Genomic DNA, 230686 nt, shown 5'->3' with positions numbered 1-230686 from the left:
ACTTTCAGAAGCCGAGCAGGTCATTCTCCTGCATCGCGACGCCAAGAAACAGGTGAAGCGCACCAGCATGGAGAAATTCATCCAGTAAGAGCTTAGAACCCCTGCCATAATCTGCGCATCTCGCCTGGGGGAACTTCAGCGAGAGGCGGCGGTTTTTCTATGATTGTCATCAACTGGACACCCCGTTTGCGGTACGATAGTGTGCCTTAACGGGAACATAGAAGACTGGGGAATTTCATTGGTATGGCGTCTGCAGCGGATCTGTTGCGTATTGAAAATCTCGACGTCTCCTTCTCGGTTTTCGGTGACCGGCTACGCGTCGTAAAACAAGCCAATCTTCGCATTCTTCCGGGCAAGGTCACCGCTCTCGTCGGTGAATCCGGCTCGGGGAAGTCGGTGATCAGCCAGTCGATCATGGGCATCCTGCCCAATCCGGCCAAGGCCTCGGGCAGCATCCTGTTCACCGATCCGCTCGACGGCAGCACGACCGATATTCTGTCCTTTCCGCGCGACAGCGAGGAAATGCGCGACCTGCGCGGCCGCCGCATGGCGACGATCTTCCAGGAGCCGATGACCTCGCTCTCGCCGCTGCATACGATCGGCAATCAGATCAGCGAAGTGCTGCTGATCCATACCGAAGCCGACAAGCAGGAAGCCCGTGAAAAGACCGAGGAGATGCTTGGCCTTGTCGGCTTCTCCAATCCGCATCGCACCTACGACATGTACCCGTTCGAACTGTCCGGCGGCATGCGCCAGCGCGCGATGATCGCCATGGCGCTGATCTGCAAGCCGGCGCTGCTGATCGCCGACGAGCCGACGACGGCGCTCGACGTGACGATCCAGGCGCAGATCCTCGAATTGCTCCGCGAGCTGCAGGCGAAGCTTGGCATGGCGATGCTGCTCATCACCCACGATCTCGGTATCGTCGCCAACATGGCCGACGAGGTGGTCGTCATCTATCACGGCGAGATCATGGAAGCAGGACCCGTCGAAGCGATCTTCCGCAATCCGCAGCATCCCTATCTCAAGGGCCTGATGGCCGCCGTTCCGCATTTCGACATGAAACCCGGCGAGCGGCTGAAAGCGCTGCGCGATGTAACGGTCAATCTCGAGTCCCTGGTCGGCAAGAAGAAGCCGCTCCAGGCAGAGGCGCCGGGCATCCTGCTTTCCGTCGCCAATCTCTCGAAGACCTACAAGACGCGCAAGCGCAGTTTCTTCGGCAAACATGAAGCCGCCGTCCTGCGCGCCGTCGACGACGTCAGCTTCGACATCCGCCGCGGCGAATGTCTCGGCCTGGTGGGCGAGTCCGGCTGCGGCAAGACGACGCTCAGCAAGATCCTGATGCGCGCCATCACGCCGGACAGCGGCGCAGTGGTGTTCAACGACGGCAAGGAGGTCGTCGACGTCCTCTCCGTCAAAGGCGCTGAACTGCAGGACATGCGGACCAAGATCCAGATGGTGTTCCAGGACCCGGTCTCCTCGCTCTCGCCGCGCATGACGGTGCGCAACATCCTGAGTGAACCGCTCGAGATTCATGACCGCGGCGACAGCGGCGAGCGCAAGCGCAAGGTCGAAGGATTGATGGCCGCAATCGGCCTCGACAAGCGTTATCTCAGCCGCTACCCGCACAGTTTTTCGGGCGGCCAGCGCCAGCGCATCGGCATCGCGCGCGCACTCGCGCTCGGCCCGAAGCTTGTCATTCTCGACGAGCCGGTCTCGGCGCTTGACGTCTCCGTGCAGGCGCAGATCCTCAACCTGTTGAAGGACCTGCAGAAGGAGCTGGGGCTTACCTATCTGTTCATTTCGCACAATCTCGCCGTCGTCGATTACATGGCCGACCGCATCGCGGTGATGTGCAAGGGCCGCATCGTCGAAATTGCGCCGCGCGAGATCATTCTGCGCGATCCGGTGCACCCCTATACGAAATCGCTGCTCGCCGCCGTCCCCTTCCCCGATCTCGACCGGCCGCTCGATTTCAAGGCGCTCAGGGAAAACGGCGCCGCCGACAAACAGAACTGGGGCGCGACCTTCACCGCCGAGCACGACGACGCTTCCGAGCTTGCCTATGCCGACCTCGGTGACGGCCATCTGGTGCGCGCCCGCAAGGGCGCCGATGCCAGGGAGTTGCGCTGATGGTGACGCGTCGCATCTTTCTCGGCGGCCTTGTCGGCGCGGCGATCGCACCCGCGGTGCTTCGGGCCGGACAGGTCGGCGAGCCGGAATTCCTCAAGGAGCGGCTGACATCAGGCAGCTTGCCGCCGATGGCCGAGCGCATTCCCGTCCGCCCGCGCATCGTCAACCTGAAGGAGATGGGGCTCGAACCCGGTGCCTACGGCGGCACGGTGCGCACCATCATCGGCAGCCAGCGCGACATCCGCTTCATGACGATCTACGGCTATTCCCGACTGATCGGCTACAACAAGCACCTTCAGTTCCAGCCGGATATCCTGGCTTCCTTCCAGTCCGAGGACGACACGGTCTTCACCTTCACGCTGCGCGAGGGCCATAAATGGTCCGACGGCCAGCCGTTCACGGCCGACGATTTCCGCTACTGGTGGGAAGACGTCATCCTGAACGACAAGCTGACGCCCGGCGGCGGCGCGCTGGAGCTTCGTCCGCATGGCAGCCTGCCGCGCTTCGAAATGCTCGATCCGCTGACCGTGCGCTACACGTGGGAAAAACCCAACCCGATGTTCCTGCCGACGCTGGCGGGCCCGCAGCCGCTCGTCATCTTCGGCCCCGGTCATTATCTCAAGCAGTTCCACAAGAAATTCCAGCCCGACCAGGCGAAGATGGACGAGCTGATGAAGACCTACCGCGTCAAGAAATGGCAGGATCTGCACATCAAGATGGCGCGCTCCTACCGTCCTGAGAATCCGAACCTGCCGACGCTCGATCCCTGGCGCAATACCACGCCGCTGCCGTCCGAGCAGTTCGTCTTCGAGCGCAACCCGTTCTTCCACCGCATCGACGAGACCGGCAGGCAGCTTCCCTATCTCGACCGTTTCATCCTCAACGTCTCCTCCTCGTCGATCATCGCCGCCAAGGCGGGTGCAGGCGAAGCCGACCTGCAGGTGACCGGCATCGATTTCAACGACTACACCTTCCTGAAGGAGGCCGAGAAGCGCTTCCCGGTGAAGGTCAATCTCTGGAAGCTCGCGCGCGGCTCGCGCATCACGCTGCTGCCGAATCTCAACTGCGCCGACGAGATGTGGCGCGGCCTTTTCCGCGACGTGCGCCTGCGCCGGGCGCTGTCGCTGGCGATAGACAGGCACGAGATCAACATGGTCGCCTTCTACGGCCTCGGCACGCCAAGCGCCGATACGGTCCTGCCCGACAGTCCGCTCTTCAAGCAGGAATATGCCGACGCCTTCGTGAAATTCGATCCCGACGAGGCCAACCGGCTGCTCGACGAACTCGGCTTGACCGAGCGCGGCGACGACGGCATCAGGCTGCTGCCGGACGGGCGGCGCGCCGAGATCACCGTCGAGACTGCCGGCGAGAGCAACCTCGACACCGACGTGCTTGAGCTGGTGCACGACCACTGGGCCAATATCGGCCTTGCGCTCTATACCCGCACCTCGCAGCGTGACGTCTTCCGCAACCGGGCCATGAGCGGTTCGATCATGATGTCGATCTGGTACGGCCTCGACAATGGCGTGCCGACGGCCGACATGTCGCCCTCAGGCCTTGCGCCGACACTCGACGATCAGCTGCAATGGCCGCTCTGGGGCATGCATTACCTCTCCGCCGGCCAGGAGGGCGTCGCACCCGACCTGCCGGAGGCCGCCGAACTGGTCGACCTGCTTGGCCAATGGGGCTCGACGGCGAAATTCGACGAGCGCCAGGTGATCTGGCACAAGATGCTGTCGCTCTATACGCAGCAGGTGTTCTCGATCGGCCTCATTAACAGCACGCTGCAGCCGATCCTTCGGGCCGCCAAGCTGCAGAACCTGCCGGAGAAAGCGCTCTACGGCTTCGATCCCACCTCCTATCTCGGCGTCTATATGCCGGATGCATTCTGGTACAAGGAGGCCTGAGGCGTGCTTAGATACATTCTCTGGCGCATTGCCGCCATGGTGCCGACGCTCTTCGTCATTTCGGCGCTGGTCTTCACCATCATCGAGCTGCCGCCGGGCGACTTCTTCGAGAGCCAGATCGCCGAGCTGCGCGCCTCCGGCGAGACCGCCAACCTCCAGGAAATCGAGGAGATGCGCCAGCAATACGGTTTCGACAAGCCGGAAATCGTGCGCTATTTCTACTGGGTCGGCGGCATGCTACACGGCGATTTCGGCTATTCCTTCGAATACCAGCTGCCGGTCTCCGACGTGGTCGGCGATCGTCTGTGGCTGACGATCCTCGTCTCCTTCACGACGATCCTGCTCACCTGGCTGATCGCCTTTCCGATCGGCATCTATTCGGCCACGCACCAGTACAGCTGGGGTGATTACGGGCTGACCTTCCTCGGCCTGCTCGGCATCGCCATTCCGAACTTCATGCTGGCGCTGATCCTGATGTATTTCGCCAATATCTGGTTCGGCATCTCGATCGGCCACCTGATGGACCAGCAATATATCTCGGCGCCGATGAGCTGGGAGAAGGCGCGGTCGATCCTCTCTCACCTGTGGATCCCCGTGATCATCGTCGGCACGGCCGGCACGGCCGGCATGATCCGGCGGCTGCGCGCCAACCTGCTCGACGAGATGCAGAAGCAGTATGTCGTCACCGCCCGCGCCAAGGGCCTGCCGCCGCTGAAGGCGCTGGTCAAATACCCGCTGCGCATGGCGCTCAACTTCTTCGTCGCCGATATCGGCTCGATCCTGCCGTCGATCATCTCGGGCGCCGAGATCGTCGCGATCGTGCTGTCGCTGGAGACGACGGGGCCGATGCTCATCAAGGCGCTGCAGAGCCAGGACATGTATCTCGCCGGCTCCTTCCTGATGTTCCTGGCCTTCCTCAACGTCATCGGCGTGCTGATCTCCGACATCGCGCTCGGCTTCCTTGATCCCCGCATCCGTCTGCAAGGCAGGAGCACCAAATAATGTCGCCCCTTCCCGCACCCGGCGCCCCGCTTCCGCATTACGTCTCGACCGCTCCTTTCGATCCGCTTGCGACCGAAAGCATGACGTCGGCACAATCACGCATCCATCTCGCCTCGCAGAAACAGCTGATGTGGTGGAAATTCAAGCAGCACAAGCTGGCCTTGATCTCCGGCATCTTTCTCGCCGCCGTCTACCTGATGATCCTGATCGTCGAGTTCCTGGCGCCCTACGGCCTGCACACGCGCAATGTCGATTTCATCCACGCGCCGCCGCAACCCATCCACTTCTTCGACAAGGGCAGCTTCGTCGGTCCCTTCGTCTACGGCCGCAGCATGACGCTCGATCTCGACACGCTGCACCGTGTCTATACCGACAGGCCGAACGACGTGCAGCCGATCCGTTTCTTCTGCCGCGGCGATGCCTATAAATTTTGGGGCGTTGTTGCCTCGAACTATCATCTCATCTGCCCGGCGATCGGCGGCGAGATGTTCCTGCTCGGCACCGACCGGCTCGGCCGCGACGTGCTCTCGCGTATCCTCTACGGCGCGCGGATATCGTTGACGATCGGCCTGATCGGCATTTCGATCAGTTTCGTGCTCGGTATCGTCATCGGCGGCCTTGCCGGTTATCGGGGCGGCATTTTCGATCTCATTGTCCAGCGCCTGATCGAGGTGCTGCAATCGCTGCCGAGCCTGCCGCTGTGGATGGCGCTGGCAGCCATCATGCCGGTGACATGGAGCCCGATCGTCATCTATTTCGGCATCACCGTCATCCTCGGCATCATCGACTGGACGGGGCTGGCGCGTGCTGTGCGCTCCAAGCTCCTGGCGCTGCGCGAGGAAGATTATGTCCAGGCCGCACAGCTGATGGGCGCCAGCACGCCGCGTATCATCGGCCGGCATCTCGTGCCGGGCTTTATGTCGCATCTCATTGCTTCGGCGACGATTTCGATCCCCGGCATGATCCTTGGAGAGACCGCGCTCTCCTTCCTCGGCCTCGGCCTGCGTCCGCCGATCACCAGCTGGGGCATATTGCTGACAGAAGCAAAAAGCGTCAGCGTCATCGCCTTCTATCCATGGCTGCTCTATCCGATCATTCCTGTTGTTCTTGTCATTTTGGCGTTCAACTTTCTGGGAGACGGCTTGCGTGATGCGGCAGATCCCTACAAATAGCAGGAAACGCGGCGGCGCATCACGGCACCGCCCCCACCTCTTGGCCTCCGGACGGTGGGGGTACTAAGTATGTTGCTGACCCCAGAAGGGATGCCCATGTCCAGACGTCTCGAAGATGCGCGCATCCTCATGTACAGCCACGATACTTTCGGTCTCGGCCATCTGCGCCGCTGTCGCGCCATCGCCCATGCGCTGGTCGAAGATTATCGCGGCCTCAACATCCTGATCATTTCGGGTGCGACGATCGCCGGCGCCTTCGACTACCGCGCCCGCGTCGACTTCGTGAAGATCCCGAGCGTCATCAAGCTCCGCAACGGCGAATATACGTCGCTCGCAAGCCATATCGACCTGCATGAGACGCTGAAGATGCGCGAATCGAGCATTCGCCACACGGCCGAGACCTTCCAGCCGGATATCTTCATCGTCGACAAGGAGCCGATGGGGCTGAAGGGCGAGATCGAGGATACGCTGGCCTATCTCAAGGCCCGCGGCACCGTCCTGGTGCTCGGGCTTCGCGAGATCATGGACGCGCCGCATCTGCTCGAAGCCGAGTGGAAGAAGAACAGCATCATGCAGAAGATCGACCAGTACTATGACAGCGTCTGGGTCTACGGTCCGCCTGACTTTTACGATCCGCTGATCGGTCTCGACGTGCCGGCCAGCCTGCGCCGGAAGATGGATTTCGTCGGCTTCCTGCAACGTAGCGTCTCCAGGGGCAAGACGTCGATCAACGCCCGCAAGGACAATTACCTCCTGGTCACCACGGGCGGCGGTGGCGACGGCTCCGATCTCGTCCACGACGTCATGAACGCTTACGAGGCCGATCCGACGCTGACGCAGAAGGCGCTCGTCGTGCTCGGCCCCTATATGCCGGCCGCCGAGCGCAACAAGCTGGTGCAGAAGGGCGAAGCCATCCCCTATATCGAGGTGATCGAGTTCGACAACCACATGGAAGAGCTGATCGACGGCGCCACCGGCGTCGTCGCCATGGGCGGCTACAACACCTATTGCGAGATTCTCTCCTTCGACAAGCCGGCCCTCATCGTGCCGCGCGTCAAGCCGCGCGAGGAGCAGCTGCTGCGCGCCCAGCGGGCGAGCGAGCTCGGCCTCGTCGACATGCTGCTGCCGGAACAATCCGTCGATCCGACCATCATGGCCGAGGCGCTGAAGCGCCTGCCCTCCCGCCAGCCGCCATCGAAGAGCGGCGGCAACATGCGTCTCGAAGGACTGGACCACATCTCGCAGACCGTCGGCCGATGGATCGACGGCCGCGGCAGCCATCTGTCCCTCGTCGGCGCGGAATAGGGAAAAGCCTTGCCGCCACGCCGCAAGATTCTCGTCGTGCTGAAAGGCTATCCCCGCCTTTCGGAAACCTTCATCGCCCAGGAGCTACTCGGCCTCGAAAAGGCCGGCTTCGACCTGACGTTGATTTCCATGCGCCGACCGACCGACAAGAAACGCCATCCCGTGCATGACGAGATCAAGGCGCGCGTCGTCTATCTGCCGGAATATCTGCACGAGGAGCCGATCCGCGTGCTGAAGGGCTTCATCGCCGGTTTCTCCAAGCCTGGCTTCAAGGCGCTGATGAAACGCTTCCTCGCCGACCTCAAGCGCGACATCTCCCGCAATCGCTTCCGCCGCCTTGGCCAGGCACTAGTGCTGGGGCGCGAATGGCCGGACGAGGGTGAATGGCTGCATGCCCATTTCATCCACACGCCGGCTTCGGTGACGGAATATGCGAGCATTCTCACGGACACGCCCTGGACCTGTTCGGCGCATGCCAAGGACATATGGACGTCGCCCGACTGGGAGCTGAACGAGAAACTCGGCAGCGCCCGCTGGACCGTCACCTGCACCAGGACAGGCTACGACCACATGCGGACGCTGACGTCACGCAGGGAGGCCGTGCACCTGAGTTACCACGGTCTCGATCTCGCCCGCTTCGGCCATTTTGCCGGCGAGCGTTCGGACCGCACCGGCAGCGACCCCGACGATCCGGCCTTCATCCTCAGCGTCGGCCGCGCCGTCGAGAAGAAGGGCTACGACGTGCTGCTGCGCGCGCTGGCACTTTTGCCCGCCGACCTTCACTGGCGCATGGACCATATCGGCGGCGGCGAGGAGCTTGCGAAACTGAAGGCGCTGGCAACCAAACTCGGCATTTCCGGCCGCATCGTCTGGAAGGGCGCCATGGCGCAGGAAGACGTGCTCGATCATTACCGCCGCGCCGACCTCTTCGCGCTTGCCTGCCGCATCGCCGCCAACGGCGACCGCGACGGCCTGCCGAACGTCCTGGTCGAAGCCTCAAGCCAGCGGCTCGTCTGCCTCTCGACCGAAGTATCCGGCGTGCCGGAGCTCCTGAAGAACGGTGAAAACGGTCTCGTCGTGCCGCCCGAGGACCCGGCGCAGCTGGCCAGCGCGCTGGAGGCGGCGATCCGCAACCCGGCACTGCGCAAGCGCCTTGGCGACGCCGCCGAAAGCCAGGTGCGCGAACATTTCGACTATCACTCCAGCATCCGGCAGCTCACCGGCCTGTTCGAGGCCGAATGGCAGAAGGCGTCATGACGGCACCGCGTATTTTCTTCTATGTCCAGCACCTGCTCGGCATCGGCCACATAGCCCGCGCCAGCCGCATCGCCAATGCGCTTGTCAAGGACGGTTTTGACGTGACTGTCGTGACCGGCGGCCTGCCGGTGCCGGGCTTTCCGGGCGAAGGCACAAAGACCGTGGCCTTGCCGGCGGTCGTCGCCAGCAATGCCGGTTTCTCCGGCCTCGCCGACGCCGAGGGCCGGCCGGCGGACGAGGATTTCCTCCATGCCCGCCACCAGCTGCTGCTCGATGCCTTCCATGCCGCAAGACCGGATGTCGTCATCATCGAAGCCTTCCCCTTCGGCCGGCGACAGATGCGTTTCGAACTGCTGCCGCTGCTCGAGGCGATCGAAAAGGCCGAACCGCGGCCGAAACTCTTGAGCTCGGTGCGCGACATCCTGCAGGAAAACCGCAAGGCCGGCCGCGACGCGGAGACGGTGACGCTGGTCAAGGACCATTTCGATGCCGTGCTCGTCCACGGCGATCCCGGTTTCGTCAGGCTTGAGGACACCTTCCCGCTGACATCCGAGATCGCCGACAGGCTGCTTTATACCGGCCTCGTCGCAGCCCCGCCGGCGCCGGAACCTGCCGAGACATTCGACATCATCGCATCGGCGGGCGGCGGCGCGGTCGGCGCCGCGCTGATCGGCGCGGCCAAAGAGGCGGCAGCGCTGCTGCCCGCCGATCTTCGCTGGCTGCTGGTCGCCGGCCCCAACCTGCCTGAGGCCGATTTCGCCGCGCTTTCCGAGGACGCGGCGGCGAATATGACGCTGGTGCGCTTCCGCAAGGATTTTCCCTCGCTGCTGCGCGGTGCGAAAGTCTCGATCTCTCAGGCAGGCTACAATACGGTCGGCGATCTGCTGCGCACCGAATGCCGGGCAATCCTCATCCCCTTCGTCGCCGGCGGCGAGACCGAGCAGACGGTGCGCGCCGAACGGCTGCAGGCGCTCGGCCTCGCCGATATCCTGCCGGAAAACGGACTGACGGCGGGCCATGTGAAGGAGGCAGTCGAAAAGGCGCTCGCCGCACAGCCACGGGGGCCGGTCTTGCTCGACCTCGACGGGGCGGAGAAAACCGCCGGCATCATTCGCTCCATGATTGCCGAATCCCTCGCCTAATCCAAAATTCCTGTGATATAAGCAATGTTCCGGCGAGAATCGGCATTTTTGCAGCCGGTCGCTTCGCCTTGTTTTCATTGCGATATCGGCGGTCCGGCTGCATGATCCTGTTCTCAAAATTCCTCCCCGTCCCGGCGCCCGGATCGCGCCCCCGGAATTTCCCAGCAAGCTGACGGTTAGCCATGGAAAAAAGCCTCGCCCGCTACATCTGGAAGAACACGCGGCTGCAGCAGCTGTGGATTCTGGCTGTCGTCGCTGCATCGATGGTGCCCTACTTCCTGTCCTTCGACCTGCCGAAGCAGATCGTCAACGGACCGATCCAGGGTGACGGTTTCGAAGGTCCGGGCGCGACGCAGACCTTCATGCACATTGCCTACGACCTGCCGCTGATTGGCCATGTCGAATTCTTTCAAGGGTTGCAGCTCAACCGCTTCCAGATGCTGATGGCGCTCAGCCTGGTTTTTCTGGCGCTGGTGGTGCTGAACGGCCTCTTCAAATTCTACATCAACACCTATAAGGGCCGTCTCGGCGAGCGCATGCTGCGCCGCATCCGCTTCGAGCTGATCGACCGGGTGCTGCGCTTTCCGCCCATTCACTTCAAGCGGGTGAAATCGGCCGAGATCGCCACCATGATCAAGGACGAGGTGGAGCCGATGGGCGGCTTCACCGGCGACGCCTTCGTTTCCCCTGCTCTTCTCGGCGGCCAGGCGATAACGGCGCTCGTCTTCATCATCGTCCAGAATTTCTGGCTTGGCATGATCGCCGCCGGCATCGTCGGCGTCCAGGCCATCGTCATCCCCCGCATGCGCAAGCGCCTCTTGGAACTCGGCCGCCAGCGGCAGCTGACGGCGCGCGAACTCTCCGGCCGCGTCGGCGAAATCGTCGAGGGCATCGGCACGATCCACGGCAACGACACGTCGAATCTCGAACGCGCCGACATCGCCTCGCGGCTCGGACGGATTTTCTCGATCCGCTACGACCTTTACCAGTGGAAGTTCCTGGTGAAGTTCATCAACAACTTCCTCGCCCAGGTCACGCCGTTCCTGTTCTACGCGATCGGCGGCTATCTTGCGCTCCAGGGCCGGCTCGACATCGGCCAGCTTGTCGCCGTCATATCAGCCTACAAGGACCTGCCCGGCCCGCTGAAGGAACTGATCGACTGGGACCAGATGCGCCAGGACGTGCAGGTGAAATACCAGCAGGTCTACGAGCAGTTCAACGTCGAGCCGCTGATCGACAGCCGCATTCAGGAACTCGCAACCGCCCCGGTCGGCCCGTTGACTGGCGCGTTCGTCATCACCAATCTGACGCTCTCCGACGACAGCGGCGCTCGCATCGTCGATCACGTCTCCGTTGAGATCAAGCCGAACGAGACGGTGGCGATCGTCGGGCCGAACGGCAGCGGCGCTGAAGCCTTCGCCGAAGCGCTCGGACGCATGGTCTGGCCGGACTCCGGCCGTATCACCATCGACGGACGCGATCTCCTGGAGCTGCCGGAATCGATTACCGGCCGGCGGATCTCCTATGCCTCGGCGGACACTTTCTTCTTCCACGGGACGCTCGCCAGCAATCTGCTCTACGGCCTGAAACATGCGCCGATGACCGATCCGATTTACGACGAGCGGGAAGCACTGGAGTATAAATGGCATTCCGCCGAGGCGGAAAAGGCCGGCAATCCGACGCTCGACCTCAACAGCGACTGGGTGGACTACAAGGCTGCCGGCGCCAGCGGGCCCGAGGACCTGCTCACAGCGATCCGCCCGGTGCTCGACGCCGTCCTGATCTCGCAGGACATCCTCGATTTGGCGCTGCGCTCGACCGTCAACACCGACGTGCATGTGGCGCTCGGCGACCACGTCGTGGCGCTACGCGCCTCGCTCAGGGACCGGCTGCGCGACGAGGGGCTCGACACGATCGTCGTGCCTTTCGACTTCGATGCCTATAACGCCCAGGCGACGGTCGGCGAGAACCTGCTCTTCGGCACGATGAAGCGGCCGTTGATGACCAACCGGAGGCTGGCCGCGCATCCCTATTTCCAGCAGCTTTTCCGTGAGACCGGCCTCAGCACCGATCTCTACGCCATGGGCCTCGAGATCGCCGAAAACGCGGTGGAACTCTTCCACGACCTGCCGCCCGACCATCCATTCTTCCAGCAGCTGACCTTCATGACGGCGGACGACATCCCGACCTATCAGGCGTTGCTGCAGAAGCTGCAAAGCCGCCGCTTCGAGGACGCCACGCCGGAAGAACGTTCGGCCATCATCCGGCTGAGTTTTGCCTATATCGAGCCGCGCCATCGCTTCGGCTTGCTGCCGAACGAGCTCATGGACAAAATCGTCAGCGCCCGCAAGCAGTTCCACGAGCATATTCCGGCCGATCTCGCCGAGCTGATCGAGCGTTACGATGCCGAGCGTTTCACCCCGTCGGCAAGCCTGATGGACAATGTGCTCTTCGGCCGTATCGCCTATCAGCAGGCCGACGCTTCCGACCGCATCCGCGGCATCATGGGCGAACTCTTCGATGCGCTCGACCTTTATGACGACGTGCTGTCGATCGGCCTCGAATTCGACGTCGGCTCCGGCGGCAAACGACTGACCATGGTGCAGCGGCAGAAGCTAAACCTGGCCCGCGCGCTGTTGAAGCGCTCGGACTATTTCATCTTCAACCGGCCGCTGTCGGCGCTTGACCAGCGCGTTCAAGATCAGATCACCCGCAACATCATCGAGGGCCTGCACGAAGAAGGCCATCGGCCGGCGATCATCTGGGTGCTCTCCAACGCCCGGCAGGCCGAGATGTTCGACCGGATCCTGCTCTTTGACCGCGGCGGATTGGCGGAGGCCGGAAACTATCCGGAACTTTCCGCGAAAAACGGGATGTTCAAGGAGCTGTTATCGTAATATTCTATAGGGGCGGCGATGGTGGGTGTTCTTGATGGGGACACCTCGAAGTTTGAAGATGCCTGGTCCTGCGGGACCCGGCATCAGGGGATTGAAACGCTCATGCTGTTGAGAGACGAAGTCGAAATGCTCCGAAGGGTGCCGATCTTTTCGAGGATCGCGCCAGCAAAGCTCAAGCTTTTGGCCTTTACCTCCGATCGCATGACCTACAAGGCCGGACAGGACCTTTTCCATCAGGGCGATGTCGGTGATGCCGCCTATGTCGTCCTCTCGGGCACCGCCGACGTCGTCGTCGCATCACCGGCCGGCGAGATCAAGGTCGCTGACGTCGAACCCAATTCCATCGTCGGCGAAATCGCCATCCTCTGCGATGTCTCGCGCACGGCAACGGTCCGCGCCACCTCGTCGCTAGAGGTGCTGCGCATCAGCAAGGAGCATTTCCTGAAGCTGCTCAGCGATTTCCCCGAAATGGCCGTGGAAATCATGCGGGTGCTGGCCGACCGCCTGAACCACACCACCGCGGAACTAACCGCGGCCCGGGCGGCGAAGCAGCCTCAGATGGCGCAGTAAGGTTTTTCAGGATTTCGCCGGCCATTTCCGTGCGCCTGTACGAAGCGCAAAATTCCAGCTGTTGATCTTTTGGCGAACATGACAGCTCACCATAAAAGATGTGCGTGAGATGACCGGTTCCGTTCCAGCAATGCGTCCAGGCCGGCCGATCTTCGGCTGATGGACAAGAAAATCGGCTGACTCTCCACCTCATCAAGCTGACTTGTCGCGACACCGACATTCTGTTCGGCGATAAACTGAATTGCTTTCTTGCGATCTGATGTTGCTTTCGCACGCCGGGCAAATGCCTGCATGGCTTCCCATGCAGGCCATTTGTTCGACTGCGTCTATTCCCGCTGCTCCAGCGCCCTGCTGAAGGCAAGTGCTGCAAGCGTGCAGATGGCGCCGGACAGCAGGTAGTAACCGACGAAAGTCAGGCCGAAGCGGCTGGAGAGGCTGAGCGCCACCAGCGGCGCAAAACCCGCACCGATCAACCAGGCCAGATCCGATGTGAAGGCGGCACCGGTATAGCGGTAGCCGCGGCCGAAGCGGGACGAGATCGAGCCCGTCGCCTGGCCGAAGGAAAGGCCGAGCACGCCGAAGCCGATGATGACGAAAGCGTCATGGCCGCTGTTGCCGGATGCGATCAGGCTCGGCCCAACGAAGCTGAAGACGGCGATGATGACGGCGCAGATGGCAAGTTGGGCGCGCCGGCCGATGCGGTCGGCAATCAGTCCTGATGCAATGATGGTGATGATCCCGACCATGGCGCCGACCACCTGCACCACCATGAAGGTGCCGATCGGCTGGTTGCCGTAAAGGCTCATCCAGCCGAGCGGGAAAATGGTGACGAGGTGGAACATGGCGAAGCTTGCGAGCGGCACGAAAGCGCCGATCAGAATGTCGCGGCCGTGAACGCGCAGCACGTCGAGGATGGGGGCTGCTTCCAGCTCGTGCTGCTCCAGCAGCGTGCCGAACTCCTTGGTCATGACGAGCCGCAAACGCGCAAACAGCGCCACGACGTTGATCGCGAAGGCGACGAAGAAGGGATAACGCCAGCCCCAGGAGAGGAAATCCTCACTGGAAAGATTGGCGACGAAATAACCAAACAGGGTGCTGGCCAGCGCAAAACCGATCGGCGCACCGAGCTGCGGGATCATCGCATACCAGCCGCGGTGCTTGGCCGGCGCGTTGAGCGCGAGCAGCGAGGCAAGGCCGTCCCAGGCGCCGCCGAGCGCGAAGCCCTGGCCGAGGCGGAAGAGCGCCAGCAACGCGATCGACCAGACGCCGATCTCGTTGTAACCCGGCAGGAAGGCGATCGAGGCCGTGGAGCCGCCGAGCAGGAAAAGCGCGATCGTCAGCTTGGTGCCACGGCCGTACAGCCGATCGATCGTCATGAAGACGACGGAGCCGACGGGGCGGGCCAGGAAGGCAAGCGAGAAGATGGCGAAAGAATAGAGCGTGCCGGTCAGCCTGTCCGGAGCGAAAGGGAAAATCAGCTGTGGAAAGACCAGGACCGAGGCGAGGCCGTAGACGAAGAAATCGAAGAATTCCGACATGCGGCCGATCACCACGCCGATGGCGATACTACCAGGAGACACCGGCTTGTCGTCGTGAATGCGCCGCGCGTCGCGTTCCAGCGACGACGATGACGGCCCGTATTGCGATGTTGTAGCCATGAAACGCCTCCCTCGTTGAAGCGCTTTCGGCAAGGCGCCTCAACCTGATCTTGATCAAACCTGCAGGCTTATCAAGTCCGTAAGACGTAAATAGTTCATCATCACGGCTCAAATTGAGGCGTAGGCGGAAAAAATACCGTGATCCGGACCGCGATTTTTCCCGGGGACGCTGGCTTGGCCGGCTCTTGCGGATATATTGATTTGAAACATGCGCTGGCGAAAGAATCCTTCTTGATTTCATCAGGATTCCAAAGCTGTAGTGCACCATGATTTGTGCCGCAGTGCGGCATCCTTGCTGCACTGCGACCAAACACCTCATGTCGCTATCAGGTTCAGTGCGTTAGTCGCGGAACGAACGAAACAACAAGAGCTTAGAGACGTGCTAAAACTCGTGAAGTTTTCCCGCCTTCTATCCGTCTTGCCGCTGCTTTTCCTGGCAGGATGCAACATGGTGGTCATGGCGCCCTCCGGCGACATCGCCGCGCAACAGCGCGATCTCATCGTCATCTCGACGGTGCTAATGCTTCTGATCATCATCCCGGTGATCTTCCTGACGCTGTTCTTCGCCTGGCGCTACCGCCGCTCCAACACGGCCGCCACCTACGCGCCGGAATGGCACCATTCGACCCGCCTCGAAATCGTGATCTGGGCAGCGCCGCTTGCGATCATCATCGCGCTCGGCGCCGTGACCTGGATTTCCACCCATAAGCTCGATCCCTACCGCCCGCTCGACCGCCTCGATGCGGAGCGCGCCATTCCGGCCAATACCAAGCCGCTGATCGTCGAGGTCGTGGCGCTCGACTGGAAGTGGCTGTTCTTCTATCCCGAACTCGGCATTGCCACCGTCAACGAACTCGCTGCCCCGGTCGATATGCCGATCAATTTCAAGATCACCGCCTCCTCGGTGATGAACTCCTTCTATATCCCTGCCCTAGCCGGCCAGATCTATGCAATGCCCGGCATGGAGACGAAGCTGCACGCCGTCATCAACCGGCAAGGCGAATACGAGGGCTTCTCCGCCAATTATAGCGGAAGCGGCTTCTCGCATATGCGCTTCAAGTTCCACGGCCTCGACCAAGCGGGCTTTGACGCCTGGGTGGCTGAGGTCAAGCAGCAGGGCACGATGCTCAACCGCGACGCTTATCTCAAGCTCGAGAAGCCGAGCGAGAAGGAACCGGTGCGTTATTATGCCGGCGCCGATGCCGACCTTTACAACGCCATCCTCAACATGTGCGCCACTCCGGGCAAGATGTGCATGAACGAGATGATGCACATCGACATGATGGGCGGCGGCGGCAAGGAAAGTGCGGAGAACCGCGAGAAGCTGCAATACGACAACCGTCATGCCGACGAAGGCATCGTGGCGCCCGCCGCCACCGTGCCGGCGACCGGGGCTCCGGCACGCAGCGAGCCTGCCGAGCGGACCGACGGCATGCAGCACGACATGCCCGGCATGGACATGCAGCATGAGGGTCATTCCATGCCCGGCACGGACAACGGCGCCACTCCGGCGCCGGCGCAGCTCAACAACAACAATTAACCTGGCGCTTTGCGTCGCAAGACATAATGAACGGGTTGTTCCATGTTTTCCAATCCTGACCTCCTGAAGTTCGTCTTCGGCCGGTTGACCCTCGATGCCATCCCCTATCACGAGCCGATCCTGGTCGTGACCTTCATCGGCGTCGTCATCGGCGGTCTCGCTGTGCTCGGCATCATCACCTATTTCAAGTTCTGGGGTCCGCTTTGGCGCGACTGGATCTGCAGCGTCGATCACAAGAAGATCGGCATCATGTATGTGATCCTCGCCGTCATCATGCTGCTGCGCGGCTTTTCCGACGCGATCATGATGCGCGTCCAGCAGGCGATCGCCTTCAACGGCTCGGAGGGCTATCTGCCGCCGCACCATTACGACCAGGTCTTCACCGCCCACGGCGTCATCATGATCTTCTTCGTGGCGATGCCCTTCGTCACCGGTCTGATGAACTTCGTGGTGCCGCTGCAGATCGGCGCGCGCGACGTCTCCTTCCCCTTCCTCAACAACTTCTCTTTCTGGATGACCACCGCCGGCGCGATCATCATCATGCTGTCGCTGTTCATTGGCGAATTCGCCCAGACCGGTTGGCTCGCCTACCCGCCGCTGTCGGGCGCAGCCTACAGTCCGGGCGTCGGCGTCGATTATTATATCTGGGGCCTGCAGGTGGCCGGTGTCGGAACGACGCTTTCGGGCATCAACCTGATCGCCACCATCGTCAAGATGCGTGCGCCGGGCATGACCTTCATGAAGATGCCGGTCTTCACCTGGACGGCGCTCTGCACCAACGTGCTGATCGTCGCCTCCTTCCCGATCCTGACGGCAACGCTGGCGCTTCTGTCGCTCGACCGCTATGCCGGGACGAACTTCTTTACCAATGACCTCGGCGGCAACCCGATGATGTACATCAATCTCATCTGGATCTGGGGTCATCCTGAAGTCTACATTCTCGTGCTGCCGGCCTTCGGCATCTTCTCGGAAGTCGTCGCCACCTTCTCCGGCAAACGCCTCTTCGGCTACGCCTCCATGGTCTACGCGACCTGCGTGATCATGATTCTCTCCTACATCGTCTGGCTGCACCACTTCTTCACGATGGGCTCGGGCGCTTCCGTCAATTCCTTCTTCGGCATCACCACGATGATCATCTCGATCCCCACCGGGGCAAAGATCTTCAACTGGCTCTTCACCATGTATCGCGGCCGCATCCGTTTTGAGGTGCCGATGCTGTGGACAGTCGGCTTCATGGTGACCTTCGTCATCGGCGGCATGACCGGCGTCATGCTTGCCGTGCCGCCGGCCGACTTCGTGCTGCACAATTCGCTGTTCCTCATCGCCCACTTCCACAACGTCATCATCGGCGGCGTTCTCTTCGGCATGTTCGCCGGCGTGAACTACTGGTTCCCGAAGGCCTTCGGCTTCAAGCTCGATCCCTTCTGGGGCAAGATGAGCTTCTGGTTCTGGCAGATCGGCTTCTGGTTCGCCTTCATGCCGCTCTACGTGCTCGGCCTGATGGGCGTCACCCGCCGCGTGAGCCAGTTCGAGGATCCGTCGCTGCAGATCTGGTTCATCATCGCCGCTTTCGGCGTCGGCCTGATCGCGCTCGGTATCGCCGCCTTCCTCATCCAGATCGTCGTCAGCTTCATGAAACGCGAGGAATTGCGCGACGATAGTGGCGATCCCTGGGATGGCCGCACGCTGGAATGGTCGACCTCTTCGCCGCCGCCGGATTACAACTTCGCCTTCACGCCCGTCGTCCACGACCATGACAGCTGGTACGACATGAAGAACCGTGGTTATGCGCGTCCGCTGGAAGGCTTCCGGCCGATCCACATGCCGAAAAACACCGGCACCGGCGCAATCCTGTCGGCCATCAGCGTCGCCCTCGCCTTCGGCCTGATCTGGTATATGTGGTGGCTGGTGGCCGTCTCCTTCGTCGCCATGCTCGTCGTCGCGATCGGTCATACCTTCAACTACAGACGCGACTTTCACATCCCCGCCGAAGAGGTGACCGAAACGGAAGGCAAGCGCACGGCGTTGCTTGCCGAGCAGGTGTAATGACCATGAGCGATCAGACTATCGACACGGCCGAAAAGCCTGAATTCTACCTGACGGAGGATCATCATCCGGAAAACAGCACCAACCTCGGCTTCTGGCTCTACCTGATGAGCGACTGCCTGATCTTCGCTGTGCTGTTTGCAACGCATGGCGTGCTCGGCCGCAACTATGCCGCAGGCCCGTCGCCCGCCGATCTCTTCGATCTGCCGATCGTTGCCCTCAACACCTCGATGCTGCTGTTTTCCTCGATCACCTACGGCTTCGCCATGCTGCAGATGGAGCGCAACGCCAAGGCGGAAACACTGTTCTGGCTTGGCGTGACCGGCTTGTTCGGCGCAGCCTTCATCGGGCTCGAACTCTACGAGTTCATCCACCTGATCCACGAAGGCGCCGGGCCGACGCGCAGCGCCTTCCTCTCCTCCTTCTTCACGCTCGTCGGCACTCACGGGCTGCACGTCACCTTCGGCATCATCTGGCTAATCACGCTGATGGTGCAGGTGTCGATGCACGGGCTGATCGAGGCCAACCGCCGCCGCCTGATGTGCCTCTCGATGTTCTGGCACTTCCTCGACGTCGTCTGGATCGGCGTCTTTTCCTTCGTCTATCTGCTGGGAGTTCTCGGATGAGTTCGCAAGCACCTGCCCATGAGGATGCCCACGAGGCTCATCACGGCCACAGCCACGGCCATCAGGCCGGCCATGGCACGTTCCGCAGCTACATGACGGGCTTCGTGCTCTCCGTCATCCTGACCGCCATTCCCTTCTGGCTTGTCATGTCAGGCGTGTTCGACAGCCCGACGCTGACGGCGGTGCTGGTGATGGGCCTCGGGGCGATCCAGATCGTCGTCCATATGGTGTTCTTCCTGCACATGAATACCAGGAGCGAGGGTGGCTGGACGATCATGGCGCTGATCTTCACCCTCATCATCGTCGCCATCGCGCTCTCGGGCTCGCTCTGGGTCATGCATCATCTCAACACCAACATGATGCCGATGAGCCCCGAGATGATGAAGAACATGCCCTGACTGTCGCCAGGGGGCGGCGGCAAAGCCGCCCGCAGCAGTTCAGTCCAGCACCGGTTTACCCATGAACGAGGCCTCCTCGGAAAAGTCGGAAAGACGGCACTATCAGGTCAAACGCGCGATCTTCGCCGTCTGCCTGGTGCTGCTTGCCGCGGCACTCTCCGCACTCGGCACCTGGCAGGTCGAGCGGCTGGCCTGGAAACGCGACCTCATCGCCCGCGTCGACCAGCGTGTGCACGCGCCACCCGTGCCGGCACCGGCACGCGCCGACTGGGAGAAGGTCAATGCCACCGATGACGAATATCGGCGGGTGACCGCGGCCGGGATGCTGGCGAACGACAAGGAAACGCTGGTCTATGCCTCGACCGCGCTCGGTCCGGGTTATTGGGTGATGGCGCCGCTGACGCTTGCCGACGGGACATCAATCCTCGTCAATCGCGGCTTCGTGCCGACCGACCGGCGCGATCCGGCCACGCGCCGCGAGGGGCAACCATCAGGCCCGGTCGAGATCACCGGGCTGATGCGGATGACGGAGCCGAAGGGATCGCTGCTGCAATCCAATGACGTCGCGACCGACCGCTGGTATTCGCGCGATGTCGCTGCGATCGCTGAAAAGCGCGGCGTCGGTACGGTCGCGTCCTATTTCATCGACGCCGATGCTACCGCCAATCCGGGCAGCCTGCCTGTCGGCGGCCTCACGATCATCGATTTCCCCAACAACCATCTCGTCTACGCGATCACCTGGTACGGGCTGGCGGCGATGGTGCTGGCATTGCTGGTGTTCATTCTTCGCGGCGAGAGGGGGAGCCGGGTTCGGCCAAGGCCTTAACCTCGTCGGCGATCCTTATGAAGCAACCCGGCTGATCGCTTCGGCGAGCTGCGCCTGTGAGAAGGGCTTGCCGAGGCGGGGCAAGTCGACGATGTCGGCCCCTTGCGGGATCTCGGCGTAACCGGTTGCGAGGATGATCGGTATGTCGGGCCATTCGCTGCGGATCGCCTGGGCGAGCTGCGCGCCCGTCATGCGGGGCATGGCATGGTCGCAAATCACTAGGTCGACCTGCTGTTTGCGCAGGATGTCGAGCGCCTCGGGACCCGCCATCGCCTCGAACACGGTATGGCCGAGATCCTCCAGCATCAGCGTCGTATTCATCAGGACCAGACCATCGTCATCGACGGCGACGATGCGCAGCCGGCGCGGCGCATTTTCCTCCTGCTGCGGCCGGTCGGTAGCGGCCTCGGTCGCCTGTTCGACACTTGCGACCGGGAACCACAATTCGGCCGTCGTGCCTTCGCCGAGGCTGCTCTTCATCATCAGGCGGCCACCCGACTGGGACGCAAGGCCCTGCACCATGGAAAGGCCGAGGCCGGTGCCTTTGCCGACACCCTTGGTGGTGAAGAACGGCGTGATGGCCTGCTCCAGCGTCCTTGCATCCATGCCCTCGCCTTCGTCGATCACCGCGATGCGGACATAGCGGCCGGGCGACAGCGGACCCTTGCCTGATGGCAGCGATTCTTCGGAAGCGCGAAGCACGATCCGACCGCCGGACGGCATGGCGTCGCGGGCGTTGACGACGAGGTTCAGGATCGCCATCTCCAGCTGGTTCGGATCGGTCAGGATCGTCGGCAGCCTGACGGGGAAAGATGTCTCGATCACGGTGAGGGGGCCGAGCGAACGGCTCAGCATATCCATCATGCCACGGACCAGGCCGGAGACGTCGATCGGCTCCATGTGCAGTTCCTGCCGGCGGGAAAAGGCCAGCATGCGCTGGGTCAGCGCAGCACCCCGCTGGGCACCCTGCATGGCATTGTCGACCAGCGATGTCAGCGAGAGATCCTGTGGCATGCGTTTCTTCAGGATTTCGAGACTGCCGAGCACAGCCATCAGCAGATTGTTGAAATCATGGGCGATACCGCCGGTCAATTGACCGATCGCCTCCATCTTCTGCGACTGGAAGAGTTCTTCGCGCGCCTGCTCCAGTGCCCGCTGGGTCTCCATCTTCTCGGTGATATCGCGGGTGATCTTCGCGAAACCGATCACATCGCCTTCCTCGTCGCGGATGGCATCGATGACGATGCTGGCCCAGAAACGGGTGCCGTCCTTGCGGACGCGCCAGCCTTCCCTCTCGAACCGGCCTTCGGCGCGCGCGATGCCAAGCGCGGTCTCCGGCAGGCCGGCTTCGCGGTCTTCGGGGGTATAGAAGGTCGAGAAATGCCGACCGATGATTTCTTGCGGCCGATAGCCCTTGATACGCTCGGCGCCAAAATTCCAACTGCTGACATTGCCTTCGGGATCGAGCATGTAGATCGCATAGTCCGAGACGCCCTGGACGAGCCGGCGGAACTGTTCCTCGCTCTGGCGGATCGCCTTTTCGGCCGCCCTGCGCTCGGTCAGGTCGCGGGTGATTTTGGCATAACCGATGAGTTCGCCGGAGGGACGGCGGATCGGATCGATGATCACATGCGCCCAGAAGCGGCTGCCATCCTTGCGCTGGCGCCAGCCTTCCCCCTCGAACCGGCCGTGCTCGACCGCCGTGGCCAGAGCGCGCTCCGGAATTCCCGCGGCGCGATCCTCTTCCAGATAGAAACGGGAAAAATGCTGGCCGAGAATTTCGGAAGGCCTGTAACCCTTGAACCGCTGAGCGCCGGTATTCCAGCTGGTGACGATGCCTTCGGGGCTCAGCATATAAATGGCGTAGTCGGTGATGGCATCGACCAAAAGGCGAAAGCGTCCCTCTTCGTCAAGAGACGTATCATGTCGATTCAGCGCTTCCATCGGCCCCTCTGAGTCACCAGCGCTTTATAACGCCGCGACGGACAGATGGTTCCGAAACGGCGGCGAATTTTCAGACCGCCTTGACCTGGGGATAGAACCGCTCACTGATCCGCTCGGCAGCGGCATAGGCCTGCGAGACGATCTCCGGCACGAGATCGATATCTGGCAGGCTGCCGAGACCGAGCGGGCCGACGGCAAACAGCCCGGCAACCGTCGAACCGTCCTCGAGGAAGGGCTCGCCGCGCGCATTGACCGCCAGTCCGAGCGAGAGCTCGTCCGGCATGGCAAGCCCGGCGGAAAGCAGGCTCTGCATCAGCGGCGCTGAAAGATCAGGCGCCTGACAGCGGCAATCGATGATGCGCTCGGCATGGATAACCTCCTCGGCAGCGGAACCGGCCGGCGTGAAGAACAGGCCGCTCAAGCCCCGGCGGCCTGCTCGGCCACGGCGCAGCACCGTGCGGCCTTCGGCTAGCTCGCGTTTCAGCCGCAGGTGCATGGCCTCCGGCAGCCGGTTGCGATGGCTGTCGTAGATTGCCCTGAGGTGGCGGTTGAACTGATGCTTGTCGCGCGCCGGCAGCGAGCGCCAGAGCGAGCGGGCATGTTTTCTGAGGCCGTTCATCACCGATTGCCAGCTTCGCCCTGATTCTTCCGCCTCGCGGCAGGCTTCACGGATAAAGCGAACGATCTCCGGCAGGCTCTGCGGCAGCGTCTCGGCTGGGAACACCGGATCGGCGGAATTCGGCGTATGACTCTGGGGCAGGAAGCCGCGCCTTGAAATGATCGTCACCTGGCCCGTGTAACCGGAATCGCGCAGCTGCAGCAGCTGGTCGACGACGCGGATGCCGCTGCCGAGCAGCACCGCATGCGGCCGCGCGACGAGGCGCTGGGCCCTGACCGGCGAAGCGTCCTCACCGCCGGCATCCGGCGCTGTCAGGCCGTAGCCGGTGGCGAGGATCACGGTGTCGAACAGCGGGTTGGCGGGATTCGCGCTTTCGAGCAGGAAGCGGTTGCCGTGGCTCCTACGGATCGCCACGACCGGATCGTTGCAGACTTGGACCGTGATGTCCCTGCGCGCGGCGAGCGCTTCCGAAAAGCGCTGGTAGACATAATCGCTGAAGATCTCCTTCGGCACGAAGATCTGCCGGAATCCGGGAATGGCGGCCGGTACGGCGGCGCGGAAGGCAGCGTTGCTGCAGAGCCAATCGTTGAAATCGTCGTTGTCGCCGACCGAGACCGAGAGATCGCGGACGCGGGTGTTAAGGATCGTCGAGGAGTGGGCCGAGGCCAGCGCCTGCCCGCCGCTGACCGACGAATTCGGATCGAATAGCTGCAGGTGGAAGGGCGCGCGCACCGTCTTCATCAGCGCGATGGCCGTCATCATACCGGAAAAACCGCGCCCGACGATCGCAATGCGCGGCACGGCTGATATCTGCGCCGCCGCATTGGCTCTCACGGAAAAAAGTCCCTGAACCGTCATCGCAACTCCTCTGCGGCTTCATCCGCACCGTGTGTCGATCGAGGTTTCAACGCATAAAATAGCGGTTCACGCGTTGATGAGGTTCATGCGGCCATTCACTACACTTGCCGCGGCATCGGGGTCCGAACCAGCGGCCCCGCAAGTGAACTAGGGGAGCAATCACGCTCGTCCATAGTCTATCGAATTGGTAGTGTATGAAAGCGCTAAATGGCGCAGGTGGCAAGAGGTTTGTTGTCACATCTTTTGAAGTTATTGAAATATAATACAATTTAGAAGTGTTCCGTGGAAGTGTGGCCGGGTTTTGCATCCCGAACTGCGAATTGATCTCAAAAATGTCAGGTCGGTAGCGACCTCAGCTGCCCTCGCCCGGATATTGTTTTGCTTTCAGCAGGCCGGCCAGATGCACCGTGTTGCGCGCCAGCATGTCGACGGCTTTGGTCACGACCTTCGGCACCTTATCAAGATCGACGAAATTGGTGGAACCCATTGCCTCGCCGACCCAGTAGGCGACCGCATTCGCCGGAATGGTGAAGCCGACGTCGTTCAGCGCCTGGAAGAGCTCGGCCGACACATGATGGGCGCCGTCCTCATTGCCGACGACGGCAACGGCCGCGACCCTGCCATAGGAAACCATGCGGCCCCCTTCGTCCGTCTCCTCGAGGAAGGCGTCCATGCGCTCCAGCGCCCGCTTGCAGACACTGGATGGCTGTCCGAGCCAGATCGGCGTCGCCATCAGCAGGATATCGGCGTCCAGCACCTTGGCGCGAATATCGGGCCAGTCATCGCCGGCGCCTTCGTCGGAGGTGACGCCGGCCTTGACGTTGAAATCGGCCAGCCGGACAACCTCGGTCACGACGCCGTGTGCGGACATCGCCTTGTCGATCAATCCGATCATCCGGTCGGTTGAGGACGCGTCCTTGGTATCACTGGTCTTCAGCGTGGCGTTGAGGGCGAGAGCTTTCAGAGGCATGGGTCTCTCCGGCACCGGTCGGCAGTTGGCATTTGCCTGCTGCAACCTGTTCGCGCCCAGATTGTTCCCGCCCGGACGCGAGGAGACCTCACGTAAAAATAACCAACTGGTGAATTCTTTACTTGAACCCCCAAATGGAATCGGCAAAAGTGAAGGTGCTATCAATCCCTTCATGGATTTGCCGTCTTTTCGGGCCAGCGTCCGACCACACATCTATTGGAAAAAATACCGTGAGCAGCGATGCGTTAATACGCGCGACGAAGCCTTCGGCTTCGATGGCGCTTGCAACTGCGGCAGGCTGGGGCCGAGGCCTCTACACCTTGGTCCGCATCACCATGATGGCCTTCCGCCACCCCTGGCAATCCGGCTTTGCGATCGGTGCCACGCTTGTTGCCTCCACCTTCCAGCTGATGATCCCGCGCCTTCTCGGCCAGGCCGTCGACCACACGCAAATGGCGATGAGCGGCGGTGCGGCGGGCCAGGCGGCACAGGACGCGCTTCTAACCACGGCGCTGCTGCTGCTTGGCGCCAGCGTGCTGCGCGGCCTCTTCACCATGGTGCAGAACTATTACAGCGAAGCCGTCGGCCATCACATCGGCTACGAGTTGCGGCTGGCCTGCTACGAGAAGATCCAGCGGCTCTCCTTCAGCTTTCATGACACCGTGCATTCCGGCGACTTGATCACCGTCGGTCTGCTCGATCTCGAAGGCGTGCGCATGTATTTTTCCACCGCGCTCGTCCGGATGATCCTGCTGACGATCCTGATCGGCATCGGCGCCTATATGCTACTGTCGACCGATGTCGTCCTCGGCCTGCTGGCGCTCTCCTTCGTGCCCTTCGTCGGCTGGCGCTCGTCGGTGACGCAGCTCAGGCTGCGAGCCACCTGGCTCGACCTGCAGGAGCGGCTTTCGGTGCTGACCCGCATCATGGAGGAAAATCTCGGCGGCATCCGCGTCGTGCGCGCCTTTGCCGCCCACGAACACGAGATTTCGAAATTCGAGGCGGCGTCGAAGAGCGCGCTGGCGCTCGCGCATCAGCGCGTCGGCATCCGCGTCACCAACACCAGCGCCATGACCTTCTCCTTCTTCGCGGCGATGGGCCTGGTGCTCTGGGTCGGCGGAGGCAAGGTGATGTCGGGGGAAATCACCGTCGGCACGCTGGCCTCGTTCCTGACCTTCATGACCATCCTGCAGATGCCGGTGCGCCAGCTCGGCCTGATGGTCAACGCCTTTGCCCGCGCCTCCACCTGCGGCTCGCGCCTCTTCGCCCTGCTCGACCTCGACATCGCCATCAAGGATGCGCCAGATGCCAAGCAATTGGCGGTGACGGACGGCGTGCTGCGCTTTGAAAATGTCAGCTTCGCCTATCCGGGTTCTGAAAAGCGCACCGTGCTCGACGATGTCTCCTTCGAAGCCAGGCGCGGCCAGACGATCGGCATCGTCGGGCCTCCGGGCAGCGGCAAGTCGACGATCGCCCATCTCATTCCCCGCTTCTACGACGTCAGCGGCGGCAGGATCACGATCGACGGCCAGGACATTCGCAAGGCGACGCTGCAATCGCTGCGCCGGGCGGTTGCCGTCGTGCAGCAGGATTCCTTCCTGTTCACGACGACGATCGAAAACAACATCGCCTATGGCGATCCATGGGCGAAGGAAGGCCGCATCGAACGCGCCAGCGAAAGCGCCCAGCTGCACAATTACGTGCTCGGCCTGCCCACAGGTTACGGCACCGTCGTCGGCGAGCGCGGCGTTTCGCTGTCCGGCGGTCAGCGCCAGCGTCTTTCGATCGCCCGCGCGTTGATGCTGAAACCGGCGGTGATGGTGTTCGACGATTCGACGGCGGCGATCGACGCGGCCACCGAACAGCGCATCCGCGGCGCCATGCGCCGCTATGCGGCCGACCGCGTGACGATCATCGTCGCCCATCGCCTGAGCTCGCTGATGCATGCCAACCAGATCCTGTTCGTCGAAGACGGCCGGATCGTCGAGCGCGGAACGCATGAGGCGCTGCTTTCGCTCGGCGGGCGCTACAAGGCGCTCTACGACCTGCAAGTGCGGCCGGGCGACGAGGTCTTGAGCGCCTAGCGATGAATTCCCTTCTTCTGCCCTCGGGGAGAAGAGCGGACAAGCAATGACTATGCAGGCCACCGGACGTGATGGCCGCGGGAGGAATGGCATGGCCGAAGAACTGGAAACCGAGCGTCCCGACGTTCGCGAGGATGGACGCCGCCCGCCGCGAGCGGTGGTCGGTTCACACCGCGTCGAGGAGGAGATGTTCGGCAAGGCCTTCGATGGCAACATCGTCAAGCGCATCTGGGTTTTCGTTCACCCCTATCGCCGCCAGGTCCTGTGGTCGGTCGTCGCCGTTCTGACGTTCACGATGATGCAGCTCACCATCCCGCTGATCATCCGCTATGCCATCGACCACGGCATGTCGCCGGGCGGCGACCATTCGGCTCTGGTCTGGTCTATCGTCGCCTTCACCATCGCCATATCAATCAATTATGCGGCAAGCTATGCGCAGGAGACACTGGTCGGCGGCGTGGCCGAGGACGTGCTCTTCGATATCCGCAAGGCAATGTTTTCGCATCTCCAGCGCGTCTCGCTGTCCTTCATGGACAAGACCGAAGTGGGACGGCTGATGTCGCGCCTGCAGGGCGACGTCAACTCGATGCAGGAATTCCTCGAAACCTCGGTGCTGTCAGTCGGAGACATCGTGCTGCTCTTCGGCATCGTCTTCGTCATGCTCTATCTCGATTTCAAATTGGGGCTGCTGACGCTCTCGGTGCTGCCGGTGCTGTTCATCGTCCGGCTGTTCTGGCTGCCGCTGGCGCGCAAATCCTTCATGGCCGCGCACGAGACCAATTCGGTTGCGAATGGTGCGCTTGCAGAAGCGATCCACGGCGTGCGTGCCGTCCAGAGCATGGATAGGCAGGGCGTCAACTTCACGCTTTACGACGACAAGGCGCATGCCAACCTCAAGACGCATCTGACGGCGGCGCGCTATGCGCAGGTGATGGTGCCGATCGTCGACAGCCTGACCGGCGTGGCGATGGCGCTCGTCATCGTCGTCGGCGGCGCCCGCGTTCTCAATCAGGCGCTCGATGTCGGCGTGCTCGTCGCCTTCCTGTTCTACATCCAGCGCTTCTTCGACCCGATCCGTTCGCTGACCCTGCAATATTCGGTGATGCAGCGCGCCATGGCGTCGGGCCAGCGGCTGACCGAAGTGCTCGACGTGCCTGTCGACATCAAGGACGCGCCCGATGCCAAAGCCTTGTCGCGCGACATGGACGGATCGGTGGAATTCAAGGACGTCGTCTTCGGCTACAATCCGAAACATCCGGTGCTGAAGCACGTCAGCTTCAAGGTCAATCCCGGCGAGACGGTGGCGCTGGTCGGGCCGACGGGGTCCGGCAAATCGAGCTGCATGTCGCTGATCCATCGCTTCTACGATGTGCAACAGGGTCAGGTGCTGGTCGGCGGCGACGATGTGCGTGATCTGACACAGGATTCGCTCGGAGCTGAAATCGCCATGGTGCTACAGGAACCCTTCCTCTTTACCGGCACCGTCTTCGAAAACATCCGCTACCGCAAGCTGGAGGCGACGCGCGAACAGGTGATCGAGGCGGCGAAGGCCGTCGGCGCGCATGACTTCGTTATGCGCCTGCCCGATGGTTACGACAGCGTTCTCGGCGAGCGCGGCGGCAACCTTTCGCTCGGCCAGCGCCAGCTTTTGAGCTTTGCCCGCGCATTGGTGGCGGACGCGAAGATCCTCGTGCTCGACGAGGCGACGGCCAATATCGACAGCTATACCGAGATGCTGATCCAGAAGGCGCTGGTGAAGCTGCTCGAAAACCGCACCGGCCTTGTCATTGCCCATCGCCTAGCGACGATCCGTGAGGCGGACCGCATCATCGTGCTGCAGAACGGCGAAATCATCGAAAGCGGCGACCACCGCCAGCTGATGAAGAACGGCAAGCTCTATTCTAAGCTCTACAATCTGAACTACTCCTCCTTCGACGACATTCCCGAAGATGTGCTGGAAGAGACGACGGCAGCGGAGTCGGCGACGTGATCTCAGGCGACATGCATTAATGCCTGTCGCAAAGTTTGAACGAACAAACGCCTTGCTGCCGCATTTATTTCCTATCGGGGACGAGTGCCACTGAGGAGAATGTTATGAAGAGAATTATTAGCAGCCTGTTGATCGCAACGGCCCTTGTTGGATCGGCCATTCAGCCCGCTGCCGCGCGTGATCGCCATCACCACGATGATACGGGCCGGGCTATCGCCGGTGGCGTTGCCGCAGGCGTCGTCGGCGGTCTGATCGGTGGCGCGATCGCCAATAGCGGCCCTCGCTACGTCGATGGTCCGCGTTATGTCGAACCCGCGCCGAGATGCTGGTATGAGGACCGCGATGTCCGCAACCGCTATGACGGCGGCTATCATATCGAAACCGTGCGGGTCTGCGAGTAGCGGGCAGACCTGGCCTTCCTATGGCGGCGCGGATCTGATTATTCGTCGTCGCCGTTGATTTTCGCCATCACCGAGGCTGCATCCGCAAGCCTCGGTTTTTCTTTGCTGGGCCAATGCAGTTAGCCTGCGGTCACTCCCATAGCAGAAATTTCTGGCTGCCTCGGCCGCCTGTCATGCGGCTGTTAGAGATGACCAATAGCTGAAGGCCGATGAATGATGGTCCAGTGAACGGCGACAAGACGCCAAAGAAAGAACGCATGCGCTTCGTCAGCGCCGAGCAGGTGGCGCAACTGGCGGGCGTTTCGCGCTCCGCCGTCTCGCGTACCTTCACGCCGGGCACCAGCGTAGCGCCGGCAACGCGCGAAAAGGTGCTGCGGGCGGCAGAGGAACTTGGCTACCACGTCAACGATCTGGCGCGCGGCGTGCTTGCCAACCAGAGCCGCCTGGTCGGCATCGTCGCGACCCGGCCGGAAGTGGGTTTTCGCGCGCATCTCGCCGCAGCGCTTGCCAAATGCCTGATCAAACGCGGCAGCATCCCGATTCTCATCAATACCGGCCAGACGGAAGACGAGCTGCTCGCCGCCCAGAAGATGCTGATCGGGCACCGTGCCGAGGCGATCATCATCCTGTCCGGCTCGCCGCCGGCGAGTTTCTTCGAACTCGCGCAGCGAAATGGCCAGCCGCTCGTGGTGATCGGCCGTTCGGAACCCGATGCCGACCATGTGCGCGCCGGCAACTCCGAGGCCTCCCGCAAGGCGGCGACGGCCTTTTACGAAAGCGGCAGACGGCGGCTGGCGGTCATCGGTTCCAACACCGGAACGCCTTCCATCATCGAGCGCGAAAGCGCCTTCCTGTCGACGGCCGGATCGCTCGGTGTATCCGTCGTCGTCGGACGCGGCGGCGATTCCGACTATGACGGTGGCGTCACCGCCGCACGCGCGCTCTTCTCGCAGACAATAAAGCCAGACGCCGTTTTCTGCGCCAACGACCAGATTGCCTTCGGACTGATGGATGTCGTGCGCCTGGAAGCGCGGCTGCGCATCCCCGAAGACGTCGCCGTCATCGGCTTCGACGACGTGCCGGAATCCTCCTGGCTGAGCTATCAGCTGACCACCTTCCGCCAGGATCCGTTGACCATGGCGCAGCGCGCCGTCGAACTGATGGAGCGGCGGCTTGAAAACCCGGGCTTGCTTCCGGGCTACGAACGCGTCATTCCGGAGCTTGTCATCCGCCAGAGCTTCAGACCCTGACCCTCCCCCACGGCTTTTCGCAGGCTCCATCCTGTGGCAAGAAGGGTTGACGCGTGAACCGGGAGGAAGATCGACGCAGATGAGGGGAATCCGCCAGCTCGCCGAGCATCTCGATATTTCGATCGGAACGGTGTCCCGTGCTCTGAACGGCAAGCCCGACGTCAACGACGAAACGCGCCGGCGCGTGCTCGCCGCCGCCGAAGAGCTCGGTTACGTCGCCAATCAATCGGGCCGCAGCCTTCGCCAGGGCATGACCAACGTCATCGGGCTGATGCTCGAAGTGAGCCGCGAGACGGTCGAAAACAGCGACGACTTCTTCCTTGGCGTCACCGACGGGCTGCAGAGCGTCTTTTCCCGCCACAAGCTCGATCTCGTCATGCTGCCCTGTCCCGATGACGAGGACCCGCATGAATATCTGAAGCGCATGGTGGCGCGCCGGCTTGTCGACGCGCTGATTATCTCGGCGACACGACGCACCGATAGGCGTATCGAGCTTCTGGAAAAGGCCCGCATCCCCTTCGTGGCGCTTGGCCGCAGCGCGTCGGGCGGCAGCTACACCTGGATGGACCTCGATTTCGAGGGCGTGGCGGCGCGCGGCGTCGACCGGCTGGTCGCCAAAGGCCACCGACGGATCGCGGTGGCCGCCCCCTCCTCCGACATCAATCTTGGCTATCTCTTCCTCGACGCCTACCGCCAGGCGCTGCAACGGCACGGTATTGCCTTCGACCCGGCCCTCGTCATCCGGGTCAAGTCAAGCGAACAGGGCGGTTATCAGGCCGGCCACGAATTGTTGATGATAGAAGAGCGGCCGACGGCGATCATCCTGATCCACGAGCTGATGGCGATCGGGCTTTACCGCCGGCTTGCCGAGGCCGGCATCGTGCCAGGCCGCGACCTCGCCGTTGTCGGTTTCCGCGAGGAGCCGCGCACGCATTTCCTGCAGCCAACGCTGACCTCCTTCCGCATGTCGCTGCGCGATCTCGGCGCGCAGCTCGGCGAAACCCTGCTCGCCACCATGCCGGCCTATGCCGATCATTATCCGCAGGGCGCCCGCAACAGGATCTGGCCGTTGGAACTCGTTCCCGGCGAAAGCGACGCTTTCACGCTCAATCAAAGAAATAGAGCATGATATCGTCGCAAAACCGTCAAGCATGATCAGCACCGGCACCACTTACCACATGCCAATGATGTACCGTATCCTGCTACCTACGCCGGACACTTAGCCATCATCCCAGCTGCGGCTTGCTGCAAAGGCGACTTTGGCTTCGGCGCTCGCGGTGCCGCTGGCCGCAAGGCCGTCGCGTTGCCTTTTCGGCAATCAAAGCATCGAAAATCGGCGCTTTTTCGCAACGCTGTCCTTTGCCATATTCGTCTCAAGTGAAGAGTGAGGTATTGCCGGATGGCCTATGTCATTACCGATCCCTGTATCGACGTTAAGGATGGCGATTGCACGGTCGCCTGTCCCGTGGACTGCATCTACGAAGGCGGACGGATGTTCTACATACACCCAGGCGAGTGTATCAATTGCGGCCTTTGCCTGTCGGTCTGTCCGGTCGATGCCATTTCATGGGACGAGGAAATTCCACAAAGCCGAGTTCAGTTCAAAGCCGTCAATCAGGACTTCTTCGGCCCCGACGTCACCGACTGGGGCTCGCCCGGCGGATGGGACAAAAACCATACGACCAATCGCGATCACCCACTCGTCGCCGCCTATGAAAGAGCCTGATCAAGACAGGTCTCTCGATCGAGAACGGAAATCGATATGACAGCAGTAAAGATCGGTGGCATCGTCGCGGCCGTACCTACCCCCTTCACCGAAAACAGAACCGTCGATACGGATGCTTTCCTTGAACACGGCCGCTGGTGCCTGGCGGAAGGATGCGATCTTCTCAATGTGCTGGGAACGACGGGCGAGGCTAACGCGCTCTCCTTCGTGCAAAGAAGCGCGCTCATGGCCGTCGCCGCAAAGGGCCTCGATGGCGGCAGGATGATGGTCGGCACCGGAACGCCCGATCTTGAAACGACGATCGCCTTGACACGGCAGGCTTACGAGCTGGGTTATGCCGCCGCGCTCGTCCTGCCGCCTTACTACTACAAGCCGGTCCAGGATGAGGGGCTTTTTGCCTGGTTCGCCGAAGTCATTCGAGAGACAGCCGAAACGCCTATCAGCCTGTACCTCTACAACTTCCCGCAGTTGACAGGCATCGAGTTCTCACTTGCCCTGGCAGCAAAACTCATCCAAGTGTTTCCCGAGCGCATCCGCGGCGCAAAGGATAGTTCAGGCAATCTGGACTATGCCCGTAAGCTCGCACGAATTCCCGGCTTTGCCGTCTTCCCGAGCAACGAGGCAGTTCTTGCCGAGGCGGAAAAGCATAATTTCGCCGGCTGTATTTCGGCAACGGTCAATATCGACCCGCAATCCTCGGCACGGCTTTGGAAGAACCAGAGCGATCAGGCGACCCTCGATAGGGTCAGAAACCTCAGGCAGGCGATCGCCGCTCACCCGCTCATTCCGGCGGTCAAATGTCTCGTCGGCAAGCGGACGGGGCATGCGGTATGGGGCAATGTATTGCCACCGAACCTGAAAATCGCTGAAGCGGCAAGCCTGGACGCGCTGGACACGATCGCCGCCGAGTTGACGAGCGCAGGCTAGATACCCGACCTTCTCACCACCGCGAGTAGTAGCTGCGGATTGCAGCCGACAGACTTGCGGCAAGCTGCCGTTCGCGCCGGAGGCGGGGCAAATCGGCCCTTGCCTGCTCGCGCAGTTCCCGCCGCGCTCCATCAAAATCGACGGTGGTCAAGCGACCGCCCCTCATGATCTCGCGCCCGCCGACGAATAGCCCCTTGGCCTGGTCTGATGTCATGCGGGTCAACAGCATCTCGGCCTCATCGATATCGTCAAACAGGCTATCAGCCGTCAGGGCATCATAATCGATCACCACGAAATCCTGGCCGGCTGGTGCGTTGAGCACCTTGGCGCCAATGTGAATGGCGGCATCGAAAATCTGGTCGACGGTGAACCGGCGATTGAGCTCGCGTCCGCCATGCAGGAGGTGGATAAGTCGCATTTCGCGCCAGAGATCCTGATCGTCGTCGAAGCCTGACCCGTCGAGGCCAATGGCAAGAGCCGGCCCTTTCTCTGCCACGAGCGAAATCGGCGCAATGCCGGAGCGCAGACGCAGATTGGCCGAGGGATTGCTGACGAGCTGCACACCCCTTTCCGCCAGAAGCTCGCATTCCGCCGGCTGCAATTGCACGCCATGGGCAACCGCCAGCCGCGACGATAGGAAACCGATTTCATCGAGGAAGCGGACGACACCTTGCGGGAAGCGGCGATCCAGCCATTGCCGCTGCCGGGGGCTTTCCAGAAGATGCATGTGGATGCGCCGGCCGTTGACTGCAGATGCTTCGGCGATCGCCTCCAGCATGGCGTTGGAACACCATTGTGGACCGACCGGCCCGTATTGAACATCGACCATCGGATTCGAATTTACGGCCGCCACCGCGTCGACGGCGGCGATCTGTTCCGCGACCGGCGCATAGGCCGGGATGCTCGGCGACAGAGCCTGCCAGTCGTCCTCGCTCAGCAATGGCTTCAATTTCTCCGGCCCGCCGCCATAGGCCCAAGGGTCGAAATCGAGCAGCGGGCAGGACAATCCCAGGCGAATGCCGACATCCCCCGCGGCGCGGATGACGGCGGCAGCTTCATCGCCGAGCCGATTGATATTCAGCGAGTTGTGGCAATGCATCGTCGCGCCCACACCGGTTTGCGCCAGGCGCGCGAACGCCACAAACGCTTCCAGATAGGCATCGGTTCGCGGTCGCAGGCGCATGCCCGGTATCCAGACCTCGAGAGCATCGTCGACGGCGCCGAAATCGAGCGTGCGGATACCATATCCGTGGTCATGGGCGTTGACGGGCGACGGCATCACCAGATCGCCCGGGCCGAGCGCGGCGAGCACGCTTTGAGCGACCGGAAACCCTGCGGCGCCATCAAAACGCTCCGCAGGCTGATGGCCGGGGCGAAGCAGCAACCGGGCTGATGGGGTCATCTTCTCTACCTCTGGATCACAGTCTGGATTTTGTCGCTGAACTTCTTCAGCTCGACGCTCATCGACTCGATGACCACCTCGGTTGCGTGGGTAAGCTGGCGATGACGCGGCACGACGATGCCGACCTGCAGATCGTGCAATCGCGAAGCGGCAATCGGCAAAGCGACGACTTCTCCGGCCTCAAGCTCTTCCAGAAGGCCAAGCGGCGTGAAGAAGGCGACCCCCTCACCAGACAGGATCAGCGGCTTCAGCATCATCTGATTGTTGGTCGCCACCACCGTACGGCCGACACGGTTGAGCGCACCGAGCTCGACGGCGATCATTGAGCTCATGACCTCATTGTCGAGCTGCAGCAGCAGCTTGAACTGCGCGCATTCCTGCAGCGTGACGGATTTCTGCCGCGCCAGTGGATGATTACGCGATACCATCGCCATCAGCGGCATCGGAACGCCATAGACCAGCTTGATGTCATGCGGCCGGGCAAGATCGAAGGTGACGCCGATATCGGCGTCACCTTCGGCTAGGAAATGGAAAATGCTGGTGTAATTGTCATAGCGGATGCGAAAATCGACCGCCGGATGCCGCCGGTGGAAGCCCATGACGAATTCCGGCAGGAACTGGATGGCGAGACTATCGAGGGAGGCGATATGGACCCGGCCGGCGCATTTGCCCTGGAGGTCGCCGAGATCGGATTTCATGATCTCGTATTTCAGCAGCGTGTCCTTGGCATGCTTCAGCACGATCTCGCCAGCCGCCGTCAATCGCAGGCCGTCGGAGAAACGTTCAAACAGCGGTGCTCCAAGCTCGTCCTCCAGCTTCTTGATCTGCCGGCTGACGGCCGAGGTCGCCACATGCAGTTCGTCCGATGCCTTGCGGATCGACCCTGAACGCGCGACTTCAGCGAAATATTTCAAGATACTGGCGTGCATGAGGGCCCCTCGATATGCCGGAAGCTATACCATGCTCATCGTCCCCGCCAAACGGGCGCCCGTTTCTGCTGGAAGGCGGCAACGCCCTCCAGCGCATCCTCGCTTTGCAGCGCCTTGATAAGCGCCGGCGTCCGCAAGGCCTGCGCCTCCGCGGGGCTCAGATGGCCGGTCCGGTTCACCGTCTGCTTGATCGCGCGCAGCGACAGCGGCGCGCAGGCAACGATATCGGCAACCCAGCGATCGACTGCCGCATCCAGCTCAGCCGCAGGAACCACCTCGTTGACAACCCCGAACCCCGCCATCTCGGCGGCGCTGAACTGCCGGCCGGTCAGCATGACGGCCATCGCCCGGTTGAAGGCGATCTTTCGTTGCAAAAGCACCATGCCGCCATCCAGCGGCATGCGCCCGACGCGGGCTTCGGGCAGGCCGAAGCGCGCCGTTTCCGCGGCAATGACGATGTCGCAACCGAGCACCATCTCGAAGCCGCCACCGAGTGCAAAGCCATTGACGCGGGCGACGACGGGCACATCGAGAGACCGGCGAAACGCCAGCCCGCCGAAGCCGTTGACCCGGCTCGCCGCCCAATAATCGAGGCTGGAGCTACCGCTCCCGCCCTTCAGATCGGCGCCGGCGCAAAAGGCTCTTTCCCCGGCTCCGGTCAGGACAACGCAGCTGATGTCGTCCCGCGCTTCGATCTCGCGCCAGATCGTCTCCAGCTCCTGCTCCGTCGCGGCATCCACCGCATTCATGCGGTCGGGACGGTTCAGGGTGACGCGGGCGACACGATCTCCGACGGAAAACCCGACACTCATGCCGCATTTCCTTGCAACCTGCCGAGAGAGCCGAGGATCTCGTCATTGTGCTGGCCGAGTTGCGGTGGCGAAATGCGCACCGCGACCTCAGCCGCCGACATGTCGATCGGTGAGCCGATGAGGCGGATCGGGCCGGCTGCCGTCTCGCCGGCCTCCAGTATCATCTTATTGATGATCGTCTGCTCGTCCTTCAGCGCTTCCGGCAGGGAGCGGACAGGCGCGCAGAGGATGTCGACATCCTCCAGGCGCTGCAGCCAATGCGCCATGGTGTTTTTCGCGAAATTGTCGCGGAAGATCGTTTGCAGCTCCGGCCGCCGCGCCATCTGCGCGTCGAAATCCTTGTAATGCGGGTACTGCGACAGATCCTCGATCTCAAGCGCGTTGCAGATATCCTGAAGCGGGTTCTGCTTGAACGCGCCGACCATGACGATAGCACCGTCAGTGGTCTCGAACACGCCGGTCAGCGGGAAGGCGCCCCAGTTGAGGTCTCTGTCTCGCATCAGATGCGTCGTCCCCTCCTGCATCTGCATGGCGAGCATGGAATTATACAGGCTGACGGCGACTTGCTGGCCTTCGCCGGTCTTGTCGCGCTGCAGGAGCGCCAGGAGAATGCCCTGAACTAGGTGCATACCGGCGGAATAGTCCGCAAGCGGCGTGGCATAAATCGAAGTCGGGTGGCTGCTGTCCGACTTGCGGCGCATGACGCCCGATACCGCCTGCGCCAGCACGTCCTGTCCACCCTTGTGCTGGTAAGGGCCGGTCAGGCCGAAGCCCGTGCCGACAGCATAAATCAGCTTCTTGTTGATCTTCTTCAGGTCCTCGAAGCCGAAGCCCATGCGCTCCATGACGCCAGGACGGAAGTTGTTGACGACGACATCGGCCGTCTCGAGCAATGTGAGCACGGTTTCGCGCGCCTCGGGCTGCTTCAGGTCGAGTGCAAGGCTCTTCTTGTTGCGGTTCAACGAGCAGAAGACCGGGTTGTTCAGGCCATCCGGATCGGAGCCGAGCGACCAACGGGAGAGATCGCCGATACGGACCTTTTCGATCTTGATGACTTCGGCGCCATAATCGGCCAGCACCTGGGTGCAGGAGGGGCCGAGCATGACTTGCGTGAAATCGATGACGCGAATGCCGTCGAGGGGGAGAATGGTCATTCCGCGGCCTCCAGATAGGTAGCGTTTTCGGATGGAGCGTCGCCGGGATCGGCCCCCTGCGCCCGCATCTGCTTCTGAATTGCCTTGATGTCGGCCTTGCGCACGGTCGTACCGGCATTGAGCGCAACGACGGCTGCAACACCCGCAGCTTCGCCCATGGCCATGCAGGGCGGAATTTCGCGGCTGGATTTCTGCGCTTGCGGCGTTGCCGAATAATGGCGGCCAGCGACGATCAACTGGTCGATCTCCTTCGGCAGCATTGCCCGATACGGCGTGTAATAATCACGGCCACGGCAGACCGTATCGGCGAAATGTCTCCTGGTCATCACATCGTCTTTGGTTACGACATAGTCGCCTTCCAGGAGCCGGGTCTGGCGGACGCCGGTCTGCGGGGCGAAATCGACGACATAGGCATTTTCAAAGCCCGGCATTTTTTCACGCGCGAAATCCAGCAAACGGGCGATGCGAGCGCGGCCTTCCAGCTCCGCCTGGGTCAGATCCTCCACCTTGAGGCCACTCAGTTTCGGCATATGCGGGCAGTTGAGCCAGACAACGCCAGGCAGCGGCGTCTTCAACCACCAGAAGGACCAGCACCCGCCGATCAGGCGCTTGGCCTCATGATCGAGCAACTTGAAGGCCTCCGGATCCTCACGCTCGAACCGCTCGGCTGCATCGGTATCGACGCCGCCCCAGCGGGAAACCGTCGTCAGGATAAAGTTGGATTCGACATGCGAAGCGCCGGCGCTGGCGGCAACATCGAGATCACCCGTCGTATCGATGACGACATCACCAAGGATTGCCTCCATGCCCGCCTTGGTCTGGCAGATCACGCCCCTGATCGTCTTGCCTTCAACGATCGCGGAGGAGAACCAGCTATGGGTTCTGAGCTTGACGCCAGCAAGAGCCAGAATGTCGTAGGAGGCACGCTTGAAGGCGTCGGGGTCGAAGGCTGCGGAAAAGCAGATCGGATGCGGCATGGACGGCGTGTGAAAGTCGAACAGTCCCCAGCGCGCCCAGCGCTGCCAGGCTTCCGGCGTATCGCGGAATTCGATCAGACGGTCGCGGTCCGTCGGCGTGACGCACAGACCCCAGAGCTTCATGCGCTCGATCATTTCCATGCAGATGCCGCGCACGGTGATTTCGAGCTCGTTGATCATATCGTCGAGCACCAGCACCATGCCGCCGGCGGCGAGGCCGCCGACATAAGGATAGCGCTCCAACAAGGTCACGCTCGCGCCGTTGCGGGCCGCCGACACTGCCGCCGAGATCCCGGCTGGGCCGCCACCGACCACGACGACGTCGGAGCGATCGACCACTTTGATGTCGCGCGCAGGCTGATGGATTGTCTCAATCATTGTCGTTTTCTCCTGGTTGCGCGTGCTCAATGCGATCCGGCCGGCTTCCAGCGCACGACCTTTGCCTCGACGACCGAGACCAGGGCGAAGAGGGCCACCGCCAGAAGGGCCGCAATCACAACGGTTGCGTAGAGAAGTGGCGAGCGGAAATTATAGGTGGCCTCGATGATCAGGGCGCCGAGACCGAAACTCGAACCGATCCATTCTGCGACGATCGCCCCCATGACGCTGCTGGTTGCGGCGATCTTCAAGGCGGCGAACAGGAAAGGCAGCGAGCTCGGAAACCGCACTTTCCAGAGGATCTCCGAATTGGTGGCGGACAGAACCCGCATCAGGTCGAGCATGGCGGGACTTGCCGCCCGCAACCCCTGGACCATGTTGACCAACGTCGGAAAGAAGCAGATCAGACCGGCAATGATGATCTTTGGCGCCAGTCCGTTGCCGAAAATCAACACGAGGATCGGCGCAAGCGCGATGATCGGGATCGCCTTGATGAAGACGGCGATCGGGTAAAATGCCTTTTCCGCCGTCGTGCTATGCACGAACCAGACCGCCAGCAGGATGGCGACGAGGTTACCGAACAGGAAGCCGAGGGCGGCTTCGAGCAGCGTCGGCAGGAAATTCCGCCACAGCGTTGCGGCATTGTCGCGAAAGGCGAGCACGACGTCGGCCGGGCTCGGCGCCATGAAGGTCGGGATCTTGAAGATCCAGATCACCACTTGCCAGAGCACGACGAGGCCGAGTCCAGCCAGGATCGCCGGCAGATTTCTCGACAGGGTGCCAACGGTGGCGTCGAGGATCGCAACCTTGCGCGGCGTGGATGCGGGCGCGGAACGCGCTCCGGGAGAGACCACGTTGCTCATAGGCATTCCTCCAGCAGAGCGCGCAGATGCGCCGTCACCTGAATGAATTCCACCGTGTCTCTCATGGCGAGCGAACGCGGATAGGGAAGGTCGACCTTCATGAACTCCTTCACACGGCCCGGATGCGCCTGAAGCATCAGCACATGCTGGCCAAGGAAGGCCGCTTCGGGGATGGAGTGAGTGACAAACAGGATCGTCGTGCCCGTCTCCTGCCAGAGCCGCAGCAATTCCTCGTTCAGCTTGTCGCGGGTGATCTCGTCGAGTGCGCCGAAGGGCTCGTCCATCAGCAGGATGCGCGGGCGTGTGACCAACGCCCGGGCGATGGCGACCCGCTGGCGCATACCGCCGGAAAGCTCATGCGGCAGGGCGTTCTCACGTCCCTTGAGACCGACCATCGCCAACAGTTCCGCCGGATCGGCAAAAGAGCCGGCAGCGTGTTTGCCGACTTCGATCGGCAGGCTGACATTGTCGATGACGCTACGCCAAGGCAACAAAGTGGCGTCCTGGAACACGAACGCGAAATCGCGTCCTTCTCGTGCCTCGCGTGGCGAGCGTCCGAGCACCGAGATCGAACCGCCGCTGATATGCACGAGATCGGCGATACAGCGCAGCAGGGTCGATTTTCCGCAACCTGAAGGGCCGAGCATCGTCACGAACGCTCCCTCGGGAATATTCACCGACACGTTGGAAAGAGCGGTGATCTCGTTGTCCTTATCGCCAAAGCGGATGTCCAGATTGGCGATGGAGACGGCGAGCGGCGATCCGGCTGGCAGCGGATCTGGCCGTTTGACTGTGGCGGCGGCAGTCATGGCCGTTCACCCGACCTGCTTGCGAATATCGGCCGTCGCATCGAGAATCGCAAAGCTCGCGACGTCATCGACGGTCGGAACCGTCCCGGTGAACTGCTTGAGGTCACCATAGGCCTTGATCTGGGCTGCCCAGTTTTCCCTGTTCATCGCACCCCAGCCGAATTGCTTGGTGGTGTCGCCGAAGGAGAATTTCGCAATCGGACCGACGGCTTTGAGTTCGCTCGCCTTATCGAGATTGGGATAGGTCTCGACCAGCATGTCGACCGCCTCTTCTGGATGGTCGCGGACATAGCCCCAGCCCTTTGCGGCTGCCGTGGTGAAGCGCACCAGCACGTCGGCATGTTTGTCGAGCTGTTCGTCGGTGGTGTAGTAGACATTGGCATAGAGCTGCAGCCCAGCATCCCAGAGCATCATGTCGACGCGGTCGTCACCCAGGACCGAAAGGGCATTGGTGTTGGTGATCCAGCCGGTGACGGCGTCCGCCTGACCGGTCAAAAGCTGGTTCATGTCCGACCCCATATTGACCATCGTCACCTGATCCTCGGCGATGCCGTTCTTGGCGAGCAAGGCGCGAAGCAGGATAAAAGCCGTCGGCTGGGTGGCGATCGTCTTGCCGACCATGTCCTTCGGCTCGCGGATCGGCGCTTTCTTCAGCGAAAAATAGGTGAAGGGATGTTTCTGATAGCCGGCCAGGAAGGCTTTGACGGGGATGCCGGCGGAGCGCGCCAGCATCACCGACGGGCTGGAAGAGATTTGGCCAAGCGTCGATTGCCCCGCCGCGACACCGGCGACGCCATCGACATTCGGGCCGCCGGGAACGATCTCCAGCTCGACGCCCTGCTCCTTGAAGAAACCCTTCTTCTGCGCAACGACTTCACCGATCACGCCGTTCGAGGCCAGCCAGCCCAGCTGCATTTTCACCTGGGCGACGTCTTGGGCAAGGCCCGCACGCACGCCGATCAGGGTCTGTGCCGCGACTAAACCGCCCACCGTGGCGACATTGGATATGAAGCGACGGCGGTTCATCATGAAATGAGACATAATAGTTCCCCTATTTGTTCCCCCGGTCCGACTTTTATCGTCGTGTACCGAAGCTCATTTGCCGAGTGCCCGGGGAGGATGGGGAATTTTGGCGTTCTAATAAAGAACAATTATTCGCTAATTGAATTGCCAAAAAGGCAACGCCATCGGATAGAACCTGCGGGGACACTGTTCATCCAAGCTGAGAACGCTGTTCGGATTGGAGGTATCAGACGTCACGGCTGTACCGGGTTGTGCTAATGAATCCCATAATTGAACGACAAGCTATTGATGTTGCATCAAAACATTTGTTTCGCGGCGGCGATGCGCAACCACAGGATCAAATGTTGGTGGACTGCTTTGGGCTTTCCAGGACGAAATCATAGAATAGTTCACTGACGAATCCGGGCAACTGAGCGAGAAGCCTAAACCCGGCTCGGAGCCGCCGAATGCTCCCTTTGCGACAGCTGACGCGTGACGACGAAGACCAGCAGGGCTCCGGCAGCAAGGCAGGCGGCCAGGAAGAACATCGGCGCGATCGTGCTGCCGCTCGCTTCCTTGATCCAGGGCACGACGTTCTGGGCGACGAAGCCGCCGAGATTTCCGACGGAATTAATGGCGGCGAGGCCCGCCGCAGCCCCCGCGCCTTTCAGGAAACGAGAGGGCAGGCTCCAGAACACCGGCTGGGGCGCGAAGATCCCGGCAGCGGCGACGCAGAGGAAGGCGAATTGCAAAGTGTGGTTCGGGATCAGCGCCGAGAGCAGCAGGCAGGCGGCGCCGATGAAAGCCGGAATGACGATATAGGGCGTCTTCGATTGCGCCTTGTCGGCCATGGCGGGAACGACATAGAGCGCGATCGCGACCAGCACCCAGGGAATGATGTTGAGGAAACCGTTCACGGTGTTGCTGACGCCGAAGGCCTTTACGATGGTCGGCAGCCAATAGCTGAGGCCATAGGCCGAAAGCGGAAAGGCGATATAGCAGAGCGCCATCAGCAGGACACGCGGGTCGATGAGCGCCTTGAAGCCGTTTCCGGCATGCTCGCCCATGCCGGCATTTTCGGAAGTGAGCCTCCGTTCCAGCCACTGCTTCTCCTCGCCGCTCAGGAAGCTTGCATTTTCAGGCCGGCCGGGGAGATAGAAGAAGGTGACGATGCCGGCGATCACAGCCGGAACGCCCGTCGCCAGGAAGACCCACTCCCAGCCGGCAAAGCCGTAGAGACCGTCGAGGTCGAGCAGCACACCGCCGAGCGGCGCACCGACCGCATTAGCGATGGCGCTGAAGATCATGAACAGCCCGACCATCCTGCCGCGATAGGTCGACGGAAACCATAGCGTCAGCAGATAGAGCACGCCGGGAAAGAAGCCGGCTTCGCAGACACCGAGCAGAAAGCGCAGGATATAGAACATCGTCGCGTTCTGCGTGAAGGCGAGCGCGATGGTGACGATACCCCAGGAGACCAGGATGCGCGCGAACCAGACACGGGCGCCGAGCCTGTCGAGGAAGAGATTGCTCGGCACCTCGAAGAGAAAATAGCCGATGAAGAAGAGCGATGCGCCGAGACCATAGGCATATTCGCTCATTCCAAGGGCATCGACCATCTGCAGCTTGGCGAAACTGACGTTCTGCCGATCGATATAGGCGATGAGATAAAGGATGCCGAGAAACGGCATCAGCTTCCAGGTGATTTTCGAGATCAGCCGCTTCTCGTCGACCATAAGTATTCTCCGGTATGACCATGCTTGGGATCGGGTAGATAGCGCGGCCAGCCGATATTCAATCGGGCGCGGCATTTTCTCGCAGCCGCAACCCTGATGATGTGACCGTACCCGAAGCCGGGTACGGTCTTTAATCATTCAGCGGCGGCGACGGCGGCGCGGCGGCCGATCGTTGCCTGCGTCAGCACGAAGGCCAAGAAGGCGCAAAGTGCGATGCCAGCGGCCATCGGAACGGCCGTGCCGTCGAAGAAGACGCTCGATATGACCATGGCGACGGCGGCGATCACGAAATGCAGCGTGCCCATCAGCGACGAGGCGGTGCCGGCAATCTCGCCGTGATCCTCGAGCGCGAGCACCGCGCTCGTCGGGATGACGAGGCCGAGGAAGCCGTAGCCGATGAACAGGAAAGTCGCCAGGACAGGCAGCTGGTTGAAGCCGGCGGCCATCACCACCGCCATGACGACCATGGCAAGGGCAAAAGCGCTGACCGCAATCCGCATGACGCGCACAAGGCCGAAACGCTCGCCGAGCCAGCCCGTCGCCTGCGATACCGCGAAGAAGGACACGGCATTGATCGAGAAGGCGAAACTGTATTGCGTCGGCGTCAGCCCGTAATGCTGGATCAGCACGAAGGGCGAGTTGGCGAGATAGACCAGGAAGCTCGAAATGCCGAGGCCGCCGATGAAGGTCAGCGTCAGAAAGTTGCGGTCGGCAAGCAGCAGGCGGTAGGCCGCCATCGCGCTATTCAGACCGCTGCCGCTACGTTCGGCCGGTGAACGGGTTTCGTCAAGCTGGGTGGCGAGCAGGACGAGGCCGATGAAGGCTGCGATCGTCACGGCCCAGAATACGCCGCGCCAGCCGTAGAACTCGATGACGGCGCTGCCCGTCAGCGGCGCCAGGATCGGCGAGATCGAAAAGACCAGCATCAACAGCGACATCAGGCGAGCGGCCTGCACACCGGTATGCATGTCGCGAACGATGGCGCGCGGAATGACCATGCCGGCGGCACCGCCGATACCCTGAACGAAACGGAAGGCGATCAGGGTTTCGATATTGGTCGCCAGCGCGCAGCCGATCGAGGCGACGGAAAAGAGGCCGATGCCGAGATAGAGCGGCAGCTTGCGGCCCCACATATCCGACAGCGGACCATAAACCAGCTGGGCGAGCGCAAAGGAGATGAAAAAGGCGAGAAGGGTGAGCTGGGTGACGTTGTTATCGGCATGCAGGTCCTGGCCGATGGACGGCAGCGCAGGCAGATACATGTCGATGGCAAAGGGCCCGATGGCCGACAGAAGGCCGAGAATGAGGGCAATGCGAAAGAAGGGAGCCGTCATAATGGTGATCTTTCATAAAAGCGCAGCGGAAATACCGGATCGTCGCTCCGCGGCATTGCTCTGAGAGCGCCGTGCGTCCTTTCGGACGCAAAAGGACGCTCCAACACTTTAAATCTACGCATCGTGCTTTCCGAAAATCGGTTCCGATTCTCGGGCCGATGCGCGGTTTCAATGATGATCGTTCGCGCGAAGACGAAGTTGGGAGCTCATATCTCAGCGGCGAACCAGGAGTGTCAACAAATTTGGACACTGATGTAAAAATAGACGCCATTGTCTAAAACGTCAAGACGTCTTATCTTCGCTCTCATGAAAGATCGCATGACACCGGCAGTCCGGATGACGGGGCATACGCAGCGTGGACAATGCGCCAAGCGCATGTCGATCCTTGATGCCGCGGCCGACGTATTCTGCCGCCAGGGTTTTGCCGGCGCCAGCATCGACGAGATCGCCGCCGTCGCCTGTGTCTCGCGCCAGACGATCTACAATCACTATCGCGAGAAGGAAACGCTGTTCGTCGCCGTCGTCGAAGACGTCATGAACCGCGCCAATGCCATGCTCTTCTCCGTGCTGTCCACCTTTCCGGCTAACGCCGACAATCTGGAGGACGAACTGACGGCGTTTGCCGTGCGCCTCAACAAGAACTGCATCTGCAACCACGACGGAAAATTCCTGCGCAAGCTGGTGCAGACCGAGGGCGAGCGATATCCGCACCTCTTCGAAAGCTGGCGCCAGCAGGGGCCGGGCAAGCTGACCACGGCACTTTCCGCACTTTTCGCCAGGCTTGCTCACAACGGCACGCTCGTCATCGACGATTTCGACGTCGCCGCGAGACAGTTCGTGGCGCTCGGCAATGCCGATCTGCAGATGATGATCCTTCTCGGCGGCACGCCCACCGACGAAGAACTGGAAAAGGCGGCGCGCAACGCCGTCCACACCTTTCTCAAGGCCTATGGCAGGCCGGACGCAGAAAAGGCTGGCCATCCGCGGCAGCTCGCAGCCATATCCGGCTGATCAGGCCCTTACGATCAGGCAGTCCGATCAGGCAAAGACCGTCATTTGTGAGGGTACGACCGCGAACATGCCGACACGGCGCGCGGCAAGATATTTCACCAGCTGTTCGACAACCGAAGGCATGACCGGCTTCTGAACCACACCGACCGCGCCCTTCACGCCGTCAGCCACCACTTCGGGATTGCCGGTCATGAAGACGACGGCAATGCCATGCTCCTGCGCCAGCCGCCGGCCGATCTCAGGCCCGGTCGGTCCGTCGGCGAGATTGACGTCGACAAAAGCAATGTCGGCAAGCGGCGCCAGCCGCAGCGCCTGTTCGCGATCATTCGCAAGGCCGGCAACCTGCATGCCCATGCCTTCCACCGTCGCCTCGAGATCGAGCGCGATCAGGAATTCATCTTCGACGATCAACACTCTCTGTTTCATGAGATCATCTCGTTGCCAGCGCCGCACGACATTGGTGGCCATGATACGTCCCCTTGGTTACGCATAACTCGAAAGAGGTATCCGCTCCGGCAGTCTATCCGACGCGAAACTCATGGCAGTAACGGGCAAGTCGACGATATGTTCCGCGGTGGAACGCCGAATTTTATATTTAAGATATTGTTAACGTTGATAAATCCTTAATTGCATAAAGCTGATACGAAAAAAGGCGACACCATCGCCGTCCCGCTAAAACCAGCACCGACAGGGTTAATCAGCCCTTGACCTTCATCACCAGGACCGGTTTGCCGCGGTAGTCGGCGGGAAACAGCGACTTCAGGTTCTCGATTTTCGGCAGGTCGTTGTAGACGATATAGGGATAGGTCGGATTGAGCGTCAGGAAATCCTGGTGATAGGCTTCGGCCGGATAGAAGCCCGTGGTTTCAGACACTTTGGTGACGATCGGCTGCGGGAAGACATGCGTGTTGTCGAGCTGGCTGATATAATTCTCGGCGACCTTGCGCTGCTCTGGATCGGTAACGAACAGCGCCGAACGGTACTGCGTTCCCCGATCCGGACCCTGAAAATTCAGCTGGGTCGGGTTGTGCGCCACCGAGAAGAAGATCTGCAGCAACTTGCCGTAGGTGACCTGTTTCGGGTCGAATTTCACCTGGACGGCTTCGGCATGGCCCGTCGAGCCGGTGCTGACGGTTTCGTATTGCGCCGTTTTAGCGTCGCCGCCCGCATAACCGGAGACGGCGCTCTCGACACCCTTCACATGCTGGAAGACGCCCTGGACACCCCAGAAACAGCCGCCGGCGAAAATGGCAGTCTCAGTGCCTGAGCCGGCCGCCTCGTCGACGGCTGGTGGCGGGATGACGACGGCGTCCTCGGCCGCGCCTGCGCCACTCGCACCGAGCGAGAAAACAACGGCGGCAAAGAGCGCGGCAAGGCTCCTGCGGTGGAACGACGTGGACATCACGTTACCTCCTGTGATCGCCCAAATCCTTGCTCATCCTTGCAAAACTCGCAAATCACAAGCCGGTCACTCACGCCGATGTGACCGCCAGACGAAAGCGCCTGTGTGAAGATGAAACAGCGTTCAACTTGAGTTGACAATCTCGTGAGGAGTGAGGACAGTGCCCGCCGGTCAGAGCCAGCATTCCGGGGGGAACCTATGTCCGTGCGCTCGTTCTTTGCTTTCGCCACAATCGCATTTTCCATGATCGCCGTCAGTTTTCCCGCAGCCGCTGCGGATACCAAGCGCGACATCCAGACGATCAAGGACGCCGATTTCTTCGGCTTTGATCTTCGCACCGAACAGAACGTCTCGCTCGATCAGTGCAAGACCTCCTGCATCGGCGACAGGAGCTGCAAGGCCTTCACCTACAATCCCAAGGTGAAATGGTGCTTCCTCAAATCCGATTTCAAGACGATGAACGCCTTCCCCGGCGCTATCGCCGGCAAGATCGTCGAAACGGCCGGCCAGCAGGAGCGGGATATAGGTGCTGCGCCGCGCCTGACCTTCCTGAGCAACGATCTCATCCAGCAGGCCCATGACTTCAAGGACAACCTCGCGCTCGCCGACGACCAGCAGGGCCAGGGCGTCGACAGCCTGACGGCCAATGCCCGCCTCGACCTTACCGCCAACAACCTCGCCGACGCGCTGAAGTCCTTCCATGGCGCGCTGTCGATCACACCTGACGACGCCGATCTCTGGCTTGAAACCGCCCGCGCCGCCGCATCGCTCGGCAGCGCCGAGAGCAACACGAGCGGCCAGGCCGTGCTCGACGCGCTGAACGGCTACGAGCTGACTCGCACCAAGCCCAAGCGCGCCGAGGCGCTCGCCGTCCTCGCCGACGCCCTGGACCGAAACGCCAATTACCGTCCGGCGCTCGACGCCTACAAGGCGAGCCTGGCGCTGGTTGCCTCCGAAGATGTGCAGACCGCCTACCTGCAGCTGAAATCGACGCAGGGCTTCCGCATCACCGAACACACGGTCGATGCCGACAGCGCCACGCCGCGGGCCTGCGTCACCTTCTCGGAAGCGCTCGTCAAGACCACCGACTACACGCCCTTCGTGACGCTGAACGGCGAAGCGCCGAAGGCGCTGGAAACCAAGAACAAGCAGATCTGCGTCGAGGGGCTGACGCATGGCCAGACCTACAAGATCGGCTTCCGTACCGGCCTGCCATCCGCCGTCGACGAGGTGCTGGAAGCACCTGTCAGCATCGACGTCTATATCAAGGACCGCAGCCAGATGGTGCGCTTCACCGGCGACAGCTTCGTGCTGCCGTCGACGGCGCGCCGCGGCATTCCGATCGTTTCGGTCAACATGACCTCGGCAAACCTCAAACTCTACCGCCTCGGCGATCGCGCCATCGCGCCGCTGCTGACCAATTCGCAATTCCTGTCCCAGCTCGACGGCTACAGCGCCCAGAACATTCAGGACCAGAGCGGCGAACTCGTCTGGCAGGGCTCGATCGACATCGCCAACGAACTCAACAAGGACATCGTCACCAGTTTTCCGGTCAACGAGGCGCTGCCCGAGCGCAAGCCCGGCATTTACGTGATGACCGCAACGGCGGCGAACGGCCCCGCGCAGGAGTGGAATTCGCAGGCGACGCAATGGTTCCTGGTCTCCGATATCGGCGTCACCACCTATGCCGGCACGGACGGGCTCAACGTCTTCACCCGCTCGCTCGCTTCGGCCAAGCCGATCGCAGGCGTCGAGCTGCAGCTGCTCGCCAAGAACAATGAAGTGCTCGGCACCGCGACGACCGACGAAAACGGCCGCGCCACCTTCACCGCCGGCCTGATCCGCGGCACGGCGGCGCTGACGCCGGCCGTCATTGCCGCCAGGAACGGGACCTCGGACTACGTCTTCCTCGACATGACGCGCGCCGGCTTCGACCTTTCCGACCGCGGCGTGACGGGTCGCGCGGCACCCGGCGCGATCGACGTGCTGACGTTTACCGAACGCGGCATCTACCGCGCCGGCGAGACGGTGCATGCGCAGTCGCTCGCCCGCGACACCGATGGCAACGCCATCGAGAACCTGCCGCTCACCTTCATCTTCAGCCGCCCGGACGGTGTCGAGGACCGGCGCATCGTCAGCCAGACCAGCAATCTCGGCGGCTATACCGTCGATTTCCCGACCCAGGAAAACGCCATGCGCGGCACCTGGACCATGAACATCTATACCGATCCCAAGGGCAGCGCGATCGCCACTAAGAGTTTCCTCGTCGACGATTTCGTGCCCGATCGCACCGACATGGAGATCAAGACCGAGGCCAAGGAAGTCGGTCCGGACACGCCGGCGACGATCACAGTTTCGGGCAAATATCTCTACGGCGCCCCGGCCGCCGGCCTGACGCTCGAAGGCGACGTCGTCGTCAAGCCGACGCGCGAGAGTGCTGCCTATAAGGGCTTCCTCTTCGGGCTTGCCGACGAAGAAGCGAGCGAGGATTCGCGCCAGCCGATCGACGGCCTGCCGGAACTCGACGAGAATGGCGAAGCCTCGACGGATCTCACCATCAGCGAACTGCCGGCAACGACGCAACTGCTGAACGCCACCGTCTATATGCGCATGCAGGAGGCGGGCGGGCGCGCCATCGAGCGGTCCTTGACCATTCCGGTGAAGAACGAGCGCGCGTCGATCGGCATCAAGCCGGAATTTTCCGACGACCTGCCGGAGAACGCGATCGCCAATTTCACGGTGATCAGCGTGAATGCCGACGGGCAGAAGCAGGAGGCGAAGGGCCTGCGCTGGAAATTCTACAGCCTCAACCGACAATACCAGTGGTATCGCGAGGGAACGGCCTGGAAATACGAGCCGGTCTATACCGCCGAGCAGGTCTCCAACGGCAGCGTCGATGCGACGATGGACGGCGGCAAGATCTCCGTGCCGGTGGGCTGGGGCCGCTATCGCCTCGAAGTGGAAAGCCCCGATGCCGACGGTCCGACCTCCAGCGTCGAATTCGACGCCGGCTGGTTCGTGAGCTCGACCTCGACCGAAACACCCGACGGGCTGGAAATCGCCCTCGACAAGGACAGCTACAAGATCGGCGACACCGCCAAGCTGAAAGTCACCTCGCGCCATGGCGGCGAGCTGATGGTGACGGCGGGAACCGAAAAGCTGGTTGCCGTACAGAACGCCACGATCGGCGAGACCGGCGGCGAGATCGACATCCCCGTCACGGCTGATTGGGGTGCCGGTGCCTATGTGACCGCCACGCTCTTCCGTCCCGGCGACGCCCAGGACAGCCACATGCCGATGCGCTCGATCGGCATCAAATGGCTGAAAGTCGACCCCGAACAGCGCGCGCTCCAGGTAACGCTCGACACACCCGAAAAGATGTTGCCGCGCGGGCCACTAAACATTGGCCTGCAGGTGGCGGGTGCCGGCGCCAACGAGGATGCCTATGTGACGGTTGCCGCGGTCGATGTCGGCATTCTCAACCTGACGCGCTACGAACCGCCGAACCCGGAGGACTGGTATTTCGGCCAGCGCCAGCTCGGCCTTGAAATCCGCGACCTCTATGGCCGCCTGATCGACGGCTCGTTGGGTGCGACCGGCAAGCTCCGGACCGGCGGCGATGGCGGTGCCATCGCGCTGCAGGCAAGCCCGCCGACGCAGAAGCTCGTCGCCTTCTTCTCCGGGCCGGTGAAGCTCGACGCCGAAGGCAAGGCCAATGTCTCCTTCGACATCCCGCAGTTCAACGGCACGGCGCGCGTCATGGCGGTCGCCTGGTCGAAATCAGGCGTTGGCCACGGCGTCAAGGATGTCATCATCCGCGATCCCGTCGTGGTGACCGCAAGCCTGCCGAAGTTCCTCTCGCCTGGCGACAAGGCCAATCTGCGCCTCGACATCGCCAACACCGATGCACCGGCCGGCGACTATAAACTGCAGCTGACCGGCAATGACGCGGTCGGCATCGAGCAGGCATCCGCCTCGCAGACGATCCGCCTCGAGGCCGGCGCGAAATCCGAGCTGACGCTTTCGCTCATCGGCAAACAGCCGGGCGCCGGCAGCGTCTCGATCAACCTCTCCGACGCCTCCGGCCTTTCGCTCGACCAGACTGTCGACCTGCCAGTGCGCCCGGCCTCCTTGCCGATCACCGAGCGGCGGGTGCTGGCGCTGAAGCCGGGGGCAAAGCTCACCGTAGACAAGAACCTGCTTGCCGACAGCGTGCTGCCCGGCGCCTCGATCAGCGTCAACGTCACCCGTTCGGCCGCCTTCGACATCCCGGCACTCCTGATGACGCTCGACCGCTATCCCCTCGGCTGCGCCGAGCAGACCACCAGTCGGGCGCTGCCGCTCCTCTACCTCGCCGAGGTGGCGAAGCAGGCCGGCATGGCAAACGATGATGATGTGAAGAAGCGCGTGCAGGATGCGATCTACCGCGTGCTCTCCTATCAGGCCTCGGCCGGCAGCTTCGGCCTCTGGGGACCGGATTCGGGCGATGTCTGGCTCGATTCCTACGTCACCGATTTCCTGACGCGGGCTCGCGAAATGAAATATGATGTGCCGGAAAGGGCTTTCGTGCAGGCGCTCGAAAACCTTCAGAACACGCTGTCCTACACCACCGACATCAAGGGCCAGGGCGACCAGATCGCCTATGCCGTCTACGTCCTTGCCCGCAACAAGAAGGCGGCGATCAGCGATCTGCGCTATTATGCCGATACGATGATCAACGACTTCCCGACACCGCTCGCCAAGGCGCATATCGCCGCCGCACTGGCGCTCTACGGCGACGCGCAGCGTTCGAAGACCATTTTCCTCGACGCGCTGCAGATGTCGGAGCAATCGATGGTGTCGCGCGTGAACCTGTCGCGCACCGATTACGGCACGATCCTGCGCGACGGCGCCGCGATCCTGGCGCTTGCCGCCGAAAGCCGGCCGGTGCCGCCCGTCATCCCGGAACTCGCCAAGGCGGTCGGCAAGGAATGGCAGCGCAGCAAATACAAGAGCACGCAGGAAGAGACCTGGATGCTGCTTGCTGCGCGCGCCATCCAGGGCGGTGACGATGGCCTCAAGGTCGATGTCAATGGCGCCGCACACACCGGTGCCTATATGGCACGCATGACCGGCGATGCCCTGGCTGACCATCCGCTGACGCTGACCAACCAGACCAACGACACGGTTTCGGCTGTGGTCACCACCGTTGCCGCCCCGACAGTGCCGCTGCCGGCCGGCGGCGACGGCTTCATCATCGAGCGGACCTATTACACGCTCGACGGCGAGCAGGCGAATGTGAGCGAGGCGAAGCAGAACGAACGCTACGTCGTCGTCATCCATGTGCGCGAAACCAATGACTGGCCGTCGCGCATCGTCATCACCGACCTTCTGCCGGCCGGTTTCGAGATCGACAATCCTAACCTCGTCGACAGCGCCCAGATGGCGAATTTCGACTGGATCGGCGAGATCTCCGCTGCCCATACCGAATTCCGCTACGACCGCTTCGTCGCCGCCTTCAACCGTGCAGCCGGCGACAACCGCGAATTCAACGTCGCCTATGTCGTGCGCGCCGTCACCCCCGGCACCTACGACCATCCGGCCGCAAACGTCGAGGATATGTACCGGCCGGAGCTTTCGGCCCGCACGGCGACAGGCAAGATGGAGGTCGTGACGGCGCAGTAATGAGACGGCGGCACAAGTTTGCAATCGGATCCGTGGCCGGCATCCTTCTTGCCGGCACGGCTCTCTTTGCGCTCGATGCCGCCGACAAGGCCTACCCGCCGCCACTGGACAGGGCGAATGCCGTCTCCGCCGAAGTGCTGGATGCCGATGGGCAATTGTTACGTGCGTTTGCGACGTCGGAAGGCCGATGGCGGCTGAAGACGACCGTCCTCGAGGTCGATCCGCAATTCCTGCGCATGCTGATCGCCTATGAGGATCAGCGTTTCCATGACCATGGCGGCGTCGACCCCTGGGCGCTCGGGCGTGCCGCCATGCAATTGGTCAGCAACGGCCGCATCGTTTCCGGCGCCTCGACGCTATCGATGCAGGTAGCGCGGCTGATCGAGCCGCGCGAAGGGCGCTCGCTTTCGGCAAAGCTCTTGCAATTGGTGCGCGCCGTGCAGATCGAGCGGCGGCTGTCGAAGGAAGAGATCCTCGACCTCTATCTGACGCATGCGCCCTATGGCGGCAATCTGGAAGGCGTGCGCGCCGCAAGCCTTGCCTATTTCGGCAAGGAACCGCGGCGCCTGACGGTCGCCGAGGCCGCGCTGCTCGTCGCCCTGCCGCAATTGCCGGAACGGCGCCGGCCGGACCGCAATCTCAAGGCAGCCGAGGCCGCGCGCAAGCGTGTGCTCGACCGCGTCGCGGTCGCCGAGGCCGTTGGCGACGGCGAAGCGGAGCGGGCCGAGGGTGTCGCGGTCCCACCGCGGCGCATGCAGTTGCCGGCACTTGCCGCCCATGTCGCCGAAGCCGCACTGCGCAAGGAGCCAACGGTTCTCAAGCATCAGACGACGCTGAAGAAACAGGTGCAGCAGGGGCTGGAGGCGGTTGCGCGGGCAGCGGCCATGAAGCTCGGGCCGAAGCTTTCTCTCGCCATGATAATGGCCGACGCGCAGACTGGCGCGATCGTCGGCGAGGTCGGCTCGGCCGATTATTTCGACGCCAGCCGCTCCGGCTGGATCGACATGACGCGCGTCAATCGCTCGCCGGGCTCGACGTTGAAGCCCTTCATTTACGGGCTCGCCTTCGAGCAGGGCTTGGTATCGCAGGAGACGATGATCGAAGACCGGCCCGCCGATTTCTTCGGTTATCGGCCGCGCAATTTCGACATGAGCTACCAGGGCGACGTCACCGTGCGCGAGGCGCTGCAGCTTTCGCTGAACGTGCCTGCTGTCAAGCTGCTCGATGCCGTCGGGCCGTCGCGGCTGATGGTGCGCTTCCGCCGCGCCGAAGTGCGCCCGGTCCTGCCGCCGAATGAGGCGCCGGGGCTTGCGATCGGGCTTGGCGGCGTCGGCATCACCCTGAAGGATCTGGTGCAACTCTATACGGCGCTCGCCAATCGCGGCCAGCCGGTTAGGCTCGGCGACGGCGTCACCGGCGCACCGGCCAAGCTCGACGGCGAACCGCTGCTGGAGCCGGTCGCGGTCTGGAACGTCGCCGATATTCTCTCCGGCGTCATTCCCCCCGCCGGCGCGCCGCAGCGCGGCATCGCCTACAAGACCGGCACGAGCTACGGCTACCGCGACGCCTGGTCGGTCGGCTATGATGGCCGCTATGTGCTCGGCGTCTGGGTCGGACGGCCCGACAATAGCGCCGTGCCGGGCTTGACCGGTTATGGTACCGCAGCACCCATCCTGTTTGAAGGTTTCGCCAAATCAGGCATCGCGACGACGCCGCTGCCACGCCCGCCTGCCGGCGCCGTGCGCATCGCCCAGTCCGAGCTGCCGATCAGTCAGCGGCGTTTCGCACTCAATGCCAGCGGCCTGCTCGCCTCCGGCCGCGAGGCCGCACCGCAGATCATCTATCCGCCCGAAGGCGCGCATGTAGATCTTGGCGCTGGGCAAGGCAACCTGTCACCCCTAATGCTGAAGCTTCAGGGCGGCCGCGCGCCGTTCCGCTGGCTTGCCAACGGCAAGCCGCTGCCCGACCTCTCCCGCCGGCGCACCCAGCAATGGCTGCCGGATGGCGCCGGCTACTCGAAACTGACCGTCATCGACTCGGCCGGACGCGCCGCAAGCGTCGGCGTTTTCATCGACTAAAGCACCGTTCCTTGCGCGTCTGAAAGGACCCGCTGCGCGGTAAGGGAACAAAAGCCGCGCTGCAACCGTTGGGGACAATCTCCTTCCAACGTCAGACGGCCCCATGACACTTCCGACAGCGACCTACCGGATACAATTCCGCAACGGCATGACCTTCGATCGCGCCTGCGACCTCGTCCCCTACCTGAAGACGCTCGGCATCAGCCACCTCTACGCCTCTCCGATCTTCACCGCCGTCAGCGGCTCGACCCACGGCTATGACGTGACAGACGCCAACGAGATCGACCCGGCGCTCGGCGGCCGGGCAGGATTCGAACGGCTGGCGGAAAGCCTCGCCTCCGCAGGCATGGGGTTGATCCTCGACATCGTTCCGAACCACATGGCGGCCTCGCCGGAAAACGGCTGGTGGCGCGACGTGCTGACATTTGGCCGGCAAAGCGCCTATTTCAGTCATTTCGACATCGACTGGAGCGAGCCGCTGACCCTGCCGCAGCTCGGCCAGGATTTCGAGGGAGCACTGGCCAACGGCGAACTGCGCATCGCACTCGACGAAACGCACGGCAATTTCGCCTTCGGTTATTTCGAAACGCTGTTGCCGCTGAACCCCGGGAGTTACGGGGCGATTGCAAACCGGCTCGACGATCCAGTCGCCACCAGAATGGCGGAGGCTGCGGCCGCGATCTCCGGCGAGGATTTCAACCGCGCGATGCGTGATATCCTCTTCGAGGGCGGCGATCGGGCCATGCTCCGGCACAAACTCAAAGACGCCTCCTTAGATCGCGATTTCATCAGAAGCCTACATGAGGCACAGCATTGGCGGCTGACCCATTGGAAGGAGGCGGCACGACATCTGAGCTATCGCCGCTTTTTCGAGGTGACCGGACTGGTCGGCACCCGCGTCGAAGATCCCCCCGTGTTCGAGGACATGCACCGGCTGGTGATCGAGCTGGTGCGCCACGGCAAGGTGGAGGGCTTGCGCATCGACCATGTCGACGGGCTCGCCGAACCCAGGGCCTATCTCGACAGGCTGCGGGAGGCGTCCGGACCGGACACCTATATCGTCGTGGAAAAGATCCTTGGCGCCGGTGAGGTCCTGCCGGAGAGCTGGCCGGTCGCCGGCACCACGGGATATGAATTCATCGCCGCACTGAGCGAGCTGTTCATCGACGGCGGCGGTCTGCGCATATTGGACGATGCCTATCGCAGCATCGCCGGCGAAACGGGCAATCTCGATGAGGGCCGGCGGATTGCCAAGCGACTGATGGTCGAACGCAATTTCGCCGGCGAAACCGACAGGCTGGTGTCGATCGCGGCAGGCATCTTTCCCGAGGTGAAAAGAGACGAGATCGCTACCGCCCTCAGCGAACTGCTGATCGCCTTTCCCGTCTACCGCACCTATGGCGACGGCGGTCCGCTTTCCTGGCAGGATTCAGCGGTGCTTGCGGCGACCGCCTCGCAAGCCATGGCGCAGCTCGACGACCGGCGAGCATGCGACCATGTGCTGAAGCTTCTCGAAGGCAAGGTCGAAGGTGACGCGGCCCACGACTTCCGTATCCGCTTCCAGCAATTGAGCGGGCCGGTGATGGCGAAGGCGACGGAGGACACGTTGTTTTACCGCTATAACAGGCTGCTTGCCGCAAACGAAGTCGGCGGCGAACCGGGCAAGGCGCCAGGCGGCCCGGAAGAATTCCACCGCCGCATGGCCGAGCGGGCGCGGCTGCAGCCGCATGGGCTTTCGGCAAGCGCCACCCACGACACCAAACGCGGCGAGGATACGCGGGCAAGGCTTTATGCCCTGAGCGAAGGCGCCGATGTTTTTGCCCAGGCGGTCGAGCGGTGGCGCGAAATGAACCGGCCGTGGTTGAAGGATCTGCCGGATGGCGCAGCGCCGGAGCCGAATGTCGAATGGATGCTCTATCAGGCTCTGGCCGGCATCTGGCCGGAGGATTTCGACAGAGCACAGACAGAAGAACTCCGCGAACGCTTCACCGATTACGCGGTCAAGTCGGTGCGCGAGGCGAAACTGCGCAGCGGCTGGACGGAACAGGATGCCGCCTACGAGGAAGCGGTCGCCACCTATGCCGCGGCACTGGTCTCGCCTGACAATGACGTCTTCCTCGAGGATTTCGAAACGGTGCTGCAGCCCTTCATCGCGGCGGGTTACCTCAACAGCCTGTCGCAGACCCTGCTCAAGCTGACGGCTCCCGGCATTCCCGATATCTACCAGGGTGCGGAGGGCTTCGATTTCAGCCTCGTCGATCCCGACAACCGCCGGCCGGTCGATCATCAGCGGCTGACGGCCTGGCTTGATGAAGCCGGGCCGATCGCCAAGCTGCAGGCCGCAGCGTTGAAGCAGCGCCTCGTCGGGATCGGCCTGCAGTTGCGCCAGCGGCACGCAGACCTCTTTGCTGGAGGCGACTATCTGCCGCTGAAGGTGACGGGCAACCGGCGCGACCATGTGCTTGCTTTTGCCCGGGTGCATAAGGGTGATTTCGCCATCATCGCGGCGCCGCGGCTGATGTTCGGCTGGCTCGATCCAGGCGTGCTCTTCGCCGGTCCGGAATTCTGGGAGGATACGGCGATTGCCGTCCCCTCCCCGCTTCACGGGCTGAAGGCCGATCTGGTGACCGGAAAGACGATCGAGCCCGGTGGCAGCATTTCGGTCGCCACACTGCTCGGGAGCCAGCCGGTCGGGCTGATCACCCCGATCTGAAGATCAGCCGCCGCAAAAATCGAGTCCATGAAAATAGTGCTTGACCTTCCAGTCGCTGGAAGGTTGATAAACCTATCCAAGTGCCGCTCCGGGCACCGGAGATAGTCATGGATATCAAGCACGAACACGATCACCATCACAGTCACGCCGATGGCGACGATCATTGCCATTGCGGCCATGAACAGGAGAAGGCTGTAAGCGCCATGATCCGTGATCCTGTCTGCGGCATGACCGTCGATCCGCAGGCCGGCAGACCCTCGCTCTACCATGACGGCCGCATTTATCATTTCTGCTCCGAGGGCTGCCGGACGAAATTTGCGGCTGCGCCGCAGGATTACCTGAGCGCGAAGGACCCCGTCTGCGGCATGACCGTCGATCGCTCGACGGCGAAACACTTCCTCAAGCACGAAGGTAAGAAATTCTATTTCTGCTCGGCCGCCTGCCAAGCGAAGTTCGAAGCCGACCCCGCGGCCTATCGCGACGGCAGCCGACCAGCGACAAAACCGGCACCCAAGGGTACGCTTTATACCTGCCCGATGCATCCTGAAGTCGTCAGCGATCGTCCCGGCGACTGCCCGAAATGCGGCATGGCGTTAGAGCCGATGGGCATTCCGCCTGCTGACGAAGGCCCAAACCCGGAACTCGTCGATTTCGTCAGGCGGCTCTGGATCAGCGCCATTCTCGCCATACCGCTGCTGGCGCTCAGCATGGGACCGATGTTCGGCCTGCCGCTCCGGGACGCGATCGGCGAGCCGCAGGCGACATTCATCGAATTGCTGCTGGCAACGCCGGTGGTGCTCTGGGCGGCCCTGCCCTTTTTCCGCCGCGCATGGGCGTCCCTCGTCAACCGCAGCCCGAACATGTGGACACTGATCGGTCTCGGCGTCGGCACCGCCTATCTCTACAGCGTCGTCGCCACGCTTGTACCCGGCATCTTCCCGATGAGCTTCCATGGCCATGGCGCGGCCGTGCCAGTCTATTTCGAGGCGGCAGCCGTTATCGTCGCGCTGGTCTTTGTCGGCCAGGTGCTGGAATTGAAAGCGCGTGAACGCACCGGCTCGGCAATCCGCGCTTTGCTCGATCTTGCGCCGAAGACTGCGCGGCGCATCGATGCCGAGGGCAGCGAAAACGACGTGCCGGTGGACGATATCCAGCCTGGTGATCGCCTCCGCGTGCGCCCCGGCGAGCGGGTGCCGGTGGATGGCTCCGTCCTCGAAGGCCAGTCCACCGTCGATGAATCGATGATGTCGGGCGAACCGCTGCCCGTAGAGAAATCAAAGGGCGATAGCCTGACCGGCGGCACGATCAACAAGAACGGCAGCCTCGTCATGGCCGCCGAGAAGGTCGGCGCAGACACGGTGCTGTCGCGTATCGTCGACATGGTCGCCAAGGCGCAACGCTCGCGGGCTCCGATCCAGGGTGCGGTCGACCGGGTCTCGGCCGTCTTCGTGCCGGCGGTGGTTGCCGTCGCCATCCTTGCCTTCATCGTCTGGGCCGCGATCGGCCCGGAGCCGAGCATGGCCAATGGGCTGCTTGCCGCCGTTGCCGTTCTCATCATCGCCTGCCCCTGTGCACTTGGCCTTGCAACGCCGATGTCGATCATGATCGCGACCGGGCGCGGCGCACGGGAAGGCGTGCTGATCAAGGACGCCGAAGCGCTGGAGCGTTTTTCCAAGGTCGACACGCTGATCGTCGACAAGACCGGCACGCTGACCGAAGGCAAGCCGAAGCTTACCGATATCGTCGCCTTCGGCGGGATCGGGGAAAACAGGCTGTTGTCGCTGGCGGCAAGCCTGGAGCGCGGCTCCGAACATCCGCTGGCCGAAGCAATCGTTTCCGGCGCCGAGGAGCGCGGTGTCCTCTTCGTGGAAGTCACCGGCTTCGAGGCAAAGACCGGCAAGGGCGTTCAGGGTCTTGCGGGCGGTACAACAGTGGCGCTCGGCAATGCGGCGATGCTCGCCGATCTCGGCATTGATCCGGCCGCACTTGCCGAGAAGACCGAAGCCCTGCGCGGCGACGGCAAGACGGTGATGTTCGTGGTGTTCGACGGAGCGCTTGCCGGCCTTGTCGCCGTTGCAGACAGGATCAAGCCGACGACAGCAGCCGCCATTAAGGCGCTGCACGACAGCGGTCTGAAGATCATCATGGCGACGGGCGACAACGAGCGCACGGCACGCGCGGTGGCAAAAAGCCTCGGCATCGACGAGGTGCGCGCCGATGTCCTTCCGGAAGGCAAGAAGGCGCTGATCGACGAGTTGCGTGCCAAGGGCGCCATCATCGCCATGGCCGGCGACGGCGTCAACGACGCGCCGGCGCTTGCCGCCGCCGATGTCGGCATTGCCATGGGTACCGGCGCTGACGTCGCGATGGAAAGCGCCGGCATCACATTGGTAAAGGGCGATTTGAACGGCATCGTCAGGGCGCGGCGGCTGGCGGAGGCGACGATGCAAAACATCCGCCAGAATCTCGGCTTCGCCTTCGGCTATAATGCGCTCGGCGTGCCGGTTGCGGCCGGCATGCTCTATCCGATCTTCGGGTTGCTGCTCTCGCCGATGATCGCGGCGGCGGCAATGAGCCTGTCGTCCGTCTCGGTGATATCAAATGCGCTGAGACTGCGCTTTGCAAAACTATAGGAGACGGCGATGAATATCGGCGAAGCATCGGACCGGTCCGGCCTGCCTTCGAAGACTATCCGCTACTACGAGGATATCGGTCTCATCCGCCCCGAAAGGGGCGGAAACGGCTATCGCGACTATGCCGCAACCGACATCCACAAACTGCGCTTCCTGCAGCGCTCGCGCGGGCTCGGCTTTTCCGTCGAGGAATGCAGGCAATTGCTGGCGCTCTACGAGGACAAGGACCGGGCGAGCGCCGACGTCAAGGATATTGCTGAGACCAAGCTTGCCGAGATCGACCGCAAGATCCGCGAACTGACGGAACTGCGTCGCACGCTGGAACATCTCGTGCATGCCTGTCACGGCAACGACAGGCCGGACTGTCCGATCCTCGAAGAGCTTTCGGACGGCAGCTGATCATTTCAGGAGAGCAGGCGCCGCGTTTCAGATGATCTGCATCAGGAAAGCTGGGGCATGTTCTGGTTGGCCGCCTGTGAGGATTGAGGTTGCTCGTCAGGCCCCTCGTCTTCGCTGTCGTCCAGTACGCCGTCATCCAGCCGATGCTTGATCGCGAGCGCATAGATCACGTCGAGAATATTGCGGTCCCTGAGATGAGGATCAGTCAGGGCGAGAAGCGAGGCCCGGACGATCTTCCTGCTGGTGGCCTTCGGACAACGCGCCTTGACGAAATCGTAGAGCGCCTGATCGGTCAGCCCTTCCATGGCGCCGTCTACGAGAGCTTCGTAGACTCGCTTCTTTTCCTTCATTCTTGATTTTCCCCCTCAAATCAGCGGCGTTATGATCTGTCATGTAATTGTCATAAACAATCGCGGATTTAAGGCGCCCGAGGGATATTTGAGATGATCCGGCGACGGTTTCGGCCCCGCATGATTTTTTACGCCCGCCGGGAATAAAATCCGCCGCATTTCCGTATACTCAATCATGGAACGCAAAGACCGCCCCTTCGATGTCATCGGACAGCTCGCAGCGCTGCGGCGCTACGCTCGCTCGCTGGTGCGCAATTCGGACGAGGCGGAGGATCTGGTGCATGATGCGCTGGTGCGCGCCTTCGAAAAGCGGAAAAGCTTCCGCAGCGGCGGCAACCTGCGCACCTGGCTGCTCTCTATCCTGCACAATGCCCATATCGATCGTCTTCGCCAGAACCGGTCGCTGACGCGCCGTCACGACGAGGCGGCTGTCGAAGCCGAGCAGTCGCTGCCGGCCGGCCAGGAGCATGCCGTGCGCCTGCAGCAGGTTCGCGACGCCTTCTTCGATCTGCCGGAGGAACAGCGCGAGGCGCTGCATCTCGTCGCGATCGAAGACCTTTCCTACCAGGAAGCCGCCCAGGCGCTTGGCATTCCTGTGGGCACGCTGATGTCGCGCATTTCCCGCGCCCGCGCTCAACTGCGCGAATTCGAGGAGAAGACGCCGCGGGTTTCGCATCTGAGAATAATCGGAGGGAACGGCAATGAAAGCAGTTGATCCGATCATCGATGCCGATCTCGACGCCTATGTGGATGGCGAGCTCGACGTCGCCCGTCGCATCCAGGTAGAATCCTATCTCTCCGAGAACCCGGCGATTGCCGCCAAGGTCATGGCCGACCTCAGCATGAAGGGCGAACTGCGTCTGGCGCTTGCCGGCGAAAGTGCCTTCGGCCGGCCCGAGACCCGCGATGCCGCCCGCCGGCTGGAACGTGGCCTCTCCTATGGCCGCATCTTCCATTCCATGCAGCGCATTGCCGCTGTCGGTATTCTGGTCGCCGCCGGCTGGGTGGCGCACAATTCCTTCGGTGCCTTCTCGGCGACCGAGGTGGTGGCATCCGTTCCGGCACCTGCCTATGTCGAGGATGCCGTCCGCGCCTATCAGACCGCGGCACTTCGCCAATCGATGCCTCCGCAGACGCCGACCACCTATAGCGCCGACGATATCCGCGCCGCCACCGCGATCGTGATGCCTGAGCTGCCTAGGGATTGGAAGGTCGCCGACGTGCAGATCTTCCCGTCCGAATTCGGCCCCAGCGTCGAGATGGCGATCGAGCAATCAGATGGAAAGAAACTGTCGCTTTTCGCCGTCCGTCCGGGCGCCTTCGAGGTCAAGCCGGTCAGTCATCTCACGCTGGAAAAAGCAGAAGCCGCCTATTGGCAGATCGGCGAGGTCGCCTATGCGCTGATCGCCGACGATAGCGGTCTTAATCTCGACCAGGCGGCCGAACGGCTCGCCCGCTCGCTCTATTAATTCAAACCGAGGAGATCAGCATGAACCCGATCAATCCCCGCTACGGCGCCGTCGCCGGCTCCCAAGCCCTCTTCGACGAAGGCCTGCGCCAGCATATGCTGCGCGTCTACAACTATATGGCTCTCGGCCTCGTCATCACAGGCCTCGTCGCCTTTGTCGTCGGCTCGACGCCGGCACTTTACGTACCAATCTTCGGCTCGCCGCTGAAGTGGGTGGTGATGCTTGCCCCGCTCGCCTTCGTCTTCTTCTTCTCGTTCAAGATCCAGACGATGTCGGCCAGCACCGCTCAGATCACCTTCTGGGCCTTCTGCGCCGTGATGGGCCTGTCGCTCGCTTCCGTCTTCCTGGTCTTCACCGGGGCGAGCATCGCGCGGACCTTCTTCATCACCGCGACGATGTTCGGCGCCACCAGCCTCTACGGCTATGCGACGAAGCGTGATCTCTCGCGCATGGGCTCGTTCCTGATGATGGGCCTCTTCGGCGTCATCATCGCCGCTGTCGTCAACATCTTCCTGGGTTCGAGCGCGCTGCAGTTTGCGATCTCCGTGATCGGCATCGCCGTCTTCGTCGGCCTCACCGCCTACGACACGCAGAACATCAAGGAACAGTATTCGGAAAACTACGATCAGGAATCGAACCAGAAGCTCGCCGTCTTCGGTGCGCTCTCGCTCTACCTGAACTTCGTCAACATCTTCCAGCTTCTGCTCAACTTCACCGGCGAGCGGGAATAGGACTGCGCTTCTGGGGGCAATGGAAGCGCAAGAGCGCCTGGTCTGCAGTCTGTGACAGGATGGCGGACTGGGTGCTCACCTAAAGGAAACGGCCGGGCCAACGCCCGGCCGTTTCGGTTTCAGATGATGCCCCAGGCGCGATAGCGGCCGCGGCCGGTGATTTCACGAATGCCGATCTCGTTGACGAGGTTCAGCGCGCCGCGCGGCGTGATGCGCAGATGACGGGCGATCATCGCCGCCGAGACCATTGGCCGCGACAGGATGAAATCGGCAAGCTCCGGCAGGCTGCTGTTGGAACGGCGGCCGCGGAAGCGCAGCTCCATCTGCGTGCGTGCTAACGACAGGCGGTCGATTTCCTTGAGGCCGGCCACGGCACCCAGATGCATCGCCTCCAGAAAGGCTTGCAGCCGTGTGATGCGATCGCGCGCCCGACGACGCTCATGGCGCACCAGCTTCAGCCCGCCGTAAAAAGAAAAGAGATGCGAGGCGACCTTGCCGCGGGCGCGCAGATGGCTTGCGACCAGAAGACCGCCGAGCCAGTGCTGCCGCCGCAATGGCTCGATTCTTTCCCAGGCTTCGAAGAGGATGATGGCGCCGAGCACCGGCGGCCAGCTATCGGCCAATGGCTGGACGCTTCGCCACTCCGCAAGCCGCTGTTCCTCGTCCCACTCGTCGTCACCGAGCAAGCCGAGAGGATCTTCGTTGCGCCTTGCCGGGGTAAGGGCAGCCGTCTCGCTTGCCGGCGTTTTCCCCGTATGGATATCGAGCAGCTTTTGCGAGCGGGCAAGAAGCGCATCGATCTCCGCCATTTCCGCAGCAAGCGGCCCGGCCTCATCCTCGCCCTCTTCGTCGGTCTCGGCCGGAACTGCGGGGCTCTGCGCTTTCCCCTCCCCTTCCCCGCCGGTCGCAGTCAGCGTCGCAAGGCCCGAGCCGCCGAGTGCCCAGGAGGGTTCGCCGGTCCAGATGCGCCGACGTGCCCGCAGCACGGAATGGGCGATCGTCAGTTCGTGGGTGGGAGCGCGGCTATCCATATGCGCATCATGCAAAACGAGATCCTCGACATGCACCAGTTCGCCCGCCACCCAGAGCGCGCCGGCGGCGTCGAAGAAATGGCTGCGTTCGGCAAATCCCTGGCCGACCGGCGAGCGCAACACTCGCTCGTCCAGCCGCGCCACCGCATCCTCCGCCGCGGCAAGCGCTGGAAGCAGGGTTTGAAGCATCGTGCCGTCAATATCGTAGCGCATTGTTAAGCTTTACGGTTTTTCACAAATGGAAGCAAAACGCGTGTTTTCTTCCGCCATGTATGACATGGTTAACAGCGTTTTTCAACAAAACTGCGGAAAGGAAAGCCGTTAAGATGGCTGATCGACCGGCCGCATATGCTTCTACCCGTCGCAGCTGGCGCGAAACTTTTTCATAGCCGCTCATCCGGTTTTCCTCGCCGCCGGACCGTTTGCCCGCATCAGCGCCATCAGCATCGGTCCGAGCGAAAACTCGCCGCGCTCCGCCCGCCGCGTCAGGTCGCGCAGGTAGCCGCCGGCCGAGTTGATATGTCCGCCCCTTTCCAGAATGCAGGCGATCACCGTGGCCGCATTTTCCGGCCCCATGACATCGCAGGCCAGTTGATAGGCGCTGGGGCTGACGCCAAGAGTGGAACGGACGATGACGGCCGCGGCCATCAGATCGCGCCAGCTGCCAATGCCGCCGCCCGGTCCGTAAGCGATGATCTCCGGGCAGGCTTGCAGCACCATGGCAAGGGGGAAGGATTTCGGCGGCTCCCGCCACGGCTGCGGTTCTTCCTCCGGCTTTGCGCCCTGCTTCGGTTCGAAGCCTGGTTCAAGTTCAGATATAGGGTTTGGGTTTGAATTATGTATGTGCCGACCGCTTTGGTTATCATTGGCGTCTGTTTTTTCTGTTTTCGACTTCGATTCCAGCGTCTTGACGATCAACTCCCGGAAAGCTTCGAGATCGGCCAGCAGCCTTTCCATCTCGGCAGCCGACGGGCGGCGCGGCAGGCTGGCGGAAAGCAGATTGAAATGCTTCTGCATGTCGATCCATTCGCCGGCAATTTCCTCCTCCAGCGCGATCTCGATGAGCTTGGTGATGTCACGCCGGCAAAGTGTCAGGCGCTCCCTCAGGCGCTTCCATTCGAGCTTGGCGGCCATGACCTGAGCCGCCTGCGCCTCGATCTCGCGCGAGCGCACCAGGAGCGGCGCCAGGCTGAAGCCAAAGGCCTCACCAAGCCCGCCCTCGCCGTTGCGGCGGGCAAAACGTTTCCCGTTCGGGCTATCCCGCCGGATGATCAGGCCGGCATCCACCAGCATCGCCAGGTTCCGCCGCAGCGTCGTGCCGGCCATACCATGCGTGCGCAGCGACAGCTGCTCGTTCGACGGGAAGACGACGAAACCGTTGGCCTCGGCAATCTCGTTCTTCGGGTAGAAGGTCAACAGCGCGTTGAGAACAGCCAGGGCACGGTCCGATACGCCGACCATGTCCTTTGCTTCGCAGAGCGCACGAAATATTTTCCACTTGTCGACCGATGCGTCCGGATCGACCTTGCTGGCGCTTTCCTGGCTTGCCAGCATGCCAAGCGTCATCGATCGCCGCCCAAAGGGCGTCGATACATATTGAGGCTCCATGTCCCTCACCTTTTTTCAAGGCAAAAGAAACCTACCACCCAAAAGGATGCCGAAGACGCTTGACAGTGATTCGAGGAAGTGCGATTCTCAGATTGTCCAGATATGAGAAAGGCTTCCGCGGCGGCAACGTTCGGAGGCTTTTTTCTTTTGCGGCCTACTCTCCTGCTTGCAATCTGCCGGCCCGATAGGCTTCGTAAAGCTCATCGAGACGGCGTGAAATGTAAGCGCCGAAATCCGGCGCATCGCCGGTCTTCAACGCGATCGTGAAGGAATTGCCGGCGCTCTTGATTCGGCCGGCAATCTTGCCGCCGCTCTTCGGCTTCCAGTCATATTCCGTGGTTTCCGGCTTTGCCTCTTTCTTGGCGAGCTCGGCAACCAAAAGCTCGAAACGGCGGTCGCTCTCTTCCGCCATGAAACTTCCCGAGCCAATGAGTTTAGCAAGCCGGGCGGCCGTCATCCCATTCCAGTCCTGCGCAAGCGCCATCCAACGGCGCCGCCCGATGCCGGGTGCGGCTCCGACCGACCTGACGATCTCGGCGGGAATGGCTTTTGCGACGGATATCAGCTTCGATAGCTCCGTCTTATCCGTCGACAGCGCTTTCATGATGACCGGACGCTCAAAACCCTTGAGCTCGAGATTGAGGGCAAAGACCGCGCGCTCGATATAAGAAAGGTTCCGACGCGCCGAATTCTCGATGCCCTGCGCGATGACGACGTCGGTATCGTCAAGCTTACGGACGATCGCCTGCACCTTGAGCCCAAGCAGCTTGATCGCCTGCAGACGGCGATGGCCGTAGGCGATCTGGTAGCGGTCCTCATCATCGGGATGGCGGCGAACGAGGATCGGCACTTCCTGGCCGTTCTCAGCAATCGACTGCACCAGCTCATCTTCCATATCGAGCGGCTGGTCGGCAAGGCGGTCGCGGACGAAGGAGGAATCGATCAGATCGGGATCGAGCTCGACGATGCGTTCACCGGAGAGCAAGGCCTCCTGCATCGCCCTACTCTCTTCCTCCATGCGGCCAAGGGTCAGCGCCATCGTCCGAACCGGCCCGGCCGATCCGCGCGAAGATGGTTCCTCGTAGTTGGCCGCGGCCAACTCCTGCGCCGTATCGTCGAAAAGACCTTTCAGGCGATCGCGTCTGCTCATGCTCGACCCCAGGCTTTGTGAATACCGGCGAGAACCTCACTATTGGCGGCATTGACCGATTCCAGCGCCCGGTCATAGGTCGAGCGGCGCACCTGCCCCTTCTCGATCTCGTAGAGCGTCTGCTTGGTCAGGCCGACATCGGCAATCGCCGTCGATTTGAGAATGGTCGCCGTCAATACGTCGTCACTGAAGAGGCCGCGCAACAGCGCGACGATCTGCGACTGCGGCGCATCGAAGGGTTCGTGACGCGTGACGACATATTTGATGAAATCATGCTGCAGGTCGCCGCCGGCCTTGCGTACGACGGAAAGCAGATCCGACGTCATCAGCAGGAACTGCGACATGGACGCGACGTCGACCATCTGCGGATGAATGGTGATGAGCAGCGATGTTGCTGCGCAGACAGCGCCAAGCGTCAGGTAACCGAGCTGCGGCGGGCAGTCGATCACCACGATGTCGTAATCGGCCTCGACCTCGGCAATGGCGATGCCTACGCGGCGGAAGAACAGCTCGCCAGGTCGCTGCCGGTCGTTCAGCGCCCGTGGCGTCTCATGCTCGAACTCCATCAGTTCTAGATTGCCCGGCACGAGATCCAGCCCGTCGAAATAGGTCTTGCGAACGATCTCCTTCAGCGGCTTGCGGCCCGCATCGTAACGAATTGCGCCATAGAGCGTATCGCCTTCGGAAAGATCGAATTCGGGCTGAACGCCGAGCATGGAAGAGAGCGAGGCCTGCGGATCGAGATCGATCGCAAGCACCCGGTAACCCGCCAGCGCCAGATACTGCGCCAGATAGAGCGTCGTCGTTGTTTTGGCCGAGCCGCCTTTGAAATTGGTGACGGCAACCGTCTGCAGCTTTTCGCCAGGGCGACGCCACGGCTGATAGGAAAGCGCGTCCTTCGGCTTGAGCCTGGCCATATACTGGCGCAATTCGTTGATCTGGCCGAGCGTGTAGGAACGCCGGCCATTCTGGGCAAGATCCGGCTGAGGTCCCTTGCCATCCAGTGAAAGCTGGCGAAGATAGCCGTCCGACACGCCGATCATCTGGGCGGCCTCGCCGGAAGAGAATGTTCGTAGCGTCTTTTGCGAGAGCGGCGGAAACAGCTTGTCGCGGAGGAGCTTCAGTTGCCGCGAAAGCTGGTTCGCATGCCGCTCGATCCGTACATCTGTCGTCGATACGCTAATGTTGTCCAAAACACCCAATCCTTTTCGATGCGCTTTTCTGTCAACTTAGCGTCAAAAAGCGTATCGAAAGTGACACGATTCGGGATTTGCAGCAACAACAGGGCTTAGATGCCACCCACAGGCCCGGTTGGCCGCGGCCAACTCCCTATTCGGCCCTTGCGACGAGCGGGCTTTTTCGGCAAGACCGCCAGGACTCAACGGGGAGTATCCGCTTGAAGCATATCCATATCATCGGCATCGGCACGGGCAACCCGGAGCACCTGACCATACAGGCGATCAACGCAATGAACGCGGTCGACGTGGTCTTCCTGCCGGTCAAGATCGCCGGAAAGGAAGAACTCGCCGAAATCCGGCGGGATATCTGCCAACGCTATATCACACGGCCGGCCGGCAGGATTTCCGAATTCGCGGTGCCGCAAAGGCAGACGGCAGACAAGACCTATGGGCAGAGCGTCGACGCCTGGCACGGTGAGATTGCCCGCATCTATGGAGAGCTGATCTCCGGTCTCCCGGATGATGGCAGCGGCGCCTTTCTCGTCTGGGGTGATCCCAGTCTCTACGACAGCACGATCCGCATCATCGAACGCGTGCGCCAGGAAGGCAGCCTGGATTTCGATTACAGCGTCATTCCCGGCATCACCAGCATCCAAGCCTTGGCGGCCAGCCACAGAGTCCCGGTCAACCTCGTCGGCAAACCGATCGAAATCACCACAGGGCGCCGGCTGGCGCGGGACGGGCTTCAGACCGACAGCACCGTCGTCATGCTTGACGGCGAACAGGCTTTTGCGAAGATCGACGATCCCGATGCCGAGATCTTCTGGGGCGCCTATCTCGGTACCAAGGATGAGATCGTCAGATCAGGACGACTTGGCGATATCGCCACCGACATTCTGAGGCTCAGGGCCGAGGCCAGGCAGCGGCACGGCTGGATCATGGACATCTATCTCCTGCGCAAGGGACGGGATTTCGACGAATAGCCGGTCTGAAGCCTTTCCAGCATGCTTTGCCGGGCCGGCTGCGATCATGTAAGAAGTGGCCAGAGGATCGAGAATGAGCATTAAGGCCGCAAAGGCGAGCGACAGGACAGGCGAGGCGGATCTGCACGGTCGCCCGGCGGTGACGATGCGTAGACGCGGCGCCTGCCCCGCCCTTGCCGCACCCATGGCGACCGGCGACGGTTTTCTGGTCCGGCTGCGGCCGGCCGGCAGCGCGTTGACGCTGTCGCAATTCGCAAGCCTTGCTCGCTCAGCCGCGGCCCATGGAAACGGTATTCTCGAAATCACTGCCCGCGGCAATCTGCAGATCCGCGGCCTTCGGGCTGAGACCGTCGGACAGCTCGTGGCCGATATCGATGTCGCCGGGATCACCGTGCCGGACGGGCCGGCGATCGAGACATCGCCGCTGCACGGCATCGACCCGGAAGAGATAAGCAATCCGGCGGCAATGGAAATGGCATTGCGCAGTACGCTCCACGGTCTGCTTGCCTCGCCGCGGCTCGCGCCGAAGCTCTCGCTTATCGTCGACGGCGGTGGAGCCTTCGGCTTATCGGCACTGTCGGCCGATATCCGTATCGTCGCGCAATCCGGCGCAGATTGGCTGGTCGCGATCAATGGCGACGGTGAAGCCGCAATGCCGGTCGCGATCGGTTCTGCGGAGGCGGCGATATCGGCGGTCGGCGAAATTCTGAGCCTGTTGGCGACCCTCGGGCAGGGCAGGCGGGCAAGGGATATCGATCCGGCGCTTCTGCGGACGCGTTTTCCGGCAATGGATGGCATTCGATCCATTCCGCCCCGCGCGGCAGGGATGCCGCTTGCCGGCTCGCACAGGCTTGAGGACGGCAAAACCATACTCGGCGTCCGGCCTGAATTCGGGCAGATCAGGGCGTCCGATCTGGTCGCTTTGCTCGATCTCGCAAAGGCCCGTGGCGCTACAGCCATCCGGCTTGCGCCCGGTCGCGGTTTTTTCGTCATCGGGCTCTCCGCCGATACAGTGCCGGCTATGCAGGTGGCCGCCGCCGGACTTGGCTTCAGCACCCAGCCCGGCGAGAATACCGAGCATATTGCCGCCTGTGCCGGCGCCGGCGCCTGCGGCTCCGCTTTCTACGAGACCCGAACTCTGGCGCGCCGCCTCATTGCCGTAGCACCTGCCCTTTTCGACGGTTCGCTGACACTGCATCTGTCCGGCTGTCCTAAGGGCTGCGCTCATGCGCGGCCGGCACTGACCCTGACGGGCTCGGCGGAGGGTTATGGCCTCATTCTCAATGGGCTTGCTGCGGATCTGCCGGACGAACGGATCTCTGGCGGTCGGATCGATTTCGCTATAGAGAGGCTCGCCCGGACCATCGAAGACAACAAAGACGCTGGCGAATCGACCGCCGCCTGCCTTACACGGCTTGGCGCAACCGGCGTTTCGAAGGCGCTGCGACAGGAATAGGAATGCCAGACTACGATTATATCCGCAGCGGCGATGCGATCTACGAGCGTTCCTTTGCGATTATCCGTGCCGAGGCCGATCTTTCGCGCTTCACCGACGATCAAGCCGAAATCGCCGTGCGCATGATCCACGCGTGCGGGCTGGTCGAGGCGGCGGAGCATTTTGTCTTTTCCGCCGATTTCGTCAGCGCAGCGCGCGGCGCGCTGAAGGGTGGCGCACCGATCTTCTGCGATGCGGAGATGGTATCCCAGGGCGTGACCCGGGCGCGGCTACCGACGCAGAATGAGGTGATCTGCACGCTACGCGATCGCGCGACACCCGAGCTTGCACGCGAGACCGGCAATACGCGCTCGGCCGCCGCCATGCATCTCTGGCTCGATCGGCTCGGTGGAAGCGTTGTCGCGATCGGCAATGCACCGACAGCGCTCTTCCATCTGCTCGAACTCCTGCGCGACGGCGCCCCGAAACCCGCGGCGATCCTCGGCATGCCCGTGGGCTTCGTCGGCGCGGCGGAATCGAAGGATGCATTGGCGGGAAATTCCTACGGCGTACCATTTGCCATCGTCCGCGGCCGGCTCGGCGGCAGCGCCATGACGGCAGCCGCCATCAATGCATTGGCGAGGCCGGGCCTATGACGACAAGCGGCCGTCTCATCGGCGTCGGCACGGGTCCGGGCGATCCGGAGCTCCTTACCCTCAAAGCCGTGCGCGCCATCGAAGGCGCTGATGTGATCGCCTATTTCGCCAAGCAGGGCAGGGGCGGCAACGGCAAGGCGATCGTCGAGCCGCTGCTGAAAACCGGGGTGACGCTGCTGCCGCTCTATTATCCCGTGACGACCGAAATCGACAAGAACGACGAACGCTATCAGAGGCTCATCACCCAATTCTACGATCTGTCTGCCAAAGCTGTTGCCGGGCATCTCGATGCCGGGCTGAGCGTCGCCGTTCTCAGCGAAGGTGATCCGCTCTTCTACGGCTCCTATATGCACCTGCATGTCAGGCTTTCCCAACGCTACCCGACGGAAGTGATCCCGGGCATCAGCGCCATGTCGGGCTGCTGGTCGCTGGCGGGCATGCCGATCGTCCAGGGCGACGACGTGCTTACCGTACTGCCCGGTACGATGGCCGAGACCGAGCTGACGCGGCGACTTGCCGATACGCAAGCCGCCGTCATCATGAAGGTGGGCCGTAATCTGCCGAAGATCCGCCGGGCGCTGGCGGCCGCCGGCCGGCTTGCGGAAGCCGTCTATGTCGAACGCGGCACCATGGCGAATGCGGCGATGGAAAAGCTTGCCGACAGGACCGACGGCGATGCGCCGTATTTTTCGCTCGTGCTGGTGCCGGGCTGGGAGGGCAGCCGATGAGCGGCAGGCTTTACGTGATCGGCACCGGTCCCGGCAACCCCGAGCAGATGACGCCGGAGGCGCTGGCCGCCGTCGATGCGGCGACGGATTTCTTCGGCTACGGACCATATCTCGACAGGCTGGAGCTCCGCCACGATCAACTGCGGCATGCCTCGGACAATCGCGAGGAGCTCGACAGGGCAGGGGCAGCGCTCGCCATGGCAGCGGATGGCGCCAAGGTCTGCGTCGTCTCCGGCGGCGACCCCGGCGTCTTCGCCATGGCGGCCGCGGTTTGCGAGGCGATCGAGAACGGGCCGGCCGCCTGGCGCGCGGTCGATCTCATCATCCTGCCCGGCATCACGGCGATGCTGGCAGTGGCGGCAAGAGCAGGCGCTCCACTTGGCCATGATTTCTGCGCCATATCGCTGTCTGACAATCTAAAGCCCTGGAATATAATAGAAAACCGTCTTGCATTGGCGGCAAAGGCAGGTTTTGTCATCGCGCTTTATAATCCGATCAGCCGGGCGCGGCCCTGGCAGCTCGGCGAAGCCTTTAAGCTGTTGCGCGACCATCTGCCTGCAGCAACACCGGTTATTTTCGGGCGGGCGGCCGGGCGGCCGGACGAACGCATCGCCGTCCAGCAGCTGGCGCAGGCAGATGCGTCGATTGCCGATATGGCGACCTGCATCATCATCGGCTCCGCCGAGACACGCATCATCACACGACCAGGAAGACTGGACCTCGTCTATACACCGCGTTTCATGGCGGGGGGAAACAGGTGATCGATCACTGCCAGCGCCGCCTCGACAGTGTCGACCGCCTTGACGATCGGGGCCGACGCGCGCGCCACCATCATCACCTCGATGCCGAGCAGGCGGGCTGCCTCGATCTTCGCATAAGTGGCCGCACCGCCGCTGTTCTTGGCGACGATGACGTCGATGTCGTGCTGCCTCAGCAGATCGCGTTCACCTTCCAGCGTGAACGGACCCCGATCAAGGACATAGTCGACATTATCAAGCGCAACCTGCGGTTCGACGGGATCGACGCTGCGAACGAGGTAGTGATGTTGCGGTGCGGCTTCCGCATGATGGGCACCCTGCCGGCCCGTCGCCAGGAAGACATGGCGAGGGGAGGGGCCGAGCGCTTCGATGGCAGCCGGAATGCTCCGCACGTCCCGCCAGCGATCGCCGGCCACGCGTTGCCATTCGGGACGGCGCAGAGCGATCGCGGCAATGCCGGAGGTTTCGGCCGCAAAAGCGGCGTTGGCCGAAATGCGCTCGGCGAAGGGGTGCGTGGCGTCGATCAACAGGTCATATCCGCCGGCCTTCAGGAAATCGGCAAGTGCGGCAGCGCCGCCGAAACCACCGATACGAACCGGAACAGGCTGCGCGGCCGGTTTTTCGGTGCGGCCGGCAAGCGACAACAAAACATCGCAATCATCACGCGCCGCCAGCGCCTCGGCCAGCAGCCGCGCCTCGCTGGTGCCGCCGAGGATCAAGATGCGGGGTCTTACCATGTCTGATGTCTCTCCTGCTTCCGGCCAGCGCTGGCTGACTATTATCGGCATCGGCGAAGATGGTCCAGAAGGGCTGGGCGAGGAGGCAAAGAGGCTGATTGCGACCGCACCCGCCGTCTTCGGCGGCGCGCGGCACCACGCGCTTGCCGCGTCGCTGATCACAGGCGAAAGGTTTTCCTGGCAGAGCCCGTTCGAGCGCTCGGTCGAGGCTATCCTCGAAAGGCGCGGCACGCCTGTTGTCGTGCTTGCCTCTGGCGATCCCTTCCTCTATGGCGTCGGCGCAACGCTCTCCCGCTACGTGGCGGCGGACGAGATGCACACCATCCCCGCACCCTCGGCCTTCAGCCTTGCCGCCTCCCGCCTTGGCTGGCCGCTGCAGGACGTCGCGACGATTTCGCTGCATGGACGGCCGATCGATCTGATCCGGCCGCATCTGCACGCCGGACGGCGCATCATCGCGCTGACCTCGGACGAGAAGGGGCCCGGCGATCTGGCTGCCCTGCTGACTGCTGGCGGATTCGGTCAGTCAAGGCTTACCGTGCTTGAGGCGCTTGGCGGCGTTCGGGAACGGCAGAGAAGTGCCCCCGCGACGGATTTCAACCTGCTGGACATCGATCCGCTGAACGTCTGCGCACTCGATATCGCGGCAGGGGAGGGGGCTCGCATCCTGCCTTTTGCCGCGGGGCTCGAAGACGAGCTGTTCGAGCACGACGGACAGATCACCAAACGCGAAATCCGGGCGATGACGCTTTCGGCGCTCGCGCCGCGTCACGGCGAACTGCTCTGGGATATCGGCGCGGGCTCGGGCTCGATCGGCATCGAATGGATGCTGGTCGATCCCAGCCTGAAGGCAATCGCCGTCGAACAGTCGCCGGAACGGGCCGCACGTATCGCCCGCAACGCGTCCGCCTTCGGCGTGCCGCATCTCGCCGTCATTGAAGGTATGGCGCCCGATGCGCTGAATGGCCTGCCGGAGCCGGATGTGATCTTCCTCGGCGGCGGCGGTAGCGAGCCTGGTGTTATCGATGCTGCGATTGCCGCGCTGAAGCGGGGAGGGCGGCTCGTCGCCAATGCCGTGACGCTGGAAATGGAAGCGGTGCTGCTCGCCGAACATGGCAAACGCGGCGGCCTTCTCACGCGGATCGAAATATCGCGCGCCCAACCCGTCGGCGGCATGACCGGCTGGCGCCCGGCAATGCCGGTAACGCAGTGGCGCTGGACGAAAGGATGACGAGATGACGGTGCATTTCATCGGCGCGGGGCCAGGTGCTGCGGATCTGATCACGGTGCGTGGCCGCGATCTGATCACCCAATGCCCTATCTGCCTTTATGCCGGCTCGATCGTCTCGCCCGAACTGCTGCAATATTGTCCGCCGGGTGCGCGTATCGTCGATACGGCGCCGATGTCGCTCGACGAAATCGAGGCAGAATATCTTCGCGCCGCGGCCGCCGGCCAGGATGTCGCCCGGCTGCATTCCGGCGATCTCTCGGTCTGGAGTGCGGTCGCCGAGCAGGTGCGCCGGCTTCAAAAGCATGGCATAGACTATACGATGACGCCTGGTGTTCCAGCCTTTGCCGCTGCGGCCTCGGCGCTCGGCCGAGAGCTGACGATCCCGGCCGTGGCCCAAAGCCTGGTGCTCACCCGCGTATCCGGCCGCGCGTCACCGATGCCGAACGACGAGACCCTGGCGAAGTTCGGCGCGACGGGCGCCACGCTGGCGATCCATCTGGCAATCCACGCGCTGAAGCAAGTGGTCGAAGAGTTGACGCCGCTTTACGGCGTCGACTGCCCTGTCGCGATCGTCGCCAAGGCGTCCTGGCCGGACGAGCGCATCCTGCACGGCACGCTCGCCGATATCGAAGCAAAGGTTGCAGCCGAACCGATCGAACGCACAGCGATCATCTTCGTTGGCCCATCGCTGGCAGTGGAAGATTTCCGCGAAAGCTCGCTCTATGATCCGGCCTATCAGCGCCGGTTCAGAGGCAGAGAATAGCGTCAAGCGACCACGCGGCTTTTAGACCCGCGCTGTCAGATACTCCATGCTGGCGCGCAGCGCGCCGGCTGGATCCTTCAGCGCATGCACCTCCGCCGCAAAGGGCTCGAAGGAGAACGGGCCGGTATACCCCGCCTGCAGCAGCGCCCTGACCTGCCCGGCATCGTCGAGCAGGTCGTCGGCATTGACCAGAACACGGTGGGAATCGCGCATATCGGCAACGGAAACAGCCGGGTCGTCGACGCCGGAGATGTGTACGAGGCCGGTCAGATCAGGAAAGGTCGCGGCTTCGCCGGCAAGGTGATGGTGGAAGGTATCGTGGACGAGCCTGAAGGTCGACTTCGCGCTGAGTTCCTCGATCGCGTCGGCCGCCTCGGTCTTCGAGCGCAGCGAGCAGATCTCGAAACCGAGCGGCTCGACGAGACCGATTATGCCGGCTTCCTCCAGCATCGGCTTCAGCGCAATCAGAGACTGACGCAGATTGGCCTGCCGTTCGCCATCGGCGCAGCCGGTGCCGTCGTTTTTCGGAACGAGGACGAGCGCCTTGGCGCCCGACGCGCTGGCATAATCGATCAGCTCCTGCGCTTCCGCGGCTCTTGTCGCGTTCCACTCATTGAAGCGCTGCAGGGCGTTGATCGAGATGATCGTCACCCCATGGCGGGCGGCCGCTTGCCTGATCACCTCGGGTTTGGTGCCGTCAAGGATGGCATTGCCGGAAAGGTCGTTGCGGATCTCGACGGCATCGATGCCGAGCGATCTGGCCAGTGCGAAAAAATCGTCGATGGCAAGCGACGGTGCGGCCATATGGTTAAGCGCAAAGCGGATCGAAGTCATGACTGCTATCTCCTCCTCATCTCCGCGTCGGGGCGGAGCGGTCCTCGTGAATGGGTCCGCGAATCTCTATCGGAATTCGCGTCGCAATCCATCCGCCATCGCCGGTGCTCGCTTTCATCGCTGAGAGAATTTCGAGCGAAATGATGTAATTCCATCATTCCTCAGATGTTCTCCGAAATATGAATTTCGAAAGGCAGGAAGAGCTGCCCGGGAACAGCCGTTTCGCCGTTTTCGATGGCGCCCGTCATCAGTCCCATCAATTCCTTGCAGAGGGCGGGCAGGGGGGTGCCGATCGCCATGGCGACGATATCGTCGGCAAGACCGGCTTTGCTGTCGGGCGTCAGCTCGTTGACAACGAGGACGATCTTGCCGCCGACACCCTCTTCGCGGAAGGCAGAAATTGCCCCCTCCATGCCGCCGCCGCAGACATAGAGGCCGACGAGATCGGGATGTTTCTGCAGAAGAGTCAACGTCGCCTCATGGGTGATCTCGGGCGTGTCCAGATTGATCAGCGTGTCGACGACATCGAACTCAGGCGCATTCTCGCGAAAATAGGAGCGGAAGCCGATTTCCCGCAGCTCATGTCCGTGGAACCGGTGGCTGCCGACGAAACAGGCGATCTTGCCAGGCCCGCGTGCGGTGCGCGCGATCGTCCAGGCGGCGGTGCGCCCGACCTTTCGGTTGTTGACGCCGACATAGGCATTGCGCACGCCCGAGGCGAAATCGGAAAGCAGCGAGAAGACCGGTATCCCTTTGTCCTTCAGTTCTTCGATGGCGGTCGTGACCGCAGGGTAATCGGGGGCAACGAGCGCAACGGCCTGGTTGCGGGCACCGAGTGCCTTCAGCTTCTCGACGATCGCTGCCGGTGTCGAGGCCGAGGGAAAGTCGATCTGCGTCTGGATGCGCGCGCTCGTGACCGCGCGTGCTGCGGTTTCGATCTCACGCACGAAGCTCTGATAGAAGGGTTGCATCGGCTTCTGCAGCAGGAAGGCGAGCCTGTATTGCGGCAGATCCTCGAAGACGCGCTGTTTGATCAGGCCGACAGCGTGATATCCGATCGACTGTGCTGCATCATAGACCCGTCGCGCCGTTTCCTCGCGCACGCGGTGGCGGGCGTTGAGAACGCGGTCGACGGTGGCGACGCTGACGCCGGAGGCGCGGGCGAGATCGGAGATGGTGGGACGGCGCATCGGCGTTCCTGATGGATTCGATCATGAATGCAAGTCATTCATGATGTCTTTTGATAGATTATATCAAGCCTGCATTGAGCGCTTTCCAAAGTCAACCTATTCTCCCAGTCAAGGGCAACGGGAGGCGGATCATGGCGACCCAGACGAAGAAACGTGACTACGTCCTTCTTGGCGAAAGCGGCCGCACCGCCGTCGAAACTGGGCTGGCGGCAGCCGAATGGTATCACACCGACGTTGCGCGCAAGGAGATGAAGGCGCTGATGCAGCGCTCCGATGCGCCGGCGATCCGTGACACGATCATCTGGCTCGGCAGCATGGTGGTCCTTGCCGGGCTCGGCATCTATTTCTGGGGCTCCTTGATCGCGCTGCCCTTCTTCCTCGCCTATGGCGTGCTCTACGGCTCGGCCTCCGACAGCCGTTGGCACGAATGCGGCCATGGCACCGCCTTCAAGACGCGCTGGATGAATGACGTCGTCTACCAGATCGCCTGCTTCATGATCATGCGCAATCCGGTGACCTGGCGCTGGAGCCATGCGCGCCACCACACCGATACGGTGATCGTCGGCCGCGATCCCGAGATCGCCGTGATGCGGCCGCCTGATCTGTTGCGGCTGGTGCTTAATTTCTTCGGCATCCTCGACGTCTGGTACGCCGTCGTCGACATGCTGCGCAATGCTTTCGGCGGCGTCAGCGCGACGGAAAAGACTTTCATCCCGGAGATGGAGCAGCCAAAGGCGATCCGCATCGCCCGCATCTGGTTGGCGATCTATCTGGCCACGCTCGCAACCGCGATCTCCATGGGTTCGATCCTGCCGCTGATGCTGATCGGCCTGCCGCGCCTCTACGGCGCCTGGCACCATGTGCTGACCGGACTGCTGCAGCATGGCGGCCTTGCCGATAATGTGACCGACCACCGGCTAAACAGCCGCACGGTCTATATGAATCCCATCAGCCGGTTCATCTACTGGAACATGAACTACCACGTCGAACATCACATGTTTCCAATGGTGCCATATCACGCGCTGCCCAGGCTGCACGCAATGATCAAGCACGACCTGCCCGCGCCGAACCCGTCGATCTGGTCCGGCTATCGCGAGATGATCCCGGCCTTCCTGCGCCAGCTGCGCAACGAGGATTATTTCCTGAAGCGCGACCTGCCGGCCACCGCGCGGCCCTATCGCGAGGAATTCCACAACGAGCTGGCCCCGGCCGCGCAATAAAGACAATCGAGGGACGACAAGATGAGCGGAAACTGGATCCAGGTCTGCGACAAGGACGAGATCGACGAAGAGGATGTCATCCGCTTCGATCACGACGGGCGCACATTCGCGGTCTATCGCAGCCCGGACGACGAATTCTTCGCCACCGACGGGCTCTGCACGCATGAACATATCCATCTCGCCGACGGGCTTGTCATGGATGAGATCATCGAATGTCCGAAGCATAACGGCCGCTTCAACTACAAGACGGGCGAAGCCAAGGGCGCGCCGGTCTGCGTCAATCTCAAGACCTATCCGGTCAAGATCGAAGACGGTGCCGTCTTCATCTCACTCTGAGGGGGGTGGCGTGGTTCATTTCGTAATCCTGGGAGCCGGCGAATGCGGTGCGCGCGCCGCCTTCGCCTTGCGTGAAAAGGGTTTTGGCGGCGAGATAACGCTTGTTGGCGCCGAGCCGCTTCTGCCCTATGAGCGGCCGCCGCTTTCGAAGGCCAGTCCGGCTGATACGAGCGATCCGAAATTCATCGCGACGGCGGAAAAATATGCCGAAAGCGGCATCCGGCTGCTGACCGGCCTCGAGGCAAGGGTTCTCGACGCCGCATTCAGGATCGTCACGCTTTCGGACGGTACCGTGCTTTCCTACGACAAGCTTCTGCTTGCAACGGGTGCGGCCGCGCGGCCGTTCCCCGGCGCGCCGCAGGGCAGCCCGCATATTCGCTCGCTGCGGACGCATCACGATGCGGCGGCACTGCGTGAAGCAATGAAGCCGGGACGGCATATCGCCATCATCGGCGGCGGGTTCATCGGACTGGAACTTGCGGCCACGGCGCGGCTGCTTGGCGCCGAGGTCACCGTCATCGAGGGGCTGGAACGCGTGCTGAAGCGTGGCGTGCCGGAAGAGATCGCCCATCTGCTCACCGAGCGCCATCGCGCCGAGGGCGTCGATATCCGCTGCGGCGTCTCCATCCAGGCGCTGACCGAGGAAAGCGGCAAAGTCCTGATCCTATTGTCGACCGGCGAGGTGATCGAAGCCGACCTCGTCCTCGTCGGCATCGGCGGCCGGCCGAATATCGAGATCGCCGAAAGGGCAGGCCTCGCAATCGACAACGGCATTGCCGTCGACACCCATCTCCAGACCTCCGCACCTGATGTCTTTGCGGCCGGCGATTGCTGCTCTTTTCTGCTGCCGATCTATGGCGGCCGGCGGGTGCGGCTCGAATCCTGGCGCAACGCGCAGGAGCAGGGCACATTGGCCGCGGCCAACATGCTCGGCCTCAACCAAGCCGTTTCATCAGTGCCGTGGTTCTGGTCGGATCAATACGACTTGACGCTGCAGATATCAGGCCTTGCCGAAGGGGCTATCACGCATCAGCGCCGCGATCTCAGCCCGAGTGCCTTCATTCTCTTCCATCTCGACGCCGATGGTCGACTGATCGCCGCCAGCGGCATCGGGCCGGGCAATGCGGTGGCACGCGACATCAGGCTCGCCGAAATGCTGATCGCGGCGCGCGCCCATCCGAACCCGTCAGCACTCGCAGCCAGCGACATCAAGCTGAAATCCCTGCTGGCCGCCTGAGCCCCCGATACTTTCAAAGGAATTGATGATGAAGAAACATAGACGCGCAACCGTCGCCGATCTGCTTTCGGAAAAGGGCAAGCGCCAGCTCACAATGCTGCGCGTCACCTCGCTGGAGGAGGCGGAAGCCGCCGAGAAGGCGGGAATCGACATCGTCTCCGTGCCGCCCTCTCTGCTCGGGCCTGCTTTTCGTGAGATCGCCCCCACTCCCTTTGCCATTCCGGGGCTCGAATATGGCGATCATGTCTCCGCGGAAGACTATCTGCGCGCTGCCTTCGCGGCGCTGAAGGAAGGCGGCGATGCGGTCTATTGCGCCGCAAGCCTGCAGACGATCCGGCGCATGCGCGATGAAGGCATCCCGGTCTGCGGCCATCTCGGGCTGATCCCTTCGAAGGCGACCTGGACCGGCGGCTTCCGCGCCGTCGGCAAGACGGCGGCAAGTGCGGCCGAAATCTGGCGGCAGACCAAGGCGCTGGAAGAGGCCGGTGCCTTCGCCGCCGAAATCGAAGTCGTGCCGGGAGACGTCGCTGCCGCGATCAGCAGCAACACCGCGATGCTGATGATTTCCATGGGGGCAGGCAGCGGCTGCGACGCCCAATATCTCTTCGCCGACGACGTGCTCGGCGCCAATCGCGACCACACTCCGCGCCATGCCAAGGTCTATCGCGACTTCGCCGCCGAACACGACCGGCTGCAGCGCGAGCGCATCGCCGCCTTCACCGAATTTGCCGAGGATGTCAGGACCGGCACCTATCCGGAAAAGCGCCATCTCGTCGGTATCGACGACGCCGAACTGGAGATCTTCCTGCAACGGCTGAAAAGCGAGACGGGCAAAGCTGAGGGCCGCTACTCGACGCTTCCCCCTTCTCCCCAGCGGGGAGAAGATGCCCGCCAGGGCAGATGAGGGGGCGAGCGACGATAGGAGCGAGGCACTGAGCGTAAGCGAAGGGCAATCAACGCCGTGCCGTGTAGCCCCCATCCGCCTGCCGGCACCTTCTCCCCGCTGGGGAGAAGGGGGAACCCACCATTGGCTTCCGTCCCGGCCTGTGTCAGGAATTATCCGTTCGATTCATTCGGAACGGAGTATTCGGTCCCCTGTGACGATCGGCTTTGCGCATGCGGAATTGATTGCGGTGCTCGTCGCGGTGACGGGGGACGAACCGCGCGTCATGACCATCCGCTCCGGCAACGCGCTGCCATCAGGCCCCTTCGAAATGGGGCATCGCACCCTGCAATCAGGCCTGCGCGAATGGGTGCAGGAGCAGACCGAACATCCCGTAGGTTATCTCGAACAGCTCTATACCTTCGCCGACCGCGACCGCAACAACGACATCCCAGGCGGGCGGACGATCTCGATCAGCTATCTCGGCCTCGTCAATGAGCAGTCGGGCGCCGGCCGGCCGGGATGGCACGGCTGGTACGAATATTTCCCCTGGGAAGACCATCGACAGGGACGGCCGGCCGTGCTTGACGAGATCATGGCGAGTCTCAGGAACTGGGCCGATGCCGATCCGGCCCGGCGCGACCATCGCCACCGCCGGGCGGATTTCACCTTCGGCCTCGACGGCGGCGGCTGGAACGAGGATCTGGCGTTGCAGCGCTATGAACTGCTCTACGAGGCGGGGCTCGTCTCGGAAGCCGGATGCGGGGTGGAGGCCAATCTCGGCCGTGCGATGTTTGCCGATCACCGCCGTATTCTCGCAACCGGGATCGCCCGGCTGCGCGCCAAGATCAAATACCGCCCCGTGGTGTTCGAACTGATGCCGGAGAGCTTCACGCTGCTGAGGCTGCAGCGCACCATCGAAGCCTTGGCGGGGCTGACGCTGCACAAGCAGAACTTCCGTCGTCTCATCGAACAGCAGGATCTCGTCGAGGAAACCGGCGGAACCGAAAGCGAAACCGGCGGCCGGCCGGCCAAGCTCTTCCGCTTTCGCCACACCGTTCTCGAAGAACGCGCGCTGGCCGGAACGAAATTACCGCTCTCCCGCAATTGACATATGCTCACCGTGAGAATATCTCTTTGCCTATGATATGCTCAAGTAGAGCATAATTAGGAGCCGGTCATGAATTATCCTGTTTCCGCATCCTCGCTCTACGAGCGCGTCAGCCGCGTCATTCCCAAAGCCGAATGGATGACGTTCGAAAATGACGTCGACGCGATCCTCGAGCTCAAGCGTCGCCGCAACGCCGTCATTCTCGCGCACAACTATCAGACACCGGAGATCTTCCACGGCGTGGCCGATATCGTTGGCGACAGCCTGGCGCTCGCCCGTAAGGCGATCGAGGTCGATGCCGATGTCATCGTGCTTGCCGGCGTGCATTTCATGGCCGAGACCGCCAAGCTGCTGAACCCTGAGAAAACAGTATTGATCCCGGATCTCGGCGCCGGCTGTTCGCTGGCGGATTCGATCACGCCCGAGGATATCGCGCTGCTGCGCCAGGCCCATCCCGGCGTGCCGATCGTCACCTATGTCAACACCTCGGCCGCGGTGAAGGCTGCCTCCGATATCTGCTGCACCTCGGGCAATGCCAAGCAGGTGGTGGAATCGCTGGGTGTGCCGAAGGTGCTGATGATCCCGGACGAATATCTAGCCCGCAACGTCGCCCGCGAGACTGACGTCGAGATCGTCGCCTGGCATGGCCATTGCGAGGTGCACGAACTCTTCACCGCCGAGGATGTGCGCCAGCTGCGCGAAAACCACCCCGGCGTCACGGTACTCGCCCATCCCGAATGCCCGCCCGAGGTGGTGGCCGAAGCCGATTTCGCCGGCTCCACCGCCGTGATGTCGGACTATGTCGGCAAGCAGAAGCCGGCACGCGTCGTACTGCTCACCGAATGCTCGATGAGCGACAATGTCGCCGTGCACCATCCCGATGTCGAGTTCATTCGCCCCTGCAATCTCTGCCCGCATATGAAGCGCATCACGCTGGCCAATATCCGCGCGGCACTCGAGGAAAATCGTCACGAGGTCACCGTCGATCCGGCAATTGCGGTGGCCGCGCGCCGCGCCGTCGAGAGGATGCTGGCGATATGACCGAGATTCTCGAGCATCTCACTGGACGCACGGTGGTCGTCGGCAGCGGGCTTGCGGGGTTGATGACCGCGCTGACGCTGGCGCCTGAACCCTCCGTCATCGTCACCCGCGCGGCCCTTGGCGCGGAGACGTCGAGCGCCTGGGCGCAGGGCGGCATCGCCGCCAGCATGGGCGCCGACGATAGCGCGGCGCTGCATCTTGCCGATACGCTTGCAGCCGGCGACGGTCTCTGCAATCCGGCGGTCGCTGCCGGCATCATCGCCGAGGCACCGGCGGCGATCGCCGCGCTGGAGCAGGCCGGCGTACGTTTCGACCGGAATACCGCCGGCGAACTCTCGCTCGGGCTGGAGGCGGCCCATAATCGCCGCCGCATCGTCCATGCCGAAGGCGACGGCTCGGGTGCGGCGATCATCGCAGCGCTGATCAAAGCAGTGATGGAAACGCCAGCTATATCAGTGCTCGAAGGCTTCGAGGCGCGGCGGATTCTGATGGACGGCGAGCAGGTCACCGGTCTGCTGTGCGCCACCGCGAAAGGGGCCGTCATTCTGCCGACATCGAAGGTGGTGCTCGCCACCGGCGGCATCGGCGGGCTTTACGACGCGACCACCAATCCGATCGGCAATTTCGGCCAGGGAATCGCGCTCGCAGCAAGGGCGGGTGCTGCGCTCGCCGATATGGAATTCGTCCAGTTCCATCCGACCGCACTCGATTCACGCCGCAGGCCGCTGGCGCTCATCAGCGAGGCGGTGCGCGGGGAGGGGGCTTTGCTCGTCAACGAACGAGGCGAGCGGTTCATGGCCCGCATATCCGGCGCCGAACTTGCACCGCGTGACGTGGTGGCGCGTGCCATCAGCGCCGAAATCGCCCGCGGCGGCGGGGTCTTTCTCGATGCCCGCGCTGCTCTCGGCAGCCGCTTCGCCGCCCGTTTTCCTGTCATCTCGAGCCTTTGCGGCGAGGCCGGCATCGATCCGGCGAAAGACCTCATTCCTGTTCGCCCGGCCGTTCACTATCACATGGGCGGCGTCGCCACGGATGCAAATGGCCGCAGCTCGGTTCCCGGCCTCTGGGTTGCCGGTGAGGCGGCCTCGACCGGCCTGCACGGTGCCAACCGGCTTGCCAGCAATTCGCTGTTGGAAGCGGCTGTCATGGGCATGCGGGCGGCGCGCGACATATCAGGCCTGCCCGCAGGTTCTGCCGGCGCGATCTTCACCGAGAGACTCCCGGCACCGGCCGATGCATCGCTCGTCCGGCCGATCGTCTCGCGTCATCTCGGCGTGTTGCGCAATGCCGGTGCCATTCAGGGGGCGATCGCCGCCCTGCTGCCGCTTGCCGAAGACAATGGCCCTGCCGCCGATCCGGCAATCGTCGCGCTGCTGATCGCCGTCTTTGCCAGCCTGCGGATGGAATCGCGCGGCGCCCATGCCCGCACCGATTTTCCGCTGAAGCTCGCCAGTGCCAACCGGCGCCAGATGCACCTTTCCCAAGCGCAGGAGATCGCCCGCGCGACGCCGCCCTATGCCCTTGCAAGGAGTGCCTGAGATGAGCCTCGTTCCCCTTCCGCGCCTGATCGTCGAACCGCTGGTGCGGGCGGCCCTTCTCGAAGATCTGGGTCTTGCCGGTGATATCACCTCGGCCTCCGTCATCCCTCGCGATCACCGTTCGACGGTGGTCATGGCGGCCCGTCAGCCGGGCGTGATCGCCGGTCTCGATGCCTCCGAACTCGCTTTCTCTCTCGTCGATCCCGAGATCGTCTTGCGCCGCCATCTTCAGGATGGCGACGCGGTCAAGCCCGGCGACGTGATCGCCACCATCGAAGGCCCGTCGCGCGGCCTGCTGAGCGCCGAGCGCACCGCGCTGAATTTCCTCGGCCATCTCTCAGGTATTGCGACAGTGACGGCAGGGATCGCCGCCGCCATCCGCGGCACCAGGGCTTCCGTCGCCTGCACGCGCAAGACGACGCCGGGGCTGCGAGCGCTGGAGAAATATGCGGTGCGGGCCGGCGGCGGCATGAACCACCGTTTCGCGCTTTATGACGCGGTGCTGATCAAGGATAATCATGTCGCCATCGCCGGCGGCGTCGCTGAAGCGATCCGCCGGGCGCGGGCCGGCGTCGGCCATATGGTGAAGATCGAGGTCGAAGTGGACACCCTCGATCAGCTGCGCGAAGCGATGGAGACCGGCGTCGACGCCGTGCTGCTCGACAACATGACGCCGAATCAATTGCGCGAAGCCGTCGCCATCGTCGCCGGCCGGGCGATCACCGAGGCCTCTGGCCGCGTCACGCCGACAACGTCCGCCGCAATCGCCGCTTCCGGTGTCGACCTCATTTCCGTCGGCTGGCTGACGCACAGCGCGCCGGTGCTGGATATCGGGCTCGATTTCGTCGAGGCCACAACCGCTACGGAAGTAAGCCCGAAACGGATTGCACAGGTTCTGTGATCCCTCATGCCTGCTTCGGCTGGACTTCCTTGTCGCTGTCGAATTCCAGCAGTTCGATCATCACGCCGAGATCGGGCACCGTGTCGTAATAGGCATAACGCCCATGGCCTGACGATGCCGTCGTTAGAGATACGCGGGTCCCTCAGCCGTTGAAACAGCTGAATCGTAAACGTTACGGCCCCGAAGTCCCCTTCTCGACTGCGGCTGAAACGCCAATTCATGGTCATTTGGGCGATCTCGTGCGCTTCGGCATATGCTCGAGGTTCAACTTCAGACATACTGACGGCCCAAGGCAATGGGTGATCGCCTGCATACGAAGGAGGCATTGGAAACCGTCCAGATGCGGGTCGCTCACAAGAAAAAATGCGCCGGAAAACGCAGATGCGAGCTGGAGGTGCGACAAGAAAATTACGAGCTAAGCGCTCTAAATATTAGAACGCTTATTTCTTCAGCCGCCGCCCACTCGACTGCAGGGGAATTTATCCTTTGATTTCCCTCACATAACTGACGATCCTGCCCACTTCAACCTCAACGCCGTCAATTTCGCCTATTTTTTCAGCGCAAGAATTGAAGCGTTTAAAATCTTGCAGAACGCCGGATATTCATGAGACAAAAGACCTGCGAGTAGAAGCGGTCTGAGCCTCGGTTCTGGACATTGCTCGACGGGTAAATCTGTCGAGGAGATGTTCTAATGCAGGGAAAAGCCAGTGATCTCGCCCCGAAATCCGCAGAGATCGACGCTGGATCTGATCACCTTCGCGCGCATCGTTGCTTTGCATGCCTGAGCAGCAAGCGTCCTGAAAACGCGATTGCCAGGCTCGTCGCGGATGGCTTCGATCCGGAGCGCGCTGCCAATCACTATCCGTCCTTAAAAACCGAACACTAATTGCGAAAGGTCGACCCATGTCCCGCACCAAGCTTGCCTTCTATGCACTTGCCGCAACCCTTTCTGCCGGCGCCGCCTCCGCCGCCGACAAGGTGATCTTTCAGCTCGATTGGCTGCCGGGTGGCGACAAGGCGCCGATCTACGTCTGCATCCAGGAAGGTTTCTGCTCGGACGCCGGCCTTGAGGTGGAGATCGCCTCCGGTCGCGGCTCGACCGACGCCATCTCGCGCCTTGCCGCCGCGTCCTCCGACATCGGTGTTTCCGATATCGGCGCCCTGATGGCCGCCCGCGCCAATGAAGGCGTGAAGGTGACCGCCGTCATGTCGCTGTTTAACAAAGGGCCGCATGCCTTCTACGTCGCCAAGGGCGGTTCGATCGCAAGCATCGCTGACGTCAAGGGCAAGACGATCGCGACGTCGCCCTTCACATCGTCGAATGTCTACCTGCCGCTGGTGCTGAAGGATGCCGGCATCGACATGGCGGATATCAAGATTATCAAGGCAGATCCCGGCGCACTCGGCCCGATGCTGATGACCGGCAATGCTGATGGCATCATCGCCTGGATGACCGACCTGACGCGCTACAGCAACCAGGGCAAGGAAGCTGGCAAGGCGATCGTTGCCCTGCCATGGTCGGCAGCAGGGCTCGAGCTTTATTCCGCATCTATCATCGCCAGCGACGATTTCCTCGCCAAGCGTCCGCAGGTCGCCGCCCGCTTTATCTCCGCCTACAAGAAATCCGTCGAGTTCGCCAAAGAGAATCCGGAGAAGGCTGCCGCTGCTGTCACCGCCATCGTACCGGAACTCGGCTCGGAAGATGTCCAGGGTTCCCTCAAGGACACGCTGCCGTTGATCTTCAACGAGGTGACGGAGAAGGACGGCCTCGGTGCCTTCGAAACCGCCCGCCTTGCCGAAACCTGGCGCCGTGTCTCTGAAGCGCAGGACATCGATCCGGCCAAGCTCGATCCGGAAACCACGGTCAACCGCACCTTCGCCGTAGCGGAGTAACCGCCATGGCGATGCCCGCTATCCTCTTCGACAGGCTGGGACAGGTTTTCGAAACCCGGTCCGGGCGCACGGAAGCCCTGCGCGACGTCAGTTTCGATGTGGCCCGGCATGAGTTTGTCTCGATCCTCGGCCCTTCGGGTTGCGGGAAATCGACCCTACTGCGCATGATCGCCGGCCTGTTGAAGCCGACGTCCGGCTCGGTAGACGTCTTCGGTCTGCCGGTGACGGCCCCGCGTGACGACATCGGGATCGTCTTCCAGAAGCCGACGCTGCTTCCTTGGGCGACAGTCGAAGACAATGTCGTGTTTCCCGCCCGCCACAAGACCGGCCGGGTAACGGCAGTGGAGCGCGTGCGGGCGGGTGAATTGCTGAGCATGGTCGGGCTTGCCGGCTTCGAGAAACGCCTGCCGGACGAACTGTCCGGCGGCATGCAGCAGCGTGTCGGCATCGCCCGCGCGCTGCTCATGGACCCGGATATCCTGCTGATGGACGAACCCTTCTCGGCGCTGGATGCCCTGACGCGCGAGGTGATGGGCTTCGATCTGCTGCGCATCTTCTCCGAACGTCCGAAGACCGTGGTCTTCATCACCCACTCCGTCAGCGAGGCGGCGCTTCTGTCCGACCGCGTTTTGGTGATGACCGGACGGCCGGGCTCGATCCTGACGGAAGTCACCGTTCCCGTCGGCCGGCCACGCGGCCCTGAAACTGCAAAGGACAAGGCGATCCATGACCTCTCCGATTACCTCCGCGATCTCCTCCTCACCCGTCACGCGGCGTGAGGCCATGCAGAGCCGTACGCCGGTCGCGCTGCTCAAGCAGGTGCTGGCGTTGCCGGGCATCACGACCGCCGCGGCCCTGATCGGCACGGTGCTGCTATGGGAAGCGGCGGCGCGGCTCCTGTCGATCCCGACCTATCTGCTGCCGCCACCAAGCGCGATCCTCGGCTCGTTCTCCTCTATCGGCTTCGAGCGCTGGATGGGTCACATCGCCGCGACGTTGCGGGTGGCGCTGATCGGTTATGCGATGTCCATCGTTATCGCCATTCCACTCGCGGTGCTCATGATGCGCTCGCCATTCCTGTCGCGAACGCTCTATCCGCTGCTCGTTGTAGTGCAGTCGACGCCGGTGGTGGCGATTGCGCCGATCATCATCGTCGTGCTCGGGGCCGGCGATGCGCCACGCATCGTTATCACCTGTCTCATCACCTTCTTTCCGCTCGTCGTCTCCACCGCAACGGGCCTTGCGGCAACCCCGCCGGAGCTGATCGAGCTGTCGCGAAGCCTGCGCGCCTCGGGCTTCCGCGAGATCACCCAGATACGCCTGCCGTTTGCGGTGCCCTACATCTTCTCGGCGCTGAAAATCTCGATCACGCTTGCCGTCATCGGCGCCGTGGTTGCGGAGTTCTGCGCATCCGAAGCCGGCGTCGGCTATTTCATCCAGCTGTCGACCTCCCTGTTCAAGCTGCCACAGGCCTGGGCCGGCTTGCTTGTGCTCGCCGCCATGTCGCTCTTGCTGTTTCAGGCCGTGGTCCTGACGCAGAAGCTCCTCTTTCCCTGGAGCCTGCCGAAAAACGGCTGAACCCATCCGGAGTAGAAGCAGTCGGGCCCTGCCCGGACATTGCTCCTCAACCGCCGGTTCGCCGGCATTCACGTAAGGAGAATGATATGAATATCCAGACAGACACCCTCGCGGAACTCGCTAAGGAGGCGACCATCGGCGGCATGGGCACGACCGTTGACCGGGAAATCCCCGTCATCGACCTTTCTGACTTCGACAACCGCAAGCACGAGATCGCCGATGCACTCTGGCAGGCCTCGGTCGATATCGGTTTCTTCCAGGTCTACAATCACGGCATAGCCCAGGACGATATCGACGCGGCCTTCGACACGGCCTGGACATTCTTCGAACTGCCGGCGGAGGTTAAGGCGAAAACCCCGATGCCGAAGGGCATCAATGCCGGCTGGGAATTCAAGGCGCAGGTCCGCCCCTCCACCGGTACGCCGGATAACAAGGAGAGCTTCCAGCTCACCCGGCCGGACATGATCCGCCTCAACCTGTGGCCGAGCGAAGACGATCTTCCGGGCTTCCGGGAAAAGATGCTCCGCTTCGAGCGACAGAACTGGGAACTCGGCATGCGCATCCTCTCCTGCTTCGCGCTGAAGATGGGCTTTGCCGAGGATTTCTTCACCAAGGCGCATGACCCGTCTTCGGACCAGTATCAATCGACGCTGCGCCTCATCCACTACATGTCGATGGAAGGCGCCAAGCCGGAAGACTTCACGTCGTGGCGTGCCGGCGCGCATTCGGACTTCGATTGCTTGACCATCCTTCACCAGAAGGAGGGCGAAGGCGGGCTCCAGGTGTGCCCGGGCAAGGATGCAGCCCTGAAGGAATGGACGGATGTTCCGCCGCGCAAGGGCTACATCACCTGCAACATCGGCGACATGCTGATGCGCTGGTCGGACGACCAGCTGCAGTCGACGCTGCACCGGGTGCGCATGCCGCGCGAGAATGAGTACATGGGCCGCCGACTGTCCCTGCCCTTCTTCTGCCAAGCAAACCGCGATGCCGTCATGCAGGGTCCGCTCGGCAAATACGAGGCGATCACCGCCGGCGAATACCTGACCCGGCGCATCAACGCCAATTTCGCCAAGAAGTGACGTTGAAGATGGTCCGTTGCGGTGACATCGTGGAACAGTCAATCCGACTCCCGTCAGGCAACGGACCCATCATGCTTCATGGACGCGCGCTGCGTTATATCGACGAGGTGGCCCGACAGGGCTCCATCCGCAAGGCGGCAAAGACATTGCATGTCGCCGCCTCTGCGGTAAACCGCTATATCCTGGAGCTTGAGGAAGAGCTGCAGGCGCCCATTTTCGAGCGCCTGCCGCGCGGCCTGAAACTCACGAGTTCCGGCGAGATCCTCATCCAGCACATTCGCGAGACACTGCAGGCGCATCAGCGGATGCGGGCGCAGATCCAGTCCCTGAAGGGGCTCAATCGCGGCGAGGTGGTGCTGGCGACCATGGCAACGCTCGCTGCGGGCCCGATTGCCGAGATCGTTGCCGCCTACCGAGAAAAACATCCGCAGGTCAGCCTGCGGATCATGGTCGGCGACCGGGCGACTGTTGCGGAGATGGTTGCGCTCGGCCAGGCCGATCTCGCCATTGCCTACAACCTGCCGGACGATACCCGGCTGCAACGCGCCGCCGAATTCCGCCATGCGCTGGGAGCCGTCGTCGCGCCCGCCCATCCCCTCGCAAACCGCAAGACCGTGCGCATGTCCGATTGCCTGCTCTACCCGCTGGTTCTGGCGGATCGATCGCTGTCGCTGCGCGAGGTCGTCGAGGCGACTGCTCCGGCGCGTGCCACCCTTGTTCCCGTCGTCGAGACCAATTCGATGGAACTAATGAAGCGCCTTGCCCGGACAACGCCTCACATAACCTTCCTCAACCGGCTCGATGTCGACCGCGAAATGGCGACCGGCGACCTAGTCTTCATTCCGCTGACGGGAACCGGCTCGCTGCAACGGCTCAATATCCTCCACCGCGCCCGCGGCTCGCTTTCGCCCGCCGGCAGCCATTTCATGCAATTCGCGCAGGAGCGTCTGCTCGCCTCGTTCGACCAGAGCTGAACGCTCGGCAACCCATCCAATAGAGACCCACCATGAACGATCTTTCCCTGTTTCCCACCCTTGCCTCCCGTCTGGCGAGACAGGAGCGCATTCGTCTTGCGAAGGCGCGCGTCCCGGTCGCGCTGCTAGCAGATGGCGTGCCTGGTGGTGCGGAGGTGGACAGGGACGGTTCCGCCCTCGTAGATATTCTGGTCGAGAACGGCGGGATCGCTGCGATAACGCCGGCCCTTGCCGATGGTGGCGAAGATGCAGTCGCGCTCCACGGCCGCCATGTCTGGCCGCTTCTGATCGACGCGCACGCCCATCTCGACAAGGGCCACACCATGGGACGTGCTCCCGATTCCGGCGGCACGCATCCCGGCGCGCGCGCCGCGACGACGGCGGACCGGCTTGCCCACTGGAATGCCGACGACCTCCTGCGACGGATGGAATTCGCTCTTGCAACGGCCGACGCCCATGGCGTGGCCGCTATCCGCACCCATCTCGACAGTCACGAGGGGCAGGCGGAAATCACCTGGAGCGCGTTTGCCGAAACGCGCGAACGTTGGAAAGGCTGCATCACCTTGCAGGCTGCCGGCCTCGTGCCGCTCGATGCCTATCGCGACGACTATGGCACCCGCCTTGCCGATATCGTTGCCGTCCACGGCGGCTTGCTCGGCGGCGTCACCCGCGCCTCCGGGGGCACCCATGGGTCAGGCCTCGACGATATCGACCTGCTGCTCGACCGGTTGTTTGCGCTGGCGAAGGAACGGGAACTGGATGTCGATCTACATGTCGACGAGGCGGCACAGGCCGACGCCCTGCCGCATGTGGCGCGTGCCGCCATCCGCCACGGTTACGAGGGGCGGGTGACATGCGGCCACTGCTGTTCGCTTGCGCTTCTGGGCGAGCAAGAATTGCGCGACACGATCGCGCTGATCGCCGATGCCGGCCTCTCGATCATCACGCTGCCGACCGTCAACATGTATCTCCAGGATCGTGAAGACGGCCGCACGCCACGCTGGCGCGGGGTCACGCCCGTGCAGGAGTTGCATGCGGCTGGCATTCCGGTCGCCGCGGCCGGCGACAATTGCCGTGATCCGTTCTTTGCATATGGCGATCACGACATGCTGGACACCTGGCGGCAAGCGGTGCGCATCCTGCATCTCGACCACCCCTACGCGGATGCGCCCGCTCTTGCCGGCCCGGCACCCGCTGGCATCATGGGCATCGACGACGGTACGATCGGCGTCGATCGTCCGGCAGACCTGATGATCCTGGAAGCCTGGAGCCTCGACCAGGTTATCGCCCGTCCGCACTCCGACCGCGTCCTCCTCCGCAAGGGGATCTTCGCCAACAGGACATTGCCCTCCTACAGCATGCTCACAGATTTCCAGACCGCTTGAGCCGCTCTCTAGCCAACCTCTTCCACATCCCCGGACACGATATCTCCTCCGGCCATCATCGAGAACTGCGTGCTGCGGCGATGAACCTGTGCGCGCAGATCGCTCGGGCATGAACCGTCGAGGCGCGGCCGGCCTAGAATTGCCTTGCGATCTTTAAGTTTACGATGCTCGTACCACTTTTCCGCGAGACAAAGGCTGAGCATATCGTCACCGAGCATGACAATCCGGCCGACTGGCGCCGCTTCGCCCGGCGTTCGATCGAGCACATCAAGGCGCTCGGCCTTTAACGCCGCCGCGGGATAGCGGCTGGCAAGGCCATCGACAGCGGAAATAACCTCCCGCCACGACACGCAAACCGCAGCCTCGCGAAAGTGTTGGCAAAGCATTTCCTCCCCGTGTGGCGGGAGAATATGCAAATATTCGATGAAACTTCTTCTTTTTAAAGCAAAACCGCTATGCGCCGGGCTCTTATGGCTCTAACATGTTTTTGATTGGCCGGTGCGCTTGCGCGCCTTGGCTTTCAGGGGTGAGAACCGAGATGCAACGGACATCCGGAAGATGCTGACGAACAGGCTGTGCCTGCTCGGAAGACCGCGATTGCTGGCGGCGGGGAAGGAACTCCCCTTGCCGGAGAAGTCATATTTTCTCCTCGCCATGCTCGCCGCCGAACCCAATTTCGAACTCGACCGCGAAACCGTCAGGCGGCAGCTCTGGCAATCGGAGCTGCCGGAAAAGCGGGCCGGCAGCCTGCGCCAGCTGCTGGCACGCATCGAACAGAGCATTCCCGCCGGCCTTCCACCGCTGCTTGCCGCGACCCGAACCCATATCGGCCTTGCCGATGGCTGGGAGGTCGACGTTCATATCCTGAAACAGAAAGGGCCGCTCGCGCCCGAAGACGGCGACCTGCTGAACGGCGAATTGCTCGAAGGCGTCAAATCGCCGACGCAGGGCGCCGAGGACTGGCTGACCTTTGAGCGCCAGCGTGTCGACGAGTTGCGCTCCGCTCATCTCGCCCGGCTGGTCGAGACATCGGAAGACAGATCGGATGAAGATCAGGTCACGCTTGCCAGGCGCCTGCTGGAACTCGACCCTGCCAGCGAGACGGCCTATCGCGCCTTGATGCGCACCTATGTCAGGATGAACGATCCGGCAGCGGCGCGTCAGGCCTATCTGAAGTGTAAAAGCCAGCTGAAGGACGACTTCGACACCGAGCCGGAAGAAAGCACCACCGCTCTTGCCCGCGAACTGAACCTGGTGCCGGCGGCACAGGCGACGTCAGGGCATTCCCAGCCGGCGTCACATCTGTCCGGCAATTCGGTCGGCCAACCGCGCATCATCATCCTGCCGCCAGAAAGCATCTTCATCGATCCGCTGATGGAGCGCGTCGGCAGGGCCCTTCTCGAAGATGTCACCATCGGCCTCAGCCAGCAGCGCGGCTTCAAGGTGATCGCGGCGCATACGAGCCTGGAAATCCTCAGCCGTTCGATCGATCCGTCGCGTGCCGTGCCCGGTCCGCTCGACCTCAGCTTCGACTATGCGGTCTACGTCACCATCCAGGGCCGCGACGAGGATGTCTATGCGACCTGCCGGCTGACGCGGACGACGACTTCGGAGGTGATCTGGGCCATCGAACTGCCGCTGGTCATGCAGAAGATCAGCGAATCCTTCGCGCATTTGACGCGACGGATCGTCTCCTCGCTTGCCGACACGATCGAGCGTCACGAACTGGCGATACCGATCGGCGAGGCGCCGCCGTCGGCCTACCGTCTCTACCTGGAAGGCAAGCGGCTGATCGCCCAGACCGACCTGCAGCATCTGCGCCAGGCGCGCAAATGGTTCAAATCCTCGCTCAATCGTTATGAACATTTCTCCGCCGCCCATGCCGGCATGTCACGCGCGCTCGGCATGGAATGGCTGATCCGCGGCATGCGGGACAAGGAACTGCTCGACGAGGCGAACGGTGCTGCCCGGCAGGCGCAGCAGTCCGACCCGAACAGCGGCCGGGCCTATCGCGAACTCGGCTTCGTGGCGCTTTATCGGCGCCGCTTCGACGAAAGCCTGGAATATTTTCAGCAAGCCCAGGATCTCAATCCCAACGATGCCGACATCCTGGCCGACTATGCCGATGCGCTTTCTCATGATGGCGATTTCGATCGAGCGCTGGAGCTCAGCCGCGCTGCCTTCAAACTCAATCCGCTGCCGCCGGACTACTACTACTGGAACCTCGGCGGCATCCACTTCATGCGCGAAGAGTATGAAATGGCGATCGAGGCGCTGGAACCGGTGAAGACGAAGCAGGCGACGGCCCGCCTGCTCGCCGCCTCGCATGCCATGGCAGGCGACACGGGCAAGGCCAGGAATTACGCCAGGATAGTGCTGGAAAACTTCCCCGATTTCCGCAGCGAGGACATCCGCCATTTCGTCCCCGATCGCGATCCCGCCTATACGGAACCGCTGATACAGGGCCTGCAACTTGCCGGTCTTCCCTGATTGCACCGCCTTTTAACGAAGCCTGTAACGCTTAAATGACGGAGGCAATGTTTCTTTCCGATGGTTAACCGCAGCAAGGCGCTGCCCGACCAATCGGAGATGAAACATGAAGACCAATGCTGACACCACTGCAGCTCAGACACAGTCACTGCGCTTCTCTGCAGCCGCCAGAGCGGCCCTGAAGCAGGACGAGCTCAACGTTTCCGCCAATGCGCTCGAGAGCCTGACGCATGCGCTGAGGTTCCGCTAAGGAACAGATCGGTATGTCCGCTTTCACCGACCTTGAAACGCTTGCCGGTGACCTTAAACGATCATCGGCCGGTGTCAGCGATTATCATGACCGCGCGGTCACGCCGGCTCAGACCCTCGCAGCCATCAGGCCGCATCTGCGCGAATTCGGCATTACGCGCGTCGGTCTGCTGACCGCACTCGACGTTCTGAACATCCCCGTCGCCTTCGCAACGAGGCCGAACAGCCATACGCTTTCGGTCTTTCAGGGCAAGGGTATCGACAACGATGCCGCCATGGCCTCGGCGGCGATGGAGGCGGTCGAGACGCGGATCGCCGAAATTGCCCCCGCCGACCTGACGCAGGCGACGGTCGAGAGCATGCGGGCGGAGCGTGCCGCGATGATCGATCTCGACAATGTCGCACGCTGCGCACCCGACGAAATCGGCAGCAGTCCTATTCCGTGGTGCTCCGGGCTCGACATTCTTTCCGGCAGCAGCGTCTTCGTGCCCTGGTGGCTCATCGGCCTCGACCATCGCGGCGAGAGACCGCCGGGCTTCGAGCAGTCGAGCGATGGGCTTGCCTCCGGCAACACGCCGTCCGAAGCGGTCCTGCATGGGCTTTGCGAGTTGGTGGAGCGTGACGCCTGGGCCTTAACCCAACTGAAATCGCCCGAGCGCCTGAAGGAGAGCCGCATCGACCCCGCCTCCTTCGGCGATGCGGTCATCGACGTCATGACCGACCGGATCACCCGCGCCGGCATGAAACTGCTGTTGCTCGACATGACGACGGATATCGGCGTTCCCGCTTTTCTGGCCGTCATCATGCCAGGGAATCTTTCCGACCGTGTCGACGCGCGCTGGTCACATGTCTGCGGTGGCTGCGGCTGCCACCCCGATCCCGTGCGCGCCGCGCTGCGCGCCATCACCGAAGCGGCGCAGAGCCGGCTGACCGCGATTGCCGGCAGCCGCGACGATTTCTCGCCGCGCATCTATCAGCGGCTCGACAGGAGTGCGGCGATGCAACAGGTGGTCGAACTCTGCGAGGACAGCGGCCGGATGCGCTCGTTCCAGGCCCGCGATCGCCGCCCGGCGATGATCCAGGACACCATTGGCCATATTGCCGACCGGCTGGCGGCGACCGGCATCGAGCAGATCGTCGTCGTGCCGTTTCCGCATCGAGCCCTGCCGGTCTCCGTCGTCCGGGTGATCGTGCCGGGGCTGGAGGTCGATATTTCAGGCCAATATATCCAGCTCGGCATCCGCGCGGTCAATACTATGAGAGGAGCCGAATCATGAAGGTGCTGTTCGTCGGCCCAAGCCTTGGCAGCGATCTTGCCGCGGCAAGAGCCATGTCCCCCCGCATCGATTTCCGGCCGCCGGCCGCTGCCGGCGACATCCTGAAAGCCGTTCAGGACGGCGCCACCGCGATCGGCCTGGTCGACGGCTATTTCGGCGATCTGCCTTCGGTCTGGCACAAGGAAATACTTTACGCACTCGAACATGATGTCGCCGTTGCCGGCGGCGCCAGCATGGGGGCGCTGCGGGCAGCCGAATGCGCGCCCTTCGGCATGGTCGGGCTCGGCTCGATCTTCGAAGATTATGAGTCCGGGCGGCTACTCGACGACGAGGCCGTCGCGCTGGTGCATGCGCCGCAGGAGCTCGGCTGGCTGCCGCTTTCCGTACCCTGGGTCGATTTCGAACCGACCATCGATGCGCTTTACGCCAACGGCGAAATCTCGCTCAGCGAGCGCAAGAAGCTGCTGCTTGCCGGCCGCTTCCTGCATTTCTCCGAGCGCACCTATGCCAAGGTGGCCGACGAGTGCCATTTCCGCAAGCCGCGCCGCGACCACATCCTCGCCGCCATCCGGGGGAACCGTGTCGAGCGCAAGCGCGGCGACGCGTTACTGGTGCTGGAATGGCTGCGCCGGGACAAATTCCGCCCGGTCAACCGTGACTGGCGCTTTGCCGCGACCTCGCACTGGGAACTCCTGCACGCCGAAGTCACGCGCAATGCGGTTCCTGTAACGCTTGAATAACGGTCGCGGCGGAAGATGAAGTCATGATGGAATCGTAGGGTTCCACGACCAAAGAGGGCGGGAACAATGTTTGAACAACACAACGAAGGTACCGGCAGCGAATACGCAAGGATCTTCCGGCTGCTGTCGGCAGCCAAGGAGGAGGCTGAAAAGCTTCAGCTGCGCAATCTGATGCACCTGACGAACATGGCGCTGCTGCAGGTCGTCATCGATTGGGACGGCATAGATCCCGACAGGGAGCTTGACGTCAATCTCGAAAAGCTGGTTGGCAGCAAAGCCAAGATCGCAATGAAGGATGCCAGCGAGAATCTGATCCTGATCGATCGCCATTGATCTCGATCGATTGCTATTGATCCCGATCGATCGCCATTGATCCGATCGATCCTGGTTGACCCTCACGCGGTCCGTTGGGATCACGTGAAAGACAACCGGTCTATTCGGCCGCTTCACTATCCAACTGTTCGGTATTGGCAATCGCCTGGACGAGCTTCAGGATCTTCTTACGAAGCGCCTCGTTCTTGATCGAAAAGAACGCCGCATTGAGAAGGACGCCTTCGCGCGAAATAACGAATTCCTCGCTGGGAGCGGGGTTGTCGTTGGCATTATCTGGGGTCGACAGGTCGTCGAAAAACGTCCTGACATCGACCTTCAGCGCGCCGGCGATTTCGACCAGCATGCTGGCGGAAACGCGGTTGGAGCCCTTTTCGTATTTCTGGATCTGCTGGAACGTTACGCCCACACGATCGCCCAGTTCCGTTTGAGAAACTTTCCTCAACAGACGCTGGATGCGGATCGTCTTTCCGACGTGAACATCGACGGAATGCGGTTCTTCTTTCATCTCATTTCCCTTCTGAAGGCAGCGGACAAGGGGTTATTCGCCATATCCGTGTCAACAACTTTTAGCCGAGATAAATAAGGCTAGCAATTGCTTGCATGTAGATAGAGTTAAACTCGAAAATCGGGCCCTTTTTGTCCCGAAATGGTACAAAAAACATGCCGAAACGGCACATCCAAGAGACCGGTCGCTTTATTTTGTGACATCAGAGCGACCAGAGGCGCTGTGCATTGGCGAAAAGCAGCTTCGAGCGCTCTGTCTCGCTTACGCCGGAAAGCATGGAGTGGGTCGCCGCAACCCAGGTGGAGAGGCCGCCGCCGAGCGTACAGACCGGCCAGTCGCTACCCCAGACGACGCGGTCCCAGCCGAAACTTGCGGTCACATGTTCGATATAGGGCTGCAGCGTTTGCGCCGTCCAGGTCTTCGCATCGGCATAGGCGACGACGCCGGAGACCTTGCAGACGACGTTCGGCCGCCGGGCAATCTCTGATATGCCGGTCTTCCACGGCCCAAAGGCATCCGAGCGGATATCCGGCACGCCACAATGGTCGAGCACGAACTGCACGTCGGGCGCAAGATCGGCGAGGGCGGTCACACGGCTCGCCTGATGCGGCAAGGTGCAAAGGTCGAAGGTCAGGCTGCTACCGCTAATGCGCCTGATGTTTTCGCGGAACAGGGCGCCTTCGGAGACATCATCGGGCACGACATGCAGCACGCGGCGGAACCCCTTGACGAAGGGATCGGCCTTTTGCCGCTCGAGATAGGCGGCGAAGCCTTCCTCTTCCGGCCGGCAGGAGACGATGGCGCCGGCAATCAGACTGCCTTCCTTTTTGGCGAGGCTGGCGACGTGATCGGTCTCTGCCTGTATCGCGGCAGGATCGACGTCGACCTCCATATGCAGCACCGTGGTGATGCCGCAGCGCCGGGCCTCCCTCGCATAGGCCTCGTAGAGGAAATCATGATCGAGATCAGGCACGCCCGAGAGCCAGGGATAGGGCAGCGCCGACCGATCGATGATATGCAGATGGGTGTCGATGAGCACGCTCTTCTCCTCCAGGAATGGCTTCTCGCAAAGCTATCCCTGGTGAATGGATTGTTCAAATAGAAATTCCCGGATCGTGCCAAGGGCTGCCCCTCACCCTAGCCCATCTTTCACGGTTCGCGGGGAGAGGGGACGTGCCATGCGAAACGTAGGCGAGGAACGGAGAGGGCGCGGCACATCCCCTTCGCCCCGTTTACGGGGAGAAGGTGCCGGCAGGCGGATGAGGGGCTGGCATCGGCAATCTCCCGGCCGAGAATGTCACACCCAATTGATGCTCCCAGCCGTCAGGAGGGGGTGACGACATCGGCGCCGGCAAGCAGTGAGAGTTGGGCCGCCGCCTTCTGCACCAGTGTGATCGCCTGGGTGATATCGGGAGCCGACGGCGCGTTGACCAGCGCGATGAAGGGGCAGGTGAGGGCGGCAATGCAGCGGCGGTCCGGCCCGAGAACGGGAGCGGAGAGATTGTAGACGCCGGAAGTCTGGGCGCTGGCCATCATCTCGTAGCCGCGCTCGCGGATCTGGTCGAGACGATCGTAGAATTCGGGGCCGAGTTCGACATCCGCGCGGCTGCGCACATGTTCGGAGATCATCATCTCCCGCTCCTCCTTGCTGCGGAAGGCCAGCAGCACATGCCCCGATCCGGTGTCGAAGAGGCTGATATGGGCGCCGATGCGGATCGAAAATCCCCAATAGTCCGGCGCCTCCTGCTGGGCGATGACGACGGCAGCACCCCGATCGAAGACGGCGAGATGATTGGCCTGGCGCGTGCGCTGGGCAAGATCGCGCATCAGCGGCGTGGCGTAAGAGGCGAGCCGGCGCACCGGCGCGTGCAGCTGCGCGAGGCCGAAGAGCTTCAGCGTCAGCGAGTAGCGGTCGCCATCCAGCCGGGTGACGTAACCGCGGCGCACCAAGCGATCGAGCATGCGGTAGAATTCGTTGGGGCTGCGGTCGAGCCGTTTGGCGATATCAGCCTGGGTGAGACCGCTGTCGACGCCAGCGAGCAGCTCCAGGATATCGAGGCCCTTGTCGAGGGCAGGAGCACGATAGCGGTCGGACTCGTCGGTCTCCATTCCTTCCTCCTGTGAATACTACTCTGCATATACGCAGAACCGCAGCCGGAAAAGGAAAACTTCGCACTTGACCCCCGGCCAATCGTCTGTTTGTCTATAAACAGACAAATCACCACTGAAAACGGTCGGCGCGAAAGCGAACGGCTGAGATACCGAAGGCGCCCGAGCGGCACGGTCATAAGCAAGCCGGGGACAGGGAGGAAGACCGTGCAGCGCATGGGAATGGTCATCGGTCCTGCCGCCGGCGGAGATCGCCGAAAAAGCAGCCAATCAGCTGAATCCCCCGCTGATCTGCCTATGCAACAGCGCCAACTCCTCCATTTAACGGAGAGAGCCGCGCACCTCCGGAAGCAGACCGGCGCGCTCCATCACGACCGCGCTTCGCCAAGACATAACCGCATTCCATCGTCCAGCGTAGACAATTCCAGAAAAGGCCCGTGACATGACAAATAGACTTTCCGGCAAGACCGTTCTCATCACCGCCGCCGGCCAGGGCATCGGCCGGGCGACGGCGACAGCCTTTGCCGCGATCGGCGCCAAGGTCCACGCGACTGATATCAACACCGAGGCGCTGGCGACGCTGGCAGCCGAAACCGGCGTTTCCACCCATAAGCTGAACGTGCTCGAAGAGGATGCGGTCAAGGCTCTGGTCGCCGAGATCGGAGCCGTCGACGTGCTGTTCAACTGCGCCGGTTTCGTCCATGCCGGCTCGATCCTCGAGATGAAGGATTCCGATCTCGAATTCGCCTTCGACCTCAACGTCAAGGCGATGATCCGCACCATCCGCGCCGTGCTGCCGGGCATGATCGAGCGCAAGGACGGGGCGATCATCAACATGGCCTCCGTCGCCTCCAGCATCAAGGGCGTGCCGAACCGCTTCGCCTATGGCGTGACCAAAGCGGCGGTGATCGGGCTCACCAAGGCCGTCGCCGCCGATTACGTCGGTCAGGGCATTCGCTGCAACGCCATCTGCCCCGGCACGGTGGAAAGCCCGTCGCTGCAGGATCGCATGCGCGCGCAGGGCGATTACGACGCGGCGCGCGCCGCCTTCATCGCCCGCCAGCCGATGGGCCGGTTGGGCTCGCCGGAAGAGATCGCCGATCTCGCCGTCTATCTGGCCGGCGCGACCTACACGTCGGGCCAGGCGATCGCCATCGACGGCGGCTGGACGATCTGATTTCAACGGATGCGGTCGGCCCGGCAGTCTTGCCGGCCGGCCCGGCCACTGCAATCGGCTCTCTATAATAGGCTCATTATAATCGGGAGAAACAACCATGACCCGCATCACCGACCTTCGTGTCTTCGATCTCCGCTTTCCCACGTCGCAAAGCCTGGATGGATCCGATGCGATGAATCCCGATCCGGACTATTCGGCGGCCTACGTCATTCTCGATACGGATGCGCCTGATCTTGCCGGCCACGGTCTGACCTTCACCATCGGCCGCGGCAACGACATTTGCTGCATGGCGATCGAAGCGATGCGCCATCTCGTCGTCGGCGCCGACCTCACAGAAGTTCTCGCCCATCCCGGCAAATTTTGGCGGCATCTGACGAGCGATAGCCAGCTGCGCTGGATCGGCCCGGAAAAGGGCGCCATTCACCTGGCGACCGGCGCGGTCGTCAATGCCGTCTGGGATCTGCTTGCCAAGCAGGCCGGCAAACCGGTCTGGCGGCTCGTCGCCGAGATGTCGCCGGAAGAGATCGCCGACATCGTCGATTACCGCTATCTCACCGACGTTCTCACGCGTGACGAAGCGGTCGAGATCCTGAAGCGCGCCGAGGCGGGCAAGGCCGAGCGCATCGCCATCCTCGAAAAGGAGGGCTATGCCTGCTACACGACTTCGGCCGGATGGCTGGGTTACGAGGACGATAAGTTGCGCCGCCTCTGCCAGGAGGCGATCGATGCCGGCTTCAACCACGTCAAGATGAAGGTCGGCCGCGACCTGGAAGACGATATCCGCCGCCTCAGAATCGCCCGCGAGGTGATCGGCCCCGACCGCTACTTGATGATTGATGCCAACCAGGTCTGGGACGTCGGCCAGGCGATCGACTGGGTCAAGGCGCTCTCCTTCGCCAAGCCCTTCTTCATCGAGGAACCCACAAGCCCTGACGATGTCGCCGGCCACCGCAAGATCCGCCAGGCGATCGGCCCGGTGAAGGTCGCGACCGGCGAGATGTGCCAGAACCGCATCATGTTCAAGCAGTTCATCGCCGAGGGCGCGATCGATATCGTGCAGATCGATTCCTGCCGTATGGGCGGGCTGAACGAGGTTCTCTCCGTGCTCTTGATCGCCGCCAAGTTCGACCTGCCGGTCTGGCCGCATGCGGGCGGCGTCGGGCTCTGCGAATATGTGCAGCATCTGTCGATGATCGATTACATCGCGGTGTCGGGCACCAAAGAAGGCCGCGTCATCGAATATGTCGATCACCTGCACGAACACTTCCTCGACCCCTGCCTGATCGAGAACGCCGCCTACATGCCGCCCACCCTGCCGGGCTTCTCCATCGAGATGAAACCGGCCTCGATCAGCAACTATACGTTTCGAGGCTAAGGAAACTTCGCTGACTGCATGTTAAATTCCTGACTTTTACAGTCTTTCCTGCCGACGATGGGCTTCCAATCTGACGGGACTGCTCCAATTCACTTGGAGGCGGCGAAGCTTGCTTTTTAGAGCGCCGAGGAATAGTTTTGAGATGTGAATGCGGAGGGGGCCCAGCACCAGCAGGCCAGCAAATTTTATTGAACTTAGACAATAGAATGTTTGCGATCGAGCCATGCCCAAGTTTCACTGCATCAAGAGACTGTGCGCTTATCTGCTGATTATCGCAGCAATGCTGCTATCGATCGGCACGGTACATGCAGCCATCACCGAGGAGAGCGGACGCCGCGTCGCCCTCGTCATCGGCAACTCGGTCTACAAGACGCTGCCCTCGCTTCCCAATCCTGCCAATGATGTCGAAGAGGTCGCGACCACGTTGCGCGCGGCCGGTTTCGACGTGACGATCGGCGTCAATGTCGACCGCATCGGGCTCGAAGATACTGTGCGCCGCTTCCTGCGTTCGACCAGCAATGCCGAGGCCGGCCTCATCTACTATTCGGGCCACGGTATCCAGGTGGCCGGCCAGAATTTCATCGTGCCGGTCGATGCGACACTGGAGACGCCCTATGACGTCGAGACGCAGACCATGCCGCTCGACCTCATCCTGAACCATCTCAAGCAAAATTCGCGGGTGCAGCTGATCTTCCTCGACGCCTGCCGCAACAATCCTTTCAATGCCCAGAAATTCTGGATGGCGGAAAAACTGGAACCGGTCGGCGCCACACGCGGGCTTGCGCGCATCGACAGCGATCTCGGCAGCCTGATCGCCTTTTCGACCGAACCCGGCCAGGTGGCGCTCGATGGCACCGGGGCGCTCAGCCCCTATTCCGAATCCTTCATCAAGCGGGCGAGCGAACCGAACAAGGAAATCCGCCAGGTTCTGACCGATGTGCGCCGCGACGTGATCGCCATGACCGACGGCAAGCAGGTCCCTTGGGAAAACTCCTCGCTGATGGACAGCTTCTATTTCATTCCGGCGCCACCGCCGCCAAGCGTCGAACCGATGCAGCAGGTGAGCGTGCCGGAGGGTGCGGCCACGACCAAATTGCCGATCGCCCCGCCGCATGACGAGACCGGCTCGGCGCTGCTCGTCACTCTCAACCAGCTCCCGAAGACCGGCAAGCTCAGCTTCGACGGCAAGCCGGTTGAGCAGGGCGCGAAGATGCCAGCCACAGCACTGACGTTACTGACCTATGATTCATCGGGTGTTGCCGCCGGAACCGTCGGCCTAATCGGCTATACCGTGAGCGACCCTTACGGCCAGGCAACGCAGGGCGTCATTGTGATCACCGTCTCGGCCGATGCGGGCGCCAAGCTCGCCCAGCTCGAACAGGAAAAGCAGGTGCGGCTGGCCGATGCCGACGCTTATCTGAAGACCCTGCCGCGCGACGTGAGCACGACGATCGGTGTCGGCCCTGTAGAAGCCAGCCTGCCGGTCGTGCCGGCATCGGCCGCGGAGATGACGTTCAAGGTCGCGGCCCTGCCCGACAAGGGCACGCTGCGCGCCGGAGACCGGGTGATCGGGCTCGGTCACGTGCTCGAAGCAGCCGATATTCCGGCTCTTTCCTACGAGCCGCAGATCGGCACCGAAAACCAGCCATTCGCCCTGACGCTGCAGGCCGCCAATGACGACCTGCCGCCGGCCACCGTCACTTTTAAGCCGACGCTCGACGCCTGCGATAGCGCAGCCGCAGCTCCGCTCGACCTGCAGGGCGTCACCGCGGGCAAGCTGCCGAATGAGATCGATCCAAGCGTGGCGGTGCCAGCCTGCACAGAGGCGATGAAGGCTTATCCCGAGGTCGCGCGCTTCGTCTATCAGCTCGGCCGCGCCCAGCTCGCCAACCGAGAGACGAAGACGGCCTTCGCGACGATCAAGAAGGCGATGGATGCCGGCCATGTCCGGGCGATCGACCAGCTTTCCAGCCTGTACATCGTCGGCGCGTCCGTACCAGCCAATCCCGCGAAAGCGAATGAAATCGTACAAGCAGGGGCCAAGAAGAACGACCCCTACGCCTTATACACTTACGGCAAAAGCCTCTTTTACGGGCGGGGGGTTAAGTCCGATACCGAGCAGGGCCTCAAGCTCATGCTGCAATCGGCGGACCTCGGCCATACCTTTGCGATGAACGAGCTTGGCTACATCTTCCTTAATGGAGTCAATGTTCCCGCCGACCCGCAGCGCGGCATTCGCTTCTATGAGGCCGGCCTTGCACGTAATGACATCTATTCGATGAACAATCTCGCGCTGGTGTACCGGTCGGGAAAGGCCGTACCTCAGGATCTCGGCAAAGCGCTGGAGCTTTTTACCAAAGCAGCAGAAGGCGGCCAACCTTTTGCCCCCACCAACCTCGGGCGCATGTACAGGGACGGCATCGGCGTTGACGCCGACAAAGCGGCCGCGGTGAAGTGGCTGGAGATGGGCGCGGAACGAGGCGATTATTGGGGGGCGCTTGATCGCGCCAGACTCGCAAAAAATGAGGTCGCGGATCCGGAGAGCATGGTAATTGCGGCGCGTTATTTCGCGCTCGCAGCCGCCGTTAACAAGCCACGGATAGGTGACACGAAGAACCAGGCGCTGGCCGAACTCAAGTTACTGCCAAGCGCAGCGAAGAAGGAGGCGGAAAAAGCCTTCAGCGCCGAGTTGACTGCTCAGGAACGAACGGCCTTGCCAAAAACTAAGTCGCTCGACGCGAAGCTCGTTGAGCTCGCCAGGGCGACATGGGCAAAGCGAAATCCAAGGTATGATCTCTTCTGAAACGGCGATCCGGGGGCGCCCCACATGACCAGCAAACTCATTTTCCGTGTACTCATGTGCTCGACATTTATCGCCGGCTCCAGCGCCATCCTGCAGGGTTGCGTCTTCGACCCGAGCGCAAAGACACTGTTTGCCAGTGAAGAGCCGGCCAGGAACGTCACGCCTGCGAGGAAAACCACGCCCGCTGTCCGGCGAGTTGCCACCAAGAGCAACGAGCCGGCTTTTGCCCGCTCCGACAACGGTGCCGGTGGGAATTCCAGCTCCGGCTCCAGCTCTGGCGGCGGCATGGGCGGCGGCTCTGACTCTGGCGGTTCGGACAGCGGCGGCTCTGGTGGAACCGGATGGGATTCGGATCGTCGCTTGAAGACGCAAATTCGTCGTATCGGTACCTCACCCTCCGGAATTCCAATCTACGCATTCCGCTATGTCTGGGGTGGCCCGCTTTTTATCGGCACCATGGCTCAGGACCTGCTTTTGATCCGGCCTGATGCGGTCATGCAGACTGCGTCCGGGTACTATATGGTGAATTATGCGCGTCTCGACATCGATATGGTTTCTGTAGAAGAAGGTATTTCGTTGGCGACGTCAGGAGCCGCCGCTGTAGCCATAGCACTGTCTGTCAACGCCGCAAGCCGCCGCCCACAGGCACAACCCCTATCGTCTGAAGGTTTCGTTCTGTCAGCAATATGATCGAGAAGACGGTCGACTGGTCCATGAGATTCCTCTCACAGGAATTCTTTAGTTCTCATGTAGGGCCAGCGGCAACATGACCGCTGTTTGAGCAATCTATATCTGTACCCTCGTCTATGTCCGGGCGGACAACGCGAGATTTTTCAACCCCACACATGCGACACGTCAAGCCACTTCATCAAGCATCCGGTCTATCGGGATTACTGCAAGCGTCGCCATCAATGGACTTCTGGAAACGGCGAAACGGCGGCTGACATCAAGACCGGCGGCGTGACTCCCGCCTCTCAACCGTCGAGCCCCTTGAAGCGCACCGGCTGGTAGCCGCGCATCAACAGGCTGCCGAGCGAATAGGTATTGCGGCAGACGCGGCCCTTGCAGGCATTCGGCGAGGCTTCCATCACCTCCACCTTCTTGTCGGCCGTGAAGCGCATGAACAACAGCACATGCGAGCCCGGCTTGTTCAGCGCGTCGCCCGGCCGCATCGACCAGGGGTCGGAGAGGCGCTTGGTGATCCCGGGGATGGCGCGCGTCGAAACGTGCATCTTCAGGCCCCACGCATCGCTGACGAAACCGGAGCAGTCGACGCCGAGGATGCTGGATTGCGGCGCGCTCTTGGTGCAGACATTGCCGGCGGTCTGGCCCTTTTCCACGCCGCCGATGAAATTTTCCAGCGACGTCTTGCAGCCCCAGCAGTAGGGAACACCCTTGACCGTCTGTCCGCGCTTGCCGATCAGGTAGATCGGGCGACGCAGCCGTTTCATGTTGACGCAGCCAGGTCCCGGATCCCTACCATAAGCGGTTGATGTCACCAGCCAGTTCAGCGTCTCGAAGCCGATTGCCCGCTCGATGACGTCGCTGCGCGATTTCGGCACGATCGCCACCTTCGGCGTCTTGCCAGGCTTGCCGGCAGCCGGCTGCTTGGCCGGCCGAGCGACGTCAAGCTTGCGGCCGGGCTCCCGGCCGTCGAGCCGCAGCACCTGCGCCCGGCTTTCCTGCGATCTCAAATAGAGCACGTCGCCGCGCGGTCCGATCGCCACGAAGCGCCTCGAAAATACCGTGCCCGGTTCGATCGGCAGGTCGTAGACCCGGTCCATCGCCCCGTTCGGCGTGAAGCGCACCACCAATATGCCGGTGCGCTCGGGCCGATCGGCGGGCACCAGCTCGACCAGCGCATAGGGCCTGCCTGTCGTGTCGATGTCGAGAAGTTCGACGGTGCCGATCCGCCCTTCCGAGGCGAGCTGCAGCGAGAGGAAATTCTCCTCCGAGCTCGCGCGCCGCAGCAGGATTTCCGCCTTGTCGTTTGCGGCAGCCCGGACCTCGGCAACGATATCGCCGAGCCCGCGGCTCGGAACATATTGAATGACCGGCGGGCGGGCCTCGGGCCGGCTGGTGCTGCGACCGATCTCGTCGATGATGCTGTTCAGCGGCCCCGGCGATACCGAGCCCATCGAGGCGAAGACCGAGCGGGTGTAGTCGTCGGCATCACCGCCGCCGTCGACGGCGCGCAGCGTCTGCGACCGGCCGTCGGCATCGGTGGAGCGCTCGAGCGGCACGACGCCGTCGGACCAGAGGTAGAGTTCGTTGTGAACGACGGCGAGATCCTCCGGTGTGGCATTTTCCGGCAGCGGCAGGATTTCGGGATCGGCCTGCGAACGTTCGGCGTCGACGGCGAGCACCCGGCCGTTGTTCTGGTCGAGGATGTAGATGGTGCCGTCGTCGCCAACGGTGATCGCCGCCGGCCCGGATGCCTCCGCTTCCTCGTTGGAAGAGATGATGCCGACCGAACGCGCGCCGTCGCCGCCGCGAAGCTCGATGATCGTCGTATCTTTGGCGAAAACCGGGAAGGCGACCGCAAGTGCCGCGGCAAACAAGATATGCGACCCAAAACTACGCATTGCCTCGACCCCCAAAACACCGTCAAGTCTTTAAAATGGTAGGCTAGATATGGCCCCTCAGCAAGCCGTTGCTTTCCAAACGATTTGGAGATCTGCGCCGGCGATAGTACAAGATCATCTCTCGAAGCTTTGTCGGCAGGAAATGCTTATGCTGGAATGGAACGGTGACGAACTGGCGCTCGACATAAGCTTGCTGGAGCAGGTTCGCGCGGCGCGGATAAACTTCTCAGACCGCGTCTGCGCCGCCTCGGCCAGCAAGGACGACAAGCATCTGGCCCAGCTGCGCTCGGAGCCGACCTATCTGATGGCCGAGTTCCTCTATTCGATGAAGGTCTTCGGCATCAGCACCGCCGAGGACATCGAACGCTTCGCCGATCTGCACAATGATTACGTGGTTTCGCTCACCCGCGATCCAGCCAAGCTGCAGCGGCTGGGGCTTTCACAGGATCGTGCGCTCGCCTCGATGTTCACCGCCGACACCAAGCCGCGGCTGATCCAGAACTGGGCTGAGAAGTCAGGCGCGATCGACCAGTCCAATCTCGCCCGTTTCCTCGTCGCGGTGATGTCGAGCGAGACCTGCCGCAAGACGCTGATCGATTTCGAGACGGCGGGCTTCATGCAGCGCAAGCGCTCGCCCTACGGCACCATGGTCGTCTGGTCGACCGGAATGATCGAGGAGATCTTCGGCGAGATGCTGCGCGATCTGCGCCTTAGCCTGCAGCAATTGAAGATCCTCTAATGCATGTCGCCCGGAAGTGTGCAGCGGTTCCGGGCGACATGCATGAAACAAGGAGCGCCGCTGCCAGCCGATTTCACCCCTCCCAATCGATTGGCACCGAGCGCCGTTGCCTTCCTTCCGGCCTCTCCCTATTCTCGCGAGGCTTGTCGCGCAGTGGCGCCAATAAGACGGATTTGACGACGATGACGAAATCCTGGCTCATAACCTTGTCGATCGGCCTTCTGCTGGCGCTGCAGATACCGGAGCTCGCGCATGCCGGCCCGGCCGAAGACGCACTAGCGGCGCGAAACCCCTCGCTTGCGGCGCTGCGTCAACATGACGAAAAGGCCTTTGCCGCGGCGACGGCGATCATCGCCGAACACGAACGCGCCAAGGGGTTGACGCCCGGCGAGACCAAGCTGCCCGATGCGACCTCGCCCGGCCGCGACATGGGCTCAGGGCCCGGCAAGGAATTCACGGTCGACAATCCCGATATTCTCTGGCTCTACAATTCCTCGCCCGAAGGAATGAGCGACCTGATCTCGATTTTGAAATCAGCCGGGCAGAAGCCCAAGAACTAACCGTCTCCTCGCAGTTGAACGGACTATATCAGGCACCGGTTATTCCAGAGCGTGAGTCTTGCTCATGTCTTTGCCTTGCCGGAGTCTTCCACGCTCCAAATAATTTGTAACCCTCCCTCAAGCAAGACAGGCGAAGCCATCCCAATTTCGCCAGTCAGTGCTATTCTCAACTTCAACACAGTGTGAGATGTTCGAAGAGGAGGTTTTCCAATGCCGAACCGCAAAGCCATCCTGGCAGCAGCCACCTTTCTTTCGTTCTTTTCGGTGGTTCCCGCCGTCGAGGCGCAGAACGAACGCACACTGACCGAAGCGCCGGCGCAGACCGGACCTGTCAGCATCACCTTCGATCGCGCTGAACCCAGATACGCCATCGGCGAAGTGGTCGGCCTCTTCATCCAGTCGACTGAGAATGCCTATGTCACGGTGCTGAACGTCTCGCCGAACGGCGCGGTCGTGAAGCTTTTCCCGAACAAGTACCAGACCGACGCCCTTGTCGGCGCTGGCAAGCGCGTGCAGGTGCCGGATCCGGCAAGCGGCGCCAAGCTGCAGGTTTCAGGCCCGGTCGGCCAGGAGCAAATCAAAGTCTTCTATTCCTCCAAGCCGCTCAACATCTTCGCCGATCTCGGCGGCAGCGGCGGCGGTATGTTCCGCTCGATCGACGGCGGCATGGATGCCGTTTCCCGCAGCCTTGAAGAAGCCCGCAGCCTCGGCACCAAGATCAGCAGCAAGACGCTGATGCTGACGACGATCGATAGTCCGGCTGCCATCCCGCCCGTCGCAGCCGCCCCCGCAGCGAAGCCGGTCGAGCAGGCTGCAAAGCCGCCCGTTGCGCCGAAACCTGCGGCCGCGCCGAAGCCGAAGCCGGTAACGAAACAGGAAGTCGCCAAGAAGCCGGAAACGGTGGTGGAAAAACCGAAGCCGGCTGCCCCGAAAAAGGTCGCGCCGAAGCCTGTCGAGCAGGCAACACAACAGCCGCCGAAGAAATACAAGATCGTCACCAACCTGGCGCCCGGCCAGGAGCTTGCCGCCGACGAACTGGAGCTGATCGGTCCGGCCGACACCACCTCATCCACCCGGCCGACCCAGTATAAACAGCCCACGCAGTACAAGCAGCCGAGCCAGTCTTCGCAGACGAAGATGCCGAAACTGCCGATGCCGCAGATCAAGATGCCGCAGTTCAAGCTTCCCGGCGGTTTCAGCATCAAGATGCCGCAGCTAAACCTCGGCCGTTCGGCCGAACCTGCCCAGGCCGGGGAGGAGATCGAGGTAGCGAACGCCGATACGCCTGTTTGCACCGCCCTTCTCGACAAGCTGAACACCGCCGTCGCCGCCAAGGATATCAGTGCTGCCGCGGCTGAGGCCGATGCAATCGCCGTCAGCGCCGATTGCGGCCAGTTCCAGGTGAATGCTCAGCGCCGCGTCGCGGCCCTCAGGCTTTCCGCCGCCCAGGAGATGATGGCCGCCAACCAACCGGTCGCCGATTACGAGCCGCTGCTTGTCGCCGCCGACAGCCCGCAGGTGCTCTGGCAGGCCTCCGCCACGCTCGGCGAGATCTATTTCTCCGCCCGTCGCTTTGCCGATGCCGCCGCCGATTACCAGCAGGCGATCGAGATCATCAAGAACGAGACCCGCACGCCGAAAGCGCCGCCCGCCGAGACGATCTCCGATCTCATCCAGCGCGCCGCCCAGGCCCGCATCCTTGCCGCCAACCCGACGAGCGACAATCCCGAAGGCAGCTTCGTGCCGGCCGAAAAGGATCACCGCAGCGGCGTGCTCGGCGGCATCTATTCCGAGAATGTGCGCGGCATCGTGCCGGTCTCCATTCCGGTTCCGATCACCTTCGATTTCAACAAGTCGAGCTTCACCTCGATCGGCACCGAAGCCGCCCAGGAATTGCTGGAGGCGCTGAAGGAGCAGAAGCCCGGCCGCATCATTCTCGTCGGCCATACCGACCGGCGCGGCGGTGACGACTACAATCAGAAGCTTTCCGAACGCCGCGCCCAGGCCGTCGCCGACTTCCTGAAGAGCAACGGTCTCGACGCGACAATCGACGCCGAAGGCCGCGGAGCATCCGAACCGGTGGACGTCACGGCAACCGCAAACCTCACCGAAGACGATGTCGATGCGCTGAACCGCCGCGTCGAATGGCGCCGCGAATAGGCCGGGCGAGGGGGAATCTGGCCATGACCGCATTCGTTTCCATGGCCGCAGCACTTGCCCTCCTCACCGTGGCGGCCACCAACAGCCTGGCAAAGGTGATCGAGGCGCCCGAGCGTGGTGCGGTCAGGGCCGTGCTGATCGGCATCGACCTCTACCGCAACGTTCCGCCGCTGCACGGCGCCGTCGCCGACGCCGACGACCTTTCGCTTTCGCTGCGCTCGGTCGGCGTCGAGGACATGACGCTCTTGAAGAATGGCGCTGCCGACCGCGAGGGCATCTTCCATGCGATCGAGGCCGTGACGGAAAGGGCAGGGCCTGGCGACCTGATCGTGCTCGGCATCGCCGGTCACGGGTCGAGCGAGCCGGAACGCGTCAAGGGCTCGAAACCGAGCGGCCGCGACGAGGTCTATATCCTTGCTGGCTTCGATACCCGGCTGCCGGGATCGCGCGAGCGCATCTTCGGCGACGAATTCAAGACGCTGATCCGCAAGATCGAGGCCAAGGGCGCCGATGTCGTCTTCATCGCCGATACCTGCCATGCCGGCGGCATGACCCGCGACGTCGATCCGCGCGGCGCCGAGATCACCTGGCGTCAGGCGCCTTCCTATACGATCGAGGAGGACGACCTCGCGCCGATCTCGACCACGGCGGACGCGCTGTCCACCGGCTTCGATTTCAAGCGGCTGACCTTTCTCGCCGCCGTCGACGAAAACACCAAGTCGCCCGAAATCACCATTCCCGGCATCCCGCAGAAACGCGGCGCGCTGAGCTATGCCACCGCCCGCGCTTTCGAGGGGGCTGCTGACCGGAACGGCGACGGCGCCGTCAGCCGCCGCGAACTGTTCGAATATGTGCGCCAGGCGGTCTATCAATTCACCAACCAGCGGCAGAACATCTTTACCGAAAGCCCGCCCGGAACCGATCTCGATCGCGCGGTCGTCTATCATTACGAAGGGGCGGGGGCACAGGCGGCGGCGGAGAAGTCAAACGCCCCGCTGCCCGCCGAGCCCGCGCCGATCAGCGTTGCCGCCCTCGGCTCCGAGCCGGTGCTGCAGGGGATCGACCCAGCGGTGACGCCGTTCAAGCTGACGGAGGGTGTTGATGCCGAACTCGTCTTCGATCCCGAAAAACACGAGGCGATTGCCGGCGGCGATGTCGTCGCCTCCGGCGTCGGCGCCGGCGACATGCCTTTCGTTGTCGACCGGATGGCCGCACTCGACGCGCTGAAGCGGCTCTCCGAGACCAACCCGCAGACCGTGCGCGTGACGCCTTCCGACACCGTCCATCGCGAAGGCGAGCGCGTCGGCGTCACGGTTTCGGATCTATCAGCCCGCAAGCTCGTGCTCTTCGACGTTACCGGCGATGGAACCGTGCAGTTCCTCTATCCGGGCGAGAAGGAGGTCGATGCCGAGATGTCTCAGACCTTCGAGCTCGACCTTTCCGTCGTCGCACCTTTCGGCACGGACCTGCTCGTCGCCGTCGCCTCTGACACCCCGATGCCCGACCTTATTGAATTCCTGAAGCAGAACGACAGGCGCCGCACCGCCGGCAATATCGCCAAACGCCTCGGCGAATTCCTGCCCGAGGGCGCGCGCGTCGGATTTACGGTCCTCTATACCTCCGCCGGAGCCAAGCTATGAGCACGTCGATCAGCAGGATCCTCAACGTTACGGCCATCATGCTGTTGCTCGGCTCTCCGGCTCTTGCGCAGCAGGATACCGATTTCGCCGGCGAGGATGGCGGGCGGGTCATCGGCGGCCAGACAGCCAAGAAGGGCGAATGGCCCTGGCAGGTGAAGATCCTGGCACCCGATCCCGAACAGCGCGGCCGCTTCGGCGGCCATTGCGGCGGCTCGCTGATTGCGCCGCGCTGGATATTGACGGCCGCCCATTGCGTCACCAGCGGCCGCTCCGGCAAACAGGATCTCTTCGCCCGCGACCTGCTGATCGTCGAGGGCAAGTCGAAGATTGACAAGGTGATCGCGGTCGACGGCCCCGACAAGCCGGGTCTTGCCGTGGAAGAGGTGATCATTCACGAGGATTTCGACCGCAAGGTCTTCGCCAACGACATCGCCCTCATCAAGTTGAGCGAGCCCGCCAAATCGAAGCCGGCGATTCTTGCCTCGGCCTCGGATGATGAGGTGGAGGCCGCTGGCCACCCGGCCGTCGTCACCGGCTGGGGCTACACCAAGGCCGATCACGGCTGGGACGACAAATATCTGCCGACAGAGCTGCAGGAAGTGGAACTGCCGATCGTCCCGCGCGAGGATTGCCGCGCCGCCTACCGCGACAGCTCGATGCGCATGAACCCGATCGACGAGCGCAACGTCTGCGCCGGCTACGCCAAGGGTGGCAAGGATGCCTGCCAGGGCGATAGCGGCGGACCGCTGGTTGCCCAGCGTCCCGACAAACGCTGGATCCAGCTCGGCATCGTCAGCTGGGGCGCCGGCTGCGCCGAGGCCGAACATTACGGCGTCTATACTCGTGTTGCCGCCTTCCGCGACTGGATCGCCGCAAAGACCGACGGTGACGTGCCTGACGTCGAAGGGCCTGCCGCCGACGATCAGGTTGCGTCCACCACGAATAGCGGGACGAAGCAGAGGAAGTCCGGACAGGAAGAGGCCAATCTCGCCATTACCCCGCCCGCCGGCGATACAGCGCCAGCCACTACGACCGAAACGCCCGACGCACCCGCCGGCGATACCGCGCCGTCTGACCAGCCCGTCGCCGACGAACCCGTAGTTCAGCCGCCGGTCGTCCAGACGCCGGTGATCGAAAGCTCGCCTGGCGACCGCGCGCTGTTGATCGGCATCGACGATTACGAGATGCGCGAGGCGAAACTGACCGGCTCCGCCACCGATGTGAAGGCGATGCAGGTGTTCCTCGCCAAGACGCTCGCCTACCGCCCGGAACAGATCCATACGCTGACCAACCGCAAGGCGACCCGCGAAGCGATCCTGGCCGAGATCGACGACTGGCTGGTGCGCCAGTCGACGCCCGGAAGCCGCGTCTTCCTCTATTTCAGTGGCCAGGGCTCAGAGGAAATGGGTGCGGAGGCGACGACCAGCCCGACGCTGGTGGCAGCCGATGCCAAGTTGGTGCGCGAGGGCGGCAAGGTGACGGTCACCAACCAGATCCGCGAGACCGAGATCGCCGCAAGGCTGAACAGCCTCAAGGACCGCCGCGTCACGCTGCTGATCGATGCCTGCCACGTTGGACCCGGCAGCCGCAGCGCGGTGGCCGCACCCTCCGGCACCGTGCGTTGCCTCGGCCCGGCGCTGGCAGCGCTCGAACCGCCGAACAAATCTGGCAAGGAAGCGAAATTCTCCTTCGGCGGGGAGAACGCCATGGTCTGGTCAGCCGTCAACGCAGGACAGTGGGCGCTCGTCGATAATGAGGCAAAGCCGGCGCTCGGCGTCTTCACCCGCCGCTTCATCGAAGGCGTGCAGGATGGCGTGGCGCGCGCGGCCGACAAGCCGAATGTCAGCAATGCCGCGCTTCTCGATTATGTCCGGCGCAAATCGGACGAATATTGCCGGACGCATGCCGAGGATTGCCGCTTCACCCCGGTGCCGCAATTTTATGGCCAGCCGGATGCGCTCGGCCGGGATGTCATCACCGGCGAGGAGGCGAAGACGCCGGTCGCCGCCGTCGAAAACACGCTGAAGAGCGACAACGAAGCGGGCGTCGCCGTCGACGTGCTGCCCGGCACCGCGGTCAGCATCGGCGACAAGGTGGCGATGCGTGTCTCCACCAAGAAGTCCGGTTACCTGATCCTGGTCGATATCGACGCCTCCGGCAAGCTGACGCAGCTTTACCCGAACAAGCGTTCCATGGGCCTGAAACCATCAGCCAAAAGCGGCGACAACCGGCTCGATCCGGCCCGGCCGGTCGTCGTGCCCGATGCGCGCAATCCCTATACCGGCTTCGAATATGTGGTGGAGGGGCCGGCCGGCGTCGGCATGGTCGTTGCCATCCTCAGCGACAAGCCGATCGAAGTGCTCGACCTGCCCGATGTGCCGACGCCGCTCGTCGGCCAGCGCGCCGCCTTCAACTATGTCTACGATCTCGCCCGAAGCCTCAGGATCGTCGGCGACGACGAGACCGGCGCCCAAGGCAAATGGTCGTTCGATTCCAAATTCTATCGCATCCGCTGAACAGGAGCGAACCATGCCGAAATCCACTCTGCTGGCGGCTCTTGCCGCTTCCCTGATGGCGCTTGCCCCGGCCGCCCATGCCGGCAACAGCAAGGCGATGCTTGCAGCACAAGCCGGGCTTGCGGCCGAACTGATCGACCGGACGCTGGCAAAGGAGGGTGCTGCCAATATCATGGTGTCGCCGGCAAGCCTTGCCGCAGCACTCGGTCTTGCCGCCCTCGGCGCCTCCGAGCAAGGCAAGGCCTCGATCGCCAAGGGCCTCGGCTTCGGCGGCGAAGTGAAGGGACCGGAGACGGCGCTTGACGCGATGTCTCAGGAGAAACCGGCAGCGGCGGACGCGCCTTTGACGACGGCGGTCGCGATCGTCTTCGACGACAAGCTGGTGCTCGTCCCTGATGCGCTCTCCATGCTCGCCGGTCACCGGATCAAGCCCTCGATCGAGGATCTCGACGGACCGAAATCGGTCGAGCACATCAACGGCTGGGTCAAACAAGCGACGCGGGGCGCCATTCCTGTGATCCTGGACTCACCGCCCGGCGGCGGCTTCGTCAGTCTCGGCGCGCTTTCCTTCAAGGCGCGCTGGAAGACCTCCTTCGATAGGGAAAGCCCGGCAAGCCCTTTTCAGCGGCCGGATGGCTCGACGATTTCGGTGCCGATGATGCATCTTGCCGGCGATGGGCAAAAATTCCGCTTCGACGAGAAATTCACCGCCGTCGACCTTGCCTATGCCGGCGAGAGCTACAGCATGGTCGTGGTGGCGGCCCGTTCCGGCAAGGGGGTGGGCGGCGCGGACCTGAAGGCACTCACTTCCTGGCTGCAAGGGGAAAAATTCGAAGCCGCCAAGGGCGAAATCTTTCTGCCCCGCTTTTCCCTGAACGACGGGCGTGATTTGATGCCGATACTCAATGCGATGGGATTGGCGCCCGAGAAGGCCAAGGATGCGGGTTTCCCGGGTTTCACCAAGGAAAACATCAGCCTGGCGCGCGTCCTTCAGAAGACGATGATCAAGGTTGACGAAAACGGCACGCAGGCGGCAGCAGCCACGGCTGTTATCACGGAACGCAGTATCGATCCGAAGCTTATTCGTGTCGTGGCCGATGCCCGTTTTGCCTTCGCGCTTCGCGATACAAGAACCGGCCTGCTGCTGGCCGCGGGCCTGATCGGCGATCCATTACTGGCAGGCGAATAGTATTCGGTTTCATGAATGCAATGAATGCAGGGGGACAAGTGCATGAGAAGTGATCTGATCGCCCGCTACACGATCGGCGAGCCGGTCTATGAGAACGAGTTCATCGTCTATCCGGCCCAGGACAAGCGGATGGACCATGCGGTCTTCATCGTCGCGCCCGATATGGCGCTGAAACTGGACAAGGCTCGTTTCGAGCGGGTCTGGACCTCCATCAACGAGGCCAAATCGCTGACGGCGCGCCGCTTCGTCGAAATCGAGGACCTCATTCCGCCGTCGCCGGAAGACGACAATTTCTATATCGTCGAGAAGCGGCCGTCGAAAACGCTGCACCAATATCTCGACGAAACGGAGATGGTAGCTTACGAACGCGCCGTCGAGATCGGCCGCCACATCCTCGAAGGCCTGGCGACGCTGCATGGCGCGGGTTACGCCCACAATGCGCTGACGGACCAGTGCATCTATGTCTCCGAGGACTATTCCGGCCTGTCGGTCCGGATCGGCAACCTGCACCTGATCTCGAAGATCGGCGAGCATATCATCCCGCCCTATGTCCCGGAATTCGGCGCGCCGGAAATCTATGCCAGCGGCACCTTCTCCGCCTCATCCGCACTCGACATCTACGCAATGGGCATGATCGCCTACAAGCTTTTCCTGCCGCGGCAGACCTATGCCAGCGTCTTCGACAGCGTCATGGTCTGGGAAGACGAGCACCAGCGCGAGCAGAGCTGGAAGAACATCCATCTCGACCCTTCGAATATCTTTCCCCGCCTCGACGTGCTGATCCCGGGCTTTCCCGAGGGGCTTGCAAGCCTGGTGGAAAGGATGCTGAGCCGCGATCCGAGCGCGCGACCGCGCACGGGCGCCGATGCGCTGGGCGAATTCGCCCGGGTGACGACAGGCATCCAGCCGATGTCGTGGGATCCGCGCGGCGGCATGCAACAGCAGCAAGACGCGCCGAAGCCGAAAAAATGGACGCTTGCCAAGCTGTCGATGATCGGCGCGCTGCTCTTGATCTGCATCGGCGTCGGTGTCGTCACCATCCCGAAGCTGCTCCGCCCGGATCCGAAACTCGTCGCCGATGTCGGCATCTGGAAGAAGGAGGCCGAAAGCCGCAAGCAGAAGGCGATCGCCGCCAAGGCGCCGGAGCGCCCGGCCAGCGACCAGGCAAAACTCTCCTACGACACCGGTGCTGCGGCGCTGACATCGGCCGATGCGCTGCTCAAGGACGAAGATTACGAACAGGCGCTTCCGGGCTTCCAGACGGCAGCCATCAATCTCGGCAATGCGCTGATCGGCATCTCGAAGGAGAATGCCGAGAAGGCGAAGGCCGCCGCTTCGGCGGCCGGCGGCGACAAGGCCCCAGGTTTTGCCGAGGCCGATGCCAAGATGAAGACCGCCGCCGACGCGGCCACTGCCAAGCAGATGCATGCTGCGGTCGACGCCTACGACGCATCGAAAACCACATTCGACGATCTCGCCAAGGCGCTCACCGCGCTGGCGGCGGCCGAAAAGGACGCAGCGGCAAAACGCGAAACAGTCAATCGCATCGGCGCCGGCGATAGCCCCGACGTTGCCAAGGCGAGCGGGCTGATGACCGAGGCCAAGGCCAAGGCCGAGCAATGGCAGATGCCGGCCGCAACATCTGGCTATGGCGATGCCGCCAAACTGTTCGACGCCGTCATCGCCGATGTCATGGCGGCGAAGGACGAGGCGACGGCGCTGAAGCAAAAAGTCACCGATCTCAGCGCCTCGATCGCGACCCGCGCCGGTGCTGCCGATCCGACGCTTGCCGCACTCACTCCGAAGATCGGCGAGGCCGACGGCCGCTACACCGCGGAAGCCTATAAGCTGGCGATCGTTGCCTACCAGCCGATCCTTGCCGATCTAGAGGCGCTGTCGGCGCGCGGCTTCTGCCCGGTTTCGGAGACGCTTGCCTTCGAGACCGTGCCGGCCGGAAGTTATTCGCTGGAGAATGTCCGGCTGATGACCTCGTCGATGCAGGAACTCGGCGGCATGCTTGGCGTTGCCAATGGCGCCGTGAAGATCGACAAATCCTTCTGCATGCAGACGAAGGCCGTCACCCGTGCCGAGATGGCGGAATATTACACCGCCAATTCCGATCCCGCCGCAGCCCAGGCCTATGCCGACAATCCGCAGCAGCCGGCCGACGACGTGCCGCTTGCCGTGGCGCAGAACTATACCGCCTGGCTGTCGAAGCAGTTGAACGCTCCCGTCCACCTGCCGTCGGCGACGGAATGGATGGCAAGTGCGGCGAAGATCACGCCGGAAAAACTGCCCGACAATGGCGATATCATCCTGCAATGGAGCGCCACCCCCTGCGAAGCCGGCGGCAATGTCGCCTTCATGGCGCAGGAAGGCTCGACCTTCGTGGTCTGCTCGGATGCGTCGGCCGGCGGCATCTTTCGCGTCACCGCCGAATTGCGGTGAGCGCGGCGAAACTGGGGATAGAATAGGGGAGCGCGTGCGCCGTTCTGCTTCGTTCGACAGCTCGCGTTCAAGCCGTATTATTCGACAAATTTCAATTCCAAATTACAAAATACGCGCGTATATTGAACTGGGGACTACAGTATCCGTGCCTTGAGGGGTCGAGGACAATGTGCTGGAACACATCATCAGCATTCACGCCGGTTGGGTTTGCTTTGCGAGGCCCGGCATCTCGCAAGATCGTATGGACACTGGGCGACGCGGCGCGTCTCCTGATCAACGACTGGCCTTGCGATGACGGCGAGGAATATGTGGCTGCCGTGAAAGCCTGCGTCGACGCATTGAGCGGCAAGATTGCCCCGGAACAATTCCGGGAAGCGCTTCTGCGTGCGGCCGATGAGGCGGGTATCGCCGCTCTATCGCTCGTCCGGCAGGGAGTTGGAGAGCGACGACCGGACCTGCCGTCGAGCGCGCAAAGATAGTTCGCATTTCGAGAGGCTACTCGCCTCTCGACGTCACGTTTGCGCCCCAGCCGCGGACATAGTCCCAAAGCTAGAAAAGCACAAAATGCAGGATGATGAAGCCGGTCCTAGCGCACTTCCTGCGAGGCCGGCGGCAATGTCGCCTTCATGGCGCAGGAGGGCTCGACCTTCGTCGTCTGCTCCGACGCGTCGGCCGGCGGCAACTTCCTTCCGCTGCTTCAAACACTCAGCGATATCACGGACATAAAATGAGAGAATTCGTCTTCGGCCGACGTCGCCGTGCGGTTTAGCGTTAGCAGAAGCAGCTCATCAATCTTGTTCTGCATCTGGCCGCTGACGATGGCGGTCAGGTAGCAGGACCGGCAATCAGCGCCGCGCCGGCGGCTTCACCGCGGCCCGCCGCTGCAGCGCGAAGCGCGCGGCCGAGCAGTTGACGTCGGGAACGAGATCGTAGGTCTGCTGGTAGAGGGTCTGCGCCAGCGTATTGTTGCCGCGGTTTTCCGAGGCGAGAGCTGCGAGCGCCGTGCGTTTGTAGGCCTCGACGATCGGTTCGGCTGCCTTGGCCAGCGCGGCGTCGTCTGACGGCTCGGCTGCCAGCGAAAGGGCGGCATAGGTTGCGTCGCCATCCCTGCCGACACGGCCGCCGACGGCGCCGTTGAAGCTGGCCTCCGAAACCTGACGCATGCGCCGGGCGTTCTTGATGCATGTCGGAATGCGGGCGGCTTCCGCATTGATGCGTTCTGCCGTCGGGCCACCCTCCGCGCTGCCGCTGTCGGAGAGGATCACGTAGCCGATGATGCCGACGATGGCGAGATAGGCGACACCCATGCCGGCGAGGAAGGCCGGCTGCTTAAGCAGCGACTTCTTCGGCTTGTCGTCACCTGCCTTGGATGCCTCCTTCTTCGGCGCCTCCTTGGCAGCAGCTTTGACGACGAATTGGAATTCAACGTCCTTGCCGAGACGGAAGCTGTCGCCGGCTTTCAGCGAGGCCGTCTGCAACAGCGCTTCGCCGCGCAGCATGATCGGGTTCAGCCCCATGCGGCGAATGATGAAGCCGCCATCGCTCTGCCGCTCGATGCGCGCATGGATCGGCGCCAGGAACGGATCGTCGACGACGATATCGGCGTTAGAAGCCCGGCCGATCGACATTTCCGGCCGGTCGAGCACATGGCTGCGGCTCTGGCCGCCGGGACCGGTCTGCAGAAGGCTAGGCTTGTTTCCGCGAAAGAAGGAAAAGACCATGATCAGAACATCCCACTCGACATCATCTCGACAATTGCAGGCGCCAGCACCAGAAGCAGGATCGATACGACGATCATCATCGCCGGCATGACGATCTTGGCCTTCAGCTTTTCACTGGCCCTGTCGGCCTTTTCCCAGCGGCGGAAGCGCAGGTCGCGCGCATGTTCGCGCAACAGCTCGACGCGGTTACTGCCCTCGACTTCGCCCTGGATCACGGCGCGGATGACGCGGATGACCTCTTCGGCAGTCATGCGACGCTCTAGACGCTGCAGCGCCTCGATCATGCCGGTGCCGAGCGCCACATCCTTCAGCGTCTGTTCGATCTCCTCGCTCATGACAGTGCCGGGTGCCGCTTCGGCATAAAGCCTCAGGCTTTCCGGCAGCGTCGCCTGCGCCTGCTGCGTCATGACGACGAGATCGAGAAAGTAGGGAAATTCGCGCGAGATGCGTTCCTTGCGATCCTGCGCCTTGTCGTCGGCGACGACCCAGAAATAGATGGCGGGGATCAGGCCGAGGATCAGCCCGGCCACGAGCCCGCCGATGACGCTGCCGCTGGCGATGCCGAACAGCAGGCCGAGCAGGACGAAACCGAAAAGGCTCAAAACAACGAGCAGCGCGATATATTCCCGCCCCGTGACGCCGCCGAAAGGCCGGCCGCCATAGATCAGCTTCTGCTCGAGCTGCGCGCCGTAGTCGGCCAGCAGCGGCTCGAAATGCGTCAGCACGAATTCGACCGGCGTGCGCATGCCGATGCTGTCGACGATATTCGGCGGCGGACCATCGCCGCCCGCGGTCCGGCGCACCACCTGAATGCTGCCGAGCATATCGCCGATCCACCAGACGAACAGCGCAGCCGTGATGCCGGCAAAGACGATGGTGATCGCGGCGAGGGGTATCTGAGACATCATACCGACACCTTCATCATCGAGCGCATCCAGAAGAAACCGGTCGCGTAGAGAATGGCGCCGACGATCGCGATGACGATGCCGATGGCGTTGCCGAACACCTTGTCGATCAGTTCCGGCTGACCGAAGAAGATCATCAGCATCATGAACAGCGCGCCGCCATTGACGACGCGAAAGTTCATGCGCGCCTGCGACGACGAGGTCGTGATCTTCTGATCGAGCTTCCAGATTTCCTTGAAGGATTTCGACATTTCCGTCAGCGGCTCGGAGATGTCGCCGCCCTGGCGGGCAAAGAGACCGAGGGCTGCGTCAACCATCTTGAAATGCAGGCTCGGCACGTTGCGGCCGTGGCGGTCGAGCGCCTCGACCAGGCCGATGCCGAGCTTCTGTTCGCGGGCAATGCGCTCGAATTCGCGCGAGGCGGGCATCTGGCCGGTATCGGCCACCGCATTGACGGCGATGGCGAGCGGCTTACCGGTGCGCACCGCCGAGACGATCTGGTCGACGGCATAGGGCAGCTGCGATTCGATCTGCAGCCAGCGGCGCTGCAGATAATAACGGATCACGCCCTTGGGCAAGAAGATGGCGACCGGGATTGCGATGACGAAGCCGAAGATCGGCCCGAAGATTAGCGAAATCACGATGAAGACGACGATCGCCGTGATGCCGTAGGCGAGGATCATCGTATAGGGCGGAACGGCATCGCGCCCGAAGACCTGCGCCGCCTCGCTGGCGAGCGCGATGTCACGCTCGGTGGCGCGCAGCAGCGGCGCCGGCCAGCGCACCGGCGCGCCCCAGACGAGCAGCCCCGCCGTTATTGCGCCGAGGGCGACCGTAAAAATCTGCAGAATGCTGATATTCATCGCTTTGCCCTCAGACGAACATGTCCAGTTTTTCGATTTCGCCGTCGTCGTTGAACTCGACGAGCTCGGCGACGAAGCTCGGCAGGTAGCCGGTAAAAGCATGCACGGCCTGGCCGCCGGCGCGGCCGACGAGATTGAAGATCGGCTCGACGATGATGAGGCCGGTATCCGGATCGATGCCGATCACCTCCGATATTTCGGTGACGGCGCGCCGCCCGTTCGCCAAGCGGTTCAACTGCACGACGAGCTCGACGGCGGCAACGATCTGCTGGCGGATCGCCATGACAGGCAGCGAGCTCTGCCCCTGCAGCACCATCACCTCAAGGCGGGTCATCATGTCCTGCGGCGTGTTGGCATGCGCCGTCGTCATCGAGCCGGCATGGCCGGTGTTCATCGCCTGCAGCATGTCGATCGCCTCCGCACCACGGCACTCGCCGACGATGATGCGGTCGGGACGCATGCGCAGCGCGTTGCGCACGAGATCGCGGATGGTGACGCTGGTCTCGGATTCCGCCGTCTTCGGCCGCGATTGCAGGTAGACGACATGAATGCCGTCGAGCTGCAGTTCCGACGTGTCCTCGACGGCAACGACGCGCTCACCGACCGGGATGAATTGCGACAGGCTGTTCAAGAGCGTCGTCTTGCCGGAGCCGGTGCCGCCCGAGACGACGATGTTCTTGCGGGAGCGGACGGCCGCCTCGAGGAAGGCGCGCATCGGCTCGCTGAGCGCGCCGGCGGTGACCAGCTTGCTGATATCGAGCCGCGACTTGCCGCCGAACTTGCGGATAGTCAGACAAGCGCCCTTGACCGCCAGCGGCGGAATGACGGCGTTGACACGCGAACCATCCGGCATGCGGAAGTCGGCCATCGCCTCGCTCTCGTTGATCGAGCGGTTGGAATCGACGGCGATGCGCTCGATCACCTTCATCAGCTGCCGCTCATTGGCGAAGGCGAAGGGATAGCGCTCCAGCAGGCCGAATTTTTCGACGTAGATCTCGTCGTAGCGCGTGACCATGATTTCCGAGATGACGTCGAGATCCATCAGCTCGGAGATCGTCCCCCAGCGATACATCAGCTCCTCGATGCTGGAGCGCAGGTGCATATGGGCGATCTCATAACGGTCGCCGGCGTTGAAAAGAGCCTGCCGGGACTGGAAGGCGGCGCTGAATCGCGTATCGAGCTGCGCGAAGTCCGCGCGGGTGGATTCGAAGTTCAGCTTGAGCTGCAGGGCCGAAATCAGCGCCTTGCCGACGTCGAAGAGGCGGCGATTGTCCTGCTCTTCGCGCGACAGGCTTGCGGCATTCGACGAGCCGTCACGACGCCCCGTACGGGCAATGCGTTTGGCCAGCCAGCGATAGACGGCGTTCTTGATGACGAGGATGACGAGATCCTGCGGTGCAGCGTCGAGCGCCTCCTTGATGAACATGTCGAGGCGCTCGCGGATTCGGTTTCGCGTGTCCTCGCGGCCGAAATCGGCGGATTTCACCAGCCGGTCATATTGCGTGTCCTTCAGCAGGCGCTCGTGAATTTCCATCTGCAGGGCGAGTACGCGTTCCTGATCGGGAAATTGCGTGACCACTTCGGCGGCCGCGGCCGGTTCGACGAGCTCGATCGTGACGTTCGGCACCCAGATCGACATGCCGGCCGAGACCGCGACCGGCGTGCCGGCCCGAAGCGGCTGATCGTCGACGCGCGTCGGGTTGCGGCCATGATGCTGCACCGACCAGCCCTGGCCCGACTTCCGCAGCACGAATTGCGGTGAAGAGACGTGGCTGCCGCGCAGCCGCACGACGCCTGCGCCGGCGGGCAGTGTCAGCGTGCTGCTTTCGCCGACGAAATAGGTCTCGTTCGCCGAGAGCGGGATCACCTCCCGACCGCTGCCGTCCTCATAGGAAATCTTCAACAGCATGGCTCATTCTCCCCCGGCGTCACATGCGCGTCCAGTTGATGCTCGGCAGGTCCTCGACGGTATTGTCGGCCGGATTGCGCAGCACGAGGTTCAGGCTGCCGTTCGACTGGCCCATGGCAAAAATCAGCATTTCAGCTTCCGACGGCGTCACTTCAACGGTCACGTTGTTGTAGGTGCTGTTGGCCTTGGTGACCGCACCCTCCGCTGTCGTCGCCGCGCCGACGGCCAGAACCTTGACATTCTGCAGGAAGGTGCGGGTGACGACGCGGGTGCGCGAGCTTATGCCGAGTTTATAATCCTGCGCCTGTTTGCGGTAGGCGTTGACATCGTTCTCGTCGGCGCCCGGATACTGGGTGAGATAGTTCTTCAGCATCTGCTCGACGGGCGACTGCGGCTGGGCTGGAGCCTGCGGCTGTCCGGCTGTGGCCGGCGCCTGACCAGGGACGGCAGGCTGGCCTGGCACGGCAGCGGGCTGGCCAGGGGCCCCCGGCTGGGTCGCGGCGGCCGGCGCCACGGGCTCGACCGGTTCGTCGACCGTGCCGATGATATCGACATAGCTGCCTGGCTCGACGAAATGGCCGACGGCCGCGGCAGCGTTGACGGGAAGGGTCAGCGCCCGCTTACCCGGCGCGATCATTGTCGTCAGGCGTCCGCCGTCGGTATCGTCGAAATACTGGAAGAGCAGCACCGAGCCGGCCGGAATATCGCTCGCAGCCGTCCTGTCCTTCAGCCATTCCTGATAGGCGCTGGCGGCAGGCACCGCGAGTTTGGCGAGCGCCCCGAAGCTTTCCGGCAGCATCACCGGTTCGGCGAGCATGTCGGGCGTGATCGCCTGTCCTCGCGTGACCTTCCTGTCGGGCTGGAGCCGCATGAAGGCATAGGCCGTCTGCTCGTTCTTGACGCTCTCGGTCCAGAAGTAGAGCAGGACGCCGGTGATGAGCCCGACGATGACAGCCGCGATGAGCTTCCAGTTCATGGTGTTATTCCCCCTACGAAGGGTTGCCTGATTTGAATGACCTCGACGGTTCGGCCGTCGGTTTTGCTGCGGGTGTACAAAACATTGGCCTCGACGCTGCCGCGCCGGCCATAAAGCGCGGTGACCCCGCCGCGCTGCGCTGGCGGCGTCTCGATGGTGAAGCCGTCGCGGGCAAGCAGATCGGCGCGCTGATCGGACCAGCGCACGGCCGACAGCGTGCCTTTCGACACGACCGTGCGTGACGTGTGGCCCTTGTCGCGATCGCCGATATCGCTCAGCACCTCGACACCGGCCGGCGGACGCAGCGACTGCGGCAGCTTGGTGACATCGGCAGGTGCTGCAAAGGCCGGCAGCGTCGAGGCAACATCGTCGAAGCGGCTCATCAGCACCTCGGTCATCGGCGCATCGGCCGGCCTGCGGATCATGATCGTGACGCCCGGGATGGGCGCTCTCGCCGAAGAATTTGCAGGGTCCTGACGTCTGAGATAATCGAGGGCAGCCTCGCCGTCGCCGTCGAAGAATCGCACCACCACGGCGAGATCGTCGCGGATGCGGCTCGTCTTCGGGACGATCAGCATGTTGGCGGCAATGACGGCGGTCAGTTCTTCCTTGTCGTTGCTTTTCGGCAGGGCGGGTCGGGTATTGACGGCCAGTACCCGCAGCCACTCGTCGGTGATATCGGAAATGCTGCGATCGCTCTGATAGGGCGTGAATTCAAGCGGTTGGCCGTTGATGACGAGATCGCGCGGCGCCCGCTCCGGCGCGCCGAGGATGCCGGCCAGCATCGAATTCAGCGTCACCCTCAAATCCTTATAGATCTCGGCGCGAACAGGTGTCGCCATGGCGGCGGCAAGCCCGATGACAAGCACCAAACCGGTGTGATAGCCGGCGAGACGAAAGGAGATGCGCGAGCACTGTCTCATCTTATTTCGCTCCCGGAAAGACGCCGTCGAACAGATCGCCGGAATCGTCGGCCACGCCACGGATTTCCCGGCGCAGGGTCGGATCGTAGCCTCGGCGCGTGGTATCGTTGTTATGGGAGGCAAACAGAGTCGAGTCATCCACCGTGAACGCGTCCTTCCAGCGAAGGCTCCTGATCGTATCGAGATCGTCGGAATCCCTGAACTTGTAGACTCGATCGGCCGTCGCGGTGACGAGCTGCGGCTTCTCATTGGCGAGGTCGCCGACCATGTCGCCGAAATCGCGGCCGTCGCTCTTCCAGGTCTTCTGTACGTCGTCCCAGACAAAGGTGCGCTGCGGGTCGCCGCCGCCTTCATGCGATGGTGTGCGTGAGCAGCTCATGGCGTCGCGTCCGGGCAGTGCCGGCAAGGCCGGTATCGGGAAGACGTTCGAGAAATCCGACGTGCAGGACAGGCCGTTCGCCTCGGCGAAGGCGGCGTTGCGCATTGCAACCATGGTTCCGACCTTCTTGGTGGAAATCTTGTTCGCATGAATGACGAAAATCACGATCAGCAGGATGACCGGCGCGGCGAGCACGAATTCAATCGAGGCGAGACCGCGCCTATCGCGGTGCAGCCGCATCAGCAGCCCGCGGCCGGGAGGACCGCTCATAGGCTCAGTGTGTGTTGACGGCAGCCCAGGCATTGGCTCCTCCTCGGTCGAAGACGCGGGTCAGGCCGGTAAAACTATCGGCCGCCGGGCTCTGCTTGATGGTGTTGGAAACTTGGCCGATATCGTCGGCGAGTGTCGCGGGGGCAAGCGATGCCAGCCAGTCCTGGGTGTAGAGGTCGAAGGCCGTGTAGTTGTGGACCCAGCTCTGCGCCAAGGCGTAGGCGGACGGTGTCTTGTCCTTGAAGATGCGGATCTGCAGCCTGGCGCGCGGGGCGCGGGAAACGATCGCCAGCGTCTGGTAGTCGTCGAGCTGCTCGCCGCCGAAGGGCGTGAAGTTAAACGGTATGCGTCCTTTCAGCCAGTAAGGCTTCGGGAAGGAGATGACAGGCAGGGGAGCACCCGCCACGGAAATCGCGCCACCGGCTGGGCCGCAGACCTGATTCCAGATCATGTCGAACTTGCGGGTGAAATCGTTCTCGTCTTTTGTCTGCTTGTCGGAATAGCGCGGCGGTACGTCGATCGGCAGCTGGAAGGGGTTCACGATGCCGAACTCGATGCCGAAGAGTTCCTCGGCGATATAGAAGCTGCCATCGAGCAGCAATTCCTGCCACCAGCTGAGATCGCCAAATTGCTCGATGATTGCCTTGAACGGGACCTTGCTCAGATAGGCCGGGCCGAAGGCTTCATAAAAGATGTAGAAGTCCACTAAAGCATCGTCGATGCCGCTCTCGTGGTTGACCCAGTCGCGGATATGGCTGCCGTCGACGCCGCCCGCGGTCAACGGGCCCTTGCCGTTGGGGAAGCCACGTTTGGCAAACTCGCCGCGCATGAGGAGCGGATCCTGCCCTTGCGTGCCCTTGCTCATCGCCAGGCACATTTCAGCATAGGCCGCAGCGGGATTGATGCCGTCGCGATCGACCGGCAGGTTGCCGCCGGCGCCCTCTCCGGCGTCGTTGCAGGATTCGCACGGCGGGTGGAAGACGACATGATCCGACTTGTTCAGGCGCACCAGATGCAGGGCTTCGTTGCCCACGCGCTGAGGAAAGCTCTCGACGAGGTAGTCGTTGAGGTCGTTCATGGCGTCGATAATGTCGCTGGACTTTTCGATAAGGCCCCATGGATCATAATCGAGCTGTGCTTTTACCGTATATGCAAGCGCCTTGGTGGCTCCTATCGCGCGGACCCCCTGGAATGCCAGGCAAGCACCGTAGATGATGCCACCGACGATCGGGACCTTCTGCCAGCCCGGGCAATAGGGCATCGGAGGCATCGGCGGCAAAAGGGATGCCGGCCCGAAGCCTTCAGTAAAAGAATATTGGGCGAGTTTTGCCAGAATGACGCCCGAGCGCAGGGCCAGTTCCGCCGTCGTCAGCTGGAAGGCGACTGACGTCGCCATGACGACGGTTGCCTGCGAGGAGGCGACGTTGTTCATCGCCATAATGTTGAGATAGCGGGCTTCCCAGTCGGCGTGGACGAGAGCAGCAGCGTCGGCCGTGTCTTGCGTGCGCTGCTTGTCGTAGATCATCTGTCCCGTATTCAGGATCCAGACGATCATCAGGGCGAGCGCGATCGTCATGTAGAGAATGATCGGTGACAGGAAGCCGCGTTCGTCGCGGTGCAGGCGCTTGATAAGGGTCGGTGTCATAGCAGGTTCACCTCCGCCGTAGAGATCGTGTAGTAGCGGCCGTCCTTCCTCTGGCCGCGGGCAAAGACCCAGCCGGCATATTCGAGCAGCAGGAAGCGCGCTTCCACCTTGGCGGTGACCGGCACATGCGGCGAGCGGTTGATGGCGGCATAGATCGCCATCGGCGCGCGGTCGACGGTCACGGTGACATTCTGCGGGTCGAACATATAGCGGGCCTGGTTGCGCATCGCGCGCCAGTTCTTCGACAGGCCCGAGGCATCGGCAAGGCTTTTCAGCGCATCTTCCGGCGGCTGGCAGGCACCGACGCATTTCAGCTGGTCGTAGGGTGCGGCCGGGATCAGCGCCAGGCGGGCGGCAAGATCGGCCTTGCCGGCGGCAGCATCGTCGTCGCAGGTCCTGGCGTCGATCAAGCTCCGGATGGTGATCGGCAGGGCCGGACAGAAATAGACACGGGCGCTGCGCGCCGCCGCATAGGCGGCATAGTGGGTGAAGAGGTGGTTCTTGGCCAGGATGGTGAACTGGAAGACCACGAACATGAAGAAGACGAAGACCGGTGTCACGAGAACGAAATCCATCATCGTCGTGCTGCCGGAGATGTCGCCGTGCAGCTCCGATATCCGGCGCCGGCGGGCGGAAAGCCGCGGCAGCAGCAGAAGCGAGGCAAGCAGCATCATGGCGATCGCAAAGGTACCGAGGAGCGCGCCGTGATCCTGAGGGACCCAGAAGGTCCGCGAGTGCAGGATCGAACTCCAGAAGGCACCGTCGAAGATGGGGCGTTCGAGTTCAGCGCGCATTGCCGTTACCTCACGAGTGAAAGAGGGGTGAAATCGGGCATGAAAAGGCACCAGAGAAGTCCGAGAGCAGCGGCAACGCCGAAGCGGACCGTGTGTTGGGTTTCGCGCGGCTTCAGCACCGAAGCGGCATCGCGGAAACCGGCAGGCAGGAGAAGCGCAAACAGCCCGACCGTTCGGGCCAGCACGCTCCACTGAACGCGCCGCGCCATGGAGAAAACGGCGATCACGCCACCGGCCATCAGCGAGGCAAGTGTGACGTCGACGGCGGGCCAGAGGCCGAGAATGGCGCCGAGCGCCGCCATCAGCTTGACGTCGCCGCCGCCGCAGCTTCCGGCTGCGAAGGCAATGATGAAGATCAGGCCGGCTGCAAGGAGGCCTGCGAAGGCAAGCCCTATTCCTGCGAGACCGCCGCTGATTGCCGCCAACATGAACCCGCCAAGCAGGCAGGGATAGGTGACGGCGTTCGGGATATGACCGTGGCGATGGTCGAGCACCGCCGCGGTCATGGTGCAGGCGACGGCAAGAGCCGCCGCCGCAGGCATCAGGGTCAGATCATAGGTCGTATCCATGATCCCGATCCGCTTATTGACCCGGCTCAGGAATTCTCTCGGCATCCGAGAGCGCCGTGTTCTTTTCGTTGAACCATTCGCCGATCTGTTTGCCGAAGGCGAGCAGGATCAGCATCAGCGGAATGACGATCAGGGCGACCGCCAGGACGATCTGGGCCATGTCGCCGCGTTCGTCCTTGTGAAGTGCAATTGCGAGAGTCTTGAGTTTACCAAACATGTGATTACTCCTCATTCTCAGGTTTGTTTCGGTTCGAAGCCGTGGTGAAGATGAACCAAGCATACGCCATCGATCCGAACGAGCATGTTGCTCGATCCAATGATTTTTTCTGCTTCAGCTTATCTTCCCCGGCGGCCAACGTTTGTTGAGCAACACCATTAAGACCCAAGAGTGCGCCCAAGGCCAGCCCTCCGTCAAGCAAACGAAACGAAGGGTTCCAATTGTCTTGGAGGCATCGCCGGAAAAATCGCAGTTGACGACGGATTCTCTTAACTAAGCTTTTGAACAGGCTGCAGTTTTACATGCGAAGAGGAAGTTTTTGATGGTTCTTCGCGGCTTCGTCTACTGCTCCATAATTGGTCAATTCTTTCAAAGCGATAGAAGAAACGGCGTACTGCGATCAGAATCACTGCCTGCGCGACGCCCGACCATGGTGTTGTTTGATGATCTGGATTAAGCTTTCCCAAAATGGTGGGTACCGCCCGCCAGTCGATCCGGAGAGAAAACGATGGAAACGATGAGCAGCATCTTAATACTTGCATTGGTCCTCATTCCATTGATGATGTTCTTTCCCACCGCGGTTCAGATGATGGCGACACTGTTCGGCATGAGCACGGTCCTGGTCGGGATGCCGCTCTGATGAAAGCCGTTTCCGACGACGCTGCCGAACAGGCAACCTTCCAGGTCCTGACCCGGGCGCTGGACAAGCTGCTCGGGCCGATCCGTTTTCTCCTCGATGATCCGAGCGTGTCCGAAATCCTGATCAACGGCACATCCGACATCTTCGTCGAAAGGCGAGGCAAGCTCGAACGCGCCGATACGCGCTTCGCTAGCCGCGAAGACCTGGAATCGGCCGCGCGCAGCATCGCGCAGTTCTCAGGCAAGCGGCTGACGCCGGAGGAGCCGAGCGTCGAGGCGCGTTTGCCGGATGGTTCGCGCGTGCAGATGATCCAGCCGCCCGCCTCCCGCACCGGGCTTTGCATCTCCATTCGCCGCTTTCTGAAAGAACATCGCAGCATCCGCGATCTCGTCACCCAGGGCAGCCTGACCGACCAGTCGCTGACGCTGCTGCAGGCGGCCGTCGGGCTGCAGAAAAACGTGATCATCTCCGGCGGCACCGGCACCGGCAAGACGACGATGCTGAACGCGCTGTCGGAAGCCTTTGCCGACCACGAGCGCATCATCGTCATCGAGGACACGTCGGAACTGCAGATCCGCAAGGAACACGTCGTCTATCTCGAAGTGACCAAGCCCGACCGTTTCGGCCGCGGCGGCGCCAGCATCCGCGACCTCTTCCGCTCGTCGCTGCGCATGCGGCCGGACCGGGTCATCGTCGGCGAGTGCCGCGGCGGCGAGGCGCTCGATATGATCCAGGCGATGACATCAGGCCACAGCGGCAGCCTTTCGACGGTACATGCGAACACGCCCTATGACTCCCTGCACCGGCTGGAAACGCTGGCGCTGATGTCTGATATCGACATGCCGCTTCGGCCGCTGCGCGCCCAGATCGCCTCGGCGGTCGACGTCGTCGTGCAGATCGCCCGCTTCAAGCGCACCGGAAGGCGCCGGGTGATCGAGATCTCCGAGATCAAGGGCCTGAACAATGACGGCCAGTATATCGTCGAAAGCATCTACAAGCTCGAGGGCGACGGACATTCCAATCCCGATGGCGCGCTGCTGTGGACCGGTGTCGTGCCGAGCTTCGCCGCCGATGCGGTGGAAGAGCTGCAAGGCGCCGAGCGCCCCGAATGGGTCGGCGCCGCCGCGCTGCATACAGCCTAAAAACAATCGAAATTCTGTTCTACATTATATAGTTAGAGCACGATGTCATCCGAAAACCGCTCACACCTTTGGGCATCATGCTCTGTCAGACGCCGTCCTTTTCGGCGCTCGCCGCCATATGGGTGAGATCGTCCCAGAGGCTTTCGGCAAAACTGCGCAGGACCGTGAGTTCGAAGCTGTCATCGCCGGTGCGGACGATCTGCACCGAGAGATGACCGACCATTGTCATGGCCGAATGGCCTTCCGGAAAGACGGAAGGATCGAGATCGACGGCGGTCCCCCTTGAGAGAAGCGCCCGCGAAGAACGGCCGGAAACGCCGATACGCACGCGCCCGTGGCTCTGGTCCATGACGAAGGCCTTTCCCGCAAGCGCTGCAACGAGAGCATCGAGGCTGGCGGGCACGAACGGTTCGTCGCCGGCGACGAACCATTGGCGGAAACCCGCCTGGCGGATCGAACTTTGCGCAAAGCCTGCTTTCACCAATTCCGTGGCGAGCGCGGTGGGCTCGATCGCGCCGAGCACATGCAGGAGATGGCCCTCCGGCAAGGCTTCCAGCCGGACGCCCGCCCCTGAGATGCCGTTATATGCCATGCCGGCAAGAACCGGTTTGTGCTGCGGAAGATCACGCATGGAGCTTCTCGTTTTCGGGATCGATGAAGACGGGATGGCAGAGCACCGCATCGGTGATTTCGTTGCGCAGGCCGTTCCAGACCGTCACCTTTTCACCGATGCGCTCCGGCCCACGCCTGACGAGCGCCAGGCCGATCGTATGGCCGAGCCCCGGCGAAAACGCGCTTGAGGTGACGTAGCCCTGGTCGTTCTCGAGCGTCGCCGCAGCACCCTCGGCAAGAATATGCGAGCCGGTGCGGAAGCCGGTTGCCGGATTAAGCGGCTTGACGCCGACGAGGCGGGGCCGCTCGGGATCCTGCAGCCCTTCGCGGGCAAGCATTGCCTTGCCGATGAAATCCGGCTTGGTTGATGAAACCATGCGGCCGAAACCGAGGTCACCAGGCGTCACCGTACCGTTGATTTCGGCATGGGTGACATGACCCTTCTCGATGCGCATGACGCCAAGCGCTTCGGCGCCATAGGCGCAGATGCCATATCTCTCGCCCGCCGCCATGACCGCATCGGCAACGCCTTCGCCGTAGCCGGCGGGTACTGCCAGCTCGTAGGCAAGTTCGCCGGAGAAGGAGATCCGGAAGAGCCGGCCTTCGAGGCGGCCGCCGAAGAGGGATACCTTGCGGGCGCTCATGAAGGGGAAGGCCGCATCCGACAAATCCTCGTCGACGATCTCCTGGAGAATGGTACGCGACTTCGGCCCGGCGACGGCCATCTGCGCCCATTGATCGGTCGAGGAGGCGAAGCAGACGTCGAGGTCCGGCCACAGCGTCTGGGCGCAGAATTCGAGATGGGTCAGCACGCCGGCGGCGAGCGCCGTCGTCGTCGTCATGAAGAAATGCTCGTCACTGAACCGGCTGGTGGTGCCGTCATCATAGATGAAGCCGTCCTCACGCAGCATGATGCCGTAACGCGCCTTGCCGACGGCGAGCTTGGCGAAGCCGTTACAGTAGATGCGATCGAGGAAGGTCGCGGCATCCTTGCCAAAGATTTCGATCTTGCCGAGGGTCGAGACATCGCAGAGGCCGGCATTCTTCCGGATGTTCAGCACCTCGCGGTCGACGCTTTGGCGCCACGTCGCCTCGCCGGCGCGCGGAAACCAGGCGGAACGGTACCAGAGGCCGGTTTCGACGAAGACCGCGCCGTTCTTCTCGGCCCAGCCATGCAGCGGCGATTTGCGCGCCGGCTGGAAATGTTTGCCGCGCGACGTCCCGGTCAAAGCGCCGAAGGAAACCGGCGTATAGAAGGGCCGGAACGTTGTCGTTCCCACTTCGGCAGGTGACACGCCACGCGCCTCGGCAAGAATTCCGATGGCGTTGATGTTGGAAAGCTTGCCCTGATCGGTCGCCATGCCTGATGTCGTGTAACGCTTGGCGAGTTCGACATGGCCGTAGCCTTCGCGGACAGCGAGACCCAAATCCTTGAGATGCACGTCGTTCTGATAGTCGACGAAAGCCTTGCTCTTCGAACCCTTCACCGACCAGAGTGGCTTTGCCTGTGCAGCCGTCTCGGACGCCTCGCCAAAGGCCGGCTCCGCCGTTGCGAAACCGATCGCCTTCAACGCGGCAGATGCCTTTGCGGCGCCATCGCCGAGGCAGGTCGCCGTCTTCGCAAGGCCGGCGGCCGAGCCGGCAACGGCAAGACTTTCCTGCTGGGCGGGCGCCAGAAACGCCGAGGCCTCGTGCGACCATTGCGGCTTCGCGCCGCGATGACAGGCAAGATGAATGATTGGGCTCCAGCCGCCTGACATGGCAAGCGCATCCGCTTCGATACGGCGGGTGCCGTCTGCGGTCTTGACGTTGACGCCGCGCAGGCTCTTGCCGCCAAACGCATCGATGACCCTGGCGCCCTCCAGCACTTCGGCGCGGCCCTGCCAACTCCCACCTCCATCCCCGCGGCTGTCGACGATCGCCGCGACCGCGAGGCCGGCGGCCTCGAGATCGGCGGCGGTGCGATATCCGGCGTCGTTGGTGGTGAAGATGACAGTGCTTCTGCCGGGTGCGACCGCCTGTCGATTGAGATAGCTGCGCATCGCGCCTGCCATCATCACACCGGGAATATCGTTGCCGCCGAAGACGAGCGGACGCTCCTCGGCGCCGGTTGCAAGGATCGCCTGGCGGGCGACGATGCGCCACAACCGTTCGACGGGGCGTTCCGGGTCGGGTATCGCCACGTGCTTCTGCACCCGTTCGACCGCGCCGAAGACATTGTCATCGTACCAGCCGAACACCGTCATGCGCGGCAGGCGGCGCACATTCTCCAGGCTCGCCAGTTCGGCAAGCAGCTCACCGAGAAGCGCGTCATCCTCGCCGTCGATGGTGCCGCTGTCGGAAAGCAGGCTGCCGCCGAGTTCGGATCCCTCGTCGGCGAGGATGACGCGCGCACCGGCGCGGCCGGCAGTGAGCGCTGCGGCAAGACCGGCAGGGCCGGCGCCGATCACCAGCAGATCGCAATGCGCCCAGCATTTCTCGTAAGTGTCGGGATCGGCTTCGTAGGAGGCTCTGCCGAGGCCGGCCGCCTTACGGATCACCGGCTCGTAGAGCTTTTCCCAGAGGGCCGCCGGCCACATGAAGGTCTTGTAGTAGAAACCGGCGCTGAGGAAGGGCGACAGCAGTCCGTTGACCGCGCCGACATCGAAGCCGAGCGAGGGCCAGCGGTTCTGACTCTTTGCCGTCAGCCCCTCGTAGAGCTCGATCATCGTCGCGCGCGTATTCGGTTCGGTGCGCCCGCCGCTGCCCGTCGTCACCAGCGCGTTCGGTTCGGCAGCCCCCGCCGTCAGAATGCCGCGCGGGCGATGATATTTGAAACTGCGGCCGACGAGTTGGACGCCGTTGGCAAGCAGCGCCGAGGCGAGTGTGTCGCCCGGATGGCCCTCAAGAGGCTTGCCGTCGAAGGTGAAACCGAGCGAAGTAGTGCGGTCGATGCGGCCGCCGGAAGAAAGACGGAAGCTCGTCATGCCGGTTCTCCGCCGAGCTTGGAGAGGGCGGCATCCCTGACGCCGTGGACCGCATGGGTGACGGTATCCCGTTCGACGATCAGCCAGCGGCGGCATCCGGAGGAATGGTGCCAGTATTCGCTGTGCCGGCCCCGCGGATTGTCGCGCAGATAGACATAATCGTACCAGGCCTCCGCACCGGCATCCGGCGCCGGCCGAGCAAGGCCGGCATCGCCGCGGATCGAGAACTCCTCCTTCGGTCGGACGCCGCAATGAGGACAGGAAATCAGGCTTGCCATCGTCAAATGTCCTCAGTGCAGATTGGGCTGGGCGCCGACGCCCTTTTCGTCGATCGGGTAGCCGCGCGCGAAGCGGTCGAGCCGGAAGGCGCGGGCGGTCTGATGCGGCGCATTGCGGGCGATCAGATGGGCGTAGCAGAAGCCGGAGGCGGGTGTCGCCTTGAAGCCGCCGTAACACCAGCCGGTGTTGAGATAGAGATTGTCGATGTGGGTGCGGTCGATGATCGGCGAGCCGTCCATGCTCATATCCATGACGCCACCCCAGGAGCGCAGATATCGCACGCGCGACAGCGAGGGAATCAGCGCAAGCCCGGCTTCGGCGACATGCTCGACCGAGGCGAGATTGCCGCGCTGGGCATAGGAATTGTAGCCGTCGATGTCGCCGCCGAAGACAAGGCCGCCCTTATCCGACTGGGACGCGTAGAAATGCCCGGCGCCGAAGGTGACGACGGTGTCGATGAACGGTTTGAGCCCTTCCGAAACAAAGGCCTGCAGCACATGGCTTTCAATCGGCAGCCGCAGGCCGGCCATATCGGCGACGACGGTGGAGTTGCCGGCAGCCGCCAGCGCCAGCTTGCCGCAGCCGATGAAACCCTTGCTGGTCTCGACGCCGGTAATCTGACCGTTTTCGCGGCGGATGCCGGTCACCTCGCACTGGGTGATGATGTCGACGCCGCGTTGATCGGCGCCGCGCGCATAACCCCAGGCGACCGCATCATGGCGCACCGTGCCGCCGCGCGGCTGGAACAGGCCGCCCATAATGGGGAAACGGGCATTGTCGAAATCGAGGAATGGCAATTTCTTGCGCACCGCCTGCCGGTCGAGAATCTCGGCATCGACGCCGTGCAGCCGCATGGCATTGCCGCGGCGCGTATAGGCGTCGCGCTGCGCATCGGAATGGAAGAGGTTGAGCACGCCGCGCTGCGAGACCATGGCGTTGAAGTTGAAGTCCTGCTCCAGCCCTTCCCAGAGCTTCATCGACAGCTCGTAGAAGGGATTGTTGCCCGGCAGCAGGTAGTTCGAGCGGATGATCGTCGTGTTCCTGCCGATGTTGCCAGAGCCGAGATAGCCCTTTTCGAGGACGGCGACATTGGTGACGCCGAATTCCTTGGCAAGATAATAGGCGGTGGCAAGACCATGGCCGCCGCCGCCAACGATAATGACGTCGTAATGCGGCTTCGGCGCCGGATCGCGCCAGGCCGGCGCCCAGCCTTTGTTGCCGCGAAGGCCGTTCAGGAAAATCGAAAGAGCGGAATAGCGCATGGTCACCCCGGAAAGAAGAGGTGCATGATGCCAGAAAGGGGAGGGCGGACTTGCACAGAAGGGACATCAATCGCTAAGAAAGAGACATGTCCTCGCTTGATAGCAGAAATGTGCAGACGATCGGCTTTATCCTTATCCCGGGATTCGCCCTGATGTCCTATGCCTCGGCGACCGAACCGCTGAGGGCGGCAAATCTTCTGGCTGGACGCGAGATCTATCGGCTGCAGATCTTCTCGCCGGATGGCGCAGCGGCACTCTCCTCCTCGGGTGTCAGCGTCCCTGCCGAACCTCTCCCTGTCAGGGGCGCGGGGCTCGGAACGGCCTTCGTCTGCGCCGGCGGCTTGCCCCGCGACTGGCGGTATCCCGGCGTGCTTTCCTGCTTGCGGCAGCTGTCGCGCGAAGGTGTGAGGATCGGCGGCATCTCGGGCGGCCCCTATCTTATGGCCGCCGCCGGACTGCTTGGCGGCCGCGACTTCACCATCCACTGGGAGCATGCGGCCGCCCTTCTCGAAGCCTTCCCGGATCTCACGCCGCGCCAGGCGCGCTTCATGATCGACGGCAACAGGATCACCTGCGGCGGCGGCATCGCACCGCTCGACATGATGCATGTGCTGATCGCCGAGCGCATGGGGCCGGATTTCGCTCGCCGTGTCAGCGACTGGTATCTTCATACAGAGGTCAACGAGCCCGCTGCACCCCAGCGCGCATCCTTGGCCGAGCGTTACGGCGTCCATCATCCCGGCCTGCTTAACGTTCTCGAACGAATGGAGGAGACGATCGAGATGCCGCTCGAGCGTGCCGCCATGGCGCGCATCGCCGGCGTCACGACCCGCCATCTCGACCGGCTCTTTGCTGCCCATCTCGGCACCACCTTTCTTGATCAATACCGCAGGATCAGGCTGCAGCATGCCCATCGGCTGCTGAAGCAGAGCCCGCTTTCCGTCTCGGAAATCGCGGTTGCCACCGGCTTTTCCAGTCTGAGCCATTTTTCCCGCATGTTCCGTGCCGTCTATGGCATCGCCCCGCGTGAGGCACGGCGGGAATAGGTTTTCTTCACGGTTGAGGAATTTTCACTATGACGATAGGGTTGCCTTCAGAAATGAGAAGGCGGCAGGGGAAAACCCATGAAATCCAAGCGTGCAGCGGCAGAGCAACCGGAACAGGCGAATAGTGGACGCGCTCCCTTTTCCCAGGACCCTCACGCCGTCCGCGAGCCGAAGGAAAACAACCTCGAAATGGCGATCGGCCATGAGGTGCGCGCCTACCGCAAGAAACTCGGCATCACGGTGACCGATCTGGCGGCAGCGACGGGCATCTCGCTCGGCATGCTGTCGAAGATCGAGAACGGCAACATTTCGCCGTCGCTGACGACGCTGCAATCGCTGTCGCGGGCGCTCGGCGTGCCGCTGACGGCCTTCTTCCGACGTTTCGAGGAACCGCGCAACGCCGTCTTCGTCAAGGCGGGCCAGGGCATCGAGCTCGAACGGCGCGGCACCCGCGCCGGTCATCAATATAATGTGCTCGGTCATATCGATAACAATACCAGCGGCGTCATCGTCGAGCCTTACCTCATCACCCTGACGACCGATTCCGACATCTTCCCGACCTTCCAGCACGAGGGGATGGAGTTTCTCTATATGCTCGAAGGCGAAGTTGTTTACCGCCACGGCGACCAGCTTTTCCAGATGCAGCCGGGCGACAGCCTGTTCTTCGACGCCGATGCGCCGCATGGGCCGGAACAGCTGGTGAAACTGCCGAGCAAATACCTCTCGATCATTAGCTATCCACAGCAGAGCTCGAAAGGCTGACTTGCCTTAAAAGAAAAAATCTTTCTTCCGAGTTGAAAACCCAAAACAGACCTGCTAGTCCTTTCTCAACACGAACGGAGGTCTGGTCATGTGCGGAATTGTGGGTCTCTTCCTCAAGGATAAAAGTCTCGAACCGGAGCTCGGGGCACTGCTGTCCTCGATGCTGGTGACGATGACGGATCGGGGGCCGGACAGCGCCGGAATCGCGATCTATGGCGACGCCAGCGGCAACAATGCCAAGATCACCATCCAGTCGGCCAATCCGAAGAAGGATTTCGCCGGCCTCGAGGCCGAGCTCGGCCAGGCGGTTGGCGCATCGGTCGCCATCCAGGTGAAGAGCACGCATGCCGTCATCACGCTTGCGAAGGATCTGCTCGAGGCGGGCAAGGCAGCCGTTTCGGAATTGCGTCCGAACATCCGGATCATGAGCAGCGGCGACGCCATTGAGATCTACAAGGAGACCGGCCTACCGAAGGATGTCGTCTCCCGCTTCGCGGTCAATTCAATGGCCGGCACGCACGGCATCGGCCATACCCGCATGGCGACGGAATCGGCCGTCACGACGCTCGGCGCCCATCCTTTTTCCACCGGCTCCGACCAATGCCTGGTGCATAATGGCTCGCTCTCCAACCACAACAATCTGCGCCGCGAGCTGAAGCGCGAAGGCATGACCTTCGAAACCGAAAACGACACCGAGGTCGCCGCCGCCTATCTGACGGCAGAGATGGCCAAGGGCAAGAATCTCGGCCAGGCGCTGGAAGGCGCGGTGGATGATCTCGACGGCTTCTTCACCTTCGTCGTCGGCACGAAGTCCGGCTTCGGCGTCGTGCGCGACGCGATTGCCTGCAAGCCCGCTGTCATGGCTGAAACGGACCAGTATGTCGCCTTCGGTTCGGAATACCGGGCGCTCGTCAATCTGCCCGGCATCGAGAATGCTCGGGTCTGGGAGCCGGAGCCTGCAACCGTCTATTTCTGGGATCACCAGAAGGTCGCTTGACCGGCGCCTCATGCGTATTCTCCAAGGGTTTATCGAAACATGCCTGTCATTGATCTTGCCACTACGCCGTTACGTGAACTCAATAGTGCCCTGCACAACATCCAGAACGGTTCGAACGATCTTTCCTTCGAAGTCGTCAATCCGCGCGGCAGCCATTCGGTTGCCGTCGGCATCGATGCGCCCGTCACGGTCGATGTGAAGGGGTCGGTCGGCTATTACTGCGCCGGCATGAACGACGGCGGGACCGTCACCGTTCACGGTTCGGCAGGTCCGGGTGTTGCGGAAAACATGATGTCTGGAACCGTCGTCATCGAGGGCGATGCCAGCCAGTATGCCGGCGCAACCGGCCGCGGCGGCCTCCTTGTCATCAAGGGCAATGCGGCGTCACGCTGCGGCATCTCGATGAAGGGCATCGACATCGTCGTTCATGGCAATATTGGCCACATGTCCGCCTTCATGGGTCAGTCCGGCCACCTCGTGGTGCTCGGCGATGCCGGCGATGCGCTTGGGGATTCGCTCTACGAAGCGAAGCTCTTCGTGCGCGGTTCGGTCAAGAGCCTGGGTGCCGATTGCATCGAAAAGGAGCTGCGTCCCGAGCACCTGACGAAGCTGGCCGAACTTCTTGAAAAGGCGGGCGTGACCGAAGTGAGGCCCGAGGAATTCAAGCGTTACGGCTCGGCCCGCAAGCTTTACAATTTCAATATCGACAACGCCGACGCGTATTAAGGCGAGGGACCATCATGAGCTACCACAACCCCTATACCCCGCCGCGCAAGTCCGCGACCTTCGACGATTACACGCTGGCGGAAATCCGCCGTGCCGCGGCGACCGGCATTTACGACATCCGTGGCGCCGGCACCAAACGGAAGGTTCCGCATTTCGATGACCTGCTGTTTCTCGGCGCATCGATCTCGCGCTATCCGCTCGAAGGTTACCGCGAGAAGTGCGACACATCGGTTGTCCTCGGCGCGCGCTTCGCCAAAAAGCCCATTCATCTGAAGACGCCGATCACCATTGCCGGCATGAGCTTCGGCGCGCTCTCCGGCAATGCCAAGGAAGCGCTCGGACGCGGCGCGACGATTGCCGGAACCTCCACCACGACAGGCGACGGCGGGATGACCGATGAAGAGCGCGGCCATTCACAGACGCTGGTCTACCAGTATCTGCCGTCGCGATACGGCATGAATCCCAAGGACCTGCGTCGCGCCGACGCGATCGAAGTGGTTGTCGGTCAAGGCGCAAAGCCCGGCGGCGGCGGCATGCTGCTCGGCCAGAAGATCTCCGATCGCGTCGCCCATATGCGCAACCTGCCGATGGGCATCGACCAGCGCTCGGCCTGCCGCCATCCGGATTGGACCGGCCCGGACGACCTCGAAATCAAGATCCTGGAACTGCGCGAGATCACCGACTGGGAAAAGCCGATCTATGTGAAGGTCGGCGGCGCGCGGCCTTATTACGATACAGCGCTTGCTGTGAAGGCCGGGGCCGACGTGGTGGTGCTCGATGGCATGCAGGGCGGAACCGCAGCCACGCAGGATGTCTTCATCGAAAATGTCGGCATGCCGACGCTCGCCTGCATCCGCCCCGCGGTCCAGGCGCTGCAGGATCTCGGCATGCATCGCAAGGTGCAACTGATCATCTCGGGCGGCATCCGTTCGGGCGCCGACGTGGCCAAGGCACTGGCGCTCGGCGCCGATGCCGTTGCCATCGGCACGGCGGCACTCGTTGCGATCGGCGACAACGATCCGCGCTGGGAAGAAGAATACCAAAAGCTCGGCACCACGGCCGGCGCCTATGACGATTGGCACGAAGGCAAGGACCCGGCGGGCATCACCACGCAGGATCCGGAGCTGATGAAGCGGCTCGATCCGATCGCCGCCGGCCGCCGTCTCGCCAACTATCTGAAGGTTATGACGCTGGAAGCCCAGACCATCGCGCGCGCCTGCGGCAAGAACCACCTGCACAACCTGGAACCGGAAGATCTTTGCGCGCTGACGATGGAGGCGGCCGCCATGGCCCAGATCCCGCTCGCCGGCACAAACTGGTATCCCGGCAAGGGAGGCTACTGATTTCTACCGGCCGGGCAAACGTCCCGGCCGTCTCGCATCCATAAGCAAAGTGTCTCCAAGAAATCCAAAGGGGAACGAGAATGACACTGGACCTTGCTGCTTTTGCCAAAGACAAAGGCATCAAATATTTCATGATCAGCTATACCGACCTGTTCGGCGGCCAACGCGCCAAGCTGGTCCCCGCAGAAGCCATCGCCGATATGCAGAAAGATGGCGCCGGCTTCGCGGGCTTTGCGACCTGGCTCGATTTGACGCCTGCCCATCCCGACCTGTTCGCGCTTCCCGATGCTTCCTCCGTCATCCAGCTCCCCTGGAAGAAAGACGTCGCATGGGTTGCTGCCGACTGCGTCATGGACGATCAGCCTGTCGAACAGGCACCGCGTGTGGTGCTGAAAAGACTGGTCGCTGAAGCTGCGAAAGAGGGGCTCCGGGTGAAAACCGGCGTGGAACCCGAGTTCTTTCTCATCTCTGCGGACGGCTCGGTGATTTCAGACCAGTTCGATACAGCCGAAAAGCCTTGCTACGATCAGCAGGCCGTGATGCGTCGCTATGATGTCATCGCCGAGATTTGCGACTACATGCTCGAGCTCGGCTGGAAGCCCTATCAGAACGACCACGAGGACGCGAACGGCCAGTTCGAGATGAACTGGGAATATGACGACGCGCTTCAGACGGCAGACAAGCACTCCTTCTTCAAGTTCATGGTCAAATCGGTCGCCGAAAAGCACGGCCTTCGCGCGACGTTCATGCCAAAGCCCTTCAAGGGCCTGACCGGAAACGGGTGCCATGCCCATATCTCGGTCTGGGACGTCGATGGCAAGGTCAACGCCTTCGCCGACAAGGAGATGCCATTTGGGCTCTCCGCTCAGGGTAAAACCTTTCTCGGCGGCATCATGAAACATGCGTCCGCGCTTGCCGCGATCACCAATCCGACAGTCAATTCCTATAAGCGTATCAACGCGCCGCGCACCACATCGGGCGCGACCTGGGCGCCGAACACGGTCACCTGGACGGGCAACAACCGCACCCACATGGTGCGCGTGCCGGGACCGGGTCGCTTCGAGCTGCGCCTGCCTGATGGTGCTGTTAATCCGTACCTGCTCCAGGCGATCATCATCGCGGCCGGCCTCGACGGCATCCGCAGCCAAGCCGATCCCGGCCGGCACTACGATATCGACATGTATGCCGAGGGGTATCTGGTCAAGGATGCGCCGCGCCTGCCGCTCAATCTGCTCGATGCGTTGCGCGCCTATGATGCCGACGAGGGCTTGAAGCAGGCGATCGGGGCCGAGTTTTCCGCCGCCTATCTCAAGCTCAAGCATCAGGAATGGAATGCTTTCTGCTCGCATTTCACCCAATGGGAACGCGACAGCACGCTCGACATCTGAGTGGTTGGACGTTCTGAAGACACGCTCATCACGCCGGAGCGGACAGGCTCCGGCGTCATCTAGCCCGCTGTGCTTGGGATAGCGAAGGAAGCGACAGCATGAAGAGTTTCGTACTCACCGTATCCTGCAAATCGACGCGCGGCATCGTCGCGGCGATTTCGAGCTATCTGGCCGACAAGGGCTGCAACATCATCGACAGCTCGCAGTTCGACGATCTCGATACCGGCAAGTTCTTCATGCGCGTCAGCTTCATTTCGGAAGAGGGGCTTTCGGGCGCCGATATCGACGCCGGTTTCGCGACCGTCGCCGCTCCTTTCGAAATGGACTACGATTTTCACGACAACGAGAAGCGCATGAAGGTGCTCTTGATGGTGTCGCGCTTCGGCCATTGTCTGAACGACCTGCTTTACCGCTGGAAAATCGGCGCCCTGCCGATCGATATCGTCGGCGTCGTCTCCAACCATTTCGACTACCAGAAGGTGGTGGTCAACCACGACATCCCCTTCCACCATATTCCGGTCACCAAGGCCAACAAGGCTCAGGCCGAGGCCCATATCATGGAGGTGGCCGAGCAGATCGGCACGGAGTTGATCGTGCTCGCCCGCTACATGCAGATCCTATCGGACGAGATGTGCCAGAAGATGTCCGGGAAGATCATCAACATCCACCATTCCTTCCTGCCGAGCTTCAAGGGCGCCAATCCTTACAAACAAGCCTATCAACGCGGCGTGAAGCTGATCGGGGCGACGGCACATTACGTCACCGCCGATCTCGACGAAGGCCCGATCATCGAGCAGGACACGGCGCGAATCACCCATGCGCAGTCGCCCGACGACTATGTCTCGATCGGCCGCGACGTCGAAAGCCAGGTGCTGGCGCGCGCCATCCACGCCCATATCCATCACCGCACCTTCATCAACGGCAACCGCACCGTGGTCTTCCCGGCTAGCCCCGGCAGCTACGCGTCAGAGCGGATGGGTTAGCGCGGGTTGAGGGACGGCAAAAGCGTAGCCGCATCTCTCATTCATTCGATGAGGGCCGCGGCAAAGGCGCCGAAAGTTTTGGGAAATGCATGCCGGGCGGGCTTGCCACGGCGCGAAAGACGAATATAGTCAGGAAATAAATATTCCGTAGAGGAAACAAAAGGGAACGGACAATGGCTTTATCATGGCGTTTCTCCGTCTTGGCGGATCGGCATCGCGCTCTGGGATCGAAGCTCGAGGACTGGAGCGGCATGGGCACCGCCTGGACCTACGACAAGGACATGTCGGAAGAGCATGTCGCCGTCCGCACCAAGGCCGGCATCATGGATGTCTCGGGCCTGAAGAAGGTGCATCTGGTCGGCCCGCACGCCATCGCCGTGCTTGACTCCATCACCACCCGCGACCTGACGAAGATCTACCCCGGCCGCTCAGTCTACGCGACGATGCTGAACGAACGCGGCCACTTCACCGACGATTGCATCGTTTATCGCACCGGCCCGAATTCCTGGATGCTGGTGCATGGCTCGGGCTCCGGCCACGAGGAGCTCGTCAAGCAGGCGGCAGGCCGCAATTGCGCCGTGCTCTTCGACGACGACCTGCACGACCTGTCGCTGCAGGGTCCGATCGCGGTCGATTACCTCGCCAAATATGTGCCCGGTATCCGCGATCTCAAATATTTCCACCACATGCAGACGACGCTGTTCGGCGCACCGGTGATGATCTCGCGCACCGGCTATACCGGCGAACGCGGCTACGAGATCTTCGTGCGCGGCCAGGACGCCGTCATGGTCTGGGACCGCATCGTCGAAGAAGGCAAGGAGATGGGCATCATCCCCTGCTGCTTCTCCGTTCTCGATATGCTGCGGGTCGAAAGCTACCTGCTGTTTTACCCCTACGACAATTCGCAGATGTATCCCTTCGCCGATCAGCCGCCCGGCGACAGTCTCTGGGAACTCGGCCTCGACTTTACCGTCAGCCCCGGCAAGACAGGCTTCCGTGGCGCCGAGGAACATACGCGCCTCAAGGGCAAGGAACGCTTCAAGATCTTCGGCATGCTGATCGATGCCGACGGACCGGCCGATCTCGGCGACGAAGTCTTTGCCGACGGCAAAAAGGTCGGCGTCATCACCTGCCCGAGCTATTCGTCGCTGACGAAGAAATCCATGGCGATTGCCCGTCTGGACGTTGACAAGGCAGTCCATGGAACGAAACTCGAAGTCCGCGGCAAGACCGTGAAGGCAGGCGCCACCGCCCACACGCTTCCTTTCGACGATCCGGAGAAGAAGAAGAGGATTGCCGTAGGTTAAGGAGCACGCGAATGCTCGTTGCAGGCATCAAGAGCCGACCAGTCTACTCGGGCCTGACCATCCAGCCGCGCGCCCGGCGGCACATTTTCGCGCTCGAAGGGGAGGGCGCCAAGGCTCTGCTCGATCAGCAGCCGGCGCTTGACGAAACGGCTCTTTCCCGCAGCGAAATCCTCTATGTCGCCCGCGGCTCGCAGGGTAGTGGCCTGGACGAGGCGCTGCGCCGCCTCGGCGCCGACATGTTCTTCACGGCCCCGACGATCGCAACGCTGCTCTTCCGATTGAAGGGTTCGCTCGCCACCGCCCATATGGGCACGCGGCTTTATCTGTCGGGCACGGAAGGCTTCATCGGCCAAGCAATGCTCGTGGCGCTCGATTACGGCATGGACCATGCCTCCGTCATCACCGAGCACCGCGGCTCGCTGGCCCGGCGCGTGCAATGCGTCCATTGCAAGGGCATCACCGACGACGTCACCACCAGCCCCTTCACATGTAGCCATTGCGGGCTCCCGCTTCTGGTGCGCGACCATTATTCGCGCCGGCTCGCCGCCTTCCAGGGCGTCAATATCGATGCGGAAGAACCGGGCAGCGCGCCTGATCCAGAGGAGTTGTTCCTTTGAGCGGTGGTACTGAAATTCCTGTCCGCGTGGCGCGGATCACGCCGATCGCCGAGCGCGTCAAGCGCTTTCGCTTCGAGCGCCTTGACGGCAAGCCGATGCCTTATTTCTCCGGCGGCGCCCACGTCATCGTCTTGATGAACGATGGCGGCCATATGCGCCGCAACGCCTATTCGCTGATGTCGCCGCCGCATGATTGCGCAGCCTATGAGATCAGCGTGCTGCATGTCGAGGATTCGCGCGGCGGCTCCACCTTCATGCATGAGAAGGTCCGCGAAGGCGACGAGCTGAAGGTCAGCTATCCCGTCAACCTGTTCCAGCCGGACTGGCGCGGGCGCAAACACCTTCTGATCGCCGGCGGCATCGGCATTACCCCCTTCATCGCAATGATGGAGCAATTTTCCCGTGAAGGCGCCAATTTCGAGCTGCATTATGCCATCCGCACGCGCGACCGCGGTGCCTACTGGCAGCAACTCGTCGAGCGCTACGGTCCGCATCGCATCAAAATCCATTGCGACGCCGAAGGCGGCACCATCCCCCTGACGCGCCTGCTCGGCACCCAGCCGCTCGGCACGCATCTCTATGTCTGCGGCCCATCCGGGATGATCGACGGCGTGCTGAAGGCGGGACTGGACGCCGGCTGGCCGGAGCAGAACCTGCATTCGGAACGGTTCCTGTCGTCTCTACCAGGCAAGCCCTTCGTGATCGAGCTCCTGCGGTCCGGAAAGACCGTGAAGGTCGGCCATCACGAAAGCATGCTGGAGGCGATCGAGGCGGCGGGCGTCGACGCGCCCTTCCTCTGTCGCGGCGGCGCCTGCGGTCAATGCGAGACCGGGGTCGTCGCCTGCGACGGCAAGCTGCTGCACCATGACGTCTATCTGACGAGCGAAGAAAAAGCATCCGGCCGCAAGGTGATGATCTGCGTTTCCCGCTTCGAGGGAAACACGCTGCATCTTGATCTCTAGCGGCATCGGAAGCGGAACAAGGAGACCGGACATGGCAATCGTCTTCAAGCAGGAAACCTTCCGGAACGATTTCAGCTATCGGAATAGCCCCGAGAACATCCGGCGTTTCCCGTTTCCCTTCGACCGCGACGAATACATGTATTCGGTCAACATGGAGCCGCATGTGCACGGCCGGGCGGGAACCGTCTACGAAAGCCTGATCGACGTCGACGAGCACTATGTCGCCGAGATGCATGACCGGGCGCTGGTGCTGAAGGAAGATCCGCTACGCTATCAGGCCCTGCCGCACATGATGAGCGCACAATGGGATACGCTGGAACTCTTGATGGAAGAGCAGGCGGCGGGTTACCCCGACCACTTCACGCTGATCCGCAACGGCGACCAGTGGCGCTGGATCAACCGCCCGCTCGGCATCGACGACAGCTTCACCTTCGGCGACGCCTCGACGCTGCGCTATGAGCCCTTCGAATATATCACCCGCCAGGCCCAGGGCGATTTCTGCATCGTCGACCAGCGCGACGGCAATCTCTGGATGGATGCCGGCATGGTGACGACGCAGGCCGACTGGTCGCTCGATTTCGATATCGGCATGAACTTCATGGAATGGCACGGGCCGGTGCCGCTCGCCCACCAGATCGGCGTCTTCGACAGAGCGCTGAAATTCCTGCTGAACCTGCAGCAGGGCAAGCCGACACGGCGCTTCAACTGGACGATGACGATCAATCCGCGGCTCGACACCAGCCCGGAGAATTACCACAAATGGGGTCCCGACCGCACCACGGTGACGCCGGAGAATGTCGGCGAGAAGGTGCATCTGCGCGTCGAGCTGCAGAGCCTTTGGCGCCTGCCGCGCTCGAACGCCATCCTCTTCGTCATCCGCTGCTACCTGATGAACATGGAAGAACTCGTCACCGTGCCGAAATGGGCACGCCGCTTCCCGCGCGTGCTGAAGACGCTGCCGCCCGAGCTTATCGACTACAAGGGCCTCACCCGCTTCCGCGAGACGACGATCGACTGGCTTTCCAAATATGACGACGGGGCGCCGACCAGCCCCGGCATCTATCCGGACTGACAAGCAAGACAATGCGATATAATCAAGAGGGGAATGCTTCATGACAAGAGTAGCCGTCATCGGTGCCGGGCCTTCCGGGCTGGCGCAGCTGCGCGCCTTTCAATCGGCCGCCCAGAAGGGCGCCGAGATCCCGGAGATCGTCTGCTTCGAAAAGCAGTCGGACTGGGGCGGGCTCTGGAACTATACCTGGCGCACCGGGCTCGACGAATATGGCGAGCCGGTCCACGGCAGCATGTATCGTTACCTCTGGTCGAACGGCCCGAAGGAATGCCTCGAATTCGCCGACTATTCCTTCGAGGAGCATTTCGGCAAGCCGATCGCTTCCTATCCGCCGCGCGCCGTGCTCTGGGATTATATCAAGGGCCGCGTCGAGAAGGCCAATGTCCGCCACTGGGTGCGCTTCAGCACGCCGGTGCGCATGGTCCGCTTCGACGATGACACGAAGAAGTTCACGGTGACGGCGCATAACCGCATCGAGGACCGGATGTATGACGAGGAATTCGACTATGTCGTCGTGGCATCAGGTCATTTCTCGACGCCGAACGTGCCCTATTTCGAGGGTGTGAAGACCTTTAACGGCCGCGTGCTACACGCCCACGACTTCCGCGACGCGCTTGAGTTCAAGGGCAAGGACATCCTCATCGTCGGCCGCAGCTATTCGGCCGAGGACATCGGCTCGCAATGCTGGAAATATGGCGCGAAATCGGTGACGACGAGCTACCGCTCAAAGCCGATGGGCTTCAAATGGCCGGAGAATTTCGAAGAGCGGCCGCTGCTGACCAGGCTCGAAAACCGCACGGCGCACTTCCTCGACGGCTCGACCAAGGAGGTCGATGCCGTGATCCTTTGCACCGGCTACCAGCACCATTTCCCCTTCCTGCCCGACGATCTCCGGCTGAAGACCGCCAACCGCCTCTGGGCCGACAGCCTCTACAAGGGGGTGATTTTCGACAAGAATCCGCAGCTTTTCTATATCGGCATGCAGGACCAGTTCTACACCTTCAACATGTTCGACGTGCAGGCCTGGTGGGCGCGCGACGTGATGATGGGCCGCATCACCCTGCCATCCGAAGAGGAGCTGAAAGCCAATTTCGACATGTGGCGCGCCCGTGAGGAAACGCTCGAGGATGCCGAGCAGATGATCTGGTATCAGGGCGACTATGTGAAGGAACTGCTCGCCGAAACCGATTATCCCAGCTTCGACATCGAGGGGACCAATCAGACCTTCATGGAGTGGGAACATCACAAGGCCCACAACATCATGGGCTTCCGCGACCATGCCTACCGATCGCTGATGACCGGCAATATGTCGCCGACGCACCACACGTCCTGGGTCGAGGCGCTCGACGATTCCATGGAGGAATATCTGCGGAACTGATGCGGCGGGCCTGCATTGCCGGAGGAGGGTGTTCGCGCTCTCTTCCGGCATTGTGACGTGCGCCTTTTAATTGAGACGACATAAATCCATCTGCAACTCTTCTCTTCGAATGTGGCCTTCATGGATTTTCAAACGAGCATTCTCGGGCGCATGAGCGGTTTTCTCTATCGCTGCCGTGCCGACGAAAACTACACGATGCTGGAGATGACCAACGGCATCGAGCGCATCTTCGGTTATCCCGTCGACGAAATCATCGGCAACCGCACGCGGACCTTCACCTCGATCATGTACGAAGAAGACGTGCCTCTGATGGACGAGATCGTCGGACGGGCGCTGGAGAAGCGCACAGACTGGACGATGGAATACCGCATCCGCCATGCCATGGGTCATCTCATCTGGGTGACCGAGACCGGCGGCGGCATCTGGGACGAGAAGGGTGAGCTTCTCTATCTCGAAGGCAGCATCATCAACATCGAATCGCTCTATCAGCGAATCGATGAACAGACCTCCGGCATGCGCGTCACCGCCTCGAAGACCAATGAAATCCTGCAATCGCTGCGCTACCTGAAGCTGCTTGCCGTCAATGCCGGCATCGAGGCCGCCCGCGCCGGCACGGCCGGATCGGGTTTTGCGGTGCTGGCCGCAGAAATGCGCACGCTTGCCAACTCCTCGGAAGAAGCCGCACGCGCCATTTCCAACGCACAACGCAAGGCCGAAGGCTGAGCTTTACCCCAAGCAGCGGCAGATTTGCGGCTCAGGTCGAAGCGGCAACATTAACCGCGCAGCGCTTCCGGCGATAGCAACGCTTTTCCAATAACTTGCGGTAATTATGCGCTTAAAAAATCTCAGGTGATTGTGGGTGATATTAAGGCCGCGTTAACTTTTTGTTAACCATAGCAGCGGTAGACATGGTCAACGATTTCTTCACATAGATGACCAAAGTGCTAACAGACGCTCGCTCTATCCGCATCAAGGGCCGCTCTTTCCTCGCGGTCATGCTGTCTCCGGACCTGCCGATCGATGATTGGTTGATCCGGCTGGACGATCTGGCCGCGCGTTCGGCCGGCTTCTTCCTCGGACGGCCTGTCGTGCTCGATCTGACGGACCTGCAAATCGACCGGCCGCAGCTGAAGGACCTGATTGCCGAACTTGCCAAGCGCAATGTCAGCATCATGGGCATCGAGGGCGCGCGGCCTTCGATCCTCGGATCCGGCATGCCGCCGGCACTCAAAGGCGGTCGTTCGGTTTCCGATATCGAGGTTCAGGCAAAGGAGCCTGCCGATCCGCCCGGCAAACCGGCATTGGCAGAGACCCGCCCGGCCATGCAATCGATCGTCATCCGGGAGCCGGTGCGCTCGGGGCAATCGGTGATCTTTCCGGAAGGCGACGTCACCGTCATCGGATCGGTCGCCTCGGGTGCCGAGGTCATCGCCGGCGGGTCCGTCCATATCTATGGCGCCTTGCGTGGCCGAGCCATGGCGGGATCCATCGGAAACGCATCGGCGCGGATCTTTTGCCGCAAGCTCGAGGCCGAGCTGGTTGCAATCGACGGCATCTACAAAATGGCGGAAGACATGGCGCCCAATCTTCGCGGACAGGCAGTTCAGCTCTGGCTCGAAGACGACGCGATCATGGCAGAGAAACTGATCTGACGACAGCGCCGCGCGTCTCATCGAGAGCCGCAAAGGACGCTTTAACACTTTGAATTACTGGGGCCACGGCAAAGGAGAGACAATGATGGGGAAAGTGATCGTCGTCACGTCAGGCAAGGGCGGGGTTGGCAAGACCACCTCGACCGCCGCATTGGGAGCGGCGCTGGCGCAACGCAATGAAAAAGTGGTCGTCGTCGATTTCGATGTCGGCCTGCGCAATCTCGACCTCGTCATGGGCGCCGAGCGCAGGGTCGTCTACGACCTGATCAATGTCATCCAAGGCGATGCCAAGCTTACCCAGGCGCTGATCCGCGACAAGCGGCTGGAAACGCTGTTCCTGCTGCCGGCCTCGCAGACGCGCGACAAGGACAATCTGACGGCCGAGGGCGTCGAGCGCGTCATCAACGACCTGAAGCGCTATTTCGACTGGATCATCTGCGACAGCCCCGCCGGGATCGAGCGCGGCGCAACGCTCGCCATGCGCCACGCCGATGTTGCCGTGGTCGTCACCAATCCCGAGGTCTCCTCGGTGCGCGATTCGGATCGCATCATCGGCTTGCTGGATGCCAAGACTGCCAAGGCCGAACGCGGCGAACGGATGGAAAAGCACCTGCTGCTCACCCGCTACGACGCCAACCGCGCCGAACGCGGCGACATGCTCAAGGTCGACGACGTCCTGGAAATCCTGTCCATCCCGCTGCTCGGCATCATACCCGAAAGCATGGATGTTCTGCGTGCATCCAATATCGGTGCGCCGGTCACGCTGGCAGACAGCCGCAGCGCGGCTGCGATGGCCTATTTCGACGCCGCTCGCCGGCTCGCCGGCGAAGTTGTGCCGATCGCGATCCCAGAGGAAAAGAGGAATATTTTCGGCAAGATCTTCGGACGGAGGGCGGCATGAACATTTTCCGTCTTTTCAACAAGCAGAGAACCGCACCGGCCGCCCGCGAACGGCTGCAGGTCCTTCTCGCCCATGAACGTTCCTCGGCGGGGTCGGACCTGGTTACCCTGCTGCGCGAGGAAATCCTGGCGGTGATCGCAAAGCATGTGCAGCTTGACCACGACAAGGTGCAGGTGACGATCGATCGCAACGAGTACGTCTCGACCCTTGAGATCGACGTCGAAATCCCGCTGAATGCAGCCGTGCAGGCCGCTTGAAAGAGAGCGCTGCCTGTCTTGACGACAGGCGGCGCTGACGATCAGGACTTCCTGGCTTTGCGATTGGCGTAACGCAGGTCGCGTTCGGCCTTTCGGGCAGCTTCGTCGGCAATCACGCGGGCGATCCGGTCTTTGTCAGCCGCTTCGCGCGCGTCGGCATCGGCGCGTGCTGCGGCCTCGGCGGCAGCCTGACGTTCGGCCTCGGCGGCCTGAGCCCGCTCCAGCTCCTCGAGCTTGACCCGTTCCCGCTGAGCGCGACGTTCTTCCCTGGCCGCGGCAATGGCTTGACGCTCCGCCTGCTTTGCCAGCCTTGTGGGTTCGGCTGAATCCTTGGCGCTACGATACGCATTGAGGAGAGCCGCCTTGGCTTCGGCAGCGGCGCTGCGGCGATCGGAAAGCTCGTTGTTTCTGGCGTTTTTCAAATCTGTTTCCTGACTGTTTGACTTCGACCCTACGGCGCCGCGCGTCTTCAGACGCGCAAAGGACGCTGCAATATTTGAACATCTACATTTTATCCTGAAATCGAATCCGATTTAAGGAATTATTCGGTAGGGTCAGATTTTCTTTTTTCGCTTCGCGCTGGGAGCAGTAACCCCTGTCAAGCGATCCTGCAATTCCTTGGCCTCACGCGCTTCGCGTAACCGCAAGGTTTTTTCCTCGCGGGCACGTACGGTCGAATCGATTTCCTCGACTGCGCGGCTTCGCGCCAGGAACTGCGATTGCACGTTTCCGAAGGCAATCTCCGCCTGCTTGCGTGATTTGCTGTGTGACTCTGTCATATCAATCCTGGATTTATGAGCCCGCTTGGCGAACGCAGCAAAAAGGCCAGGCAAATTGCCTGACCTTAATAGTATCATACTTTCGACTGTGCCGGTACATCCGCGGTCAAAGGAAAGCAGATTTCAGTTTAAGCAGCTTGGAGATTACAAGCGGACATTTTGCCCGACTTGTTATCGCGCTCAAGCTCGTAGCCGATCTTCTGGCCTTCGACGATTTCGCGCATGCCAGCGCGTTCGACGGCAGAGATGTGGACGAAGGCGTCAGCGCCGCCGTCATCAGGCTGAATGAAGCCGAAGCCTTTGGTGGAATTGAACCATTTAACTGTGCCAGTGGTCATAACAAACCCTTTCATAGCAATTGACGACCGCACGTGCGGAAGCACGACGGATGATGATCTCGATTTTGAAGAGGGAAGTTCGTCCAGGGCACGTTGCCAGCGTGCGATAACAAAAGTCAAACAAGCAATATCGACCACCGAGATATAGTCACTCAACTCGAATTTGTCAACTTTTAGTTTTTCAGGGCCACTCACTCATCATCAGGTTGCATCCCGGCCGCCTTGCATGCCGAGACGCCGATCACCGTCCTCGACCCAAAGCAGGCGTTATGAGCGCGGCCGCGTCTTCTGCGGGTCGTAGTGCGAAAGCGGCACGATCGTCGCCGGCAGGCGCTTCTGGTGGCCGTCGAGCTTGCCGATCTCGACCTCGGTGCCGGGGCTTGCATGCATCACATCGATGCGGGCGAGCGCGATCGTCTTGCCGAGGATCGGCGAGCGCGTGGCGCTGGTAATAACGCCCACCTGCGCCCGGCCGATATGGATGCAATCGCCATGGCCGACCGCCTCGTTGGCCTTAATATCGAGACCGACGAGCAGATGACGCGGATGCTCCTTGCGCCGGATCAGCGCCTCGCGGCCGATGAAATCGTCCTGCTTGGATTTCAGCGGCACCGTGAAGCCGATCCCGGCCTCGAACGGATCCGTCTGGTCAGTGAATTCGTGATGGGCGAAGATCAGGCCCGCCTCGATGCGGACCATGTCGAGCGCCTCCAGCCCCATCGGCTTCAACCCGTGCGACTGGCCTGCCTCCCAGACGGCGTCAAACACCGTCAGCGCATCCTTCGGGTGGCAGAAGATCTCGTAGCCGAGTTCGCCGGTGTAACCGGTGCGCGAGACGACGATCGGGGCACCCTCGAAGCCGCCGATGCGGCCGACGGTGAAGCGGAACCATTCGAGTTCGCCGATATCAGGCTGGCGCGGCGCAGTCCAGATGATCTCCTTGAGGATATCGCGGCTCTTCGGCCCCTGCAGGGCGATATTGTGCATCTGATCGGTCGAGGAGCGGACCCAGGCCTTGAAGCCCTTTTTCTCGGCCTGCTGGCGCAGCCATATGCCGCTGAAATCATCGCCGCCGATCCAGCGGAAGTTCTTGTCGCCGAGCCGGAACAGCGTGCCGTCATCGATCATGCCGCCGTTTTCGTAGCACATGGCGGAATAAACGACTTGGCCGGTCGACAGCTTGCGCACGTCGCGCGTCAGGCAATATTGCAGCAGCTCTTCGGCATCCGGCCCCGTCACCTCGAATTTCCGCAAGGGCGAGAGGTCGATGACGGCGGCGCGCTGGCGGCAGGCCCAGTATTCCTCGACCGGCCCTTCGCTGGAAAAGCGGTTCGGCAGCCAATAGCCGCGATATTCGGTGTAGTCCCGCGTCAAGGCGGAGAGGCGGGGATGGAAGGCGGTTTCGCGCGTCAGTTCGGCGTCTGCATCTGGGGTCATGCGATAGGCTACCGCTCGTGAGAATTTCTCTTTTCCGGAAAAGGTGCGGACGTGGATATCCGTCGGATCCCAGCCGTTCGCAGCGTCGATATCGTCAGGGCAGGACGAAGAGACACAGACGAGATCGGTCAGCGCCCGCATCAGCACGTAATCGCCCGGACGCGACCAGGGCTCGTCGAGATAGAGCTGGTTGTTGTGGTCGATATTGGTGTTGTAGAAATAGTTCAGCGCTTCCCAGCCCTTGCGGCCGGCAATGCCGTAAGGCGCCAGCGCCGCGTTGAAATTATCCGTGCAGTTGACGTGGCCGGGATAACCCATGTCGTCGTAATAGCGCGAATTGCAGGCGGTCGCGAAAGCGTCGTGACGTCCGACCGTATCCTGGACGATTTCGACCAGCGGCTCGAAGTCTCGGTCGAAGGCCTTGGAGGGGAGACCCGGCATCGGATAGCTGCGGCCGAGCAGCGTGCGGGTGACGGTGGAATCGAGCGCCAGGTCGAGACCCTTGTCGACCTTGCGGGCGGCAAACGCCTGGAAATCTGTGCATTGGCGTCCATAAACATCGATGATCTGGATGAATTCGCCGGCACGCACGAAATAGGCTGCGGCGGTCGCCGCCCGGATGCGGATATCCTCGACCGGATCGGCGGCCGGTTCCGGCAAAGCGGAAGCGTAATCGCGGATCAGCAGGCTGCGCTTGATCCTGATCTCGATCGGCGTCGCCGTATCCTGCGCCTCCGGCGACATGGCGCTGGCAGGTGCTGCGACGATCAGCAGGCCCTTCATGGAAATCGTGAAATCCGCCCGGCTGCCCGGCGTCGATCCCGCCCCGAAGATGCTGAGCGCGCCGGCCGCCGCCAGATCGGCGCCGCGACGCTGAAGTGCGGCACGCGTGCGGGCGGCACTCTCATCCTCCGCCTGAAGAATGGCCTTCAAACCCTCGGCCGAATTGCTGAATGCCGTTCCGAGACCGGCCGCCAGGAAGCGCCCTTTCGCGTCGAGGAAGGAGATCTCGCAGAGCTGACCGCCCTCGCTGTCGATGACGCTGACGCGGTCTCCCGGCTCGACGCGCATAACGACCGATCCGCCGCCCTTTGCCCTGTAGCGCTCCGTTCCCTCCGGCAGGGTGGGAATGCCGGGATAATGCACGAGGCTCGGAGCGGCCGGCCGCAGGCCTGTCATAGCAGGATGAAGTTCTCGCATACTGCCCTCATGGGAGGATCGGGCGTCCACGGACAACCCACCCATGCAGGTTACAAAATGCCCCGGGAAAGTAAAGTGATGTTGACTAAAAAGAAAATATCTTCACTATGCATAAAGAATTGAGACTCGGGAATCCGTCGGGAACACGGATCGCCAAAATCATCCGGGCCGGCTTGAGACTGTCAGGGAGACGCGTTCAGGGAGACGTACAAAGATACGTCCGGAACAAATAGAATGGGGAATTTCACCGATGACAGACGTTGTGGAGGCCGGGATTGCATCCGGCACCGAAGGTAAGCTTGTACGCGCGCTCGACTGGAAGGGCGCATTCTGGGTGGCTGCGGGCGTGCCGCCGCTCGTTCTTTTCTCCATTGGCGGCATCGCAGGCACGACGGGCAAGCTCGCCTTCGTCGTCTGGATCATCTCGATGGTGATGGGTTTCCTGCAATCCTTCACCTATTCCGAGATCGCCGGCATGTTCGCCAACAAATCCGGCGGCGCTTCCGTCTATGGCGCTACCGCCTGGCTGCGTTACTCGAAATTCATCGCGCCGCTCTCCGTCTGGTGCAACTGGTTTGCCTGGTCGCCGGTGCTGTCGCTCGGCTGCGCTATCGCCGCCGGCTACATCCTCAACGCATTCTACCCGATTCCGGCAGCGGATTCGCAAATGGTCCTCGACTGGATCTCAGCGCATGCCGCTTCCGTCACGGCCGACAGCCCCCGCGTCGCCGAATATATCGCAGCCCATGCCGGCACGACGCCGGATGACGCCGTCAAGGCATTGCTCGGCACCGATGGCGTCGCGGCGCTCACGCCGGCGATCCGCAGCTGGTCGCTCTTCAGCTTCAGCATTCCCTTCCTTGCCACCGCCAATATCAATGCCACCTTCTTCATCGGCGGCATCCTGATGCTGATTATCTTCGCCATCCAGCATCGCGGCATTTCGGAAACGGCAAGCGTGCAGAAGTGGCTGGCCATCATCGTGCTGGTGCCGCTGCTCATCATCGGCCTCTACCCGATCGTCAGCGGCCAGATCCTTGCCACCAACGTCACCGGCCTCGTGCCGCCGACAGCCGCCTATTCCGCTGCCGACGGCACCTGGAGCAACGGCGGCTGGACACTCTTCCTCGGCGGCCTCTATATCGCCGCCTGGTCGACATACGGCTTCGAGACGGCGGTCTGCTACACCCGCGAACTCAAGAACCCGAAGACCGACACCTTCAAGGCGATCTTCTATTCCGGCCTTGCCTGCTGCCTGTTTTTCTTCCTCGTGCCCTTCGCCTTCCAGGGCGTTCTCGGCCATGCAGGCATGCTGGCCCCCGGGATCGTCGATGGCACCGGTGTTGCCGAAGCGCTCGGCGGCCTGATCGGCGCCGGCCGCGTCGTTACCCAGCTGCTCGTCGTGTTGATGATCATGGCGCTCTTCCTCGCCATCATGACGGCGATGGCCGGCTCGTCGCGCACGCTCTACCAGGGTTCGAAGGATGGCTGGCTGCCGAAATATCTCGACCACGTCAACGAACACGGCGCGCCGACCCGGGCGATGTGGACCGATTTCGCCTTCAATCTCTTCCTGCTGGCGATTGCCTCGGATGTCGGCGGCTATTTCTTCGTGCTCGCCGTCTCGAATGTCGGTTACATCATCTTCAACTTCCTGAATCTTAATTCCGGCTGGATCCACCGGATGGATTCCGGCCATATCGAACGCCCCTGGAAGGCGCCGACCTGGCTGATCGGCCTCAATACCGTGCTGGCCTTCGTCAACGCGCTGTTTCTCGGCGCCGGTGCCAAGGTCTGGGGTTATTCCAATGCGCTCTGGGTCGGCTTCATCTTCGCCGCCCTGATCCTGCCGGTCTTCGCCTATCGCCACTATGTGCGCGACGGCGGTAAATTCCCGGCCGGCGCGATGGAGGATCTTGGCCTCGTCGGCCAGGATCTCGGCGTCAAGAAAGCCGGCATCCTGCCCTATCTCGCGCTCGCCGGTGGCCTGGCGATCGTCCTGATCGCCAACGTGATCTTCCAGCTTCCGGCCTAAAATCGCCTCCCAAGCAGAAAGGCCGCTAAGCCGCCATGGAAACATGGCGGCTTTTTCATGGAAGCGGACGTCGCGTGATCGTCTCACCGCCATCGACGAATATACTGTCCGCTTCGGCGAGAAGCGGACAGGGTTATTCGAAGACAAAGGAAACCTCAGCGCCCACCCTCGATCTTGCGATGGCGCTGGTTGATGCCGCCCTTGCCGTAGGGGTAGTCGAACGGCTGAGGCGCGCTCGCTTCGTTGAGCCTCGCCATGTCGTCGCCGGAGAGCTTGAGCTTCATCGCACCGAGATTGTCGGCGAGCTGTTCCGGCGTGCGGGCGCCGAGGATCACGGACGTGATCGCCGGCTGCGCCGCCGTCCAGGCGAGCGCCACCTGCGCCATGCTGACGCCATGCGCCTTGGCGATCTCCTCGACGACAGCGATGATCGCCCAGGTTCGCTCCAGCGCATTACGCGGCGCATAGGATTCGCCGCCGCGATTGGGGTTTTCACCGAGGCGGGTGGCACCCGTCGGCATCTCGTCGCGCTTGTATTTGCCGGTCAGCCAGCCGCCGCCGAGCGGTGACCACGGCAACAGACCCATGCCGGCATCCTGGCAGGCCGCGACGATCTCGAGTTCGATGTCGCGCACCAGCAGGTTATATTGCGGCTGCAGCGTCACCGGGCGGGTATAGCCGCGCGCCTTGGCGATCTCCGAGGCCTTGGCGATGTGCCAGCCGACATAGTTGGAGAAGCCGTAATAGCCGATCTTGCCGGAGGAAACCGCATCGTCGAGGAAACGCAGCGTCTCCTCGATCGGCGTCAGCGCGTCCCAGGCATGCATCTGGTAAAGGTCGATCTGCTCGAGGTCGAGGCGGCGGAGCGAATCGTCGAGCGCCTGGCCAAGATGCCGGCGCGACAGGCCGATATCGTTGGGGCCGTTGCCCATCGGGAACCGCCCCTTGGTGGCGACGATCGCCTGGCGGGCCTCGGTCGGGCGTGCCTTCAGCCAGGTTCCGATGATCTCTTCCGACTTGCCGGCGCTGTAGACATCGGCGGTATCGATGAAATTGCCGCCCCAGGCGAAATAATCGTCGAGAAGCTTGTGCGAGGCGGCCTCATCGGCCTCCGCGCCGAAGGTCATGGTGCCGAGGCAATAGGCGGTGACGACGGTCCCGCTGGGACCGAGCTTGCGATAATCCATTTCTTCCTCCTCATGCGGATACCCGCAGCCGACGTGCAAACGTCGGGGTAGAAGCCGGGGCTCCTGCAATCAATGACAATGACAATATTGTGCTTGAGGCGGCCGCTTGCCGCCGGATGACGTATAGCGCCCTGGGCTGGGAGCACAGGGGCGAGGGGGAGCATAACCAATCCCGCCCGCGCTACCAAGTGAGAAAAAAATATTCCTGCCTGCCGTCGCAGCCGGCAAGGCACGGATCTTACGACAACGAGCCGGCGATCCGATCGGCTGCGGCGACACCGGTCTCGTAGGCGCCGTGCGCAGTCGAATAACGCGAGGTCGAACAGGCCTCGCCGGCAAAGAAGATCCGCTCGTCATGCGGCGCGGCGAGACGGCCGCGTTGATCGGAGGCGCCGGGTTCGGCGTAGGAATAGGAGCCGCCGATATGGGGCGTTGCGGCCCAGGCCGACATCGCGGCGACTGACAGCCCCTTCCGGATGTCCGCGCCGAAATGCGCCGCCAGTTCATCGCCAGCGAAGGTAAAGGCAGCCTCTCTGCCTTGCCCCTCTAGATCATGCGCGAGGTCGCCGGCGAAATAGGCCTCGACGACGGGCGCGCCGAACGGCCGAAGCTGATAGGTACCGGTCGCGCCGCGACTGTTGGAGCCGAGCATATGCGTGTCCGCCGGCAGCGCCTCCTGATTCGCGAGCCTTAAGAAGAGCTTGTCGGCGACCCCGAGCGGCAAACGGGCCGCCGCTTCGATCTTCTCCGGCAAAGGTGGGTCGAAGGCGATCTTGCCGGCGGCAAGCACATTCGTCGAAACCGTCACCAGCACCGCGCGGGCACTGAGCACGCCCTGGTTCGTCTCGATGCCGATACGACCGGCATGACGATGGTCGATGCGGGTTACCTCGGTGCCGAGCCTTGCCCGAACCGGCTTACCGTAAAGCGAGACCAGCGTTCCATAGCCCTCGCGCACCCGCCAGTCAGGGCCAGGGCCGGGATCGTATCTGTTGTAATCGACGACCGACGACCGCTCCAGTTCGGCGCCGGTGATATAGGTGCCGACCGCCCGGATCTGGCCGTTCCAGGGATTGCCCGGCTCGAGCATATCGGCCATCGCTGCGTCATTCCCCGCGTGGCTCTCGAGGCGCTCGAAGTAGGCGCCGATCGCCTGCCTTGCGGCACGCGCCTCCGCGCCATCCCGCGGAAGCTGCCGTCCGCCATCATTCCAGGGTGCCGGCGTGCGGTCGACCGTCAGTCCGACCTCGCCGGCGATCGCAGTCCAGGCATTGGTCCGCGCGCCATGCAGCCAGCCGCAGCCGAGATCGAGCCCGATATCGGCTGCTTCAGGCAGACTGGCCGTCCAGGCGCGACCGCCGAGACGATCGCCAGCTTCAAGCAGGAGGATGGACAGATCCGGGCGGATTGCCAGCAGGCGACGGGCGGCGGCAATGCCGGCGGCACCGGCGCCGATGATAACGACATCCTCGTCGGCACCTTTGCTGTTGTCACCAGGCATACATTCTCCTTCGGTCGCGCGACGGTTAAGTGGAAAGGGTCGCTCTCATGCCAACCCGCTTGCTATTGCAGCTGTTCCAGCAGCCGCCGGAGTGCTGTCCGCAGATCGTCCATCTGCTGCTGGCTGGTCAAGGCCGCCCAGCTTTCATCGACACGCCGGCCCGCCGCCATCGCTATCGGCCTGACCCCCTGGCCTTTTTCCGTCAGAAACACCAGCCGGCCGCGGCGGTCGTTCGGATCAGGCCGGCGCTCGACATAACCCAAGCGCTCGAGTTCTTCCACGGCCTGCGTCATCGTCTGCTTGCGAACACGGGCGAGCTTGGTCAGCTCGCTGACCTGGATGCCCTCTGGGCGCGCGAAGGTGAAGACATTGGCGTGCGGCGGGCGGATATCGCCGTAGCCGGCCTCATCGAGTGCCGCTTCGACGGCCTGCGTCCAATGCTGATGGACCAGACGCAACAACAGGCCAAGGGAAGACGACGACATGAAACCCCGCGCAGCAATATAGACAGTTACCTGTCTATATGATAAATGGACAGTCGCCTGCCTATATAGCACGAAAGCGTGGAGCTCCATATGCCGACCATCGATATCCTCACCTCGTTCATCTCCTACGAGGAGCTGGGGGAGGGCGACCCGATCGTCTTCCTTCACGGCAATCCCACCTCATCGCATCTCTGGCGGAACATCATGCCCGGTATCGGGTCAGGCCGCTGCCTGGCGCCCGATCTGATCGGCATGGGGCGCTCCGGCAAACCCGACATCGGCTATCGCTATGGCGATCACATCGCCTATCTCGACGCCTGGTTCGATGCGCTTGCCCTCGACGACATTGTGCTCGTCGGCCACGACTGGGGCGGCGCGCTGGCATTCGACTGGGCCTCGCGCCACGCCGAGCGGGTGCGCGGCATCGCCTTCATGGAAACCATTCTGCGGCCGATGAGCTGGGAGGATCTGCCAGGCGGCGGAAAGGCGCGTTATGAACTGTTGCGGGGTGCGGGAACCGGCGAGGCCAAGGTCCTCGACGAAAATTTCTTCATCGAACAGGCCTTGCGAGCGACCACGCTGAAAGGGCTTAGCGATGCCGACTGGGATGTCTACCGCGCACCCTATCCGGACCGTAACAGCCGGCGCCCGCTGCTGAAATGGCCGCGTGCCATGCCGATCAACGGCGAGCCGGCCGATGTAGTCGCCAGGATTGAGGGCTATGACCGCTGGCTTTCCGCCAGTCCTGAGGTTCCCAAGCTGCTGCTGACCTTCGAAGGCCCCCCCGAAACGCTGTTAATCGGCAGCGAGATGATTTCGTGGTGCCGCGACAACATCGCAGGCCTGGAGATCAGAGGGTGTGGGCCGGCACGCCATATCGCCCCCGAGGACCAGCCCGAGGCGATTGCCACCGAAATCAAAAGCTGGATCGACAGGAGCGGGCTGAGAGCAGCGCACCGGAAGGTCGCGTCTCAGTCATGAAGATCTGCCTCGGCGGCACCGTGACTGCGACATGACAGACTGTTGCAATGTTGAGCCGGTTCATAGGTGGGATCAATCAGCCACCGTGAAGGTCCCATGCCACGTTTCGATCGACGACGCTTTCTTCTCGCCTGGCTTCGCGCGCCGCTGCGCATCGCCTCGATCACGCCTTCATGCCCCCGCCTTGCGGGCCTGATGACCAAGGAAATTTCTACGTTAACCGGGCCGGTTCTCGAACTCGGCCCGGGCACCGGCGTTTTCACCGCAGCCCTTTTGGAACGCGGCATTGCCGAGCGCGATCTGACGCTGGTCGAATACGAGCGGGATTTCGCCACCCTGCTTCAAGGCCGCTTTCCCGATGCCAGGGTGCTGTGGGTGGACGTGCGGCAGATGTGGAAGACGGCGCTTTCCGGAAGCTTCTTCGGCGGTGTCGTCAGCGGGCTTCCGCTTCTTGCCATGCGGCCGGAGGACGCGCGGACGCTCCTCGAGGGCTGCTTTTCCAACCTCAGACCGCACGGTGCCTTCTATCAGTTCACCTACGGGCCGAAATGCCCGGTGCCCGTCGAAATCCTCGACTCCCTCGACCTTGTCGCCACGAGGATCGGCTGGACGTTGCGCAATATCCCGCCGGCCGCGGTCTATCGGATCAGCCGCAGGTACCAGCCGATGATATTGATCGAGCAGCGCCGCGCGTGATGACGGATACGATCCTTTGCTACGCGGCGGCGATCCCGCATTCGATGCGCGACAGGCATCGCAGACTTGTTCGAGGGTGATATGGTTTCCACCTATGGACCGACGGCCCCCGATAGGTCCCCGATAGGAATGTGAGATGCGCATATTACTGATCGAGGATGAACCTCAAATGGCCGTGGCGCTCCGAGGCGCCCTGACCAGGCACGACATGGTGATGGATCATGTTTCGACGCTGTGCGACGCCGAACTGGTGATCGGCGACGGCGCCTACGACGCCGTCCTTCTGGATCGGCAACTGCCTGACGGCGATGGCCTCGAACTTATTCCGAAGATCCGCAAGAAGGGGCTGACGCTGCCGATCATCGTCATCACCGCCAAGGGAGAGGTTCCAGACAGGATCACCGGCCTTGAGACCGGCGCCGACGACTACCTTGCCAAGCCCTTCGTCTTCGACGAACTTCTGGCGCGGCTGCGTGCCGTGATGCGCCGCTCCGAAACCTTGCGCCCGGCGCTGATCTCGATCGGCCGTCTTTCGTTCGATCCGACCTATTGCGACATCATCGTCTCCGGCCTGCGTCTGGAAATGCCGCGCCGGGAGGCGCTGGTGCTCGAATGCCTCATGCGCCGCGCCGGTCGCATGGTGCCGCGACCGGCCTTGATGGAAGCGGTCTTCGGCTTCGACGACGAGATCCAGTCGAACGCGCTCGATTCCCACATATCGCGGTTGCGGCGCAAGCTGGCGGCATCGCAAGCAGGCGTGGTCATCAACGTTATCCGGGGCGTGGGTTATCTCCTGCGGGAAGCATCATGAGCAAACGATGCTCCTATTCGCTGCGCAAGCGCCTGTTCTGGCGCCTTCTTGCCGTGCAATCGGTCGTGCTCATCCTGGTGATGATCGTGCTGATTTCGGTTGGCAAGATATCCGAATACAGGTCGACGGAGGGCACGATCGAGGTCCTGCGCCAGGCCGTCTTCCGGCAACCCACCGGAGAGTTGAGCCTGAGGGAGACCGAGGATCTGCGGCAGCTGCGCAAGGACGCGCCCGATCTCTGGTACACTGTCCGTGACATGCAGGGACATGTTTTGACCGAGGGCCGGATTCCGGAAGAATATGCCACAATCGGCAACACGCTCGATCATGTCGTCGAGGCCGAGTTCGGCGCGAATCTCGGCGACCACGACCGTCCGGCTGCCCGGATGAAGTGGATTGCGACGGATTGGGGACAGGTGCAGTTTCTGACGAGCACCGACGGCCCCATCTCGTCCACCTTGATCCTGCTCAAGCTTTCGCTGGTGCTTGCGAAGATTGTCATTCCCATCGTCGCGGTGATGGCGTTGGGTGCGTTGATCGCGACGCCGCTCGTCGTGCGACGATCGCTGGTCGGGATCGATCAGGCCGCGCTCCAGGCCGATACGATCGATATCGACCAGCGTGGCGGCCGGCTGTCGGAACACGATATTCCCGAAGAGATCGCGCCGCTGGTGCACGCCGTCAACCGCGCGCTCGGACGTCTCGACGAGGGTTACGAGCGGCAGGAACGGTTTCTGACCGATGCCGCCCATGAGCTGCGCACGCCGATCGCCATTCTGAACACGAGAATTGGAGCCCTGCCGCACAGTTCGATCAAGACCGACCTCCTGGAAGATGCAGCCAGGCTCGCCGTACTCACCGAGCAGATGCTCGATCTTCAGCGACTGAAACAGGGCAAGGTCCAGTTCACCAAGGTCGATCTCGGCCAGTTGGCGAGGAAGGTCATGATCGAGATGGCGCCGCTGGCCTTTGCCGCCGGCTACACGGTACAGTTCGATGTCGACGGCGCCGGCGAGATCGAGGGCGATCCTCTGGCGCTGCAGCGCGCCCTGATGAACATCCTGCAGAACGCGATCAACCATGGCGGCAGGAAAGGCACCATCTCGCTGACATCAGGCTGCAACTGGATCGAAGTCAGGGACGAGGGACCGGGCATCCCCGCCGATATGCGCGATCGCATATTCGAGCCGTTCTTCAAGCGCCATCACGACGGACGCGGTGCCGGCCTCGGCCTTAATCTCGTCCGCGACATCCTGCGCATGCACGGCGGTGAGGTGACGATCGACAACTACAGTCCAGGCGCGGTCTGCCGGCTGAGCTTCCCGACGGACAAAACGGCACATGTTGATACTCCACCACATCTGGCGACTGCATAATTCAAGGTGCTAGCGGCGCCTCTCGAAAAGGCGTGGTGCTGTCCGTGCGATGGATTAAATCGCCTCTTCATGACATATAGATTCGATGAGCGTGCACAGAGATTCGCAACTCGACATGTTTGCCAAGGCATCGCCCGCAACGGCCAAGGCACGCGGTCCATCGCACCGGCGGCCATCGCAGCCGGTCGTCCACTCCAATGAAGACATGGCGCGGACGCTCGAAGAGAGCGGCAACTATCGCATCTTGAGAAAACTGGTCGCCCGGCCGATTGCGTCAGTCAGACGGCCGGGGTTTTCGCGCCTCGGCGTCATTCTCGATACGGAGACCACGGGTCTCAACCATCGCAGCGACGAGATCATCGAAATCGGCGCCGTCGCCTTTACCTTCGACGATGACGGTGCGATCGGCGATATCGTCGGCATTTATGGCGGCCTGCAGCAGCCGTCCCGGCCGATCCCGCCCGAGATCACCCGGCTGACGGGGATTACGGACGCGATGGTCGAAGGACAGCTCATCGATATCCAATTGCTGCGTACTCTGATCGAGCCGGCGGATCTGATCATTGCCCACAATGCCGGTTTCGACCGGCCGTTCTGCGAGGCCTTCTCGAAGATTTTCGCCGGCAAGGCCTGGGCATGCTCGGTTTCGGAGATCGACTGGAGCGGCCGCGGCTTTGAGGGTACGAAGCTCGGCTATCTCGTCGGCCAGGCCGGATATTTCCATGAGGGCCACCGCGCGGTAGACGACTGCCACGCACTGCTGGAAATCCTCGATCGGGAGCAGCGCGGCGGAGAAAGCCCGTTCACCGAGCTTTACCGCGCCAGCCAGCGCTCGCGCGTCCGTATCTTTGCCGAACACAGCCCGTTCGAGATGAAGGATCATCTGAAGGGGAGGGGTTATCGCTGGTCGGACGGCAGCGACGGCCGCCTGAAGTCCTGGTGGATCGAAGTCGGCGAAGAGGATCTCGACGACGAACTCTCCTATCTGCGCTCGGATATTTACCGATGGGCCGAGGCGGAGCCGCCGATCGTACGGCTGACGGCCTTCGATCGTTTCAAACTCTGACCGCGAAGCGGTTCGAATCCTGAGCTGCAAGATATGGCGACCCATGCAAGTGTCGCATAGGTGCACTGATGCATTGGCGCTGCAATAATCAGCGGTCTCGTATTATATACACCTCATCGAAGCGAACGAAGCGCCAAGGACTGGCAGCTAAGCTTCGAAAGCCCACGAAAGGGGATCATCATGAACGTAGCACGCTCTTTCAATAACTGGCGCAAGTACCGTCAGACGGTCGCTGAACTGGGTCGTATGTCCGCTCGCGAACTGGACGACCTCGGCATCGGCCGCGGCGACATCCGCAACGTCGCCCGTGCAGCCATCGCCCGTTAACGGCAGCTTAGACCAAGCATCTTCAAGACCATGCCAGCGCCTGCTTCCTCCCGAGCGGGCGCTTTGCTTTTGTGCTTCCAGCGAATGGACCAAGGTAATCGAGCCTCCCGCTTTTCGCATAACGCATAGCTGCCCTGCAAAGAAATGCCTATCAACTGAGCAAGAAATAAGTATGATTATTTCTATCGAAGCGATGCACCTCCTCCCGCGTCCCTTCGATGTACAGGCGCCCCATCCTCCTCCCAGGGTCGTCTGTGGAATGACAGCACTCCTCCTCCCAGCTGTCGTTCGGTTTTTTACGAAAGCCTGCCGCACCTCCTCCCGCGGCAGGCTTTTTCGTTTTGGCCGATAGCACTGCCGGATCGCGCCAAGAACGACGGCTTGCGATCCATCGCTTGGATGATGGCGTCATCATCTCCGGAAATTCTCCTGTCTATCCCAAATTCGCTTCGCGCTCTTGCGGGCCTTACGTCTCCTCGAACGCGCACCGACAAACATGTTGACACCAAACTTGTCGTACAACTATGTAACCGGATGGATACCGCCGCAGCGGAACAGGCCGGACAAGACCGGCTTCCGCAATAGCGACGCCCCCGTAGCGACAATGAAGCGGAAGGAAAATTGACATGCAGATCGACGTGAGGCACGCCTCCCATCCAGAGGCCGTGCGCAATTTCGACACGGAGACGCTTCGGCGTCACTTTCTGGTGGAAACCGTCTTCGCGAGCGGCGAGATCCGGCTCACCTATTCGCATTACGACCGGATGGTCATCGGCGGCGCGACGCCGCTCGGCCCCGGGCTGACGCTGACGGCGCCGACGGCGATCGGACAGGAAACCTTCCTTGCCGAGCGCGAACTCGGCGCGCTCAACATCGGCGGTGCCGGCCGCATCATCGTCGACGGCACGAACTACGATCTTGCCAAATTTGATTGCCTCTATGTCGGCAAGGGCGCCAGGGACATCAGCTTCGAGAGCGCGGATGCCGCCAATCCGGCAAAGTTCTATCTGGTCTCGACGCCAGCGCATCAGGCGCACCCGACCGTATTGCTCACCCGCGAAAAGGCCCGTCACCTGACGCCGGGCGAAGCCGCGACGGCCAACAAGCGGTCGATCTACCAGTTCATCCATCCGGACGTCTGCCAGTCCTGCCAACTCACCCTGGGCTTCACCATGATCGAGCCGGGCAGCGTCTGGAACACAATGCCGGCACATACGCATGACCGCCGCATGGAAGCCTATCTCTATTTCGATCTCGAAGCGGAGCAGCGTGTGTTCCATTTCATGGGCGAGCCGCAGCAGACCCGGCATATGCTTGTCGCCAACGAACAGGCGGTCATCTCGCCGCCCTGGTCGATCCATTCGGGCGCCGGCACCAAGAATTACAGCTTCATCTGGGCGATGGCCGGCGACAATAAGAGCTTCACCGACATGGACCATATCGCCATTGCGGATCTGAGGTGAGCATCGTGGCAAATCCCTTCGACCTTTCCGGCCGGGTTGCCGTCGTCACCGGCGCCAATACGGGTCTCGGCCAGGCCATCGCGGCAGCGTTGGCGCAGGCCGGCGCGTCGATCGTCGCCGTCGGACGCTCCTCGATGGACGAAACCGAGGCGCTGGTGCAGGAAGCGGGAAGCCGCTTCCATGTCGTCAAGGCCGATCTCGCCAGCATCGAACCAGTCAAGGGGATCGTTACCGAGACCATCCAGACCTTCGGCGGCCTCGACATCCTCGTCAACAATGCCGGCATCATCCGCCGCGCCGATGCACTCGACTTCACCGAGGAAGACTGGGACGCGGTGATCGACGTCAATCTGAAGACTGCCTTCTTCCTGTCTCAGGCGGCCGGCCGCCATATGGTCGACAAGGGCAGGGGCAAGATCATCAACATCGCCTCGCTGCTCTCCTTCCAGGGCGGCATCCGGATCCCGTCTTATACCGCCTCGAAAAGCGGCCTTGCCGGGCTGACCAAGCTGCTTGCCTGCGAATGGGCCGGCAAGGGCGTCAACGTCAACGCCATCGCCCCCGGCTACTTCGTGACCAACAACACCACGGCGCTGCGCGAAGATGCCGACCGCAATGCCGCCATCCTTGCCCGAATCCCGGCCGGGCGCTGGGGAACGCCGTCCGAACTCGGCGGTGCGGCCGTCTTCCTGGCATCGTCGGCATCCGATTACGTGCATGGAACGGTGCTGCCTGTCGATGGCGGTTGGCTGGCGCGGTGATCGGTTTCACCTGAAGCGCGGGGAGCGAAGCTGAACGATCGCGACGCGCTTTAGTGCCGCTGCCTGCCGCATCGGCGTGGATACGGAAACGAACAGGAAACGGGGTCGGCGCAGCCGCCTCGACATCAGGATTTCGAAACAGGATGGCAGATAAGGACAACGCGGTCTTCAATACCATTCAGCAGGCGCCGAACCTGCGCAGCAACCTTGCCGATATGTTGACGGCGCAGATCGAGTCCGGCGACCTGAAGCCCGGCCAGCGCCTGCCGACCGAACAGGCGATCATGACGACGACCGGCGTCAGCCGGACGATCGTTCGCGAAGCGCTCGCCGCGCTGCGCGCGAAGGGGCTGATCACCACACGGCAAGGCCTTGGGGCTTTTGTCTCGAACGATCCAACGCCCAGATCCTTCTCCATCATTCCCAACGACCTGCAGTCGATCGACGAGGTCCTGCGTGTGCTGGAACTGCGTATGGGGGTCGAATATGAAGCCGCCGGTCTTGCGGCGCTGCGGCGCACACAGGAGGACATCGACCGTATGCAGGATCGTCTCGATGACCTAGACAAGGCGCTCGAAGAAGGTGGGTACGGCGCGCAGGAGGACTACGCCTTCCACCGGTCCATTCTGGTCGCGACGCAAAACTCCTACTACGGCCGCCTCTTCGACACGTTCGGCAACATCATGGTGCCGCGGCAATGGGCGCGATTGGACAAGATGACCTCAGCCGAGCGCAAGCGCCACGCGGCGCGTATGCGCAGGGAACACCACGCCATATTCGCGGCGATCCGCGACCGCGACGAGCCTGCAGCCCGACGCGCCATCCGAAGCCACTTGTCGAAGAGTGCGGCGCGCTTTGAAGAGCTGCGCGACGCTACTGTATAGATAGCGCCTCGTCCTGGACTGTTACGCCTCGGGCTTCGGCTTCATCAGCCGGCGCCAGGCGGCGTGATCCGTTTGCAGATCGGCGGAGGCATGGATTGCGGGCAGAAGCGGTTTACGTTTGCGCCGGCCGAAGCGCCGTTTGAAGCCGAGGATATTTTCGACGAAGCTCCTGGTGTAGAGCCCCGGGCCGCTCGAATAGATGCGCCATCCGCCGTCGACGGCAATCTCTCCCGCCTTGACGCGCCCCCATTCGGCCGCCGCCTGATAACGGTCATGGAAAGCCGCGTCGCTGCTGCTGAAATAGGTATTGCGCTGGCGCAGCGAAACATGCGGCAGCGCCGTGGTGACAGAAATCGGATTGACGACGGCGATCGCCTTCCAGAGCTCGTCTACTTCTGCCTCCAGCGCCAGCGTTTCGCAGTAGCGCAGATGCGCATGCACATACATCAGTCCGATCTCGCGACCGAAGAAGGAGGAGGATTCGGCCCGGCGAAACAGCGTCTCGGGGCCGCCGGCATAGGTCGCCGGTTTTTCCATCAGCCGCACGCCGTCGGGGAAGAGCAGATGCTCTTCGATCAGCTTCATATGATCGCGTCTCTGAACCGGCGTGAAGAGGCCGCCAAGCATCGCCTGCGTCATCGAGATCAGTGAAAAATGTAGGCCGGTGCGCCGGTCGCTCGGGTGCAGCAGCAATTCGACGCCGTCATGGGCGGGATCGAAGATACCGTAGCCGGCAACGACGCCGTCGCGCACGAGATGGCGGTTGAAATCCCGGCGCATCGCCGTTGCGATCTTCCTCAAGCCCTTAGCCTTGTCGCCATGGCCGAGGCGGCGCAGGATCGCCGAATAACGGACGATCTGCTCGTAGAGCAGGGCAACGGTCCAACTGCTGACCATCCAGTCGCGCAGATGCGGATCGGCCGGCTGCAGGGAATCGTTCCAGTCTCCCTCGCCATAGCGGATCAGATGCGTACCCGGGATGAAAGCTTCGCGAACGGTCTCGAGCAGCTTCTCGACATGGATCGCGATGGTGTCGAGCTCCGGCGCCCTGGTCATCGTCTTTTCGTCGCGCCAGGAGACTTTCTCGTCGAGGATGGCGAGATCGCCGCTCGCTTCGATATAGTCGCACAGCGCCTTCAGCGGCCAGACGACGATGTCGCCGTGACTATCGCCCGCCCGGATGTTGGCATAGGGCTCGAGCATAAACCATTGCGGCCAATCGCCTTTTTCCAGGTATTGTTCGCTGAAGACGGTCTTCAGCACCTCCTTGGCTTCGCGATCATGCTCGTAGGCGAGCAGGAATTCGATCGGCCCCTGGCATGCGTCGCGTGTGCCCCAGGCGGCACCTGTATATTGCTCGAGGCCGTGCGGTACGCTCAGATGCACGATCGCGTCATGCGCGAGCCAGGGCAGCAGGGTCGTCTGCGCCGCGAGGTCGGGCGAGGTGCTGGCGATCGTCAGGCCGCGCACGGTGTTCCGCCAGAATTTCGATGCCCGTGCCAGCATGGCTTTATCGGTGACGCCGGCCTCATAACGTTGCGCCAGTCGCTCGGCTTCCGCCGCATCGGTCATCGAGCCGACGACGGCGAAAGAGAGCGCCTGCGTCATCAGGGATCGGAGCGCCACGAAGGCGCCGTTGCGTGTTACCCCATCGCTGTAGAGCAGTTCGTCGCCGCCGATTTCCTCGATCGCGTCGGGCGTCGAACTCACCAGCCAATAGCCGGCATCGGGATAACGCTCGCCCCAGAGCCAGGCCGGGTCCGGCCGGAAAAGGATGCGTTTGCCCGACGGATCGAACTCAATCTGCCCGCCGGCGTCATATTCGCGCTCGCCAAGCACGACATGGCCGAACACCAGAAAGCGGCACGGCTTGCCCTCGACGGAGACGCTCCACTGCATCGCCGCATTCTCGCCGGAGGCGACCGCCGACACGATGATCGTGCGTTCGGGGAGACGATAGATCCAGCGGCAATCGCTGAGCCCCATTTCGAAAGCCGACGGCACTGCCAGAAGCTGCCAGCCGGCGCCGACATCCGCCATGATGCGCAGCCCGCTGGCGCGGGTCAGATTGTAGGGATCGCGGGAGACGGAAAAGAGCTTGTGAAAGGACGTATTGCCGATCGTCAGCTGGGCCGCGAAAATGCCCTGCATCCAGCAGGTCGCGGCAAGCGTCGCATCGTCGAGCAGCATGTTTTCACCGCTTCTGACGATCGCGCCGTGACGGCGCGCCACCATGAGTTCCTTGTCGCGCAAGACCACGTGGCGGTTCAAAATGCCGTCCGACACGAAAAACGAAAGAAGCTTTCCGTCGACGCGCTCTTCCAGGCTCCGCGCCGGATAGAGCTGGCCGATCGCTTTTTTATTCAGCGCCTCGGCCTTCAGCAAGGCAGCATCCTGGAGAAGGCTGCGGACTGGCGCGACCTCCTCGATATCGGCGGTCGCACTGTCTGTCGCCGCGAGCTCGTCAAGCCGTGAAAGGTCGGCATCGCTCGATGCCTCGGGATGATCGGCGGCAAACACGGCAAAGAAGGTCACGGTCGCACCGCTTGCCGGAACGGAGAGCGATTTCGACTGAATGGCGGGGCATGCCGTCTCCTGCTGCCGCCGTTTGCTCGGCAGGTTGGTGCCGAAGGGGCCGACCAGCATGTCGTCGAGCCGGTCGCTCGCCTGCACCAGCTGGATCGCATCCGTGGCATAGGCGGCCGCGCCATCGAGGCAGCCCTGCACGAGCCAGGGGTTGCGGACGCCCGACTGCTTGAGATTTTGCCGGTTCATCACGACAGGGCCGAAGGTCTCGTGATCGGCGATATGATGATCGACATATTGAGAGGCATAGGCTTCGCTGTTCATCAGGAAGCCGCGATCGCCGAGACCGACGTCCTGGATCAGCACCAGATCGACCGGCAGCGTCCCATCCTTCCGATGCCGGATGGAGACACGCCAGAACCAGGCTGTTTCGGAAGGGTGAAGCTCAAGGCGGACATTGTAGCCGATATCGCCTCTCTTGCCGCTCCAGGAGAGGCTCGTCGCATCGTGCCCGAAGCTGCCGTCGGCGCGAGACCCGACAAGCTCGACGACGTCAGGTGCAGCCCCGCCGATGCGCAGATAAAGGCGACCGATGCCGCCGGTAAGCGGCGAGCCCTGGATCTGGTTGATCTGCATCGATCCCTTGTCGTCGGCATATTCGATGGCAAACAGGGTGCCGTTCGGCAAAGCCGATATCGATAGGCCGGAACCGTTGCTGATCGTGAAGAGGCCAAGCTCGTCGCGTCGGGGCATTTGAAAACTGCGGTCAAGGTCCGTGGCCATTGAGATCTCGTCGATTGGCTTCAGAAGGGAATTGGAGGATGACGCAAAATGGTTGAGAGAAATCTTACCATTATCGCGGGTTCTCGATGAGGGCCTTGAAAGCTAGGCCAGTCGATATCACTTGATGTTCCAATTCGATAGTTGCACCTATAGGTCATTGCCAAGCTTCAAAGGAACTGTGGTGGCCGGTGACGATGATGCCGTCAGATGCTCAGTGGCGCCATACCGCGGGAACGGAGTTCCCTATCGTTTAAGTTCAAGGCAAACTGGGACGGAAACTGCTGATTCCATCTGTGCGTGCTTCTTGACGCAACTCGCAGCTCCTATTCAACGAGGTGACTATTGACGCAGTTCTTCGAAACCACTCAAGGGATCATGGCAATGGGAGCGTTCATCGGCGCCGGCGGTTTGGCCGCTGGCTCCTTGCTTCCCATCGTCATTCGACTTGCGAAGTCTGGGATCAACCGGCGCCCGAAAGCCGAGGTTAGAAACCTAGCGATGCTGACGGTGCTGGCCCTAGATGATTTTGTCGGAGCCAGCTATGCCGCCGTTCACGACATGCCCGAATTCAATCCTATGGATGAAGGCCAATTCGCGTTTCACGTTCCCGATCCAACCCTTGCACTTCCGCAAGACGCAAACTGGGCGCTTTTTAATCCCGAGCTTGTAGAAGAAATTTTGTGGTTGTCGAACCGGGTGAAGACCCTTTCTTATGCGTTGGATAGTCTCGACCTTTCCAGGCCCGGATACGATGGCTTCTTCGAGCGACGCCAAGAAGGTTATGCTGGTCTGGCGGCTGAAGCGATGGACATTATTGAGCGTATGCTTGAAGAGTTTGACATCACCCTGCCTGCCAAGCCAGATTATTATCGCCGGCGGGAAGGTCTCGTTTCAGCTGTCCAAAAGGCTGGAGAAAATAGCTCGCAGCGCCCAAAGGCTCGCACTCTTGCGCACCCGGGTGGGTCAAATGTGCTGCAACTGTTCCCAAAGGCAAACGACGACGCCGAGTAAAATCAAGCGATATCGTCGAACCCGGTCAAAGGTATCGCGTCCTCACGCATGGCCTGTTTTCCATTGGATGGCTCGTTTCAATTGCGGCCTAGGCCGGCGCCAGATCGACGCCTTCTAGAAAGTTCAAAACCCAGGTCGCGGTAGCAGCGTTCAAGATCCATCCTCCACGGCTCCTTCGGCTGGATAGTCCGCCGTTGCATAGCTGCATTGCACAAAAAATGTTTTCCAACTGGTCAAAAAAGGAGCATGGTGATTATAGCTGATGCAACACGACGGCTTTCCTCCCAGTTCCGTCGTTTCAGCTGTTCCCCTCTGGAGGTTTATACCTTCACAATTAAAGGGCCACGGTTCTCCGTCGGCCCTCTTTTTTTGTCTGCGAAAATCACGGGTTGCTGCCGGGTTTGATCGACCGGCATCCAATTCGTATGTCATAAAACGCCCAGGTAAAGCTGGCAAATGGCCATCGCGGCTTGCGGCTGTGATCTTTTGGGCTGTATGCGCTATGAGCGAACCACGGCAGCCGGGGATGGGAACAAATGACCACAATCACCATCGACGATGCTCTCAACCACGCGGGAGCAGGACGATATCAGCGACGGCTGATGGCCATCTTCGGCTTGGTCTGGGCAGCTGACGCCATGCAGGTCATCGCAGTGGGCTTCACAGCGGCTTCGATCGCCACGAGCTTCGAACTGACGGTGCCGCAGGCGCTTCAGACGGGCACGGTGTTTTTCCTTGGCATGTTTCTGGGCGCAATGGGGTTTGGTAGGCTTGCTGACAGGATCGGCCGTCGCGGCGTTCTGATCGCGACTGTCTCCTGTGATGCGGTCTTTGGCACACTGTCAATTTTCGCGCCAGACTTCACCTTCCTTCTGTTCATGCGCTTCCTGACCGGTGCAGCAGTCGGCGGGACGTTGCCGGTGGACTATGCGATGATGGCCGAATTCCTACCGGCGAAGAACCGAGGCAGGTGGCTGGTGCTGCTGGAGGGTTTCTGGGCCGTCGGAACCCTGGTTGTCGCAATTGCAGCCTGGCTGCTCAGTCTCTGGAGCGTGGCCGAAGCCTGGCGATTGATCTTTGCCGTAACAGCGGTCCCGGCGATTATCGGTTTCGGTCTGCGGTTTTTCGTGCCGGAATCGCCGCTCTATCTTCTGCGCAAGGGAAGGGGTGGAGAAGCAAAGGCGATCATCGACCGGATGATCCTGGTGAATGGCCGCCGTGCTCTGGGAGAAGAGGTTGACATAGCGCCTGCGACACCGACGCGTAGTGTCGGAATATTCTCCCACGCTCTGCGGCGTCGAACCGTTCTGATCCTCGCGGTTTGGTTTCTGGTATCCATTTCTTACTATGGTGTCTTCACCTGGATGCCTCCGAAACTTGCCGGGGACGGCTTTGGCTTCGTTCGAGGCTACGGTTTTCTTGTGCTGATCGCGCTTGCCCAGATCCCCGGGTATGCGCTCGCTGCCTACGGCGTCGAAAAGTGGGGGCGGCGTCCAACGCTTGTGGCATTTTGCATCCTTTCCGCGATGGGATCCATTTTGTTTGTCGTCGGCTCATCCGCACTCTTGGTAGCGTCGTCACTGCTCATCATGAGTTTCGCGCTGCTTGGTACGTGGGGTGCACTCTACGCCTATACGCCAGAGCTTTATCCTACTGCCTCCAGGGCAACCGGAATGGGTGCCGCCGGTGCTATGGCTCGGCTTGGAGGGCTGCTTGCGCCATCGTTGATCGGTCTTTTTGTGACTAAAGATTTCGGCCTGGTCATCGGGATTTTCGCTGCGTTGCTGCTGTTGGCAGGTGCTGCAGCCTATTTCATCGATGCCGAGACGCGCAGTGCTAAGCTAGCCTAGAAGCCGTTTGGCCGATGCGTTGGCTTCCATCTCAGGATCGCGGGGGGTAGGTCTCGTCAACCCTGGTTTTCACGTTGACGTTGGCCGCCTGGCAAAGGGCACCGAGAGCAGGGCGCAGCCGGTCAGGACGGCAATCACCATCCAGGCTTCGTTGATCGCCTGGACGCTTGCCGCGGTCTGGACCAGCGGATCGAGCAGTGCCGTGGTATCCGCGTCGAAGCTGCCACTATGCCCCGATATGGTCTGAAGAGGTGCGCCGACGAATGTCGCAGCCTCGACGTCGCCGGCTTGAAGACGGGTCCAGAGGCCTTGTCCCAGCGGCTCCGAGCGCGTGTAGATGATGGTGTCGATGAGAGCGATGCCGATCGCCCCGCCGAGATTGCGCATCAGATTGAAAAGTCCGCTCGCGTCGGGGATGCGGTCTGGTGGCAGAGTGCCGAGCGCCAGCCGCGTCGGCGGCAGTAGGCAGAACATGATGGCGACGCCGCGCACGACCTGCGGCCAGAACATCGCGTCATAATCGGTGCGAGGATCCTGAAAAGCGCTCATCCCGACACCGACCGCAAACAGCGCGAAACCGGCCGCCGACAGCAATCGCGCGTCCATCCGCTTCTCCAGCGCCACCGCGATCGGCGCCGTGATCAATTGCGCGACGCCGGTGACCAGCATCGTCATGCCGATTTGGAGGGCGTCGTGTCCCCTGATGAAAGCGAGAAAGACCGGCATGAGATAGACCGAGCCGAAGAGGCCGATGCCAAGCACGAAGCTCAGAACGGAGCCGACGAGAAAGTTTCGATCACCGAAATTGCCGAGATCGACGATCGGCCGGTTTCTGCGCAGCGTTCGCCAGATGAAGACACCTCCCGATGCAAGGCAGAGCGCCAGCAGGCTGAGCACATAGGCTGAGCCCCAGCCGCTCGTCGGCGCCTCTTTCAGGCTGAGCTCCAAGCTCGTCAGCGCGGTTGCCATCAGCAGAAGCGACAGACCGTCGAGATGCCTGAGTTCGGACGGATCGGTCGCCTGCCTCGGCAAGGACCGTGCCGCCAGGATTGCCGAGGCAATGCCTGGGAGGATGTTGATCAGGAACAACCAGTGCCAGGAGTAGGTTTGCGTCAGCCATCCGCCGACGATCGGTCCGACGGTCGGGGCCAACACTGCGAGAACGCCGGCGATCGTCGTCGCAAGTGCCTGGCGCTCGTTCGGGAAGAGAATGAACACGGCTGAAAACACCGAGGGGATCAGGGTTCCGCCGGAAAAGCCCTGAAGCACCCGCCAGGCTACCAGCTCGCCGAAGCTGCCGCTCATCGCACAACCGGCGGAGGCTGCGACGAACAGGCTGATGGCGGTAGCGAACAGCCATCGCATCGTCAGAAGCCGCGTCAAGAAGCCGGTGAGCGGGATCGCGACCACTTCGGCGATGAGATAGGCCGTCTGTATCCAGCTCATCTGATCCGGATCGATACCCAGCGCCGACTGGATGGTCGGCAGCGATGTCGCCACCACCTGGACGTCGAGGATCGCCATGAACATGCCGACGCACATCGCCATGAAGCCGAGCCAGACGATGGCCGGTGTTTCATCAGGGCGGGCAGATTCAAGTCGTTCCGACATGCGATGATCCCGCGCGCTGCATTCTCCGCCCAGGGTGCGAAGACTAAGGCCGATCCTATTTACGATCGAGACGGCATGCCGCAAACAAAGACGTGGAGCGCAATTCCGCCGACGCCGACACCATAGTTCGGATGAGGACGGAAGGGATAGGGATCTGCCAACACAAATACGTCACCAACGCGAACCAGCCGTCCCATGCCCGACTCGATGGAATCAGAGAGCGCCCCGACGAGGTCTTCCTGCAGTTCGGTGCGCGTCGCTGAGAGCCGATCCGGAGGCGCTGCAGAAATTTCCGATCGGCAATTGACGTGTCGGCGGGAAACTGACTATCAATCTTAAATCAATTTGATTGACATCAAAAACAACGGGATCGCCGGGATGAGGTTGAGCAAGGATGCATCCCGCCCATTTGCATCGAAGCCGGCTGTGCGGAAGCAACCGCTCCGATCGGGCTTGGCCACGCGATCATCGGCAACATTTCCACCCGCCGCCTTCTACCAAAAGGCCGCTGGCGCCATACCCAATTCCGCTCCCGGTAATGCGCCGGAATACGCATGATCCGATCTTCAAGAGGAAAGAGTGACCATGTCCACACCGCGACCAAAAGCCCTGCGGCTTGAAACCCTTTGGAACCCGCCTGCGGATGGCAAGGAATTTTCCTACGTCCTGCGCCTCAAAAATCTGGGCACAGAGCCGCTTTCGAATTTCTCGCTTTGCGTCAGCGGTCCGGGTCGCGTCGATCCGGCCGGGCGCGTCGAAGGCGCCACGGTTTCGCAGCGGCTGGCGAATTTCACCGAATTCCAGCCGCCGGCCAATTTCGTTCTCGGCGCCGGCGAGACGTGGACGATCTCGGTCTACGCGCTGAGCTGGCAATTCCGCCACTGGACGGATGGCGCGACGAGCGGTTATCTCGCCCTTTCCGACGGCAGCACGATCGTGCTCACCATAGAGCCGACGCGATCTTCGGTCAGCAACGCCCCATTGAAGCGTGGCGCCGAGATCTATCCGGTGCCGGTCAATGCGCCTGTTCAGGTGTCGATCATCCCCTGGCCGAACCATGTGGCGGTCGCCTCGCATCGGCCACTGCCGGCCGGTTTTGCGCCGCAGGCGCAGAGCGCTGCAGGGGAGGCGGCAACACGCAGTTTCGCAGCGCTGGTCGAGCATCTCTTCGCCGTCGAAGGCATTGTGCGAAGCGAGGCGGAAGGCGCGGTTCCGGTTGCCCTGAAGGATGCCGCCGGGCTCGGGCCGGAGGCCTATCGGCTGAGCTTCGAGGGTGAGGCGATCACCATCGAGGCCGTCAGCCAGACCGGCTTCCTCTATGGCCTTGTCACACTCGGCCAGATCTGGCGCGGTGCAAGGCTGCATCCCGAGGTCTTCCGGTTTCCGGCCTCCGGCGAGATCGTCGATGAGCCGTCGATGGGTTGGCGCGGCCTGCATCTCGACGTCGCCCGCCAGTTCTATGGCGCGGCTGAAGTCAAGAAGCTGCTGGCGGTGCTGGCCTGGAATAAGCTCAACCGCTTCCACTGGCACCTTTCCGACGACGAAGCCTGGCGCGTCGAGATCGACGCCTATCCTGATTTGACCGCGGTCGGTGCCTGGCGCGGCCACGGTCTGGCCGTTCCGCCGCTGCTCGGTTCGAGCCCGGCCCGCACCGGCGGTTACTACACCAAGGCTGCCATCCGCGAGATCGTCGCCCATGCCAAGAGCTTCGGCGTAGAGATCGTGCCGGAGATCGATGTCCCCGGCCATTGCTACGCCATGCAGCAGGCAATACCGGAGCTGCGCGATCCGGCCGAGATCGGCAGCTATTATTCGGTTCAGGGCTTTCCCGATAATTGCATCAATCCGGCCCGCGAGAAGACCTATGAGATCATCGAGACGATCCTCTCCGAACTCATCGAGCTCTTTCCGTTCAAGATCATCCATCTCGGCGCCGACGAAGTTCCGCTTGGCGCGTGGTCCGGCTCGCCGGAAGCGCTCGAACGCCTGCGTAGCGTGGCGGGCGACGAGGTTGCCGATGCGCATGCCAAGCGGCTGAACGTCGTGACCAATACCCATGGCGCCGACGACATCCACGGCTCGGGCGCCGCCATCCTGCAGGCGGAATTCCTGAGCCGCGTCCAGCGCTTCCTTGCGAGCAAGGGCTGCATCACCGGCGGCTGGGAAGAGGCGGCCCACGGCGATGTCATCGACAAATCGCAGAGCTATCTCTGCAGCTGGCGCAATGTCGAGGTCTCGGCCGAACTTGCCGAGCGCGGCTACGAAATCGTCGTCTGCCCCGGGCAGGTCTACTACCTCGACATGGCGCTCAGGCCCGACTGGGATGAGCCCGGCGCCAGTTGGGCGGGGACTTCGGACGCGGAGAAGCTCTACAATTTCGATCCCATCGGCGGCTGGACGGCGAGCCAGAAACAGAAACTCCTCGGCATTCAAGCCTGCATCTGGTCCGAGCCGATGACCGATCGCGCCGTTTTCGACCGCCTCGTCTTCCCCCGCCTTTCCGCACTTGCCGAAACCGGCTGGACGAAGCCTTCGTCCAAGTCGTGGGAGCGCTTCAGAGCGCTCGCAGGACTGATGCCGCTGCTCTACGGGCTGCAACAGTCGTAGCCGCTCCGATTGGGCCGGGGGTTTTGATTTGAGGATCAGCCTTGCCATTGCCGGAGGCGGTGATGGCAAGGATACCGACCGCTTTCAAGGGGAGTTGTCAGGTGCCGCGGGCACCTCGCATTCGGGTGCGGCGATACGAATAGGACGGGTTCCAATCTCCGCGCCTGTGGCGCGGTCGATTGTGAGGGGATCGATCTCCGTTCCGGTCTCAGCGTCGAAGAAGCGGGTGACTGCACCGCCGCTGCGATGCTTGCGGCCCCAGGCGCCGATTGCAAACAGCACCGGCAGAAAGTCGCGCCCGGCTTCCGTCAGCAAATATTCGTCGCGCGGCGGACGCTCGGAATAGCGACGCTTTTCCAGCAATCCTTCCTCGGTCAGCGATGACAGCCGCCCCGTCAGCATTGTCGGCACGATGCCGAGGCTTTTGCGAAATTCATCGAAACGGGTCAGCCCCGCATGGGCGTCGCGCATGATCAGCATGCTCCATGCATCGCCGACGAGCGCCATGCTGCGGGCGATCAGACAAGGCTGGTTCGAAAGATTCTTCATGTCGATATCTTTTTAGTAGTGACTTGCTATCAAATTGATAGTAACAGAATGCTCATGAACATTCCACGACAAAATGAAGGCAGACGTCGATGAGCAAAAGAGAACGCGGCATTGCCCTGGTCACAGGGGCTTCTTCCGGCATCGGGCTGGCAACGGCGCAGGCCTTGCTGCGCGACGGTTACCAGGTGTTCGGCACCAGCCGAAAGCCGATGGCCGACACCGCCGACGGCATCATCATGCTGGTCTGCGACGTCATCGACGATCAATCGGTGCAGGGCGCCGTCGACGAGGTTTTGAAACGCACGGGACGAATCGATCTGCTGGTCAACAATGCCGGGATCGGGCTGCTCGGTGGTGCGGAGGAGTCGACGACGGCACAGGCCAAAGCCGTTTTCGACGTCAACGTCTTCGGCACGATGCGTATGACCAATGCGGTGCTGCCGGTGATGCGGCGGCAGCGCAGCGGCCGGATCATCAACCTGAGCTCGATCCTCGGGCTGATCCCGGCGCCCTTCAACGCGCTTTACGCGGCGACCAAACACGCGATCGAAGGTTATTCGGAATCCCTCGACCATGAAGTGCGCACGCAGGGCATCCGCGTCGTGCTCGTCGAACCGGGCGTCACGCGCACCTCATTCGAAGAGAACATCACACGGCCGGACCGGCCGCTAGCCGTTTATGATACAGTGCGCACCGATGCCGAGAAGCTGATGCGCGAAATCGTTTCGAAGGGCGATGCGCCCGAAGTGGTCGCCGCAACCGTCGTCAAGGCCGCCAATGCGCCATCGTCCAAGAGGCGGTACACGGCCGGAAGGGCCGCAGGGCAGATCCGTTTCATCCGCCGCTTCCTGCCGGAGTCCTTCGTCGACAAGAGCCTCCGGAAATTCAACAAACTTCCCGGTTGATCCAGCGCCGGCGTTATCGGTCAAGAGATCAAGGCTGCCGCCCCGTCCACAGCGAACAAACACGTGTCGAGCGAAGGGGCTTCACTGTCGTTGCCGGTAGGCAGAGGGCGTGACGCCTGTGCCCAACTTAAATGCCCGTGTCATGTGGCTCTGGCTGCTGAAGCCGCAGGCCGAAGCGATCTGTGCGATTGGGTCCATGGCTGATAACATCGATTTGGCGCGCTCGACACGCCGGTGAGCCACCCAGCCATGCGGGGACACACCATAGCTTGCCCGGAACATCCGCTGAAAATGAAAGGCGCTGAGCTGCCCGATCGCCGCCAGATCCTGCAAGCGGATTGTCTCACCGAGATGGGCCTCGATATACTCCAGACTCCGGCGCCGGACATGAGGAGCGAGCCCGCCGCTGATCGCGCAGGGGCGCATCCCTCCATAACGCGGATCAACGAAGAAATCATTGATCGCCTGCGTCATCGCTTCTTCAGCCAGCAGATGACCGCCCGCCAACATCGCTTTCGTCATCTGCCGAAGTGTGCGCGCCAAGGCGGGTGCATCCGCGAATGTTAATTCGGGAAGAGCCATGAGCCGCGCATCGCGGTCAAACGTCTCCGCAAACATCCGGCGCATCTGGTCGTCGGGAACATACAGATGGACGAATTCGGAGAAGTCGGTGATTTCCCATTCGGACGAGTGCTCCTGTGGCATGATGCACAGGACCCCCGGCCGGCCGCGCGCGCCGGGAATGCCATCCAGACGACGCGTTCCGGCGCCGCCTCTCAGATAAAGACTGAACGTATGACCGTTCGGCCGCTCATAGCTCATCCTGTCGTGTGCATTGCTCCAGATGGCCGCCGATCGCCCGAAACCCAAATCGATGGACTGTGACATCCGTGCAGTAGGGGATGCGGACAGAAACCTGAAAACCGAAAGGCGGCTATCTTTCACCAATTCTTCCCCACACAAGGCCACGCCTTGCGAACAGTACCGGTGGACGACCCGCATGGCGAGCGGGGAAGTCCGGGCAAATCGATTTCATAGCAAGAATCTGCAAGAGACCTGCTCACGGTTCGCCTATTGGTCGGGAAAACGAGGATTACGCCATGGCAAATGCCGCTCTCTTCATCGCCACCGTCCTCATATGGGGGACGACTTGGATCGCCATCGCGATGCAGGTCGGTCCCGTGCCGGTCTTGGTCTCGGTTTTTTACAGATTTGCGGCCGCAGCATTGATCCTCGTCGTCATCCTGGCTGTTATGCGGCAGCTCAAGCTCCCTGCCTTGCGCGATCAACCTTTCATCCTTGCGCAAGCGCTCTGCCTGTTCAGCCTCAACTTCATCTGCTTCTACAACGCCGCCGCCTTCATCCCGTCCGGGCTGATCTCCGTGATCTTCTCGCTCGCGACGATCTATAATGCCGTCAATGCGCGCCTCTTCTTCGCCGACCGTATTACAGGCCGCACGCTTCTCGCAGCGGCGCTCGGAGCAGCCGGCCTCCTCCTACTTTTCGGACAGGACGTTGCCGTCGATTTCGATATGGGTACGTTGAAAGGGATCGCGCTCGCAGCGCTTGGCACGCTGTTCTTCTCGCTGGGCAATATGGCATCGCGTCGAAACAGCGCGGTCGGAATCTCACCGCTGACCGCCAATGCCTGGGGCATGACCTATGGCGCGATCGTCCTCCTCTTCCTGATTGCCGTGACGCAAACGCCGATCGTGGCACCGCCTGACATCACCTATCTTGCCGCCATGCTCTATCTCGCGGCAATCGGATCGGTGATCGGCTTCACCACCTACCTCATGCTGGTGTCCCGCATCGGCTCCTCACGCGCTGCCTATGCCACCGTCCTGTTCCCGATCGTCGCCCTGTCGTTGTCGACGGTCTTCGAGGGCTACCACTGGAGCGGTCCAGGCCTGATCGGCCTGGCGCTGACGCTTCTCGGCAACGTGGTCATCTTTGCGCGACCTCTAGCCCGTCGCCCGCTGCCGTCAGATGCGAGGCTGCCGGCAGGCGGATAAGGGGCCGAGGTGTATTAGCCGAGCGGCTTTTGCAGGACGTCGAAGCGCGGATTGGTTTCGGAAAAGATCGGCAGGGCGGCGGCGCCGAGGATTGCCGTATCCTTGCCGGTCATGCCGATCATCACGCGGGGGATGGTCCGCTTCTGGCTGGGGTCGATCGGCATATGCAGCGGCTCCAGCCGCTCTGCAAGCCGAAGCATCAGCGATGTCGATATGCTGCCGCCGAGCACGATGGTCTGCGGATCGAAGGCCAGTTCCAGAAAATCGACGGTCTGCCGCAGCGGTTGGACGGCCTGGTCCAGCCAGGCGTCGAGACCCTCGCCGCCCTTGGCGATCAGCGCATCGAGATCGTCGGGCGACAGCTCCTCGGCATTGGCAATGCCCATGAATTCATAGGCGACGGCCGGTGACACATAGCGATCCAGACAGCCGCGCTTGCCGCAGCTGCAAAGCTTGCCATGCGGCTCGACGATGACATGCCCGATCTCGCCGGCATTGTTGCGGCTGCCCTTGTAGAGGTGGCCGTCGAGGAACATTCCGGCGCCGATGCCACCGCCGCCTGCGAGAAACAGATAGACGAAGCTGCCCAAACCGCGGGCGACGCCATGAAGACGCTCGCCAATCGCGGCTGCCGTCGCATCGTTTTCGACCAGCACCGGCACCCTGACCCGCTGTTCGAGCTCAAGCGCGACAGGAAAATCCTGCCAGCCGGGCAGGCTCTGCGGGCTGAGCGACGTGGTGCCGCCATCGGCATAGCGGCCGGGCAGGGCCATCCCGACGCCGAGCAGCCTGTTCCGGTCGAATGTGAAGACCTGCTGAAGATCCTCGACGATGGACTGGAGAGCCGGCATGGCCCTTTGCGGATCGGGATGTTCGACATGGCGCTCGATGCGCGCGCAAACGGCGCCGGAGAGGTCCGTCAGAACCCCGCTCGCCCGCTGGCGGCCAAGTTCGAGGCCTATCGAATAGGCACCGCGCGGATTGATGGTGTAAGGGATGATCGGCTGGCCACGCGCCAGCTTCTGCGCCTCGGACGGAACGAGAAGATGCGACCTCTCCAGTTCCTCGACGATATTCGACACGGTCTGGACGGTCAGCGCCGTCATCCGGGCAATCGCCGCGCGAGACAACGGACCATTCGTGCGGACAGCCTCGATCACCACACGCCGGTTGTGAGACTTGGCCTGCTCGAGATTCGTGCCGGAGATCGCCTTCATGTCGCCTTCAAAGGAAATGCAGCATCACCCTTGTCACAAGACGAACACCGATGAAAGCTCCATTCTCCGTCAGATCTTGTTTGAAGCCAATCTAGCTAGAGGTAGAGGCTGCGGCATCTGTCACATGCGCGTCCTCGGCGCCGCCACAAATATCATTTCACTTTCATGGCACAATTTGTCCAGGCGCCGATCCAACGGGGAAAAAACACGTACATCCATAGCCGAGAGGGCCTGCCCCATTCAGTACACAAATGCCGATGTTCGTGACGCACCGCTGACCGAGTTGCTGATAGTCCGGCGGCGGTTGGGCAAATATCGGTCGGTTAAACTCTGCCGGTCCACCAGGTAGGAAGACCGGCGGGGGCGGGGGCGGCGGTTGCTGCGGAAAAAAGTTCGGGTTTTGGGCTAAGGTCGGCGACGCCAATACGACCATTGCATTTGCTAAAGCAATCAAACGAAAGAACGCGACCATTTTTCGTTGCCTCTTCGATCTATCGTGCCTCAGATGTGAAAAGTTCACGTTTCGGTTTGCCGATGATGAGCGCGAGGATTTCTTGTGCCGCCTTAGGAACTGGATCGACCTCGTTGATCCAATCATTGAATTTTTCCAGACTCACATTGCATTGTTCGGCCATACGAGCCCGTTCGATCTCTGTTTTTTCAGCGAGCGCAGATCCAAGTCCAAAGCCCCACTTTTCAAGCTGGTCCGGCTCAGGTTGGCCAAATATAGAATCGGTGGCAGATTTGAAGCGGGCAATCGCGCGATCCGAGAGAAGGCCCGAAGCGAGCCCTAAGACGGACACAACAAAGGGATTAAGCCCTGCCGACGCCGACTTTTGATCGGCGTTGGTAATAACCATAAACCCTCCGCGAAACAGCGAGTAGATGATCAACGAGCAAATCAAACCAAGTAGGACGAAGACCAAAAGATCACGCCAGCTTGGCGCTTTCTCGCTCGCAGACCAAGCTAAAATCACGCGTAACAGCCCTCCGAGTAAGCCACTTAGTCCGACAAGGAAAAAAGATAAAAAGTCAGATGGGGCCTGTAGAATGGTACTAAGAAAACCGAACGAAGCCGCTTGATAAAACAGATATTGAGCGACGAGTTCGGTCTGCTGACTGGTAGGTGAGACGATAGCGGCGGAGGTAATAGTTGCTGGACTGGCTTGCCCTGGATTGTTTGAAGGAACCGAGTTCGAAAACTGCCGAACAGGATGCACGGCCCCCGCAGAACCGTTGCCGGCAATGGTTTCGGTGTCAGAATTTACATGGTTCGAGGCCGCGGATGTCTGCCTTCCTGAACCAGAGAATTGTCCGCTCGGTGAATTTATTGTCTCAGGTCTGTAAAACGCAGCATTTGCCTGTTCAACCAACAGGGAGCAGCCGCGCACTGGATAAGAAGACGTGTTCAAGACTAAAGAAAGCTCTCTAATCTTTTCGCAGACCAAAATTTGCTCTCTGTATTTTTTGTACATCTCCGGTCGTAGTTTTGTCTCAAGCTCCACGTTGATTTCTGCGATCGGCCTTATCTCATGGCGATGCTGAGAAAGAAGATCTTTCGTTGTTGGATCATCAATTTTAAGAACTGCGACTGCAGACTTAAGCATCTCATCCGCATCATATTCTGACGGAGGATCGGAGTAGAGGGAACGCAGTGCCGGTATGATACCTGTCGGCGACTGATTGAATGGGACGTTCTCAAGGAAGGAACGGCAAAGCCCTGCGCCAGGACCTTCCGCGTTAATTGTGGCACAGACCCTCGCCACGCGCGCACTCACTTCCAGCCCCTTCACAAATACAGCTGTTGATGCATCGCGCGTCTCGGCACTCAGTGTTTCGTAGGTGAACCGCTCGATTTGGAGTAGCCGGTCGATACGTGCCATCGACGCAATTTCAGTGATGGATGTTTGGGAAATTTCTGATTGGAGCCGTGACTGAAACTGAATTAAGCCAATAGTCACGCCGCATAGGACGACCATGATGAAGGCCAGAATGCAAGCGACCATCAAGGACCAGGGTGCGCCGGAGGTTACCATCATGCTTAAAGCTGGAATAACTAAGCGCGATTTCCGCTGCCGCATCACGTCCTCCCGATGGAGTTTCAATTCAGCCCATGCCGCTCCATGTCACAACATCATGAGTTGCGAATTTACTATCATCCAATTGCGCAACCCCAGCCTTATTGTGGTCAAATATTCATTGAAATAAGCGGCACGCTCCTGAAATTCTAATGGTCAGAGGGAAAGCAATAAATTTGCTGCAAACAAATAGGCTTTTATCTACTCATACAAAAATAAGCAGAAACTCCCCGCAAAACAGACTTGCCATCTATTGGAATACGCTCACCTCCAAATGAGATAATAGATACAATCTCACAAAGTCGATTAAATTGCAAATTTGCTTTCGTTCTATCGTAAAAATTGAATCGCAATCTTTCATTTGTGGAAATAATCAGTATTTGAAAATTTTGAACTGCGGAGATGTTTTACGCCGTATGTTAGAATTTATCAAACCCTAACAACCACTTAGTATGCTACCAATCCCCGGTCGCTTACCGCGTCGATGTCTCCGCCAACCTTGCATCGCCGCCACAATTGCCTTTCATCAAAGAGTCCTGCCCCAATGTGTAAGCTGCCAATTCTTTATGGCGTCGGCTCAACGGGCATTGCATTTCTGTAAGAGGCCAATGATCGCTATCCCGGACAATCCGGTCACGGCGCTCAGGATGGCGGTTCCCGAATAGCCGGTCACATAGGTGCCGGCGGCAAAGACCAGCGCGCCGATCCCGGCGCTGGCAAAGATGTTAACGGAGATCAGCGCACTGCCGAGCCCCGGCCGGTCGGCAATCAGATCCTGCAGATAGGTGATCGGAAAGCTGATGATCGCCGCCGCTCCGATGCCGGCGAGCACGGTGAGCGCATAGAGATGCCACGGCTCAGAGGCAAGGCCGAGCAGGCTGAGGAAGACGGCGTAGATGATGGTGCCGGCGGCAAGCGCCGTCATCTGGCCGGTTTTCCGGGCGATCCGCGACCAGATGATGATGAAGACGACCTCCAGCAATGCGACGATGCCGACGAGAATGCCGACGTCGCTCAGCCTGCCATGCGCGGCACCGGTGACAATCAATGGCAGCAGGGCGTCATTGAGATGCAGCGTGCTGGTGATCAGCGCCACCCCGCAAATATGCGCCGAAATCCGCGGCGAAACTACCTGGCGAAGCGCGCCGAGATAAGTGAGATGATGAACTGCTGCCATCTCCGTTGCCGCCCGCTTCGGCAGGGCGAAGACGATGATCCCCTGGCAGAGCAGACATGAAAGGCCGGCAAAGAGATAGGCCGGCAGCATGCTCGATGCGCCAGACAGCAGCAGGCCGGTGATCCCGGGGATCAGCACCCAGGACAGCGAGATCATGGCGCGTACGCCGGAGTTGACCGTCACCATGTCGCTTCGGCTCATGCCGTGCATCGCCGCACGCGCATTGGCAAACAACAGCGAGTTCAGCGCCCCGTAGATCGGCAGGGGCAGCAAGCCGCTGATGACGAAGACGGCAGCGCTGGGAAAGGCGTAGACCATGCCGTAGCCGACGATACCGAACAGGCAGGCGCCGATCATCGTCGACCGGTACTCGCCAAGCCGGTCGGCGAGATTACCGAGCAGGATGCTGATGACGACGTTCACCGCCGCCGAGACGAAACTCAGGAAGGAATAGAGGCCGTCGCTCAACCCCAGTTCGCGGATACCGACGATCGAACGGTAGGGTGCCGTCATCGCCCCCGCCATTCCGAAGGTGAAAATGGCGATCATGCTGGCGCGGATCGCCGGATTGCGGAAGACGTCGGGGAAAAGGCGGCTCATGCGGGCATCTGAATGTCAGTAATGTTCCGATTGGGAGAAGGTCCGCGCGAGCTCGGCCTGGCCTGCCGTGAGGCCGCAGTCGACAGGCAGGCAGACGCCGGTGATAGAGGCGGCCTGGGGACCGGCCAGGAAGGCCACGGCATTGGCAACATCTTTCGGATCGACGACCCGCTGTAGCGGATACCAGCGGCGTGCTTCCTCGAAAACGTTGGGATTGGCGCTCGCACGGGCTTCCCAGGCCTGCGTCTTCACCGTGCCGGGTGCGACGGCGTTGGACCGGATGCCGAACTTGCCGTATTCCACGGCGACCAGCCGGGTGAAATGCAGAAGGCCGGCCTTGGCGGCGCTATAGGCCGGGTGTCCGAAGACATGCATGCCGTTGACCGAGGCGATGTTGACGACCGAACCCCTCGAGGCCTTCAGCATGGGCTCGAACGCGCGGAAACATAAGAATGCCGCTTCGAGATTAAGCGCATTGTCCGCCCGCCAGATCTCGGGCGTCGTCTCGTGCAGGCTGGTCGCGCGGGCAGCACCGGCATTGTTGACCAGGGTTCGAACCACGCCGACGTCAGCGGCGCGTCTTGCCAATTCGGCAATGCTCGTCTCGCTGGTGACATCGCATTGGATGGCCACGAAGCGATTGCCCGGCCCGAGCTTCGATGCAACGGCAGCAGCAGCCTCCGCATCGATGTCGGCGAGCAACACGACGTCATGGTCATCGGCGAGCCGTGCGGCGATCGCCGCGCCGATATCGCCTGCAGCGCCGGTAACGATGGCTATCGACTGCGTCATTTTCCGTCGCTCCCGTTCATGAACCTCAATCTCCAAGCAATTGCCGGTCGTCGCCGTCACGGTGAATGACAAGCTGCTGCTTGATACGCCGAAGCGTGGTCGTCGCCTTCGGCTGAACGGCATAGGCGACCAGGCTCGACAGGATATCGATCGTCGCGATGTAGGCGATGCGCGTCGAGGTCGGGCGATAGATATTGTGGCCCTCGGGAAGGTCGATCGCCACGACGATTTCGGCCGCCTTGGCAACCGGGCTGGCCGTCTGGGTGAGCGCGATCGTCTTCACCTTGGTCTGGCGGGCAAGCTCGAAGGCGCGCACCAGCTCCATATTGCGCCCCGAGAAGGACGAGCCGATCAACACGTCGCCGGGTCTTGCCGCGGCAGCCATCATCAGCTGCATGCTGTGGTCGGAACTTGCGGTGATACGAAGCCCGAGACGGAAGAGCCGGTTCTGGAGCTCGTCGGCAATCATCGACGAATTGCCGCCCGACCCGAACGCATAGATCATATCGGCCTTGGCGATATGCGAAACGGCGGCTTCGATCGCGGTAAGATCGAGTGACCGGTGCAGGAGAAAGAGCGCGTTCTGGGCTTTGGTGATGATATCCTGGGCGACATCGGCCGGATCGGTGCTTTTCGATTCCGGTTTCAGATAACGAACGCCGATATGGGCGGTGCGGGCAAGCTGCACCTTGAAGTCGGAAAAGCTCTCGCAACCGAGCCGCCGGCAAAAGCGCGTGACGGTCGGCGGCGATACCTCGGCCCGTTCCGCCAGCTCGATGATCGAGGCATTCACGGCAAATTCGAAGTCGTTGACAATGATCTCCGCGATGCGGCTTTCGGAGGGAGAGAGCCGACCCCTATCTTCCTGCAACGTCGAAAAGATATCCAAACCCGTCCCCCCGATGGCTCGCTATGCGTCCTTCTTCTTATAGGCCACGCAGTCGATCTCAACCTTGCAATCAACCATCATCGACGATTGCACACAGGCGCGTGCCGGCGGATGTTCGCCGAAATACTCCTCATAGATTTTGTTGAAGGTCCAGAAATCGCGCGGATCATCGAGCCAGACGCCGACGCGCACGACGTCCTCGACGCCGTATCCGGCCTCATCGAGGATCGAAAGGATGTTGGCAATCGTCTTGTGGGTCTGGGCGATAATATTGCCGTCGATGATTTCGCCATTTTCCATCGCAACCTGGCCGGAAACATACAGCCATCCGTCGGCTTCGACCGCACGTGCGAAAGGCAGCGCCTTGCCGCCGGCGCCCGTTTGAACAGTGCCATAGCGCTTGATCGGCATGCTGGAGTCCTTGCAAATTATTTTCTTGATAAGTTGACAAGTGACCATAGAAAGCAGAATTTGACCAGTGAAAAACGCGATTTATGAAAAGAATTTCAATCCGGGGCTGATATGCGCGATCCTTTCCAGAATCCATTCCCGTCCGACAGCGCCCGGCATGCCATCTGGGAAATGCTCGTTGCGCGCGATATCGATGCGTTTCTGGCGGCCGATTGGTCGATGGTGGAACATGACTTCGTCGAAGAGGGCTTTATCGGTATCGATGCCCAGAAGCAGGTCAGCCCCGACAGGTGGCGTCTGGCATTTCCGACGCTGTCGGCCTATCGCCAGGAATGGCTGAGGCAGGCAAAGGATTTCGCCGAGCAGAGTTTCGCAGAAGATGCGCGCATGGCGATCTTCACCACGACGACGCTTGAGGATATCGAAATCGAGGGCGAAATGGCCCTCGTTCGCAAGAAATTCGACGGCGGCATTACCAAGAGCGACGATACCCGGGACGTCCTGCAATGGCAGACGCTCTATTATTGCAGGCTTCACCAAGGACGCTGGAAAATCTCAGGTTTCACCGGCTACCTGCCGAACCCGATGGGGTAGAGCAGAGCCGACAACACGAAAGCGACTTACTTGCGCATTTTCACGGCGGCATTGGCGACCGAGACCAACACCTTTTCCCCGATCTGCGTGGATCGCCGCGCATTCGAAGCCTCGCTTTATGCGCCCCCCGGTCAACATCCCGAAACGCCGACGCTGTGCACTGCGCCGATCACCGTCGGAAGGCGCGTCACCCGGGAAAAGGATTGGGAACTGATTGAGGGAACCGCCACCTGGGCCGACCCCGCGGGCCTCGTCAACCGGGCGACCTACGAGGAATTGCGTGACGAAATCCTCGGGCAACTCAGCGCGGCAATGCCTGTCGACGCCGTTGTCATGGGCCTGCACGGCGCCATGGTGGCAGCCGGATACGAGGATACGGAAGGCGATCTTCTCTCACGCATCCGCGAGATCGTCGGGCCCGATGTCCTCATCTGCGCCGAGCTCGATCCGCACAGCCATCTCACCGCAAAACGCGTCGCCGCTCTCGATTTCGCCGTCTATTTCAAAGAATTTCCGCACACGGACTTCGTCGACCGCGCCGAGGACCTCTGGCGCATTGCGGTCGAGACGCTCGAAAGCCGCGTCAGGCCTGATATGTCGGTGTTCGACTGCAAGATGATCGACGTCTTCCCGACATCGCGCGAGCCCATGCGTTCCTTCGTCGACAAGATCATGCAGATCGAAAAGGATGATCCGGACGTCCTGTCGATCTCGGTGATCCACGGCTTCATGGTGGGCGACGTTCCCGAAATGGGGACGAAGCTGCTTGTCGTGACTGACAATAAGCCGGAAAAGGGCGCGGCTTTGGCGCGCGAACTCGGCCTCGAGTTGTTTTCGAAGCGCGGCACCTTCATGGTGCCGCAGATCGACGAGAAGGAAGCCGTCGCGCGCGCGATGGCCGCCACCACCTGGCCTGTTGTCATTGCCGATGTCTGGGATAATCCCGGCGGCGGCACCGCAGGAGATGCGACTGTTATCCTCGGAGAGCTGATCGCCCGCGGCGTCACGAGTGCTGCGATCGGCACCATCTGGGATCCGGTGGCCGTCCAGATCTGTTTTGCGGCGGGCGAGGGGGCGGAAATTCCGCTGCGCTTCGGCGCCAAGTCGGCGCCCGGCACCGGCAATCCCGTCGACGGTACCGTCAAAATCGTCAAGCTGGTGAAGAATGCCGAGATGCAGTTCGGCGAGAGCCTCGCACCTTTCGGCGATGCCGCACATATCGTGCTTGACAGCATCGACATCATCCTCAATTCGACACGCGCTCAAAGCTTCGATCCGAGCCTTTTTTCGGCGATGGGCATCGATCCCGCCCGGCAGAAGATCCTGGTGATCAAATCCACCAACCACTTCTTCGCGTCCTTCTCGAAGATCGCCGCCGAGATCCTTTACTGCTCTGCCGGAACGCCCTATCCCAATAATCCGGCGACGACGCCATACCGGCGGGCACCGAAGACCATATGGCCAATCGTCGCCGATCCACACGGTAGAGAACGCGGAGCCGCCTAGATGCATGACAACAGGTTTGCCGTCATCGCCAAGGCAGGCGACAGGATCGCCGATCTCTCGACGCCGCGTCCTGTGATCGACGAAGACAGGCTGGCGGCAAACATAGACCGCGTTCAATCCTATATGGATCGGCACGGGCTGAACTTCCGCCCGCATATCAAGACGCATAAGATCCCGGCTCTCGCCGTCGCGCAGGTTGCCGCCGGCGCCAAGGGCATCAATTGCCAGAAGGTGACGGAAGCCGAAGTCTTTGCCGAAGCCGGCTTCGAGGATATCCTCATCACCTTCAATATCCTCGGACCGCAGAAGCTCGAGCGGCTGGCCAGGTTGAACGAGAGAATTTCGGCCCTCAGGGTCGTCGCCGACAGCGAAGTGACGGTCGACGGGCTCGCGGCGCATTTCTCCGGCCACAAGCCACTGAACGTACTGGTCGAATGCGATACCGGCGGCGGCCGCTGCGGCGTGCAGACACCGGGGGAGGCGGCCTCTCTCGCCAGGCGTATCGCCGCTGCCGATGGCCTCACCTTCGGCGGCATCGTGACCTATCCGAAGCCGCAATCGGCCGCCGCCGTCGAAGCGTTCATCGCCGAGACGTTGAAACAGCTGAAGACGGAAGGCATAACCTGCCCGATCGTCAGCAATGGCGGAACGCCAAGCCTCTTCGAGGCGCATCTCGTCACCTCAGCCACGGAACACCGCGCCGGCACCTATATCTATAATGATCGCCAAATGGTTCGTATGGGCCATTGCACCGAGGACAATTGCGCGATGCACGTGCTGGCGACTGTCGTGTCGCGGCCAAACGCCGACCGCGCCGTCATCGATGCCGGGTCGAAGGCGCTGACATCGGATCTTCAGGGTTTTAGCGATTACGGGTTGATCGTCGGTTATCCCGAGGCGCGGATCAGCAGTCTCTCGGAAGAACACGGCGTGATCGACCTGTCGAATTGCACCGGCCCCCGGCCGCAGATCGGCCAGAAGCTCTTCATCATCCCGAACCACACCTGCGTGGTGTCCAATCTGTTCGACACGATGGTCTTCCATCGGGGCGGCATCGTCACCCGCGTCGAGGATGTCGCGGCCCGCGGTCTCGTCTGGTAGGAGGCGGTTGCGGCTGAGGGCGAAATGGCCCTGATCGCCAAAGGCCGCGGCTGTCGATGAATTACTCGCGATCAGGCGGCTCCTGGCGTCCAAATAACGACAAGCGTGACGTCATGTGCCAGTCGGGGAAGCTCGCAGCGGTAAGATACGTACCTTCTCGGAAGCGAACGTCCAGACTAAGGTGCCCCTCGGAGAGCGAATATTCTGGCCATAGCGCGCCCAACCCATGGTCTTCGACATGTCACAGCACACGGTGCGACAGGTGGTGGTAAAGAACGCGGCCGATCCAGCTGAAAGCGAGTGGCTGCAGCAAGCAAGAGCTGGTGACACATCGGCATTCGACCAGCTCATGAAGCCCTATCGCAAGCCGCTACACACGCATTGCTATCGCATGCTCGGCTCGCCCTTTGATGCCGACGATGCTCTGCAGGAGACACTACTCGGTGCATGGCGTGGCCTAGGGTCTTTCGAGGCACGCAGTTCGCTCGGCACGTGGCTCAACAGCATCGCCACGCGCATTTGCCTTCGCATGATTTCGAGACGCCCTCGGCGTCTAGCGTCAGGCGATCTCGCCCCGCCGCTTCGGTCCACAGCCGAACTGGGCGAGCCGGTGCAGGGGCCCGTGTGGCTGGAACCAATGCCGGATAGCGAACTGCTGTACGGGAGTGCGCCCAACGAAGATCCAGCAGCGATACTGCTGCGTCGCGAATACATAGGACTTGCATTCGTTGCCATGTTACAGCACTTGCCCGGCACGCAGCGCGCCGTACTGCTGCTACGCGAGGTGCTTGGGTACTCGGCCACCGAGACCGCCGACATGCTTGGAACCACCGTGGCCTCAGTCAACAGTGCGCTGCAGCGCTCTCGACAAACGGTGAGGGCGAAGAAGCCCGCAACCGTGCAGTCGAGCGAGATGCTGCAAGTTGATGCGCAGGGGCTCGAACTCCTGCTGCATGCCTTCGTATCCGCTTGGGAACGCCGCGACGTCACAGCAATGGTGAACCTACTAGCCGATGATGTCCGCTTCACAATGCCGCCGCTGCCGGCATGGTTCAGTGGTCGCGAGTTTGTCGGAAAATTCTTCGCAGAACGCGTGTTCGAGACTCCCTGGCGGCTCCACTCTTTACGCGGCAACGGCCAGCCCGGATTCGCCTGCTATCTGAAGCAAGCTGGTGACGACCGCTTCCGGCCGGGTGGCGTCGTGCTGCTGAGCGTGTACGACGGCCACATTACTGCCATCGACAGCTTTCTTGACCCTGCAGTCTGCAGCCGGTTCGGAATGCGCGACGAGTTTCACTAGGAATTTTCGCCACGGAGCGATGAGTTTCCGCATCGCTATGTCTCTAAGGGAACGACAGGCCCGAAAGGTTCGGGACTGCATCACTCGTTCAGCAGAAGGACATTCGCGATGGCCAAGCTCGTCGTCAGCATTCTGAGCTCCCTCGACAACTACTGCGCCGGCCCGGATGGCCGGCTTGACATGCTGCCAATGGGGGAGGCCTTCGACGCCCACAATCTTGAACTCTTGCGCAACGCGGGCACGCTGCTCTTCGGTGCAGTCACGTTCCCCATGTTCGAGGCCTATTGGCCGAATGTCGATCGCAGTCCGACCAACGACCCGGTGCAAAGCGAGATCGCCGAGCGTGTCGACGCTGCACGCAAGCTCGTCGCCAGCGACACGCTGGTTCTGGCAAAAACCTCTCCTTGGGCCGGCACCGAGGTTGTCAGCAGGACACGCGTGCATGCGCGGCTGGCTGAACTCAAGGCTCAGGCCGGTGACGACCTGCTGATCTTTGGCAGCAGTATTCTCTTCAATAACTTGCTTGCGCATGGCTTTGTCGACGAGTTTCACCTTCTGGTGGGCAACGTCGTGTTGGGTGAGGGCGTGCATACATTCGAGCCTGGCTTGAGTGCACCGTTCAAGCTGCTGGGCCAGCGCAAGCTCGCAGGCTCGGATATAGCAGCCTTGCATTACGACTGCCGGGCGCACTGACGCGTTGCTGGATCACCACGCATCGCAGTTGTTTGCGGACGCCGTCGGGGCGGCCGCGTTGCCGGAGAAACTGGAACAGCTCGATGAAGTGCCTTTCCAGCATAGGCGAGTAGCGCGGGGTCGGGAAACTCGACTCGGAGGGAACGTCTGCTCTTAGGAAGTGTCTCCACCGGCCTTTACGGCCAGAGCGGGCCGGTGGCGGAAGGTCTGCCATGTGTGACCGCGGCGGAAAACAGACGTGCTCGCCGTGTTCATTGCGCTGCTGCTCCGAGCGCTGCGGCTAGTACGTCGGCCAGGCCGCGGCCGGCGCTGCCGTCCTCATCAAGGCGCGGATTGTAGATGGTGATCTCGATACCGACTGCCTTGCCGCTCGCCAAGGCAACCCGAAGCGCGGTTTCTAGCTCGTCCCATGACAACCCGTCCGGCACGCGGAAATCGACAGCCGGCATGATGACGTCGTCGAGGCAATCGGCGTCGAGATGGATGAAGAAGCCGTCTAATTCCTCTCGCGTCAGGTGGTCGACTGCTTCGCGCGCGGCCGCCTCGATGCCCATCGCGCGCACGGCGGGAAGGTCAATCGCCTTGAGCTCCTTGGGAAGCGGCTGGCTTCCGTACTCCTCCTGATCCTTATGATCGCGATATGCGAAGGCGACGGCGTCTTCGGGACGGACCGACGGACCGCGCCCTTCGATGTCGGTGAGGAGCGACGGGCCGCGACCGGTGACCAAGGCAAGGTCCATCGAGGCGCCCTCGCCATGGGGCTCCGCCTCGGGCTGGAAGAAATCGGCGTTGCCGTCGATGAAGAACAGGCCGTAGCGGCCGCGCCGTCGAAACGCGAGCATCGAGCCCATTAGGATCGTGCAATCGCCGCCCAGCACAACCGGAAATCTGCCGGAGTCAAGCACCGCTTCCACCGCGTCGGCGAGCTTGGGCGACCACGCCGCGATTGCTCTGGCATTCAGGATGCCGGTCTCGGGATCGGGCATAGGGTCCTTCGGAGGGACGGCCAGCCGCTCGGCGCGGTGCGCATGGATGCGCTCCGCAAGACCGAGATCCATTAGTCGGTCGGGCAAGTGCTCCACACCTTCGGTCGCCAAGCCCAGCGTGGAGGGGGCTTCGAGAATTGCATAGGGAAGGGTCGGCATGCGCGCCTCCGTGAGCGAGTCATTTTGCGGAGTAGGTCACGGCCTCGATCTTGTGACCGTCCGGATCGCGGACGAACGCTCCATAATAGTTCGCATCATAGTTAGGCCGCAGCCCCGGAGCGCCATCGTCGCTGCCGCCATATTTTAGTGCCGCTGCGTAAAATCGATTGACCATCGAACGGTCCTCGACAGCAAAGGCGATATGAGTGCCATTGCCCACGGTCGCAGGTTTTCCATTGATCGGAACCTGGACGCTGAAATGAAACGTACCACTGCCGTAACCAAGTCCACCCTCGTCCTCGGCCATCGGCACAATGCCGACGATGGGCAAAACGGCATCGTAGAAGCGCTTTGAACGCGCAATATCATTCGTCCCGACCGAGACATGGTGGATCACAACTACCTCCGCTCCAGCTTTGTCCCCTTAACGGCAGCTTTTGGTCATTGTTCCCTCAATGACAAGCTCCGCAATGGGTCGGACCTTGGTATCTGGACGAGATTGCCCAACGACATTCGTGGACTGAAAATCACCCGAACTCTACCGGCGGGCAGCCGCAATCGCTTCGCGTGTCATGTCGCCCCCAGGAACCGACCTGGCAGGACGAACCGCTGAAACGGAGCAGGTCGGTTCAAGCCGCCGTCGGGTTGATCACGTTCATATCGATTTCGGTCAGCTCAACGCGGCGCTCGAAGGCAATACCCGCCTCATCGAACAGATGGCAGTCGGCGGCATTGATGCCCGTTACAACCGGCGCGTCTGCACGGATGCCGACGCTGCCCGGCAGCATGGCGCAGAAATTCTCGGACTCTCCGTTGAGCGAGGCGTAAGCGACGGTATTTGCCCCGAGGCGCTCGATGACTGTCGGGGTCACGGTAAAGACGATATCGCCGCCGCCAAGCTGGATATGCTCCGGCCGGATGCCGAGCGTTAAAGCCTTGCCGGCCATGCCGTCGCGCGGCGTCACCGGCAGAACGGCTGTCTGGCCTTGATAATCCACCTCGACGCCATTGGCGCTGACGCCCTTGCAGGTTACGGGCAGGAAATTCATTTTCGGATTGCCGATGAAGCCGGCGACAAACTGGTTTGCGGGTTTGTGATAAAGCTCCAGCGGCGCGCCCGTCTGGGAGATGTCGCCGGAATCCAGCACGACGATACGGTCGGCCATGGTCATCGCCTCGACCTGGTCGTGCGTCACATAGATCATCGTCGCCTTCAACTGCCTGTGCAGCTTGGCAAGCTCGATACGCATGTCGGCGCGAAGTGCTGCGTCGAGGTTGTCGCGGCCCCGCGGGGATGGCTTAATCGCGGTGCAGCCCCGCGGAAGGGGTCATGGCGATCACTACCCTTGCGACCGCCAAGCAGACCTCAGTTCTGCAGGGCCCAATCCGCTACCTGCCAACGCATCTGCCCATGGTCGGCAACGACACGGCCGAGCCCTGGAAAGGGCATGTGCGTGGCGGCGATGAGGGCGCCTTCGGAAGCGGCGCGAGGAAAGAACCGGTCGCGCATGGCTTTGGCCGCGGCAGGATCCTGCTCGAACAGGAAGAACACGTCGGTCGCCCCAGGATGAACGACGGGAAAGATCATATCCGAGACCATGATGAGGCTCTGTCCGCCATCTTGGACCCGCACACCGATATGTCCGGGTGTATGGCCGGTCAGGTCGACAATTGAGACGCCCGGCACGATTTCTCGCTCTCCGTCGATCGCCTGAAGTCTCGGATAGAGGCGCACGACCTCGTCGGCCATCTTGAAGCTGGTCTGCAGATAATCGGGTGCGCCGCTGCGCTTGGCCGGATCAGTCCAATGCGCGACGTCGCGGCGATCTATATAGAGTTCCGCCTTGGGATAGTTGTTCTTGCCTCCGAGGATCAGACCGCCCATGTGGTCCTGATGCATATGCGTCACGATCACCGCGTCGATCTGGTCGGGCTGCAGGCCGAGCGCGGCGAGCGCCTGCGGCAGTTGGCCGGTCTGGCCGATCGAGCCTGCCGCACCCGCATCGATCAGGATGCGGCGTTCGCCATCCTCGACGAGATACTGGTTGAACAGGAACCGCACCCCGCCCGCGCGGGCGGTGAACTGCGCGACTGCCGCCTGTTCGACCTCCGCCGCGGTTCGCCCCGGAAAATAATCATAGGGCATATCCGCATAGCCGTCCGTCAACGCCGTCACCGTGAAACGACCGATGCGGATCTGCGCGAGCGGCGTAACGCTGACCGGCGCTTTGGCCGTAGCCGGTGTCGCGGCAAGCGCGGACGCGCCTTCAATCATTCCTCCGCCGAAAAGGCTTCCCCCAAGCAAGCCGAGTGGGAGAGCGCTTGCAAAGGCACGACGCGAAAGTGTGGGCATGACGTCCTTCCTGATCATTGGCAATACGGGAAACCGAACAGCGCCGGTGAACGACGTGAAGCTATGATATCCACAAACAGTAGGGTATCCTGCCATTTTGAGAACATTCCTCTCAAATAGCGGAAGGATTGCATGGATCGTTTTGACGCGATGTCGGTACTGCTGGCGGTGGTCGATGCCGGCAGCCTTTCTGCCGGGGCGCGGCAACTGCGTGCCCCCCTTGCCACGGTCAGCCGCAAGGTCGCCGATCTTGAAAAACACCTCGGCGTGCCCTTGGTGCTGCGCACTCGCCGGGGCCTGTCCCTGACCAAAGAGGGGCGCACCTTTGTTGCCGCCTCACGCCGTATCCTTGAGGAGCTGGACGCGGCGGAGCGGCAGGCGAGCGGCGACCATGGGGCGCTGCGTGGCGGGCTCCATGTGACCGCACCTGTTGCCTTCGGCGAGCGTCATCTGCTGCCAATCTCGCTGCAATTCTTGAAGGAGCAACCCAATATCAACCTGCGCCTGACGCTGGTCGATCGGCAGATCAATCTGGCGGACGAGCAGGTTGACGTGGCTCTTAGAATTGGCCACCTGACGGACAGTGCCCTGATCACAACACGCGTCGGCAGTGTCCGCCGGGTGATCTGCGCCAGCCCCGAATATCTGGCCCGGCGAGGCGTGCCGCGTCAGCCGGAAGACCTCGCACGACATGACGGTATAAGCTTCCAGGGCTTTGCGACCGCGCCGGAATGGCGCTACCGCCGCGACGGTCCGGCCTTCGGCATCGAGCCGCACCCCAAACTCGCGGTCAACACGACGGAGGCGGCCATTCAGGCTGCAATGGCCGGTATCGGCATTATCCGCGTACTGTCTTACCAGATTTCCGATCAGCTGCGCTCCGGCGCTCTGCAGGAATTGCTGACGGAGTTCGCGCCGGAACCGCTACCTGTGAACGTGATGCATGGACCAGCCGATCCGCTGTCGCTGAAGGTGCGCTGCTTCCTCGATTGGATATTGCCCCGCCTACGCGCGCGGGTTGCGGACTAAAGCGCTCGTCGCCGGGCGCGGCTCGGTTGATGACAGTCACGCGAAACGGTCCGAATGCTTCGGGGCGCGGCTGGCCTTTCCTAAGTTCGTAACATGTCGCCCCAGAAATCGCTGAACGAGAGGCGCAACGCCGCCATACTGGCGACGCCCAAACCTCTGAAACGGAGCCAGTCGGTTCAAGCCGCCGTCGGGTTGATCACGTTCATATCGATTTCGGTCAGCTCAACGCGCCGCTCGAAAGCTATGCCCGCCTCGTCGAAGAGGTGGCAATCTGCGGCATTGATGCCGGTCGCGACCGGCGCGTCCGCACGGATGCCGACGCTGCCCGGCAGCATGGCGCAGAAATTCTCGGACTCTCCGTTGAGCGAGGCGTAAGCGACGGTATTTGCCCCGAGGCGCTCGATGACTGTCGGGGTCACGGTAAAGACGATATCGCCGCCGCCAAGCTGGATATGCTCCGGCCGGATGCCGAGCGTTAAAGCCTTGCCGGCCATGCCGTCGCGCGGCGTCACCGGCAGAACGGCTGTCTGGCCTTGATAATCCACCTCGACGCCATTGGCGCTGACGCCCTTGCAGGTTACGGGCAGGAAATTCATTTTCGGATTGCCGATGAAGCCGGCGACAAACTGGTTTGCGGGTTTGTGATAAAGCTCCAGCGGCGCGCCCGTCTGGGAGATGTCGCCGGAATCCAGCACGACGATACGGTCGGCCATGGTCATCGCCTCGACCTGGTCGTGCGTCACATAGATCATCGTCGCCTTCAACTGCCTGTGCAGCTTGGCAAGCTCGATACGCATGTCGGCGCGAAGTGCTGCGTCGAGGTTGGACAGCGGCTCATCGAACAGGAATATCTTTGGCTCGCGCACGATGGCGCGGCCGATCGCGACGCGCTGGCGCTGGCCGCCGGACAGCATGCCGGGTTTCTGCTGCAGCCGCTGTTCGAGATGCAGGATGCGCGCCGCGTTCTCCACCTTGGTCTTGAGCTTTTCCTCTTCCATCCTTTCGACGCGAAGCGGGAAGGCGATGTTCTCGAAGACCGTCATGTGTGGATAAAGCGCGTAGGACTGGAACACCATGGCGATGCCGCGCTTGACCGGCGGCAGATCGTTGACCCTGACGCCATTAATGATGATGTCGCCGGCGGTCGTCGCGTCGAGACCTGCGATCATGCGCAAGAGCGTGGACTTGCCGCAGCCCGACGGTCCGACGAAGACTACGAACTCGCCGTTCCGCACCTCGAGCTGCACGCCCTTCAGAACTTCGTAATCGCCATAGAATTTCTGAACCTTGTTGAGAAGGAGTTGTCCCAAAAATCTGTCTCCACCGGCGCCTTGGTCGGGCGTTCATCGTCAGGGAAGGGATCGCGGATGTCACATCCCGCGATCCCAGAGAGCCCGAGGGGCTTATTTGAAGGCTTCGATTTCGCCCGCCGCCTTCTTGAGCGCGGCTTCCGGCTCGGCCTTGCCTGTCACGACGGATTGGATCATCTCGATCATCGAGTTCTGGAAGCCTTTATAGTCGGTGAAGAGCGGCTCCGGGCCGCCGTAGCTGATGCCTTCGATCAAAGGCTTCCAGTGCGGATCCTTGGCGACGAATTCATCGACCTTGGGCGACGGACGCAGCGGTGTGAGGCCGGCGCCGCCCTGCAGTTCATATTCGGACTGCACATCCGGCGACGTGATGAACTTGGCAAATTCCGTCGCCTTGTCCTCGACACCCGAGCCCTTGAAGATCGCCAAGCTGTCGGTGATCAGCAGCGTGCCGGGACCCTTGGCGTCGGGGCCGAGCGGCAGCGTGGTAATGCCCCAGCTGATCTTCGTCGCCTTCAGGCGGTCGGCTGCACCCGAGCCGGCCTGGATCATCGCCACCTTGCCGTCGAGGAAGATGGCGCGGACTTCGTTCTGCTCGTAGGCCGTCGGGCCTTCTTCGGAGTAGGGGACGATATCCTTATAGGCCTTCAGCGCGGCGAGAATCTGCGGGCTGTCGAGCGTAACTTTACCGTCCGCATCGATCACCGTGCCGTTGTTGGTGTAAACCCAATGCATGAACTGGTGCATCGTGTTGTCGAAGGTCTTGGCGGAGAGACCGAAGCCGGGAATGCCGGTCTTTTCCTTGATGGTCTTCGCCATCTCGATTTCTTCAGCCCAAGTCTTCGGCGGCGTCTCGGGATCGAGGCCGGCCTGCTTGAAAAGATCTTTGTTCCAGTAAAGCGCCTTGGTGGAGAAAGCGATCGGAACGCCCCACTGCGTGCCCTCGAAGGTCACAGTGTTGACGATGTTCGGATAGTAGGTCTTCTTCTCGTCGTCCGTCATCGGCACCGGAACGATCAGGTCGTTCTGCGCAAATTCCTTCAGCGTGCGCGAGCCGACATAGGCCATCGCCACCGGCGTGCCGGCGGCAGCAAGCGTCGTTGCCTTGTCCTGGCACTGCGCCCATCCGACGACCTCGGGGGCGACCTTCCAGCCCGCGTTCTTTTCTTCCCATTGCTTGATGTATTTGGTGTGGACCGGGTCGATCGTGTCGCCGCAATAGATCCAGCTGATTTCCTTGTCGGCGGCCTGGGCAGTGACGGCGGTCAGTGCCGTCGAACCGAGCAGGGCGAGCGCCATAAGGCCTGTCTTGATTGATATGCTCACGTCGTGACTCCCATTCTTGTGTTAGCTGTTCACTCGTTTTTTGGTCTTATTGTTTCACCGCACCGGCGGTCAGCCCGCCGACAAGGTAGCGCTGAAGGAAGAAGATGACGACCATCGCCGGCGCGATACCGACGAAGGAAGCCGCCATCAGTTCGTTCCAGATGACCTCCTGCTTGCCGAAGTAAGCAAAGAGCCCCACCGGCAAGGGCATGTATTCGGTCTTCGAGTTGAACGTCAGCGCGAAGATGAATTGTTGGGCATAGGCGCCGATGAAGGTGGTGATGGCGACGACGATGATCCCCGGCATCGCAATGGGCAGGATGACCCGGCGCAGCGTGTAGAAGTGGCTGGCGCCATCCATGTAGGCCGCTTCGTTGAGTTCCTGCGGAATACGGATCATGTAGGTGCGCAGCAGCCAGATCGCTGACGGGATCAGGAAGGCGACGCCCGGCACGATCATGGCGAGATAGGTGTTGAGCACACCGATGCTGCGCATCAGCCGGAAGAGCGGGATCAACAGCACGGCGCCGGAGAACATGTTCACCGTCAGGAAGGCGCCGAGCAGGATGCCCATGCCCCTGAACTCAAACTTCGCGAAGGCATAGGCCGCCGGAATGACGAGGCAAAGCACGATCAGCGTGACGATGATCGAGATGAAGAACGAGTTGAAGATATAGCGCCCGAAGCCCGGCACGCTGATCCACATCGTCCGGTAGGCTTCGAACGAGCCGTTCTCCGGCCAGAAACGGTAGGGCGAGGAGAAGAGTTGGCTGAGCGGCTTCAGCGAAACCAGGAAACCTTCGACGAAGGGCGACAGCACGAAGAAAAGAAACAGCGCGATGCCGCAATAGATCAGGATGATTTCCCACCAGCGGTAACGGTCGATCATGGCTGCGTTGCTCATGCGCGCTTCTCCGGATTGAGGCGGCGGGTGACGCGGAAATAGGCGAAGCAGAAGAGCGACAGGAAGATGCAGATCAAAACGGCGCGCGCTGCACCTTCACCGTATTTCTTCGAGCCGATCGCGGTCTGATAGGTATCGATGATCATCGTCGTCGTCTCGCCGCTCGGTCCGCCCTGCGTCAGGATCCAGATGATGTCGAACGAGTTGAAGGTGGCGATCAGCGAGAGCATCGACATGGTGATGATCGCCGGTACCATCAGCGGCAGCGTGATGCGGCGGAAGCGGTACCAGCGGCCGGCGCCGTCGGTCCAGGCGGCCTCGTAGAGATCCTTCGGAATGGACTGGATCGCCGCCAGGAAGTAGATCGTCACCAGCGGCACGCCGATCCACACGTCGGTGATGATCGTTGCCCAGAAGGCGGTGTTTCCATAGGCGAGGAAGGCGACCGGTCCGTCGACGAGACCGAAGCGCTGCAACAAGCCTGATATCATCCCGAACTGGCCGTTATACATCCAGCCCCACATGAAGATGCCGATCGCCATCGGCACGATCCACGGCGGCATGGTCAAAAGCCGGAACAGCGAGCGGCCGGGGACCGCGGCATTCAGCATGCATGCGCCGAACGTGCCGATCACCATTTTCAGGGCAACGGAGAAGAAGGTCCAGACGAAGGTGCGGATGATCACTTCCGCAAACCGTTCATTGAAGATCTTTTCGTAATTGGCCCAGCCGACCCAGTTGGTGGTCTTTCTGAGGGACGCGTCGGTGAAGGAGAGAATGAACGTATCGACCAGCGGATAGGCGACGATTGCCAGAACATAGAGAACAGCCGGAAGAAGAAGGATGCAAGCGAAGATGAAGGTGCTTCTTTGAACACTCATCTTGCCGCCCCCCTCAAGCCGCTCTCGCGTGAAGGGCTTCGTCGAAGCGGTCCCAGACGGGTCTGAGATCGACGACCGCTTTCTTCATCCTCGCTTCGTCCATCGCCAAGGCGAGGATGCCGGCTTCGAGCGCATTCAGGGTGGAAACAGGAAGTTCGAGCCCGGTGCGCACGCTTTCAAGCAGGTCGCTCGCCATCTGTTCATCGGCGCCGTAGTGCTGGGAGAGCTCGGTCGCGGCATATTTGTTTTCGACCACCTTGTTGCCGGTCAGCTGTTCGTGAACGTCGAGATAGCCGCGAACGAAATCGCCTTCGGCCATGCCGCGCGAACCCATGATGGCGAAACGGCGGAACTGGTCGGGCACGTTGAGATTGGTGTGAAAGTTCATGCCGACGCCATTGGCATATTCGACGATCGCCACCTGATAGTCGATAATATCGGCATCGCTGTCGAAGACCTTGTCCGATCCCATCCATCCGCTCGGCTTACGGTGGAAAAGCTCGAGGTCGTTGATGCCCTCGCGCGCCGGGTCGTTAGCCGGGATGAAGCTCTTGCGGCCGCCGAAACTTGCGACGCGCTCCGGCCGTGCGCCTATGACGCCGTTATAAAGGTCGAGGTCGTGGCAGCATTTCTCCAGCATGAAGCTGCCGGAATAGCGCTCGTAGCGGCGCCAGTCACGCATGAAGAAGGCGCCGTGATAAGGCTCGATATGTTCGGAGGCCTCGATCGACACGATCTGACCAAGCTTGCCCTCGGCCTGGATGGCGCGGAGATCCTTATAAAGGGGAGAATAGCGCAACACGAGACCGACCATCAGTCGCTCATGGCCGAATTTTGCCATCAGATGGGCGAGTTCGATGCTTTCGGCGATCGTCGTGACGATCGGCTTTTCGCAGAAGACCTTGAGACCGGCTTGAAGTCCGAGCCTGATATGGTCGAGATGCAGGTGGTTGGGGGAGCCGATCATCAGCAGATCGAGTTTTTCGGAGGCGAGGAGCTCTTGCGGCGAACCATAGGCCTGGCCGACTGAAATTCCCTTTTCCGTCAATCCGGGAAGTCCGGCGGGTTCCGGATCCACATAGCCGACAATGTCGAAGCTGTTATCGATTGCCTTGAAAACATAGCCGAGATAGCCGAGCCGGAATCCTAGCCCGATGATTCCCACTTTCATGCCGATCAAGTTCCCATTTAGTAATTTATTTTCTTTAAGTTGGGACAAAAATCGGGAGGCGTCAATAGAAAACGGGCATCGAAGCGCAAGCATGAAATTAATTTTCATAGATCGATAGCCGGCGGTCGATTGCTGGCTGCGACCAGCCGGACGCGGATTGCCAAAGCGAATAGGGCGCATCTCTTGACGCCGAGCCATCGAATTCAGCGACTGTGGCGCAGCCGACGATCGCCCCGGCAAGCTCACGCGGAACTCGCGAAATGTTGAAAAGAGCCGCGAGTTTACGTGTGTAGGATGATGCGAGACCCGAAGGCACGGAGGAGCCATCATGACCCGTATGACAGCCAAGGATTTCCCTCAGGAACTTCTCGAACTCTACGATTATTACGCGCACGGGAAAATTACCAAGCGCGAGTTTCTCGACCGGGCCGGCAAATTCGCCGTCGGTGGTGTTACGGCAGCTGCCATTCTTTCATCGCTGAGCCCTGACTATGCGCTGGCGACCCAGGTCGAGTTCACTGATCCCGATATATCAGCCGAATACATCACCTATCCCTCGCCAAAGGGAAATGGCGATGTCCGCGGCTATCTCGTCCGCCCCAAAAATGCGACCGGCAAAGTTGCGGCCGTGGTGGTCGTTCACGAGAACAGGGGCCTGAACCCCTATATCGAGGATGTGGCGCGGCGCGTGGCGAAGGCGGGTTTCATAGCCCTTGCGCCGGATGGCCTCACATCGGTCGGAGGCTATCCCGGCAACGACGAAAAGGGGCGGGAACTCCAGCAGAAGGTCGACCCGGAAAAGCTGATGAACGACTTCTTCGCGGCGGTCGAATTTTTGATGAACAACGATCTCACCACAGGCAAGGTCGGCATCACCGGCTTCTGCTATGGCGGCGGCGTCGCCAACGCTGCGGCGGTGGCCTATCCGGAGCTTGCCGCAGCCGTGCCCTTCTACGGCAGGCAGCCGCGCGCCGAAGACGTGCCGAAGATCAAGGCGCCTCTGCTTCTCCATTATGCCGGACTGGACAAGGGGATCAACGAAGGCTGGCCGGCCTATGAAGCTGCGCTGAAGTCCGCCGGAAAAACATTCGAGGCCTACGTCTATCCTGACGTCAATCACGGCTTTCACAATGATTCCACACCCCGCTACGACGAAGCGGCTGCCAAGCTCGCCTGGCAGCGGACGGTCGACTGGTTTACGAAATACCTCGCCTGAGAAGGCCGGACTTGAACGAGCTGCGGCGGGGAGCCATTCCCTGCCGCTTTTCCGTCCCGCGGCTTGTCAAGGCGACTGACGGTCCGCGATCAGGCTCCAGAAGGGATCGTCGCCGGACAGGTTTTCAGAATCGGCAAGCCTGCGAAGCTGCAGGAAAGAGGCGTCGGACACATCCCGATTTCCCCAGCGCAAGCAGTCCATGAATTTGACTTCACGTTCATGAACGCTCATCGGCGCTTCAAGCGATCCCTTCGCATGCAAGCGGGACTTGTTCAAAATGCGCCCGTCGCGCATCGTGACCGTGACGATATGGGGGAGGCGCTCCACGCCTTTTTCCTCCTCAGCCGAAAAGGACCGCATTTCGACGCGCGGCATGAATTCCCGGATTTCCGCTCGCCCAATCTCCCGCCGTGTAAAGTCCGAAAGGCTAAGGGAGCCTTTGAGCGAAGCTGTCGCCAGACAATATTGCATTGAGAAGCGGGCCTGCATCTCGTCGGTGGGCTCGGGATAAGCGAGGTTGCGAGCAGCGGATATGCCGACTTTCGTCTCGATCCTGGCAATTTCGCCCGCCAAGAGCCCATGCTCCTGCTTCAGATCCAGAAGCGCATCGATGGCGCGATGGGTCGAGGCGCAGCAGGGATGGCGCTTGGTCACCACGCCCCGGCTTTCGATGATATGCTCCTCCTCGAATGTCAGTCCCTCCCAGCCCTTGGCATCATCGCCGCCGAAAAGATCGAGGAAGCCTTGCGGCCGCTCGAGGATATCCGGCCGCCCGCTCATGCCCGCAAGCGCCATGCGCGCCGCGTCCACGGCATTGCGCGCGGCAATGCCAGCGTGAAGCGGTTTGGCGGTCGTGCCGAACTGCCCTTTCGGGCCGCAGGCGAAGCTCGTCGCGAGGCTCATCGCCGCGATTAGGCTCTCTTCGTCGGCGCCGAGAAGCCGTGCCACGCCAGCCGCAGCCCCGATGCTGCCGACCGTCGCCGTCGCGTGCCAGCCCCTGTTGTAGTGAGAGGGGTTGACGCCAAAGCCGACCGCCGCCTGCGCTTCCAGCCCGGCCAGGTAGGCCTCGAGAAACCGTCTTCCGCTTGCCGCCTTGCCGCTCGTCAGAACCGCCAGCAGCGCAGGCACCAGCACTGCGGAAGCATGCGCTCTCGCCGGATGGAAATTGTCATCGAAATCGAGCGCATGAGCCGCCGTTGCGTTGATGAGTGCGGCGAAAGAGGGCGAGGCGGAGCCGCCGGTGACGAGCCGAGCTGCGCCGCCTTCGGCGATTTCCCCGTCGAAGGCGCGGGTGAGCGCGGCAACGCTTTCATCGCCGCTGCCTGCAATCATACAGCCGATGGTATCCACCACGGCATCTTTTGCCCGGTCCATGGCGACGTTTGAGAACGTCGTTCGCGACAGGACCTGTTCCGCGATCTTCCGGAGAATGGTGGCCATTGACGAAAGTCTTCCCGTGAGTTTGGTTCTCAGCGGAAAATGTTCAACTTTCCGCAGGTCCGCAATCTTATGCGGTTTGCGGGTAGGGCTATCGACATTGGAGATAGAATGGCGCGAGACACGAGTGCGGCGATCAGCCTGAAGCATATCGAAGCCTATGACGCCATCGCCGCGACGGGCTCGACGATTGCCGCTTCCGTCGAGCTTGGGATCTCGCAATCGAACGCCAGTCGTTTGTTGCAGCAACTGGAAGACTATCTCGGCGTCCGGCTTTTCGACCGGGAAAAGAACCGGCTGCAACCGACCCGCGAGGGGCTGCAGCTCGGCCCGGAAATCCGTGCCATTTCCGACCGGCTACGCGCCTTGAAAACGGCGGCGATGGAGCTCGAGAGCGGTCGGTCGCGCGAGATCATGCTGCGGCTCGCCTTTCCCTCCAGTCTTTCCTCGACGCGCATTCCGAAGCTCGTGAAGAACTTTCTCGCGGCGAATGGTCCAATGCGCGTCGAAGTCGCATCCGGCAGCTATCTGGCAATTGAACGGATGGTGGCCGACGGCGAGGCCGATCTCGGCTTCGCGCGTCTGCCGCTGATGAGCCCGGGATTGAAACAGGAGAAGATCCTGTCGTCGCGGATCATTTGCGCCCTGCACAATGATCATCCCAAGGCCGGCAGCCGCCTATTGTCGGTCGGCGACCTGAAGGGGCAGGATCTGATCATGCTGAACAGGGAGCGACCGGTTCGCCACGAGTTGGAGGCGTTGTTCTACAAATCAGGCATCCGTCAACGCCCCTTGCTCGAGGCACATTCGGTGGCGAGTGCCTGCGCGCTGGCCGCGCAGGGGCTCGGCATTGCGCTGGTCGGCGAGATCATCGCCCGTGAATATGCGACGCTGCCGCTGCAGTTCATTCCGCTCGAACCCGAACTGCCGGTTGCCTACGCGCTGATCAGCGGAGAGAAATTTCCGATGCCCAAGGCCGCCAGCCTTTTCCTTCAAAGCATTTCGTACTGGGCATGATGACGGCGCCTGAACTGTCCCGGGGGATCGCAAACGCATGAATATCAAGCAACTGGAAGTCCTGCGCACGCTTCTGGCGACGGGGTCGACGATTGCCACGGCAAAGACGATGGGGCTCAGCCAATCCGGCGTCAGCCGCCTTCTCCAGCAGCTCGAGGGGGACCTTTCGATGTCGCTTTTCGTGCGCGACAAAGGCCGTCTCATCCCCACCCCCGAGGCCCTGCTTCTTGCCCGCGATGCTGAAAACATCTTGCTCGCGGTCGATCGGATGTCGGGCCACGCGGAGGACTTAAGAAGCGGCGCCGCCGGCCCGGAGATCGTCCGTGTCGGCCTACCTAGCAGCATGTGGGAGCATTTCGCGCCGGCAATGCTGGCCGATTACATCAGCGATTTCCCAGGTGTGCGGATCGAAACCTTTTTCGAGACGACGACCGCGATCAACAAGCTCGTCGAGCAGAGGGTTATCGATTTCGGCTTTCTGCGCATGGAAGGCGAGAGCGGACCGGGCATCGAGGTCGAGCGGGTCGCCACCGGCGAAAGCGTCTGCGTCGTTCCGAAGGATCATCCTCTTGCGAAACTGGAGGAAATCACGGTCAGAAATTTGCGCGACGTGCCTCTCATTCTGATTGGCCGACAACGGCCGAACCGCATGGCGCTCGACCAGACCTTCCGGCGGGCTGGCGTCAAGCAGATCGTCAAGATCGAGACGCATACCAACAGTTCCGCCTGTTCCTACGTCGCGCATGGCCTCGGGGTCACGATCATCAGCAGCTTTTATGCGAATCTCTATCGCCACCTGCCGGTGGTTCACCGTCCTTTCGTGCCACGCGCGACGCAGGAGTTCGGATTGGCGAGGGCAGTCGGGACGCCGCTGTCGATTGCCGCTCACGCTCTGAGTGATGCTTTGAAGCGACAGATCCAGCTTTCGCAAAAAGATATTTGAAATTAAACCTTTAGCCTGAGCTCTTACCCCAATGCAGCCGCTTTGGTTGCGGTCGTATTCCGCATAGACTTATGACGGAATCGCATAATATTGCGGATATTTCTTCATTCGATCATAGTCTGTGGCAACGAAACCGATGGCGCCGGGCACTGTCCGTCGCCAATCGCGGGGAACAAAAATGCTGAAATTCGTTCTGAACCGCCTGTTGATGGCATTGCCGACGATCGTCCTCGTTTCGGTGACCGTCTTCACGCTGATCCGCTTCATACCCGGCGATCCGGCGGCGCTGATGTTGGGCGATATGGCTGAGCCCGATCAGATCGCGGCGATGCGCTCGGAACTCGGCCTCGACAAATCGCTGCCGGAACAGTTCCTGATCTGGACCGCCAATGTCGTCCAGGGTGACTTCGGCCGCTCGATCGTCAATGACGAGCCGGTTCTGCCGCTCGTCGCATCACGCTTTCTGGTCAGCGCCGAAGTCGTCGTCGTCGCCGTCCTTTTGGCGAGCCTCATCGCCGTGCCGGCCGGTGTCATCGCAGCCTGGCGGCAGAATAGTCTGACGGATCTGGCGCTGGTCGGCACCGCCACGATCCTGCTGTCGATCCCGACATTCTGGCTGGGCCTCCTGCTTCTGCTTTTCTTCGGCTTGAAACTCAGCTGGCTACCGGTCCTCGGCTATGTCTCGATCGGCAGCAACGTCACCGGCGGCCTGCTTTACCTCGTCCTGCCGATCATGACCCTGGTCATTCACGAGATGGGTGTGTTGATCCGCATGGCACGCGCCTCGACGCTGGAAGTGCTGCGTCTCGACTATATCACCCACGCCAGGGCCAAGGGGCTTTCCGAGAGCGCCGTCCTTTGGCGGCACGCCTTCAAGAATGCCTTCGGCCCGACCTGGACAGTCATCGGTCTGATCCTCGGCAATCTGCTCGGCGGTATTGCCGTCATCGAAACGGTCTTCACCATTCCGGGGCTCGGGCGACTGATGGTCGACAGTATTTTTGCCCGCGATTACCCCGTGATCCAGGGTTGCCTGCTGTTCGTCTCGCTTTCCTATGTGCTGGTCAATTTGGTCGTCGACCTGCTCTATCCCTTGTTCGATCCGCGGGTAGTCGCCGAATGAAAAACGTCACGTTCAACGGCTTCATCGGCAGCACTCTTATTGCCGCATTACTCATCTCGGCTGCGATCGGCCTCTTCTGGACACCCTATGATCCGATGAAGCTCGGCTTCACCGCACGGCTGGCGGCGCCAAGCAGCGCCCACTGGCTCGGAACCGACGAATTCGGCCGCGACGTTCTCAGCCGCCTGATCGTCGGCGCCCGGGCGAGCGTCTGGATCGGCACCTTGACGGTCACCTTCGCGACGGTTTGCGGCACGCTGATCGGTCTCGTCAGCGGTTACGCCCGCGGTTGGATCGATGCAGTCATCATGGCCGTCAACAATGCGCTTCTCGCTTTTCCAGGCATTCTTCTGGCGCTTGGATTGCTCGCCGTTTTCGGCGCCAACCAATATGGCATCATCTTCGCGCTGGGCATTGCCTACTCTCCCTCGATGGCTCGCGTTGTCAGGGGTGCCGTCCTGTCGCTGCGCGAGCGGGAATTCATCGAGGCTTCCAAGGTGATGGGCAATGGCGAGCTCTACACCATGTTCCGCCATATTCTTCCCAACTGCATCGCCCCGATCACCGTGCTTGCGACCTCGATGTTCGGTTGGGCGATCCTTTCGGAAAGCGCGCTCAGCTTTCTCGGCCTCGGCGTTCCGCCACCGGCGCCGACCTGGGGCAACATGCTGGCCGCCGGCCGGCCATTCATCGAGCAGGCTGTCTGGCTGGGTCTCTTCCCGGGCCTGGCGATCGCCCTGACGCTCCTCGGCATCAATCTTCTGGGCGACGCTCTTCGGGACAAGCTTGATCCACGGATGAGGGGGCTGAAATGACCAATAGAACGCTTTTGAATGTCCGCAACCTGTCGCTCCAGGTCGCTGGAACCGGTGTAGAGGTCGTCAAGGAGGTCAGCTTCGACATCGCACCAGGCGAGATCTTCGGCATCGTCGGAGAAAGCGGATCGGGCAAGACGCTGGCAACACGCGCCCTGATCTCGCTGCTGCCGGCACCCATCAAGGTGATCGGCGGCTCCGTTGCCTACAAGGGACGCGACGTGCTTTCCATGAACGGCGCCCAATTGCGCCAGTTGCGTGGTGCGGAAATCGGTGTCGTCTTCCAGGAGCCGATGACCTCGCTCAATCCCTCGATGACCGTCGGCCGCCAACTCGAAGAAGGGTTGCAGCTGCATACGAAACTTTCGAAGGAGGAACGGCGCAGCCGGATCCTCGACATGCTGAACCGGGTCGGGATCCGCGATCCCGCCGGGGCGCTCCCTTCCTATCCGCATGAATTCTCGGGCGGCATGCGCCAGCGCATCATGCTGGCATCGGTGATGCTGCTGAAACCGGCGCTCTTGATCGCCGACGAGCCGACGACGGCGCTCGATGCGGTGATCCAGCGCGATGTCATGGAATTGATGGTGGAACTGACACAGGCGGAAGGCACCGCCGTGCTGCTGATTAGCCATGATCTGCCGATGGTTGCCCGTTACACGAACCGCATCGTCGTCATGGAAAAGGGCGTGATCGTCGAAGAAGGACGCACCGCCGATCTGCTCGACGCACCGCAGCGTGCCTATACGAAGAAACTGCTTTCCTCCCTGCCGTTCCGCGGAGAGACGCGGACGATCGACAAGACCAAGGCGCCGATGGTCTCGGCGCGGGATATCGTCGTCGATTATCCGGGCCGGCGGTCGCTGATGAAGAAGGCAACGCCGAAACGGGCGCTGCATGGCGTCAGCATCGATATCCACGAGGGCGAAGTAGTGGCGCTGGTCGGCGGTTCTGGTTCCGGCAAGACCACGCTCGGCCGCACCATTGCCGGACTGGTCCGCGAGAGCGAAGGCGATATCCGGTTCAAGGGACGCAGCCGCGACGACGACTGGATGGATTATCGGCTGAATTGCCAGATGGTGTTTCAAGATCCTTATTCCTCGCTCGATCCGCGCATGACCATCCTCGCACTTGTGGAGGAAGCGCTGCGGCTCGTTCCCGATCTCGACGCCATGGCTAAGCGCAAGCGTGCTTTGGAGACGCTGGAGGAAGTCGGTCTTGGGTCCGACTATGCCGGGCGCTACCCGCATGAGCTTTCGGGCGGCCAGCGGCAGCGCGTGGCGATTGCCCGCGCCATTGCGCGCCGGCCGAAATTCCTGATCGCCGACGAACCGGTATCGGCGCTTGACGTGACGGTCAGGGCGCAGGTGCTCGAACTCCTGTCTGATCTGCAAAAACGCTACGGCTTTTCCTGCCTGTTCATCAGCCATGATCTCGGCGTGGTCGAACAGGTGGCCGATCGCGTCGTCGTCATGCAGGACGGCCGGATCATCGAGGAGGGCAACCGCGATACGGTTTTCGACAGCCCGAAGGAGGCCTATACGCAAAGGCTTCTCTCGGCCATCCCCGCTCTGGACCACAATGCTCAGGGCGGCGTGATCCTCAAATGGCGCCTGGAGAACAGATATGACGACGATGATTGAATCCGGAAAGCTCGCGGAGCGATTGAACGCGATCTGCGATGCCCAGCCGTTCGTGACGCGCTTCATGGTGCGTGCGCTTGGCAGCGGCGAAACGATCGGCAGGGGCGCCGACGAGGAAACGCCCTCCGCCAGCACCCGAAAGACTTCGATCATGATGGCGGCCCTGAAGGCCGCGCATGAAGGCCGCCTGGATCTCGACGAACGGATCACCTACGAAAAACGTTTCGCCGAGGAAGTGGCGAGCGGGATGTTCCGCTATCTGACGCCCGGTATCGTCATATCGCTGCGCGATGCCATCACCGGCATGATGGTGCTGAGCGACAATGTCTGCACCAAGATGGTCTTCGAAAGGCTGACGCTCGAAGAGGTCGACGGCTATTGCAAGTCGATCGGCATGACGGGCACCAACCATCGCTTCCTCATCCCTCCCTTGGCGCTGTCGCCCGACCATTCATTGAAGGCCGTCACCACGACGACGGCGCGGGATCAGGTCTATCTGCTGCAGACCATCCTGGATGCGCAGGATTCGCAGGAAGCCGCGGACCGGCTCGGCTGCTCGCAGGCGCTCAGCGCTTACGCGCTTCAAACCCTGAAGAACCAGATCCTGCGTTATGCCATTCCCTCCAGGCTGCCCTTCGGTGTGCTCGTCGCGCATAAGGGCGGCACGGGAAAACGCGGCCGCATGAATGCCGGTATCGTCTATCGCGACGGGTCCCCCTTCTACATCATCGCCGCCTATACCGACGACGTGCCGCAGGAGATGCCGGACGGCACCCCTGGCTACACGGTCGCGCTTGAAACCATCGGCAGGCTTTCACGCGCCTGCTGGGATGAACTCCGATCCTAACAATCCATAAAAGAGGGTAGAACAATGCATAAGCTTCTTCTTGCAGGCACCATGTTGATGGCGATGACCGGCGTGGTCGACGCCCGCGACATCGTCGTGGCTCAAAGTTCCGATCTGCGCAGCAACAATCCGGGCGTCAATCGCGACGGCAATACCGATGGCGTCATCCTGCATATCGTCGAGGGGCTCGTCGGCTATGCCAACAACGGCGAGGTCAAGCCGCTGCTGGCAAAGACCTTCGAAGTCTCGGCGGATGGGCTGACCTACAGCTTCAAACTGCGGGACGACGTCAAATTCCACAACGGCAAGACATTGACCGCCGATGACGTCGTGTGGAACTGGAACCGCTATCTGAAGCCCGAAACGAAATGGACCTGCCTTCCCGATTTCGACGGCAGCGGCAGCGTGCATGTTACGGGGGTCAAGGCAGCCGATACTTCAACCGTCACCATCACGCTGGAAAAGCCATCCGCAGTTTTCCTTGGCCTGATGTCGCGCCCTGAATGTGGTTACACCGGGATGATTTCCCCGGAATCGGTCGGCGCGGACGGAAGCTTCATCAAGCCGATCGGCACCGGTCCCTTCAAATGGGATGAATGGAAGAAGGGCGAGTATATCCATCTCGCCAAGTTCGATGATTATGTCTCGCCGGAGAATGACGGCAAGCCCGACGGCATGGTCGGTTCCAAGCGCCCTCTTGTCGATGGCATCAAGTTCATGGTCATTCCCGATGCCTCGACCGTAAAGGCCGGCCTTCAGTCCGGCGTGCTCGATACCGCGGAGATTTCGCCGGATCTCATTCCCGAATTCAAGACGAGCGACACGATGCAGCTGATCGTGTCTCGCAACAACGGCAAAAACCTCTTCTACATCCAGACGCGCGACAAGGTTCTGAGCAATCCCGGCGTGCGCCGCGCCATGGCGATGGCGCTCGATCTCGACCAGCTCGTCGAGGCCGCCTCCAATGGCACCGGCGCAGCCAATGGTTCGATGGTTTCGCAAGACTCGCTCTATTTCGACGATGTCCAGAAGCAGCGTCTGCCCTACGACATCGAGGCCGCGAAGAAAGAGCTTGCGACGGCCGGCTACAAAGGCGAGCCGATTACCATCATCGCCAACAAGCGCAGCAACGTGCCAAGCTTCCCCGCCGCGGTGATGGCGCAGGCCATGATGCAGCAGGCAGGTCTCAATGTGCAGATCGAGGTGCTCGACTATGCGACGCAGGTCGATCGCCGCCGGTCCGGCAACTACCAGATCATCTCGCAATCGGTCGCGCCGCGGCTCGATCCGGCGCTGATGTACGGCTTCTATGTCGGCAACAAGGATAAGAATGCGTCTTTGATGTGGGATGATCCGAAGGCCGTCGAGTTGATGAAGGCCGCCTATGCGGAACCCGACCAGACGAAGCGTCAGGCGATCTTCGACGAGTTTCACACGCTGATGCTCAAAGAAATGCCGGGCATCTTCCTCTATGACATGGTCGATGTCTGGGGCGCGACCAAGAAGCTGAAGGGCCAGCCCGTCTGGCAATCGAATGCCCGTCTTTGGGAAGTTTCGCTCGACAACTGATCCTGAACTGCCGCGCCCGGATGGTTCGGGCGCCGCCATTCCGTTTCGACAGTCAACAGGAGATCCGGCAGGCAGTCCTGCCGGGTCCGGTGCAACACGTTCCTGTGGCGGCAGGATAGACAGCGAGGAAATGCCATGAATCTTGACGCGATCAGCTCCATTGCCGCGACGATCGAAAAGATGAAGCCGGATTATATCGCTCTCAGCGACAGTATTTGGGATTTCGCGGAGTTGAAGTTCGAGGAGCGGCGCTCGTCGCAATTGCTGGCAGGGACACTCGAGGAAAACGGCTTTGCCGTGCGCCGCGGCGTGGCAAGCATGGAAACAGCCTTCATCGGCGAATCCGGCAGCGGCAAGCCGGTGATTGCTTTCCTCGGCGAATTCGATGCCCTCGCCGGAATGAGCCAGACCGCCGATGTGGCCGAGCCTCTTCCCGAGGTGGCGGGAGCAACCGGTCACGGCTGCGGGCACAATCTGCTTGGCGTCGGATCGCTGATGGCGGCGGTTGCGCTTGCCCGCCACCTCAGAGACAACAACCTGCCGGGAACGGTGCGCTATTACGGCTGCCCGGGAGAGGAGGGCGGTTCCGGCAAGACCTTCATGGTTCGTGCCGGCGCATTCGACGACGTCGATGCCGCCCTGACCTGGCATCCGGCTCCGTTCAACGGTGTTCGCTCGACGAACAATCTTGCCGTTCTCGAATATTACTATCGCTTCAGGGGTGTCGCGGCACATGCTGCCAACAGCGCCCATCTCGGCCGGTCGGCGCTCGATGCGGTCGAACTGATGAATGTCGGCGTCAATTTCCTGCGTGAACACATGCCGCAGGATTGTCGCGTTCACTACGCGATCACCGACACCGGCGGCAGGGCCGCCAATGTCGTGCAGGCCAGCGCCGAGGTTCTCTATCTGATCAGGGCGCCTGACATGCCGCAGGCGCTTGAGCTTGCCGGGCGCGTCGAGAAAGTTGCACGCGGTGCGGCGATGATGACCGAAACCGCGGTCGAGATCGTGTTCGACACGGCCTCGACGAACCTTCTTCCCAACATCACGCTCGAAACGGCGATGCACGAGAATATGGTCGCGCTCGGGCCGATAGCCTTCGACGAGGCCGACATCGCCTTCGCCAAGAAAATCCAGGATACCTTCACACCCGAAGCGATCCGGAGCAGCATCCGCCTCTATCAGATCAAGGGCGATGTGTTCTCCAACGCCAAGGTCGATGGCTCGACGCCCCTGCACACCGGTCTGCGCGATTTCGAGGGACAATCGCATTTCCGGGCCGGATCGACCGATGTCGGCGATGTCAGCTGGGTGACGCCGACCGCGCAATGCTGGGCGCCAGCCTGGGCGATCGGCACCAATCCCCATACCTGGCAGGTCGTTGCGCAGGGAAAAAGCCCGGCCGCGCACAAAGCCATGGCGCATGCGGCCAAGACGCTTGCGACAACGGGCTTCGCCCTGATGTCGTCATCCGACCTCCTGGCGGCCGCGAAGGAAGAGTGGCGGGAAAAGACCAGCGGCAAAGCCTATGTGTGCCCGATACCCGACGATGTGACGCCTGCATCGGTTCATAGCGGGTAACCTGTCTCCCTGCGTTGGGTACGCGGGTGACCTACATCGTACCCGCTTGCAGGATCCCATGAAAAAGCACTAAGGGTATGGAAGTCGAAAGCGCGGAACTGAGGCATTTCACCGCTTTCGAACCTCCAACACCTCGGAAAAGGCAAAGATGACAAGCTCCGAATGGCGGGTGGGAGTGCTGTTTTCCAGAAGCGGAATTAGCGAAATTACGGAAACCGAGCACTTTCTTGGCACCGCGCTTGCGATCGAGGAAGTCAATGCGGCGGGCGGCGTGCTTGGCAAGCCCATCGTTCCGATCGCCTATGACCCGGGTGGAGATCAGACCGCCTATCGCAATCTGGCACGGCGACTTCTGGCCGATGACGATGTCAACATCATTTTCGGTGCGTCGATGTCGGCCAGCCGAAAGGCGGTGCTGCCGATCGTCGAGCGGCACAACGGACTGCTGTTTTATCCGTCGATGTACGAAGGCTTCGAATATTCGGAGAATGTGATATATACCGGCGCCACCCTCAATCAGAATACCTTCGCGCTCGCGGAATACCTTCTCCGCCACCATGGACGCCGGATCCTCTTCGTCGGCGCGGATTACATTTATCCGCGCGAATCCAATCGGGTCATGCGGGATCTGGTCGAGGCAAAGGGCGGTGAAGTCGTCAGCGAACGATATCTTCCTCTTCATGCCGACGAACAAACCTTGCGTTCGGTTATTTCCGATATCGTCCGTCTCAAGCCCGATGCCATCTTCTCGACGATCATCGGCCGGCCGGCGCAGCGTTTTTACCGCATGTATGCCGAGGCCGGGATCGATCGAACGCGCGTCCCGATTGCCAGTCTGACCATGGCCGAGAGCGAGATTCGCGAGATCGGAGCCGACGCTTGTACCGGCCATATTCTCTCGGCGACCTATTTCCAGACGGTCGAGAACGAGGCGAATGAGCGCTTCGTAGGAGCATTCAAAGCCCGTTTCGGCCAGGACTTCACCACGAGCGTCTGGTCGCAGCCGGCCTATGCGCAGGTTCACCTTTTCGCCCGCGCGCTTGCGCGGGCCGGCTCGCTCGAGACCCATCGCATTTCCGAAGAAATTCTCCTGGAAGATTTTCTGGCTCCTGAAGGCCGGATCAATTTCGACGCCGATACCCGTCATCTCTGGCTGCATCCCCGCATCGGCGTGGCGCGCGCCGATGGGCTTTTCGACATTGCCTGGCAGGCGCCTGGCCCGATCCGGCCGGATCCCTACCTGACAGCGTCGCGGTTCGAAGACGTTTGGCTGGAGGCCTGAGATGGCGGGACCGAGCAGGATCGTTCAGGATCTGCGGCGCGCACGCGTTCTGGTCGTCCATCCGCGCGACGAGGACGGTGACGTGCTGATCGCCCACCTCAAACGCCTTGGCTGCGAGGTCCGGGCCACCTGGCCGCTTCCGCCAGCCTTGCCTCCTGATGTAGACACCGTCTTCCTGCATGTCGAAGATGTGCACGTCGAGCACGCGCTGCAGATTATCGACCTCCAGCAGACGGCGATCGTCGCCATCGTAACCTATGAGAGCCCGACCGCCCTCCAGGCGATCATCGATCTCAATGCTCACGGCGTTATCAGCAAACCGTTGCGGCCACTCGGCATCCTGACGCAATTTGCGCTTGCACGTTATCGGCATAGCTACGAAAAACGGCTCGCCGGCAAGGTGCAGAAACTCGAGGAAACCTTGAAAAGTCGCCGGCTGGTCGAAAAAGCCGTTTCAGCGCTACGGGTCATGAATGGTCTCGACGAGGAGGCGGCCTATAAATTCTTGCGCGATCAGGCGACGTCGAAGCGCGTTCCTATGGCGACGATCGCCGAATCCATCATTGCCGCGCAAGACACCATGAAAAGCCTCGGACTTTCCATCGGCGCAAAAAATCAACCCTAAGTCGCCAACTCTTGCCCTCCTGAAAATGCCTGCTGAAGCAGCTTGACGGTCACATTCTTTCGTGCAAGCCTAAAGACAACGAGCAGGTTTGCTCGGCGGCAGGGCTGCCGCATTCACATCATGGCTATGTAGCCTCTGGTTCACGGATTGAATTCCGTGCCAGAGGTTTTTTGCGTTTGGAGATAAGATTGAGCGTCAAGACCTCAACCGCACGGACGGTAACTGTCGCAACCGTCCAGTTCGAACCGATCGTCGGTGATCGCGCCGGTAATCTTGCGGCTATCGATCGGCTGGCGAGGGCGGCGAAGGCCCAAGGCGCGGAAATCGTCGTTCTGCCGGAACTGGCCGATAGCGGCTACTCCTTCCGTGACGGCGACGAGGTCGCGGCATTGGCCGGCCCGGTACCCGGCGGCCCGAGTGCCGAGACGCTCTGCCGTCTCGCGGGAGAGCTTGGCCTTTACATCGTCAGCGGCGTTGCCGAGCAGGATGGCGACAGGTTTTACAACAGCGCTCTTCTCTGCGGTCCCGAGGGATATATCGGCAAATACCGCAAGCTTCATCTATGGAACAACGAAAACCGTTTGTTCAGAAAAGGCGATCTCGGGCTGCCGGTATTCGACCTGCCCTTCGGCCGTATCGGCATCGCTATCTGCTACGACGGCTGGTTTCCGGAAACATTTCGCGAGTTGGCGCTGGCCGGCGCCGAACTGGTCTGCGTCCCCACCAACTGGGTACCGATGGCAGGTGCGGAAAGCGTTCCCGAGCCGATGGCCAATATCCTCCACAAGGCGGCCGCCCACACCAATGGTCTTTACATTGCCTGCGCCGACCGGATCGGCATCGAGCGCGGCCAATCCTTCATCGGCCGAAGCCTTATCGTCGGCCCGCAAGGGTGGCCCGTATCCGGTCCGGCCAGTGCCGATCGCGAGGAAATCCTCCTTGCGCAAATCGATCTGTCGAGCGTGACGGAAACCCGCACGCTCAACAGCTTCAATCATCTGCTCGGCGACCGCCGAGCCGATGTCTACGGGTCACAACGACCCACTCAAGAAAGGGGAACAAAATGAAAATGAAAACCATAATCCTGACGCTGGCATCTGCGGCATTCGCCACCGCAGCTTTCGCCGAGGACCCGATCAAGATCGGCGTGCCGGTCGGGCTGTCTGGCGCAAACAGCGTGGTCGCGCCGTCCGTTGTCCAAGCTGCGGAGCTCGCCGTCGAGGAAATCAATGCCAAGGGCGGCGTGCTCGGGCGGCCTCTGCAGCTTGAGATCGCCGACGACGCATCAGGGGCGGCCGGCGCGCAAAAAGCCTTCGATTCCCTGGTTTTCCAGAAGGAGGTGAACGTCGTCATCTCCATGGAGACGAGTGCTGCACGCAATGCCGGACTGCCGATCATTTCCAAGGGCGACGTGCCATACATCTACACGTCGTTCTACGAAGGCAAATCCTGCAACGCCAATCTTTTCGTTGATGCCTGGGTTCCGGAACAACAGGTGCCGCCTGTCGTCGACAATTTCATTAGCAAACAGGGCGCAAAGAAGTTCTTCCTGATCGGTTCGGATTATGCCTTCGGACGCGGCATGCTGACCTTCGCCAAGGGCTATATCGAAAAAGCCGGCGCTCAGATCGTCGGCGAGGAATATCTGCCGATGGATGGCAGCGACTGGACAGCGATCATCTCCAAGCTCCGCTCCTCCGGCGCCGATGCCATCATCACCTCGACGGCCGGCGGCGCACCGAACGTGACCTTGACCAAGCAGTTACGCTCGTCTGGCGTCACCTTGCCTTACGGCAATCTCGCGGTCGACGAAGGCACCGCCAAGAGCATGGGCACGGATGCCAAGGACATTTTCCTCTCCGCATCCTACGTCACCGGCATCAACAGCCCGGAAAACAAGGCTTTTCTTTCGGCCATGGACAAGAAGTTCGGCAAGGAACTGCGCACACCGAACGATCTTTCGGTACCGCAATATGAAGCGATCTACCTTTACAAGGCAGCCGTCGAAAAGGCCGGCAGCACGGATACGGCGGACGTGCTCAAAGCCCTTCCTGACGTATCCTTCACCGGTCCGCGCGGCAAGATCTCCATGAACAAACAGCATCACGCGCCGCTGACGATGTATCTTGGCCAGGTAAAGGACGATGGCAGCGTTGCAGTCGTCGATAGCTTCAAGGACGTCGATCCCGGCGATCAGTGCCCGAATCTCTGAAACCAGCGTGGCGGGGCAGGGCGCCCCGCCTCCAGCATCGGAGTTCTAGAAATGACGCTCTTTCTTGATATTGTCAGCACTGCGGCCATTCTCTTCATCGTTGCCGCCGGGCTGCTTGCGATCTTCGGCGTGCTGAAGATCATCAATTTCGCGCATGGCGCATGGCTGACCATCGGGGCTTACTGCGCTGTCGTCGTCAGCGGGGTCGGCCTCAATCCGTGGCTTGCCATTCCCTTCGCGTTTCTGGTCGGAGCGATCCTCGGCGGTATTGCCGAGCGGTTCATCGTGCGGCCTCTCTATCGCCGCCCGCTCGACGCCATTCTTGCAACCTGGGGCCTTGGCATCGTCATCGGCCAGCTGATCACGCTCTGGTTTGGCCGCGACGTGCAGTTCACGCCGGCGCTGCTGCCTGGCACCTTCGATCTCTTTGGCACCGGCTATTCGTCCTACCGTCTTTTCGCGATCGTCGCGGCGATCGGTCTGGGTCTCGGCTTTACCTTGCTGCTCGATGGGACAAGGCTTGGCCTTTCCGCCCGCGCAGTCATCATGAATGAAACGCTGGCGCGCGGACTCGGTATCGATACCGAAAAGGTGCGGCTCGCGACCTTCATGATTGGTACCGGCCTTGCGGCCCTTGCCGGCGTACTGCTCGCGCCGCTGACCAGCGTCGATCCCAATATGGGCGTCGCCTGGCTGACAGGCGCCTTCATGCTGGTGATGGTCGCAGGCTCTTCTTTCACTGCGCTTGCTGCCGCCTGCCTCATCTTCGGGGCCGCTCAGGTGCTCGTCAGCACCTATTTCAGCCCAATCCTCGGCGGCATCACCGTCGCCGTCCTCTGCGCAATCACACTGCGCATACGTCCGAAGGGATTTGCCCGTGCGTGACAGACAAAAACTCCGGCTTGTCCTTCTTCTGGCGCTGGCGCTCACAGCTCTCCTCTTGATCGTCTTCGGACCGATGTTTCTCGGCCGCTTCAGCCTCAACGTGCTGACGCGCTCGATGATCTACGCCATGCTGGCGATCACCGTCGACTTGCTCTGGGGCTACACGGGTGTTCTCACCTTCGGGCAGGCGGCATTCTTTGGCGTGGGCGCCTATGCCACCGCCATGGTTCTCACCCATATCGGTGCAAGCCCGGCGCTTTTCGTCGTCGCACTTGTCGCCGCCGTGCTCGTTCCGCTCGTGCTTGGCCTCGCCGTCGGCTGGCTGTCGTTTTATCACGGATCGACACCGCTCTATGCCACAGTAATCTCGCTCGTGGTGCCGATCGTCGTCACACAGCTCGTCTTTTCGGGCGGCACCTGGACCGGTTCCTCGAGCGGCCTCGTCGGTTACGAAACTCTCCCGCTCGGGCTTTCCGGCTATTTCCGCCTGTCGGGCGCGTGCCTGCTGGCCTTGGCCGTTCTTGCCATCGTCTTCGTCCGGTCGGACGCCGGCCGTCTGCTCGTTGCAATCCGCGATAATGAAGCCCGTATCGCCTACCTCGGCATGAATCCAGCTCGGCTGAAGATCGCCCTGACGGGCGTTCTGGCCGGGGTATGCGGCCTGGCGGGCTTCCTTTTTGCCAACGCGTCCGGTGTCGTCGCTCCTGAAAACACCGGTTTCGTTTTTGGAACCGAACTCGTCGTCTGGACGGCGCTCGGTGGCCGGGGAACGATTATCGGACCGTTGTTCGGCGCAATCGGCATCGATTATCTGAGTGCCAGCCTTTCGGGCGATCTGCCCTTCCTGTGGCAACTGATCATCGGAGCGCTCTTCGTCGCCATGATCATCCTTTTGCCGGGCGGCCTCGCTTCCCTGGTGACGCGTTTCCTGCAGTCGGCGAACTCCAGCAGCATTCTCAAATCCTTGCCGACGCGCATCGTCGCCAAGGATGGTGCGTTGGCAGGCAAAAGCCTTCTGTCGATCCGCGGTCTCGGCAAGTCCTATGGCAGCTTCGCCGTCCTCAAGGGCATCGACCTTGAAATCGGCGCCGGCGAACTCGTCAGCCTGGTCGGCCCCAATGGCGCCGGCAAGACCACGCTGATGCGTTGTCTGTCGGACGGTACCCAGCAGATCGAAGGTCAAGTGGACATCATCGGTACCAATATTGCCGGTCGTGCACCCGAACGGATCGTCGCCCTCGGCGTCGGCCGGAAATTCCAGGTTGCCAGCATCTTCGACAGCATGACGATCGGCGAATGCCTGAAGATGGCGCGTTTCAGCCGCGAGAGACCCAACCCGATGCGATCGCTTGGCGAGATCATGCTGCCCGCAGCGGCGGCCGAGATCCTAACGCTCACCGGCATGGCGGATATGCTGGACAAGCCGGTGTCGCTGCTGTCGCACGGTCAAAGGCAGGCTCTCGAACTGGCGATGGTCGTCGCTCTGGAACCACGCATCATTCTTCTCGACGAGCCGACCGCGGGTCTTACCAAGGCCGAGCGCATGACCATCGGAACCATCCTCAAGAAGCTGACGGACGAAATGGGTTTCGCCGCCATCCTGGTCGAACACGATCTGGATTTCGTGCGCGACATATCGAGCCGCATCGTGGTTCTCCACCAGGGCAAGCTCGTTCTCGACGGCACGGTGAATGACGTGGTCAATTCCGAAACGGTTCGCACCATCTACGCGGGAGGCGCCCATGGCTGATACGTTCAAACTCAAGCTCAGCGGCGTATCGAGCGGATATGGCGCGGTCGATGTCGTCAATGGCGTGTCGCTCGCCATCCGGCCGGGCGAGATCTTCGCTCTCATGGGCAAGAACGGCATGGGCAAGACGACCCTGCTGAAGACGATCCTTGGCTTCCTGCGTGTCGGCAAAGGCAAGATCGAGGTGGACGGTGCTGCTATCACCGACAGCAAGCCTGCCGAGCTGATCGCTTCCGGCATCGGCTACGCTCCTCAGGAATTGCCGTTGTTTCAGGATCTCTCCATCCGCGACAATCTGCGCCTGGCGCTCAAGGGCGATCGGGATTTGGCATCCGCACTGGAGCGGGTCTACGGTTATTTCCCGTTCCTGAAGGACCGGCTGCCGCAGAAGGCCGGCACGCTATCGGGCGGGGAGCAGAAAATGCTGATCCTCGCGCGGGCGCTGATGCTGCGGCCAAAACTGCTGCTGATCGACGAAATCTCCGAAGGCCTGCAGCCCTCCGTCGTCCAGAACATCGCCAAAGCATTGAGGGACGATCGCGAAACGCGTGGCACGACCATCCTGCTCGTCGAACAGAACCTGGATTTTGCCCTTTCGGTGGCCGACCGCTGGGCCATTCTCAAACTCGGAGCGATCGAAGACGAAAGTCTCAATGATCCAGATAGCCGCGGCCGTGTGCTGCAACACCTGAAGATCTAGGGAGCGGGAGCAAATGCGCGACCCATGGAACGCTTTCATGCCCTATCCGGATGCGGATGTCGGGCACGCGGCCATCGGTCCGCTTTCCGGCCTTCGCCTGGCGGTCAAAGACCTTTTCGATGTTGCCGGCTATCCGACCGCGGCCGGCAATGCCGCGGTGCTCGCAGGCTCCGGCATCAAGACATCGACGGCGCCTCTGGTCCAAACGCTGCTCGATGCCGGCGCCTGTTTCGTCGGCAAAACCAATACGGATGAGCTCGCCTATTCCCTGATCGGCGGCAACATCCATTTCGGCATGCCGATCAACCCGCGCGATCCCGACCTCATCCCCGGCGGATCGTCGTCGGGCTCGGCCGTTGCGGTTGCCGCTGGCCTCGCAGATATCGGCCTTGGAACAGACACGTCCGGCTCCATCCGTCTGCCCGCCGCCGTCAACGGCCTCATCGGCTGGCGGCCGACACATGGAAGCCTCGACAACAGGGCGCTGCGTCCGCTGGCGCCAAGCTTCGACGTGCCGGGCTTCATGACGAGAAGCCTGGAACCAATGGCCGCGCTGATGAGCGCCGTCGGCATGCCTGCGGCAAATGACCGACCACCATCTATTCTCGTTCCCGAGGATATTTTCGCAACCATTGACGGCGCGGTCGCCGACGAGATGATCGCGAGCCTTCGATCAACGGGCATGCCTGTTCGCAGGACCAATGCTATCGCCTCGTTCTGCCATTCCGATCTTGCTTTGGCGTTCATCACCATCCTGCAAAGGGAAGCCTGGGAAAGCAACAGAACACTCTTCGAGCGGAGCCCTGAAGCCATTGCGCCCGATATTGCGGCGCGTCTTCTGTCAGGATCTCGCCTGGACGACGAGGAAGTGCGCGAGGCAGGCAGGATCCGCAAGCTGTTTTCCGCGGAGATCGACCGATTGTTTTGCGAAAATGTGGTTGTCGCTCTTCCGACCTTGGCCATGAACCCGCCAAGGCGCGATGCAGAACTGGAACGCTTTGCCGCATTTCGTTCCGCCTGCATCAAGCTTTTGTGTCTCTCGGGCCTTGGCGGTTGCCCACAACTGGCTTTCCCCATTGTCAATTGCGCGGGAAATGTTTCGCTTTCCTTGTTCGGCGCAAGGAGCGCCGACAGGATGCTTATGAATGTGGCCCGGCAATTAACGGCTGAGTGAAAGAGCAGATGCGGTGAGTTTCCGCCGTCCGTCCCCGCGGCTTGCGACCGGCCGATGAAATTGTCGGTCGTCGGCGGCACCTGAATCGCAGCACGGCGCGCTTGGTTATTGCGGACCGCCGGCTTTGCGTCGTCGCCGGCTGACCATCATTCCGCCGACGATGAGAACAATTCCGGCCGCGTTCGCCCAAAATGATGCGGGAACGGCGCTGATATAATCAAACGCTACCCCTGTCACCATCTGGCCACCGATGATCAGCAGAGCCGAATTCACCGCTCCGATTCGAGCAATGACCCAACTGCCCGCCGCCACGAAGATGACGCCGATAGGACCACCCAGATAGGCATACCAAGGCGCCTCGGCAGCGCCCGCAGGAAGCAGACCTCCGACAAAGAGACCCAGGCAGGTGAGGGCAGCAAAGCCTATCGCATGATTCCAAAAGGATGCGATCAGTGGCGTCGTCGATATGCTCAACCGTCCATTGAGCTGACGACTGAGGCCGACGAGCACACCGCCCAGGCACGCCAGGAGAATGAACACCGTCATGCCGCACCTCGCCCAAACAGTATAATGAGTGCGGCCCCCGTTACGACCAAGCCGAGTGCTACGATGTCTCGTCTATCTGGGCGCCGCTTTGGCAGACCGAACAGTCCCCAACTGTCGGCCGCGAGGCTGAAGGCGACCTGGCCTGCCAAACCCAAAGCCAAGGTGCCGGAGAGCCCGAGCGGTGAGTTGACCGCGGTCGAGGTCAGAATGACTGTTGCAGCGCCGGATATCCCACCGAGATAGGACCATAAAGGTGCGTTGGGGGCTTTTTCTACCAACGGCATGCGCCGGCGGTGGACCACCAGGAGAAGAATGACTGCTGCGATGATGCCTGTGCCGTGTGCGGTCCAGGATGAGAACAGGGGATTGCCATAACGGGCCAACTCGCCGTTGAGGTGCACCATGAAAGTCAGGAGTCCACCCGTGGCAAAAGCTCCGATGAAGTAGATGGGATGCGAATTACGTGCTTCGGTGGTCATTGCAGATCCCGTCAAAGAATCGATTGCGCCCGATATTTTTCAAATTGCCACTACAGCGCCGCGTCTTTTTGGACGCGCAAAGGACGCTGCAGCACTCGCCTGGACGAATGCGTCGACCATGGTTCCTGATTAGGACGGTACGTCTCAGCGGATTTCCTGCCTGGCGTCAATCGTGGTTCGACAAACATCCCTTCCATTGACGCGCCCTTCCAGCAGATGGCTAATAGTCCGGTGCCGTCACTGCCGTGCAAGCATGGAGGATGCGATGCTGATCAAGGGCGCACGAACGTTCGTGGTGCGGGATGCGGGCGGCTTCGTCGCACATGTCAATATGCCGGGCTGGTTGAAGCCGAAGCCGACCGATCACGGCCAGGGCCCTCTCGCCATGGTCGTTGAATCCATCCTCGATCCCGGCCGCCTGATCGCGATGCACGAGCACCGGAACGACGAGATCATTTCCTGGGTGCCTGAAGGCGTCATGCGCCACGACGACAAGGCCGTTGGCCGCTTGGTGGTCGACCGCGATCATCTGATGGTGATGAATGCCGGGGTCAGCTTCTGGCATTCCGAAGAGACGCTGGCATCCGATCCGCCTCTGCGGATGCTGCAGATCCTCGTCCGCCCTTATGCGGTCGATCTGGAGCCAAGGATCCAGCATGGGCCGATGCCACGTGCCGCGGCCAACGTCTGGCGACACCTGGTCGGGCCTGAAGGAGAGAGCGCCCCCTTCTATGTCCGCAGCGCGATCGACGTCTTCGATATCCGGCTAGACGCAGGCATACGAGTGGAATTCCCGCAGAAACACGGCCGAGAGCTCTATTTCTATGTCTTTAGCGGTTTCGTTGTGGTCGAGACGCAGACCTTTGCAGAAGGGGAGCAGGGGCTGCATTTATCTGATGACAAGCTCGAAGTAGAGGCGCAGAGTGCAAGCACGTTGGTCGCCTTTCTGCTCGACCCGAACGCATCTATCACCAGGCAGGGAACTGTCGGCGACCACAAGAAGATCCCGCCGGCAATCATTATTCGCGCGTTCCTGCGATGGAGGAAATTTCGCCATATATGGCGTCGTCATCTTTCGCATCGCCGCTCGAAGACCGAAAAGGCGATATGAATGGAACAAGGATGCCCCTAGCGGGTTTCGAACCTTAGCGTTCAATAGGAGGAGCATTTCATGCCTACGGTTGCCGCGACACCCATCACCCCACCGGACCAGCACGTGGTAACAGCGCGCGAGGCCATCGAGCCGCTTTATGAGAAGCTCGAGCTTCAAACGGAATCGCTGGTCCTGTCTGCGGCGTTGGAAGCGGGATGGTCTTCTGATGAGGCAACCGAGGCATTGGCAGCGCTCAGACTGCAGGACGCACTTTCCACCCTTGGACGAACGGCCTGACCGAGAAACCGACAAGATCGGCTGCGAGGTTGGCAAAGCACCTTCCGGTTCTATCAGATAGGAGATCAACAAGGCTCGACCTTGGTTGAAATCTTCGCCGACGTATTGTATATGCCTATGTATATACACAGGAGTCTGATGTGGCCTATTCCCGACATCAAGAGCCTATCCCCCCGCGGGAGGCGAAGCTTTTCAGAAACAACAAGAGTCAGGCTGTGCGAATCCCAGCTGACTTTGAGCTACCCGGTGACCGAGTGATGATCCACCGCGATGGCGATCGGCTCATTATTGAGCCTGTGTACCGCAAAAACCTCCTGGAGGTTCTCGCCGGTTTGGAGCCGCTTGGTCCTGACGATCAGTTTCCTGATGTAGACGATACCCTGCTTCCTGTGAAGAAAATTGACCTTTGAGCAGGCTTTATATGCTGGACACCAATATCGTGTCGGAGCTTGCTCGAAACCCCAGGGGCGTAGTCGCCCAACGCATCGCCGAAGTTGGGCCCGATGCAATCTGCGTCAGCATTATCACGGCGTCGGAGTTGCGCTACGGGTGCGCCAAGAAGGGATCATCGAAACTTCTAGCACAGATCGAAGCCATCCTCGGCAGCGTAGCGGTGCTTGCGCTGGATGTGCCTGCCGATGCTGCATACGGCGGCATCCGCGCTGAACTGGAGGCCGCTGGCAAGCCTATCGGTCCGAATGACCTATTCATCGCCGCCCACGCCTCTGCGCTCGGAGCAGTTCTAGTGACAGCGAACATCGGCGAGTTCATGCGGATCCGCGCCTTGCAGGTCGAAAACTGGCTGGTTTGATGGCCATAAGCCCAGACGTCCATAGTTCCATCTGTTCCATAACATAGATTACGCCACTTTCGCA

At 61.7% G+C, this 230686-nt stretch carries 202 protein-coding genes and 3 pseudogenes (1 of these 205 cut by a window edge); 131 read left to right on the top strand and 74 right to left on the bottom strand.

All coding sequences use genetic code 11. The annotated features are described in order from the left end of the window. From RWK44_RS13975 to RWK44_RS13930, 10 genes are all read left to right on the top strand, one after another. Positions 1-88, top strand: partial view of an adenylate/guanylate cyclase domain-containing protein gene (locus RWK44_RS13975; RefSeq protein WP_131662419.1) — the final stretch only. The gene continues 1256 nt to the left of window position 1, outside the view; the window shows 88 of its 1344 coding nt (coding positions 1257-1344); the start codon falls outside the window, past its left edge; it ends in the stop codon at positions 86-88. 155 nt (positions 89-243) lie between these two features. Further along, entirely contained in the window at positions 244-2133 is a 1890-nt protein-coding gene (locus RWK44_RS13970) for an ABC transporter ATP-binding protein (RefSeq protein WP_222010974.1), read from the top strand. After that, positions 2133-4040 carry an ABC transporter substrate-binding protein gene (locus RWK44_RS13965; protein ID WP_222010973.1) on the top strand — a complete coding sequence of 636 codons (1908 nt, stop codon included), beginning with the start codon at positions 2133-2135 and terminating at the stop codon, positions 4038-4040. Before RWK44_RS13970 ends, RWK44_RS13965 begins: the two co-directional genes overlap by 1 nt. Positions 4041-4043: 3 nt before the next feature. After that, the gene (locus tag RWK44_RS13960; RefSeq protein WP_168282009.1) at positions 4044-5042 is read left to right on the top strand and encodes an ABC transporter permease; all 999 of its coding nucleotides are present in this window, start codon (positions 4044-4046) and stop codon (positions 5040-5042) included. Continuing rightward, positions 5042-6214, top strand: coding sequence for an ABC transporter permease (locus tag RWK44_RS13955; RefSeq protein WP_165504387.1), 1173 nt, complete (start codon positions 5042-5044; stop codon positions 6212-6214). Before RWK44_RS13960 ends, RWK44_RS13955 begins: the two co-directional genes overlap by 1 nt. 96 nt (positions 6215-6310) lie before the next feature. After that, positions 6311-7519 carry a glycosyltransferase family protein gene (locus RWK44_RS13950; protein ID WP_020052924.1) on the top strand — a complete coding sequence of 403 codons (1209 nt, stop codon included), beginning with the start codon at positions 6311-6313 and terminating at the stop codon, positions 7517-7519. Between the two features lie 9 nt (positions 7520-7528). Next, positions 7529-8776 carry a glycosyltransferase family 4 protein gene (locus RWK44_RS13945; protein ID WP_020052923.1) on the top strand — a complete coding sequence of 416 codons (1248 nt, stop codon included), beginning with the start codon at positions 7529-7531 and terminating at the stop codon, positions 8774-8776. After that, complete coding sequence (locus tag RWK44_RS13940) at positions 8773-9918, top strand: glycosyltransferase family protein (RefSeq protein ID WP_316028956.1); 1146 nt, start codon at positions 8773-8775, stop codon at positions 9916-9918. Before RWK44_RS13945 ends, RWK44_RS13940 begins: the two co-directional genes overlap by 4 nt. Before the next feature lie 182 nt (positions 9919-10100). Then, a complete protein-coding gene (locus RWK44_RS13935; protein WP_131662424.1) occupies positions 10101-12815 on the top strand; it encodes an ABC transporter transmembrane domain-containing protein in 2715 nt (904 codons plus the stop codon). A gap of 102 nt (positions 12816-12917) precedes the next feature. Then, positions 12918-13385, top strand: coding sequence for a cyclic nucleotide-binding domain-containing protein (locus RWK44_RS13930; protein WP_077979955.1), 468 nt, complete (start codon positions 12918-12920; stop codon positions 13383-13385). 86 nt (positions 13386-13471) lie between these two features. On the opposite strand, the gene RWK44_RS13925 is transcribed toward RWK44_RS13930, so the two are convergent. Both RWK44_RS13925 and RWK44_RS13920 read right to left on the bottom strand, forming a co-directional pair. After that, positions 13472-13678 carry a hypothetical protein gene (locus RWK44_RS13925; RefSeq protein ID WP_245503795.1) on the bottom strand — a complete coding sequence of 69 codons (207 nt, stop codon included), beginning with the start codon at positions 13676-13678 and terminating at the stop codon, positions 13472-13474. A 33-nt stretch (positions 13679-13711) separates the two neighbouring features. After that, on the bottom strand, positions 13712-15043 hold the full coding sequence (locus RWK44_RS13920; RefSeq protein WP_131662425.1) for an MFS transporter: 1332 nt from the start codon (positions 15041-15043) through the stop codon (positions 13712-13714). Between the two features lie 379 nt (positions 15044-15422). On the opposite strand from RWK44_RS13920, the gene cyoA reads away from it, so the two are divergent. The 5 genes from cyoA (at position 15423) to RWK44_RS13895 (ending at position 20479) form a co-directional block, all read left to right on the top strand. Next, positions 15423-16583, top strand: coding sequence for a ubiquinol oxidase subunit II (gene cyoA / locus RWK44_RS13915; RefSeq protein WP_131662426.1), 1161 nt, complete (start codon positions 15423-15425; stop codon positions 16581-16583). Between the two features lie 42 nt (positions 16584-16625). Next, complete coding sequence (cyoB, locus tag RWK44_RS13910; RefSeq protein WP_077979957.1) at positions 16626-18629, top strand: cytochrome o ubiquinol oxidase subunit I; 2004 nt, start codon at positions 16626-16628, stop codon at positions 18627-18629. A gap of 5 nt (positions 18630-18634) precedes the next feature. Then, positions 18635-19255 (top strand): cytochrome o ubiquinol oxidase subunit III, encoded by a 621-nt coding sequence (gene cyoC / locus RWK44_RS13905; RefSeq protein WP_025397699.1) that lies wholly within the window; start codon positions 18635-18637, stop codon positions 19253-19255. Further along, positions 19252-19653 carry a cytochrome o ubiquinol oxidase subunit IV gene (gene cyoD, locus RWK44_RS13900; RefSeq protein ID WP_131662427.1) on the top strand — a complete coding sequence of 134 codons (402 nt, stop codon included), beginning with the start codon at positions 19252-19254 and terminating at the stop codon, positions 19651-19653. Before cyoC ends, cyoD begins: the two co-directional genes overlap by 4 nt. A 61-nt stretch (positions 19654-19714) precedes the next feature. Beyond that, complete coding sequence (locus RWK44_RS13895; protein WP_316028955.1) at positions 19715-20479, top strand: SURF1 family protein; 765 nt, start codon at positions 19715-19717, stop codon at positions 20477-20479. Positions 20480-20494: 15 nt separating this feature from the next. Here RWK44_RS13895 and RWK44_RS13890 read toward each other — a convergent pair whose 3' ends face one another. The 3 genes from RWK44_RS13890 to RWK44_RS13880 form a co-directional block, all read right to left on the bottom strand. Next, complete coding sequence (locus tag RWK44_RS13890) at positions 20495-22423, bottom strand: hybrid sensor histidine kinase/response regulator (protein WP_222061310.1); 1929 nt, start codon at positions 22421-22423, stop codon at positions 20495-20497. A gap of 70 nt (positions 22424-22493) precedes the next feature. Next, positions 22494-23900, bottom strand: a complete 1407-nt coding sequence (locus tag RWK44_RS13885; RefSeq protein WP_131662430.1) for an FAD/NAD(P)-binding protein — start codon at positions 23898-23900, stop codon at positions 22494-22496. Between the two features lie 352 nt (positions 23901-24252). Continuing rightward, the gene (locus tag RWK44_RS13880) at positions 24253-24870 is read right to left on the bottom strand and encodes a flavodoxin family protein (protein WP_168266822.1); all 618 of its coding nucleotides are present in this window, start codon (positions 24868-24870) and stop codon (positions 24253-24255) included. 122 nt (positions 24871-24992) lie between these two features. Between RWK44_RS13880 and RWK44_RS13875 the strand changes: the two genes are divergently transcribed. The 7 genes from RWK44_RS13875 (at position 24993) to RWK44_RS13845 (ending at position 33248) form a co-directional block, all read left to right on the top strand. Then, a complete protein-coding gene (locus tag RWK44_RS13875; RefSeq protein WP_206105837.1) occupies positions 24993-26954 on the top strand; it encodes an ABC transporter ATP-binding protein in 1962 nt (653 codons plus the stop codon). Positions 26955-27045: 91 nt separating this feature from the next. Further along, positions 27046-28944: an ABC transporter ATP-binding protein gene (locus tag RWK44_RS13870; protein WP_131662431.1), complete on the top strand. Its 1899-nt coding sequence runs from the start codon at positions 27046-27048 to the stop codon at positions 28942-28944. 104 nt (positions 28945-29048) lie between these two features. Beyond that, a complete protein-coding gene (locus RWK44_RS13865; protein ID WP_017957793.1) occupies positions 29049-29345 on the top strand; it encodes a hypothetical protein in 297 nt (98 codons plus the stop codon). Between the two features lie 209 nt (positions 29346-29554). After that, entirely contained in the window at positions 29555-30595 is a 1041-nt protein-coding gene (locus RWK44_RS13860) for a LacI family DNA-binding transcriptional regulator (protein ID WP_131662433.1), read from the top strand. A 79-nt stretch (positions 30596-30674) separates the two neighbouring features. Next, positions 30675-31724 (top strand): LacI family DNA-binding transcriptional regulator, encoded by a 1050-nt coding sequence (locus tag RWK44_RS13855; protein ID WP_131662434.1) that lies wholly within the window; start codon positions 30675-30677, stop codon positions 31722-31724. Positions 31725-31994: 270 nt separating this feature from the next. Beyond that, entirely contained in the window at positions 31995-32321 is a 327-nt protein-coding gene (gene fdxA, locus RWK44_RS13850; protein WP_131662435.1) for a ferredoxin, read from the top strand. 36 nt (positions 32322-32357) lie between these two features. Continuing rightward, positions 32358-33248 (top strand): dihydrodipicolinate synthase family protein, encoded by an 891-nt coding sequence (locus RWK44_RS13845; protein ID WP_168282002.1) that lies wholly within the window; start codon positions 32358-32360, stop codon positions 33246-33248. A 13-nt stretch (positions 33249-33261) separates the two neighbouring features. Here RWK44_RS13845 and RWK44_RS13840 read toward each other — a convergent pair whose 3' ends face one another. The 10 genes from RWK44_RS13840 to RWK44_RS13795 form a co-directional block, all read right to left on the bottom strand. Beyond that, positions 33262-34650 (bottom strand): amidohydrolase family protein, encoded by a 1389-nt coding sequence (locus tag RWK44_RS13840; protein ID WP_316028954.1) that lies wholly within the window; start codon positions 34648-34650, stop codon positions 33262-33264. Between the two features lie 5 nt (positions 34651-34655). Further along, on the bottom strand, positions 34656-35579 hold the full coding sequence (locus RWK44_RS13835; protein ID WP_020052902.1) for a LysR family transcriptional regulator: 924 nt from the start codon (positions 35577-35579) through the stop codon (positions 34656-34658). A 35-nt stretch (positions 35580-35614) separates the two neighbouring features. Beyond that, positions 35615-36391: an enoyl-CoA hydratase-related protein gene (locus tag RWK44_RS13830; RefSeq protein WP_131662439.1), complete on the bottom strand. Its 777-nt coding sequence runs from the start codon at positions 36389-36391 to the stop codon at positions 35615-35617. After that, positions 36388-37545, bottom strand: coding sequence for a CaiB/BaiF CoA transferase family protein (locus RWK44_RS13825; protein ID WP_020052900.1), 1158 nt, complete (start codon positions 37543-37545; stop codon positions 36388-36390). Before RWK44_RS13825 ends, RWK44_RS13830 begins: the two co-directional genes overlap by 4 nt. Continuing rightward, positions 37542-38900 (bottom strand): FAD-dependent oxidoreductase, encoded by a 1359-nt coding sequence (locus RWK44_RS13820; protein ID WP_032999633.1) that lies wholly within the window; start codon positions 38898-38900, stop codon positions 37542-37544. The genes RWK44_RS13825 and RWK44_RS13820 overlap by 4 nt, the downstream gene beginning before the upstream one ends. A 26-nt stretch (positions 38901-38926) precedes the next feature. Beyond that, the gene (locus RWK44_RS13815; RefSeq protein WP_168281993.1) at positions 38927-39763 is read right to left on the bottom strand and encodes an ABC transporter permease; all 837 of its coding nucleotides are present in this window, start codon (positions 39761-39763) and stop codon (positions 38927-38929) included. Further along, the gene (locus RWK44_RS13810; RefSeq protein ID WP_168281991.1) at positions 39760-40572 is read right to left on the bottom strand and encodes an ABC transporter ATP-binding protein; all 813 of its coding nucleotides are present in this window, start codon (positions 40570-40572) and stop codon (positions 39760-39762) included. Before RWK44_RS13810 ends, RWK44_RS13815 begins: the two co-directional genes overlap by 4 nt. A 6-nt stretch (positions 40573-40578) precedes the next feature. Beyond that, entirely contained in the window at positions 40579-41613 is a 1035-nt protein-coding gene (locus RWK44_RS13805) for an ABC transporter substrate-binding protein (protein WP_168281989.1), read from the bottom strand. A gap of 404 nt (positions 41614-42017) precedes the next feature. Beyond that, the gene (locus RWK44_RS13800) at positions 42018-43310 is read right to left on the bottom strand and encodes an MFS transporter (RefSeq protein ID WP_131662443.1); all 1293 of its coding nucleotides are present in this window, start codon (positions 43308-43310) and stop codon (positions 42018-42020) included. 134 nt (positions 43311-43444) lie between these two features. Further along, complete coding sequence (locus tag RWK44_RS13795; RefSeq protein ID WP_131662444.1) at positions 43445-44644, bottom strand: multidrug effflux MFS transporter; 1200 nt, start codon at positions 44642-44644, stop codon at positions 43445-43447. Between the two features lie 270 nt (positions 44645-44914). On the opposite strand from RWK44_RS13795, the gene RWK44_RS13790 reads away from it, so the two are divergent. Beyond that, positions 44915-45655 (top strand): TetR/AcrR family transcriptional regulator, encoded by a 741-nt coding sequence (locus tag RWK44_RS13790; RefSeq protein WP_221999192.1) that lies wholly within the window; start codon positions 44915-44917, stop codon positions 45653-45655. 27 nt (positions 45656-45682) lie between these two features. Here the strand turns inward: RWK44_RS13790 and RWK44_RS13785 are convergent, their stop codons facing one another. Further along, entirely contained in the window at positions 45683-46123 is a 441-nt protein-coding gene (locus RWK44_RS13785; protein WP_026265589.1) for a response regulator, read from the bottom strand. A 229-nt stretch (positions 46124-46352) separates the two neighbouring features. Next, the gene (msrA, locus tag RWK44_RS13780) at positions 46353-47057 is read right to left on the bottom strand and encodes a peptide-methionine (S)-S-oxide reductase MsrA (RefSeq protein WP_131662446.1); all 705 of its coding nucleotides are present in this window, start codon (positions 47055-47057) and stop codon (positions 46353-46355) included. Positions 47058-47255: 198 nt separating this feature from the next. Here msrA and RWK44_RS13775 point away from each other — a divergent pair, with 198 nt between their 5' ends. The 5 genes from RWK44_RS13775 to cueR all read left to right on the top strand — a co-directional run bounded on the left by RWK44_RS13775 (position 47256) and on the right by cueR (position 60544). Continuing rightward, the gene (locus RWK44_RS13775) at positions 47256-52721 is read left to right on the top strand and encodes an alpha-2-macroglobulin family protein (protein ID WP_316028953.1); all 5466 of its coding nucleotides are present in this window, start codon (positions 47256-47258) and stop codon (positions 52719-52721) included. After that, positions 52721-54799: a penicillin-binding protein 1C gene (gene pbpC / locus RWK44_RS13770; RefSeq protein WP_316028952.1), complete on the top strand. Its 2079-nt coding sequence runs from the start codon at positions 52721-52723 to the stop codon at positions 54797-54799. The genes RWK44_RS13775 and pbpC overlap by 1 nt, the downstream gene beginning before the upstream one ends. A gap of 103 nt (positions 54800-54902) precedes the next feature. Continuing rightward, complete coding sequence (treY, locus tag RWK44_RS13765; protein ID WP_316028951.1) at positions 54903-57512, top strand: malto-oligosyltrehalose synthase; 2610 nt, start codon at positions 54903-54905, stop codon at positions 57510-57512. Positions 57513-57619: 107 nt separating this feature from the next. Continuing rightward, positions 57620-60145, top strand: coding sequence for a heavy metal translocating P-type ATPase (locus RWK44_RS13760; protein ID WP_131662450.1), 2526 nt, complete (start codon positions 57620-57622; stop codon positions 60143-60145). A 9-nt stretch (positions 60146-60154) separates the two neighbouring features. After that, positions 60155-60544: a Cu(I)-responsive transcriptional regulator gene (gene cueR / locus RWK44_RS13755; protein WP_020052886.1), complete on the top strand. Its 390-nt coding sequence runs from the start codon at positions 60155-60157 to the stop codon at positions 60542-60544. A gap of 41 nt (positions 60545-60585) precedes the next feature. On the opposite strand, the gene RWK44_RS13750 is transcribed toward cueR, so the two are convergent. Then, positions 60586-60894 carry a hypothetical protein gene (locus RWK44_RS13750; protein WP_131662451.1) on the bottom strand — a complete coding sequence of 103 codons (309 nt, stop codon included), beginning with the start codon at positions 60892-60894 and terminating at the stop codon, positions 60586-60588. A 175-nt stretch (positions 60895-61069) separates the two neighbouring features. Between RWK44_RS13750 and RWK44_RS13745 the strand changes: the two genes are divergently transcribed. From RWK44_RS13745 to RWK44_RS13735, 3 genes are read left to right on the top strand one after another with little or no spacing between them, the layout of a single operon-like run. Then, positions 61070-61609, top strand: coding sequence for a sigma-70 family RNA polymerase sigma factor (locus RWK44_RS13745; protein WP_020052884.1), 540 nt, complete (start codon positions 61070-61072; stop codon positions 61607-61609). Continuing rightward, positions 61596-62363 (top strand): anti-sigma factor family protein, encoded by a 768-nt coding sequence (locus tag RWK44_RS13740; RefSeq protein ID WP_222415519.1) that lies wholly within the window; start codon positions 61596-61598, stop codon positions 62361-62363. Before RWK44_RS13745 ends, RWK44_RS13740 begins: the two co-directional genes overlap by 14 nt. Before the next feature lie 20 nt (positions 62364-62383). Further along, positions 62384-63094 carry a Bax inhibitor-1/YccA family protein gene (locus tag RWK44_RS13735; RefSeq protein ID WP_316028950.1) on the top strand — a complete coding sequence of 237 codons (711 nt, stop codon included), beginning with the start codon at positions 62384-62386 and terminating at the stop codon, positions 63092-63094. A gap of 119 nt (positions 63095-63213) precedes the next feature. Here the strand turns inward: RWK44_RS13735 and RWK44_RS13730 are convergent, their stop codons facing one another. From RWK44_RS13730 to repA, 5 genes are all read right to left on the bottom strand, one after another. After that, positions 63214-64338: an RHE_PE00001 family protein gene (locus RWK44_RS13730; RefSeq protein ID WP_316028949.1), complete on the bottom strand. Its 1125-nt coding sequence runs from the start codon at positions 64336-64338 to the stop codon at positions 63214-63216. A gap of 19 nt (positions 64339-64357) precedes the next feature. Beyond that, positions 64358-64522 (bottom strand): hypothetical protein, encoded by a 165-nt coding sequence (locus tag RWK44_RS13725; RefSeq protein WP_316028948.1) that lies wholly within the window; start codon positions 64520-64522, stop codon positions 64358-64360. Continuing rightward, positions 64519-65733 carry a plasmid replication protein RepC gene (repC, locus tag RWK44_RS13720; RefSeq protein WP_316028947.1) on the bottom strand — a complete coding sequence of 405 codons (1215 nt, stop codon included), beginning with the start codon at positions 65731-65733 and terminating at the stop codon, positions 64519-64521. The genes RWK44_RS13725 and repC overlap by 4 nt, the downstream gene beginning before the upstream one ends. Positions 65734-65887: 154 nt before the next feature. Then, a complete protein-coding gene (gene repB, locus RWK44_RS13715; protein ID WP_316028946.1) occupies positions 65888-66883 on the bottom strand; it encodes a plasmid partitioning protein RepB in 996 nt (331 codons plus the stop codon). Next, entirely contained in the window at positions 66880-68076 is a 1197-nt protein-coding gene (gene repA, locus RWK44_RS13710; RefSeq protein ID WP_316028945.1) for a plasmid partitioning protein RepA, read from the bottom strand. Before repA ends, repB begins: the two co-directional genes overlap by 4 nt. A 203-nt stretch (positions 68077-68279) precedes the next feature. Between repA and cobF the strand changes: the two genes are divergently transcribed. The 5 genes from cobF (at position 68280) to RWK44_RS13685 (ending at position 72624) form a co-directional block, all read left to right on the top strand. Next, positions 68280-69044, top strand: coding sequence for a precorrin-6A synthase (deacetylating) (gene cobF / locus RWK44_RS13705; protein WP_316028944.1), 765 nt, complete (start codon positions 68280-68282; stop codon positions 69042-69044). Positions 69045-69117: 73 nt separating this feature from the next. Beyond that, the gene (gene cobG, locus RWK44_RS13700; RefSeq protein ID WP_316028943.1) at positions 69118-70500 is read left to right on the top strand and encodes a precorrin-3B synthase; all 1383 of its coding nucleotides are present in this window, start codon (positions 69118-69120) and stop codon (positions 70498-70500) included. 2 nt (positions 70501-70502) lie between these two features. Continuing rightward, the gene (locus RWK44_RS13695) at positions 70503-71135 is read left to right on the top strand and encodes a precorrin-8X methylmutase (protein ID WP_316028942.1); all 633 of its coding nucleotides are present in this window, start codon (positions 70503-70505) and stop codon (positions 71133-71135) included. Next, the gene (locus RWK44_RS13690; RefSeq protein ID WP_131661582.1) at positions 71132-71863 is read left to right on the top strand and encodes a precorrin-2 C(20)-methyltransferase; all 732 of its coding nucleotides are present in this window, start codon (positions 71132-71134) and stop codon (positions 71861-71863) included. Before RWK44_RS13695 ends, RWK44_RS13690 begins: the two co-directional genes overlap by 4 nt. Beyond that, complete coding sequence (locus RWK44_RS13685; RefSeq protein WP_316028941.1) at positions 71860-72624, top strand: precorrin-3B C(17)-methyltransferase; 765 nt, start codon at positions 71860-71862, stop codon at positions 72622-72624. Before RWK44_RS13690 ends, RWK44_RS13685 begins: the two co-directional genes overlap by 4 nt. Here the strand turns inward: RWK44_RS13685 and RWK44_RS13680 are convergent. After that, positions 72588-73358, bottom strand: a complete 771-nt coding sequence (locus RWK44_RS13680) for a cobalt-precorrin-6A reductase (RefSeq protein WP_316028940.1) — start codon at positions 73356-73358, stop codon at positions 72588-72590. The genes RWK44_RS13685 and RWK44_RS13680 overlap by 37 nt on opposite strands. On the opposite strand from RWK44_RS13680, the gene cbiE reads away from it, so the two are divergent. Beyond that, positions 73357-74589 (top strand): precorrin-6y C5,15-methyltransferase (decarboxylating) subunit CbiE, encoded by a 1233-nt coding sequence (gene cbiE / locus RWK44_RS13675; protein WP_221951118.1) that lies wholly within the window; start codon positions 73357-73359, stop codon positions 74587-74589. The two genes, RWK44_RS13680 and cbiE, sit on opposite strands and share 2 nt — an antisense overlap. Positions 74590-74593: 4 nt before the next feature. Continuing rightward, positions 74594-75352, top strand: coding sequence for a precorrin-4 C(11)-methyltransferase (gene cobM / locus RWK44_RS13670; RefSeq protein ID WP_316028939.1), 759 nt, complete (start codon positions 74594-74596; stop codon positions 75350-75352). 21 nt (positions 75353-75373) lie between these two features. Here the strand turns inward: cobM and RWK44_RS13665 are convergent, their stop codons facing one another. Together RWK44_RS13665 and RWK44_RS13660 are read right to left on the bottom strand one after the other, a co-directional pair. Beyond that, a complete protein-coding gene (locus tag RWK44_RS13665) occupies positions 75374-76186 on the bottom strand; it encodes a TIM barrel protein (RefSeq protein WP_316028938.1) in 813 nt (270 codons plus the stop codon). Between the two features lie 161 nt (positions 76187-76347). Then, positions 76348-77376 (bottom strand): LacI family DNA-binding transcriptional regulator, encoded by a 1029-nt coding sequence (locus RWK44_RS13660; protein ID WP_221986233.1) that lies wholly within the window; start codon positions 77374-77376, stop codon positions 76348-76350. Positions 77377-77507: 131 nt separating this feature from the next. Here RWK44_RS13660 and RWK44_RS13655 point away from each other — a divergent pair, with 131 nt between their 5' ends. From RWK44_RS13655 to RWK44_RS13550, 22 genes and pseudogenes are all read left to right on the top strand, one after another. Continuing rightward, positions 77508-78596, top strand: coding sequence for a fatty acid desaturase family protein (locus RWK44_RS13655; protein WP_316028937.1), 1089 nt, complete (start codon positions 77508-77510; stop codon positions 78594-78596). Positions 78597-78617: 21 nt separating this feature from the next. Then, on the top strand, positions 78618-78932 hold the full coding sequence (locus RWK44_RS13650) for a MocE family 2Fe-2S type ferredoxin (protein ID WP_003548266.1): 315 nt from the start codon (positions 78618-78620) through the stop codon (positions 78930-78932). Positions 78933-78942: 10 nt separating this feature from the next. Beyond that, positions 78943-80169 (top strand): NAD(P)/FAD-dependent oxidoreductase, encoded by a 1227-nt coding sequence (locus RWK44_RS13645; RefSeq protein WP_316028936.1) that lies wholly within the window; start codon positions 78943-78945, stop codon positions 80167-80169. 25 nt (positions 80170-80194) lie between these two features. Beyond that, positions 80195-81007, top strand: a pseudogene (locus RWK44_RS13640) (3-methyl-2-oxobutanoate hydroxymethyltransferase); the annotation flags it as partial. 259 nt (positions 81008-81266) lie between these two features. Beyond that, a complete protein-coding gene (locus RWK44_RS13635) occupies positions 81267-82163 on the top strand; it encodes an NUDIX hydrolase (protein ID WP_131662468.1) in 897 nt (298 codons plus the stop codon). A 69-nt stretch (positions 82164-82232) separates the two neighbouring features. Further along, the gene (nadA, locus tag RWK44_RS13630; RefSeq protein ID WP_316028935.1) at positions 82233-83204 is read left to right on the top strand and encodes a quinolinate synthase NadA; all 972 of its coding nucleotides are present in this window, start codon (positions 82233-82235) and stop codon (positions 83202-83204) included. Then, positions 83201-84742, top strand: coding sequence for an L-aspartate oxidase (locus RWK44_RS13625; RefSeq protein ID WP_316028934.1), 1542 nt, complete (start codon positions 83201-83203; stop codon positions 84740-84742). The genes nadA and RWK44_RS13625 overlap by 4 nt, the downstream gene beginning before the upstream one ends. Next, the gene (gene nadC / locus RWK44_RS13620; protein WP_316028933.1) at positions 84720-85643 is read left to right on the top strand and encodes a carboxylating nicotinate-nucleotide diphosphorylase; all 924 of its coding nucleotides are present in this window, start codon (positions 84720-84722) and stop codon (positions 85641-85643) included. The genes RWK44_RS13625 and nadC overlap by 23 nt, the downstream gene beginning before the upstream one ends. Before the next feature lie 691 nt (positions 85644-86334). Continuing rightward, positions 86335-86529, top strand: a complete 195-nt coding sequence (locus RWK44_RS13615; RefSeq protein ID WP_316028932.1) for a hypothetical protein — start codon at positions 86335-86337, stop codon at positions 86527-86529. Positions 86530-86546: 17 nt separating this feature from the next. After that, positions 86547-87536, top strand: a complete 990-nt coding sequence (locus RWK44_RS13610; protein ID WP_131662472.1) for an ABC transporter substrate-binding protein — start codon at positions 86547-86549, stop codon at positions 87534-87536. A 5-nt stretch (positions 87537-87541) separates the two neighbouring features. Next, positions 87542-88315: an ABC transporter ATP-binding protein gene (locus tag RWK44_RS13605; RefSeq protein ID WP_131662473.1), complete on the top strand. Its 774-nt coding sequence runs from the start codon at positions 87542-87544 to the stop codon at positions 88313-88315. Between the two features lie 4 nt (positions 88316-88319). Continuing rightward, complete coding sequence (locus tag RWK44_RS13600) at positions 88320-89114, top strand: ABC transporter permease (protein WP_020052856.1); 795 nt, start codon at positions 88320-88322, stop codon at positions 89112-89114. 86 nt (positions 89115-89200) lie between these two features. Next, positions 89201-90196 (top strand): isopenicillin N synthase family dioxygenase, encoded by a 996-nt coding sequence (locus tag RWK44_RS13595; protein WP_221947103.1) that lies wholly within the window; start codon positions 89201-89203, stop codon positions 90194-90196. A gap of 2 nt (positions 90197-90198) precedes the next feature. Further along, positions 90199-91170 carry a LysR family transcriptional regulator gene (locus tag RWK44_RS13590; protein ID WP_131662474.1) on the top strand — a complete coding sequence of 324 codons (972 nt, stop codon included), beginning with the start codon at positions 90199-90201 and terminating at the stop codon, positions 91168-91170. A 32-nt stretch (positions 91171-91202) separates the two neighbouring features. Beyond that, positions 91203-92555, top strand: coding sequence for a cytosine deaminase (locus RWK44_RS13585; protein ID WP_316028931.1), 1353 nt, complete (start codon positions 91203-91205; stop codon positions 92553-92555). An 8-nt stretch (positions 92556-92563) separates the two neighbouring features. Next, positions 92564-92668, top strand: a pseudogene (locus RWK44_RS35135) (IS6 family transposase); the annotation flags it as partial. Between the two features lie 51 nt (positions 92669-92719). After that, complete coding sequence (locus RWK44_RS35130; protein ID WP_260692880.1) at positions 92720-92842, top strand: hypothetical protein; 123 nt, start codon at positions 92720-92722, stop codon at positions 92840-92842. A 211-nt stretch (positions 92843-93053) separates the two neighbouring features. Beyond that, positions 93054-95045: a BTAD domain-containing putative transcriptional regulator gene (locus tag RWK44_RS13570; protein ID WP_206105840.1), complete on the top strand. Its 1992-nt coding sequence runs from the start codon at positions 93054-93056 to the stop codon at positions 95043-95045. A 106-nt stretch (positions 95046-95151) separates the two neighbouring features. Next, the gene (locus RWK44_RS13565; RefSeq protein ID WP_165504093.1) at positions 95152-95295 is read left to right on the top strand and encodes a hypothetical protein; all 144 of its coding nucleotides are present in this window, start codon (positions 95152-95154) and stop codon (positions 95293-95295) included. 13 nt (positions 95296-95308) lie between these two features. Further along, positions 95309-96571 (top strand): YcaO-like family protein, encoded by a 1263-nt coding sequence (locus RWK44_RS13560; protein ID WP_131662477.1) that lies wholly within the window; start codon positions 95309-95311, stop codon positions 96569-96571. Beyond that, entirely contained in the window at positions 96568-97311 is a 744-nt protein-coding gene (locus tag RWK44_RS13555; RefSeq protein ID WP_131662478.1) for a TfuA-like protein, read from the top strand. Before RWK44_RS13560 ends, RWK44_RS13555 begins: the two co-directional genes overlap by 4 nt. A gap of 66 nt (positions 97312-97377) precedes the next feature. Then, complete coding sequence (locus RWK44_RS13550) at positions 97378-97644, top strand: hypothetical protein (protein WP_020052848.1); 267 nt, start codon at positions 97378-97380, stop codon at positions 97642-97644. Between the two features lie 100 nt (positions 97645-97744). Here the strand turns inward: RWK44_RS13550 and RWK44_RS13545 are convergent, their stop codons facing one another. From RWK44_RS13545 to RWK44_RS13535, 3 genes are all read right to left on the bottom strand, one after another. Next, the gene (locus tag RWK44_RS13545) at positions 97745-98149 is read right to left on the bottom strand and encodes a helix-turn-helix domain-containing protein (protein WP_077980003.1); all 405 of its coding nucleotides are present in this window, start codon (positions 98147-98149) and stop codon (positions 97745-97747) included. A 202-nt stretch (positions 98150-98351) separates the two neighbouring features. Then, positions 98352-99188: an amidohydrolase family protein gene (locus RWK44_RS13540; protein ID WP_131662479.1), complete on the bottom strand. Its 837-nt coding sequence runs from the start codon at positions 99186-99188 to the stop codon at positions 98352-98354. 284 nt (positions 99189-99472) lie between these two features. Further along, on the bottom strand, positions 99473-100258 hold the full coding sequence (locus RWK44_RS13535; protein WP_316028930.1) for an IclR family transcriptional regulator: 786 nt from the start codon (positions 100256-100258) through the stop codon (positions 99473-99475). A gap of 442 nt (positions 100259-100700) precedes the next feature. Between RWK44_RS13535 and RWK44_RS13530 the strand changes: the two genes are divergently transcribed. The 4 genes from RWK44_RS13530 to RWK44_RS13515 all read left to right on the top strand — a co-directional run bounded on the left by RWK44_RS13530 (position 100701) and on the right by RWK44_RS13515 (position 106303). Further along, entirely contained in the window at positions 100701-101435 is a 735-nt protein-coding gene (locus RWK44_RS13530) for an SDR family oxidoreductase (RefSeq protein WP_131662480.1), read from the top strand. 97 nt (positions 101436-101532) lie between these two features. Continuing rightward, entirely contained in the window at positions 101533-102810 is a 1278-nt protein-coding gene (locus tag RWK44_RS13525; protein WP_221999183.1) for an L-fuconate dehydratase, read from the top strand. Positions 102811-103033: 223 nt separating this feature from the next. After that, positions 103034-105613, top strand: a complete 2580-nt coding sequence (locus tag RWK44_RS13520; protein WP_222061279.1) for a caspase family protein — start codon at positions 103034-103036, stop codon at positions 105611-105613. Positions 105614-105637: 24 nt separating this feature from the next. Next, positions 105638-106303 (top strand): tail fiber domain-containing protein, encoded by a 666-nt coding sequence (locus RWK44_RS13515; RefSeq protein ID WP_222061276.1) that lies wholly within the window; start codon positions 105638-105640, stop codon positions 106301-106303. Between the two features lie 284 nt (positions 106304-106587). Here the strand turns inward: RWK44_RS13515 and RWK44_RS13510 are convergent, their stop codons facing one another. Continuing rightward, entirely contained in the window at positions 106588-108198 is a 1611-nt protein-coding gene (locus tag RWK44_RS13510; protein ID WP_222061274.1) for a hypothetical protein, read from the bottom strand. 148 nt (positions 108199-108346) lie between these two features. Between RWK44_RS13510 and RWK44_RS13505 the strand changes: the two genes are divergently transcribed. From RWK44_RS13505 to RWK44_RS13470, 8 genes are all read left to right on the top strand, one after another. Beyond that, entirely contained in the window at positions 108347-108937 is a 591-nt protein-coding gene (locus RWK44_RS13505; RefSeq protein WP_020052839.1) for a hypothetical protein, read from the top strand. A 182-nt stretch (positions 108938-109119) separates the two neighbouring features. Further along, positions 109120-109497: a hypothetical protein gene (locus RWK44_RS13500; protein ID WP_222061272.1), complete on the top strand. Its 378-nt coding sequence runs from the start codon at positions 109120-109122 to the stop codon at positions 109495-109497. A gap of 210 nt (positions 109498-109707) precedes the next feature. After that, positions 109708-111657, top strand: a complete 1950-nt coding sequence (locus tag RWK44_RS13495; protein ID WP_316028929.1) for a DUF4384 domain-containing protein — start codon at positions 109708-109710, stop codon at positions 111655-111657. Between the two features lie 23 nt (positions 111658-111680). After that, positions 111681-113297, top strand: a complete 1617-nt coding sequence (locus tag RWK44_RS13490; protein ID WP_316028928.1) for a caspase family protein — start codon at positions 111681-111683, stop codon at positions 113295-113297. After that, positions 113294-115813: a trypsin-like serine protease gene (locus RWK44_RS13485; RefSeq protein WP_316028927.1), complete on the top strand. Its 2520-nt coding sequence runs from the start codon at positions 113294-113296 to the stop codon at positions 115811-115813. The genes RWK44_RS13490 and RWK44_RS13485 overlap by 4 nt, the downstream gene beginning before the upstream one ends. Before the next feature lie 13 nt (positions 115814-115826). Next, on the top strand, positions 115827-117002 hold the full coding sequence (locus RWK44_RS13480) for a serpin family protein (RefSeq protein ID WP_131662490.1): 1176 nt from the start codon (positions 115827-115829) through the stop codon (positions 117000-117002). Between the two features lie 42 nt (positions 117003-117044). Then, positions 117045-119450, top strand: a complete 2406-nt coding sequence (locus RWK44_RS13475; protein ID WP_131662491.1) for a protein kinase domain-containing protein — start codon at positions 117045-117047, stop codon at positions 119448-119450. A 167-nt stretch (positions 119451-119617) separates the two neighbouring features. After that, on the top strand, positions 119618-119929 hold the full coding sequence (locus RWK44_RS13470) for a DUF982 domain-containing protein (protein WP_011655309.1): 312 nt from the start codon (positions 119618-119620) through the stop codon (positions 119927-119929). Between the two features lie 366 nt (positions 119930-120295). Here RWK44_RS13470 and RWK44_RS13465 read toward each other — a convergent pair whose 3' ends face one another. The 11 genes from RWK44_RS13465 to RWK44_RS13415 are packed head-to-tail and all read right to left on the bottom strand — an operon-like array spanning position 120296 to position 130621. Continuing rightward, positions 120296-121171, bottom strand: a complete 876-nt coding sequence (locus tag RWK44_RS13465) for an FHA domain-containing protein (RefSeq protein ID WP_077980019.1) — start codon at positions 121169-121171, stop codon at positions 120296-120298. A 2-nt stretch (positions 121172-121173) separates the two neighbouring features. After that, positions 121174-122079: a type II secretion system F family protein gene (locus tag RWK44_RS13460; protein ID WP_077980020.1), complete on the bottom strand. Its 906-nt coding sequence runs from the start codon at positions 122077-122079 to the stop codon at positions 121174-121176. Further along, positions 122076-122939, bottom strand: a complete 864-nt coding sequence (locus RWK44_RS13455; RefSeq protein ID WP_077980021.1) for a type II secretion system F family protein — start codon at positions 122937-122939, stop codon at positions 122076-122078. Before RWK44_RS13455 ends, RWK44_RS13460 begins: the two co-directional genes overlap by 4 nt. Before the next feature lie 10 nt (positions 122940-122949). After that, positions 122950-124848, bottom strand: a complete 1899-nt coding sequence (locus RWK44_RS13450) for an ATPase, T2SS/T4P/T4SS family (RefSeq protein ID WP_168283475.1) — start codon at positions 124846-124848, stop codon at positions 122950-122952. Between the two features lie 19 nt (positions 124849-124867). Further along, the gene (locus RWK44_RS13445; protein WP_316028926.1) at positions 124868-125824 is read right to left on the bottom strand and encodes a Flp pilus assembly protein CpaB; all 957 of its coding nucleotides are present in this window, start codon (positions 125822-125824) and stop codon (positions 124868-124870) included. After that, positions 125821-126747 (bottom strand): hypothetical protein, encoded by a 927-nt coding sequence (locus RWK44_RS13440; protein ID WP_168287245.1) that lies wholly within the window; start codon positions 126745-126747, stop codon positions 125821-125823. Before RWK44_RS13440 ends, RWK44_RS13445 begins: the two co-directional genes overlap by 4 nt. Position 126748: 1 nt before the next feature. After that, complete coding sequence (locus tag RWK44_RS13435) at positions 126749-127429, bottom strand: TadE/TadG family type IV pilus assembly protein (protein ID WP_132614202.1); 681 nt, start codon at positions 127427-127429, stop codon at positions 126749-126751. Then, complete coding sequence (locus RWK44_RS13430; protein ID WP_316028925.1) at positions 127401-129041, bottom strand: TadE/TadG family type IV pilus assembly protein; 1641 nt, start codon at positions 129039-129041, stop codon at positions 127401-127403. The genes RWK44_RS13435 and RWK44_RS13430 overlap by 29 nt, the downstream gene beginning before the upstream one ends. Next, a complete protein-coding gene (locus tag RWK44_RS13425) occupies positions 129038-129835 on the bottom strand; it encodes a TadE/TadG family type IV pilus assembly protein (RefSeq protein WP_025397620.1) in 798 nt (265 codons plus the stop codon). Before RWK44_RS13425 ends, RWK44_RS13430 begins: the two co-directional genes overlap by 4 nt. 5 nt (positions 129836-129840) lie before the next feature. Continuing rightward, positions 129841-130404, bottom strand: a complete 564-nt coding sequence (locus tag RWK44_RS13420; RefSeq protein WP_168287243.1) for an A24 family peptidase — start codon at positions 130402-130404, stop codon at positions 129841-129843. Positions 130405-130417: 13 nt separating this feature from the next. Further along, positions 130418-130621, bottom strand: coding sequence for a hypothetical protein (locus tag RWK44_RS13415; protein WP_003548168.1), 204 nt, complete (start codon positions 130619-130621; stop codon positions 130418-130420). Positions 130622-131089: 468 nt separating this feature from the next. Between RWK44_RS13415 and RWK44_RS13410 the strand changes: the two genes are divergently transcribed. Continuing rightward, the gene (locus RWK44_RS13410; protein WP_245289859.1) at positions 131090-132403 is read left to right on the top strand and encodes a CpaF family protein; all 1314 of its coding nucleotides are present in this window, start codon (positions 131090-131092) and stop codon (positions 132401-132403) included. 85 nt (positions 132404-132488) lie between these two features. On the opposite strand, the gene RWK44_RS13405 is transcribed toward RWK44_RS13410, so the two are convergent. The 4 genes from RWK44_RS13405 to RWK44_RS13390 are packed head-to-tail and all read right to left on the bottom strand — an operon-like array spanning position 132489 to position 137522. Further along, positions 132489-133034 carry a sarcosine oxidase subunit gamma gene (locus RWK44_RS13405; protein ID WP_131662498.1) on the bottom strand — a complete coding sequence of 182 codons (546 nt, stop codon included), beginning with the start codon at positions 133032-133034 and terminating at the stop codon, positions 132489-132491. Continuing rightward, positions 133027-135981 carry a sarcosine oxidase subunit alpha family protein gene (locus tag RWK44_RS13400; protein WP_221947114.1) on the bottom strand — a complete coding sequence of 985 codons (2955 nt, stop codon included), beginning with the start codon at positions 135979-135981 and terminating at the stop codon, positions 133027-133029. The genes RWK44_RS13405 and RWK44_RS13400 overlap by 8 nt, the downstream gene beginning before the upstream one ends. Continuing rightward, on the bottom strand, positions 135978-136259 hold the full coding sequence (locus RWK44_RS13395; RefSeq protein ID WP_131640619.1) for a sarcosine oxidase subunit delta: 282 nt from the start codon (positions 136257-136259) through the stop codon (positions 135978-135980). The genes RWK44_RS13400 and RWK44_RS13395 overlap by 4 nt, the downstream gene beginning before the upstream one ends. A 12-nt stretch (positions 136260-136271) precedes the next feature. Beyond that, positions 136272-137522 (bottom strand): sarcosine oxidase subunit beta family protein, encoded by a 1251-nt coding sequence (locus tag RWK44_RS13390; protein ID WP_131662500.1) that lies wholly within the window; start codon positions 137520-137522, stop codon positions 136272-136274. Between the two features lie 86 nt (positions 137523-137608). Here RWK44_RS13390 and RWK44_RS13385 point away from each other — a divergent pair, with 86 nt between their 5' ends. From RWK44_RS13385 to minE, 16 genes are all read left to right on the top strand, one after another. Next, positions 137609-138568, top strand: coding sequence for a GlxA family transcriptional regulator (locus RWK44_RS13385; RefSeq protein WP_131662501.1), 960 nt, complete (start codon positions 137609-137611; stop codon positions 138566-138568). A 78-nt stretch (positions 138569-138646) separates the two neighbouring features. After that, a complete protein-coding gene (locus RWK44_RS13380) occupies positions 138647-139330 on the top strand; it encodes a helix-turn-helix domain-containing protein (RefSeq protein ID WP_131662502.1) in 684 nt (227 codons plus the stop codon). Positions 139331-139418: 88 nt separating this feature from the next. Beyond that, positions 139419-140327, top strand: coding sequence for a class II glutamine amidotransferase (locus RWK44_RS13375; protein ID WP_131662503.1), 909 nt, complete (start codon positions 139419-139421; stop codon positions 140325-140327). A 39-nt stretch (positions 140328-140366) separates the two neighbouring features. Further along, positions 140367-141053: a GXGXG domain-containing protein gene (locus tag RWK44_RS13370; protein WP_003548139.1), complete on the top strand. Its 687-nt coding sequence runs from the start codon at positions 140367-140369 to the stop codon at positions 141051-141053. A 14-nt stretch (positions 141054-141067) separates the two neighbouring features. Further along, the gene (locus RWK44_RS13365) at positions 141068-142396 is read left to right on the top strand and encodes an FMN-binding glutamate synthase family protein (protein ID WP_131662504.1); all 1329 of its coding nucleotides are present in this window, start codon (positions 141068-141070) and stop codon (positions 142394-142396) included. 80 nt (positions 142397-142476) lie between these two features. Then, a complete protein-coding gene (glnT, locus tag RWK44_RS13360; RefSeq protein WP_131662505.1) occupies positions 142477-143784 on the top strand; it encodes a type III glutamate--ammonia ligase in 1308 nt (435 codons plus the stop codon). Between the two features lie 98 nt (positions 143785-143882). Further along, complete coding sequence (gene purU / locus RWK44_RS13355) at positions 143883-144767, top strand: formyltetrahydrofolate deformylase (RefSeq protein WP_316028924.1); 885 nt, start codon at positions 143883-143885, stop codon at positions 144765-144767. 173 nt (positions 144768-144940) lie between these two features. Beyond that, positions 144941-146074, top strand: coding sequence for an aminomethyltransferase family protein (locus tag RWK44_RS13350; protein ID WP_168283464.1), 1134 nt, complete (start codon positions 144941-144943; stop codon positions 146072-146074). A gap of 11 nt (positions 146075-146085) precedes the next feature. Then, complete coding sequence (locus tag RWK44_RS13345) at positions 146086-146691, top strand: dimethylamine monooxygenase subunit DmmA family protein (RefSeq protein WP_316028923.1); 606 nt, start codon at positions 146086-146088, stop codon at positions 146689-146691. Further along, positions 146688-147653, top strand: a complete 966-nt coding sequence (locus tag RWK44_RS13340; protein ID WP_316028922.1) for a PDR/VanB family oxidoreductase — start codon at positions 146688-146690, stop codon at positions 147651-147653. Before RWK44_RS13345 ends, RWK44_RS13340 begins: the two co-directional genes overlap by 4 nt. Positions 147654-147684: 31 nt before the next feature. Further along, positions 147685-148725: a heme-dependent oxidative N-demethylase family protein gene (locus tag RWK44_RS13335; protein WP_316028921.1), complete on the top strand. Its 1041-nt coding sequence runs from the start codon at positions 147685-147687 to the stop codon at positions 148723-148725. A 40-nt stretch (positions 148726-148765) separates the two neighbouring features. After that, positions 148766-150103, top strand: a complete 1338-nt coding sequence (locus tag RWK44_RS13330) for an NAD(P)/FAD-dependent oxidoreductase (protein ID WP_316028920.1) — start codon at positions 148766-148768, stop codon at positions 150101-150103. A 120-nt stretch (positions 150104-150223) separates the two neighbouring features. Then, positions 150224-150826: a methyl-accepting chemotaxis protein gene (locus RWK44_RS13325; RefSeq protein ID WP_128439150.1), complete on the top strand. Its 603-nt coding sequence runs from the start codon at positions 150224-150226 to the stop codon at positions 150824-150826. 209 nt (positions 150827-151035) lie between these two features. Continuing rightward, positions 151036-151755 carry a septum site-determining protein MinC gene (minC, locus tag RWK44_RS13320; protein ID WP_020052804.1) on the top strand — a complete coding sequence of 240 codons (720 nt, stop codon included), beginning with the start codon at positions 151036-151038 and terminating at the stop codon, positions 151753-151755. 85 nt (positions 151756-151840) lie between these two features. After that, positions 151841-152656: a septum site-determining protein MinD gene (gene minD, locus RWK44_RS13315; RefSeq protein ID WP_025397600.1), complete on the top strand. Its 816-nt coding sequence runs from the start codon at positions 151841-151843 to the stop codon at positions 152654-152656. After that, on the top strand, positions 152653-152913 hold the full coding sequence (gene minE, locus RWK44_RS13310) for a cell division topological specificity factor MinE (RefSeq protein ID WP_003548116.1): 261 nt from the start codon (positions 152653-152655) through the stop codon (positions 152911-152913). The genes minD and minE overlap by 4 nt, the downstream gene beginning before the upstream one ends. A 41-nt stretch (positions 152914-152954) precedes the next feature. Here minE and RWK44_RS13305 read toward each other — a convergent pair whose 3' ends face one another. From RWK44_RS13305 to RWK44_RS13290, 4 genes are all read right to left on the bottom strand, one after another. Continuing rightward, on the bottom strand, positions 152955-153335 hold the full coding sequence (locus tag RWK44_RS13305; protein ID WP_020052803.1) for a DUF6481 family protein: 381 nt from the start codon (positions 153333-153335) through the stop codon (positions 152955-152957). A gap of 132 nt (positions 153336-153467) precedes the next feature. Continuing rightward, positions 153468-153692, bottom strand: coding sequence for a hypothetical protein (locus RWK44_RS13300; RefSeq protein WP_026265582.1), 225 nt, complete (start codon positions 153690-153692; stop codon positions 153468-153470). Between the two features lie 128 nt (positions 153693-153820). Beyond that, positions 153821-154030: a cold-shock protein gene (locus RWK44_RS13295; RefSeq protein ID WP_003548109.1), complete on the bottom strand. Its 210-nt coding sequence runs from the start codon at positions 154028-154030 to the stop codon at positions 153821-153823. A gap of 267 nt (positions 154031-154297) precedes the next feature. Beyond that, the gene (locus RWK44_RS13290) at positions 154298-156667 is read right to left on the bottom strand and encodes a DUF1989 domain-containing protein (protein WP_131662514.1); all 2370 of its coding nucleotides are present in this window, start codon (positions 156665-156667) and stop codon (positions 154298-154300) included. Positions 156668-156917: 250 nt separating this feature from the next. Here RWK44_RS13290 and RWK44_RS13285 point away from each other — a divergent pair, with 250 nt between their 5' ends. Beyond that, positions 156918-158702, top strand: a complete 1785-nt coding sequence (locus tag RWK44_RS13285; protein ID WP_316028919.1) for an APC family permease — start codon at positions 156918-156920, stop codon at positions 158700-158702. Positions 158703-158857: 155 nt separating this feature from the next. On the opposite strand, the gene RWK44_RS13280 is transcribed toward RWK44_RS13285, so the two are convergent. The 3 genes from RWK44_RS13280 to RWK44_RS13270 all read right to left on the bottom strand — a co-directional run bounded on the left by RWK44_RS13280 (position 158858) and on the right by RWK44_RS13270 (position 161965). Next, complete coding sequence (locus RWK44_RS13280) at positions 158858-159889, bottom strand: aldo/keto reductase (RefSeq protein WP_131662516.1); 1032 nt, start codon at positions 159887-159889, stop codon at positions 158858-158860. Positions 159890-160127: 238 nt separating this feature from the next. Continuing rightward, positions 160128-161390: a flavin monoamine oxidase family protein gene (locus RWK44_RS13275; RefSeq protein WP_221999165.1), complete on the bottom strand. Its 1263-nt coding sequence runs from the start codon at positions 161388-161390 to the stop codon at positions 160128-160130. A gap of 62 nt (positions 161391-161452) precedes the next feature. Beyond that, positions 161453-161965 (bottom strand): MarR family winged helix-turn-helix transcriptional regulator, encoded by a 513-nt coding sequence (locus RWK44_RS13270; protein ID WP_018071248.1) that lies wholly within the window; start codon positions 161963-161965, stop codon positions 161453-161455. Here RWK44_RS13270 and RWK44_RS13265 point away from each other — a divergent pair, their 5' ends adjacent. The 9 genes from RWK44_RS13265 (at position 161966) to RWK44_RS13225 (ending at position 170240) form a co-directional block, all read left to right on the top strand. Beyond that, positions 161966-162856 (top strand): haloalkane dehalogenase, encoded by an 891-nt coding sequence (locus tag RWK44_RS13265; protein WP_221947877.1) that lies wholly within the window; start codon positions 161966-161968, stop codon positions 162854-162856. 96 nt (positions 162857-162952) lie between these two features. Beyond that, complete coding sequence (locus tag RWK44_RS13260) at positions 162953-163552, top strand: class I SAM-dependent methyltransferase (protein ID WP_316028918.1); 600 nt, start codon at positions 162953-162955, stop codon at positions 163550-163552. Between the two features lie 136 nt (positions 163553-163688). Beyond that, positions 163689-164363: a response regulator transcription factor gene (locus RWK44_RS13255; protein ID WP_011655266.1), complete on the top strand. Its 675-nt coding sequence runs from the start codon at positions 163689-163691 to the stop codon at positions 164361-164363. Then, a complete protein-coding gene (locus RWK44_RS13250; RefSeq protein WP_221947875.1) occupies positions 164360-165739 on the top strand; it encodes an ATP-binding protein in 1380 nt (459 codons plus the stop codon). The genes RWK44_RS13255 and RWK44_RS13250 overlap by 4 nt, the downstream gene beginning before the upstream one ends. An 85-nt stretch (positions 165740-165824) precedes the next feature. Then, complete coding sequence (locus tag RWK44_RS13245) at positions 165825-166805, top strand: 3'-5' exonuclease (protein WP_222024854.1); 981 nt, start codon at positions 165825-165827, stop codon at positions 166803-166805. Positions 166806-166985: 180 nt separating this feature from the next. Beyond that, the gene (locus RWK44_RS13240; protein ID WP_003594835.1) at positions 166986-167132 is read left to right on the top strand and encodes a DUF1127 domain-containing protein; all 147 of its coding nucleotides are present in this window, start codon (positions 166986-166988) and stop codon (positions 167130-167132) included. A 626-nt stretch (positions 167133-167758) separates the two neighbouring features. Further along, on the top strand, positions 167759-168595 hold the full coding sequence (gene kduI / locus RWK44_RS13235) for a 5-dehydro-4-deoxy-D-glucuronate isomerase (protein ID WP_316028917.1): 837 nt from the start codon (positions 167759-167761) through the stop codon (positions 168593-168595). Further along, positions 168592-169356: a 2-dehydro-3-deoxy-D-gluconate 5-dehydrogenase KduD gene (gene kduD / locus RWK44_RS13230; RefSeq protein WP_020052789.1), complete on the top strand. Its 765-nt coding sequence runs from the start codon at positions 168592-168594 to the stop codon at positions 169354-169356. Before kduI ends, kduD begins: the two co-directional genes overlap by 4 nt. Before the next feature lie 143 nt (positions 169357-169499). Continuing rightward, entirely contained in the window at positions 169500-170240 is a 741-nt protein-coding gene (locus tag RWK44_RS13225) for a FadR/GntR family transcriptional regulator (RefSeq protein WP_316028916.1), read from the top strand. Between the two features lie 21 nt (positions 170241-170261). On the opposite strand, the gene RWK44_RS13220 is transcribed toward RWK44_RS13225, so the two are convergent. Next, positions 170262-173549 (bottom strand): cellobiose phosphorylase, encoded by a 3288-nt coding sequence (locus RWK44_RS13220; protein ID WP_316028915.1) that lies wholly within the window; start codon positions 173547-173549, stop codon positions 170262-170264. Positions 173550-173891: 342 nt separating this feature from the next. Here RWK44_RS13220 and RWK44_RS13215 point away from each other — a divergent pair, with 342 nt between their 5' ends. Further along, on the top strand, positions 173892-174560 hold the full coding sequence (locus RWK44_RS13215; RefSeq protein WP_131662524.1) for a hypothetical protein: 669 nt from the start codon (positions 173892-173894) through the stop codon (positions 174558-174560). 536 nt (positions 174561-175096) lie between these two features. After that, positions 175097-176410 carry an MFS transporter gene (locus RWK44_RS13210; protein WP_131662525.1) on the top strand — a complete coding sequence of 438 codons (1314 nt, stop codon included), beginning with the start codon at positions 175097-175099 and terminating at the stop codon, positions 176408-176410. 69 nt (positions 176411-176479) lie between these two features. On the opposite strand, the gene RWK44_RS13205 is transcribed toward RWK44_RS13210, so the two are convergent. Continuing rightward, entirely contained in the window at positions 176480-178021 is a 1542-nt protein-coding gene (locus tag RWK44_RS13205) for a DHA2 family efflux MFS transporter permease subunit (protein WP_316028914.1), read from the bottom strand. Positions 178022-178606: 585 nt separating this feature from the next. Here RWK44_RS13205 and RWK44_RS13200 point away from each other — a divergent pair. Beyond that, positions 178607-180628 (top strand): beta-N-acetylhexosaminidase, encoded by a 2022-nt coding sequence (locus tag RWK44_RS13200; protein ID WP_316028913.1) that lies wholly within the window; start codon positions 178607-178609, stop codon positions 180626-180628. Between the two features lie 84 nt (positions 180629-180712). On the opposite strand, the gene RWK44_RS13195 is transcribed toward RWK44_RS13200, so the two are convergent. Continuing rightward, complete coding sequence (locus RWK44_RS13195; protein WP_316028912.1) at positions 180713-181177, bottom strand: winged helix-turn-helix transcriptional regulator; 465 nt, start codon at positions 181175-181177, stop codon at positions 180713-180715. A gap of 89 nt (positions 181178-181266) precedes the next feature. On the opposite strand from RWK44_RS13195, the gene RWK44_RS13190 reads away from it, so the two are divergent. After that, positions 181267-182082 carry an oxidoreductase gene (locus RWK44_RS13190; protein WP_316028911.1) on the top strand — a complete coding sequence of 272 codons (816 nt, stop codon included), beginning with the start codon at positions 181267-181269 and terminating at the stop codon, positions 182080-182082. Between the two features lie 81 nt (positions 182083-182163). Here RWK44_RS13190 and RWK44_RS13185 read toward each other — a convergent pair whose 3' ends face one another. Next, positions 182164-182904 carry an AraC family transcriptional regulator gene (locus RWK44_RS13185; protein WP_316028971.1) on the bottom strand — a complete coding sequence of 247 codons (741 nt, stop codon included), beginning with the start codon at positions 182902-182904 and terminating at the stop codon, positions 182164-182166. Between the two features lie 278 nt (positions 182905-183182). Between RWK44_RS13185 and RWK44_RS13180 the strand changes: the two genes are divergently transcribed. Further along, a complete protein-coding gene (locus RWK44_RS13180; RefSeq protein ID WP_316028910.1) occupies positions 183183-184097 on the top strand; it encodes a DMT family transporter in 915 nt (304 codons plus the stop codon). Between the two features lie 14 nt (positions 184098-184111). Here the strand turns inward: RWK44_RS13180 and RWK44_RS13175 are convergent, their stop codons facing one another. From RWK44_RS13175 to RWK44_RS13150, 6 genes are all read right to left on the bottom strand, one after another. Next, complete coding sequence (locus RWK44_RS13175; protein WP_316028909.1) at positions 184112-185314, bottom strand: ROK family transcriptional regulator; 1203 nt, start codon at positions 185312-185314, stop codon at positions 184112-184114. Between the two features lie 491 nt (positions 185315-185805). Continuing rightward, the gene (locus RWK44_RS13170) at positions 185806-187395 is read right to left on the bottom strand and encodes a hypothetical protein (RefSeq protein ID WP_316028908.1); all 1590 of its coding nucleotides are present in this window, start codon (positions 187393-187395) and stop codon (positions 185806-185808) included. 574 nt (positions 187396-187969) lie between these two features. After that, positions 187970-189169 (bottom strand): MFS transporter, encoded by a 1200-nt coding sequence (locus RWK44_RS13165; protein ID WP_316028907.1) that lies wholly within the window; start codon positions 189167-189169, stop codon positions 187970-187972. 15 nt (positions 189170-189184) lie between these two features. Beyond that, a complete protein-coding gene (locus RWK44_RS13160) occupies positions 189185-189961 on the bottom strand; it encodes an SDR family oxidoreductase (RefSeq protein ID WP_316028906.1) in 777 nt (258 codons plus the stop codon). 25 nt (positions 189962-189986) lie between these two features. Continuing rightward, entirely contained in the window at positions 189987-190850 is an 864-nt protein-coding gene (locus RWK44_RS13155; protein WP_077980064.1) for a MurR/RpiR family transcriptional regulator, read from the bottom strand. Positions 190851-190871: 21 nt separating this feature from the next. Further along, complete coding sequence (locus RWK44_RS13150) at positions 190872-191261, bottom strand: RidA family protein (RefSeq protein WP_077980065.1); 390 nt, start codon at positions 191259-191261, stop codon at positions 190872-190874. A gap of 111 nt (positions 191262-191372) precedes the next feature. On the opposite strand from RWK44_RS13150, the gene RWK44_RS13145 reads away from it, so the two are divergent. The 5 genes from RWK44_RS13145 (at position 191373) to RWK44_RS13125 (ending at position 196455) form a co-directional block, all read left to right on the top strand. Then, a complete protein-coding gene (locus RWK44_RS13145) occupies positions 191373-191855 on the top strand; it encodes a hypothetical protein (RefSeq protein WP_316028905.1) in 483 nt (160 codons plus the stop codon). Positions 191856-191885: 30 nt separating this feature from the next. Continuing rightward, positions 191886-193361 carry a M81 family metallopeptidase gene (locus tag RWK44_RS13140; protein ID WP_316028904.1) on the top strand — a complete coding sequence of 492 codons (1476 nt, stop codon included), beginning with the start codon at positions 191886-191888 and terminating at the stop codon, positions 193359-193361. Beyond that, on the top strand, positions 193362-194462 hold the full coding sequence (locus RWK44_RS13135; protein ID WP_221999150.1) for a D-TA family PLP-dependent enzyme: 1101 nt from the start codon (positions 193362-193364) through the stop codon (positions 194460-194462). A gap of 226 nt (positions 194463-194688) precedes the next feature. After that, complete coding sequence (locus RWK44_RS13130; protein ID WP_316028903.1) at positions 194689-195762, top strand: RNA polymerase subunit sigma-70; 1074 nt, start codon at positions 194689-194691, stop codon at positions 195760-195762. A 108-nt stretch (positions 195763-195870) separates the two neighbouring features. Then, positions 195871-196455, top strand: coding sequence for a dihydrofolate reductase family protein (locus RWK44_RS13125; RefSeq protein WP_316028902.1), 585 nt, complete (start codon positions 195871-195873; stop codon positions 196453-196455). A 251-nt stretch (positions 196456-196706) separates the two neighbouring features. Here RWK44_RS13125 and RWK44_RS13120 read toward each other — a convergent pair whose 3' ends face one another. The 4 genes and pseudogenes from RWK44_RS13120 to RWK44_RS13105 all read right to left on the bottom strand — a co-directional run bounded on the left by RWK44_RS13120 (position 196707) and on the right by RWK44_RS13105 (position 199953). Further along, positions 196707-197600: an arginase family protein gene (locus RWK44_RS13120; protein ID WP_077980070.1), complete on the bottom strand. Its 894-nt coding sequence runs from the start codon at positions 197598-197600 to the stop codon at positions 196707-196709. A gap of 19 nt (positions 197601-197619) precedes the next feature. Further along, positions 197620-197997 carry a VOC family protein gene (locus RWK44_RS13115; protein ID WP_077980071.1) on the bottom strand — a complete coding sequence of 126 codons (378 nt, stop codon included), beginning with the start codon at positions 197995-197997 and terminating at the stop codon, positions 197620-197622. Between the two features lie 232 nt (positions 197998-198229). Beyond that, positions 198230-198877 (bottom strand): annotated as a pseudogene (locus tag RWK44_RS13110) (ABC transporter ATP-binding protein); the annotation flags it as partial. An 89-nt stretch (positions 198878-198966) separates the two neighbouring features. Further along, on the bottom strand, positions 198967-199953 hold the full coding sequence (locus RWK44_RS13105; protein ID WP_131628880.1) for an MBL fold metallo-hydrolase: 987 nt from the start codon (positions 199951-199953) through the stop codon (positions 198967-198969). A 132-nt stretch (positions 199954-200085) separates the two neighbouring features. Between RWK44_RS13105 and RWK44_RS13100 the strand changes: the two genes are divergently transcribed. Then, complete coding sequence (locus RWK44_RS13100) at positions 200086-200982, top strand: LysR family transcriptional regulator (RefSeq protein ID WP_316028901.1); 897 nt, start codon at positions 200086-200088, stop codon at positions 200980-200982. A 176-nt stretch (positions 200983-201158) separates the two neighbouring features. On the opposite strand, the gene RWK44_RS13095 is transcribed toward RWK44_RS13100, so the two are convergent. From RWK44_RS13095 to RWK44_RS13075, 5 genes are all read right to left on the bottom strand, one after another. Beyond that, complete coding sequence (locus RWK44_RS13095; protein ID WP_316028900.1) at positions 201159-202292, bottom strand: ABC transporter ATP-binding protein; 1134 nt, start codon at positions 202290-202292, stop codon at positions 201159-201161. A gap of 93 nt (positions 202293-202385) precedes the next feature. Further along, on the bottom strand, positions 202386-203591 hold the full coding sequence (locus tag RWK44_RS13090) for an ABC transporter substrate-binding protein (protein WP_017958116.1): 1206 nt from the start codon (positions 203589-203591) through the stop codon (positions 202386-202388). Between the two features lie 73 nt (positions 203592-203664). Then, positions 203665-204522, bottom strand: a complete 858-nt coding sequence (locus RWK44_RS13085) for a carbohydrate ABC transporter permease (protein WP_003553169.1) — start codon at positions 204520-204522, stop codon at positions 203665-203667. After that, positions 204519-205403, bottom strand: coding sequence for a carbohydrate ABC transporter permease (locus RWK44_RS13080; protein WP_027665515.1), 885 nt, complete (start codon positions 205401-205403; stop codon positions 204519-204521). Before RWK44_RS13080 ends, RWK44_RS13085 begins: the two co-directional genes overlap by 4 nt. Before the next feature lie 13 nt (positions 205404-205416). Continuing rightward, the gene (locus RWK44_RS13075; protein ID WP_316028899.1) at positions 205417-206574 is read right to left on the bottom strand and encodes a Gfo/Idh/MocA family protein; all 1158 of its coding nucleotides are present in this window, start codon (positions 206572-206574) and stop codon (positions 205417-205419) included. Between the two features lie 328 nt (positions 206575-206902). Here RWK44_RS13075 and yghX point away from each other — a divergent pair, with 328 nt between their 5' ends. Continuing rightward, a complete protein-coding gene (gene yghX, locus RWK44_RS13070; protein WP_131662233.1) occupies positions 206903-207790 on the top strand; it encodes a YghX family hydrolase in 888 nt (295 codons plus the stop codon). A 66-nt stretch (positions 207791-207856) separates the two neighbouring features. Here yghX and RWK44_RS13065 read toward each other — a convergent pair whose 3' ends face one another. Further along, complete coding sequence (locus RWK44_RS13065) at positions 207857-209230, bottom strand: MmgE/PrpD family protein (protein WP_316028898.1); 1374 nt, start codon at positions 209228-209230, stop codon at positions 207857-207859. A 39-nt stretch (positions 209231-209269) separates the two neighbouring features. Between RWK44_RS13065 and RWK44_RS13060 the strand changes: the two genes are divergently transcribed. The 16 genes from RWK44_RS13060 to RWK44_RS12985 all read left to right on the top strand — a co-directional run bounded on the left by RWK44_RS13060 (position 209270) and on the right by RWK44_RS12985 (position 227396). Next, positions 209270-210244 carry a LysR family transcriptional regulator gene (locus tag RWK44_RS13060; RefSeq protein ID WP_316028897.1) on the top strand — a complete coding sequence of 325 codons (975 nt, stop codon included), beginning with the start codon at positions 209270-209272 and terminating at the stop codon, positions 210242-210244. Positions 210245-210281: 37 nt separating this feature from the next. Continuing rightward, a complete protein-coding gene (locus tag RWK44_RS13055; RefSeq protein WP_131662236.1) occupies positions 210282-211187 on the top strand; it encodes a LysR family transcriptional regulator in 906 nt (301 codons plus the stop codon). A gap of 178 nt (positions 211188-211365) precedes the next feature. Further along, positions 211366-212310: an ABC transporter permease gene (locus RWK44_RS13050; RefSeq protein WP_072641710.1), complete on the top strand. Its 945-nt coding sequence runs from the start codon at positions 211366-211368 to the stop codon at positions 212308-212310. Continuing rightward, the gene (locus RWK44_RS13045) at positions 212307-213125 is read left to right on the top strand and encodes an ABC transporter permease (RefSeq protein WP_168283425.1); all 819 of its coding nucleotides are present in this window, start codon (positions 212307-212309) and stop codon (positions 213123-213125) included. The genes RWK44_RS13050 and RWK44_RS13045 overlap by 4 nt, the downstream gene beginning before the upstream one ends. Then, positions 213122-214768: an ABC transporter ATP-binding protein gene (locus RWK44_RS13040; protein WP_316028896.1), complete on the top strand. Its 1647-nt coding sequence runs from the start codon at positions 213122-213124 to the stop codon at positions 214766-214768. The genes RWK44_RS13045 and RWK44_RS13040 overlap by 4 nt, the downstream gene beginning before the upstream one ends. Then, positions 214752-215615 carry a serine hydrolase gene (locus tag RWK44_RS13035; RefSeq protein WP_131662239.1) on the top strand — a complete coding sequence of 288 codons (864 nt, stop codon included), beginning with the start codon at positions 214752-214754 and terminating at the stop codon, positions 215613-215615. The genes RWK44_RS13040 and RWK44_RS13035 overlap by 17 nt, the downstream gene beginning before the upstream one ends. Before the next feature lie 24 nt (positions 215616-215639). Beyond that, positions 215640-217184: an ABC transporter substrate-binding protein gene (locus RWK44_RS13030; RefSeq protein WP_316028895.1), complete on the top strand. Its 1545-nt coding sequence runs from the start codon at positions 215640-215642 to the stop codon at positions 217182-217184. A 135-nt stretch (positions 217185-217319) separates the two neighbouring features. Continuing rightward, a complete protein-coding gene (locus tag RWK44_RS13025) occupies positions 217320-218768 on the top strand; it encodes a M20 family metallopeptidase (protein ID WP_316028894.1) in 1449 nt (482 codons plus the stop codon). Positions 218769-218916: 148 nt separating this feature from the next. Then, on the top strand, positions 218917-220050 hold the full coding sequence (locus tag RWK44_RS13020) for a transporter substrate-binding domain-containing protein (RefSeq protein ID WP_316028893.1): 1134 nt from the start codon (positions 218917-218919) through the stop codon (positions 220048-220050). A 1-nt stretch (position 220051) separates the two neighbouring features. Next, positions 220052-220675 carry an ANTAR domain-containing response regulator gene (locus RWK44_RS13015; RefSeq protein ID WP_316028892.1) on the top strand — a complete coding sequence of 208 codons (624 nt, stop codon included), beginning with the start codon at positions 220052-220054 and terminating at the stop codon, positions 220673-220675. Positions 220676-220863: 188 nt separating this feature from the next. Beyond that, complete coding sequence (locus RWK44_RS13010; protein WP_316028891.1) at positions 220864-221742, top strand: nitrilase family protein; 879 nt, start codon at positions 220864-220866, stop codon at positions 221740-221742. After that, entirely contained in the window at positions 221739-222887 is a 1149-nt protein-coding gene (locus RWK44_RS13005) for a substrate-binding protein (protein WP_316028890.1), read from the top strand. Before RWK44_RS13010 ends, RWK44_RS13005 begins: the two co-directional genes overlap by 4 nt. A 51-nt stretch (positions 222888-222938) precedes the next feature. After that, on the top strand, positions 222939-223772 hold the full coding sequence (locus RWK44_RS13000; protein ID WP_131662244.1) for a branched-chain amino acid ABC transporter permease: 834 nt from the start codon (positions 222939-222941) through the stop codon (positions 223770-223772). Next, on the top strand, positions 223765-225522 hold the full coding sequence (locus RWK44_RS12995) for a branched-chain amino acid ABC transporter ATP-binding protein/permease (protein WP_312890267.1): 1758 nt from the start codon (positions 223765-223767) through the stop codon (positions 225520-225522). The genes RWK44_RS13000 and RWK44_RS12995 overlap by 8 nt, the downstream gene beginning before the upstream one ends. Then, positions 225515-226222 (top strand): ABC transporter ATP-binding protein, encoded by a 708-nt coding sequence (locus RWK44_RS12990; RefSeq protein WP_131662246.1) that lies wholly within the window; start codon positions 225515-225517, stop codon positions 226220-226222. Before RWK44_RS12995 ends, RWK44_RS12990 begins: the two co-directional genes overlap by 8 nt. A gap of 13 nt (positions 226223-226235) precedes the next feature. Next, positions 226236-227396 carry an amidase family protein gene (locus tag RWK44_RS12985; protein WP_316028889.1) on the top strand — a complete coding sequence of 387 codons (1161 nt, stop codon included), beginning with the start codon at positions 226236-226238 and terminating at the stop codon, positions 227394-227396. A 105-nt stretch (positions 227397-227501) separates the two neighbouring features. Here the strand turns inward: RWK44_RS12985 and RWK44_RS12980 are convergent, their stop codons facing one another. Together RWK44_RS12980 and RWK44_RS12975 are read right to left on the bottom strand one after the other, a co-directional pair. Then, positions 227502-227942, bottom strand: a complete 441-nt coding sequence (locus tag RWK44_RS12980; protein WP_017958096.1) for a DMT family transporter — start codon at positions 227940-227942, stop codon at positions 227502-227504. Continuing rightward, positions 227939-228421 (bottom strand): DMT family transporter, encoded by a 483-nt coding sequence (locus RWK44_RS12975; protein ID WP_131662248.1) that lies wholly within the window; start codon positions 228419-228421, stop codon positions 227939-227941. The genes RWK44_RS12980 and RWK44_RS12975 overlap by 4 nt, the downstream gene beginning before the upstream one ends. A gap of 265 nt (positions 228422-228686) precedes the next feature. Here RWK44_RS12975 and RWK44_RS12970 point away from each other — a divergent pair, with 265 nt between their 5' ends. From RWK44_RS12970 to RWK44_RS12955, 4 genes are all read left to right on the top strand, one after another. Then, on the top strand, positions 228687-229532 hold the full coding sequence (locus RWK44_RS12970; RefSeq protein WP_221947845.1) for a pirin family protein: 846 nt from the start codon (positions 228687-228689) through the stop codon (positions 229530-229532). A 60-nt stretch (positions 229533-229592) separates the two neighbouring features. Next, the gene (locus RWK44_RS12965; protein WP_003547964.1) at positions 229593-229811 is read left to right on the top strand and encodes a hypothetical protein; all 219 of its coding nucleotides are present in this window, start codon (positions 229593-229595) and stop codon (positions 229809-229811) included. Positions 229812-229951: 140 nt separating this feature from the next. Next, entirely contained in the window at positions 229952-230221 is a 270-nt protein-coding gene (locus RWK44_RS12960) for an antitoxin (RefSeq protein WP_131662250.1), read from the top strand. After that, entirely contained in the window at positions 230218-230622 is a 405-nt protein-coding gene (locus RWK44_RS12955; protein WP_131662251.1) for a type II toxin-antitoxin system VapC family toxin, read from the top strand. The genes RWK44_RS12960 and RWK44_RS12955 overlap by 4 nt, the downstream gene beginning before the upstream one ends. Positions 230623-230686 lie beyond the last annotated feature (64 nt).

The sequence above is a fragment of the Rhizobium sp. 25PS6 genome (assembly GCF_032464655.1).
Classification (GTDB): Bacteria; Pseudomonadota; Alphaproteobacteria; order Rhizobiales; family Rhizobiaceae; genus Rhizobium; species Rhizobium laguerreae.
This window is presented reverse-complemented; position numbering and strand designations above follow the sequence as displayed.

What these genes read in the sequence shown, in the direction of transcription:
- RWK44_RS13550 (WP_020052848.1), top strand. Translation starts at nt 97,378, where the DNA reads ATGTTTGAACAACACAACGAAGGTACCGGCAGCGAATACGCAAGGATC.
- RWK44_RS13025 (WP_316028894.1), top strand. Translation starts at nt 217,320, where the DNA reads ATGAATCTTGACGCGATCAGCTCCATTGCCGCGACGATCGAAAAGATG.
- RWK44_RS13300 (WP_026265582.1), bottom strand. Translation starts at nt 153,692, where the DNA reads ATGACAGAGTCACACAGCAAATCACGCAAGCAGGCGGAGATTGCCTTC.
- RWK44_RS35130 (WP_260692880.1), top strand. Translation starts at nt 92,720, where the DNA reads ATGCTCGTACCACTTTTCCGCGAGACAAAGGCTGAGCATATCGTCACC.
- RWK44_RS13895 (WP_316028955.1), top strand. Translation starts at nt 19,715, where the DNA reads ATGAACGAGGCCTCCTCGGAAAAGTCGGAAAGACGGCACTATCAGGTC.
- RWK44_RS13480 (WP_131662490.1), top strand. Translation starts at nt 115,827, where the DNA reads ATGCCGAAATCCACTCTGCTGGCGGCTCTTGCCGCTTCCCTGATGGCG.
- RWK44_RS13260 (WP_316028918.1), top strand. Translation starts at nt 162,953, where the DNA reads ATGCCACGTTTCGATCGACGACGCTTTCTTCTCGCCTGGCTTCGCGCG.
- RWK44_RS13555 (WP_131662478.1), top strand. Translation starts at nt 96,568, where the DNA reads ATGAAGGTGCTGTTCGTCGGCCCAAGCCTTGGCAGCGATCTTGCCGCG.
- RWK44_RS13750 (WP_131662451.1), bottom strand. Translation starts at nt 60,894, where the DNA reads ATGAAGGAAAAGAAGCGAGTCTACGAAGCTCTCGTAGACGGCGCCATG.
- RWK44_RS13615 (WP_316028932.1), top strand. Translation starts at nt 86,335, where the DNA reads ATGCAGGGAAAAGCCAGTGATCTCGCCCCGAAATCCGCAGAGATCGAC.
- RWK44_RS13595 (WP_221947103.1), top strand. Translation starts at nt 89,201, where the DNA reads ATGAATATCCAGACAGACACCCTCGCGGAACTCGCTAAGGAGGCGACC.
- RWK44_RS13545 (WP_077980003.1), bottom strand. Translation starts at nt 98,149, where the DNA reads ATGAAAGAAGAACCGCATTCCGTCGATGTTCACGTCGGAAAGACGATC.
- RWK44_RS13685 (WP_316028941.1), top strand. Translation starts at nt 71,860, where the DNA reads ATGAGCGGCAGGCTTTACGTGATCGGCACCGGTCCCGGCAACCCCGAG.
- RWK44_RS13180 (WP_316028910.1), top strand. Translation starts at nt 183,183, where the DNA reads ATGGCAAATGCCGCTCTCTTCATCGCCACCGTCCTCATATGGGGGACG.
- purU (WP_316028924.1), top strand. Translation starts at nt 143,883, where the DNA reads ATGAAGAGTTTCGTACTCACCGTATCCTGCAAATCGACGCGCGGCATC.
- RWK44_RS13485 (WP_316028927.1), top strand. Translation starts at nt 113,294, where the DNA reads ATGAGCACGTCGATCAGCAGGATCCTCAACGTTACGGCCATCATGCTG.
- pbpC (WP_316028952.1), top strand. Translation starts at nt 52,721, where the DNA reads ATGAGACGGCGGCACAAGTTTGCAATCGGATCCGTGGCCGGCATCCTT.
- RWK44_RS12980 (WP_017958096.1), bottom strand. Translation starts at nt 227,942, where the DNA reads ATGACGGTGTTCATTCTCCTGGCGTGCCTGGGCGGTGTGCTCGTCGGC.
- RWK44_RS13920 (WP_131662425.1), bottom strand. Translation starts at nt 15,043, where the DNA reads ATGGCTACAACATCGCAATACGGGCCGTCATCGTCGTCGCTGGAACGC.
- RWK44_RS13425 (WP_025397620.1), bottom strand. Translation starts at nt 129,835, where the DNA reads ATGCGCGCTGAACTCGAACGCCCCATCTTCGACGGTGCCTTCTGGAGT.
- RWK44_RS13000 (WP_131662244.1), top strand. Translation starts at nt 222,939, where the DNA reads ATGACGCTCTTTCTTGATATTGTCAGCACTGCGGCCATTCTCTTCATC.
- RWK44_RS13330 (WP_316028920.1), top strand. Translation starts at nt 148,766, where the DNA reads ATGACAAGAGTAGCCGTCATCGGTGCCGGGCCTTCCGGGCTGGCGCAG.
- RWK44_RS13520 (WP_222061279.1), top strand. Translation starts at nt 103,034, where the DNA reads ATGCCCAAGTTTCACTGCATCAAGAGACTGTGCGCTTATCTGCTGATT.
- RWK44_RS13925 (WP_245503795.1), bottom strand. Translation starts at nt 13,678, where the DNA reads ATGCAGGCATTTGCCCGGCGTGCGAAAGCAACATCAGATCGCAAGAAA.
- RWK44_RS13350 (WP_168283464.1), top strand. Translation starts at nt 144,941, where the DNA reads ATGGCTTTATCATGGCGTTTCTCCGTCTTGGCGGATCGGCATCGCGCT.
- RWK44_RS13130 (WP_316028903.1), top strand. Translation starts at nt 194,689, where the DNA reads ATGGTCTTCGACATGTCACAGCACACGGTGCGACAGGTGGTGGTAAAG.
- RWK44_RS13840 (WP_316028954.1), bottom strand. Translation starts at nt 34,650, where the DNA reads ATGACCCCATCAGCCCGGTTGCTGCTTCGCCCCGGCCATCAGCCTGCG.
- RWK44_RS13415 (WP_003548168.1), bottom strand. Translation starts at nt 130,621, where the DNA reads ATGTTTGGTAAACTCAAGACTCTCGCAATTGCACTTCACAAGGACGAA.
- minD (WP_025397600.1), top strand. Translation starts at nt 151,841, where the DNA reads ATGGGGAAAGTGATCGTCGTCACGTCAGGCAAGGGCGGGGTTGGCAAG.
- RWK44_RS13370 (WP_003548139.1), top strand. Translation starts at nt 140,367, where the DNA reads ATGCCTGTCATTGATCTTGCCACTACGCCGTTACGTGAACTCAATAGT.
- RWK44_RS13105 (WP_131628880.1), bottom strand. Translation starts at nt 199,953, where the DNA reads ATGCCCACACTTTCGCGTCGTGCCTTTGCAAGCGCTCTCCCACTCGGC.
- RWK44_RS13735 (WP_316028950.1), top strand. Translation starts at nt 62,384, where the DNA reads ATGAACCCGATCAATCCCCGCTACGGCGCCGTCGCCGGCTCCCAAGCC.
- RWK44_RS13460 (WP_077980020.1), bottom strand. Translation starts at nt 122,079, where the DNA reads ATGATGTCTCAGATACCCCTCGCCGCGATCACCATCGTCTTTGCCGGC.
- RWK44_RS13585 (WP_316028931.1), top strand. Translation starts at nt 91,203, where the DNA reads ATGAACGATCTTTCCCTGTTTCCCACCCTTGCCTCCCGTCTGGCGAGA.
- RWK44_RS13605 (WP_131662473.1), top strand. Translation starts at nt 87,542, where the DNA reads ATGGCGATGCCCGCTATCCTCTTCGACAGGCTGGGACAGGTTTTCGAA.
- RWK44_RS13965 (WP_222010973.1), top strand. Translation starts at nt 2,133, where the DNA reads ATGGTGACGCGTCGCATCTTTCTCGGCGGCCTTGTCGGCGCGGCGATC.
- treY (WP_316028951.1), top strand. Translation starts at nt 54,903, where the DNA reads ATGACACTTCCGACAGCGACCTACCGGATACAATTCCGCAACGGCATG.
- RWK44_RS13190 (WP_316028911.1), top strand. Translation starts at nt 181,267, where the DNA reads ATGAGCAAAAGAGAACGCGGCATTGCCCTGGTCACAGGGGCTTCTTCC.
- RWK44_RS13145 (WP_316028905.1), top strand. Translation starts at nt 191,373, where the DNA reads ATGCGCGATCCTTTCCAGAATCCATTCCCGTCCGACAGCGCCCGGCAT.
- RWK44_RS13395 (WP_131640619.1), bottom strand. Translation starts at nt 136,259, where the DNA reads ATGGCAAGCCTGATTTCCTGTCCTCATTGCGGCGTCCGACCGAAGGAG.
- RWK44_RS13495 (WP_316028929.1), top strand. Translation starts at nt 109,708, where the DNA reads ATGCCGAACCGCAAAGCCATCCTGGCAGCAGCCACCTTTCTTTCGTTC.
- RWK44_RS13175 (WP_316028909.1), bottom strand. Translation starts at nt 185,314, where the DNA reads ATGAAGGCGATCTCCGGCACGAATCTCGAGCAGGCCAAGTCTCACAAC.
- RWK44_RS13655 (WP_316028937.1), top strand. Translation starts at nt 77,508, where the DNA reads ATGGCGACCCAGACGAAGAAACGTGACTACGTCCTTCTTGGCGAAAGC.
- RWK44_RS13185 (WP_316028971.1), bottom strand. Translation starts at nt 182,904, where the DNA reads ATGAGCTATGAGCGGCCGAACGGTCATACGTTCAGTCTTTATCTGAGA.
- RWK44_RS13420 (WP_168287243.1), bottom strand. Translation starts at nt 130,404, where the DNA reads ATGGATACGACCTATGATCTGACCCTGATGCCTGCGGCGGCGGCTCTT.
- RWK44_RS13660 (WP_221986233.1), bottom strand. Translation starts at nt 77,376, where the DNA reads ATGCGCCGTCCCACCATCTCCGATCTCGCCCGCGCCTCCGGCGTCAGC.
- RWK44_RS13380 (WP_131662502.1), top strand. Translation starts at nt 138,647, where the DNA reads ATGAAATCCAAGCGTGCAGCGGCAGAGCAACCGGAACAGGCGAATAGT.
- RWK44_RS13090 (WP_017958116.1), bottom strand. Translation starts at nt 203,591, where the DNA reads ATGGCGCTCGCCCTGCTCGGTTCGACGGCACTGACCGCCGTCACTGCC.
- RWK44_RS13210 (WP_131662525.1), top strand. Translation starts at nt 175,097, where the DNA reads ATGACCACAATCACCATCGACGATGCTCTCAACCACGCGGGAGCAGGA.
- RWK44_RS13610 (WP_131662472.1), top strand. Translation starts at nt 86,547, where the DNA reads ATGTCCCGCACCAAGCTTGCCTTCTATGCACTTGCCGCAACCCTTTCT.
- RWK44_RS13035 (WP_131662239.1), top strand. Translation starts at nt 214,752, where the DNA reads ATGACGACGATGATTGAATCCGGAAAGCTCGCGGAGCGATTGAACGCG.
- RWK44_RS13345 (WP_316028923.1), top strand. Translation starts at nt 146,086, where the DNA reads ATGCTCGTTGCAGGCATCAAGAGCCGACCAGTCTACTCGGGCCTGACC.
- RWK44_RS13120 (WP_077980070.1), bottom strand. Translation starts at nt 197,600, where the DNA reads ATGCCGACCCTTCCCTATGCAATTCTCGAAGCCCCCTCCACGCTGGGC.
- RWK44_RS13280 (WP_131662516.1), bottom strand. Translation starts at nt 159,889, where the DNA reads ATGGATTATCGCAAGCTCGGTCCCAGCGGGACCGTCGTCACCGCCTAT.
- RWK44_RS13290 (WP_131662514.1), bottom strand. Translation starts at nt 156,667, where the DNA reads ATGCGAGAACTTCATCCTGCTATGACAGGCCTGCGGCCGGCCGCTCCG.
- RWK44_RS13600 (WP_020052856.1), top strand. Translation starts at nt 88,320, where the DNA reads ATGCAGAGCCGTACGCCGGTCGCGCTGCTCAAGCAGGTGCTGGCGTTG.
- RWK44_RS13695 (WP_316028942.1), top strand. Translation starts at nt 70,503, where the DNA reads ATGCCAGACTACGATTATATCCGCAGCGGCGATGCGATCTACGAGCGT.
- RWK44_RS13135 (WP_221999150.1), top strand. Translation starts at nt 193,362, where the DNA reads ATGCATGACAACAGGTTTGCCGTCATCGCCAAGGCAGGCGACAGGATC.
- RWK44_RS13255 (WP_011655266.1), top strand. Translation starts at nt 163,689, where the DNA reads ATGCGCATATTACTGATCGAGGATGAACCTCAAATGGCCGTGGCGCTC.
- RWK44_RS13515 (WP_222061276.1), top strand. Translation starts at nt 105,638, where the DNA reads ATGACCAGCAAACTCATTTTCCGTGTACTCATGTGCTCGACATTTATC.
- cobM (WP_316028939.1), top strand. Translation starts at nt 74,594, where the DNA reads ATGACGGTGCATTTCATCGGCGCGGGGCCAGGTGCTGCGGATCTGATC.
- RWK44_RS13860 (WP_131662433.1), top strand. Translation starts at nt 29,555, where the DNA reads ATGAATGATGGTCCAGTGAACGGCGACAAGACGCCAAAGAAAGAACGC.
- RWK44_RS13285 (WP_316028919.1), top strand. Translation starts at nt 156,918, where the DNA reads ATGACAGACGTTGTGGAGGCCGGGATTGCATCCGGCACCGAAGGTAAG.
- RWK44_RS13940 (WP_316028956.1), top strand. Translation starts at nt 8,773, where the DNA reads ATGACGGCACCGCGTATTTTCTTCTATGTCCAGCACCTGCTCGGCATC.
- repB (WP_316028946.1), bottom strand. Translation starts at nt 66,883, where the DNA reads ATGAGCAGACGCGATCGCCTGAAAGGTCTTTTCGACGATACGGCGCAG.
- RWK44_RS12975 (WP_131662248.1), bottom strand. Translation starts at nt 228,421, where the DNA reads ATGACCACCGAAGCACGTAATTCGCATCCCATCTACTTCATCGGAGCT.
- nadC (WP_316028933.1), top strand. Translation starts at nt 84,720, where the DNA reads ATGCCCTTGCAAGGAGTGCCTGAGATGAGCCTCGTTCCCCTTCCGCGC.
- RWK44_RS13785 (WP_026265589.1), bottom strand. Translation starts at nt 46,123, where the DNA reads ATGGCCACCAATGTCGTGCGGCGCTGGCAACGAGATGATCTCATGAAA.
- RWK44_RS12965 (WP_003547964.1), top strand. Translation starts at nt 229,593, where the DNA reads ATGCCTACGGTTGCCGCGACACCCATCACCCCACCGGACCAGCACGTG.
- RWK44_RS13200 (WP_316028913.1), top strand. Translation starts at nt 178,607, where the DNA reads ATGTCCACACCGCGACCAAAAGCCCTGCGGCTTGAAACCCTTTGGAAC.
- RWK44_RS13930 (WP_077979955.1), top strand. Translation starts at nt 12,918, where the DNA reads ATGCTGTTGAGAGACGAAGTCGAAATGCTCCGAAGGGTGCCGATCTTT.
- RWK44_RS13435 (WP_132614202.1), bottom strand. Translation starts at nt 127,429, where the DNA reads ATGCCTGGGCTGCCGTCAACACACACTGAGCCTATGAGCGGTCCTCCC.
- RWK44_RS13325 (WP_128439150.1), top strand. Translation starts at nt 150,224, where the DNA reads ATGGATTTTCAAACGAGCATTCTCGGGCGCATGAGCGGTTTTCTCTAT.
- RWK44_RS13335 (WP_316028921.1), top strand. Translation starts at nt 147,685, where the DNA reads ATGGCAATCGTCTTCAAGCAGGAAACCTTCCGGAACGATTTCAGCTAT.
- RWK44_RS13855 (WP_131662434.1), top strand. Translation starts at nt 30,675, where the DNA reads ATGAGGGGAATCCGCCAGCTCGCCGAGCATCTCGATATTTCGATCGGA.
- RWK44_RS13880 (WP_168266822.1), bottom strand. Translation starts at nt 24,870, where the DNA reads ATGCCTCTGAAAGCTCTCGCCCTCAACGCCACGCTGAAGACCAGTGAT.
- RWK44_RS13970 (WP_222010974.1), top strand. Translation starts at nt 244, where the DNA reads ATGGCGTCTGCAGCGGATCTGTTGCGTATTGAAAATCTCGACGTCTCC.
- RWK44_RS13535 (WP_316028930.1), bottom strand. Translation starts at nt 100,258, where the DNA reads ATGGAGACCGACGAGTCCGACCGCTATCGTGCTCCTGCCCTCGACAAG.
- RWK44_RS13820 (WP_032999633.1), bottom strand. Translation starts at nt 38,900, where the DNA reads ATGATTGAGACAATCCATCAGCCTGCGCGCGACATCAAAGTGGTCGAT.
- RWK44_RS13015 (WP_316028892.1), top strand. Translation starts at nt 220,052, where the DNA reads ATGGCGGGACCGAGCAGGATCGTTCAGGATCTGCGGCGCGCACGCGTT.
- RWK44_RS13625 (WP_316028934.1), top strand. Translation starts at nt 83,201, where the DNA reads ATGACCGAGATTCTCGAGCATCTCACTGGACGCACGGTGGTCGTCGGC.
- RWK44_RS13400 (WP_221947114.1), bottom strand. Translation starts at nt 135,981, where the DNA reads ATGACGAGCTTCCGTCTTTCTTCCGGCGGCCGCATCGACCGCACTACT.
- RWK44_RS13505 (WP_020052839.1), top strand. Translation starts at nt 108,347, where the DNA reads ATGCTGGAATGGAACGGTGACGAACTGGCGCTCGACATAAGCTTGCTG.
- RWK44_RS13295 (WP_003548109.1), bottom strand. Translation starts at nt 154,030, where the DNA reads ATGACCACTGGCACAGTTAAATGGTTCAATTCCACCAAAGGCTTCGGC.
- yghX (WP_131662233.1), top strand. Translation starts at nt 206,903, where the DNA reads ATGACCCGTATGACAGCCAAGGATTTCCCTCAGGAACTTCTCGAACTC.
- RWK44_RS13250 (WP_221947875.1), top strand. Translation starts at nt 164,360, where the DNA reads ATGAGCAAACGATGCTCCTATTCGCTGCGCAAGCGCCTGTTCTGGCGC.
- RWK44_RS13265 (WP_221947877.1), top strand. Translation starts at nt 161,966, where the DNA reads ATGCCGACCATCGATATCCTCACCTCGTTCATCTCCTACGAGGAGCTG.
- RWK44_RS13870 (WP_131662431.1), top strand. Translation starts at nt 27,046, where the DNA reads ATGGCCGAAGAACTGGAAACCGAGCGTCCCGACGTTCGCGAGGATGGA.
- glnT (WP_131662505.1), top strand. Translation starts at nt 142,477, where the DNA reads ATGACACTGGACCTTGCTGCTTTTGCCAAAGACAAAGGCATCAAATAT.
- fdxA (WP_131662435.1), top strand. Translation starts at nt 31,995, where the DNA reads ATGGCCTATGTCATTACCGATCCCTGTATCGACGTTAAGGATGGCGAT.
- RWK44_RS13365 (WP_131662504.1), top strand. Translation starts at nt 141,068, where the DNA reads ATGAGCTACCACAACCCCTATACCCCGCCGCGCAAGTCCGCGACCTTC.
- RWK44_RS13775 (WP_316028953.1), top strand. Translation starts at nt 47,256, where the DNA reads ATGTCCGTGCGCTCGTTCTTTGCTTTCGCCACAATCGCATTTTCCATG.
- RWK44_RS13430 (WP_316028925.1), bottom strand. Translation starts at nt 129,041, where the DNA reads ATGACACCGACCCTTATCAAGCGCCTGCACCGCGACGAACGCGGCTTC.
- RWK44_RS13150 (WP_077980065.1), bottom strand. Translation starts at nt 191,261, where the DNA reads ATGCCGATCAAGCGCTATGGCACTGTTCAAACGGGCGCCGGCGGCAAG.
- RWK44_RS13450 (WP_168283475.1), bottom strand. Translation starts at nt 124,848, where the DNA reads ATGCTGTTGAAGATTTCCTATGAGGACGGCAGCGGTCGGGAGGTGATC.
- RWK44_RS13815 (WP_168281993.1), bottom strand. Translation starts at nt 39,763, where the DNA reads ATGAGCAACGTGGTCTCTCCCGGAGCGCGTTCCGCGCCCGCATCCACG.
- RWK44_RS13245 (WP_222024854.1), top strand. Translation starts at nt 165,825, where the DNA reads ATGAGCGTGCACAGAGATTCGCAACTCGACATGTTTGCCAAGGCATCG.
- minE (WP_003548116.1), top strand. Translation starts at nt 152,653, where the DNA reads ATGAACATTTTCCGTCTTTTCAACAAGCAGAGAACCGCACCGGCCGCC.
- RWK44_RS13955 (WP_165504387.1), top strand. Translation starts at nt 5,042, where the DNA reads ATGTCGCCCCTTCCCGCACCCGGCGCCCCGCTTCCGCATTACGTCTCG.
- RWK44_RS13085 (WP_003553169.1), bottom strand. Translation starts at nt 204,522, where the DNA reads ATGAGCAACGCAGCCATGATCGACCGTTACCGCTGGTGGGAAATCATC.
- RWK44_RS13275 (WP_221999165.1), bottom strand. Translation starts at nt 161,390, where the DNA reads ATGCCTGGTGACAACAGCAAAGGTGCCGACGAGGATGTCGTTATCATC.
- RWK44_RS13050 (WP_072641710.1), top strand. Translation starts at nt 211,366, where the DNA reads ATGCTGAAATTCGTTCTGAACCGCCTGTTGATGGCATTGCCGACGATC.
- RWK44_RS13030 (WP_316028895.1), top strand. Translation starts at nt 215,640, where the DNA reads ATGCATAAGCTTCTTCTTGCAGGCACCATGTTGATGGCGATGACCGGC.
- RWK44_RS13800 (WP_131662443.1), bottom strand. Translation starts at nt 43,310, where the DNA reads ATGGTCGACGAGAAGCGGCTGATCTCGAAAATCACCTGGAAGCTGATG.
- RWK44_RS13040 (WP_316028896.1), top strand. Translation starts at nt 213,122, where the DNA reads ATGACCAATAGAACGCTTTTGAATGTCCGCAACCTGTCGCTCCAGGTC.
- RWK44_RS13065 (WP_316028898.1), bottom strand. Translation starts at nt 209,230, where the DNA reads ATGGCCACCATTCTCCGGAAGATCGCGGAACAGGTCCTGTCGCGAACG.
- RWK44_RS13205 (WP_316028914.1), bottom strand. Translation starts at nt 178,021, where the DNA reads ATGTCGGAACGACTTGAATCTGCCCGCCCTGATGAAACACCGGCCATC.
- RWK44_RS13830 (WP_131662439.1), bottom strand. Translation starts at nt 36,391, where the DNA reads ATGAGTGTCGGGTTTTCCGTCGGAGATCGTGTCGCCCGCGTCACCCTG.
- RWK44_RS13690 (WP_131661582.1), top strand. Translation starts at nt 71,132, where the DNA reads ATGACGACAAGCGGCCGTCTCATCGGCGTCGGCACGGGTCCGGGCGAT.
- RWK44_RS13445 (WP_316028926.1), bottom strand. Translation starts at nt 125,824, where the DNA reads ATGAACTGGAAGCTCATCGCGGCTGTCATCGTCGGGCTCATCACCGGC.
- RWK44_RS13080 (WP_027665515.1), bottom strand. Translation starts at nt 205,403, where the DNA reads ATGAGTGTTCAAAGAAGCACCTTCATCTTCGCTTGCATCCTTCTTCTT.
- RWK44_RS12985 (WP_316028889.1), top strand. Translation starts at nt 226,236, where the DNA reads ATGCGCGACCCATGGAACGCTTTCATGCCCTATCCGGATGCGGATGTC.
- RWK44_RS13795 (WP_131662444.1), bottom strand. Translation starts at nt 44,644, where the DNA reads ATGACGGCTCCCTTCTTTCGCATTGCCCTCATTCTCGGCCTTCTGTCG.
- repC (WP_316028947.1), bottom strand. Translation starts at nt 65,733, where the DNA reads ATGGAGCCTCAATATGTATCGACGCCCTTTGGGCGGCGATCGATGACG.
- RWK44_RS13045 (WP_168283425.1), top strand. Translation starts at nt 212,307, where the DNA reads ATGAAAAACGTCACGTTCAACGGCTTCATCGGCAGCACTCTTATTGCC.
- RWK44_RS13865 (WP_017957793.1), top strand. Translation starts at nt 29,049, where the DNA reads ATGAAGAGAATTATTAGCAGCCTGTTGATCGCAACGGCCCTTGTTGGA.
- RWK44_RS13530 (WP_131662480.1), top strand. Translation starts at nt 100,701, where the DNA reads ATGACAAATAGACTTTCCGGCAAGACCGTTCTCATCACCGCCGCCGGC.
- RWK44_RS13810 (WP_168281991.1), bottom strand. Translation starts at nt 40,572, where the DNA reads ATGACTGCCGCCGCCACAGTCAAACGGCCAGATCCGCTGCCAGCCGGA.
- kduI (WP_316028917.1), top strand. Translation starts at nt 167,759, where the DNA reads ATGCAGATCGACGTGAGGCACGCCTCCCATCCAGAGGCCGTGCGCAAT.
- RWK44_RS13020 (WP_316028893.1), top strand. Translation starts at nt 218,917, where the DNA reads ATGACAAGCTCCGAATGGCGGGTGGGAGTGCTGTTTTCCAGAAGCGGA.
- msrA (WP_131662446.1), bottom strand. Translation starts at nt 47,057, where the DNA reads ATGTCCACGTCGTTCCACCGCAGGAGCCTTGCCGCGCTCTTTGCCGCC.
- RWK44_RS12970 (WP_221947845.1), top strand. Translation starts at nt 228,687, where the DNA reads ATGCTGATCAAGGGCGCACGAACGTTCGTGGTGCGGGATGCGGGCGGC.
- RWK44_RS13075 (WP_316028899.1), bottom strand. Translation starts at nt 206,574, where the DNA reads ATGAAAGTGGGAATCATCGGGCTAGGATTCCGGCTCGGCTATCTCGGC.
- RWK44_RS13490 (WP_316028928.1), top strand. Translation starts at nt 111,681, where the DNA reads ATGACCGCATTCGTTTCCATGGCCGCAGCACTTGCCCTCCTCACCGTG.
- RWK44_RS13650 (WP_003548266.1), top strand. Translation starts at nt 78,618, where the DNA reads ATGAGCGGAAACTGGATCCAGGTCTGCGACAAGGACGAGATCGACGAA.
- RWK44_RS13195 (WP_316028912.1), bottom strand. Translation starts at nt 181,177, where the DNA reads ATGAAGAATCTTTCGAACCAGCCTTGTCTGATCGCCCGCAGCATGGCG.
- RWK44_RS13885 (WP_131662430.1), bottom strand. Translation starts at nt 23,900, where the DNA reads ATGACGGTTCAGGGACTTTTTTCCGTGAGAGCCAATGCGGCGGCGCAG.
- RWK44_RS13525 (WP_221999183.1), top strand. Translation starts at nt 101,533, where the DNA reads ATGACCCGCATCACCGACCTTCGTGTCTTCGATCTCCGCTTTCCCACG.
- RWK44_RS13270 (WP_018071248.1), bottom strand. Translation starts at nt 161,965, where the DNA reads ATGGAGCTCCACGCTTTCGTGCTATATAGGCAGGCGACTGTCCATTTA.
- RWK44_RS13890 (WP_222061310.1), bottom strand. Translation starts at nt 22,423, where the DNA reads ATGGAAGCGCTGAATCGACATGATACGTCTCTTGACGAAGAGGGACGC.
- RWK44_RS13165 (WP_316028907.1), bottom strand. Translation starts at nt 189,169, where the DNA reads ATGAGCCGCCTTTTCCCCGACGTCTTCCGCAATCCGGCGATCCGCGCC.
- cobG (WP_316028943.1), top strand. Translation starts at nt 69,118, where the DNA reads ATGAGCATTAAGGCCGCAAAGGCGAGCGACAGGACAGGCGAGGCGGAT.
- RWK44_RS13410 (WP_245289859.1), top strand. Translation starts at nt 131,090, where the DNA reads ATGGTGGGTACCGCCCGCCAGTCGATCCGGAGAGAAAACGATGGAAAC.
- RWK44_RS13170 (WP_316028908.1), bottom strand. Translation starts at nt 187,395, where the DNA reads ATGCGGCAGCGGAAATCGCGCTTAGTTATTCCAGCTTTAAGCATGATG.
- RWK44_RS13935 (WP_131662424.1), top strand. Translation starts at nt 10,101, where the DNA reads ATGGAAAAAAGCCTCGCCCGCTACATCTGGAAGAACACGCGGCTGCAG.
- RWK44_RS13950 (WP_020052924.1), top strand. Translation starts at nt 6,311, where the DNA reads ATGTCCAGACGTCTCGAAGATGCGCGCATCCTCATGTACAGCCACGAT.
- RWK44_RS13220 (WP_316028915.1), bottom strand. Translation starts at nt 173,549, where the DNA reads ATGGCCACGGACCTTGACCGCAGTTTTCAAATGCCCCGACGCGACGAG.
- RWK44_RS13390 (WP_131662500.1), bottom strand. Translation starts at nt 137,522, where the DNA reads ATGCGCTATTCCGCTCTTTCGATTTTCCTGAACGGCCTTCGCGGCAAC.
- nadA (WP_316028935.1), top strand. Translation starts at nt 82,233, where the DNA reads ATGAATTATCCTGTTTCCGCATCCTCGCTCTACGAGCGCGTCAGCCGC.
- RWK44_RS13385 (WP_131662501.1), top strand. Translation starts at nt 137,609, where the DNA reads ATGTCCTCGCTTGATAGCAGAAATGTGCAGACGATCGGCTTTATCCTT.
- cueR (WP_020052886.1), top strand. Translation starts at nt 60,155, where the DNA reads ATGAATATCGGCGAAGCATCGGACCGGTCCGGCCTGCCTTCGAAGACT.
- RWK44_RS13665 (WP_316028938.1), bottom strand. Translation starts at nt 76,186, where the DNA reads ATGACTTCGATCCGCTTTGCGCTTAACCATATGGCCGCACCGTCGCTT.
- RWK44_RS13500 (WP_222061272.1), top strand. Translation starts at nt 109,120, where the DNA reads ATGACGAAATCCTGGCTCATAACCTTGTCGATCGGCCTTCTGCTGGCG.
- RWK44_RS13060 (WP_316028897.1), top strand. Translation starts at nt 209,270, where the DNA reads ATGTTCAACTTTCCGCAGGTCCGCAATCTTATGCGGTTTGCGGGTAGG.
- RWK44_RS13225 (WP_316028916.1), top strand. Translation starts at nt 169,500, where the DNA reads ATGGCAGATAAGGACAACGCGGTCTTCAATACCATTCAGCAGGCGCCG.
- RWK44_RS13125 (WP_316028902.1), top strand. Translation starts at nt 195,871, where the DNA reads ATGGCCAAGCTCGTCGTCAGCATTCTGAGCTCCCTCGACAACTACTGC.
- RWK44_RS13730 (WP_316028949.1), bottom strand. Translation starts at nt 64,338, where the DNA reads ATGCGCTACGATATTGACGGCACGATGCTTCAAACCCTGCTTCCAGCG.
- RWK44_RS13475 (WP_131662491.1), top strand. Translation starts at nt 117,045, where the DNA reads ATGAGAAGTGATCTGATCGCCCGCTACACGATCGGCGAGCCGGTCTAT.
- RWK44_RS13160 (WP_316028906.1), bottom strand. Translation starts at nt 189,961, where the DNA reads ATGACGCAGTCGATAGCCATCGTTACCGGCGCTGCAGGCGATATCGGC.
- RWK44_RS13825 (WP_020052900.1), bottom strand. Translation starts at nt 37,545, where the DNA reads ATGACCATTCTCCCCCTCGACGGCATTCGCGTCATCGATTTCACGCAA.
- RWK44_RS13510 (WP_222061274.1), bottom strand. Translation starts at nt 108,198, where the DNA reads ATGCGTAGTTTTGGGTCGCATATCTTGTTTGCCGCGGCACTTGCGGTC.
- cbiE (WP_221951118.1), top strand. Translation starts at nt 73,357, where the DNA reads ATGTCTGATGTCTCTCCTGCTTCCGGCCAGCGCTGGCTGACTATTATC.
- cyoB (WP_077979957.1), top strand. Translation starts at nt 16,626, where the DNA reads ATGTTTTCCAATCCTGACCTCCTGAAGTTCGTCTTCGGCCGGTTGACC.
- RWK44_RS13005 (WP_316028890.1), top strand. Translation starts at nt 221,739, where the DNA reads ATGAAAATGAAAACCATAATCCTGACGCTGGCATCTGCGGCATTCGCC.
- RWK44_RS12990 (WP_131662246.1), top strand. Translation starts at nt 225,515, where the DNA reads ATGGCTGATACGTTCAAACTCAAGCTCAGCGGCGTATCGAGCGGATAT.
- RWK44_RS13440 (WP_168287245.1), bottom strand. Translation starts at nt 126,747, where the DNA reads ATGAGACAGTGCTCGCGCATCTCCTTTCGTCTCGCCGGCTATCACACC.
- RWK44_RS13725 (WP_316028948.1), bottom strand. Translation starts at nt 64,522, where the DNA reads ATGAGCGGCTATGAAAAAGTTTCGCGCCAGCTGCGACGGGTAGAAGCA.
- RWK44_RS13470 (WP_011655309.1), top strand. Translation starts at nt 119,618, where the DNA reads ATGTGCTGGAACACATCATCAGCATTCACGCCGGTTGGGTTTGCTTTG.
- RWK44_RS13465 (WP_077980019.1), bottom strand. Translation starts at nt 121,171, where the DNA reads ATGGTCTTTTCCTTCTTTCGCGGAAACAAGCCTAGCCTTCTGCAGACC.
- cyoD (WP_131662427.1), top strand. Translation starts at nt 19,252, where the DNA reads ATGAGTTCGCAAGCACCTGCCCATGAGGATGCCCACGAGGCTCATCAC.
- RWK44_RS13240 (WP_003594835.1), top strand. Translation starts at nt 166,986, where the DNA reads ATGAACGTAGCACGCTCTTTCAATAACTGGCGCAAGTACCGTCAGACG.
- cyoC (WP_025397699.1), top strand. Translation starts at nt 18,635, where the DNA reads ATGAGCGATCAGACTATCGACACGGCCGAAAAGCCTGAATTCTACCTG.
- RWK44_RS13565 (WP_165504093.1), top strand. Translation starts at nt 95,152, where the DNA reads ATGAAGACCAATGCTGACACCACTGCAGCTCAGACACAGTCACTGCGC.
- RWK44_RS13055 (WP_131662236.1), top strand. Translation starts at nt 210,282, where the DNA reads ATGAATATCAAGCAACTGGAAGTCCTGCGCACGCTTCTGGCGACGGGG.
- RWK44_RS13740 (WP_222415519.1), top strand. Translation starts at nt 61,596, where the DNA reads ATGAAAGCAGTTGATCCGATCATCGATGCCGATCTCGACGCCTATGTG.
- RWK44_RS13835 (WP_020052902.1), bottom strand. Translation starts at nt 35,579, where the DNA reads ATGCACGCCAGTATCTTGAAATATTTCGCTGAAGTCGCGCGTTCAGGG.
- minC (WP_020052804.1), top strand. Translation starts at nt 151,036, where the DNA reads ATGACCAAAGTGCTAACAGACGCTCGCTCTATCCGCATCAAGGGCCGC.
- RWK44_RS13760 (WP_131662450.1), top strand. Translation starts at nt 57,620, where the DNA reads ATGGATATCAAGCACGAACACGATCACCATCACAGTCACGCCGATGGC.
- RWK44_RS13845 (WP_168282002.1), top strand. Translation starts at nt 32,358, where the DNA reads ATGACAGCAGTAAAGATCGGTGGCATCGTCGCGGCCGTACCTACCCCC.
- RWK44_RS13560 (WP_131662477.1), top strand. Translation starts at nt 95,309, where the DNA reads ATGTCCGCTTTCACCGACCTTGAAACGCTTGCCGGTGACCTTAAACGA.
- RWK44_RS13375 (WP_131662503.1), top strand. Translation starts at nt 139,419, where the DNA reads ATGTGCGGAATTGTGGGTCTCTTCCTCAAGGATAAAAGTCTCGAACCG.
- RWK44_RS13455 (WP_077980021.1), bottom strand. Translation starts at nt 122,939, where the DNA reads ATGAATATCAGCATTCTGCAGATTTTTACGGTCGCCCTCGGCGCAATA.
- RWK44_RS13745 (WP_020052884.1), top strand. Translation starts at nt 61,070, where the DNA reads ATGGAACGCAAAGACCGCCCCTTCGATGTCATCGGACAGCTCGCAGCG.
- RWK44_RS13405 (WP_131662498.1), bottom strand. Translation starts at nt 133,034, where the DNA reads ATGCGTGATCTTCCGCAGCACAAACCGGTTCTTGCCGGCATGGCATAT.
- RWK44_RS13100 (WP_316028901.1), top strand. Translation starts at nt 200,086, where the DNA reads ATGGATCGTTTTGACGCGATGTCGGTACTGCTGGCGGTGGTCGATGCC.
- RWK44_RS13680 (WP_316028940.1), bottom strand. Translation starts at nt 73,358, where the DNA reads ATGGTAAGACCCCGCATCTTGATCCTCGGCGGCACCAGCGAGGCGCGG.
- RWK44_RS13805 (WP_168281989.1), bottom strand. Translation starts at nt 41,613, where the DNA reads ATGTCTCATTTCATGATGAACCGCCGTCGCTTCATATCCAATGTCGCC.